The organism is Helicobacter pylori SA221C (assembly GCF_000476855.1).
GTDB classification, from domain to species: domain Bacteria; phylum Campylobacterota; class Campylobacteria; order Campylobacterales; family Helicobacteraceae; genus Helicobacter; species Helicobacter pylori_DK.
In genome coordinates, this window is record NZ_CBPT010000001.1 from 57,672 (window position 1) to 288,357 (window position 230,686).

The following is a 230,686-nucleotide window of genomic DNA, read 5'->3' on the forward strand; positions in this document are numbered from 1 at the left end:
CGCAAATAAGTCGCCCTCTTTTGAGCTTGCAAGCGCGCGATGGAATCGTTTTCTACCCCTATTAAAACAGATCCTGCAGGCGGCACTTCGCTTAAGCCTGTGATGAGAGCCACCATAGAGGGTTTTAAATTTTGAATGCTCTTGCCTTGATCGTCAGTCATCGTTCTTACTTTACCAAACGCCGTTTCAGCAAAAAAACTATCCCCCACGCTCAAAGTCCCGCTTTGGACAATCACAGTGGCCACTGCCCCACGCCCTTTTTCCACGCTCCCTTCTAAAACAACCGCTCTAGCGCTGCCCTCTTCTATGGCTTTTAATTCCATAATATCCGCTTGGATAAGAATGGTTTCTAACAGATTGTCAATACCATCGCCCGTTTTAGCCGAAACAGGGATAAACTCATGCTCTCCGCCCCAATCCACAGGGTTATAACCAAGTTCAGCGCATTCGGCTTTGAGTTTGTCCGGATTCACATTAGGTTTATCCATTTTATTCATCGCAAAAATCACAGGCACATTAGCGGCCTTTGCATGCTCTAACGCTTCAATAGTCTGCTGCTTCACGCCATCATCAGCCGCTATCACAATCACTGCAATATCTGTAACTTGAGCCCCACGATTACGCATCTGGCTAAAGGCTTCATGCCCTGGGGTGTCAATGAAAGACACCCATTTGTTATTTTTTTCCACCATGTAAGCGCCAATGTGCTGAGTGATCCCCCCAGCTTCCGTGTGAGCGACTCTTTTATCACGGATTTTATCTAATAGCGAAGTTTTACCATGATCAACATGCCCCATGATAGTAACCACAGGCGGGCGCTCTTTTTTCACCCCCTCTAGCACTTCTTCTACTTCAAATTCTTCTAAAGTGTTTTGAACAGAAACTTCTAAATGAAACTCTTCGGCTAAAATTTCTATGCTATCCTTATCCAAAAAGTCGTTTTTAGTTACCATAAGCCCTAAATTAAAGAGGGTTTTAATCACATCGGCTAAATTCAAATTCGCTTTTTGCGCGAATTCATAGACGCGCACTTCTTCAGGGATTGCAATCGCGCTTTGGATCACTTTTTGGCTATTATCATTATGGAACACGCGCTTTTTCTTGGATTGTCGTTTGATCCCGCTTTCATTCATCCAAGGGTTTTTTCTTTGGACACGCACCCTATCGTTGATATTTTGGCGGGTTTCTTTTTCTTCTTCTTCCTTATTGAGATTATCTTGTTCATGCAAATCAAACAACAAGATTTCATCGGTTTCATCATCATAAATATCATTGCCCTTAAAATCCCTCGCATCGCTCAAATCAATTTTATGGGATTTGTTGTTTTTGGATGTGGGGGTGGGTTTGGGCTTACTTGGTTTTTTGGCTTTTTTAGCCTCTTGCTTGTCTTTTTCTTGCCATTCTTTTTTAATGTCTTCAAAAATAGCCGCTGCGCTTTGAGTGGGTTTTTTGCTTTCTGTTACGCTGTTTTCAGTTTCATTTTCTGTTTCATCGTTGCGTTTAATCACCCTAAAACCGGTGCGTCTTTTAATGTTTTCATGGCGTTTGATCTCTTGCTCTTGCTTTTTAACTTCGCTGATTTCTTTTTTAGCGTTATTGGCGTTATTGGTGCTGTTAGCGTTGTTGGTGTTGCTTTGGGTGAGCTTGTTTAGGGCTTCTCGGCTTTTTTGGATTTCTTGGAGCTTTTGCTTGGCTTTTTCTATTTGAGAGTGGCTAACCACTTTAGGGGTGTTTTCTATAGGGGGCGTTTGAGGGGGCGTTTGGTTTTCAAAAGTATTGACAATCTCTATCCCTCCTTTTTTTTTGGCAATGGGCGTGGGAGCTTCTTTTTTCTTTTCTTTAGTTTTTTTGGGCTTTGGCTGGCTTTTTGTTTCTTCTTTTTTAGGCGTTTTGGAAACCTTTTTGTTAAGAGGTTTAGACGCTACGGCTGTATTCAAATCGTCTTTATTGTCTTGTTCAGGATTTTTAGCGGGTTGATTGGCTTGTATTTGTTCTTTAATGCCATCCACAATGTATTTGTATAGCTTGTTTGCTTCCTCTGGGGTCATTTTAGAATTTGTCTTAAGCTCTAAACCAATGTCTTTGGCTTGCTCGATCACATTTTTAAGCTCTTTTTGGGTCTTACCAAGCTCGGCTAAAAATTCTTTTAAATCAACCATACCACTCATGCTATGCTTCTCTCCTTAATCCAAGTAATGATATTTTTAACATCTTTTGGGGCGTTCTTCATTTTTGAAACCGCTTTCAGCAACTTTTTTTCTCCATTTTTCAAACAATTTCCACACACATAAAAACTACGGCCTTTGCCATCAAACTCCATGATTTGATTGTCAAAGCTTTTCAAACGCAACAAATCCTTTTGAGGTTGGCGCATTCTGCACGCCACACACATGCGGATTTTAATTTCAGTCTTTCTCAATAAGGACTCCATCATTATCAAAATCTAAAACCGCTACCCTAAATTTAGGGAATTTCTTGCTCAAAACCTGCTTTAATTTAGGGGCGTCCTCTTCATAACACATGTTAAAAAACGACGAACCGCTCCCTGAAAGCGTGCTCATTAGGGCGTTATTTTCTAAAGCGAGCTTTTGGATCGCAAACAACACGGGATAAGTTTGCATGCGCTTGTATTGATGCATCCTGTCTTTAGAGCAACAACGCAATAAATCCCACTTCCCCTGCACAATCGCCATTGTCATCAAACTCGCATGCGAAAGGTTAAACACGCTTTCTTGCACGCTGTAACGCTTGGGCAAGAGATGGCGCGATTGCTTGGTGGAAATGGCCCTATTAGGGATCACCATCACCGCTTTTAAAAAAGAAGGGATTTTGGTTTTTAAACTTATCACTTTCTTTTTTTCCACAAACGCTGCATTATACCCCCCAAACACTGCCGGGGTGATATTATCCGGGTGGTTTTCATAAATTAAAGCGGTATTGACAATGTTTTCTCTATCAAAAGCAAACCCTAAAAACGCAAACGCTGAAGCGACCGCCCCCACAATCATCGCCGAGCTAGACCCCATGCCCCTTGTAATAGGGACTTTATTATGCAATAAAAATTTAAACGAGCCGTCATTCCCATGCTTTTTTAAAATCTCATAAAACACTTTAGTGAAAATATTGTTGGTTAAAAACTTAGGGATCCCTTCACCCTCCCCAACCAATTTCACCGCATGAAAACTGCTAGGCTCAATAAAAAAACGATTGCGTAAATTCAAGCTCAAACCCAAGCAATCAAAACCGGGGCCTAAATTCGCACTTGTTGCAGGAACACTCACTACCAAATTTTAAACCCCTATTGTTGATACCCTTTCATTTTTAAAACTAGCATTATACACTAAATAGGAGGCAAAATGTAAAACGGCGTGTTCAATTGGGTGAATTTGTCTTTCTCTAAAAAAGAGGGCAACATGAAATCTTTTGGTGCAATTTTCAAATCCTTAAAATCGGTTAAGCTTTCCCTTTCTTGTGAAACAAAGTATTTATTGGCATACGCCAAAATGGGCGTGTTGTCGTTAAAATCAAAGCCTGTGGTTGAATAGAGTTCAAAGTCATGGATTAAAGCCAAAGTGTGTAAGAAAACATGCGTGAGCTTTAGGCTAGTGAAACTCCCTGGCCCTTTAGCGTAATAAACCCCTTTAACCGCCGGTAAATTAGGGTTTTTAAAATCTTTGAATAATTGCGAAAAAACTTCCACTAAAGCTTCGCTTGTTTTGGATTTGGAAGTGTAAGAAGTGCATAAAAAATTGTTTTGATACACTCCAAGCAAGACCCCCTCGCCTAAAGAGATAAGTGCTAAATCCAATTCCAAAAAATAAACCCTAATTCAGGATTAAGCGAAAGCCTTTTGCAACGCAAATTCTTTAGCCGGATCCGTAGCGATCAAAACTTCGTAATTTTTAGCGTCCGCTAAAATGGCTTTAACCAACATGGAATTGAGCTTATGACTCCCTGAAAAAGAAGTGTATTTGCCCATCACAGGCATGCCTAAAACCATTAGATCCCCCATAGCGTCTAAAATCTTGTGGCACACAAACTCCTTTTCACACCTCAAACCCTCTTTATTCAAAATGCTGTTTTCGTCCAGCACGATACAATTATTCAAGCTCCCCCCTTTAGCCAAACCAATGGATCGCAAGTAATTCACTTCTTGCAAAAACCCAAAGGTGCGGGCTTTAGCGACTTGCTCTTTATAGGCGGTTTTACTAAAGATGAAATGATGGGCTTGCTTAGCGATAACCGGATGGTTAAAATCAATCGTGAAATTCAAAGAAAGTTGGCTGTCTGGCTCAATTTTAACAAATTTATCGCCTTCTCTAACCTCAACGGCTTGCTTGATTTCCATCACCTTTTTAGGAGCGTCCAATTCTTTAATCCCTGCTTCATCTAAAAGCATGCAATAAGTCAAAGCACTCCCATCCATGATAGGGATCTCTTCGTTATCCACAGAGATTTTAAGATTATCAATGCCATACGCATGGATAGCTGAAAGCAAATGCTCAATCGTAGAAATTCTAGCATTATCCTTACCCAACACGGTTGCCATTTTGGTATCCACGATGTTTTCAGATTTTAAGGGGAGCTTCACGCCCAAATCAGAGCGGTAAAAAACAATGCCTTGATTTTCTCCTAAAGGCTCTAAAACAAGCTTCACAGGAACGCCCTTGTGTAAGCCTATCCCTACTAATTCCACAGAGTGGCTAATGGTTGTTTGTTTCATAATACTTCCTTTATGTCTAGTATATCGTCATTTTTAGTGATTATTTTAATATTTTTATTTACCAAAAGCCGTTCAACCTCTTTTAAAGATAAAATTTTATTTTGAAAAACGATTTGAGCGCTCTTGACTTCTTTTAAAATCAAGCACTCTCCAAAGCACACAATCGCCCCTTCGCAAACCCCATAAACCGACACACAGCCCTCTGAAATAATCTTCGCTCCATTGTGGATATTACCCAAAAAAATAAGATGATTAGCGCTATAAATCTCTTCCCCGCTCCTGATGTGGCGCTCATAAATCGTTGTTTTAGGTTCTGTTTTAGAATGATTAGGTTTTGAATGATTGGTTTCTTCTTTTAAAGGCATGGTTTTGATATGGCGTCCGTTTAAAACGCGATTCGTTTCTAAAAACAAAAGCTGGTATTTGTGCAAAATGGCTTTGACTTCTGGTTCAATATCATATTTAAATATAATAAGAAAATACTGCAAAAGGGCATGGTTTTTTTCTAAAAATTCCATGACCGCTTCAGGCTCTTGCTTTTCAATTTCAAACGCATGCACATTTTTTTGATTCGTTTTTAACATGACTATCCTTTCATTAAAAGCCGTTTGGCTTGCTCTATGGGGGTGATGATATTGGTTTTTATCCATTGCTCATTAAGCCATTCATTGGGCCGGACAAAAACCCCTTGCAAAAGCATCCCTAAATGCAACCCGCTCCCTAATTTCAAACCACTACTCCCCACGCTTTCATCATCTTTTAAATGGGCTAAAAAAACGCACAAACCCAACCCATAGCAATTGATTAAACTATTACCATAAAAATCCAACTCCCCCTTAAAAACCCTCTTTACCGATGGATCAAACGCTAAAGATAAATCCTTACTGGGTATCAAATCCACCCCTAAATGCAAGAATTTAAACAACACCTGATTGTCCTTTAAGATACGCCGATTTTCTAAAAAATTGCTTACCATTTTAAAAGGCCCATTCAAGGGTTTTAGCGCTTGAAAATGGGAAAAATCCTTATAAAAATCCCCTTGATCTAAAGCGATCTTTTGGATTTTTTCTAAATCTTTTAAGCGCGCGTTAGAAAATATTTCTAATAAAGTTTGCTCAGTGTGATTTTGAAATTTTTCTTGCTGTGCAATCGTATCTTTTAAGGCGCTTAAGTCTATCTCTTTTTCCCTCACATGATGGGTTTTTCGCTTGAGTAATAAAGGGGTGGTATTAGAGTTATAGGCTTTATCTTTAGCGACAATGAACGCCTTAAAATCCTTATTTTTATAAGACCAAGGCACTAGAGCGATAAAGACATTACGCTGTTTGAATTCTAAAAGCCTGAAAGCTTTAAAATCCTTTTTTTTGACGCGCACAAACGCTTGAGACAAATTCTTATCCAAAGCTTCAAAGACAACTACCGCACTCCCTCCATAAGCGATGCTTGGGGAACGAGATAAAATCGTGATTAAGGGTTTTATCGTATCAATACACACTTCTTGTTTGAAAGACGCCTTATTGCCATTGAAAAAATTAGCATAGCTCCAATCATTAGCTTGAATTTCATACAAAAGGCACTTGTCTTCTAACCCCATGATTTCAGGCCTAATTAAAGGCATTTCTAAAGACTTGGGTTTATCCAATACCAGATTTTCTTTTTCATATAGAATCAAATTATCTTGCGTGGTTACTTTTAAATCATAGCGTTTGATGCCCTTTGGGGCTGCTATTTTAATCTTAATGGGTTTTTTTAAATCCCAAAAAAGCGCTTCATCATTGTCATTAAGCGCATTCTCTTTGTTGCTTAAACTAAAACTTAAAGCTTTGGTTTTTGTGATTAAAGCGTTAAAAATCAAATAACCCCCTAAAATCAAAACGACTAACGCTAAAATTTTAAACCTTAACTCCAAGATCAAGCCTTAAAAAATAAACGCATAATTCACTAATAAAAAACTGGATCGCTTGAACTGGTTGTTAGCCGAAATCAACAAACGCTCATCATCTTCTTTATTTTGATAGAGCGCTCCCTCTTCCACTCCCATTCTCAAATAGCTAATCGGTAATTTGGTGCCAATCTCTAAGCGGTGTTTCCTATAAAGCGTTAAACTCACGCCCACATTAAAAGTGTAATCCACTTCAATCAAAGATTTCCATAAAAAATTAGGGCTTGAATAGCCCCCCACTACCAAATTCCTCCCGTTTTGATTAGGCTTGTCTTGATAGAGCATAAGCCCTATCCCAAAACCCGCATAAACGCCTAAAAAATGCTTTTTAGTTTTAAAATCTAAAGGCATATCAAACAATAAATCGGTATTGACAGCCCCTAAAACATAAATAAACGAGCCTACAGATTGCTTGCTTGCATCCTCTTTTAACACCCCTCCCCCAAGCAATAAATCCCCATAAAATCGTGTCCCAAAATAAGGCACGAAGTATTTTTGATACCCGAATTTAGCGCTAATCATAGAAACAGGAGCGTTAATATTGATATTGTTTTTAAATGCGCTAGGGGCATTCGCGCCATATCTGTCTAACATTTCCCCTTGATAAGACAAGTTAAATCCCCCATAAGCATACCCACCCCCTAAAAAAACCCCGCTCTTATCATCGGCTATGGAAAAAGATTTGAGTAATTTGTTTCTTTTCTTTGAAGAAATCTTTGGGTAAGTTCGCTCTAAATATTCTTCTTCAAACTTATCCTTATCCATCTCTTTGGGCGAAACCCCTTTTTCGGTGAGCTGTTGCTTTAAATGGTTTATTTTTTCGTCTAATTGTTGGTTTTCTTCTTCTAAATTGTCATAATCTGTCGCTTGAAGTCCTAGTATGAGTGCGATATAAATCAAACCATATTTAAATTTCAACATTTTAGCCTTTACAATAAATAGTTGTAACTAATATAATAAATATTAGTGCTTTTAAAATAATATAAAAAGGTTTGCGAAGTTTCTTTTAAGGGAGGCATTTTTAAGGCTAATTCAAAGCGGTGTTTGAGGTTAAGCGTCATGCTCACCCCTAAATTTAGCACTAATCCAAAAGCGTTAGGCTGTGAATACCCTTTAATCTCTTTTAAATTTTGATACATCCCATTCCACCCCACTCCAACGCCTCCAAATATCCCTAACGCAAACCTTTTTTCTTTGTCAATAGGCTTATCCATCAACAAATCAATATTCAAGCTTGCGGTTTGATAAGAGGCTAAAGAATCGCTTTTAAACCCTTTCATCGCCCCCCCTAAATACTCCCCATAAAAGCGTAAAGCGCTAATCCCGTTAGCAAAATACTTTTGATACCCGCTCCTTAAACCATACAACAAAGGAGAAGCTTGAATATTGCTTAAAGGTTCAAACTTCTCATAAGAATGAGCACTAACCCCTATATCGCCAAGGATTACGCCTATAAAAAAACCGCTCTTATTTTTAGCCATTTGCTGGAATAAGAGAGATTCATTCTTTTCATGCAATTCCCCTTTAAGCATGTAAAGCTGGCGTTTTTTCTTATGGATTTCTTCAAGCAGGCTTTTTTCATCAATCTTTTTTGCAGTCCCCTTTTCTTCTTTAAACTCTAGCGTTTGGGTGCGTTTTTCTTCCAAAAGAATGGGAGCGTCTTTAGGGGTATTTTCTTTAATCATGTTTTCTTCAGTCATACTCTCTTGAGCCGTATTTTCTTCAGCGCTCAAGCCCAACATAAAACCAAAGCATAAAATGAGATTTCTTATTTTTTTAGAACACATATTGATACCCAATGCTTGCTATAGCTCCCCACCAAGTCTCTTTTGAAGAATTAGATTGTAAAAAAGGGAAATTATTCAAAATTTTAAATTCAAATTCAATGCGGTTTTTTTCTAATACCGTTAGAGCCAAACCCGCATTAAAAGACATCCCCCATTCCGCCGTATAATTCACCCCATGCGCTACAACCCCCAAGCCTAAACCCATATACCCCCCCATATAAAGGTATTTCCCCACAAAAGGCAAAGGAAAATCCAATAAAAAATCCCCATTCAGCATAACCGATTGAAACCCCACGCTCCCAAAGCCCGCTTTTTTAGGAGCCCCTCCATAATATTGGATATAGATGCGCCTGCCAATGATATTTGGCTTGACCAAGCGCGCAAAAAACGACGGCCTGAAAGTTTGATAGCCAAAACGCAAGCCATAAGCGAACAAATAATTTAAAATATTGCCCGTGATGCTGGAACTATTGGTTCTAACCATGATTTCATGATTGTAAAAAAACCCGGTATTGATCCCTAAAATAAGCCCACTTTTAGCGTTCGCCCTTTTTAAGTCTCTGATCAATTCTTCAACTTCTTTATCTTCATAGGCTTTATAATACTTGATATACTTGTAGTATTTTGGGTCTAGGGTGTCATAATCAAGCGCATTCAATCCCGCATAAAACCCCATTAAAGACCATAAAATAACATGTTTTTTAAGACCCAAAATCGCCAAATCCCTTGAATTGTTTGTTAAAAGTTTCTTTCAATTATACTAAAATAATTAAAATGACCGGTTAAAATGGAGTAAAATTTTTACCCACCCTAATAAAGTCATGCTACAATGCCACTATATTTAACACTTAGGATTTTTAATGAGCATGCAAACCGCCCCAATTAAAAAAACCACTCTCAACCACCTCCAAGCTAAAAAAAATCAAGAAAAGATCATCGCTATTACCGCTTATGATGCGCTATTCGCTCAAATATTTGATCCGCTAGTGGATGTGATTTTAGTGGGCGATAGTTTGAATATGAGTTTTTTCAATCAAAACGACACTTTAAGCGCGAGTGTGGAAATGATGCTCTATCACACCAAAGCCGTGTGCGCGGGCGCTAAGACTCCTTTTATCATCACAGACATGCCCTTTGGAAGCTATAAAGATGAAAAAACAGCCCTAAAAAACGCCATTAGAGTTTATAAAGAAACCCAAGCGAGCGCGATCAAACTAGAGGGGGGGAAAGAAAAAGCGAAACTGGTTAAAACGCTCACTGATGAGGGCGTTATTGTGGTAGGACACATCGGCTTGATGCCCCAATTCGTGCGTCTTGATGGAGGTTATAAGATTAAGGGCAAAAATGAAGAGCAACAAAAAAAGCTTTTAGAAGACGCCTTGAGTTTAGAAGAAGCTGGGGTGGGTTTGTTGGTTTTAGAGGGCATAACCACCCCTATCGCTCAAACAATCACGCAAAAAATCAAAATCCCCACGATCGGCATAGGGAGCGGTAAGGATTGCGATGGGCAGATTTTAGTGTGGAGCGATATGTTAGGCTTTTTTGATAGTTTTAAGCCTAAATTCGTGCGAGAATACCTTAAGGGGAAAGAATTGGTTCAAAACGCGATTCAACAATACGCTGATGATGTGAAAAAGGGAAATTTCCCTAACGAGTTAGAAAGTTACCATTAAATGAAAGAACGGATAGTCAATTTAGAAACTTTGAATTTTGAAACTTCTCAAGAAGTGAGTTTGCGCCCTAGTCTTTGGGAAGATTTTATCGGTCAAGAAAAGATTAAAAGCAACTTGCAAATTTCTATTTGCGCGGCTAAAAAACGCCAAGAAAGTTTGGATCACATGCTCTTTTTTGGCCCGCCCGGTTTGGGTAAAACTTCAATCAGCCATATCATCGCTAAAGAAATGGAAACCAATATCAAAATCACCGCCGCTCCCATGATAGAAAAAAGCGGTGATTTAGCCGCTATTTTGACGAATTTGCAAGCTAAAGACATTCTTTTTATTGATGAAATCCACCGGCTCAGCCCAGCGATTGAAGAGGTTTTATACCCGGCTATGGAAGATTTTAGGTTGGATATTATCATAGGCTCAGGCCCAGCCGCTCAAACCATTAAAATTGATTTACCCCCTTTCACCCTAATCGGTGCTACCACTAGAGCCGGAATGCTCTCTAACCCCTTAAGAGACAGATTTGGCATGAGTTTTAGAATGCAATTTTATAGCCCTAGCGAACTAGCTCTCATCATCAAAAAAGCCGCCACTAAACTCAACCAAGACATCAAAGAAGAAAGCGCTGATGAAATCGCTAAAAGGAGTAGAGGCACGCCAAGGATCGCTTTAAGGCTTTTAAAAAGGGTGCGCGATTTTGCACTAGTCAAAAATTCAAGCTTGATGGATTTAAACATCACTTTGCATGCTTTGAATGAATTAGGCGTGAATGAATTAGGCTTTGATGAAGCGGATTTGGCGTATTTATCTTTATTGGCTAACGCTCAAGGAAAGCCGGTGGGTTTGAATACGATTGCAGCGTCTATGAGAGAAGATGAAGGCACGATTGAAGACGTGATTGAGCCTTTTTTACTCGCTAATGGTTATTTAGAGCGCACCGCTAAAGGCAGAATCGCCACGCCTAAAACCCATGCGCTTTTAAAAATCCCCACTTTAAAGTCTCAAACTTTATTTTAACCTTGTTTAGAAAGAAAATTACACTACAATAACGATAAAATTTTAAAGGGTGTAAAAGTAGATTATTATGTTTGGCATGGGCTTTTTTGAAATCCTTGTGGTGTTGGTTGTAGCGATTATTTTTTTAGGGCCAGAAAAATTCCCCCAGGCTGTCGTGGATGTGGTGAAATTTTTTCGTGCGGTTAAAAAAACGCTCAATGACGCTAAGGACACTTTAGATAAAGAAATCAATATTGAAGAAATCAAAAAAGAAACCTTAGAGTATCAAAAACTCTTTGAAAATAAAGTGGAGAGTCTTAAAGGCGTTAAGATTGAAGAATTAGAAGACGCTAAAATAACTGCAGAAAATGAGATTAAAAGCATTCAGGATTTGATGCAAGATTACAAACAAAGCCTAGAAAACAACGCACCCCATAACCACTCCAATAAAGAAGTTTCCAATGAAGAAGCCTTAAACAAAGAAGTTTCAAGCGATGAACCTCTTAAAGAAGTCCAATTAGCAACCGATAACAACACCAAAGAACACGACAAAGAAAAAGAGCATGTTTGAAGATTTAAAACCGCATTTACAGGAATTAAGAAAGCGTTTGATGGTTTCTGTAGGAACGATTTTAGTGGCGTTTTTGGGGTGCTTTCATTTTTGGAAAAATATTTTTGAATTTGTTAAAAATTCTTATAAAGGCACGCTCATTCAGCTCTCCCCTATTGAAGGGGTCATGGTAGCGGTTAAAATCAGTTTTTCAGCCGCTATCGTCATTTCCATGCCCATTATTTTTTGGCAATTGTGGCTCTTTATCGCTCCAGGGCTTTACAAGAATGAAAAAAAAGTGATTTTGCCTTTTGTGTTTTTTGGGAGCGGCATGTTTTTAATTGGCGCGGCGTTTTCTTATTATGTGGTGTTCCCTTTCATCATTGAATACTTAGCCACTTTCGGGAGTGATGTGTTTGCGGCCAATATTTCTGCGTCCAGTTACGTGAGCTTTTTCACGCGCTTGATTTTAGGCTTTGGCGTGGCGTTTGAATTGCCTGTTTTGGCGTATTTTTTAGCTAAAGTGGGCTTGATTACCGATGCGAGCTTGAAAGCGTATTTCAAATACGCTATTGTAGTGATTTTTATTGTAGCAGCCATTATCACTCCCCCTGATGTGGTGAGTCAAATTTTTATGGCGTTGCCTTTAGTGGGGCTTTATGGGCTTTCTATTTTAATCGCCAAAATAGTCAATCCGGCTCCCAAAGATAACGAAAATAATAACGAAAATAATAACGAAAATAACACCAAAGAGAATACAAAGAGCGAGTCGTAGTTGAAAGAATTTGATTTAGAAAGCTATGATTATTATTTGCCTAAGGAATTGATCGCAAACTACCCCATTTTGCCCAAAGAAAAGGCTAAATTGCTCGTCTATGAAAGGCGTTCGCAAACAATCACGCACACCACTTTTGAACATGTTTTAAATTTTTTCCCTAAAAACGCCCTTATTGTGTTGAACGACACTAAAGTGATGAAGGCCAGGCTTTTTGGATCTAAGCATGCCTTTTTGCCATCAAAAACGACCGAAGTGTTTTTCCACCGCTTTTTTAAAGACAATACCGCTTTAACTCAAATTAAGGGCAAGATCAAAGTGGGGGACAAAATCTTTTTTGATGCAAATTATCACGCTGAAGTCTTGGAATTGCTTCATAACGGCCAACGCTTGATCGCTTTTTATGACAATAAAACCCCCTTAAATCAAGAAAATATCTTAAAACTTTTGGAGCGATATGGGCATATGCCCTTACCCCCTTATATTAAAAGAGCCGATGAAAGTTTGGATGCGCATGAATACCAGAGCGTGTTCGCTAAACACATTGGTGCGGTGGCTGCCCCTACGGCGTCATTGCATTTTTCTCAACACGGATTAGAAAAATTATTGAAAGATTTCAAGCACGCTTTTTTGACCTTGCATGTGGGGGCTGGGACTTTTCTTGGCGTAGAAACTAAGGATATTAGAGAGCATCAAATCCATACAGAAGTTTTACGCATTCCTAAAAAGAGCCAAGAAATTTTGCAAGAATCCCAAGAGATTTTATGCATCGGCACGACCGCTTTAAGGAGCGTGGAATACTTTAAGCGTTTAAAAAACCCTAATCAAGAATCGTTTGAATGCGATATATTCTTGCATCTTGCTAATCCTATTTTGCATGTCAATTATTTGCTCACTAATTTCCATTTGCCCAAATCTAGCCTTTTAATGCTTGTGAGCGCGATGATAGGTTTAGAAAAAACCAAAGAAATCTACAAAATAGCCATAGAAAAGAAGTATCGTTTTTATTCTTATGGCGATGGGATGCTGATTTTATGAACCCCTTATTGCAAGATTATGCGCGCATCCTTTTAGAATGGAATCAAACGCACAACTTGAGCGGCGCAAAAAATTTAAACGAATTAGAACCCCAGATCACAGACGCTCTAAAGCCCTTAGAATTTGTCAAAGATTTTAAAAGCTGCTTGGATATTGGGAGCGGGGCGGGACTTCCTGCTATCCCTTTAGCCCTTGAAAAACCTGAAACAAAATTCATTCTTTTAGAGCCAAGAATAAAAAGAGCGGCTTTTTTAAACTACCTTAAAAGTGTTTTGCCTTTAAAAAATATTGAAATCATTAAAAAGCGTTTAGAAGATTATCAAAATCTTTTACAAGTGGATTTAATCACTTCTAGAGCGGTCGCTAGCTCTTCTTTTTTGATAGAAAAAAGCCAACGCTTCCTAAAAGATAAGGGGTATTTTTTATTCTATAAAGGTGAGCAGTTAAAAGATGAAATCGCTTGTGAAGACACTGAATGCTTTATACATCAAAAACGAGTTTATTTTTACAAATCAAAGGAAAGTTTATGTTAAGAATTTTAATCCCCCTACTCATTATCGCATGGATTTTATGGCGTTTGTTTTTGAGGCAAAAACCCCACAAAGACGACCCCAAAGACAACCACTCTTACACGCAACAAACCCCTAAAGAATTAGAAGATCACATGATTGTATGCTCTAAATGCCAAACCTATGTCTCTAGCAAAGACGCTATTTACAGCGGGGCGGTGGCGTATTGCAGTGAAACCTGTTTGAAGGATAAGAGGTAAATATGCTTATTTTAGGACACTCTTTAATCCCTAGCGATCGTTTTATTTTCATTAAAAACACCGACGGCATTCATTCCAGCACCAATAACGATATAGTGTGTTTTGAAGCACACCCAAAAAATTTGGAATTAGCTAAGTATTGCTGTGAAAATAGCGTCCATTTTAGCGTGATCTTTTTATCGCACAAGATAGAGACAAACACCTTTTTTTTATTCAACGCTTTCAAACCGCTCTATTGTATTTTTAAGGATATTAAGCAAGCCATACTCGCCCAACAACACGCCACGAATTACTTATTAGATAGCAAAATCTTGTTTTCTATGGATTTAAACGATACAGAGTCGTGGGAAATTTGCGCTAAAAATCAAATAGATGGCGTGATTTCTAAAGATTCACTCCTTTTAAAATAAGCCCTTTTTAAACAAATCTTAGTTATAATAAGCCCTTTTTAAGGGGAGATGTCCGAGTGGTTGAAGGAGCACGCCTGGAACGCGTGTAAGGTGCAAGCCTTCGAGGGTTCGAATCCCTCTCTCTCCGCCATTTAAAAATGCCACGAATGCGAAATAAAAAACAAAAAGCTCCTTTCAAACAAACTGCGTCTTTCAGGGGTTAGAAAGATTTTCATGCCAATTTCCACATCCACCTTATGATACAAAACGATCGTGCGAAACTGCACCCCAAATTTCCCGATAGCCCTGAAATAAGTGTTGTGAAAATTGAAATCTTTTAATGAATCCCAAGTGTTCACCACCAAATCTTTGACTTTATTGTTGAGTATCCATGTATTAGCGGCCAGTTGCAAGCCAAAGAAAAAAGCCCAGCGGTTGATAGGGTTTTTAGCGTAAGCGACCATGAAATCCCCTCCCACCCCATAAGTGAACATGTTCGCTTGTAAAGTAGAGTCATTATTAAAAAGCACATTACCATAATCTATAAAGAAATAATACCTAGAATAAGCCCAATCGTTTTTAGGATTCACTTCATAGCCTTGAAGGATTGAAGCCCCTTGTAAAAGCTTGTTAGTGTTTAAAGGGCGCATAAACACCGTGCCTATTTGATAAGAAGAAGACATATAACTCAAATTTTCAGCATTTAAAATATTTAAAAAACTCATACTCAGTATTAAAATTCTTAAATAATACACTTACTTGTAAAATCCTTGTCTTTCTTTTTTCAAACCATCCAATGACCCTTTATCGCACTCAAAGAGTTATTTTATTACTTTTAAACGATTATCATAGCAAACAAACTGAATTTTTTTACAAACAAGAACGCTCATTGAACGCTCCATTTAGCCAATGATTATTGTTGGTCAAGGTAATTTTAATCAAAACATGCTATTATTTGGAATGATTTATTATTATAAGGCGTTAGAGACGCTTTGGCTGTTTAAAAAGAGCCTAATTTAAATGCAATCTTAAAAGGAGAAGCGCTTTGAAACTACTGGTAGTAGATGATAGCTCAACTATGAGAAGAATTATTAAAAATACACTTTCACGCTTAGGCTATGAAGATGTTTTAGAAGCTGAGCATGGGGTGGAAGCTTGGGAGAAACTAGACGCTAATGCGGACACTAAGGTGCTTATTACAGATTGGAACATGCCTGAAATGAACGGCTTGGATCTCGTTAAAAAGGTGCGCTCTGATAGCCGTTTTAAAGAAATCCCTATTATTATGATCACCACAGAGGGCGGTAAGGCCGAAGTCATTACGGCTTTGAAAGCGGGCGTGAATAACTACATTGTGAAACCTTTTACCCCCCAAGTTTTGAAAGAAAAATTAGAGGTTGTTTTAGGGACAAACGATTGAGTGTTAAAGCCAATGTATTATGAGTTTTTCTTTATCTTCCCTAAGGAGCAAGAGCTTTTTGAGAGCTTTCTTTTAGACGCCACGCATCTAGCCTTAGAAGAATCAAGCTTAGAAAGTTTAAAAGCGTTTGACGATGAAGAAACCATTGAATTTATAAGCCAATCCAATTGGCATTATTTCGCCACTCATGACCCCCTAAAGAAAGATTTAAAAGAAAAACCCCCACATCTCAAAAATTTCGTTATTTTACGCTCTGAAGAGAATTTGAATAACTCGCTCATTCTAGCATTAGAAGCGTTTTGTTTAAGCTTAAAACAAAACCTGCAAAGTGAGTTTGATTTTTTCTATCTTTCACGCAATTTGGCTTCAAAAGATTGGCTAGAAGCCTACAAACAAGCTATTTTACCGGTGCAATGCGCCAAATTTTACATACACCCTAGTTGGCATCAAAAGCCAAGCCATGTCGCTACAGATGATTGCATAATGATTGATCCGGCTTTGGCCTTTGGATCAGGCCATCATGAAAGCACTTCTATGTGTTTGGAACTGCTCTCTGACCTTGATTTAAAACGCAAAAACGCTTTAGATGTTGGCTGTGGGAGTGGGATTTTAAGCATCGCTTTAAAAAAACAAGGCGTTAGCACTTTAGTAGCTTGCGATACGGATAGTTTAGCCGTTGAAGAAACCCTAAAAAATTTTAGCTTGAATCAAATACCCCTATTAGTGCAAGATGAAGTCATTCATGGCTCTACGCAAAAAATTAAAGGGCGTTTTGATATCATTGTGGCGAACCTTGTCGCTGATGTGATTAAGAGTTTGTATAGTGAATTTGTGCGGCTTTGTAACCACACTCTTATTTTATCAGGGATTTTAGAAACCCATTTAAACTCTGTTTTACAGATCTATTATAATGGATTTGAGGTTTTAGAACAGCGACAGCGTAACGAATGGGTCGCTCTAAAATTGCTTAAAAAACAACCAATAAATTAAGGATTATAATGAAACCAACGAACGAACCTAAAAAACCTTTTTTTCAAAGTCCCATTATCCTTGCGGTTCTTGGAGGGATTTTACTCATCTTTTTCCTGCACTCTTTCAATTCTGATGGCAGTTTTTCGGACAATTTCTTAGCTTCTAGCACTAAAAATGTGAGCTACCATGAAATCAAACAGCTCATCAGCAATAATGAAGTGGAGAATGTGAGTATCGGTCAAACTTTGATCAAAGCCAGCCATAAAGAGGGTAACAATCGTGTGATCTATATCGCTAAACGAGTGCCTGATTTGACCTTAGTGCCTTTGTTAGACGAGAAAAAAATCAATTATTCTGGTTTTAGCGAGTCTAACTTTTTTACGGACATGTTAGGGTGGCTCATGCCTATTTTAGTGATTTTAGGGCTATGGATGTTTATGGCAAACCGCATGCAAAAAAATATGGGTGGGGGTATTTTTGGCATGGGGAGTGCGAAAAAACTCATTAACGCTGAAAAACCCAATGTGCGTTTTAATGACATGGCGGGCAATGAAGAAGCCAAGGAAGAAGTGGTAGAAATCGTAGATTTTTTAAAATACCCCGAACGATACGCTAATTTAGGGGCTAAAATCCCTAAAGGCGTGTTATTAGTGGGGCCTCCAGGAACCGGTAAAACCCTTTTAGCCAAAGCGGTAGCCGGCGAAGCGCATGTGCCGTTTTTCTCTATGGGAGGGAGCAGTTTCATTGAAATGTTTGTGGGCTTAGGGGCAAGCAGGGTTAGGGATTTATTTGAAACCGCTAAAAAACAAGCCCCTAGCATCATTTTTATTGATGAAATTGATGCCATAGGTAAAAGCCGAGCGGCTGGAGGCGTGGTGAGCGGGAACGATGAAAGAGAGCAAACCTTAAACCAACTCTTAGCCGAAATGGATGGCTTTGGGAGCGAGAATGCGCCTGTGATTGTCTTAGCTGCAACGAACCGCCCTGAAATCTTAGATCCGGCCTTAATGCGTCCGGGGCGTTTTGACAGGCAGGTTTTAGTGGATAAGCCTGATTTTAATGGCAGAGTAGAAATCTTAAAAGTGCATATTAAAGGCGTGAAACTCGCTAATGATGTGAATTTGCAAGAAGTCGCCAAACTCACTGTGGGGCTTGCGGGGGCGGATTTAGCGAATATCATCAATGAAGCCGCGCTTTTAGCAGGAAGAAACAACCAAAAAGAAGTCAGGCAACAGCATTTAAAAGAAGCGGTTGAAAGGGGGATTGCAGGGTTAGAAAAGAAAAGTAGGCGCATCAGTCCTAAGGAAAAGAAAATCGTCGCCTACCATGAAAGTGGGCATGCCGTGATTTCTGAAATGACTAAAGGGAGTGCTAGGGTGAATAAAGTCTCTATCATTCCAAGGGGCATGGCGGCTTTGGGCTACACCCTTAACACGCCTGAAGAAAACAAATACTTGATGCAAAAACACGAACTCATCGCTGAAATTGATGTGCTTTTAGGTGGGAGAGCGGCTGAAGATGTCTTTTTGGAAGAAATTTCTACCGGTGCGAGCAACGATTTAGAAAGAGCGACTGATATTATTAAAGGCATGGTGAGTTACTACGGCATGAGCAGTGTCAGTGGGCTTATGGTGTTAGAAAAGCAACGGAATGCCTTTTTAGGAGGCGGTTATGGAAGCAGTAGGGAATTTAGCGAAAAAACCGCAGAAGAAATGGATCTTTTCATTAAAAACTTGCTAGAAGAGCGCTATGAGCATGTCAAACAAACCTTAAGCGACTATAGAGAAGCGATTGAAATCATGGTCAAAGAATTGTTTGACAAAGAAGTCATTACAGGCGAGAGGGTGCGTGAAATCATCAGCGAATACGAGACCGCCAATAATTTAGAAAGCCGTTTGATCCCTTTAGAAGAGCAAGCGAGTTAAAAGTGCGGGCTTACAAACAGATTTTTGATAAGGGTTTAAAGCCTTATGATAAACATTCTGTTTGTTTAAAGCTTTTTTTTAAATTCTGTTTTCTAAAAACCCGCACTTATCAACAGCGTTATAAAGCGTTTGCTCTAACGCTCTTTTTTTGTGAGTTTTTTAGCACTTGTAAAATTTTTATTCCCATAATTGATTTTAAAATCGTTTTTATTCCTATTCTAAAAGCCAAGTTACAAAGAATCTCTAATGCCTATTAACCCTCTCTATCTTTTCCCCAATCTTTTTACCGCTAGCAGTATTTTTTTAGGCATGATGAGTATTTTTTATGCTTCCAGTTACCAATTTGTCATGGCATGCTGGTTAGTGGTAGCGAGTCTTATTTTAGACGGGCTTGATGGGCGTGTCGCAAGGCTTACCAACACCACTAGCAAATTTGGTATTGAATTTGACTCCTTAGCTGATGTAATCGCTTTTGGAGTAGCCCCAAGCTTAATCGCTTACTTTTATGTGGGGTATAACTTTGGGCGCATAGGCATGGCGGTGAGCGCGTTGTTTGTGATTTTTGGAGCGATACGATTGGCGCGATTCAATATCAGCACCAACACAAGCGACCCCTATTCTTTCATCGGTATCCCCATTCCTGCGGCGGCGGTATTGGTGGTGCTTTGTGTGTTATTGGATAACAAATACCATTTCTTAGAAGGCAATACCGAAAAGTTATTTTTAAGCTTTATTGTTTTATTGGGGGTGCTTATGGTGAGCAATATCCGCTACCCTAATTTTAAAAAAGTCAAGTGGAATCTCAAGCTTTTCATCTTAGTGTTGATTTTTTTATCGTTAGTGTTTGTGCGTCCTTTAGAGGCCTTAAGCGTGTTTATGGGGCTGTATTTGATTTATGGCATCATTCGGTGGCTCTTTTTAATGGTAAAAATCATTTTTAATAAAAATAAGAGCGCATGAAAGAATCTTTTTATATAGAGGGAATGACTTGCACGGCGTGTTCTAGCGGGATTGAACGCTCTTTAGGGCGTAAGAGTTTTGTAAAAAAAATAGAAGTGAGCCTTTTAAATAAGAGCGCTAACATTGAATTTAACGAAAATGAAACCAATTTAGACGAGATTTTTAAACTCATTGAAAAACTGGGCTATAGCCCTAAAAAAACTCTGACAAAAGAAAAAAAAGAATTTTTTAGCCCTAATGTTAAATTAGCGTTGGCGGTTATTTTCACGCTTTTTGTGGTGTATCTTTCTATGGGGGCGATGCTTAGTCCTAGCCTTTTACCTGAAAGCTTGCTTACGATTAACAACCATAGTAATTTTTTAAACGCTTGCTTACAGCTTATAGGCGTGCTCATTGTCATGCATTTGGGGAGGGATTTTTACATTCAAGGGTTTAAAGCCTTATGGCACAGACAACCCAACATGAGTAGCCTTATCGCCATAGGCACAAGCGCTGCCTTAATTTCAAGCTTGTGGCAATTGTATTTCGTTTATACAAGCCAGTGGTCTTATGGGCATTATTATTTTGAAAGCGTGTGCGTGATTTTAATGTTTGTGATGGTGGGCAAACGCATTGAAAATGTTTCTAAAGACAAAGCTTTAGACGCTATGCAAGCCTTGATGAAAAACGCCCCAAAAACCGCCCTTAAAATGCAAAATAACCAACAGATTGAAGTTTTAGTGGATAGCATTGTGGTGGGGGATATTCTAAAAGTCCTCCCTGGAAGTGCGATTGCGGTAGATGGTGAAATCATAGAGGGCGAAGGGGAATTAGATGAGAGCATGTTGAGCGGCGAAGCGTTGCCGGTTTATAAAAAAGTCGGCGATAAAGTCTTTTCAGGGACATTCAATAGCCACACGAGTTTTTTAATGAAAGCCACGCAAAACAACAAAAACAGCACCTTGTCTCAAATTATAGAAATGATCCATAACGCTCAAAGTTCAAAGGCAGAGATTTCTCGCTTAGCGGATAAGGTTTCAAGCGTGTTTGTGCCAAGCGTGATCGCTATCGCTATTTTAGCGTTTGTGGTGTGGCTCATCATCGCGCCTAAACCTGATTTTTGGTGGAATTTTGGCACCGCTTTAGAAGTGTTTGTATCGGTTTTAGTGATTTCTTGCCCTTGCGCTTTAGGGCTGGCTACGCCTATGAGTATTTTAGTAGCGAACCAGAAAGCGAGTTCTTTAGGTTTATTTTTTAAAGACGCTAAAAGTTTAGAAAAAGCAAGGCTAGTCAATACGATCGTTTTTGATAAAACCGGCACGCTCACTAACGGCAAGCCTGTCGTTAAAAGCGTTCATTCTAAGATAGAATTATTAGAGCTATTGAGTTTAGCGGGCAGTATTGAAAAGAGCAGCGAACATGTCATCGCTAAAGGGATTGTAGAATACGCCAAAGAGCATGACGCTCCCTTAAAAGAAATGAGTGAAGTTAAAGTGAAAACGGGTTTTGGCATCAGCGCTAAAACAGATTATCAAGGTGCTAAAGAGATTATCAAAGTCGGTAATAGCGAGTTTTTTAACCCTATTAACACGCTAGAAATTCAAGAAAATGGGATTTTAGTGTTTGTGGGTAGAGTGATCAATGAAAAAGAAGACGAGCTTTTAGGGGCGTTTGTTTTAGAAGATTTGCCCAAAAAAGGCGTGAAAGAGCATATCGCTCAAATCAAAAAATTAGGCATTAACACTTTTCTTTTAAGCGGGGACAATAGAGAGAATGTCCAAAAATGCGCGCTTGAATTAGGGATTGATGGTTATATCAGCAACGCTAAACCACAAGACAAGCTCAACAAGATCAAAGAGCTTAAGGAAAAAGGGCAGATCGTTATGATGGTAGGCGATGGCTTGAATGACGCTCCTAGTCTTGCTATGAGCGATGTGGCGGTGGTGATGGCTAAAGGGAGCGATGTGAGCGTGCAAGCAGCGGACATTGTGAGCTTTAACAACGATATTAAATCGGTTTATAGCACGATTAAATTAAGCCAGGCGACCATTAAAAATATCAAAGAAAATTTGTTTTGGGCTTTTTGTTATAATAGCGTGTTTATCCCTTTAGCTTGTGGGGTTCTTTATAAGGCTAATATCATGTTAAGCCCGGCGATTGCGGGTTTAGCGATGAGTTTAAGCTCTGTGAGTGTGGTCTTAAACTCCCAAAGGCTAAGGAATTTTAAAATTAAGGATCATTGAATGAAAGTTACTTTTCAAGTGCCAAGCATTACTTGCAACCATTGCGTGGATAAAATTGAAAAATTTGTGGGCGAAATTGAAGGTGTGAGCTTTATTGATGCGAGCGTGGAAAAAAAGAGCGTGGTTGTGGAATTTGACGCTCCAGCGACACAGGATTTGATCAAGGAAGCCTTATTGGATGCGGGGCAAGAAGTAATATAATAAAGGTGTGTGATATAGAAGTATCGGATTAAAAACCGCAACATTCAAAAGGGTTGTTATCTTTTAATGCTTTGTTTGGGTGTTTTTACGCCTTTCAATGGTGATTCATCATAACAATAAGGGAAAGAAATTATCGCATTTTCCTTTTCTCATTTCCATTTTTGATACAAACGGATCTGCTTGTTCAAGCCACTGATTACACCACCAATAAAAGAAAGAGAGCTGCGAGATAAATGGCTTTTGAATGATGAGCGAATAAGTTTAAAGATTTTAATAAACAATACGCATAGCTCGTCAGGTTTCATATTGCCAGACACTAGGCATAAGTCGTTTATGTATTTAATAGGGACACGAATACGAGAGTTACCATCTTTTAAGTCATTGTCTAATCGCTGTGTTAGGCTATCCAAGCCCTTTTGGATTACCTCATGCATTCTTTCTAAAACACAATATTCCCTTGCTAAAAAAGAATGAGATGAACGCATGATATAAAGTCTGTTGCTTATTTTACATAGCCTATTCGTTAAGTCATGTAATGATAAATAAAGATTTCTAATGTATGGCATGATTATCCTTTATTTGCGGTTATCATATTTATCAAGCGTTGCCTTAAAACGCTATGAACTCTTTTGGTAAGGCTTGCCCGTTCCTACACAAATTTCACTAAAATCATCCCGCTAAACGCGTTGTTTTTATAAAATTCTATGCGATAGATCCTTTCTTGCTTGTCTAGTGAAAAGCGTTTTTGAAAATCTTTAAGTCTAATCGTATAGCCCGCTTCATTAGGCTTATTTTCATTAGAAACGCTAAAGCCAATCACATTCGCGCGGATATTATCCATGCCATGAATATAAAAACTCTCTTTCACTTCAACCACGCTCCCTATTTTAACCATTTGATCCTTATTGTCAATTTGCATTTTCACTTCTTCTAAAGAAGGATCAAACTCTATATAAAAGGGCGATAATCGTGTCATGAGCTTGTTGCCGTATTTTAAAAACACTTCTTGTTTATTTTTGACTAACCCTACAATGTAAGCGTTGCTCTCTATGGGGATTTGCGGGATTTTAGTGTTGTGGGGTAAGGGGAAATGATTGAGTTTAGGGCGTAAATTAAAAAGGGGCATTTTAGGCAGAGAGCTGATTTTTGCCCACAAGCTTTTATCATTGATTAGGGCATGCACGCTGTTAGGGTTAAGCTCAAAATCGCGCTTAAAAGGGATATTGAGCTGATTGAGTAAGCCCTCAATGGCTTGCAAATGGTAAAACACCCTTGATGCTAAAGGGAGTTCTTTGCTGGCTTCATTGGCAAAAGCGCTCTTTTTTTGGTTGATTGCATAAAAAGTTAGGGCTTTTTGCATTTCTGTATCGCCTTGCGCGGTGCGCGTGTTTTTTAAATGATACTCTTCAATGGGGTGCAATAAATGGGCGTTGATGCTCTCAATCGTATTGTTTGCAAAAGCAAGCAAATTAGGGAATTTCGCCCCCTTAACTTCATCTTGATCAATGATAAAGCAATTCCCCCAACGCTTAGGATTGAGCGTCGCATCAATATAAATAGGGCGATAATACCCACCACCATCATGCAAGTGCAAGACAGCGTCTATATTGGGTTTTGCAATCAAGGATTTGATTTCTTGGATAGTGGGGTATTCAGGGTCATTCTTGTCTAAAGCGGCAAATTTGCGGTTCATATCCCCATACAAGCCCCTATGATTTCTTAACATGGAAGGCTTATTCAATACCGGAACCACTTCAACCAGGCCTTTTAAAACGCTATAGTGCATTAAAAACAAATTAGTTGCATTAAACCCTCCAGGCTCATCGCCTTGAATCCCTGCTAAAAGCAACAAATGGGGGGCTTTGTCTCTATCCTCTACATTTGTAGGGGCTTTTTCTATCGTTTCTATCGCATGCAAAAACACCCAAGAATACAAACCCCACACTAAAAGCCATATTTTTTTCATCCAATCTCTCTACTATTTGAAACTAAAAGATCTCTAATTATACCTAAAAACCTTTTTAAGGGGGTTTTTAAAGTTTTCATAAAAAGGAACGAAAAATGCTTGTGAATGATCAATTCTATTTAAAAGGTTTTTTATGGATATTTTAAAAACTCTTCAAAAACATTTGGGCGATGTTGAAACAAGCGATTTTACAACCAATGCGATAGAAAAATCCCAACAAATCGCCAAATTCAGTAGGGACATGAAAAATATAAACGAGAGCGTTGGAGCGTTACAAGTCTTGCAAATCGCTTGTAAAAAACTCCTGAATAAGAGCATGGGTTTAGAAGATAAAGACGCTTTGCAAGCTTCTATCATCAAACAAGAATTGCGAGAAATTGTAGAAAATTGCCAGTTTTTAGCCTCCCCTTTGTTTGATACTCAGCTAAACATTGCCATTAACGATGAAGTTTTTTCCATGATTGTGGATAATCCTTTGAATTTATTGGAAAATGTGGGCGAGTTTCAAGCTTATTTGGAAGAAAAATTAAACGAAATTAAGGAATTATTAGGCTATTTGAGTGAAAGTCTTTCAAACCCCAAAGCTTTCATGCCAAAACAAAGTTTTTCAAATAAAAGCCTTAAAGATTTGTTGAGCGATGATTTGAGGGCTTAAAATCTAGCTCTCTAATTTAGAAAACTTGATTTTCCATAAGAAGAATGAGCCTAAAAACGCTATCACGAATAAGCCCACCAAGTAATAGCCCAAGTCTGTAAATTCCAGGCTTTGTAGGGTGCTTAAAAGGCGGTTTTCAAATTTTAAATGGAGTTTCTCGCTAAACACTTGAAAAAGCTCAATCAACCCGATAAAAAGCGCGATAAACACGCTTAAGGCGGTGATGGAGATGTTGTAGTAGATTTTCCTTAAAGGGGTTTTGAACGCCCAATCATACGCCTTAAGCATGAACGCCCCATCTAAAGTGTCAAACAAACTCATGCCAGCAGCAAAAAGAATGGGTAAAGAGAGCATGCCCACCACACTCACTTTGATCGCGCTGCTAGAGAGGGCCAAAAGCGCGATTTCACTAGCGGTATCAAAACCTAACCCAAAAAGAAAACCCACAGGATAAATGTGCCACGACTTGGAAACGAAATTAAACAAGGGTTTAAAAAAGCGGTTGAGTAAGCCCCTACTCGTTAAAAGCCGTTCGATCTCTTCGTTTTGTTGCCGGCTCAAGCTTTCATTAGAATGCGATTTTTTGAAGATTTTTAATAGATCTATTAAAATAATCGCATTCAATAGCCCTATAATGAGCAAGAAAAGCCCAGAAACTAAAGTCCCCACTACCCCCCCTATTTCTTCTAGCATGGGCGTATGCTCTTTAGCCCAAGCGATCGCAAACGCACTGATAATGGTCATTAAAATCACCACGCTTGAATGCCCCATAGAAAAGTAAAACCCCACGCCATAGGCGTTTTTGCCTTGTTGGGTGAGCTTTCTAATGGTGTTGTCTATGCAAGCGATGTGATCCGCATCAAACGCATGCTTTGCCCCGAGCATGTAAGCCATAGACGCCGCCGCATAAAACGAAGCGTTATTAGCCATAAAGAGCAACGCTAAACCCAATACATGCAAGAACACAATCGCTAAAAAATAAGGAAACCACAATTTCACAGTGCACCTTTTTGTAAAAATAATATTTTTTGGATAATTGTAATATATTTTGTTAAATTAGAAAATCTTAAGTTTTGTTTTTTGATTATTTTCTGTAGATTGTTCTAAAAAATTTTTAACCAGATTCGTTTTTCCCACCCAAAAATTTGACCCATTCGTCTCTGTCAATCAAAAGCACTTCGTTAGCTTGAGCCAATTTTTGAGCGGCTTGCGTGAAGTAGCTGTTGGTGATCACGCAAGCTTTTTCGCAAGCGTAGTAAGCTTTAGAAGAGACCACCTCTTGAATGGCTTTGGGCGAAACTTTGTGTGAGTAGCGTTTAGCTTGAACTGCCCATTTGACGCCGTCTTTTTCTATAATCAAATCCGCTCCATAATCGCCACTTTTTTGAGTGATTGTAACTTCAAAACCCTTTGAAGTGAAAAAGATTTTGGAATATTCTTCAAATTCAAAGCCGTTCATGGCGTCTATTTTTTGCAAAATGCGTTTGAGTTGGCGCTTCTTATACGAAGAGATAATGCCTTGAAAAAGCACTAACATGGAAAAAACGCCAAGAAGCGCGAACAATTTTAAAAGCAAATCGTTAGCCGAGGTTACTAATTTCAATTCTAAGGCTTTTTCCAATAAAACATGCCAAGCTAAATAAATCCCTACCGAAAACAAAATGACAAAAATAAAAAATGCAATCTTTTTCATGCCTTAAAGCCACTCTGCATTTTCTATAGCGTTCAAACGCTTTTCTAAACCCTCCATAAGAGAATAGTAAGCCTTATTAAGGGCCTTGATTAAAGCGTTATGATAGGTTTTATCTTCTTGGGAAAAAAGAGAAGGGTTATCGCCCAAACGATTAGCGTAATAAACAGGCACGCTGAAAGCGGTGGGGATTAAAAGGGTGTCAAACGGGCAAGCGGTTTGCGGGACGCATTCTAAAATCAAGCTCGCTTGAAGGTTTAAAAAACGCATGACGGATTTTGGGTCAGCGTTAGGCTCAATAGTCTTTTTAAGCCTTTCTTTAATGGCTTTTAAATCTTTAGGACTCTCTTCAAAAGAAAAAAAACATTGCCTGAAATATTGAGGGTGAAAGCGCTTTTATCTTTTAAAAAATAAGCGATTTGTTGGGTGATCGCTTTTTTAAATTCTTTTTGGTAAAAGGGCGGCACAAACTGGGCGTTAAAAAAGATTTTAGGGGGGGTTAAAGTGGAAGCGGTTTTTAAAGGGCTGTTTTTGGGGTAATCTTTATATTTTAAATGGAGCGTCGTTTTGTTGAAAAACTGACACCCTAGTAAAATAAAAGCGACACCAACGCTTAAAACCCTTAGCATTCTATCAAACGCCCATGCTCTAATTTCACATGCTTAGTGGCTAATTTAAGCGTGCTTGGGTTGTGCGAGATGAGAATGATCAAGCGGTTTTGTTTCAATTCTAAAATGCTTTGTTTGACGCTCTCTTCTGTGTGATTGTCTAAAGCGGAAGTGGCTTCATCAAAGATTAAAACTTGAGCGTCTTTATACAAAGCTCTTGCAATGGCGATTCTTTGGCGTTGGCCGCCGCTAAGGTTAGCGCCAAATTCATCTAAAACGCTCTCTATCCCATGAGGCATTTTTTCCACAAAATCTAAGGCTTGGGCTTTTTTTAGGCATTCTTTGATTTTTACCTCATCAATTTCTAAACCATACGCCACATTTTCAGCCACGCTCCCGTTAAAAATAAACACCCTTTGAGTGACAACGCTAATCTTTTCTCTCAAGGATTTTTGAGTGATGCTCTCTATTTTTTGATCATTGATGAAAATTTCGCCCTTGCTTGGCTCATAAAGGCGTAAAATCAGATTCACTAATGAGCTTTTACCGCTCCCGCTTTCGCCTTTTAAAGCGATGATTTCATTTTGTTGGAATTTCAAACTAATATCGCTTAAAACATAACGCTCTTGATTATCCAGTGCATAAGCCAGCCATACTTTTTTAAACTCTATGGTGTGTATAGCGTTATCTAGCGTCAATTCCCCATCAACAATAGCCGGCTCTCTTTCTAAAATCTCATGGATCCTGTCGCTAGCGACTAAAGCTTCTTGAAAATTAGAAGCGATCCTAGTTAAGCGTTTGATCGGCGTATAGAGCATAAAAAGGGCCGTGATGAAAGAAAAAAACGCCCCCACGCTAATATGGCCCCTAATCACTTCATTCCCCCCTAAATAAATCACTAACGCTATAGCGATTGAACCTAAAAACTCCATTAAAGGCGAAGAAATTTCAGCCACGGCGATGTTTTTGATACCGATTTTAAAAAACGCTTCATTTTCTTTCACAAAAGCCTTATGCTCTAATTTTTCGCCATTAGAAATTTTAATCGCTTCCACATTGTTAAAAACTTCACTCAAACGAGCGGTGATTTTGGCGTTACTCTCTTGATGGGATTTAGCGAGTTTTTTAACCTTACGAATGATTTTACTGATAGGAATAGCGGCTAGCGGCATGATCACTAGCCCCACTAACGCTAATTTAGGGCTTTGATAGATCACCACCCCCACTAATCCAACAATGGTTAGCCCCTCTCTTAGGCTCTCTGAAAGGTAATTGGACAAACTCGCTCTAATCAAACCTATATCATTGGTGATTCTTGCGATCAATTCGCCCTTTTTAGTCCTGTTAAAAAAATCCATTTCCATTTTTAGAAGGCTTTCTAACATGGTGTTGCGTATTTTTTTGACAATATCAAGCCCGATAAAGTTAGTGAAATAAGTGCCTAAATACATGCCCCCACTCTTACCCAAATACGCCAAAATCACTAAAAAAGGCAGGATTTTGAGCATGTGAGTGTCTTTATTGATAAAAATTTCATCTAAAGTGGGCTTGACTAAATAAGTCCCCCAAGCCGTGCTTAAAGCCACCACTAAAGAAGAAAATAAAACCACTATAAAACTTTTATAATGCTCTTTAAGGTATTTAGAATAACGCTTGAAAAAGAGTTTCAAATGCTTAACCTTTGGATTTGATTAAACTTGTATTATAGTGTTTTTATTAAGGGGTTTTTAACGCTTTAATAAACAGCTTAAAGCGATTGATTAGAATTTAGCGCTAAGGGTTGTCATCAAATGACTCCTGTCTGAATAAAGCACTTTAGAGCCGGGCGTGGGTCTGTAACTCCCTACCGTAAAGCCTGAATGTGTCATCACGCCCAAATATTCTAATTTCACGCTCGCTGTCAAACTCTTACTGATCTTATAGCCCACATTAACAGCCGCGCTCGCTTCATTGGCTAAAGTGCCGCTAGTCCAACGCCATAAAGTCCCCCACAGCCACTTTTTATGCACGCCCCCACCAAAAACCCAACCAGAGACGGCATCAGCGGTTACCACATGGCTTAAGGCTTGCCCTATATCATAAACGCTATTGGTCCAAAAATCAATGCCTAAAGGGTTTCCTGTCGTGCCTATGTAAGCGTTTGCGTTTTTCCACACTTTATAAAACGCTCCTCCGAAATTAAATTCATTGTAATCAAATCGTTGCCTAATGAGTAAGCTTTGCCCGGCAGTGCCAGCCTTTATAGCGTAACGATAAGTATCTCTTCTTAAGGGGGCATGGACAGGGAGCAAAATATAAGCTTTTGTTTCGGATCTAAAGCCCACGCCATCAAAATTAGGGTTACTATCATAGCCTACAACCACCCCAGGGCTGTAATAAGTCCCGGGCGAAAATTGGAAAAAAGGGCTAACGCTAACCCCTTTTCTTTCATAAGTGTAATTCACTAAATGGATACCATAATTCAAAGTGCGCCTGTTTTTAATCACGGTTCTTGGAGAATAAAAATCATAAATCCACTGCCCATAAGCGAACGCCCTACCCCATGAGCTAAACCACCATAATTTATGGCTTGCTTCATTTTTATCCTTGACTTTAGCACTGATTTCAAAGCCTTGCGTGTAACCGCTCATGTAAGGAGCATTAGATTGATAACGCCCTCCTTTAGCTAAAAAAATATCCTTATAGCGGTATTCTAAAAAAGCGTTATTCATCAAGTAATTACGGCGGATTTTATTAGCCCTAGCGTTCCCGCACGCTATAGAATCAATCACCTTGCCATCAGAACCAAGCGCGCACTCATGGATACTCGTGCCATCAAGCAAGGCTCTTTTACCCCCTAAATAGCCATCCCAATAACCGATGTAGTTATAAATAACCGATCCGCCTTGATTGAATTTGGTGTCATCATAAGCGATCCCTCCTAGCGTGCCGTCGATTTTTCCCTCTAAAACATGCCCTTGATCTTTAAGGTCTTTGGATAAAAAATCCGCATAGATATTGCCCTGCCCTACAGCGGTTACAAAAGTTTCTGTAGGATAAATCCCCCTAGCTATGTCAATCTTTTTTTATTAAAGCCAACTTTAGAAAAGGACTCCGCTAAAACTTCAATTTTATAATCAAACGCTTGCAAAGAAGCGCTCAAACTTAAAACATATAACCCGCAAAAAACTTGATTCTTTAAAGGCGTGCTATTTTTCATTTTTTTCCTTTTAATAGCCAATACATCTTAAAGATTATGACTTAAAGACTATACAATTCTTAACTGATCTAAAAACAAAGAAGCATAATCAAGCTATTTATTTACTTTTAATTAACTCAACTATTTTAGATTATAATGAAATTTTTTTAGTTTCATCATAAAATGAGATAAAGTAAATCAAAATTTAATCAAAGTAGGATTTTTGCACCGTTTTACAACCAAACCCATTTTTTTAAAAAATGCCAAAAAGCATTTTTTAAGTTTGATGATCAATCTAATAGCAAAAACTCCAACACCGCCATGCGCATTGCCACGCCATTTTTGACTTGCTCTAAAATTTTGGATCGCTCATCTTCTAACACCGCGCTTTCTATATCAATATCCCTATGCACCGGGCCTGGGTGTAAAATAATGATCTCTTTATTTTTAGCGTAAGCCTCTAGGCGTTTTTGGGTGATGCAATAAGCGTTGCCATAATCTTTCAAGCTCGCAAAAATGGGCGCGTTGTGGCGTTCGGTTTGGGTTCTTAAACTCATTAAGATGTCAGCAAATGCTATCGCTTCTTCAATGTTATGCGTCGTTCTTAAAGGAGTGGTAGGGAGCATGGAGCTTGGAGCGCACAGCATGATCTCAAGCCCTAGTCTTTGGAGCAATTTAATGTTGCTATTAGCCACTCTGGAATTTTTCACATCGCCTATGAAAGCGATTTTTTTCCCTTTTAGATTTTCTAAACTGCCAAAATGCTGATAAAGGGTGAGCAAGTCTAATAACGCTTGGGTAGGATGAGCACTCACGCCGCTTCCTGCGTTAATCAAGGGGCATTGTGAAAATTCGGCTAATTTAAAAGGCGCGCTTGAAAAAGCATGCCGTGTGATGATAGCGTCAGGCTGCATGGCATGGATATTTTTAAAAGTGTCTATCAAAGTTTCACCCTTTGAAGTGGAGCTCGTTTGCATGTTTAATTTCACTATTTTTGCCCCCAACCTTAGGCTTGCGATTTCAAAACTAGACACCGTTCTGGTGGAATTTTCAAAAAATAACGCCACGATGATTTTATTGTGCATTTTTTCTTTTGTTTCTAAAGATACGGCGTTAAAATCGTTCGCATAAACGCTCGCTTTGTTCAATAAAAGCTTGATTTCATCCAAGCTTAAATCGCTGGTTTGGAGCAAGTGTCGGCATTTTTTTGGCATAAAACCCCCTTTTAGTTATAATATAGATTTTATTTTAGCTAAAAATGGCATGGGTTTTAGCAAGGAATGGGCTTGAAAAATCTCTCAACACTTCTGGTGTTTTTATTCTTTTGTTTGGGGTGTGTGAGCAATTTTAATGAAGACACTTACACGCTAGACTTAGTGTTAGAAAAAAAAATCCAAGCCAGCAGGAAAGGCGAAATCACCCAAAATAATGTGCCTATCATCACGGCTATCGCTACGCATTTAAACGATGTGGATAGCGGCACTTACTATAATCATGAGTATTTTTTAGTGGAGATTTTCACGCAAAATAACGACTGGATAGATGATGGCTATATTTCTTATGAACTTTTTGGCACAAAACCTATAGGAAAAGAGCCTTTATGGGTGCGAGAAATCACAAAAGATGAATTTGATGGCATTTTAGAAACCACGAACAGGTGGAGCAGAGCTTTTTTGCTCGCTTTTGACAAACTGGATTATTTAGCGGTGCAAGAAGCCAAACTAGAGCTTGATGCCTATAGTTTAGGCAAGATTGTTTTTAATTTCGCTTATCAAGTCCCCTTACCTCAATTTTAATGCGCCTAGATTACGCTTTATTCAACCAGCATTTAGCAAATAGCAGAGAAAAAGCTAAGGCGTTGGTTTTAAAAAATCAGGTTTTAGTCAATAAAATAGTGGTTTCTAAACCCTCTTTTATCATTAAAGAGGGTGATCAAATTGAACTCATCGCTGCAAATCCATTCGTTAGCAGGGCTGGGGAAAAATTAGGGGCTTTTTTAGAAAATCACTTTATAGATTTTAAAGAAAAGGTTGTTTTAGATGTGGGAGCGAGCAAGGGGGGCTTTAGTCAAGTGGCTCTTTTAAAAGGGGCTAAAAAGGTGCTTTGCGTGGATGTGGGGAAAATGCAATTAGATGAAAATTTAAGGAACGATACACGCATAGAATGTTATGAAGAATGCGATATTAGAGGGTTTAAAACGCCAGAAAAAATTGATTTAGTGCTTTGTGATGTGAGCTTTATTTCTTTATATTGTATTTTAGAGGCGATTGTGCCTTTAAGCGGTGAATTTTTAGCACTTTTCAAACCGCAATTTGAAGTGGGCAGAGCCACAAAACGCAATAAAAAGGGGGTGGTAATGGATAAAAAAGCCATTTTAAACGCTTTAGAAAACTTTAAAAACCATTTAAAAACAAAGGATTTTCAAATCTTAAAGATCCAAGAAAGCTTAGTGAAAGGGAAAAACGGGAATGTTGAATTTTTTATCCATTTCAAGCGAGCATGAGGTTAAAAGCTTAGCTATCGGTAAATTTGATGGCTTGCATTTAGGGCATCAAGCCCTTTTTAAAGAATTAAAAGATCCCAAAGCCCTTTTAATCATAGAAAAAAAACATTACACTAAAGGCTATTTAACCCCCCTAAAATACCGCGCTAAACTCGTGGGCATGCCTTTATTTTTTGTGTATTTAGAAGAGATTTCACAATTAAACGCCCTGGAATTTTTAGAGCTTTTAAAAAAGAAATTCCCCCATTTAGAACGCCTAGTCGTGGGCTATGATTTCAGGTTTGGGCATGGAAGACAAAATGACGCTTTATTTTTAAAAGAGCGTTTTGAAAAAACCATTATTGTGCCTGAAGTGAAAATAAAAGAGATTAGCGTGCATTCTAAAACCATCAAACTAGCCCTAAGTCATGGCGACTTATCTTTAGCTAACAAGCTCTTAGGCAGGCCTTATGAAGTGTGTGGGGAAGTCATTAGCGATCAAGGCTTAGGGCATAAAGAATTAGTTCCTACTTTAAATATCAAAACTAAAGATTTTATCCTCCCTAGTTTTGGGGTGTATGCGAGTTTAGTGAAAATAAAAGATCCAATTTATCAAAAAAGCGTGAGTTTTATAGGCAACCGCTTAAGCACGGATCAACATTTCGCCATAGAATGCCATGTTCTTGATACCATCATAGAAAACCCGCCCAAAGAAATCGCTTTGCGTTGGGTTCAAAAAATACGAGACAACATGCGTTTTTCTTCGTTAAAAGAGCTTAAAAATCAGATCCAACAAGACATCTTAAGAGCCAAAGAGATTTTGAGATAATTTGTGTTAAAATGGCTTTCAAAAACCTTAAAAATGGAAAAATTTGATGCGATTGAGTAACGCTGACTTGGAACGATTAAAAAGCATGGCGAATGCGCTTCGCTTTTTATGTGCAGACATGATAGATAAGGCTAATAGCGGGCATCCGGGCGTGTGCTTAGGGCTAGCTGATGTGATGGTGGTTTTAAGCTTGCACCTAAACCTTAACCCCATTAACCCTAAATGGCTCAATAGGGACAGGTTGGTTTTTAGCGGAGGGCATGCGAGCGCGTTAGCGTATAGTTTGTTGCATTTGTGGGGCTTTGATTTGAGTTTAGAAGATTTAAAGCATTTCAGGCAATTACACTCTAAAACCCCAGGACACCCCGAATTGCACCACACCGAAGGCATTGAAATCACCACAGGCCCTTTGGGGCAAGGTTTTGCTAACGCTGTGGGCTTTAGCATGGCGAGTCAATACGCTCAAAACCTTTTAGATAAAGAAGCCATTTCTCATAAAGTCTATTGCTTGTGTGGGGATGGGGATTTGCAAGAAGGCATTAGTTATGAGAGTGCTTCTTTAGCCGGGCACCTCAACCTGAACAATCTCATTGTGATTTATGACAGCAACCAGATCAGCATTGAAGGCGCTATTGATATTAGTTTTAGCGAACAGGTTAAGATGCGGTTTGTGGCGCAAAACTGGGAAGTGCTAGAATGCGATGGGCATGACTATCAAGCGATTCATGATGCTTTAGAAGAAGCCAAAAAATCCACCAAACCCACGCTTTTAATCGCTCATACGATTATTGGTAAGGGGGCTGTTGGCTTAGAGGGGAGTGAAAAAACGCATGGCTCGCCTTTAAATAAAGAAGTGTTAAAACAATCCAAAGAAAACGCTCAAATCAATCCTGATGAAAGCTTTATCATTAGCCCAAAAAACAAAATGCATTTTGAAGAAGTGAAAGTTAGGGGCGTTAGCTTAGAAGCCTTATGGGAAAAATCCTTAAGCCCTAAAACAAAAGAAAAGATCCATGCGTTAAAGGATTTTGATTTTAGCGCCATCAATTACCCCGCCTTTAAAAAAGGTGAATCTCTAGCCACGAGAGTGAGTAACGGCATGATTTTAAACGCTATCGCTAAAGAATGCGAAGGCTTTTTGGGGGGGAGCGCGGATTTAGCCCCGTCTAATAACACGCAGTTAAAACATTCTGGCGATTTCCCTTTAGGGCAAAACCTGCATTTTGGGATCAGAGAGCATGCCATGGGGGCTATCACTAACGCTTTAGCGGCGTATGGTTTGTTTGTGCCTTTTTGCGCGACCTTTTTTGTGTTTAGCGATTATTTAATGCCCAGCATGCGTTTGAGCGCTTTAATGAAACTAAAAGCCCTTTTTATCTTCACGCATGACAGCATTGGCGTGGGCGAAGACGGGGCGACGCACCAACCCATAGAGCAATTGAGCCATTTACGCGCTTTGCCTAATTTTTATGCTTTCAGGCCTAGCGATGCTTTTGAAAATAAGGCTTGCATGCAAGTAGCGTTAAGCTTGAACGCTCCTAGCGCTTTTATTTTATCGCGCCAGAATTTGCCCGTGCTAGATGAGATTTCTAAAGAGCAGGTTTTAAAAGGGGCGTATGTTAAACACCACTCTAAAAATCCCATTATCACGCTCGTTGCGAGCGGGAGCGAAGTGTCTTTGGCTTTAGAGAGCGCTAAAATTTTAGAGCGAGAAAATATCCTCACTCGAGTGGTGAGTGCGCCTTGTTTTGATTTATTGATAGAGCAAGATGAAAGCTATCTTAAAGAACTCTTTAAGGGCAAAGTCTTAGTGATTGAAGCGAGCCGTGCGATAGAGTGGTATCGTTTTGCGGATAAAATCATTGGCATGGATTCTTTTGGGAGCTCAGCAAAGGGCGATAAACTCTTTGAAAAATTTGGCTTTAGCGTTGAAAACATCACCGCTCAAGCTAAAAGGTTGCTCAACGCATGAACTTCGAAAAACTTTTTTTAGAAAAAACCCCCTTGTTTGTTTTTAGCTCTACTAGGCGTTTAAAGCATTTCTATTTAGAGCAAGGCGAAGGGTTTTTGCCTAACGCAATGAGCATGGGGAATTTTTTTGAACAGGCTTTTTACATCCCCAATAAAAAGAAAATCCCTAAAAGTGCACGCCAAATCTTAATGATAGACACCATTAAAGCTATCGCTAAAGAAAAAACATCCATTCTTGAAGGGCTTTTGCTTTTTGAAAACAGCTTTTTAGGGTATTTGGAAAGCACCTCCTTTTTGTTTGATTTGTTTGACGAGTTAAGTTCTGCTTGTATCAAACTCAATGAACTTTCTTTTAAAGACATTTACTTGGATTATGAAAAGCATTTAGAAGTCTTAGAAATGATTTATGATCGCTATGTTAAAAAGCTAGAGGAATTAGGCTTTTATGACAAAATCATGCAAGAAAAGCCCACCATTTTAAAAGAATTTTTTGAACATTTTTCCTCCATTGAATGGCATCTAGACGGCTTTATGAGCGTTTTTGAAAGGCAATGCTTACTAGAAGTGGCCGAATTAGTGCCTATCACTTTACACCTGTCATGCGATAAATACAACCAAAAATTTTTGGAATTTCTCAATCTCAAATTAGAGACAGATTGCGATTATTCCATTGATTTTAAAACCCAAAAGATCCTTTCTCAAACTTTTAATGATCAAAAAATAGAGCCAAAGCTTTATGCTAACTCCAGTTATTTAAAACAAGGCGCTTTAGTTTTACAAACCATAGAAGAGTATTTGCAAAAAGATAACGACCCTAATAAAATGGCGATCATCACGCCTAATGCGGATTTTTTGCCTTTTTTAAAACTCTTAGACCAAAACAACAATTTGAATTTCGCTATGGGCTTAGGGGCTAAAAACAGCCCTTATTATACAGAGCTTGTCAAAATCTTAGAAGATTTACAAACAAGCGATTGTAATTTAAGCGAGTCTGCTCTATTGGATTTAGAAAATATTACCCTTGCGCTTTTAGAACAACAAAGCTCTAAAGAAAAAGCGCCGTTAAAAGAAGCGCATTCTCAAATCATGCACCAGTATCATCTTCTAAAAGACACGCTTAAAAACTACAGCCTTAAAGATTTATTGCATTTGTATTTGCAAGAATTTGAAGCCAACTTCCGCTTAGACGATTCTAGTGGGGGCAAAATACGAGTCATGGACACTTTAGAGACAAGGGGCATGCAATTTGATAAAATCGTTATTGTGGATTTCAATGAAACCTGCGTGCCAAGCCTTAAAGACTGCGATTTGTTTTTAAACTCTGCTTTAAGAAAATCGCTCAACCTCCCCACTTTATTGGATAAGAAAAATTTGCAAAAACACTATTACTACCAGCTCTTTAAAAACTCTAAAGAAATGGTGCTTTCTTATATAGAGAGCGAAACTTCAAAAGCCTCTAACATGCTTTTAGAATTAAATTTGTATATAGAGCCTATCAAAGACGCTTACACGCTTTTTGCACCAAGCCCTTTAAAAGACTACCAAGAAGAAGAAATCAAAGCCGCTATCCCTAAAGATTTTAGCTTTAGCGCTAGCTCATTGAACGCTTTTTTAACTTGCAAGCGCCGTTTTTACTACCACTACATGAAACGCTTCAAAGAAAGCCCTAAAGATGAAAATAATAGCGCTGTGGGCAGTTTGCTCCATGAACTTTTAAAAGAAGCTTATGAAAAAGATAAAAACCCCTATGCGTTAGAAGAGAGGCTCATTCAGCTCTTAAAAACAAGAGAAAACATTACTCCTAAAGAGCGTTTAGACACTCTTGTAGCGCTTAAAAAAATCCAGGCTTTTTATGTTAAAGAAAAAGAACGCTTTAAGGCAAAAATCAAAATCCTTGATCTTGAAAAAAGCTTTGAAACGACCATTCAAGGCGTTGCGTTTAAAGGGTGCATAGACAGGATTGACAAAACGGCTGACAATGAGATGATTTTATTGGATTACAAATTCAAAAGCGAGTTGAAATTAGACAACATGAGTAAAACACAAAGAGAAGGCTTAAGCCCCATAGAAATCGCTCAAATCAGCACCGACTATCAAATGGCCATCTATGCGTTTGCCCTTAAAAATCTGGGCTACAAAGAGCCTATAAAAGCCTTTTTTTATGATTTAAGAAAGGGCGAATTACTAGAAGAAGAAGAGCTTACTTTGCAGGCTAAAATGGATCATTTGGAATTTTCTCTTATCCCTAAGCTCAAACAAGAAATGGTTTTTGAAAAAACTTTAGAGGCTAAAGATTGTGAATATTGCTCTTTTAAAGACATGTGCAACCGATGAAATCTAAAAAACTTTATTTAGCTTTAATCATAGGGGTTTTATTAGCGTTTTTAACCCTATCTTCATGGCTAGGTAACAGCGGTTTAGTGGGGCGTTTTGGGGTGTGGTTTGCCGCAATCAATAAAAAATATTTTGGGTATCTTTCATGGGTTAATTTACCCTATTTAGCGTGGGTTTTATTCCTCTTATACAAGACTAAAAACCCTTTTACAGAAATCGTTTTAGAAAAAACTTTAGGGCATCTATTAGGCATTTTATCTTTGCTCTTTTTACAATCTAGCCTGTTGGATCAAGGGGAAATCGGCAACAGCGTGCGTTTGTTTTTACGCCCTTTTATAGGGGACTTTGGGCTTTATGCACTGATAATGCTTATGGTAGTTATTTCTTATTTGATTTTATTCAAACTGCCCCCTAAAAGCGTTTTTTATCCTTATATAAACAAAACACAAAGCCTTTTAAAAGAGATTTATGAACAATGCTTACAGGCTTTTAGCCCTAATTTTAGCCCCAAAAAAGAGGGTTTTGAAAACACCCCACCAGATATTCAAAAAAAAGAAACCAACAACGACAAAGAAAAAGAAAACCTTAAAGAAAACCTTATTGATGAAAACCACAACACCCCTAACGAAGAATCGTTTTTAGCGATCCCTACCCCCTATAACACGACTTTAAATGATTCAGAGCCGCAAGAAGGCTTGGTTCAAATTTCCCCTCACCCCCCTACCCATTACACCATTTACCCTAAAAGAAACCGATTTGATGATTTGACTAACCCCACTAACCCCCCTTTAAAAGAAATTAAACAAGAAACTAAAGAAAGAGAACCCACGCCTACAAAAGAAACTCTTACGCCCGCAACGCCCAAATCTGCCACACTCAAACCTATCATGTCAGCACCCGTCATGCCTGCATCTGCACCCAACCTAGAAAATGACAACAAAACAGAAAACCAAAAAACCCCCAACCCCCCCATAAAAGAAGATGATTTACAAGAAAGCCCACAGGAAAACCCACAAAAAGAAAATCAAAAAGAAAATATAGAAGAAAATATAGAAGAAAAAGAAAATCTCAAAGAAGAAGAAAAAGAGGCGCAAGACGCTCCAGGTTTTAGCCCAGTAACCCCCACAAGCGCTAAAAAACCCGTTATGGTTAAAGAATTGAGCGAAAATAAAGAGATATTAGACGGATTGGATTATGGCGAAGTGCAAAAACCCAAAGATTATGAGCTTCCCACCACGCAATTATTGAATGCGGTTTGTTTGAAAGAAACTTCTTTAGACGAAAACGAGATTGACCAAAAAATCCAGGATCTATTGAGCAAACTGCGCACCTTTAAAATTGATGGCGATATTATCCGCACCTATTCAGGCCCTATTGTAACCACTTTTGAATTCCGCCCAGCCCCCAATGTTAAGGTGAGCCGTATTTTAGGCTTGAGCGATGATTTAGCGATGACTTTATGCGCTGAATCCATTCGCATTCAAGCCCCCATTAAGGGTAAAGATGTCGTTGGCATTGAAATCCCTAACAGCCAAAGCCAGATCATTTATTTAAGAGAAATTTTAGAGAGCGAATTGTTTCAAAAATCTAGCTCGCCTCTAACTCTAGCTTTAGGCAAAGACATTGTGGGTAACCCTTTCATCACGGATTTAAAAAAGCTCCCTCACTTGCTCATCGCTGGCACGACAGGAAGCGGTAAGAGCGTGGGCGTGAATGCGATGATCTTATCCTTACTTTATAAAAACCCTCCCGATCAACTCAAATTAGTGATGATCGATCCCAAAATGGTAGAATTTAGCATTTATGCGGACATCCCTCATTTACTCACGCCCATTATCACCGACCCTAAAAAAGCTATCGGGGCTTTGCAAAGCGTGGCTAAAGAAATGGAGCGCCGATATTCTTTAATGAGCGAATACAAGGTTAAAACCATTGATTCTTATAATGAACAAGCCCCAAGTAACGGCGTTGAAGCGTTCCCCTATTTGATTGTGGTGATTGATGAATTAGCGGATTTGATGATGACAGGGGGCAAAGAAGCGGAGTTTCCTATCGCTAGAATCGCTCAAATGGGGCGTGCGAGCGGCTTGCACCTCATTGTAGCGACCCAACGCCCAAGCGTGGATGTCGTAACCGGCTTGATTAAAACCAACTTGCCTTCAAGGGTGAGTTTTAGGGTAGGCACTAAGATTGATTCTAAAGTGATTTTAGACACCGATGGGGCGCAAAGCTTGTTAGGGAGAGGCGATATGCTCTTTACCCCCCCAGGAACAAACGGGTTAGTGCGCTTGCATGCCCCCTTTGCCACTGAAGATGAAATCAAAAAAATCGTGGATTTTATTAAAGCCCAAAAAGAAGTGGAATACGATAAAGATTTCTTGCTAGAAGAATCGCGCATGCCTTTAGACACCCCTAACTATCAAGGCGATGACATTCTAGAAAGGGCTAAAGCGGTGATTTTAGAAAAAAAGATCACTTCTACGAGTTTTTTACAACGGCAATTAAAAATCGGCTACAACCAAGCCGCCACCATTACTGACGAATTAGAAGCTCAAGGCTTTTTATCCCCAAGAAACGCCAAAGGCAACAGAGAGATTTTGCAAAACTTTTAGGCTTTGTTTTCATTGAATGTTGGCAATAGAAACATTATTTTTAATTTTTAAAAAGTTACCGCTTGCTTTTCGCAAGCTTTTTATGATTGATTTTAAAAATGCCTGTGCGCATTTTTTAGGCTTTACCACCAATCCTTCATTAAAAACAAAAACTTTTCTCAATGATACAAACGACACCAACCTTTCATCTATTAATCAAATATTATCTGTGGTTTCCCTAACTCCTAGTAAAATTACCTAAAAATTTCATGTTCAAGGATAGCCATGAGCCCCCAACCCGCCACCAAAAAACCCTTAAAATCCCTTTTAGCCGCTAGTTCAGGTAATTTAGTGGAATGGTATGACTTTTACGCTTATGCGTTCTTAGCGCCTTATTTCGCTAAGGAATTTACCCACACCAATGACCCTACTCTAGCACTCATCTCAGCTTTTTTGGTTTTTATGCTAGGGTTTTTCATGCGCCCTTTGGGGAGTTTGTTTTTTGGTAAATTGGGGGATAAAAAGGGGCGTAAAACTTCTATGGTGTATTCCATTATCCTTATGGCGCTAGGCTCTTTTTTGCTCGCATTGCTCCCCACTAAAGAAATCGTAGGGGAATGGGCGTTCTTGTTTTTATTATTGGCCAGGCTTTTACAAGGCTTTAGCGTGGGAGGAGAATATGGTGTGGTCGCTACTTACCTCTCTGAATTAGGCAAGAATGGCAAAAAAGGTTTTTATGGCTCTTTCCAATATGTAACTTTAGTGGGAGGGCAACTCTTAGCTATTTTTTCGCTCTTTATCGTTGAAAACATTTACACGCATGAGCAAATCAGCGCGTTTGCTTGGCGTTATTTATTCGCTTTAGGGGGTATATTAGCCCTACTCTCGCTCTTTTTAAGAAATATCATGGAAGAAACCATGGATAGTAAAACAACTTCCAAAACCACCATTAAAGAAGAAACCCAAAGAGGCAGTTTAAAGGAATTGCTCAACCATAAAAAAGCCTTAATGATAGTCTTTGGGCTAACTATGGGAGGGAGTTTGTGTTTTTATACTTTTACGGTGTATTTAAAAATCTTTTTAACCAACAGCTCATCGTTCAGCCCTAAAGAAAGCAGTTTCATCATGCTTTTAGCGCTCTCTTATTTTATCTTCTTACAACCCCTATGCGGGATGCTTGCGGATAAAATCAAACGCACCCAAATGTTGATGGTTTTTGCTATCACAGGGCTTATTGTAACGCCTATTGTCTTTTATGGTATCAAGCATGCCACTAGTGTGTATGAAGCCCTATTTTATGAAATACTCGCATTAAGCAGCATGAGTTTTTACACTTGCATTGCTGGGGTCATTAAAGCGGAATTATTCCCTGAACATGTGCGAGCGCTTGGCGTGGGTTTGGCCTATGCGATTGCGAATGCACTTTTTGGAGGGAGTGCAAGTTATGTAGCGTTAGAGTTCAAACAACATGGTTTTGAATGGGGGTTTGTGGGCTATGTCATGTTTAGTATTGTTATCTTTATGGTTATGGTTATCATATTCCCTAAAAAAACCTATTTGGAATGAATCTGTTTTTATTTAATTTTTGCTATAATTTTTCCTTTTAAAAGGATTCTTGCATGCAAAATGGGTATTATGCGGCCACGGGAGCCATGGCTACACAATTTAACCGCTTGGATTTGACCTCTAATAATTTAGCTAATTTAAACACTAATGGCTTTAAAAGAGACGATGCGATTACAGGCGATTTTTTAAGGCTTTACCAACAATACCGAGAGCAACTGCCTTTAGAAGATCAAACTAAAGCGAGCGCGAAGTATTTAAACCGCAACCTCAATCGTGTGCCTATTTTATCAGAAATCTATACCGATAGGAGTCTTGGCGCGTTTGAAGGAACGCATAACCCCCTAGATTTTGCCCTAACAAGCCCTAACCTCTATTTTGCGATACAAACTAATGAGGGCGTCGCTTATACCAGAGATGGGCATTTTAGCGTGGATAAAGACGGCTTTTTAGTTACTCTTAATGGCTTTAGGGTGCTTTCTCGTTCGGGCTTGAACGAAAAAGGAGGGATCATGCTCATGCCTGACGCTGAAATTGAAGTCAATCAAAATGGCGGAATCACTTTTAGGGATAATGAAGCTCAAATTCAAGCGGGCGCGTTAGCTTTAGTGAGTTTTAGCGAACCTAAAAACCTTAAAAAAATAGGGCAAAACCTTTATACTTATCAGGGCGAAGGCGTCCATCAAGTCTCTGACTCTGGCGCGTTAAAACAATACATGCTAGAAAAAAGCAATGTCAATGCGGTGCGTGAGATGAGTGCATTGATTGGAATCAACCGCTTTTTGGACATGTATTCTAAAGTGCTAAAAACCCATCAAGATGACATGAACGCTGAAGCGATCAACAAACTCGCTACAAAAGCTTAGACTTTTGGCGATTTTAAAATTCATAGGAGGGTTTTTGCGATACCCTAACTCCCTAATAGCGCTTTTTAAAAGCCTTGTTAATCTTTTTTATATAGGATTAGTTTTAAAAGAGTTTAAAGAATTAAATGTCTTTTCTTTTGTAATCGCTTGCAAAGTAGACGGTAACGCAAGCTTCTCTTTATAGCCGCTAACTACTCAACAATAATTCAATTTTTAATTATTTCGTTTGTTGTTTAAAAACGCTCTTTATTGTGGTATTCTGTAAGCAAACGCCCCCATTTTTCTTGTTGTGGTTCTTGTGTTTTAAACTCGTTTGTGGTAGGATATTCTCATTAAGGTTTGAGACGCTACAGTTGATGCCGTCTCTATAATGATTAGGGAGTGTCCCAATGGTTTCTAATTCCCTTAATGTTTTTATCGCCCCAATCAAGTTTTTTGATTACCCACTTGATTATCAGCGTTCATTTTAAGATAGAGCCATTCCAAAAGCTTGTAAAAATTTTCTTTCTGTTTCCACTAAATTAGGGTTTAAGAGCAAGTCATTCTTTAAAGCACTGGTATAGGCGGTGTGTGAGCGAAAACTTTTGTTTTTTAAGTCCAATTTGATTTTATCTTTTTGGCTGAAACAATCTTCAATATTTTTGAAATTTTTAAAACTATCATCGCAATCATTGAGTTTTAGAATGTTGAGCTTATTCTTTAATTCCTTATTCAACTCTTCGCATGCCTTACCCCTTGTATCCCCATCCACTAATAGCGTGGTGTTTGGCTCTTCTTGAACTAAAGTTTCTAAAATTTGTTTCATTTGTGGCTTTTTTGATTCTTTTAAATCATCATTCCCTAGTCCGTTAACGGGTAAAAACACGATGTTTAAAAACGCCATGTCTAAGGAGGTCTTTTTTTCTTGTTCATAGAGCAATTTAAACGCACTCAAATAATTGTAATCGCTAATGCCTTCTACAAACAAAAGGCGATCGTTTTCATTGAGAGTCTTATGGTTCGCACATATTAATTTTTTTATAACCTTTGAAGGAGTGCTATCATTTAGATCTCTAGATGTAAATTGATTGACACTCACACTACGCAAATCCTTATTTACTTTCAAAAATTTTAGTTCATCTAAATAATCTAGATTTGCAAAATAGAGATTGTGCGTGCTTATCACAAAAGTAATCCCTTTGTCTTGCCCTAATTTTTTTAAAAAATTGTGGCACTCTATGCATGTAAGTGCAGAAAGCTTAGAAAATCCTTCATCTATAATAACAATAGAATTAGGTTTTAAATGAGAATTACATAAGAGATTGAAAAACAAATCAAAATACCACCTAAACCCTTCGCTTTGATGGTCTAACACTAAAACTTCTTCTTTTTCTTCCTTGCTTCTCTTAAAAAGTGAGAGTGAGATCTCTTGACTGTCTAATTTAAAATCAAATTCATAATAAAAATCTTCATTTTTATTTTGAAAATACATTTGATTGAAATGTTTAGAAACCTTTTCATTGATAAGCTTTTCATATTTTCTTTCTGCTTGGTTTAAATAACCTCTCTGTTTTTTTTCTGTATAAGCGTTATAAGCTTCCTTTATTTCTTTAAAAGCATTTTGATCGATCGCATTAAACAAGAGTTCAAAAAAACTCGCTTTGAGTCAAATCATCTGGCGTTGTCATCAAATCTTCAGCTTCAAAACTCTTTGTGGGTTTGTAATAAAAGACTTGACCTAGTTTAGAATGCAAGAAATGTTTTACATCCGCATACTTTTCTAATGGGTAATCTTTTAAAACACTTTCCATATTCTCATAATCCACATGCGAACCTAAAGTAGGATTTTTTAAAATAGGTTCTTCTAAATCTATTGTGGGGAAATTGGGATAGTTTATATGGTTCCAATTATTACCATTGTATCGGTCGACACATCCTTTTACAAGTTCTCTAAATTGCTCTAAATAAGACTGCATGTATTCTAGCGTTGTCTCTTTATTAACAATATTGTCAATTATTTCTCCTATCTTTGTAATATCTAATCTTAGATAACCATTCCATTTATTAGTGATTTGTTCTAATTCTTGCTTTAATTTTGTCTTGCAATCAGACAAATCTTTTTGAAATTGCTTTTTTACTTTTATTACAACTTTTTCATTGCTTAAAAGCTGATCAATTTCGTTAAAAAGCTTTAACAAACTGTCTTCATTATTTGTGCGATTAAGCTTGTTGATAAAGTCTGTTTTAGTATTGGCTTCTAACCCACCTAAACTATTGAGTAATGCAAAACAAACGCTTTTAAGTTGCTCGGTTGTTGGGGTTAGAGAATACAAGACTTCATCATTCTTAATCTCTATATTTGCCTTAAACACATTGTTTTGATATTTGCCACTTTTTTCTTCTGCACACAACCCTAACTGCGTGATCGCATCTTTAAACCCTAAATAATTAGGGGTGCAGTTTTTCTTAAATTCATTTACATGCTCACTAAAACACCCTAAAGCTTTCAATAAATTGCTTTTACCGGTATTATTCTCACCTAGAATAATAACCAAACCGCCCAACTTATCGCCATTAAACGAATTGTTAAGATACAGCCTTTCATCTTTTTCTTGCTCGTTTTGAACACCAATATTTTTATAATTCTTGACCTCTAAGTAGCGCGTGGTTACTTTTAAAGGCTCTGCATCGTTACTATTGTTGGGGGGGTAACTTGCGCCTTGTTTGTATTCTCTTCTTTTTTGTTGTTATGATGATTGCTCATGTGGATTTTTCCTTTCTTGGCTCGTTTTTAAGATAATTCAAGCGGATTTTTTTCATCCGTCTCTCAAGCTTGGTTAAAACTATTCATTATATCTAAATTTCCAACCACTGCTATTAATTTAGATTAAATGAACCCCACCTTTAATACAGTTATTTTATTTGCCCTATTAAGTGGTATTCTAAAATGCTTTTTTGCTTCCTCTCGCATGCCTTAAACTCTAAACGCTCTAAAGGATTAACAACAGATAAAAGATAGGGTTTCTCACTCAAATTCAATACCACTACAAGCACATAATCATGGCTATAAGTTTGCGCTTGATCATATTCTTTTTGAGTCAATCTCAATGTCCCTTGCTTTTCTCTAATCCCCTTAACTTCCACTAAAAACGCCTGCTTGTTGGTTTGAATATAGAAGTCATACCCATCGCCAAAAAGACGCATGTCTTTTAAACTCCCACAAGAAAACACTTCCATATTTTTATAGTGGTTTAAAAAATACAACTCTGCCTCTAAGCCTGTTTCTTGCATGCTTTTATAACGAGTTTTAAGGTAAGCGTTAGGGGTAATGCCTAAATCTTTGATTCCGTATTGTTCTTGCAAAAACAATTTCACAATATGGCTAAAACCCTTAACGCTTTCATTTCCAAACAAACTATCAATCCATAATTTTCTATGGATATAGGCATCGCCTTTTTGCCACCAACCTTTGCGTTTGTTAGGAAAAAAATAATCAAATAAATCCATGCGATTTTTGATAACGCCAGTCGTGTCAGCTAGGCCAATTTGAACGCAATATTCAAAAAAGGCGTTTTTAGTAGAAAAACCAAATTCTTTAATAAAATCATTATCAAATTTTGCCAAAGCATAGCCTATGAGATTTAAAATTTCATAGTTCTTATGTTTTGCCATAGAAGCTAAACGCCCTAATCAATCTTTAATATCGCTAAAAACGCTTCTTGGGGAAGCTCCACCTTACCGATAGCTTTCATGCGTTTCTTGCCCTCTTTTTGCTTTTCTAAAAGTTTTCTTTTTCGTGTAATATCGCCCCCATAGCACTTAGCCGTTACATTCTTACCAACGGATTTGATCGTCTCTCTGGCGATGATTTTATTCCCCACGCTCGCTTGGATAGCGACTTCAAAAAGCTGTCTTGGGATAAGCTCTTTCATCGTTTCCACTAAGGCTCGCCCCTTTTCATACGCCTTGTTTTTATCTATAATGATAGAAAGCGCATCCACCACATCGCCTGCCACCCTCACATCCAATTTCACCAAATGGGCCTCTCTGTTTTCTATAGGCTCATAATCAAAGCTCGCATACCCTTTCGTGCAAGATTTGAGTTTGTCATAAAAATCCATCACAATTTCATTGCTCGGCAAGGAATAAGTGAGCATGACACGAGACTGGTTTAAATATTCCATTTTTTCTTGAATGCCTCTTTTATTGTTCAATAACTGCATTAAATTACCCAAAAATTCACTCGGCGTGATGATTACCGCCCTCACAAAAGGCTCTTTGATGCAAGCGATATGGTTTTCAGGGGGCAATTCGCTAGGGTTTTGAATGTATTTGATGCTATTATCCGTCAAATGCACTTCATACACCACCGTGGGAGCGGTAGCGATTAAGTTAAGGCCAAATTCCCTTTCCAGCCTTTCTTTGATTACTTCCATGTGCAATAACCCTAAAAAGCCCACCCTAAAGCCAAAACCAAGCGCCACCGAGCTTTCAGGCTCAAAATTTAAAGCGCAATCGTTAAGCTGGAGTTTCAATAACGCTTCTCTTAAATCTTCAAACCGGTCCGTTTCTATAGGGTAAAGCCCCGCAAAAACAAAGGGTTTAGCCGGCATAAAGCCTTCAATGGGTTCAAAGGTAGGGTTTTTAGCGTCTGTGAGCGTGTCGCCCACCGCAATATCCGTAACGCTTTTTAGCCCTAAACTCACAATACCAATCTCGCCGCATTCTAAACTTTTGGTGGGGATTTTTTTCAAAGGGTTAGGGTAGTATAGCCCTAAAACGCCGTGTTTTTTACCCGTTCCCATCACTAAAATTTCTTGCTCGGTATTAATGCTCCCATCCATGATACGCACCAACGCTAGCGCCCCTAAATAATTGTCAAACCATGAATCATAAATGAGCGCTTTTAAAGGAGCGTTAGGATCACCGCTAGGGGCAGGAATGGTGGTAATGATTTTTTCTAACAAATCTTTAATGCCTAGCTTAGCTTTAGCGCTCACTTCATTAGCGTTAGAGCAATCAATCCCTATCGTGTCTTCTATATCCTGTTTGACTTCCAAAACATTCGCATTAGGCAAATCAATTTTATTGATCACCGGTAAAATTTCTAAATTGTTATCTAAAGCGATATAAGTGTTTGCAATGGTTTGCGCTTCCACGCCTTGAGTGGCATCCACCACCAATAACGCCCCTTCGCACGAACACAAAGAGCGCGACACTTCATAGCTAAAATCCACATGCCCTGGGGTGTCAATGAGGTTTAAAATGTAATCCTCTCCCTTAAAAGTGTAATTCAGGCGCACGCTTTGAGCCTTAATCGTAATGCCCCTTTCTTTTTCAATATCCATCGTGTCCATCACTTGGCTAGTCATCTCTCTATTACTGATAGCGTTGCATTCAAAAATCAAGCAATCCGCTAAAGTGCTTTTACCATGGTCAATGTGAGCGATAATGGAAAAATTGCGGATATTTTTCATTGGCGTAGGCGTCTTTTCTTTCATCTCTCTTGTCCTAAATCTTTTAAAATAGCGTCAGTCAAACTCTCTGTATCTAAGCCTAAGGATTTTTCCACTAAAGCGGTGTTCCCATGCATGATAAATTCATCAATGATTTCAAAGCTTTTAACAGGCTTTAAAATATTTTGTTCGCTCAAAAACTCTAAAATCGCGCTAGCCACCCCTCCAAGCTTGTAATTATCGCTAAAAACATAGAGCTTTTGATAAGGGGCAACGATCGCGCTCAAATTTGGATCTAAGGGCTTTAAAAACCTGAGATCCAAAAGCGCGCATTCTATGTTTCTTTCTTTTAAAGCCAGTTGGACCAAATGCGCCCGCCCCACGCCATTACCATAGCCAATGAGTAAAATTTCGCCCTCTTTTTTCAACAATTCGCTTTGGCCTAAAACAAAACCGCTAGGCTCAAAAACCCCCTCTTTTAGCGCAAACGACCCCCTAGGGTAGCGGAACGCGCAAGGGCTTGAATCATGCTCATTAGCAAAACGCACGGCGTTTTTTAAAGTCTCATTGTCTCGTGGGGCAAAAATGACCATGTTAGGGATAGAGCGCAAATACGACACGTCTAAAAGCCCTTGGTGCGTCTCGCCATCTTCGCCCACAATCCCAGCCCTGTCAATGGCTAATTTAATCGGCAGGCTAGAAATACAAGCGTCATGCACAATGGAATCATAAGCCCTTTGCAAAAAAGTAGAATAGATGCTCACAAAAGGTTTAAACCCCTCTTTAGCCATAGCGCTGCTAGAAGTTAAAGCGTGTTGTTCAGCGATAGCGACATCAAAAAAGCGCAAAGGGTAAGCGTCAATGAGTTTGTCTAATCCTGTGCCGCTAGGCATCGCAGCGGTTACGCCTACGATTTTTTCATCTTTCTTGGCCAATTCTAAAAGGGTGTTAGAATACGCTTCAGTGGGCGATAAAATCGCGCTTTTGGATTTTTTAGACAAGCCGGTATCCAAATCAAAAGGCCCCACCCCATGCCATTTTTCATACCGCCCTTCAGCGATTTTATAGCCTTTGCCTTTTAAGGTTTGCGCATGGATTAGCACCGGCTCTTTAAGCTCTTTGGCTAATTTTAAGGTTTCAATAATCGCGCTCAAATCATGCCCGTTAATAGGCCCTATATAGTTAATGCCCAATTCTTCAAAAAACACGCCCGGGGTGATGAGTTTAAAAGATTCTTCAAAACGGCTCGCTAAGTAATTCACGCTTTCAGGTAAGGTGCTTAAGATTTTTTTAACTTTAGAGCGGAAAGACTGATAAAACGGGCCTTTCATCAGCTGGCTAAGGGCTTTAGACAAAGCTCCAATAGGCGTGCTGATACTCATTTCATTATCGTTCAAAATCATGATCATGGGGTATTTCCTATCGCCCAGTTCGTTTAAGGCTTCATAAAAAATCCCTGCGCTAATGCTCCCATCGCCTAGTAAAGCGATAGGCATGCCTAACGCTTGTTTCAAACAAAAAGCTTTAGCCACCCCCACGCCTATGGACACCGAAGTGGAACTATGCCCGGCGATGAAATAATCGTATGCGCTCTCGCTGGGTTTAGTAAAGCCGCTCAAACCTTGAAATTGCCTTAAAGTGCTAAAGCTTTCAAAGCGCCCGGTTAAAAGCTTGTGAGCGTAAGCTTGGTGCGAAGTGTCAAAAATAAAAGGGTTTTTTTGGCAATCAAATAGGGCATGCATGCCTACAATCAGCTCCACAGCCCCTAAAGAAGAGCTTAAATGCCCCCCATTAGCGCTCACCACTTCTAAAATACGACTCCGTAGTGTTTGACACACCAACTCCAAGCCTGCAATATCATTAGGGTTTAAATCAAAAGTTCTATTTTGCAAAATCACACCTTAAAATTTTCCAACACGCTTTCTTTGAGCGTTTTAAAGCGCTCCATCAAATTCCCATCAAGGCTCCCGTTAGAGCTAGTGATCATAACGCCTCCTTTAGAAATAGCCTCATTGCTCTCTAATTTGATTTTAGAAGCGTTTTGCAAACGCTCGTTTAAATAAGGGTAATCCAAGGGATTGACTTTTAAATGAATATCCGTTGCGTCTAAAACGTTTTTTAAAAGCTCTTCAGCTAAAGCAAGGGCCACTTTTTGGCTGTTGTCTTCCACTTCTTTAAGGATCACTTCTTTAGCGATATCTATCGCAATCGTGCTCAGTTCCTTTTCCAAAGCCATTAAATGATCTTCTGATTTTTTCATTTTTTCATCTAAAGCCGTGATCGCATGCAAAAGCTGGTTCTTTTCTTCATTCACGCTGTGAGTGAGTTCGTTACGCATTTTTTCTTCGCCCTCTTTAAAGCCGATTTTATAGCCATCGTTTTTAGCGTTTTCAATCAAAGCTTTGCTCTCTTCTTGGGCTTTTTCAAACTGCATTTGCAATTTCACTAAATGGCTTGAAAGCTCATCGGTCTTTTTTAATAAGCAATCAATCAAATCGTTTTCTATCGCTTTTTTTTCCAAAGGCTCTTGCGGGTGGTTAGGCGTTTCTAAAGACGCGCTATTAGGATTAGTTTTGGGGGGTAAGTTGGCCATGCTCTTAAATTCGTATTTTTGAATGTCATGCTTATTCAAATGGTCTTTTTGGATCAAGTTTTTACGGCTATTCAATGACATCTTCCTCTTCACCAGTTTGGATCACGCCTTTTTCTTGCAAGCTCTGCACGATTTCAATGATTTTCCTTTGGGCCACATCCACATCTTTGATTTTGACCGCCCCTAAATATTGCATTTCTTCTACAAACTGCTCTGCAGCCCTGCTGCTCATGTTGTTTAAAAATTTATCGGTTAAATCTTGGGTAGAAGTTTTTAGCGCCAAAGACAAGTCTTTTTTATCCGCTACTTTTAAAATCTCTCTGATAGCGAAATTGTCTAGTTTGGCTATGTCTTCAAAAGTGAACATCATTTCTTTAATCGCGCCGGCGAGCTTGTTATCCACGCTTTCAATGCGAGCGAGCGTGGTTTTAGCGCTCTTTTGGCCCAAGCGGTTAAAGATTTCAGCCACCGCTCTCAAACCACCCACTTCAATTTTATAACTGGTGAGCGATTCTAGTTTGTTTTCTAACACCGTGGAAACCCTTTTGACCACTTGGGGCGATATTTCGCCTAAATTCGCCATTCTAATGGAGATTTCCGCTTTCATTTCATCAGGGAAATAGCTCAAAGTCTCAGCCGCATTAGGGGCTTCCATGTGGGCTAAAATCAAGGCAATGGTTTGAGGGTGTTCGTTAATGATGAAATCAGCGAGTTGTTGGGGCTTGATTTTGCCTAAATAAGCGAAGTTTTTTTGCGTTTGCAAGCTTTTAGTGAGTTTGTCCATCACTTTTCTGGCTTCTTCGCTCCCTAAAGTCCTGGTTAAAAGCTCTCTGGCGTATTCCAAACCACCGGTATTGATGTATTGGTTAGACTGAAAAATCGCAAAAAATTCCTCTAAAACCGCCGCACCGATTTGCTTGTCTGTGCCGTTTAATTGCACGATTTGCTTAGAAATCTCTGTAATAGAATCAATGTCTAAATGCCTTAAAATCTCACCTGTGGTGTCTTCGCCCACTTGAATGAGTAAAATGGCGATTTTTTCACTCATGGAAAGTTCGTCTAATTGAGCCTTTTGTTTGGGGGTAAGCTTGGTTGCCATTTTTAACCTTTTTTAACCTTTCGCGCTGTCTGAAGAGATTTCATCTTTGATTAGGAGTTTAAAGAGCGTGGCGATTTCATCAGGACGCTCTTTAAGGGTCCCTCTAATCTTTTCTAAGATAATTTCGTATCTTACTTCTTCTTCGCTAAAGGTTGCATTAAGCCCTAATTGATCTTCTACTTTTTTCCTCAAATCGCCGAGTTTATTCAACTCATCTTCTTCTTCATCCATTTCTTCAAACATGGATTTCACTTCCTTATCTTCATCAGGCACCACTTCCAGCATGCGCTCGCTGAAAGGCACAATCACTTTTTTATAGAAAATAAATAACACTATAAACACTAAAATATACTTGATTAAAGGCGTGAATGAGCCTAAGATTTTTTGAGTTTTGTGCATGATTTTTTCGCTCAAAGTGGCGTTATCAATCACAGGCGCCATAGGGTTAAACTCAAAATTACTCACCGCCACATCATCGCCTCTATTTTGATTGTAGCCAATGGCCTGTTTCACTAGAGCGTTGATTTTTTTAAGCGATTCATCGCTCAAAGGCTCGTATTCTAAAGCGTTTGCCCCATCTTTAAGCGCGATTTTATACTTGCCATCCACCACAACCGCCGCATTCAAACGCACTAAAGTGCCAAACTCGCCCTTAATCTCGCTAATGGTTTTACCCACTTCATAATTGGTCGTGTTTTGAGATTTTTCGTATTTTTCTGGCTCTTTATTGTCTTTCAATCCTTGCACAGGCCCAATATTACTCACAACCCCCGGCACACCGCCAACTTGTTTTTTAGAGGTGCCTTCTTTTTTTTCTTCTAAATTTTGCTCGCTCCTTACGACATTATTGGGATCAAAAGTCTCTTTAGTGCTTTTCTTTTGGCTGAAATCAAACTCCGCATTGACCCTTGCGACCACCTTGTTTTTACCCCCCACAATAGGGGCTAAGATATTGACAATCTTATTTTCTAAAATGTTTTCAAAATTTTGTTTGTAATGCAATTGCTCTAGGGCTAATTCTTTGGAGTTTTCTAGTATATCGCCCTCGCCTATTGATTCGCCGTTTTCATTCACGATTTTCACATTTTCTATCGTGAGTTTAGGCACAGCTGCAGCGATTAAATTTTTAATCCCTAAAATTTGAGTGGGTGAAAGCTTCATGTCAGGCTTGAGTTTGAGCATCACTGAAGCGCTAGGAGGGACTTCTTTAGCCACAAACACGCTGTCTTTAGGGATTGCAATATGCACATTGGCTTTCAAAATGGGGTTTAAACTTTCAATCGTGCGCGACAATTCCCCCTCAATGGCGCGAATGAGTTTGATATTTTGATCAAAATCAGTCGCTCCAAAGTCTTTAGTGTCAAAGATTTCAAAGCCCACTTTACTCGTTTTAGGGATCCCTTGAGAAGCCAGAGTGATCCTTTCTTCATACACTTTATCTTTAGGGATAAGAATGGTGTCATCTCTTGAGACTTTATAAGGGATTTGGTTTTGCTGGAGGTGCTGCAAGATTAAAGCGTTATCGCTAGAATCTAAGCCTTCAAATAAAACCCCATAGCCCCCTTGCGCGTAGTCTTTTTCTTTAAAGGGATAGAGCAATAAAAACACAAGCAAAGCCGTGATTAAAACCCCGGCTGCGATTAGGGCGATTTTTTGCTTTTTATTGAGCTTAATGAAAAAATCAACAATCCGTTGCAATAATACCTTTAAATCCAATATTAAAACCTTGATAAAATTTTCATTCTTTTAAGCCGTTCGCTTAGATCTTTTGGAACACGCTCAAATAAATCCCTATGGAAAAACAAGCCCCTAACGCCCCTAAACAAACCCCTCCTAAAACACTGCTAAAAGACACCCCTAAAACAATCAGCGCTAAGGCTATTAAAAGAATCAAACCAAGCAAACTATAAGAAAGAATGTTTTGAAATATTTGATGCGTGATCAAATGGGGTATCAATAAAACAAGCAACCCATAAAATAGCGTTAAAGAAAGCGCAGTAGCGTTAGGGAAATTAGCGCTATGCGAAAGCCACTGAATGGAATGCGCCAAAAGGTGTTTTAAAGATTCTAAAAGGGCTTCAAATAAGATCACGCTCAGCACAAACCACACCCCAAGCGCTAAATTTCTGCGATAAAGGCTTAAAAACACCCCCACTAACAAGCTCAAAGGCAACACGAATTGAGAAGAGCCTAAAAAAACAACGCGTCGGAGCGTTTGATCTAAAATAGGGTTAGAAGAATTTGAACGCATCAAGCTAAAAATGGCATTATCCATTGAATTAGCATAATCAAAAAAAACCAAGCCAGCAATAAGGATGAAAAACGCGCTAAAAACGCCTCCTAAAAGAAACAGGGTTTTCACTGGTAATAAAAAAAATGCTTTGGGGTGTGTGGAAACATTTTTGAAAGAATTTTCAGCCATTATTTAAAACCCTTTTAGTCAGTTCATTCAAATTTGATATTATACGCCAACGAATTTTAAAATTGCTCTTAAAAGTTTTAAGACAATGAAGTTTAAACACATAAAAGCTTTTTATTCTAATCAAACCTAGCTAATAAGAAACTGAAATTGTTTTTTTTTTTTGAAATCGCTTTAATTTTTGCCCTCTTTTAAAGCTTTTTAACCCTTTTTAGACTACAATGTGAGAAGTAAAAATCAAAGGAACACGACATAATGGATAGAGCCAAATTTATATTCGTTACAGGGGGCGTGTTAAGCTCTCTAGGGAAAGGGATTTCATCTTCTTCAATCGCTACGCTTTTGCAGCATTGCAATTACCAGGTTTCTATTTTGAAGATTGATCCTTATATTAATATTGATCCAGGCACCATGAGCCCTTTAGAGCATGGGGAAGTGTTTGTAACTAGCGATGGTGCTGAAACAGATTTAGACATCGGGCATTATGAACGCTTTTTGAACAGGAATTTAACAAGGTTGAACAATTTCACTACCGGGCAGATTTTTTCAAGCGTGATAGAAAATGAAAGGAAAGGGGAATATTTAGGCAAAACCATTCAAATCGTCCCCCATGTAACCGATGAAATCAAAAGGCGCATTAAAAGTGCGGCTAAGGGGTTGGATTTTTTAATCGTGGAAGTGGGCGGAACCGTGGGCGATATGGAGGGCATGTTTTATTTGGAAGCGATCCGCCAGCTTAAATTGGAATTAGGGAATGAAAAAGTCATCAATGTGCATGTAACCCTGATCCCCTATATCCAAACCACCAACGAATTAAAAACCAAACCCACGCAACATTCCGTCCAAGAATTAAGACGTCTTGGCGTAACCCCTCAAATCATTTTGGCGCGATCGCCTAAGCCTTTGGATAAAGAGTTAAAAAATAAAATCGCTTTGAGTTGCGATGTGGAGCAAGACAGCGTGATTGTGGCCACAGACACTAAAAGCATTTACGCATGCCCCATTCTTTTCTTGCAAGAAGGCATTTTAACCCCCATTGCCAGACGCTTTAATTTGAACAAGCTACACCCCAAAATGGCGGCTTGGAACACTTTAGTAGAAAAGATTATCGCTCCTAAACACAAAGTCAAAATTGGTTTTGTAGGCAAGTATTTAAGCTTAAAAGAATCTTATAAATCCTTGATTGAAGCCTTAATCCATGCGGGCGCGCATTTGGATGCGCAAGTCAATATTGAATGGCTAGATAGCGAGAATTTTAATGAAAAGACGGATTTAGAGGGCGTTGATGCGATTTTAGTGCCTGGAGGCTTTGGAGAAAGGGGGATTGAGGGCAAAATTTGCGCCATTCAAAGGGCTAGATTAGAAAAACTCCCCTTTTTAGGGATTTGTTTGGGCATGCAATTAGCGATCGTGGAATTTTGCCGCAATGTTTTGGGCTTGAAAGGGGCTAACTCTACGGAATTTAACCAACGCTGCGAATACCCTGTGGTGTATTTGATTGGAGATTTTATGGATCAAAACCACCAAAAACAGGTGCGCACCTATAATTCGCCATTGGGTGGCACCATGCGATTAGGCGAATACGAATGCGAAATCATGCCCAACAGCTTGCTAGAAAAAGCCTATAAAAAGCCTAGCATTAAAGAAAGGCACCGCCATCGTTATGAAATCAACCCCAAATACCGCCAAGAGTGGGAAAATAAGGGCTTGAAAGTGGTGGGTTTTGGAGCGAATCATTTGATTGAAGCGATTGAGTTAGAAGATCATCCGTTCTTTGTGGGGGTGCAATTCCACCCAGAATTCACCTCCAGGTTGCAAAGCCCTAACCCTATTATTTTGGATTTCATTAAGAGCACTCTTTCTAAATCCTAATCTAACAAATGAAACAAACGCTTAAAGCTCAAATCAAAGAGCGCATGACTTCTATCGCTTATAATGAAAAAGGGTTTCCTAGCCCCTTTTTATTTAAAGACTTGAAAAAAGCCGCGCTCAAAATCATAGAAGCCATGCGTGCAAACACAGAAATTTTAGTGGTGGGCGATTATGACGCTGACGGCGTGATTAGCTCTGCTATCATGGCAAAATTTTTTGAAAGCCTGAACTACAAGCATGTTCGCATTGCAATCCCTAATCGCTTCATGGATGGCTATGGGATTTCTAAAAAATTTTTAGAAAAACACCACGCCCCTTTAATCATCACGGTGGATAATGGGATTAACGCCTTTGAAGCCGCGCGATTTTGCAAAGAAAAAAACTACACCCTTATCATTACGGATCACCATTGCTTAAATAATGATGAAGTCCCAGACGCTTATGCGGTGATCAACCCCAAGCAACCGGATTGTGATTTTATCCAAAAGGAAGTGTGCGGGGCGTTAGTGGCGTTTTATTTGTGCTATGGCATCCACCAGCTTTTAGGAAAAGAAAAAAGCCATTCTAGTGAGTTGTTATGCTTAGCGGGCGTGGCGACTATTGCTGACATGATGCCTTTGACTTTTTTTAACCGCTTTTTAGTTTCTAAAGCCTTGTATTTTTTGCAAAAAGAACCTTTAGGGGCGATGGGGTTTTTGCGCCAAAAAGAAGTTTTTAGAAAACGCTCTTTAAAAGCGAGCGATATTTCTTTTAACATTGCCCCCCTAATCAACTCTGCAGGGCGCATGCAAGACGCTAGAGTGGCTTTAGATTTTTTAAATGCAAACAATTTGCAAGATTGCTGTTTTTTGTATGAACGCTTGAAAGCATGCAATAATGAACGAAAAATCACCCAACAACAGGTTTTTGAAGAAGCCTTTAAGCATGCGTTGGTTGGGGAAAAAATCATCATCGCTTTTAAGGATAATTGGCATGAGGGCGTGCTTGGGATTGTGGCTTCAAAATTAGTGGAAGCCACTCAAAAGCCAAGCCTGGTTTTCACTTTTAAAGAAGGGGCGTATAAAGGGAGCGCTCGCAGCTCTCAAAATGTTGATTTGATTGACGCTTTGAATGGGGTTTCTTCTTTATTGCTCGGCTATGGGGGGCATAGGCAAGCATGCGGTTTAAGCGTTGAAAAAAATAACATGGTCTTACTCTTTGAAACTTTAGAAAATTTTGATTTTAAAATCTTACCCTTTTGCGAAGAAGAACCCCCTTTGATATTGCGTTTAAAAGACATTGACAGAGAGCTTTTAGAGATTATAGAAACGGGCGAACCTTATGGGCAAGAAAACCCTGAACCCTTATTCCAAGCGCAAAATTTAGAAGTCATAGAAGAAAGAGTCATTAAAGAAAGCCATCAAGCGTTGCGTTTTAAGGATAAAGAATGCATCAAAGACGCTATTTATTTTAACGCTGAGCGGTTTTTAAAAGCGGGCGAAAAGGTGAGCGTGCTTTTTAGCGTGGAATTAGACGAGTATTCTAACGAGCCTAAAATGTTTGTTAAAAGTTTGTTGTAGTGCCTTTTGTTGAAGAAGAATTTGAAATTTTAAAACCCACTAAAGCCTTGTTTTTTGTGCGCGATGTTTTAAAATGCTCTTTAAAAGAAGCCCAACGCCACCTTGACAAACAACGCCTGAAACAAAACCAACAAGCCGTGCGTAAATCTCAAATGATTCAAGGGGTCGTTAGCTTGATTCATTTCAAGCCTAATGAAAAAACTCAAGCGCTTGTTTTTGAAACGAAAGATTTTGGCGTGTTTGACAAACCCGCTCAAGTCTATACCCACCCTAAAGGCTATTTTTACCATGAAAGCTTATTAGATTGTATCCAATCGCATTTGGGCAAAAACGCCCACCCAGCCCACAGACTGGACTATGAAACGAGCGGGTTAGTTTTAGCGGGCAAGACTTTACAAAGCGTTAAGGATTTAAAAGCGCTTTTCATGCAAAAAAAAGTAAAAAAAACTTATTTAGCGTTAGCGCATGGGTTGGTTGAAAAAAGCATGAAAATAGACAAACCCATTCTAACGCCACAAAACATTCAAAAAGATTTGCGCATTCGATCTCAAATTTCTCCCTTGGGTAAGCCTTCAATCACGCTTGTTGAGCCTTTAAGCTATAACCCTTTTTTGGATATAAGCCTACTCAAAATCACCCCACTCACCGGGCGCACGCACCAGATCCGCTTGCATTTAAGCAGCGTGGATCATAGGATCGTGGGCGAGAGGCTTTATGGGGTGGCTGATGAAGAAGCGAGAGGATACCTTCAATTAAAGCGTGAAAATCACGCCCCATTACTCATGCTCCATGCCGCTAGTTTGGAATTTGAATTTAAAGGAGCGATCTATGAGATCATCTCCCCCATTCCCCAACGCTTCATACCATTTTTAAAAGATCTACCGCTCTTTTATTGATTGATCTTTTGGTTGTCCTCTTCTGGGGTTTGTTTGAGATCGTCTATATGTTCTTTGATGGTTTTTTTCTCCACCACAGGAGCGTTTTTGTAACTCTCTTGAAGTTCTTGGCTGATTTTAACAAAGCTATCGTTAAATTGCTGTTTGTAGCTGTTTTTGAGGTTTTCTTTCACTTCATTGATGTTGTTCAAAATTTCTTTTTTGAATTTGTCTCTGTGGAGCCATTCATCAATAAAATTGATCGCCGCATCGCTTCCAAACCAAAGTGTAATAGCGCAAGCAGGAGCGAAAGGCCCGCAAGTCCAAGAACCGCTCACTGCTGTGCCAATCTTTGCGAGGAATTTACCCCCTACTTTCGCCCCGAGTTTAGCGCCAATTTTTGCCACAAGTTTTGGGGTTAGCTTTGCCACAATAGCCAAGCCACTCACGCCAGCCGTTGCCCCTATTGCTCCTGTAAAATTGGTTTTCAATTTCCTTGCCACTTCATCGCCAAGAGTGTCTAAAATTTTTGCGTTTTGAGAAAGATCGGTATCCACTCCTTTTAGAGCGGTCTCGCTCACAAATTTTTCGTGTTGGTTTAACAAACTTGCATAAGTTTTAGAAAGCCTCTTGGTTATAGCGTCCAATCTTTTCTTGTAATCTTTCCCTAAAAGTTTTTCCTGCAACACATTAGCCACCGCATCTTCGGCACTCAAGCCGGTCTTTTTAGCTGCAAAAAGGGCAAGCTCGCTATAATCCCCCTTGATAGAATAATGCCAATCTAAGAACTTATCCACATTGTTTTCTACTTGATCAAAAAACCCATCTATTTGAGTGTTTATCTTGCCATTCATTTCCTCTATGCCACTATTCAGAGTAGCGTTGATCTCTGCTTGATGGTTATTAAGATTATCTTTTATAATATCGGTAGGTAAGAATTTCTCAATATATCTCTTAGCGGGTTTAATGATTTTTTGGGTACGAGCCGTTTTTGTCTCCTGACTAGGTTCGCTATACGCAAAGAATTTGACGCTAAAATAGACGACAAGTAAAACAATAATTGTCCCCCAAAACATTCTGTTGGATTTCTTCTGCTTTCTCTGCTTTTCTTGTTCCTTGCTCTCTAGACATTCTTTTTCTTGTGTTGGTTTTTCTTGCTCTAGCTTTTGTTTTTCTGGCTCTAACTTTGGTCTTGCTTGCTCTAGATCTTCTTTAACATCATTTTCCACAATCACTCCTAAAATATTTTGATAGCCAAAAAATGATTTGAGCGCTCAGCCTGCTGATGGCTATCCCGCTAAGAGCGTTATAGATGATAAACGCTACCCAGCCCGCAACCATAAACCCCTTATTTAAGCCCATGCTCTCTGCTTTGTGCATGCCCCACCAAGTAACCCCCTCTAACATTTTTTTAAATTCTAAAACATAACTCGTATAATCACAATTTGAATAAGCGGAATCACTCGCTGCCTTAATAGTGTCTATCAAAGCTGGTTTCAAATAATCGGGCATGTTGCCATGATAGATCGCATAGCAACTCAAGCCAATGAAGAAAAGAGTCCCCACAAAAGCGCTCACTTCTCTAGACATCAGCATCAAATAATCTTCTTTGATGATACTCTTGAGCATTTTTTCAAACACGCCAAACACCGTAGCGCAAACAACGATAGTGCAAAAAACAATCCCCCACATCATCCAATTATAGTCCAGCACGCTATAAGCGATGGATATGGATGTGAAAATTGAAAAAATATAATAAAAGCAAGACACCATTATTGGGGAGTGTAGCATCTTGGATAAGAAGGATTCGCTATTCACGAAACACTTGGCGAAGCACTTCCTCTGATGCATTTTTAAAGAAATATAGCTGTAAGCGACAATCCCTAGTATCAGCAGCACAAAGACCAACGAGAAACAGGACTTATCGTAAGTCAAACGCCATAAGACCAACAACACCCCAACGATCACGCTTGTGCCCAGAATGATTTTAAAAAAATAAGACATTATCTTTTATCCCTCTTGTTGTTTTTGAAGCGTTTGTTAGGGTTGTCTTTAAGGAGGAAGATCTTAAACGCTACCAGTATCAAGGATAGTGAGAATATCGTTAGCGCTACTATCCAAAAAAGATCCTTGCTGACAAAGTAAAGGATCGCGCTCTCTATCAAGCAAATGAGCGAAACGCCGTATTTAAACTTAAGCTTTAAGATCTTATGGTGGGACACAACCATAGCGACCAAAAACCCGACAGACCCGCCAAGGAGCGATAAAGCCCACAAAGCTTTTTCAGGAATACGCCACATTTTTTGCTCAGCCGAATTTTTATCCACCAGCATGAGAATAAAAATCAGAATATTGACTATGAGCAACCAAACGATAGAAGCAAATTCCACGATTACCCTTTCAAGAGCGTTTTAACAACCCAAACGCTACCACTTGGCTTTTTAGAGAGAGAGAGAGAGAAAGCAAAATTTTAAGATTGATTCTCAAATCTATTCCTTTACAAAAGTTAAGACTGGGTGTTTTAACATGATTTTTGACCTACTCGCATCAAGCCCTTACTTTTTAACATTTCCGCTCCCTTGCTTTTTTAAAGCCTCCCTAAATTACTACACCACTCCCCCAATAAACACAACGCACCCAAGCACAAAGCCCTAAAAAAGGCCTTTTTGAAATTCTTTAGCATGACAATATTCCTTATTCCCCAAGCAAAATACAGCCCTCGTTCAAATATTCTTTCAAAATTTCTCGCCCCTTAGGGGTTTTCATCAAAATAGATATTATTTAGCTTCTCAATCTCTCAGGCTCTTCTCTGTTGGCGTTTTTGGTCAGATCGTATTCGTTGAAAAAATACGGCATGACTGACTTTGATTTGAGCTCAAGCCCCACCTCTTTGATCACCTTTTCTATCGTGTATTTTTTCTTACAATGTTTTTCGCAACTCCCCAATTTCAAAACCTCCATATTCCTTGACGCTCTTTTTTTCATTTGATTGAAATACGGGCTTTTTTGCAGTCCCTCCACAGCCAGAGCATAATTTTTATCCTCTATGGCCTTGATGAATTGCTTGAATTTGAGCAGCCCACTCAAGCCTAAATTGTAGCTCAAATCCAAGATGACCATTCTCCTCATTGCGTCCAAATTTTTATACCACCCATAAGAGAGGAGGGTCTTATGATTCTCTTTTAATATGTCAGTTAAAATCCCATACGCTTTGGTGATACGCTTACCATCATAAGAATAAACGCTCAAATTATAGCCATAGCCAATCGTGGGATGCTCCGTCTTGTCGGTATAAATAAAAGGCGAAAACCCCTCTGAATCCACTATCAAAAACGACTCCGCTAAGATCAATTTGCTAAGACAGAGCGTCCAACACCCTTTTAGCTGCCCTTATTATTCTTAGCTTTCAATTCTTCTAGTTTTTTTGAAATGATTTCTTCAGTAACGCTAGAGAGTCTCTCTCCATCATGCTTACCTTCTGGGGTTTCTTTGCTCTGTAATTCTTCTTGTTTTTTTGAAATAATCTCTTCAGTAACACTAGAGAGCCTTTCTTTAGGAGAATTTTTGGTGTCTAATGGATTGGGGCGGTTTTTCAAATTCTCTCTAATCTGTCTTTTTCTTTGAATGATTGCAAACATTTTTTGGCTGAACTTATAGCATTTACGCGCGCTAAAAACAATCACACCCCACTTGATTAGCAAAGCGCTTAAAAGCCAAACAAACGAGCTAGAAGTGTCCAATAAAAACTGGCGCACATCGCTATACACCCAAATATCCACCCAAATCACCAACAAAGTGATCAAAATAGAAAACGCAATGCTTTTAAACCTAAAAAGCCACGCCACGATCACAAACCCTCTCGTGTGCCTGTGGGCTAAGAGCCATCGTTCGTTCTTTTCGCTAAAAAACCCCATTAAGCCAGAGATAAAGCTATTTTCCTTGCTCATTATCGCCCTTTTCCCAAACTTCTTTAAAATGCTTAGTTTGGATTTGTTCTAAAAGCCTTTTTTCTTCCGCTTCAAACATGATTTTCAATTCTTCTTCGTTAAAATCGCTCAATTGCATGCCCTCTTTTTTCAAGCGTTTTTCCACGATTTTAACCGCTTGCTCTCTGATTTTTTGAGATTCTTCTTTAAAAAGCGCTCGTTTGGTTTTTTGAAAGACTTCATTAGAATTTTTTTGGATCGTTTGTTTGCAAGAATCTAAAAAATCCCTAACTTGATGCATGATTTTCATTATTATCCGTTTTTAAAGAGTTTTTAAAACTAATGATCTCTAAAAGAATACCAAAAAAAGATTAAAACTCTCTAGTAAAAATACTTTCTTAAAAGAATAGGGGGCATTTTGGCGATGCTCTTAACCTCCTAAAAACCTAAGGCTTTTTTCTTGTCATATTCCATACCACATGCTTTTAGATCTCCTCTTAGACGGCAACGCACCATAAGGCTAACTATCTCGCATGTTTCTCCAACTCCTTGTTCGCAAAGCGTTTGATAACTAACTGTCTCGCATGCTCGTTTATATCCTAATTCGCAAGCCTTTTCAAATTTTTCCATCGCCTGTTTTTTATTTTTGACTACGCCTTCACCAATATAGTGCATATCTCCTAGTCTGGAACACCCCATACTATTTTGTAATTCACACGCTTTAGAGTAGTATTGAACAGCTTTTTTTAAGTCTTTGTTTTTCTCACCTTGATAGAATCCCCCCAATTCATAACACCCCTCACCACTATTTGATTCACAGGCTTTAGAGAGATATTGAATAGCTTCTTGTTTGTTCACTTTTCCATCATAAGAGCGTAATAATATTCCTAGACACGCATTGCCATTATCTAATTCACACGCTTTAACATAGTATTGAATGGCTTTTTTAAAATCCTTTTTTACTACTCCATTATAACCATATTCATATGAAATCCCTAAAAAACCACACCCTTCACCATCTTTTAAATCACACGCTTTAGAGTAGTATTGAATGGCTTTTTTCAAACGCTCTTTTAACCTAGGATTCTCTCCTATTACCAGATTTTCACTCTCATATAGACCCCCTAGACTAACACACCCCTTAGCATAGTTTAAATTACAAGCTTTTTCAAAGTATTCCTTAGCTTGAATATAATACTTCTTAGCCTCAAGACTATCTCCTCTAAATGCACCACCCCCACCACTCACGGCAAAATCAAGAATCTCTTTGCCCTGATCAAAAAGCTCTTCAGGGTTTGGCTCTGCCATTAACCCCCCCCCCCAATCAACACACAACACAAACATAAAACCCTAAAAATAGCTTTTTTGAAACTTAGCATGACGCTTCTCCCTTTATTAAAAAATTTAGACTTTATTATAATCAAATATTGATGACTAAAACCTTTTAATTTCACAAATGGGGTTTTAGTTGTTTTGTTTTACAATAAAAATCATAAGGAGATAGGAATATTTTGCGTTTAATCCCCCTAACCCAAAAAGAGTGCTTTTAAAAAATACCTTTGAGCATTTTTTATACTAGAATTTTATCCCTAGCGCTTTTTTAAAACCTGTTGGCAATAGCGCTCTAAAATCCTACAAGCGCTCAAAGAGTCTAGCCGGCCGTCTTTGATAGCGAGCCGCTTGTTTTTCTTACCCAAATGCTCTAAATTTTCATAGGCTTCTATGCTGGATCTGTCTTCATTAATAAAAACGATTTCGCCCTTAAAATCTACAAGCTTGATAAAATGCTCAATACGCGCATTCGTGTCCGCATAGCTTTCATTGGGCTTGCCCACCACTAGCACCTGAATGTTTTTTTCCCTCAACAAATCGCTCAAATCCCTAGAGGCCTGATTTTTGTTGTGGCGTAAAATCGCTTCTAAAGGCAAGATAACGCCGTTTAAAAGCGCAGCGATGCCAATGCGTTTTAACCCCACATCGCATGCTAAAATCATGCTAACACCACGAGATGATTGATGCGCTTGATCTTACCCAGCAGCTCGTATTCTAAAAGCTTATCCCCAAATTTGAGATACGCTTCTTCATAGCTAGGGTTTTTCGCGCAATATTCTAAAAATTCATCTTCCATTTCAGGCATTTCTTTTAAATGGTAGTCTTTTAAAAGGGTATTTATAAAATTTTGAATATTAAATATCCCTTGAGCCTGCCCTTTTTCTAAAAGCTCATTAGTGCCATCGCTCTCATTCAGGCGTTGGGGTAAAACAAATAAGGGTTTTTGGTATTTTTGGGCTAATCTCGCGCTGCTCATAGAGCCGCTTTTTAAATCCGCTTGGGGGATAATCACCGCATCGCTTAAAGCGATCACCAGGCGGTTTCTGGCTAAAAAAGAGCCTTTAATGGGCATGAAATCCTTTTCATATTCGCTTAAAATCAAGCCGTTTTGCGCGATTTCTTGGATCACTTTATGGTTGTTCGTAGGATAAATCAAATCCAAACTGCAAGGCGAAAGCATGATGGTTTTTGGTAAGGCGTTTTCTTGAGCGATAATATCCACGCCTAACGCTCCTCCGCTCACAATAACCGCGCCATTTTTAGCAAGCTCTCTGGCTAGGGTAATCGTGTGTTGCTTGCTGTAAGGGGTGGGTCTTCTTGTGCCGATGATAGCCACTTTTAAAGGCGCTCTCAAAAGCTTGGTATCGCCCACACAATAGAGTTTTTTAGGGGGGTCTTTGAGAATGTCAAAGGCTTTAGGGATATTTTCTAGCGCGCTGTATTGGAAATGGCTTTTCATTTTAAACTATTAAACTATTTAGGCAGTATGATCTCCACTTCAATCGTTTCCACGCTTTGATTGCTGTCAAGGGTTTTGAAATGGATGTCTGAAGATTTAGTGTATTTTTGAATAACGGCAATGATTTCTTTACGCATCTCTTCCATGTAGGGTAAATTTAAAGTGCGCTCTTTGGCTAAAATCAATTTCAATCTATCTGTTGCAGTAGCCGCACTCCCTTTGTTTTTAAAAAAATCAAACAAACTCATGAAAATATCCCTTTTAACGCGCTAAAAAAGCCTCTTTTAGCCTTAAATTCCACATATTCCACTTCTTCGCCTAAAATCCGTCTGGTGATGCGTTGGTAAGCCTTCGCGCTCTCGCAGTCCGTGCGAATCACCGGCTCGCCCTTATTGGTCGCTGAAATAATATGGTGATCTTCAGGAATGATCCCAATTAAAGGCAAGCATAAAATTTTAAGCACTTCTTCTATAGAAATCATCTCGCCATTTGCCACTAATTCAGGTTTTAAGCGATTGATTATCAAATGCTTATGCACTTCTTCGCCCCTTTTGGCCCGATTAGACTTCGCGTCAATAATGCCAATCACTCTGTCGCTATCCCTTAAGGAACTCACTTCAGGCGTTACCACCACTAACGCCATGTCCGCATGCAAAATCGCATGCTCAAAACCGCTTTCAATCCCAGCTGGAGAGTCAATCAAAATATAGTCAAAATCCGCCCTTAAAGCGTTGATTAAAATCGCTACTTTTTCCTTATCTAAAATATTTTTATCCTTGCTTTGTGAGGCCGCTAAAAAAGAAAGGTTTTTCGTCTTTTTATCCGTGATCAAAGCCTGCGAAAGGTTGCAATTTTTTTCCATCACATCCACCACATCATAAACAATGCGATTTTCTAAGCCTAAAATCATATCCAAGTTCCTAAGGCCTATGTCAAAATCAACCGCTACGACTTTTTTACCGCTCTCAGCCAGCCCAATCGCTAAATTAGCCGTGGTGGTGCTTTTACCCACGCCCCCCTTACCTGAAGTGATAGTAACTACTATTGCCATATAATTCCTTTTAATTTAATGATTTATTTTTTATGATTGAATGGGGCGCGTAAAATTTCCCCAATTTGTTCTATTTTAGTCTCTTTAAGGGCTTTCCTCTCTGTGTTTAACCTAGGGTAATTCAAGCTCTTTTCTAGTAAAAAATCCTTAGCGAATGAGCCGTTTTGAATCTTTTTTAAGATTTTTTGCATGCGTTTTTCTAACAGATTTCCCATAGGCTCTCTAGCTTTAATCGCCCCAAATTCAGCGGTGTTAGAAATGTGTTTCCTTAAGCCCTCTACCCCCTTATAATGCAATAAATCCGCCACTAATTTCACTTCATGCACGCATTCAAAATAGGCTAATTCTTCAGGGTATCCTGCCTTGAGTAAAGTTTCAAACCCCATTCTCACAATCGCTTCTAACCCTCCGCACAAAACCGCTTGCTCGCCGAACAAATCGCTCTCGCATTCTTCTTTAAAGCTCGTTTCTAAAACCCCCATTCTCCCTCCGCCCATCGCTTTAGCATAGCTTAAAGCCACCGCTTTAGCGTTATTTTTTGAACTTTCTTGCTCTATGGCGATCAAATGGTATAAGCCCCTATTTTTAAGGTATTCTTCTCTTAAAGCGCTCCCAGGCCCTTTTGGCGCGACTAAAATTGCGCCCACGCCTTTTGGAAGAATAACCTGATTGAAATGCACGCTAAAACCATGGGCAAAGCCCACAATTTGCCCCTCTTTTAAAAAAGGGATCACTTCTTTTTCTAACACTTCCTTATGCAATTCATCTGGGAGTAGTGCCATGATCACATCAGAATTTTGGACTAGCTCTTTGACTTCTAGCACTTCAAAACCCTCTGACTTTGCTTTTGAAACGCTCAAACTCCCTTGATACAAGCCAATCCGCACTTTTACTTTAGAGTCCCTCAAATTGAGCGCTTGGGCTTCTCCTTGTGCGCCATAGCCAATAATGCCCACTTGTAAGGATTGGATAACGCCTAAATCAATGTCTTTATCATAATAAACGGGTAATGCCAAAATCAAATCTCCTAGCGTGTTTAAGCAAGTATTTATTTTACCATAATGGGAGCGATAATGTTTAAAAACATGCAGAATATTAGGAAATGGTGTGCTCGGAGGGATTCAAACCCCCGACCTACAGGACCGCAACCTGTTGCTCTATTCAGCTGAGCTACGAGCACTTTTAAAGAAGTGAAACGATGATTATAGCAAGAAAAGCTAATTTTTCACTTAAACGATGCGTTTTTTCTATTATAATTTAAGGCATGCAAAAAGATTACCAAAAACTCATCGTTTATTTATGCGATTTTTTAGAAAAAGAAGCGCAAAAACGCGACTTTAAAAAAGTCGTTTACGGGCTGAGCGGGGGGCTAGATAGCGCAGTCGTTGGGGTGCTATGCCAAAAAGTTTTTAAAGAAAACGCCCATGCCCTTTTAATGCCCTCTTCAGCCTCTATGCCAGAAAGTAAAACAGACGCTTTAAATTTGTGCGAAACATTTTCTATCCCTTATACAGAATATTCTATCGCTCCCTATGACGCCATCTTTGGCTCTCACTTTAAAGACGCAAGCCTTACTAGGAAAGGGAATTTTTGCACAAGATTGCGCATGGCTTTTTTATACGACTATTCTTTAAAAAGCGATTCTTTAGTCATTGGCACGAGCAATAAAAGCGAAAGAATGTTAGGCTATGGCACTTTATTTGGGGATTTGGCGTGCGCGATTAACCCGATTGGGGAATTATTTAAAACCGAAGTTTATGAACTCGCTTGCCATTTAAATATCCCTAAAAAGATTTTAAATAAGCCCCCTAGCGCAGATTTATTTGTGGGGCAAAGCGATGAAAAAGATTTAGGCTATCCTTATAGCATGATTGACCCTTTATTGAAGGATATTGAAGCGTTGTTCAAAAACAAGCCCATTGATGCAGAAACGCTCACTCAATTAGGCCATGATGAAATTTTAGTGAAAAACATCACAAGCCGTATCCAAAAAAACGCTTTTAAATTAGAATTACCCACCATCGCCAAACGATTTAACCCTGAATGAAAAGCGATAAACCCTTTTTAGAACGCTATTTTTATGATCCCACTCTTTTGCAAAAGGGGTTGATTTTCGCGCTCTATCCTTTTTCTTTAATCTATCAATTTATTGCCACCCTTAAACGAAGAATCGCTAAAAAACATGATTTTAAAATCCCCCTTATCAGCGTTGGTAATTTGATCGCTGGGGGGAGCGGTAAAACGCCCTTTATTTTAGAAATCGCTCCAAGATACCAAGAAGTGGCGGTTGTCTCTAGGGGGTATCAACGAGATTCTAAAGGCTTAGTGGTGGTGAGCGTTAAAGGAAACATTTTAGTTCCTCAAAAAACAGCGGGCGATGAAGCCTATCTTTTGGCCTTAAATTTAAAACAAGCGAGCGTGATTGTGAGCGAAAAAAGAGAGCTAGGCGTTTTAAAAGCCCTTGAATTAGGGGCAAAGATCGTATTTTTAGACGATGGTTTTAGGTTTAATTTCAACCAATTCAATGCGCTTTTAAAGCCTAAAGTCCCCCCCTACTACCCCTTTTGTTTGCCTAGCGGGTTGTATAGAGAAAATATTAAAAGCTATAAAGAAGCCCATTTGGTCATTACCGAAGATAAGGATTATCAAAGAATCACCTCTATTTCTCAACCCACCAAACGCATGCTTTTAGTAACGGCTATCGCTAATCCCAGCAGGCTTGATGCGTTTTTACCCAAAGAAGTGGTTAAAAAATTGTATTTTAGAGACCATGCCCCTTTTGATTTGGAGCTTTTAGAAAAAGAGTTTCACAACAATAACGCCACTTCCTTATTGGTTACTTCAAAAGATCTTGTCAAATTACAAGATTGCAACTTGCCCTTAAGCGTATTGGATTTAAAACTAGAAATTGATCCTAAAATTTTAGAGAGAATTGATCGTTATATCCTTTCTTATCCTTATAATACAAAAGAACGTCTATAAACTCCTTTTTTTTAGAAATAAAGCCTTTCAAACGCCCCTCTAACTCATAATGGTTTTTTTCATAAAAAGCGATCGCTTTGAAATTGTTTTCCATCACTTCTAAATGCAAAGAATTTAACTGGAACTCTTCAAAAGCGATGCGTTCTAAAGCTTTTAAAATCGTTTCTCCCCCATTTTTCAAAAAAGGGTTTTTATAAATCCCCAAATACCCATGCTTATGAAAAAAATTGATTTTAGTGATAGAGCCAACCCCTAAATAAACGCCCTCTTCTTTAAACAAAAAATAGCGGTGGTTGGGCGAGTTTTTTAAATCTTCTATGAATTGCAAATGCGTTTTTAAAGAAATAAAAGCGCTATACATCCATAAGGCAGTGTTTGGGTGGTTACGAAATTCTAAAACCAACAGCTTTTCCTCATCGTTTAACTGGGTAAAATCAATCGCTTGGGTATTTCTATAAGAATAATTTTTTTTCAAATTTCTAAAAACTCCCTTAATGCGCCCTCTAGTTCACTCCCAAAGGCCAGGTTTTTTGCCCAGGCTTGATTTTTTTGAATTTGTAATTTTTCAAAATCTTTAGCTAGAGTTTTTAAGCTCGTTTGTTTGAAAATACCCAAACTTTCAAATTCCTTGCTTTGAATGATTTGATTAGAAGCGATGGGAAGGATAAGAGAGGGCGTTTGAGAAAGGGCCAATTCATAGAGGGTTTGACCCGCAGCGCTAATGGCGCAAGCGCAAGATTTCATCAAAGAACTGAACTCTAAGGGGTTTAAAGGGCTGTAATAATGCGTGTTTTTTGAAGGATTTTTAGGCGTATAAGGTGAAATGATATGCAAATGCATGCCCTTATTTTCTAAAATTTTGACTATCTCTTTGAGAGTTTTTTGCTCGCTCCCCCCTAAAGTGATCAGCACTTCTTTATTTTCTGTATTGATAGGGCGCTCATAGATAAAGCGAACATCAACAGGGTAAAACCCCACCCCCAAATAATACTGATAATCTTTTGATAAATGATGGTAATGCTTTAAAGCGTTCAGCGTGAAATTCATGATCTTGGTATTTTTAGGGTAAAACCCCTCAGCATGCTCTTTATCTTCTATGACCATAAGGCTTTTGGCTTTTTCTTTTAAAAGATAAAAATCCTTTGAATTTAAACGATAGCTGTCTGCAATCAAAAAATCATTATTGCCAACGCCCTCTAAAAAAGCGCTTATATTATTTTGCTTGTGTAAATAAAGATCCGCTTCAACCCCTAATTTTTCTATAAAAGAAAGGATTTTTTCACAACGTCTCACATGCCCTAAACCGCTTGTTAAAAACGCATCGCACAAAATTTTTACTGGCATGCGTTTTTCAAACGGCTGTATTTGAGCTTGGCTAATTCTAAATCTTCTAAAGTGTCAATGTCTTGGACTTCTAAGGGCGATAATTCTAAAGCGATGGAATTTGGGCTAAAAATAGGCCGCATTTCTTTAAAGGCTTGAGCCTTCCCCATATAAAGCAATCCTGCGTCATGATAGAGCGTTTTTAAATCTTGCGTGCGCGTGTTGAAATGCTCTTTAAAAGCCATTTGAACGCCGTTTTCAAGGCTAAAAGAACGATAGGGCGAAGCGCTAAAGGGAGAGCATGTGAAAACATAATCCGTATTTTCTTTTAAAGTTTCAAAAGCGTTTTTCAAATGTTTTTCTTGTAAAAATACTGAAGTGCCATACAAACAACACGCAATATCTTCATCTTTTAACTTTAATTCTTTCATGTGATAAGCCATCACCTCTAAAGTCGTGGCTCTATCGTCTGCTAAAACTTTAGGGCGTAAATTCAAAAAACTCGCCCCATAATTTTTAGCTAAATTCACATACTCCATGCTATCGCTAGAGATAAACACCTTTTCAAAAAGTTCGGAATTTAGCGCCGCTTCAATAGGGTAAGCGAGCATGGGTTTATTGAAAAAATCAATAATATTTTTATTCTTAATCCTTTTACTGGAACTTCTGGCTAAAACAATAGCGATCGCTCTCATGCTAGGCTTTGCTCTTTATTAATAAGGCATTTGGGTTTCCATCGCATCAGCAGCGAATTTCTTTTTATTGGAATCGCTCAAATGCCCTAAATTCGTGTATTCAATCTTAGCGTCGGCTAAAAACTTGGATTGGATGGTGTTATTCCTTTCAATATCATAAGGGCGGATCACCCCACTCACCTTAAGGATTTGCTTTTCCCCATCCACTAGCACTTCCTTATTCCCATAGATGAAATAATTCCCGTTTTCTAGCACTTTAATGATGCGAGCACTCAACACGATCTCTAAATCTTCGCTCTTTTTTTGCGAGCCACCGCCTTTAAAATTCGTGTTATTGCTGGATTTGGTGAAATTGTAATTATTCTTATCGTCTAAATACTGTGCTTCTTGTTTCTTTCTTTCATCTAGCCCGTTATAAGTGAGTCTTGGAGGCGTGGAATTACCCCCTGAAGCGCTTTTATAATCTTTAGAGCTGGAATAATTCGCACTCGCTTTTTCAGAGACAATGATTGTGATCAAATCGTTAGGCTTCATCGCCCTCCTGTCCGCAAATAAAGGACGCTCACCCTGCCCAAACAAACTCCCCAACTTGTTCAATTCAGGGATAAATTCTTTAGAGGGGGTTTCTTCTACATAACTAGGAGGGTTAAAATCAATTTTTGGCTCATTGGCTGATGCCATGCTGAATATAACGCTAAACGCAACAGCCCCTAAATAAAGCGCCTTTTTCATCCACTAGCCTTACTTTTGAGTTATTTTGAACCTTGAATTATACTCTCTTATAAAGAATAAATGCTTAATTTTGAGTAAGTTGTTGTAAAATTTAGATCTTTATAATGAAACTTGCTTGCAGGAGATAAAATTGAGAACCTTATTAAAAATGTTAGTTGGCGCAAGCTTACTGACACACGCCTTAGTAGCTAAAGAAGAAAGTGCAGCGCCTTCTTGGACAAAAAATTTGTATATGGGATTCAATTACCAAACAGGTTCTATCAATTTAATGACTAATATCCATGAAGTTAGAGAAGTTACTAACTATCAAACCGGTTACACCAATATCATAACTAGCGTTAATAGCGTTAAAAAGCTCACCAACATGGGATCTAATGGGATTGGATTAGTCATGGGTTATAACCACTTTTTCCATCCGGATAAAATCTTGGGTTTGCGCTATTTTGCTTTTTTAGATTGGCAAGGCTATGGCATGAGATACCCTAAGGGTTATTATGGCGGCAATAACATGATCACTTATGGCGTGGGCGTGGATGCGGTGTGGAATTTCTTCCAAGGGAGTTTCTATCAAGATGATATTAGCGTGGATATTGGCGTTTTTGGGGGGATTGCGATTGCGGGGAATAGCTGGTATATTGGCAGTAAAGGGCAGGAATTGTTAGGCATCACTAACAGCAGTGCGGTTGATAACACCTCTTTTCAATTCCTCTTTAACTTTGGTCTCAAGGCTTTATTTGTAGATGAACATGAATTTGAAATCGGCTTTAAATTCCCCACCATTAATAACAAATACTACACTACTGATGCGCTCAAGGTTCAAATGCGTAGGGTCTTTGCCTTTTATGTGGGGTATAATTACCACTTCTAAAAGGGCTTTTAAAACCCAACGCAACTCCCTAACATCTTTTGATAGTAACTCTTGGCTTTGAGGATTGTCTCTGTGTCATCGGTTTTTAAAAGCACTTCATAATTGTTTTCAAAAGCGTTTTTGCTCCAATTCGCTGAGCCTAAAAACACGATCTTATCATCAATGATCGCTACTTTTTGATGCATGATGCCGTAATAATTCCCGTTTTTAGCCTTAAGCCCTTTCAATAAGCACACTTTCGTGTTAGGGTATTTGTCTAAATAGCCAATAGTGGATTGCTTGTTATTGTGATTGCTTTCATAATCATAAATGATTTGCACCTTAATCCCCCTACTCGCTACGCTTTTAATCGCTCTTGCAATATCTCTGTGCGTGAAACTATAAATAGCGATTTTCACGCTCTCTCTAGCGTTACTAATGCCAGAAACTAAAGCATTCAAAGCCTCTCTTTGCTCATAAGGTAAGACAAATAAGCTGTTTTTAGCTTGCAAAACCCCTAAACAGCCCACTAACACACCCACGCCAACGATTTTTTTAAACTTGTTGAACATCAAATGATCCTTATTTTAAATTACACTCTATGATAAAAACAACCAACCAAGTGGATTTTTGATTATAATAAAAGATTTAAAAAAAGCGATAAAAACGGATAGGCTTAAAGAAGCGTTTCTTAATAAAATAAGGAGTCCCTAAAATGAAAATGATTCTATTCAACCAAAACCCCATGATCGCAAAGCTGCTTGAGAGTGTCTCTAAGAAATTGGAATTGTCTATAGAAAATTTTAACCAATACCAAGAGCTGTCCGCACGCCTTAAAAAAGATCCAGAATGGCTTTTGATAGCCGATGATGAATGTTTGGAAAAACTAGATCAAGTGGATTGGCTAGAATTAAAAGAAATCATCTCTCAAAATAAAAACAGCGTGTGCATGTATAAAAAAGGCAATGAAATGCAGCCCTTTTTAGAGGGCTTTGAGATGAAAATCAAAAAACCTTTTTTACCCACTGAAATGTTGAAAGTCCTTCAAAAAAAGCTAGGTTCTAACATAAGCGAGCTAGAGCCTAGCCAGAATTTAGACCCAACTCAAGAAGTTTTAGAAACCAATTGGGACGAGTTAGAAAATTTAGGCGATTTAGAAGCCCTAGCCAAAGAAGAGCCTAATAATGAAGAGCAATTGCTCCCCACTTTAAACGATCAAGAAGAAAAAGAAGAGGTTAAAAAAGAAGAAAAAGAAGAGATTAAAGAAATACCGCAAGAAGAAAAGCCTAAAGATGATGAAACGCAAGAGAGTGAAACCCCTAAAGATGAAGAAGTTTCTAAAGAGTTGGAAACGCAAGAAAAATTAGAAATCCCTAAAGAAGAAACGCAAGAAGAGCAAGTCAAAGAACAAGAGCCAATCAAAGAAGAAACGCAAGAAATTAAAGAAGAAAAACAAGAAGAAACACAAGATTCCCCAAGCGCGCAAGAATTAGAGGCCATGCAAGAATTAGTCAAAGAAATCCAAGAAAACTCTAACGGCCAAGAGAATAAAAAAGAAACGCAAGAAAGTGCAGAAATTCCACAAGATAAAGAAATCCAAGAAGTTGTTACCGAAAAAACCCAAGCGCAAGAATTAGAAATTCCTAAAGAAAAAACGCAAGAAAGCGCAGAAGCTCTCCAAGAAACCCAAGCGCACGAGTTAGAAAAACAAGAAAATGCAGAAACCCCGCAAGATGTAGAAATCCCCCAATCACAAGAAAAAGAAACCCAAGAAGTTGTTACCGAAAAAACCCAAGTGCAAGAAAAAGAAACGCCCAAAACCCAAGAAGACCATTACGAAAGTATTGAAGACATTCCTGAGCCGGTGATGGCTAAAGCGATGGGGGAAGAATTGCCCTTTTTGAATGAAGCCGTTGCAAAAATTCCTAATAATGAGAACGACACAGAAACCCCTAAAGAGAGCGTTACAGAAACCTCCAAGAATGAGAACGCCACAGAAACCCCGCAAGAAAAAGAAGAAAGCGATAAAACTTCCAGCCCCCTAGAATTGCGCTTGAATTTGCAGGATTTATTAAAAAGCCTCAATCAAGAGTCCTTAAAAAGCCTTTTAGAAAACAAAACCTTAAGCATTAAAATCACTTTAGAGGATAAAAAACCTAATGCATAATGATTTTAATTTACTCATCCTTTCAGGCCCTAGCGGAGCGGGTAAAAGCACCCTTACAAAGTATTTGCAAGAAAAAATCCCAAAAACCCATTTTTCCCTTTCCACCACCACGAGGAAGCCCAGAGAGGGCGAAGTTGATGGCTTGCATTATAATTTTGTCAGCGAAGAAGAATTCAAACAAGGCATAGAAAAAGGGCAGTTTTTAGAATGGGCGATCGTGCATAACCACTACTATGGCACTTCTAAAATCCCTGTAGAAAAAGCCTTAAAAGAGGGCAAAATCGTCATTTTTGATATTGATGTGCAAGGGCATGAGATCCTTAAAAAGCATTACCCCAACGCATGCTCAGTCTTTATTAGCACCAAAAACCAAGAGATTTTAAAAGAGCGCTTGCTTTTAAGGGGGACGGATTCTAAAGAGACGATAGAAAAACGCTTGATCAACGCTTATAAAGAAATGCAGTGCTTGGAAAGCTTTGATTACCTCATCATCAATGAAGATTTAGAAAAATCCAAAGAAATCATCTTAAGCATCGCAAAAACTTTAGTCTATCGCTTAAAAGCGTTTAATTTTGAAAAAATATGCAAGGCTTGGAAAAACGAATCCTTATAAAACCTATCAATTATTTTTTAAAAAAGCTATAATTCAAGAAAAAACCAACCAATAGTTTAAGGAGTAAAATATGGGCGGATTCACAAGTATATGGCATTGGGTCATTGTTTTATTAGTGATTGTGTTGTTGTTTGGGGCTAAAAAGATCCCAGAGTTGGCTAAAGGTTTAGGCAGTGGGATTAAAAATTTCAAAAAAGCCGTGAAAGACGATGAAGAAGAGGCTAAAAACGAGCCAAAAACCCTAGACGCTCAAGCAACGCAAACCAAAGTGCATGAAACTAGCGAGATTAAAAGCAAACAAGAAAGTTGAACATGCACACTCTCATTAAGGGCGTTTTAGAAGAGATTTTAGAAGCTGAAGTCATTATTGAATACCCTAAAGACAGAGAGCATGGGCATTACGCTACGCCCATTGCGTTCAATCTCGCCAAAGTTTTTAAAAAATCGCCCCTAGTTATTGCTGAAGAGTTAGCCCTTAAAATCAGCACGCACAAAAAAACTCAAGGGCTTTTTGACAGCGTAGTGGCTTGTAAGGGCTATATCAATTTCACGCTTTCTTTAGATTTTTTAGAGCGTTTCACCCAAAAGGCTTTAGAATTAAAAGAACGATTTGGCTCTCAAGTTAAAAACGAACATTCTCAAAAAATCTTTTTAGAATTTGTGAGCGCTAACCCCACAGGGCCTTTACACATAGGGCATGCTAGAGGGGCGGTGTTTGGCGATAGTTTGGCTAAAATCGCTCGCTTTTTAGGGCATGAAGTTTTGTGCGAATATTATGTCAATGACATGGGATCTCAAATCCGCTTGTTAGGGCTTTCGGTATGGCTCGCTTACAGAGAGCATGTTTTAAAAGAGAGCGTAACTTACCCAGAAGTCTTTTACAAAGGCGAATACATCATTGAAATCGCTAAAAAGGCGAACAACGATTTAGAGCCAAGCCTTTTTAAAGAAAATGAAGAGACGATTATTGAAGTTTTAAGCGGCTACGCTAAGGATCTAATGCTTTTAGAAATTAAGGATAATTTAGACGCTTTAGGCATTCATTTTGATTCCTATGCGAGCGAAAAAGAAATTTTTAAACATAAAGATGCAGTGTTTGAACGATTAGAAAAAGCGAACGCCCTTTATGAAAAGGATTCTAAAATTTGGCTCAAATCTTCACTCTACCAAGATGAAAGCGATCGGGTGCTCATTAAAGAAGATAAAAGTTGCACTTATTTAGCCGGCGATGTTGTCTATCATGATGAAAAATTCAAGCAAAACTACACCCAATATATCAACATTTGGGGGGCAGACCACCACGGCTATATCGCTAGAGTGAAAGCCAGCCTTGAGTTTTTGGGCTATAATTCCAACAAGCTTGAAGTCTTGCTCGCTCAAATGGTGCGCTTGCTCAAAGATAACGAGCCTTACAAGATGAGTAAAAGAGCGGGTAATTTCATTTTGATTAAAGATGTGGTTGATGATGTGGGTAAGGATGCTTTAAGGTTTATTTTTTTGAGCAAACGGCTTGACACTCATTTAGAATTTGATGTCAATACTTTAAAAAAGCAAGACAGCTCAAACCCTATTTACTATATCCATTACGCTAATTCGCGCATCCACACCATGCTAGAAAAATCGCCCTTTTCTAAAGAAGAGGTTTTGCAAACCCCTTTAAAAAATTTAAACGCTGAAGAAAAATACCTGCTTTTTAGTGCTTTAAGCTTGCCTAAAGCGATTGAATCCTCTTTTGAAGAATACGGCTTGCAAAAAATGTGCGAATACGCAAAAACTCTCGCCTCAGAATTCCACCGCTTCTATAACGCTGGCAAAATCTTAGACACCCCTAAAGCTAAGGAGCTTTTAAAAATTTGTTTAATGGTGAGTTTGAGTTTGACTAACGCTTTCAAACTTTTAGGCATAGAAATCAAAACCAAAATTTCCGCTAAAGATTAAGCTAATATTTAATTTTTTGTTATAACATTCCCCTTATTTTTTGAAACTAAGGAGAATATTATGCTTAATCGTATTATAGAACACATGAACGCTCACCATGTAGAAGACATGAAAGGTTTGTTGAAAAAATTCGGGCAAGTTCATCACGCTGAAAATGTCGCCTTTAAAAGCGTGGATCCACAAGGCATTGTGATTGGTTATAACAACAATCAAACTTTAAGGATCGAATTTAACCACGAAGTTAAAGACCCTAAAGACTACAAAAATGCCATCATTGAATTGTGCCAAAGCGTGGAAAAAACCCATGACTTAAAAGGCGTGGAAGAAGAAGTTAAGGCTTTTAAAGAAAGCTTTGATTCTGTTTGTTTAGCGACCTTACACCCTAATGGGCATGTGGTATGCTCTTATGCGCCTTTAATGAGCGATGGCAAACAATACTACATTTATGTGAGCGAAGTGGCTGAACATTTTGCCGGCCTTAAAAACAACCCCCACAATGTGGAAGTGATGTTTTTAGAAGACGAAAGCAAGGCTAAATCAGCTATTTTGAGGAAACGCTTGCGTTACAAAACCAACGCTCGTTTTATTGAAAGAGGGGCGGAGTTTGACAAAGCGTTTGATTCTTTCATTGAAAAAACCGGTGGCGCTGGGGGCATTAAAACCATTCGCACCATGCAAGATTTCCATTTAATCGCATTGGATTTCAAAGAAGGGCGTTTTGTGAAAGGCTTTGGTCAAGCTTATGACATTTTAGGCGACAAAATCGCTTATGTTGGGGATAAAGGCAACCCACACAATTTCGCTCACAAGAAATAAACTTCCTCACTCATAAGGGGCAAACGCCCCAAAAGAGTGCTTTTTAAAGAGATTACGGCAAAATCAAGCTCTTTAGTATTTAATCTTAAAAAAAAGCTAAAAGCCTTTTTATGGGCTAACACCACACAAAAAGCATCAAAAACAAAAAAATGACAAAATTTTTCCAAAATGACAAAAAAACGCTTTTATGCTATTCAGTGATGCTCTTTTTAAGCCTAACCCATAGTTATTAGCGTCTGTTTCAGCAATGAAAACCACCGCAAAGAAGCCTTATTCTAGTAGAAGCCTTTGTTTTTATGAAGCGCTTTAGACACAAGCTCTATAACGCTAATAACCAACTCTTTTTTCTCAATCGTGGGGTCTCTTTAATAATACGGGTATTGATAAAGAACGCTCCTTAAAAATTTATTCTCATCTCGCTTTTATTATGCGCTATCAATTAACAAGTTTCAATATAATATAAGATCTTGTTTTTTTATATTGTCGTTTGTTAAGGATCAAAATGCGCGTGTTTGTTTGCTTTTTAGGGGTTTTTGTGTCTAACGGCTTGGCTCGTTTTGGCTATGTGGTTTTAATCCCCCTACTCATTTTATCAGGGAGTTTAACCCCACACCAAAGCTTCCAACTGGGTATTGCGGTGCTAATGGGCTATGTTTTTGGGAGTTTTTTAATCCAATTTTTAAGCCCGTTAATGTCATTAGAAAGCATCGCTAAAATCAGTTTTGGCTTAATCGCTTTGAGTTTTTTAGTCTGTTATTTTGATAGTATCCCTTTCTTTTGGCTTTGGATCTGGCGTTTTATCGCCGGTGTGGCTAGCAGCGCGTTAATGATTTTAGTCGCCCCTCTCTCTTTACCTTATGTCAAAGAACATAAAAAAGCCTTAGTGGGGGGGCTTATTTTTAGCGCTGTAGGCATTGGATCTGTTTTTAGCGGGTTTGTTCTGCCATGGATTAGCTCTTATAATATCAAATGGGCATGGATTTTTTTAGGGGGCAGTTGTTTGATAGCCTTTATCCTTTCCTTAGTGGGGTTAAAAACCCGTTCTTTAAGGAAAAAATCCGTTAAAAAAGAAGAAAGCGCGTTTAAAATCCCCTTTCATTTGTGGTTATTGCTCGTTTCTTGCGCGCTCAATGCGATTGGTTTTTTACCGCACACGCTTTTTTGGGTGGATTATTTGATCCGTCATTTAAATATCTCCCCCACTATCGCTGGAACTTCATGGGCGTTTTTTGGTTTTGGCGCTACTCTTGGCTCTTTAATCAGCGGCCCCATGACTCAAAAGCTAGGGGCTAAAAACGCCAACATCTTTATCCTTATTTTAAAATCGATCGCATGCTTTTTACCCATTTTTTTCCACCAAATCTCTTTACTCAATTTAAGCATCTTTATAATGGGAGCGGCCACGACCGCCAATATCAATTTATTCAGCATGATGGCTTTAAAAATTGCAGGCGCGAAGCATTTCGCTCAAGCGTCTTCATGGGTGGTGTTTTCTTTTGGCATTTTCCAAGCGCTTTTTTCGTATCTTTTTACGATCTTTTTAGGGGATTTGGGCTATGTTTTGATTTTTGTCATTTGTGGGGCGTGTTTGGTTTTAAGCTTCATCGTTCTTTTCCCCATTAAAATGCAAACGGCTACCAATAAATAGAAAAATTATTGCGTTTCAAAACCCTTGATGCCGAGAAAATCCTTAAAACCCTTTAAGGAATTTAAGACTTTTTCACGCTCTAAATGGCGCATGATAAAAACGAGATTAGAGCCGTTTTGATCCTTTAAAATATGTTTAGGCGGGTAAATGACATGCATCACGCCGTTAATACTCACCAAAAGATCGCTTCCAATGTCAATAATCCCCTTGATGCGTAAAATCTGTGTGCCGTATTGATGCAATAACAAACTCAGCCAAATCCCAAACGCGCTCCATTCCATCGCCCCTTCAAAAGCAATGCTTAAAGTTTCAAAACCTTGCGAGTGCGAATCTTTTGGCATTCTTGGCATAAAATTTCGCGCCATATTGTTGCGTGAAAAAAAGCTTTCGTAATCTATACTTTTCTTGTCAAAAATTTCCGCACTAGGGTTAATGGCCCACAAGCGCTCTTTTAATTTGATTAAAGCCACGCTGTCGTTTTGCAAATCCGTTTTGGTCAATAAAACGCTATCAGCAAAAACGATTTGCTCTTTAGCTTCATTGTTGGTTAAGTGCTCTCTAGCATTCAAAACATCCACGCAAACCACCACGCTTTGAATCTCAAAATGCGCCCCTAAAAAAGTGTCGCTCAAAATCGTCCATAAAATCGGCGCCGGATTGGCTAAACCGGTGGTTTCAATGATGATGCGCCTTAGAATTTCGCCGCACCATTCATAGTTGTTGAGCGTGGTTTTTAGAGACTCCACTAAATCTAAGCGTTTGTTGCAACACACGCACCCTGCGTTAAGATAGAGCATTTTTTCACCGCAATATTGAACGCTTAAGATGCGCTGATCCAAAGCGGCTTGACCGATTTCATTAATGATAAGAGCGACGCCTTGGTGATCTATTTGGTTTAAATATTCGCTCAAAAAACTCGTTTTACCGCTGCCTAAAAAACCGGTGATGAGCGTGATAGGGATTTTGGGCATCAGTGAGTGGCGTGTGTCTGTTGGTTTAAAAACGCTAATAAATTAGAATCTAGCGCGTCCATCTTTTTTTTGGCTAAGTTTTGTGCCTTACCCCACAAATCGCCTAAATCATTCACGATCACGCTCTGCCCTTTTTTATCGCACAGCACAAACTTCGCGCCTTGCCAATCATTAATTTTTAGCCCATAAAACGCTAGGATTTGATTGAGCAATCCCACTCGTTTGAGCCGTGCTCTTTTGCGTTCTCTAGCGTTTTCATTCGCGCTAATAAGCGCATTTGGCTCTTTCAAATTTTCATCGCTCCCATAATTTTCATCACTCCAATGAAAAGAACTGATAAGCTCTCCGCATAAAACGCACATCTTTCAACCTTTTAATCAAACGCCAAAAACCCTTTGGCGTTATCGCTATTTTTTTCTAGGGCTTCGTTTTAAGAAATCATCAGCGATTTCATTGAATGTTACCCAACGCACGCCCTCGTGTTTGTTGATATGCTCAATGATTTTTTCATGCATGAGCAACACTTGCGGACGGGCGCTCACATCAGGGTGGATTGTCATGCTAAACACCGCATAATCCATCTCACGATAAACCCAATCAAATTGATCGATCCACATTTGCCCTATATCGTGCGGACTTACAAAACCAAAGCTATTGGGGGATTTTTTGATAAACATCATCGGCGGTAAATCGTCCAAATACCAATTCGCAGGGATTTCCACTAAATTTGTTTCCACCCCACGGATTAAAGGCTTCATCCAATCCTTGGCTTCCAAACTATAATCAATCTTGCTCCAACTATCCCCCACGCGCACGAAATAGGGCGTAAAATCATTGTGCATGAGCGAGTGGTCGTATTTGAAGCCGTGTTTTAAAAGCAATTCATTAGTGATATTAGAAAACTCCCACCACGGTGCCACATAGCCTGTGGGGGCTTTGCCGGTGAGATCTTTAATCAATTCAACGCTTTTTAACAAAACATCTTCTTCTTGCTTGGCCGTCATAGCGATAGGGTTTTCATGCGAATACCCATGCGCGCCCACTTCATGCCCTGCATCCACGATCATTTTCATTTGTTCAGGGAAAGTTTCAATAGAATGCCCCGGCGCAAACCAAGTCGCAGGGAGATGGTATTTTTTAAACAATTTCAAAAGCCGTGGGATCCCCACTTCACCCGCAAAAAGCCCGCGCGAAATATCATCAGGCGAATCCTCCCCACCATAGCTCCCTAGCCAACCAGCCACCGCATCAATATCCACACCATAAGCCACTAAAATTTCTTTTGCCATAATCGCTCCTTTTTAAGTGAGTTTTCCAAACCCCTTTTTGGTGAGTTTGGTGTCAAAATCTTGTAAATAAGGGATTTTTTGGCGTTGCAGTGCCGCTTCGTTCAAATCCATTTCAGCGATAATGATCTCATTGAGTTTAGTGGCTTGCACGATGATTTTCCCATTGGGCGCGATGATTCTTGAATCGCCGGCAAATTCTAGCGTTTGTTTTAATTGAGCGTTAGTTTCTTCCCCACTATGATTGCACGCGCACACAAAACAGCCATTTTCTAACGCTCTAGCTTTGCTCAATAAATCCCAATTATAAGCCCTAGCTTTACCAAACGCACTAGGATAGATTAAAACCTCTGCTCCTTGTAACGCAAGCAGATTCGCACCTACGCCAAAGCCGATTTCATAGCAAATTTGCAAACCCACTTTCGCGCTAAAATCCCCAAAATCCAGCGTAAAAACCTCGTATTTTTTACCCCTTTTGAAGCGCGATTTTTCATCGCCCCACAAATAAATCTTGCGGTGTTTTCCAACGATTTTTCCTTTTGGTGGAATGATATAAGCACTGTCGTAGAGTTTTTTATCCGTTTTTTCAATGCTACACGCCACTAAATGCACTTTATTAGACTTTGCAAAATCGCTTAACGCGCTCAACGACTCGTTTTTTAGCTCGCCATGCTCTATCGCTTTAAAATCTATCCCAAACTCTGCATCTTTATCATTCACGCAATAACCGCTATCAAACAATTCCGGTAAAACAATGAGATTCGCACCTTTGTTGTGGGCTTCTTTGGCCAGATTGAGCGCTAATTGCAAGTTTTCATTTAAGGCGTAGGGTTTGGATTGCATTTGAATCACGGCGGTTTTTAGGATTCTTTTAGCGGGATTTTTTGTTTTCAAGATCCACTCCCATTTTTGTTTTTATTGTATAGGATTAAAAATTAAAAGAGGGTTAAAGGGGTTAAAATCCACATGCATTTGTGTCAAAACTTACCATTATTGTTTAAAAATCGTAATAACGCGCTAGAGAGTGAGCTCACAAACACGCCGATAAGAAACGACAATCCGTTAAAAAGATGCGAGAATAAAAGCGCTCCTAAAATGCCTAGTAAAACCCCATACCCCCCTAAACGCCACACATTGAAAGACATTTCCAAGCCCAGGGCGAATTTTTGGAATTTTTGCTTTTCTTCTTTTTCTCCATTTTGTTTCCTTAAATCCAAACGCTTTTTAACGCCGTAATACGAAGACAACGCCACGATAAAAAACCCTAAAAACCCCCCCTCAAAATTCAAAACCCCTTGAAATGCTTGGAAAAAATAAACGATAATCGCGCTAACTATATTGATAAAAAGTAAAATAAGCAAGCATTGGATTTGGCACATGGGATTTGATTGGATTTATTTTGTTTTATTTTGTGTGTATTTAGGGTCTTTGGCTAATTCTTCATAGTCTTTTTGCATGTTTTTATAAGCTTTATAGACATTGAGAAAGCTCGCTAACACGCCCCAGATAACCCCAAGCCAAAAAAGCCACGAAACATGAGTGAGCTTTTCAAGCCCATAGCCTATAGCCACGCCCATAAGGATCGCTACCACCATAGAAAGCCCCAAGCTCAAATAATTCGCCCCCTCTATGAATTTATAATACTTTGGCTTTTTCAAAAAATTCACACACCTTTTATGATTTCATCAAAACTTTCATCAGCTTTTGCAACCGCTAAATCAATCATCTCTTCAGTCATAGGCTCACAAATAAAGCCGGTTTCAAAGCTTGAACATGCCAAATACACGCCTTTAAAGAGCATTTTTTGGTGGAATTTCGCAAACATTTCTGTATCGCTTTTTAAAGCGTCATCAAAATCGCACACCGCATTTTCGTTAAAGAAAAAGCCAAACATGCTCCCTCTGTTGAGCGTCTCTAAAGCGATGTTATAACTTTGAGCGCTCTTTTTTAAACCTTGAGTCAAACGAATAGCTAAAGCGTTTAAGCGAGCATAAAGGGTTTTGTCTCTTTTGATTTTATAAAGTGCACTCAACCCCGCGCACACCGCTAGGGGGTTACCGCTTAAAGTGCCTGCTTGATACACGCCTCCAATGGGCGAAAGCAAGTCCATAATTTCTGCACGCCCTCCAAAACACGCCAAAGGAAGCCCAGCGCCTATCACCTTACCAAAGGTTACCAAATCCGGCACCACGCCATAAAATTCTTGCGAACCGCTCAAACTCGCTCTAAACCCGCTCATCACTTCATCTAAAATCAGCACCGCTTGGTATTTTTCACACAAAGCCTTTAAGCCTAGTAAAAACTCTTTTTGAGCCGGCACTAACCCCATATTCCCAGCAATGGGCTCAATGATGACACAACCCACATCGCCTTTTTTAAAGCATTCTTCTGTGGAGTTTAAATCGTTATAACGGGCCACTAGAGTGTGTTTGCTAAAATCGTTCGGCACGCCTAAAGAAGAAGGCGATCCAAAAGTGGCACACCCGCTACCCGCTTTCACTAACAACGAATCGCTATGCCCATGATAGCACCCTTCAAACTTGATCAAATCGTCTTTTTGGCTAAAAGCTCTAGCGAGTCGTATCGCGCTCATGGTCGCTTCCGTGCCGCTACTCACTAAACGCACCTTATCTAAGCCTTCATAACAAGAAATGATTTCCTTAGCTAAAGTGGTTTCTAATTCTGTGGGAGCGCCAAAAGAAGTGCCTTTTTTTAATGCATTAATAATATTTTCTTCAATTTCTTCATCAGCATGCCCAAAAATCAAAGGCCCCCAACTTTGCACAAAATCTATATAGTGGTTGTTATCCACATCATAAAGATACGCCCCCTTACCCTTTAAAATAAAGGGGGGAGTGCCTTTAACACTCTTAAACGCCCTCACAGGCGAATTGACCCCCCCAGCGATCACCTGCTTAGCTTCATTAAAATCATTAATGCTGTGCAACAACTCCATGATTTTACATTATCCCTTAATCATGCTTTCAAATTGGATTTCCACTTGCGACCAAGTCAAGCCCTCATGAAAACTCTCGCATCGTTTAGCCAAGCTCGCTAATTCGTTTTTCAAGCCAAAATTCAATAAATCCAAGACCCCTTTAACCACGAGCTTATCACCAGCAATCGTGTATTGCATAGGCACTTTTACCAGCTTTTCATTCATCCTCACATAAGCCGTAAGAGAACCTTCATGATCGCCTTCTATCACATTTCTAAAGGTTACTTTAATGTTAGTGTTTTTAAAAAGAGCGAAAAAAGCTTCTTTAACATTTTTGTTTTTAGTGTCATCGCCTAAATTGACTTTCAAGCTATCCATGCTCGCACTCGCTCCCTCTAAAAGGGTTTTTAAGCTATCTTGAGATTTACCCAATTTATAGGTGATGCTTTCAAAACTCCCATTTACTGGTGTTTTAGCCTTAGTTTTAAAGGCCGTCCATGTTAGCTTAGCCGAAGATAAATCCAAATTCACCGCTTGCAAAAACCCTGCTAGTAAAACCGATACCAAAACCATTTTTTTCATTCATTATCCTTTAATGTGGTCTTATCAATAACGCTTATTATTTTAGTGTAAACAAGCACGCTTATAACTAAAACGATTCATTTTGATAATCATTTGCACTCTAAAGACAACTCAAGAGATACAATTGCGTTTATTTTAAACTCTTTTTGTAAATAATGCTGACTGAACCAAACTTTCTGAACCATTCATAAAAAGATTAAAGCGCATGGCTATCGCTATCATCTTGAATACAGAAAAATTCATGGCGATCGGAGTTTCAGCCTGAAACCATCTTCATGCAAATCGCCCTGTTTTAAAAGCTCATTTGCGCTAGGGCTAGAATAATGCTTGGCCAAAATAATGAAATAGGCGTTGTTATGCACCCCAATAAGGTTAGGCTGGAAATAAGGGAAAGTTTCAGGGTTTAAAATCCATGTTGCAACTTTATTATACGCTACAGAGAGCCTTTTTCCGGCTCCACTACCCCACAAATCATACCCATTCTCAAAAAGCAATTCGCCTGATATGGTTAGCGCAAGAAGCGCAAAATTGGTATAAGCTATCCCCTTAATGCCCTTTGTAGGGCCGCCATGATAATCGCTCGTATCGCTCCTAGTGATCGCGCTAGCAATAACCCCACTCTCATCTATGGCTTTAAATATCCAATCCTGCCACCGATTAGCGCTATTGTGCAAAAGGGCATGATCATCTAACGCTAGCGCAGAACTCACATCAAAAAGAATGCCCCACGCCCCATGGTTAGTGTTAAGAGCTGATTGAGAATACTGGCGCATCCGCTTAATGAAATCTTCATATTCTGGGCTAGGAAACGCCTTTTTGACAAACCAATAAGCCATGTTCATATAAGGCATGTAAAAATTGATATTATCCTCGCTCTGATAAGTGTCTACGCTTTGAAGCTCTTTAGCCCAAGCGTTTAAAATTTCTATAACTTTTAAGCCGTATGGTTTGTTTTTACTCACTAAGTAGCCTAGCGCTAAGTCATAAGACATGAGAGCGGATTTTTTAAAACTCTTTGTGCAGGCATCAGGCTCTCTAACCCCAGCAGAAGTGTAGTGTTTTGATGCGTTAAGTTGCGCGCATGGCTGTATTGTTTGGGAGAGCTTTTTATCAAGATGGAGTTTTTGAGGCAAGTCTGTGGATTTAAAATCCCTAAAAAAATAATCTTGCTCGGCGTAAGCTTGAACGCAAACGCAAACACCCACGAGTGATAAAAATAAAACAAATCGTTTCATTCCACGCCTTTATTTTAATGGATTGGTTTAAAAATAGCGTTTTAGGGTAACGCTTTTAACAACACAAATTTAAGTGCATGCGTATTAAGAGCGCTAACCGCTGAAAGAGGTAAGACAAAGAGCGCTGATTTTTCATTAGGGTTATTTTCAAAATCGTTGGTTAAATGGGGGTGCAAAAACCCTAAATACGGCTCTAAATCAAACGCCTCTAATTTTTGCACTTCTAAATTTAAAAAGGCGCAAAAATCCTTAGTCATCTCATCAATGTTTTCTACAACATCGCATTTATTGAGCAACACCCCAAAAGGCTTATTGGCTAAAGCAGGTGAAAATTTTTCCAGCTCCAATCTCAAGCGTTGGTATTGCTCTTTAATGCCCAAATCCAACCTAGAAGCGTCTAAAACAAAGGCTAGAACTTTGGTGCGTTCAATATGCTTTAAAAAGCTAATCCCTAAGCCTTTTCCCTGACTAGCCCCTTCAATAATGCCAGGAATATCAGCCATTAGAAATTCGCTTTTTTCATCTACGCTCACAACCCCTAAATTAGGCACTAGAGTCGTAAATTCATAGTTAGCGATTTTGGGCTTAGCGTTAGAGATGGTGGAAATGAGCGTGGATTTACCCGCATTAGGGAAGCCCACTAACCCTATATCAGCGATGAGCTTTAATTCCAAACGCACGCATTTTTCAACCCCCTCCAAGCCTTTTTGCGCGTAAGTGGGTTGTTGTTTAGTCGCGCTTTTAAAATGCGCATTCCCTAACCCTCCCTTACCTCCTTTTAAGGCTAACACCCTTTCTTTAGGCGTGATCAAATCAAGCCACAACTTATCACCTACAAAAACTTGCGTTCCTGGCGGCACGACAATAATTTTGTCTTCGCCCTTTTTGCCCGCGCAATTTCGTGTGCCTCCTGGAGCCCCGTTTTTAGCCTTATGGTGTTTAGTGCCTCTAAAATTCGCTAAAGTGTCGGTATTGTTATCCACTTCAAAATACACATCGCCTCCATCGCCTCCATCGCCCCCATCAGGGCCTCCTTTGATGACAAACTTTTCTCGCCTAAAACTCACCATTCCAGGCCCCCCCTTACCCGAAGCGATGATGATTTCCACGCTATCTACAAACACAGCTTAATACCCTTTCTTTTATTCAGCAAATCTTTGCATGGATTTTTCCAAATGCGGCACCGCATTGAGTAATTTCTGCGTATAAGGGTGCTTTGGAGCGCTTATTACGCTATCCACATCCCCAGTTTCTACGATTTGCCCTTGATTCATCACGATGATTTTATCGCTAATATGCTCCACCACCCCTAAATCATGGCTGATAAAAATATAAGTCAGCCCCATTTCTTTTTGCAAATCCAAGAGCAAATTCAACACTTGCGCTTGAATGGACACGTCTAACGCAGACACAGGCTCATCGCAAATCACCACGCTAGGATGCAAAATGAGCGCCCTAGCAATGCCGATTCGTTGCCTTTGACCGCCTGAAAACTGGTGGGGGTAACGATCGATCCATTCTAATTTCAAGCCCACTTTTTGCATGATCTCTAGCACTTTTGTTTTGATTTCTTTTTTTGAAAAATGAGAATTTAAAAGCAAGGGTTCAGCGATGATCTCGCCCACTTTCCACCGAGGGTTTAGGCTAGAATAAGGGTCTTGAAAAATCATTTGCACCTTTTTGCGGTAATCAAACCAATCCTGTTTGCTAAAATGCAAATGGCGCTTACCATTGAAATAAATCGCCCCGCTATCTTGCCTTTCAATCCCAGCTAAAATTTTGGCTGTCGTGCTTTTTCCGCAACCGCTCTCCCCCACGATGCTTAAAACTTCATTTTGTTCCACTTCAAAACTGATCCCATTGAGCGCATGGATCACTCTTTTAGGCTTGAATAACCCCCTGTCTATCGCATAGGATTTTTTCAATTCTTTAATTTCTAAGAGCTTCATCGTAACTCCTTTGGAAAACTCAAATAATCTATATTTTCATCCACGGTTTCTAAGCGTTTTTTGCGGTATTCTTTGCCCGGTTTAGGGATCGCGCTCAAAAGAGCTTTCGTATAAGGGTGTCTTGGATCAGCAAAAAGATCTTTCGCGCTCGCTTGCTCCACCACATGCCCTTTATACATCACCACCACTTCATCAGCGATTTGCGCCACCACGCCTAAATCATGGGTGATAAACAAAATAGAAGTGCCTTTTTTTTGCTGCAACTCTTTCATCAATTCTAAAATCTGCGCTTGAATGGTTACATCTAACGCTGTCGTCGGCTCATCAGCGATCAAGATTTCAGGCTCACACACCATAGCCATAGCGATCATCACCCTTTGGCGCTGCCCTCCGCTGAGATTGAAAGGGTATTCGTGGTATTTATCCCCTGCATGGGGAATGCCTACGCGCTCTAATTCATAGACCACCCTTTCTAAGCGTTCTTTTTTATTGAGGTTAGGGTGGTGGATTTTCAACACTTCATTGATTTGAAAACCCACGGTGTAGGAAGGGTTTAGGCTCGTCATAGGCTCTTGAAAGATCATGCCAATTTTTTTACCTCTGATTTCTTTTTGCATTTGCTTTTCTTTGAGTTGCAACAAATCCTGCCCTAAAAATTGAATGCTCCCTCCCACAATTTGACCGGGTTTTTCAATCAACCCCAAAATAGAAAGCGAAGTGATGCTTTTCCCGCTCCCGCTCTCCCCCACAATGCAGAGCGTTTGAGACTTTTTCAAGCCAAAACTCACGCCATCTACTGCTTTATTCACGCCCTTATCGGTGAAAAAATAAGTTTTTAAATCTTTAACTTCTAAAATCATGCAAGCTCCTTTTAAGAGGCCCGTTTAGGATCTAAAGCGTCCATGATGCCATCGCCTACCAGATTAAAACTCATAACCGTTAAAAAAATCATCACCCCAGGGAAAACAAGCATCCAAGGAGCGGTAGCGATATATTGCATGGAGTTCATCAGCATCGCTCCCCATTCAGGTTTGGGAGGTTGGGCCCCAAGACCTAAGAAGCTCAGCGCAGCCGCTTCTAAAACCGTGGAAGCAAAACCCATTGTCGTTTGCACGATTAAAGGGATAATGCAATTAGGGAAGATCACCTTACACATCAAACGAAGATGCGAAGAACCATTGATTTTAGAAGCGATCACGTATTCTTTTTCTTTTTCGCCCAGCACAGAACTGCGCACCAATCGTGCAAACCCAGGAATCCCCACAAACCCAATAGCGAGCATGGCGTTAGTGAGTGAAGGCCCTAACACAGCAACCACAATCACGATCAATAAAATAGAGGGCAAAGCGAACATGATGTCCATGATACGCATGATAATTGCATCTGTTTTCCCTCCAAAATACCCCGCTATTAGCCCTAACATCGTTCCAAAAAAGACCGCAATCCCCATAGAAACAATCCCTATGGTTAAAGAAATCCTGGCCCCATAGATCAAGCGGCTCAAAATATCGCGCCCCAAATCATCGGTGCCTAAAAGGTATTTAGCATTCCCCCCATGCTCCCATATAGGCTTTAAAAGGCGATCTTGCGCGTTTTGGACATAAGGATCATGCGGGGCTAAAAGGGGTGCAAAAATCGCGCAAACCACCAATAAAAGCACAATCCATGCCCCAACGACCGCCGCCTTATTTTTTTTGAATTGTTGGATAAACTCTCTAAAAGACTCCATTATGACAACCTTATTCTAGGATCAATAAAAGCGTATAAAATATCCACCAAGAGATTAGCCCCAATATACATCATGGCAATAATCAAAGACATGGACTGGATAATCGGGAAATCGCGCTGGTTGAGCGCATTAACGATCCACTTGCCAATCCCAGGCCATGAGAAAACCGTTTCAGTTATCATGCTCCCCCCTAAAAGCCCGGCCAGCATCAAGCCTGCGATAGTCGTTACAGGGATTAAAGCGTTACGCAAAGTGTGCACAAAAATCACCCTAAAGGAGCTACACCCCTTAGCTTTAGCAGTGCGCACATAATCTTCTTTAGACACTTCTGCCATGCTCGCGCGAGTCATTCTGGCAATAACAGCGGTAGAAACCGTGGCTAACACAATGCTAGGCAAAATCAAGTGCTTGATCGTATCCACAAACGCCCCATAATCTCCTGCGATCAAGCTGTCTATCAAATAAAGACCTGTGGGGCCATCTAAATAATACACATCGCTCAAACGCCCAAAAACAGGCAACCACCCCAATTGCACGCTAAAGATATAAATCAGCATGAGCCCTAGCCAAAACACCGGCATAGAAATCCCGGCTAAAGCGAAAGTCATGCTGGAATAATCAAACACGCTATAGCGTTTGATCGCAGCCAACACGCCAACGCTAATACCCAAAACAAGAGCCATAAACAAAGCGATCAAAGCCAATTCCACCGTAGCCGGGAAGCGTTGCCAAAACTCATGCATCACAGGCTCACCAGTCATGATAGAAGTGCCAAAATTGCCATGCAACACGTTATTGATAAAGAAAAAATACTGCTCTATCAAAGGCTTATTCAATCCAAATTGCTCCCTTAAAGCGTCAATAGCGGCTTGATTGGCCTTTTCGCCCAAAATCACTAACGCCGGATCTCCTGGTACTAGATGCACCATCATAAACACAATAACGCTCACTCCAAACAGCGTGGGAATCGCCCACAAAATGCGCTTGATGATAAAACTCAGCATACAACCCCTTTATTTTTCTAAATACACTTTAAAGAAGCGATTCACGCTCACCCCTGTCGTTTTATAGCCTTTAACCTTAGACAAATGCGGCACTACCGAATAAGGATAGGCTAAAGGGACATAGGGAATGTCTTTGTGGATGATTTCTTGAGCCTTTAAATAGAGGGCTTCTCGCTCTTTTTGATCAGAAACCCGTTTAGCCTTTAAAAGAATATCGGAAAAAGCATCGCTTTTATAAAAAGAACCATTTTGAGTGGGTATGGCTAAAGCCGCTTGCTTGCTCCATAAGGTGTATAAAAAATTATCCGGATCTGCAATGTCTGCCATCCAGCCTGCAAACGCCATTTCATGCTCGCCCAAGCCCGTTCTTTTCAAATAAGCCCCCCACTCATACACTTCAATTTTCACATCAATGCCAATTTTAGCCAGGCTCGCTTGTATGAACACCGCTCCCTTTGGGTTACGAGTGGAAGTGGTAAAAATAGTGGTTTTAAAGCCGTTAGGATAGCCTGCTTGTTTCAACAATTCCTTAGCTTTTTTCAAATCGTATTCATAAGGTTTGATATGATAATTATAACCCCATATAGTGGGCGGGAAAGGATTGACCATTTTTTGAGCAAAGCCTTCATAAATCACCTTAATGTAATCATCCACATTAATCGCATGATTGATAGCCAAACGCACCAAAGGGTTGTTAAAATACTTTTTTTGCGTGTTCAATGAAAGCCAACTCGCCAACAACCCAGGGCTTTTATCCACCACTACATTAGGAAGTTTTTCTAACTGCTCCACTTCATTAAGGTTAGGCCCGGTCATGAGCATGATTTCGCCAGTTCTTAACGCCAAGGCGCGAGTGGAAGAATTAGGAATGGTGCGCACCACCACCTTATCTAAATAAGCTTTAGGCCCCCAATAATCCTGATTTTTTAAAAGAATGATTTTTTCATCTTTATTCCACAAAAAGAATTTGAAAGGCCCTGTCCCAATAGGTTTTTTAGCCAACTCGTCTTTTTTATTGTTTTGTTCTAAATAATCAGCGTAATCTTTGCTCAAAATACTCAAAAAGTCCATGCCTAAATTAGCTAAAAACGGAGCTTCTGGCCCATTAAGCGTGAATTTAATTGTGTAATCATCTAAAGCTTCAATGCTCTTAATAATATGAGACATGCCCATGCCTTCCCAATACTTATAGCTTTTAGCCCCCGGGCTGTAGTATCGTTTAGCCTTATCCATCTGGCGCTCAAACGAAAACAGCACGTCTTTAGCGCTAAACTCCACTTTTTTATTCCAATACTTCGTCTGGTGGAAATAAACCCCTTTGCGTAAATGAAAGGTATATACAAGACCATCTGGGGATATGTCCCAGCTTGTCGCTAAGGCTGGTTCAATTTCTGTGGTGCCGTATTTGAATTGCACGAGCGTGTCATAAATATTGCCCGTTGCCACATAGCTTTCGCCATCAGTTACTAAGGCCGGATCCATGCTCGATCCATCAGCGCCTCTTGCAAAAACTAAAACGCCTCCAAAACGCTTTTGCTCTTCAACAGAAACATTTTCTTTAGATGGATTAAGAGTGGCGTTTGGGCTTTCTGAAGCTTTCAAAAAAGACCCAAACAATAAAAGAAAAAAAAACAAACCCTTAACAAAAACATTATTCATAAGCCAGTCTCCACAACAAATTCTATAAAGGATAGAGATCTAAATTATAAATATTTTATTGCGTTTATAGGCGTTTAACAAACACCCAAAGGTTTAATTAACCTTTAAAGGTTACCCTATTCCCCAAAATTTTGACTAACCACAGAAACTTTTTTGCGGTTTCTGTCTTTATGCTCAAACTTCACAACGCCATCTATGAGCGCGTATAAGGTATGGTCTTTCCCCATGCCCACATTATTACCCGGATGCATTTTAGTGCCTCTTTGGCGCACGATAATATTCCCTGCTCTCACAAATTCTGAGCCAAATTTTTTCACGCCTAAGCGTCTTCCTGCAGAATCTCTGTTATTCTGCGTGCTCCCTTGACCTTTCTTGTGTGCCATTGTTTAATACTCCTTTATGCTACAATTTTAGTGATTCTCACACGAGTGAAATCTCTTCTAAAACCACGCTTGGTTTTGCTGTCTTTTCGGCGGCGTTTTTTGAAAGTGATGACTTTTTTGCCGCGCCCTTCATTGATCACTTCCGCTTCAATTTTAGCCCCATTCACAAAGGGTTTCCCGCAAGAGAGCTTGCCCTCTTTGGATACGGCTAACACTTCCACTAATTCCACTAAAGCCTTAGGCTCTTTATCCATTTTATCCAGTAAAACAATATCGCCCTCAACGACTTTATATTGCTTACCGCCATGTTTGAATATTGCGTATGACATTTCTATTCCTTAAAAATTGAACGCTCTTTTTAAAATAAACGCTTATTATAGTGAGTATTTGCTAAAATTTAACTTTAAATTGAGATTAAATTCACATTAAAAGAATTTTTTTACTCAAAAACACCCCATTTAACCCGCCATATTAACCCTCATTGCCCCACTCAAACCACTCACAATTGCTATTAACTTGTTTTGGAATACTTTTAGCTTGTTTGTTAAAAAACCCATAAGGATTTGATCATGCGCGTTACCTTTGGCTCAAAATACAACCAAATGAATAATTATCAAAACGCTTTACAAAATAAAATCAATGACGCTAACACGCAGATCGCTTCAGGGCTAAAAATCCGTTATGGTTATCAAAACAGCGACATTAACAACCAGAATTTAAAATTCCAATACGAAGAAAACACCCTAGATCAAGGCATTGATGTGGCTCAAAACGCTTACACTTCAACGCTCAATACCGACAAAGCCTTGCAAGAATTTTCTAAAACGATGGAGGCGTTTAAAACCAAACTCATCCAATCCGCTAACGATGTGCATTCAGAGACTTCTCGCGCCGCTATCGCTAACGATTTAGAACGCTTGAGGGAGCATATGATAAATGTCGCTAACACCTCTATAGGGGGGGAATTTTTATTTGGGGGCAGTAAGGTGGATAGACCTCCCATTGATAGTAATGGGAAATACCATGGCAATGGCGAAGATTTAAACGCGCTAATCAGCTCTGATAACCTTGTGCCTTATAATATCAGCGGGCAAGATTTGTTTTTAGGCGCAGATAAAGACAAACACAAACTCATCACCACCAACATTAAATTATTCAATCAAAACAAGCTCCACCCTGATGTGATGGACGCTTTAGAGCATTCTTCATTACCTGAAGAAGTTTTTATTAAACCCAGCGATACCTTGCGAGAACTCATCGGCGATAACGATAAAGACCCCACCAATGACCCTAAAGAGTTTTTTTATTTGCAAGGCGTTAGGCCTGATGGCTCTAGTTTTAAAGAAAAATTCGCGCTCTCTAAAGCCTACCAAAACAAAGAAAGCGCGACTAAAGTGAGCGATTTGTTGGATAAAATCGCTCACGCTTACGGGAACACTTCGCAAAATAAAGTCGTGGATGTGAGTTTGAATAATTGGGGGCAAATTGAGATCAAAAACCTAACGCCTGGCAGTGAAAATTTGGATTTTCATTTGATTTCTAGCGATGGGGATTTTGATGATTTAGACGCTTTGCGTTCGAGCGCTAAAAGGGTTACTGAATACGTCAAAAGCGCGTTTGTAACGGATAGGAGTTTGAGCCAAGTTAAAGCGGTGCCTAACATGTATAATCCCAAGGTGCTTGAAATCCCTAGCGTGTTTGTCACTAAAGACAATGTTTTAGCCAACAAAAACACTAAATTGAGCGAGATTTTTGGCGATAAGGTGGAAACTTTAAAAATCAACGCCAGCCGTTTGGACGATACAAGCGCTATTCAAATCCCAAACCTCCCTATTAATTTGGATATTCCCATTCTTTTAGACGTGAAAAATTCTACGATTAAAGATTTGAAAGACGCGATCAAAGAACGCTTCAATAATGAAGTGGATGTGGAAATTGCAACAAACGGGCGTTTGAGGATTATTGACAATTCTTCTAAAGAATCGCCTATTTCTTTGGCTTTAAGCACCCTAGATGCTAAAGGACTAGAAGTGGCCGGTATCCCCACTAATAACGCGAGCGAATACCAAAAAACCTACTTCAATAAAGAAGGGGCAAAATTAGAAAGCAATGTCGCTCAAACCGCTCAAAATGGCGCGGCTAATGGCTCTACCAAACTGAGTGAGGTCGCTAAGGGGAGTTTAGAAAATAGCGTTTTTAACATGAAATTAAACGATGTGAATGGCTTATTTTTGGAAGCGCAAATGAACTTGGATAATAATGGGGCTTTTTTGAGCCTCCCTAATGGCGTTAAAATCCCGCTTTATGACCCCACAACCGCTGATATTCAAGCGTCTAAACCCAATGAAGTCACTTACAGGCAGCTCATGGATGCGATGAGTATCGCACTCAATTACAGCAATACTGACCCCGCCATCTACCAACAAATCAGCGATAACCCTACTTCTAAAGAAAGCAAGGAGCGCTTTATTGAATTGTTAAAACAAGCTAAAGACAACCTTTCTGTTAATTTGAATGAAGAGGGAAAAGTCGTTATCCAAGACAACATGCATTCAAACACCAAAATGCAGTTCATGCTTTTTGATAAAGACGCGAATGATTTTTCTCAAAACACCTTGCACAGCGACAAACCAAGCCTTAAATTAAACGCTAATAACGCTTTAATTATTGACAAGCCCAGCGTGAATTTTTTTGATCAATTAGAAAATATTATCACTTCTGTAAGAAAAGGGATTTATCGCCCGGACGCTTTAGGGGATACTTATTCTAGCGACATGCGTAATTTAGGCATTCAAAACGGCATCACCCTTATAGATCACTTGAGCGATCACATAGAAAAAATGATCGCTAAAAACGGCGCTCATGGCAAGGCGTTTGAGAACATTATCAGGCGTAATGAAGTTTTAAAAACGCAAGTTCAAAGCATTCGTGGAGAAACGACCGGCACGGATATGGCAGAAACTTATAACAAATTTTCCAATCTCACTAACAATTATAACGCCGTTCTGGCTTCCACGAACAAAATCAATAATTTGTCTCTAACGAAATACTTGTAATCTTTTGGTGGTTTTTAAGCGTTCTAAAAAGAGGTATTAAAAATGCTTTAAGCTTCTATGAAGCCCCCCTCCTTTTGCCCCTTATTTCGTGGGCAAATCGCCCACAGGACAAGCGGCCACACCCACACTTGGGCGAGTGATTTTTTCTACATTTTCTTGAGCTTTTTTGGGGTCATTAACCCAAGTTTTATAGAACTCAAAAGGGCATTCCGCCACACCCTTATCCCCATCGCCACTAGCAAAAACCCCACTATAACCTCTATGCAAGAGTTTGAAGAGTTGGTTTTGGCTTTGGTCGTATTTTCTCGCATCACGGATTTGTTGCACAGAAAGTTGAGCGTATTGAAGACCATTTTCTTCTTCCCCGCATTCGCCCAAAGTATGCCCGTCAAAACCAATAATGCTAGAATGCCCAAAATAGGAATACACCCCATCAAAGCCGGTCGCATTCGCTACCGCTACATAACATTGATTAGCCCACGCCATAGCTTTTACGATTGCAATTTGTTGCTCCTTAGCAGGATACATGTAACCTTGACAGCGCACAATGAGTTCTGCCCCACGCATCGCGCAATCGCGCCAAATTTCAGGGTAGTTCCCATCATCGCAAATGATCAAAGAAACTTTCAAGCCCTTAGGCCCATCAACCACATAAGTTTTATCCCCAGGATACCAACATTCAATAGGGCACCAAGGCAAGATTTTGCGGTATTTTTGCACGATCTCACCCTTATCATTGACAAGAATCAAAGTGTTATAGGGATTCTTTTTGGCTTGCTCGTGTTTTTCTCCCGTCAAAGAGAACACTCCCCAAACCTTGTTTTTCTTACAAGCCTCAGCAAGAATTGCGGTTTCTTCTCCAGGAACGCTGGCGGCTGTATCAAACATTTCCTGTCTGTCATACATAATCCCATGCGTGCTGTATTCAGGGAAAATAATCAGATCCAACCCGGGCAGACCTTGTTTGACCCCACCAATCACCTTAGCGATATTGCGGCAATTTTCCAACACCTCATTCTTAGTGTGGAGTCTAGGCATCTTATAATTAACTACCGCTACACCCACAGTATCTGGGCTGCTACTAATATCTCCATGTCTCATGTTATATTCCTTATTTTTTGATACGAGAGTTCCTGCAAACCCTCTACTTGAATTTATAAAATAATTGTGTAAATGGATCTATAATGAATATAAAAACTTTAATCATTATGATTATTGTGGGCGAGTTTTAACTTTTTTGCTCTATTTAATAACCTATTTCTAAAAATGAGGTTTTAGGCGCTTCTATTTTTATGGTTATTTGATTTTCACTTCCACTAAGCCGTATAGCGCGTTAATGCAATAGATTTTAGTCGCTTTTTGCAGATCGTGTAATTTTAAAGGGGCATGCTCAACAAGACCCTTTTTTAACAACCCCACAACACCCGTCCCGTTTAACGCGCCCGCGCTGAAATAAGGGGTTAAAAGCTTATTATGGATTTCTAAAATAAGGTTGCTCCTAGCGCCCTCAGTGAGTTCTAGATCCTGGTTATAAAAGATTTCATCAAACATGACGCCTTTTTTAATGAGCGCTCGAGCGTTTTGATAAAAAGGGGCGTAAGTGGTCTTATGGTATAAAAAATCATTGTGTTTATCAATGGGGGCTTCACTCAAACGGATTTCTAGGCTTTTTAAAGGCTCTAAGGTTTTGTATTCTTTAATGAGCTTGCCCTTTTTGTTGAGTAAAACCCTTAAAACCCCTTCTTTTTCCAATTCAAATTCTAAAAGATTGTCATCGTATTTAAAGTTAAAATATCGAGCGCTATGCATTAAGCGTTCTTTATGGGCGTTTTTATTGTTAATCTCTAATTTTTGATCCCTTTTGATAATTTTCATCGTCTCTACAATCTCAAATTCTATTTTGGGCATCACAAAAAAGGATTTTAAAAAGCTCTCTTCATATTCCTTTGAGGCTTTACTTTGATAAGTTACCCCACTCCCTACCCCTAAATGCAAAAAATCTTCGCGCACTCTTTTTTCTAAAGTGCGGATAGGCACGCTAAAAAGGGCTTTTTTTCCTTCAACCATGCCTATCGCCCCGCAATACACCCCCCTAGGGCGTTTTTCTAATTCTTCAATGATTTGCATGGTTTTTATTTTAGGGCATCCGGTCACAGAGCCGCAAGGGAACAACGCCTTAAAAATCTCAAACAAGCTGGTTTTTAGGGGCAATTGAGCTTCAATCTCGCTTATCATTTGATACACGCTCGGCAAGCTGATGATTTCAAACAATTGATTGACTTTCACGCTATTTTTTAAGGCTAAACGGCTCAAATCGTTACGCAATAAATCCACAATCATCACATTTTCACTTCTGTTTTTGTCATCATTTTGCAAAAACAACCGGTTTTTTTCATCTATTAAGGGGTTTTTTGAGCGTGCGATCGTGCCTTTCATGGGTTTTGTAATAATCTTAATCGCTGTATCTAAAAACTCTAATTCAAAAAACAATTCCGGCGAAAAGCTTAAAACGCTCCTAAACTCATTTTCTATAAAAGCCTTAAAAGGCGTGTTTTGGTTGTGTACCACTTCCTTAAAAACGCGCTTTGGTTTGGCTTTAGTGTCTAAAAATAAATCCATCGTGAGATTCACTTGATAGGTATCGCCATTTTTTAAATGTTCTTTAACGGCCTTAAACTGCTTGAAATAAGTTTCTTGATCTAAAGAGCTGTGGATTTTAGGGTAAAACGCATGCTCTTTTAAAGGCTCTAAAGAGTATTTTTTTCTTTCTAAAAATTGTTCAAAATACAAAAAAGGGGTTTGGCTTTGAAAAGTTTCATCTAAAAACGCTAAACGCGCTTCATACAAAAGATACCCTACAAAATACCCCTTCCCCCTATTTTGAGAGATGAAATCCAAGGCGTTTTTAAGCTCATTAAGATTAGTGGCGGTGAGTTTTTTAACGCTTTTTTGATATTTAAAATCCCCAAAAATCATTTAATTTCTAGCAACCGCTTCGTATTTGTCTATCAAAAACACCGGGTTATAGCTCATTTTAGACCTTCTCAAACCCTCTAATCCTAGATCTTCTTCTCTGTTAGCGTAAGTCAAATGGCTAAATTCATTCAAAAGCAATTGCTGGTTGATGATTTGATACGCGCCTGCAATATCTGTACGGGCTTTTTCAATGTGGATGAGCGCGGTCTCTTCGTTTAAAACTTCTCCAAAACTAAACGAGACTATTTCTCCATTAACCCTAATAAGCCCCCCTTTCACATCCAAGCTTTCATAATTTTCTAACACGCTTTGAATGCCCTTATTTTCGTTGATTAACCCTATATCATCAGTCTGGCTTTCTAAAAACCACGCTTGAGAAGCTTCTAAAACTTCCTTTCTGTTTTGAGGAGAAATTTTTTCATAAACAAAATTCGCACAATTAGTTAAAAACTGGTTTAAGTGGTTTTTTTTCTTATGGTATTTTTTCCCTTTGAGCGCGATCAATTCTTCAATAGAATAAACATAATCGCTCCTGTCTCGGTTGTAAGTGAAATCAAACACCCCTACAAAATTGTCTTTCAAATCGTCTTTTTGCTCTAAAGTCAGGGAGTGGAATCTTAAATTTTTTTCTAATTCCAAAAGCTCTTTCACGCATTCATGCGTGTTCTTACCGATAGGATAGAAATAAAAGGGTTTTTGATTTTCATAAGTGGTTTGAATGACCAAACAATCCCTAATCACAGCCACTTGAATGAGCCTTGCGTGCTGCCATAAAAAGCAATTGGTAAAACTCACATCCGATAAAACGATTTTTTGAGTTTGTAAAAACCTTGAAAACAAGTCCTTATGCTCTAGGGTAATTTCTTCAAACATGGCAACTCTCTTTTATTTTTTTAACTCTTTTAGGGCGTTTTCTTGAAATTTTCTAGAAATCTTAAAAACCTCTGCATAAAAACCCGTAAGAATTTCTCCATTCAAATGTTTGAAGTCCCTTTGACCGAGTCGTTTTAAAATTTCTCGCTCTCTTTTAGGGCAATAAATGGGGCTTTCTTGTTTGATGAGAGCGATTTTTAAAGCGATTTCTAAGCGTTTGTCTAAAAGATCGCTCAATTCATTATCCAACGCATCAATTTCAGCCCTTAAATTTTCTAAAAGACTATCCAAATTCTTTTGCATCTAATCAAACCCCTTTTAAGCCTTCTTCTTCTAACCGCCATAAATCTTCTAAAGCCTCTCTTTTTCTAATCACTCTGATTTTGTGATCTTCTAGGGCTAATTCTAAGAGTTTGGGGCGCGAATTGTATTGACTGGCCATGCTAGAGCCATAAGCCCCAACCTTCTCAATCGCTATTTTATCGCCTGGCTCTAATTCTGGCAAATGGACATCTTTTAAAAAAGTGTCGCTGCTCTCACACACAGGCCCTACCACATCGCAAGGCGAGATCTTACGCCCCTTAGAGGGCGTTATAACCCTTATGGCATGCTTAGCATGATACAAACTGGGGCGTAAAAAATCATTCATGCCCGCATCCACAATCACGAAGCGCTTGTTTTGAGCCTTTTTTTCATACAAAACCTGCGTGATCAATTCCCCACTCTCAGCCACGATGGATCGGCCCGGCTCACAAATAATGGTCAAATCCAAGCCTTGAAGCGCGTTTAAAATCCCTTGCGCGTAATCATAAAGCTTGATAGTCTCTTCATTTTCATAGCCCACGCCAATCCCTCCGCCCACATCAAAAAAACGCAAATCTATCCCTAGCGCTATCAAAGATTTAGCGATTTTGGCCACCTTTTGGCTCGCTTCTATAATCGGCTCTAAATCTAAGAGCTGTGATCCGATATGAAAATGCACGCTAACAGGCTCTAAAAACGCGCTTTTTTTAGCCCAAAGAAACATCTCTAAAGCTTCTTTTTCTCCCACGCCAAACTTATTTTCTTTCAAACCGGTAGAAATATAGGGGTGCGTTTTAGCGTCAATGTTGGGGTTGATTCGAATGGAAATCCTAGCCTTTATCCCTAAAGATTGAGCGATTGTTTCAATCGTTTTTAATTCCATAAAACTTTCTACATTTAAAAATAAAATGTTGAGTTTTAGGGCTTGTTCTATTTCAAATCCGCTTTTACCCACTCCGCTAAACACAATCCTATAAGGCTTGATCCCAGCTTTTAAAGCCCTATATATCTCGCCTATGGAAACGCAATCCGCCCCGCTCTCTAAATGCGCCAATAAAGAGAGAATACTCAAATTGGAATTCGCCTTTAAAGCGTAGCAAATCAAAGATTTACGCCCCTTAAACGCTTCTTTATAATTCAAAAAAGCCTGTTTGATCTTGTCAAAATCATAGAGGTAAAAAGGGGTTTTATAAGTTTGAAACAGCTCTTCATAATTAAACATAGAAAAACCTAACCATAAAATTTGAACGAAGCATTATAGCAAAAAAGCTAAAACGCCACTCGCATGCCCACATTCCCGGTTATATTAATGTCCTGGTATTGTAAGCCCATCTTAAGCCCCACCCCCGCATTCACATACATCAAACGCCACAAATGCATTTCGCCTCCTGTGATCACGCTCGCAAAAGTGTTGAAAACTTCCCCCTTGCGATACAATAAAGTGTTTTCGCCCACAAAACGCACCGTATTGCCGCCTTTAGATTTGATCAAAAGATCCCTACCTAGTCTCGCCGTTACAAAATAATAGGAATTTTGACCAAAATATTTACGGCTCTCTAACCCCATGTTGAGCGTTAAAACCGATTCGTTAGAGGGGTTTGAATGCATGAGAAATTGTTTGTAAGCGGCATCATTCATTTTGCCTTTCATCCCGCTCAAGCCTATAAAATGATAGCTCAAGCCCACTTGAGGTTTTAACACCACGCTTTTTTGTTTGAACATGAAATCATAGCCGTAATTCCCATTCACGCTCGTTGTCCAGGTGTTGTAGTTGTAGCGTTGGTTCAACACAGAAAGCAAGGGATTAGAAGAATTGATACTAGTTGCATTGCCTCCATAAGTTTCATTCGCGCTCAAAGTGAATTCGTTTCTTTTTAAAAAAGCCCTCGCATACATCCCCACATCCACATTATTACCCAAAGAACGCATGATGTTCCCATTAAAACCGCTATACCCATAAGCCACATAACCCCCAAGGATCACATTTTTAACCAACCGATCATAGCCCACATTCAAGCCATAAAGCGTGCCATTGCCCCCAGAAATAAAGCTCGCTCCCCCCACCCCTTGAACCCAAAGGTTATTTGGGTGTTTGCTAAGTTGAGAGTGTTTGACAAAAACCTCTCCAGGGTTAGGATCGCTGAAACGCTTGTTTTTAAGCTCTAACAAGCGCTCAGAAAAATCAGACTCTCCCTCTCTAGCCCTAAAATCAGAGAGTTTTGTTAAACGGCTGGTTTGTTGGGTGTAACTCGCCAATTCTAAAAGGTTGGTAGCGTTATCCCTAAAATTAGGGTTAGAAATCAAGCTTGCGGTGTTTTGAAGATCTTTAGCCACGCCTAAGATTTCATTCAAAGCGTGGTTTTTTAAATAAATCGGCGCAAAAAGCGGGTTTTCTTTCGTTTCCATCATCAATGTTGAAAGCCACTTGATAGCGTTCCCCCCAACAGCCTCAATTTGATTGAGTGCACTTTGCCCTTGAATGCCCGTAATGTAATCTTGTAAGGTAGGGGGGGTAAAGTCCATGATCTTGTTGCCATAAGACATTTTAATCTGGTCATGAAGAACAGAAAGGCTTAAAATGTTGTTTTGAGAGGCGTTGTTTGAGTCAGGCAACGCTACGCTTAATAATAACCCCTTATCTTGCAACAAAACCCGTTGGCCCAAATAAGTCAATACGCCGTTTTTTTCTTCTATGTGGTTTCCGTTGATATTGATTAAGGTATAGAGCTTCAAATACGATTGCAAGCTATTAGGGTTGATATTGTAATCAATGTAACGGCTGCTTTTTAATAAAGTGTAAGTCGTATTATTGGCCATGACATTATTGACATTGATAAAAGGCGTTTGGGTGGTGTTGAGATTGATGATCCCCTCTGCTTGAATGAGCGGATTTACAGGCGTTTGAGAATTTTCTAAATTAAAATGGATCGTTCCCAAATTATTCAAAGCCCCTCCTACTCCTAACCCATAAATCCCGGTGCTTAAAGAAGCGTTTGAAGCGATCACTAAATTTTGAAGCACCTCTATTTTGCGCGTGGCGTTGTTGTTAAACGCCCCTTGAATGTTTAAGTTATTCGTTACAAAGCTAGCGTTTTTCTCTAACACCGCTTGGTTGGAAATCGTGAGGTTGTTGGCTTGGAATTGAGCGTTATTGTAAAGATACAGGTTTTTAACGTTTGCAGAGCCTTTAATCTTTGAAAAATCAACCACCCCGTTAGCGTAAATATTGCCTGAAAAATTGAAATCATTCGCCGTAACCATCAAGCTTTCATCGTTATTATTTAAGGCGATTGGCGCGTTATTTGATGCGTTAGAAGAAGCGTCATTAACGCTAGCATTAAGCGTGCAAGGGTTTGTAGCGTTAGCTGCAGTTGGAGTGCTTTGTTGCGCGCAACTAGCGTTGATAAAAAGATTGCCTTGAGATACGGAAATATTGTTATTAGCGGCGTTAATCTTAAGGCCGTTGCTGGCATCAAGCGTAGTGATATTAATGTTAGAAACTTGATTAGACAATAATTGAAGCGTTCCAAAATGGTTAGTGAATGAAATATGATTGTTTCCGGCAAAAATGAGCGAATTCCCTGCGTTAAAAGAGAGCGTGCCTCCATTAGCGTTAGAGAAAGTGGAATTTTGCACAAAAACATTGCCTTGCGCGTTGAAACTAAAATCCCCTTTTTGCCACACTTGACTCAAACCATAGGGAGCGAAAAGCCCCTTTTTACCAAGATTAGGGATCAAATCCCCCAAACCTTGTTCATAAATAGGCCCTAAGCCTTTAGCCGCTAGGACTTTGTCTAAAACGCTTTTAATCTGCTGGTTTTGCAATAAGCTTTCTAAAGAATTGAGCGTGTCTTGGCCTAAAAATTCGCCAATCATTTGCTTGCCTAAAGCCACTACATCGTTTTTTAAAGCGTTGCTCGGTTTGACAATATCTTGCAACACCACGCTTATGACTTGCCCTATATCGTTAGCGGAAATAAAGCCGGTGATCTGATTGAACAACCCTTTTTTACTCAATAAATCATTGATGGACATGCTCCCTATAAGCTTTTCAGGGTTTTGCAAATCAATGCCCCCCAACCCGGCTAATCCCCCCACTAGCCCGGTCCAAAAGCCTAATTTTTGTCTGATCAAATCCTTAATCGCCGTGTTCAAACCGCTATCGTTCATGAGATTATCAAAATTATTCTGCCCCAAAAGCTGGCTTAGGGTTTGATTTTTTTGCTCAGGCGTTAAATACCCCCCAATCACGCTACCACTCCCTAGCGTATTTACTATCAAATTCCCTAATCCCCCGGCTTTATTAATGGATTGCACCGCCACTTCGCCCAAAATATTAGCGAGCCCGGCTTGATTGAAAACCTTATTAATACCCTCTTGGCCTAGCATGCTAAAAATCCCATCGGTTTGCGAGCTTACGATATTCGCTTGGTTGAGAATGAGCGAAGTTTGGCTGTTAAAAGTTACGCTAGCGCTCCCCCCAGTCCCCCATGCGTTCCCGCTCCCTAAAGTGCCGGTAAGATAAATTTCTTTAGCGTTAAAAGTCGTGTCAATATAGCCCAAATCAGCCGAGCTAGACTCCAAAAGCTGCCCTAAATAAGTGCCTCTAAATTTTTGGCACACAATATCAGTATAATCGCAAGGTGTTTGATAGCCCAAGCCCCCAAAAACCACCGCACTATTAGTGTCTGTTTGCCCTATTTTAGTCGCTCCTATAATCAAAGTGCCGTTATTGAAATTTTGCACCACCGAATTGTTTGCGTTATCAATCAACTCGTTAATGTTTTTCCAATCGCTAGGCGTGATGAGTTTGGTAAGCTGGTTTAGTGCATCGCCTTTTAAATCGCTCAAACTTGAGAGCGAAAAATCATTCCCTAATATCTTTTTGATTTCAGGGTAGAGTTTGAGCGCCATTTGGCCTAACGCTTTGATATTACTGAAATTATAGCCCTTGTTATAGACGTGTAACGCGCTAATAGGGTTGCCTTGCGCGTTATAGGTTTGCGAGATGATAGAAGACTCAGAGGTTAGATTGTTATTTTTCGTGGTGTTATTGCTGCCGTTAGCTTGATAGGATTGGTTGGGGTTGTAATAGCCTTTCACGCTGCTAGTGAGATAAAACACGCCTTCTGCGTCATCGCTATAAGAATACACGCCATTAGCGTTGTTATAAACCTTTTGGTAGTTAAAGACTTCAGAGCCAATGTTATAAAGCGTGTTTTTAATACCTGGGATTTGAGAGAGCGTAACGCTTAGTTGGTTGTCTTTAAAGCTCTCGGTGATTTTTAGGGCGTTATTAAGGGGGTTAGTGAAACTATAAGTTTGGTTAATAGCATCATAGATCCCATCACTGATGCGCATGCCAAAGAAGCTGATACGCTCATACCAATTACTATTCATGTCCGCTTGAATGATGTTATACACACGATTTTTATTATCGTTTAGATCGCTTAGTAAATCAATGTTAGCGATATTCAAACTCCCTTGATCGCCAAAAACAAGCTGGCTGTTTTTTAAATTCAACACGCTGCTGTTGTTAGGGTTTAAAAGGTTGCCCCCCAAACTCAAGGGTGCTTTAATATCAAGGGTTTGATGGAAAGTGATGGGGCTTTGAGAAAAAGCGTTATCATAGAAATTAAACGCCGTGTTAGAGGTGATAGCGCTAGAGCCTTGAAAATCTAAAGAAGAATTATTGCTTAAATTAAACTGCCCTCCTAAAAAGCTCGCTCCCTTAAACACGATAGAGGAATTACTCAAACTCGTAGTAATATTCGCTGAATTGAAATTAACCGCCCCATTAAAATTAAGGTGAGAGCCATTACTCGCAATCAAGCTCGCATAATCGTTGATCGTGGCGTTATTGGAAATATTAATCGTGCTTTGGTTGAGGTTGAGCGAGCTGGTGTCGTTCACATTCAAATCGCCTTGAAGCTCCAAGGTTGAATGGTTGCTCGCATTGATAGAGGCGTTTTGAGAAAGATTGATCGCATTGGCTTTAATACTGCTTGTCCCCACTGAAACGCTTAAATTGGAATTGTCAAACGACACGCTATTAGCTGAAATTTGATACAAACCAGAGCTTAAATTCGTGCTGTTGGTGAAACTGATCGCATTAACGGCGTTGAATTTAAAAACAGACTGCGTTGTCCCCACATAGCCCCTAAAAGAGCTGTTAGAAAAATCCAGATTCAAAGCGTTGAAACTAAAATTAGGGTTGCCTTTATTTTGCGCGGTATCGTCTATAAAATAGGAGTTTTGAGCCTGAATGTTCGCGCTGTTAGAGACAAAATTCATAGACGAGCTTTGCGTGCCAGCGGCGCGATTATACAAAGTCGCGTTCGTTAAAAGAATGCCTTGAAGCCCATTAAAATTAAGGCTCGCGCCCCCACCGCTAGAAATGCGATTCCCGCTTTCAATACTGCCGGTGATGTAAATCTTTTGCGCTTCATAATGCCCTGTAATAAAGCCTATGCATTGCAAATTCCAGCAATGCCCGCTCGCATCATTACTCCCTGCTCCCTTATTGTCCCCAAAGCGAATGATTGCATTAGATTGCGGCGCATCGCTTAAGCTCGTCCATATGCTTTTAGCCCCAAAAACGATCGCGCTGTTTTGCCCGGTGAACGTTTGAGAAAATTCCGCCTTAGTGAATAAAGTCTTCCCGCTCGCATAAAAATCAATGCTGTTGTCGTAATAGTAAATGGTGTTGTTTGGATTCCCTAAATTATTGTTATAGCTGTTAGGCATGTAGGTCATAAAACCGGCAACATCTTTATAATACAAATGATCCGATTTTTCCATATCCATATAATCAAACACCATGCTAACGCCCAAACGCCGGATAGAAATGCTGTTTGGTGAAAAAATCTCTTGGAAATTGTAGGTTTGGTTATTGAAAGAATACACCACATCATAAACGCCATCACCTACGCTAGAGACGAGTTTTTCACTGCTTGCCCCATGCCCTTGGTAATTGATGAGCTGCCATAGATTTTTACTGAAAGCGTTGTTGTAATCAATTTCTTTAGAAGAGCTTACAAGGGTGATAGGGTTGCCATTAGTGATAGTTTCACCAATATTAATCACCGAATGAGCGCTAAAAGTAATTGTCCCATCGCCAAAAGACAAAGGAGCGTTCAAGTTTTTTAAAGTGATGTTATTGAGAGTAACCTGCCCTTTCACGCTCGTGTTTGTGGGGCTGTTAAATACCACATTATCAAAGGTTGCATTCCCGGAAATATTGACAGAGCCGGTATTATTGAAATTAGCGGTATTTTGAGAGCCATCACTATTGGTAGAGTTCCCAAAAACAGCGTTCCCAGCGATTTGCAAATTTGAATTAGCGTTAGTGAAATCCCCCACAAACGAAGTGGTCGCGTTAGAGTTATTGAAATTAAAAGAAGCGCTGTTGTTAAAGTTAGCGTTATTGAACGAAGCGTTTTTTGCGCTAATTTCAAACGAACCGCTATTGAACTGGTTGTTATTTGAAAAATTCAAGCTATCGCCGCTGAATTGGTAACTCCCTCCATTAAAGTTGGTGTTTTCAAAAGTCGCTTGCCCTGCATTGAAAATGAATTTCCCGTCTTTGGCTTGGTTAGTGAAAGTTGTGCCATACACTGAAAGCTTGCCGTTAGAATTTAAGCCACTCAAATTCTGCGAATTGTCCATGCTTTGCGTGGAAAAAGTCATAGAGCTTGAATAGATTCCGGCGTTATGTTGCGTGATGGTAGCGTTAGCGATATTGATACTATCTACCCCATTAAAGATTAGATTAGCTGCCCCACCCGTGCCTATACGATTGCCAGAACGCAGATTCGCTGTGATATACACATGATAAGCGCTATAAGTGCCATTAGTCGTGCCTGTGCATTGATAATACGGCCAAGACCCGCAATGCCCATTAAGAGCGCTCCCTGAAGTGTCCCCAAAAGACACCGTGCCGCTAGAAGAAACGCTATTTCCAGTCCATGTTGAGTTATACCCAATCACCAGATTACTACCACTAGCACTAAAGGTTTGTTTAAACAAGTTAGTGTAACTCCCCCATATTTGAACGCTCAGCAAGTAATAAGTCCCGCTCTCTGTAAAATTTTGGGATTTGGGGATGTAATATTTATGGTTATACCAAGGCATGTCAGCATTAATATAATTTGAAGCGGATAAGTCAAATTGTGATCCGCTGATTGTAGGGGGTGGCGTGTAAGTCCCGCTCTCTAAAGCTTGGATGATAATGGAATTAGGGCTAAAAGTTTCTTGCAGTTTGTAGATAGTATCCCCTATTTTGTAGCCCACTTGATAGACTTGCGTAGAGTTTGAAGAGGATTTAGGGGGCGAAGAGTCAGTGTTTTTAGAGGTTGCAGCGTTTTCATTCAAAAGCTGCCCGGTAACCCCATTGTAAGTGATCATATCCCACAAACCTTGAGCGAAACTTTGCGGCTTTGAAGAGCTTTCGTTCGTTTTTAAGGCGCTTGTCAAGCTATTGATTGCATGGTTTAAAAGATGATTGTAAGTGATCCCACCGCTAGAATTTAAAATCGTTACGCCATTTTTATCCCCTAAACTTGTGAGGTTGAAAGTCGTCCCTTGAGTGAGAGTGATTTTAGAACTCCCAAAATCAAGGGTTGAGCCATTTTTTAAGTCATTCTTACCGCTTAAAGTAACGCCACCGGTAACACTCATGTTGCTTGTATCAACAGAAGTGTTGAATGTCGTGTCGTTAAAACTCGCACCCTCATTAATGGTGATTTTACCGGTATTGTTGAAAGTGGCGTTATTAAAGGAAGCGTTTTGGATCGTTAGTTGGTGGTTTGAATTGTTAAAGGCTTGTTGGAAAATTACAGAACCCTTAAGAATAATAGCGCCACCACTAAAAGAGCTGTTTTGAATTTGGGGGTGCTGAGCGCTGTTAGTTGGATTAGTTTGGTTATTAAAAGTAAAAGTCCCCCCATTAAAGGAGCTGTTTTGGAAAGTGGCTTGATCGTTAAAGGTGTAGGTAGCGTTACTAAACGAAGCGTTATTAAAAGAGCTTGTGCCTTTAAAAGTGAAACTACCGCTATTAAAAGCGGTATTATTGGTAGTGCTAAACCCTTTATTGAAAGTGAATGCCCCCCCATTCCATTTCGCCCCGCTAAAAGTGGCGTTTTCTTCAAAAGTGAAACTGCCGCTTGTATTGCTAAAGGTCGTGTTAGTAGCGTTAGTCGTCCCTTTAAAAGAATAGCTAGGCCCAGAAGTGGAGCAATTAGCCCCTATGCCAACACTCGCTAAAGAACTGCAAGTATCCCCACTTAAAGAAACCGAATTAATGGTAATAGCGCTGTTAGCATTGCCTATATTCACCTGCGAAGTTTTAAACGCGCTGATATTAGAATGGATATTGACCTTATTAGCGTTCAAGTTTAAAGTGGCTGTGCCGGTGTGCGTGCCAGCTCCCGATCCCACACGATTGCCCACTTCTAAAGTGCCGTTTAAATTGATTGCGCCAACATTAAAGCTCACATCATCTTTGCCTTGATTATAACCTTGATACGAAGTGAAACTATTAGAACCGCTTAAATCTAAAACAACGCTATTGCCTAGATTGATCGTGAGATTGCCCCCAACATAATTGGTAAAACCGCTTAAACTATAAGTCCCCGTTTCATTCCCACTACCCACCGAAATAGCTTGATAGTTTTGAGAAGACAAGTAGTTAGCGGCATTTCCAGCATCATAGCCCTTATGATTTGCTCCCCACACATTCCTTAAACACCCTCCAAATTCCCACCATGCGCAATACTGACTGCCCTTAACCCAATGCACATACTCACCCCCCACTTTTGGGTTTAACAAATCCCACAGATTATTCGCATACACCCCACTAGTAAACCCACCGATTAATAAAGGTGCGAGCCATAAAGGACGCTTTAAGATTGTTTTTTGATGCGATCGTTTGATACTTTTTGGTTTCTTTTTAAACTTTTTCATTAAATGCTACCCTCTCATTTCCTAGATAGTAAAATCTCCTCTTTAAATCAAAGTGCATTTTTTCCAAGCAAACGCCAAAAAAACAAAGCGCACACCAGCACAAACAATTCCTTAAACAGCCATTCGCTTTGAGCGTGCGAGCGGGCAAATTCAGCGCTTTGAAGCACGGCTTCGCCTGCTTTTTGAGCGTTTAAAATATAAGGCGTGTAATAAAAAACAAAGAGCAAACACAACGCCCCTATCGCCACGCCAAGGATCAAATACACTAACGATCTTTTAGAGTAAATAAACGAAATGATTTCATAAAGTAACACCACAAAACCGATCGCGCCTAAAATGTAATTGAAACGCACAAAGATTTGCGCCATGAGTTTCCCGCTCTCAAAGGGAGTCAGATTCAATTCAGGTAAAATGCTTGAAGCTTTGAAAACAATGGGCGCAACTATCGCTCCTAAAATGATCAAAGAGCCGTCCAAAATACCTAAAAGAAGCAAATACACCCCTAAACCAAATTTTTTCATCTTCCACCTTTTTTAAGATTTTTGCAACAAATGGTTGCAATCCTTAAACTGCCACACTTGAACTAGAGGCATAAAAAATTCTAAAAGGGCTTGAATGTCAGTGATCCTGTCTTTTAAACCGATAAACACTTCAATCTTCACGCCTTTTTCTAATAAAAATCTAATTATAGAATCACTATACTTGTAATTCAATAAAAATTCTAATTCTTCTAAAGAACCCATTTTTTTAAAACGCTCCAATTGAGCGCTCAATCCCACGGCTTGATAAAAGTTATCCATGTAGCTTTGCGGATCTTTTTGAAACGAAGAAAGTTGCAAGCGTTTGAACGCCAAACTCTTATGCGCTAACATGCAAGGCGAAAACAATAACAAGGAATTGATGCGGCGCTGTTGTGAGATTTCATTATAAGCGTATTCTATCGCCTTAATCGCTCCCATAGAAAAGCCTGAGATATCATAAGCCCCTTTTAAAAGCCACTCTTCAAACAAAACGCTTTCATTAATGAACCCAAAACCACTAAAAAAACGCATTTTCACCCGTTCAACAAATCATAGAAGTTTGCATGCTCTAAATATTCTTGCTCCAATAACAGAACGCTTAATCGCTTGCAAGCTGCAATTTGTGGCTTTAAAAACTCCAGCTGCTCTTCATAAAGAACGCTTAAAGACTCTTTTGTAGGGGCTAAAAGAAGCTCACTGGCCATAAATTCATTCAAAAATTTCGCTTTTTGCAAATCTTGTTTGGACAAACTATAACGCTCTTTATAAAGCAACTCTAAAACAATTGTCCCGCTCAAATACACTTTAATGTAATTTTTAATCTCGCTCTCGCTATGGATTTTATTTTCATTAAAAGCGATAAATTCCCCCAATAAAGGCGCTTTATCAAATTCAATTTCCAGCCAATACGCGCTCAAGGCTTTCGCGCTTTGATACAAAGCGACTAATTCTTTTTGGTTTTCGTCTAAGGTTTGGGGCTTTTTCTTGCCATAAGCGATCTTGTCTTTCACTTCTAAAATGTCGCTCTCAGTGATTTCAACTCGTTGGTGTTTTAGGGCGTTTAAAGCGCTTTCATTGATTAAAGTCGCTAACATCGCCCCGCTGAAACCCACGCAAATTTTAGCGATCTTAAGATAATTGAGCGCATGCTTTTTGTTTTCTAAAAGCTTTTCTAAAATGCTCTGCCTTTCTAACAAATCCGGTAAAGAAATGAAAATGCGCCGATCAAATCGTTTGCTCCTTAATAGCGCCTCATCCATCACTTCCATTTGGTTAGTCGCTCCTATCACCACCACCTCATCGTTTTGTAAAAACCCATCCATTTCGGTTAAAAGCTGATTGAGCGTGGCCTCTCTTTCATCGCTCCTATGCCCTCCCCTAGCCTTACCCAAAGCGTCAATTTCATCAATAAAAATAATAGAGGGGGCATGCCTTTTAGCGTGCATGAAAAGTTCATGCACTTTTTTAGCCCCAGCCCCCACATAAATTTGAGAAAACGCGCTCCCGCTTTCATAAAAAAACGGCACTCTGGCTTCACTCGCTAAGGCTTTAGCGATCATGGTTTTCCCCACTCCAGGAGGCCCGATTAAAAGCACGCCTTTAGGGAGAAAAATCCCTAAATCCTGGTATTTTTTAGGGTTTTTTAAATAATCTATCACTTCTAATAATTCTTCTTTAACTTCATCCACCCCTGCAATATCTTCAAAACGCACCCCTAGTGCATCGTATCGCTGGAATGCATTTTCCAATTCGTTTTTGTGCGCGCTTTCTAAACTCATTTTAGTATCCAATCGTTTAGGCAAGCGCCAAAAGATCCCAAAAAGCATGCTAGAAATGAAAAAAAGCAACGCCAAAAAGATTTTAGAAACCTTGCTTAAATTTTCTCGTTTTTCTATGGGCATGCTTTCTGGGATTTTATAGGCTCTTAAAAAGGCTTCTTTGTTGGTTTTATAAAGACCCTTGTTAGCATAAAAATAATTTTCATCTTCAATTAGAGTTTGCTTAGGGTGAGATTGGATCACATAAAAAAAGTCCTTACCCGATATGAGCCTAGAAACATCGCTTAAAATTAAAAAAAGAAGCAAGCAAAAAGTAAGGATCAAAAACCCTAACGCCAAAACAAGCGAGCGGTTTTTAATGCGTTTAAAGGGAGCGGTGAGGTTTTCTAAAAATTTAGAAAACGGCATGATTTTCCCTCTCCTTAATTTCATACTCTTTGATTTCTAAAAAACTAGCCCTTAAAGGCTTATCGCTTTTGATTTTAATGGGGTTGAAAAATTGATCTAAGGCTTTAAATTCGCCATCTTTTTGCGCTTCCACTAGGGCTTTTAGGGGCGTGTTGAGCTTGAGTTGCAATTGCCTGAACGCCTTATTTTTATGAAAAATCAAATCTTTAATCGCATTCAAACGCTTTTTAGAATCTTCCAAGCTCACGCTATCAGTCATCAAGCTAGAGGGGGTGTCTTTTCGTTTGCTGTAAATAAAAGGGTGGATGTGCGTTAAAGGCAAGCTTTCTAAATTTTTAAACGCTTTTTCAAAAACGCTTTCGCTCTCGCCCGGATGCCCCACAATAAAATCCGTGCCGATAGCAAAATTCTTAGAAGCGATTGTTTCTAATAATTCCCTATCGCTTTTAGTGCGGTTTCTTCGGTTCATTCTCTCTAGCATGAAATCATGGCTGTGCTGTAAAGCGATATGCAAATGTTTTTCTAAAAAATCCTCTTCTAAAAGCTCTAAAAATTCATCGTTGATTTGATTAGGCTCTAAGCTCCCAATCCTTATGCGTTTTAATCCAGCAATCTGGCTTAATTTTTTAATCAATCGTGCGATATTGCTCCCTTTATCTTTCCCATAGCTCCCCACGTTAGTGCCGGTTAAAACCACTTCTTGAACCCCTTTAGAGCATAAAAGGCCCACTTGCTCTAAAATTTTCCTCTCTTCAAAACTCCTAGCCCTCCCTCTCACGCTTGGGATAATGCAATAATTGCAATCAAAATCACAGCCTTCTTGGATCTTGATAAACGCCCTAGTTTTTCCCACAAACTCGCTCACCATCGTAGTGTCTAAGTGCTTGTTTTCTAAATTGTCATCTATAAAAAAACGCTTTTTTTCTTGTAAAAGCGCGTTAATCTTTTCTTTGTTGTCATGCCCAAAAACGCCCTTTAAAAACCCTTTTTCAAAAAGCTCTTTGCCTTGGGTTTTCACCCCGCAACCAGTAAATAGCACTTCCTTATCCAATCGCGCCATTTTTTTAGCGTAACTCCTTACCGCGCTATCGGCCCCATTAGTCACGGTGCAAGAATTGATCACAATAATATCGGCTTCTTGTTCTTCTAAGGTCGCGCTAAAATCCTTCAAATTCTCGCCCATCACTTGCGTGTCAAAAAGATTCGTCCTGCACCCAAAAGTTTTGAAATAGACTTTTTTCATTTTTGTTCCCTTTTATTCCCAAAACCATCGCCTAGAAAATCAGCATCCACTTTAAGCAGCTTGCTGGTCGTATAAGCGATATGGATATTTTCTTCTTTCAAAAACGCTTCAACGATTTCAGCCACAATCTTGCTCCTTAAAGACATGGTCGCATACGAATTGGTTTGATACCACACCGAGATTTTTATCCCGTTACTTTCAGGCATCAAAAAGCATCGAGGCTTCACGCTCAAACTCCTTAAAGAATACCGGTCGCGCATTTTATTGAGCTGTTTATAGGTGATATCCGTGTATTCTTTAGACAATTCTGTAGCGATGTTGAGCGCAATTTTAGAAGCTTTTTTAAAATCAGAATCAAATGTAATGCAAAAATCCACCCCATCCCAAACCGTTTTCATCCCAAAATGGCTGTAATTAGCAAACATGGTGGTGAAAATATAATTATTAGGCACAAAAATAATCCGGCCCGCTCTCCTGTTGTTCGTATAAGTGGTAAAGGTTACGTCTTCTAAAATCGTAATGTGCAACATAGAAATATCCAACACATCGCCAATAAAAATATCCGTCCCCTTAGCGATACGCACCCTATCGCCCACATGCACGCTCCCCCCAATCAAAATAATAAACCACCCAAGCAAGCTCATGAACAAATCTTTCATCGCAATCGCTAAACCCGCGCTCGCAAAGCCTAAAACCGTGACCAAGTAAGTAACATTTTCTAAATAAGAAAAAAGAAAGATCAAAATGATCACGCTCACATTCACGAAGTTAATGGCTTTATTCACGGTATAGACGCGCTCATTATTTTCAATGTATTTGCTGGAAATGATTTTTAAAATCCACGCAAACACCACGCTCAAAAGCGCCGCTAAAAACACATAAACCAATTTAAAAAGCTGGTTTTTAACTTGAGATTTAACAATGCTTATGGCTTCATCGCTGTCTTTTTGAAAAATCCCGATCGTGGTTTTTAGAATGTTTTGAGCCCCTTGCAATTCTAAGCGTTTGGCTTGAGTTTGATAAATCTCATCGCTTAGTTTCGCGCTTTTATCCAAGGCATGCCACTGATTTAAAAGCTGGTGTTTTTGATCTAAAAGCTTTAAAACTTCTTCTAAAGCAGTTTGGTTATTTTTAAGATTTTCATGCTTTAAATGCATGCTTTTAATGAAAGAAATGCCATCAATGATCGCAATAGGGTTAGCGATATTGGGGATATTGGGGATATTAGGGCGCTCTATCAAGTCCTTAAAAGGATTGACCCCATAGCTTTCAAACATTTTTTGCTGGGACTCTAAAGCCTTTAGGGTGTGCTCTAAGGTGCTAATCTTTAATAAATCCTTGCTTTTTTTGTTTTTTAAACGCCTTAACTCCTGTCTCACGCTCTCTTTTTCGGTATAAATTTGATTGTAGATCTTATAGTTTTCAAATTTTTTCAACCACACGTTATCGTCTTTGGCGAGTTTTTTATCCACCAAAGCCATTTGTTTTTGTATGGACAATAGCTCTTGGCTTTTATCTTCTGCTTGTAAAAACAAAAAACAAAAGAATAATAATACCCTTAATGCCATTTTTCTAACACCTTTAAAATCGTTTCTTTAGGGATATGAGAGGCAGCCTCAAACGCTCCAATGCCTTTGGGCAGAATGAATTTGATTGTCTTATTTTCGCTTTTTTTGTCTAAAAACAAGCGTTCGTAAAATTTTTGAAGATCAAGGATTTGGTAATTGAATATCAAATCAAATTTTTTCAATAAATTTTCTATGCGTTCGTATTCTTTTAGAGTGAGCATGCCTAAAGAAAGGGCTAAATCATTAGCCATGCGCATGCCAATAGCGATCGCTTCGCCATGCAAAAATCGCTCATAATCAGTCTCTTTTTCTATCGCATGCCCAAAGGTATGCCCGTAATTCAACCCGGCCCTGATGTTTTGCTCTTTTTCATCTTGTATAATAACTTGAGCTTTGATACTGACGCTTTGGAAAACCACTTCTTCTAAACAATCTTTTAAATCCTTTGTTTCCAATCTTTCTACCAAGTTTTTATCAAAACACACCGCCATTTTAATGATTTCAGCAACCCCTGCTTGAAATTCCCTTTTTTCAAGGGTTTTTAAAAAAGCTAAATCAATATAAACCGCTTCAGGCTGGTGGAACGATCCGATTAAGTTTTTGCCATAAGGCGTATTGATCCCTGTTTTCCCCCCCACGCTCGCATCCACTTGAGAAAGTAAAGTCGTAGGGATATTAATAAAACCAATCCCCCTAAAATAAATACTGCTCGCAAACCCCACCATATCGCTTATCACTCCCCCACCAAGGGCTATCATTAAAGAATGGCGGTTTAATTGCATTTCAAAGGCATTGTTTAAAATCCGCTCTAACGAATGAAAATTCTTGTATTTTTCCCCGGACTCTATCACGCACACTCTGACTTCTAAGGCTTTCAAGCGCTTTAATAAATACGATAAATGCAACCCGGCCACGATGCTATCGCTAATGATGAGCGCTTTTTGTTTCAATTTTATTTCAGGCAGTTCCCCCAAAAACACTTTATAGCTTTTTTCTTTTAAAGGGATTACAATTTCTTGCATTCTTTCACTCCGCTACAGGGATAAAAATTTGAGGGTTATCATCGTTTAAAAACGCTAATTTTTCCACTTTAGTGGATAAAAACCACCAAAAGCGCGTGTGCGTGATGCACTCTTCAAAAGGCATGAAATGCAAAATGGGATTTCTTAAAGAATTGAGATACATGATAGGATTTCTAATATCGGTTTGAAAAATCTCAATCTTGCGGTTGAGCGTGTTGGCTAAATTTTCATAATGATTGACAATCTCGTTTTTATAGCGCTTGTTAGGGTCAAAATCATAGAGCAACAAGCCCAAATCCATTTGCATAGACACATCAAAAATCACTGAAGACATGTCCTCATTAATATCCAAGCTTTCATTCAATACCACCACGCTTTGAGAGGTTTTAGACAAGCCGGAAATGTTGGTTTTATAAACCGGGGTGGCTGTTTTATACAAGGCCTTTCGGTGTTTTTTAGATAAAAAAAGCTCTCTGCCTACCACGATTAGGCCCATTTTTTTCTGGTGATCTTCATGGAGTTTTTGGATAAAACTTTTCCCGTAAAAATCAAAATTCACTTCAATGCTTTCGGTTTCTAGCGATAAAAATTTATGGTAAAACTTAGGGCTAGTGGGGTGTAAAACCTGGATATAGAGCTTGTAGCTCTTTAAATGTTTGTGCAAAAACAAGGCTTGATACACATCGCGCATCATCGCTTTTCGGCTTTGTAAGCACATATCAATGTATAAATAAATGCTCTTACCAAAGGGGGCTGGGAACTGCCCCACATTGCTTTTGACTTGATGATACACCGCGTTTAAAATTTCCGGATTGCCCGCCACTAATAGAATGTCTCGCGGCTGGATAACCAAAGATTTAGTGGAGAGCAACAAAACATCGTTGCGATAAAGCCCTACAATCCTGTATTCTTTTTGCCTGATAGAGCCAATATGCCTGTAAGCAAAAATACTCCCAAAAGGCACATCAATCTCCATGATCTCGCCCTTGCCTAACCCAAACTCTCTAGGGGTGCTAGGGATATTAGGCAAACGAGAAATGAATTTATTGGCTAAAACTTCAAATTCATCAATCAAAATAAGCTTTTCATCTTTATTTTCTTCATTATTTTCTAAAGTTTTTTCACCATCTTTTTTCACGCTCAAAACCACGCGCATGCGTTTGAAATGGGTTTGAATGATTTTATGAATGATGCGCTGTTCTTTAAAATCTTGTATGATTAAAAACGCATCGCTCACCTCATCGTTTAACACTTGCAAAAGCCTGAAACTAGAAGTCGCATCAAAACAATAAAAAGCGAAAGTGCTCGGGTAGTTTTTAGGGATAAGACTCTCATTTTTGACAACCACTATATAAAAATTATGATTAGAATAATGCCTTAGCACCAAGTCTAAAAAATTTTTTGCTACAATGCCATCTAGAATAAGGGCGATTTTTTTCAATTCCAAACTTCCTAAAAAATGATTACGCCATTATATCCAAGATTAAGGCTTAAACGATGGATTTTCAACTCCAAGCGACTGACAAACACGCGCGAGCTGGTCTTTTAAATTTAGCCCATTCTCAAGTGGCAACGCCTGTTTTTATGCCAGTAGGCACGCAAGGCTGTATCAAATCTTTAGACGCTATGGATGCGCAAGAAATTTTAGGCGCTAAACTCATTTTAGCCAACACCTATCACATGTATTTAAGGCCGGGCGAAAAGGTCGTTGAGAAATTAGGGGGCTTGCATCGTTTCGCTCAATTTCAGGGGAGTTTTTTAACCGATAGTGGGGGGTTTCAAGCCTTTAGTTTGAGCGATAATGTTAAGTTGCAAGAAGATGGGATTGTTTTTAAATCCCATATTGATGGGAGCAAGCATTTATTCACGCCCGCTAAAGTTTTGGATATTCAATATTCTTTGAATAGCGATATTATGATGGTTTTAGACGATTTAGTGGGCTTGCCCGCTCCCTTAAAACGCCTTGAAGAATCCATTAAAAGAAGCGCTAAATGGGCGAATCTCAGCCTAGAATACCACAAAGAAAAAAACCGCCCTAACAACAACCTTTTTGCCATTATCCAGGGTGGGACGCATTTGAAAATGCGCAGCCTTAGCGTGGGGTTAATGCATGAGGGTTTTGATGGCTATGCTATAGGCGGTTTAGCGGTGGGGGAAAGCGTGAATGAAATGCTAGAAACCATCGCACACACCGCCCCCTTGCTCCCTAAAGACAAGCCTCGCTACTTGATGGGCGTAGGCACGCCTGAAAATATCCTAGACGCTATCGGTTTAGGGGTGGATATGTTTGATTGCGTGATGCCCACCAGAAACGCCAGAAACGCCACCCTTTTCACGCATTCTGGCAAAATTTCTATCAAAAATGCGCCCTATAAATTGGATGATACCCCCATTGAAGAAAATTGCACTTGTTATGCTTGCAAACGCTATTCTAAAGCCTATTTGCACCATTTGTTTAGGGCTAAAGAACTCACTTACGCTCGTTTGGCCAGTTTGCACAATTTGCATTTTTATTTAGAGCTAGTTAAAAACGCCAGAAACGCCATTTTAGAAAAGCGGTTTTTGAGTTTTAAAAAAGAATTTTTGGAGAAATATCACTCCCGCTCTCATTGAATGATGGAATGTAAAAATACTAAAAAGCGTTTTTTACCATCAATAAAAGTTTTCTTAAAAATAAGGCTTTAGTTTTTAATTTTTGATTAAAACAAAACCCTATCTTTGATAAATTTCAGGGTGGGTGCTTTTAAAACGCCTGTGGAACCAAAAATAACTTTCCGGGTGGTTTCTAATTACCTCTTCGCACAAACTCGCTTGGGCTTGCGTGCATTCTAAAATATCGTTTTCAGCATTATCGGTGATTTGAGAGCGGATACTTTCGTAATAAGTCGCTGTATAATGCGAATAATCGTCATTAAAATCAATGAATACCGGCTGGATGTCTATATTGTAACGGCGCGATAAAATAGAAGCGATCGTGGTGTGCGTAGCGTCTTTATTAAAGAATTTCACCACCACCCCATCTTTAGGCACGACATTTTGATCCACTAAAATCCCCACAAGGCCATTGCCTTGATTATACATTTTAATGAGTTCTTTCATCGCTCCCACTTTATTGACAAAACGCACCCCAAACGCTTCTCGCCTACTCATGATCATGTGGTTGATGGGGGCAAATTTAGTCAAACGCCCCAAACACCCCCTACCATAATTTTCATAATATTGCGCTAAAGTCGTGCCTACCGCTTCCCAATAGCCAAAATGCATGCATAAAGTGATCGCTTGGCCTTCCTTGTTTAAAGACTTCCACACATTCTCTTCATTGATGAGCGTGAAACGAGCGTCGTATTCATCTTTAGGGATAAAAATCACCCTGATGGTTTCTAAAATGATGAAAGCAAAATTTTCATAACCCTTTTTAATAATCCTTTTTTTCTCTTCTTCGCTTTTAGAATCCCCAAACACAAAATCCAAATTAGCTTTAGCGTCAAAATAACGACGCCTATCAAAAGTTTTCATCAGCCACGCCACAGCTTTAATGCACCTTAAAAACCACGAATGGGGCATTTTAGCCAAAATAAACCCTAAAATATTCACTAAAGATTCCACGATAAGAATACTCAAAATGCGTAATTCCGTTTTCAAACCCTTGTCGTCTTGGTTCAATATCTTTTCGTGTATGAGTCGTTCTTTATAAGTCATTCTTTTTCCTTTAAGATATTTAAAACGCATTCTTTAATTTTTTTAGGCTCTATGTTTTGGATAGAAAAATCCTTTTTATGGTAGTTGGCGTTTGAATTACCGGTGAGCGAAATATTGATCGGGCTTTCTAATTTAAAACGCTCCATGGGCGTGTTGCCATAAAGGGTGATGCTAGCTTTTTGCAACGCCCATGCTAAATGCGTAATGCCCGTATCGCCCCCAATGATCAAATCCATTTTAAAGAGCAACGCCTTAACCTCGTTTAAAGTGAGTTTAGGGAGCAATAACGCATCGCGTTGGTGTTTTAAAGCGTGATAAAGCGTAGTGGCTTTATGTTCATCAGCATGCCACAACAAGCAAATTTGAAAATTTTCTAGCATCAAAGCCAGATCTTTAAAACGCTCTATAGGGTAAGTTTTATTGATTTTAGAAGTTTCTAAAACAAAAAGGATTTTTGGCTTATTCTTATTCAAATTTAACGCATCAATTTTTGGAGAATCTTGGTAAGAAAACACTTTAGTCCTAGAGCTTAAGCTCTCTGAAATTTCGTTTTTGGGCAAGTTTAGGGCTTGAGAAAGGAGCGTGAAATTGCGCTTTAAAATGGGCTCATCATAAGCGATAGAAACTTTTTGCGAGTAAAAAAACGCGCTCAAACCCTCTCTAGCCGAAGCGTAATCAAAGCCGACTTTTTTAGGGGCTTTCAACATTTGAGTGATGAGAGCGGATTTGACTAGGCCTTGCATGTCAATGATTATATCGTATTCATAAGCCCTTAAAGATTTAAAAAGTTTGAAAATCTTCAAAGGGTTAAAGGTTGTAAGCACGCTTTTTAAAGCGATGGGGTGTAATTTATCAATATAGGGGGAATGCTCTAAAATCGCGCTGAATCTTTCATCCACGAACCATTCTATTTGGGCGTCAGTGAAACGCTCTTTAATGGCCGCTAAAAATACCGCGCTCACGATAATATCCCCAAGTGCTGAAAGCCTGACAATCGCTATTTTCAAGCAAACTCTATCGTCAAAGGAATGGGCTTAACGAGTTTGGGGAGCATCTCTTTAGCCAAGTAAAGCACATCATTAGAATGGATCACAAGCTTGTTTTTTTCTAGCGTGTATTTTAAATGGTGGCTGTCTGTTAGGCACAAATTTTCGGCTAAAGAAAGGATAAAACTCAACCATTGCAAGGTTAAAAGGCTTGGCATCATCGCGCTCATGTGGGCGATAGCGTTGTCTTTAGGGATTTTTTTATGGCTGAATTGGGCTAATAAGCAAATGATCGCTCTATCCTGGTGGCTAAAGCCATAACTCAAAGCGTTTAAAATAAAATACGCACTGTGCTTGTGGGCTAAATAGACGCTTAAAATCTTACCCATGCTCGCTAATTCCCCCGCAATCTTTAAATGGAAAAGGTATTTTTCATCTATTTTATGCAAAGGCGATAAGGCTTCAAACAATTTCACGCATTCTTTTTTGACCTTTTGGCTGTGCTTTTCATGGGGCAAAAAGCGATCTTTTAAAGAGATGAGAGAGGGGTTGATATTGGGGGGGAATTTATGGTAATGGTGGCGCAATAAATCGCTCAAAAACACGCCTTCTCTCACCCCCACCCCACTAGTGATCATTAAAGAAGTTTTTAAATGCTCCAAAACGACTGATAGAATCAACGCCCCGCTCCTGATACTATCCAAACGCTCTTCATTCACCCCCAAAAGCCGTAATTGATCTTCTTTAAGCATGACGATTTTTTCAATGAACGCTAAATTTTTATGTGCATCTATTTCATAGCCATGCAAAGAATCAATAGGGTAATCAAAGCGTTTCATGAGTATCTTACTCAACGCTCTGATCGTCCCCCCCACCCCAAAGGCGTTTTTGTGTTTAAAGGGCAGTTTAGAGACTTCTTTTTGGATAAAGGCTTTAGCCAATTTGACCTCTAAGTCCTTGTCTAAAAACATTTCTTTAATGCGAATCGTGCCGACGTCAAGCGAGATTAAGTCCTTAATCTTGCCTTTTTCAATCAACGCGCACTCCGTGCTACCCCCTCCAATATCTATCGTGATCCCTGAATTTTTATGCAACAAATTCGCGCACGCGATTCCGCCATAGAGTGCTTCTTTTTGCCCATCAATGATTTTGATTTGCAAACCGCAAGCCTTTTTCACCCTCGCTACAAACTCCAGCCGATTAGGGGCATCGCGCACCGCTGAGGTCGCCACGCACAAGATTTTTTTGCTTTTGTATTTAAAAGCGATTTCTTTAAATTCGCTCAAGGCTTTAACGGCTCTTTGCATGGGGATTTCTTGTAAGATTCCATTAAACGCATAACAGCCCTCTGAAATCCTAACCTTAGACTTAGTCTCAAAAAGCAAGTAAAACCCAAACTGGCTCGTCTTTTTAAAGACAGCCAAACGCACTGAATTAGAGCCTATATCAATCACGGTTGTGATTTTAGCCATTGCTAGCCTTTAATCTTGCTCTTTTAAGCTTTCATATTTGTATTTCAGTTCCTCTTTGCTCTCTGCATTGTTAGGATCCGGTAAAATCGCATCTACAGGGCATACGCTCACGCAACGAGGCTCATCATCATCATACCCGTAACACTCCGTGCATCTATCCGGATCAATATTATAAATAGGATCGCCCTCTTCAATCGCCTCACTAGGGCATTCTTCTCTGCAAGCATCGCACGCAATGCATTCATCATTCACCAATAATGACATGACTAACTCCTTTTAAAAAGTTTGAATACGATTTTTACTCTAAATTAGCTTAAAATTCAATCTAAAAAGACTATTTTTTTTTGATTATAAGAATAGGGGCTATTTTCCAACACGCCTAAAACCCCTAAATCTTTTAAATGGGTGTAGTCTTGTTTGTGGGTTTCTACAAACACGCCTAAGCCCAAACGCCAAGAAAATTCTACCATGCCTTTTAGATCTTCTTTTAAAAGCTCTTCATCTAAAATGACCCCATCAGATCCTTGAACAAGCGATTCTAAAAGCTGGTAGTGGCTGATGAAAAAATCCTGATGGATAATCAAAGAGTTCGCATGGCGGCGCAATAACCCTAAAACTTCTAAATCAAACACGCTTGGCGCGCCTATTTCGTATAATCCTTTGAAATTGACAATGACGCAATCGGTGTGGGTGTTTTCTTTCAAAAGCTTTTCTAAAACCTCATCAGGGGTTACAAAAACACAATCTTTGGTTTGAGGAATGACTCTAGGCAAGTAAGGGTTATACGACAGGCTTTTACCTAACATTTCATAAGAAAGCATGCCCTCTTTTAAGGCTAAGCTTTTTTGTAAATTTTCTAAAATCCCTATTTCTTGCATTCTTGAATGATCTTATTGTGTTCTTTTAATTCGGGTTCGGCTTGGATAGACTCTTTAGCGATGCTAGAAAAGATTTTTTTAGCCTCCAAGCAATTCCCTAATTTGTAATAACCCCATGCTAAAGAATCCAAATAAAGCACTGAGCCAGAATCCAACGCTAAGGCTTTCCTCACAAAATCCATGCCCCTTTTAATATCCATGTCATAATCTATTAAGGAATACCCTAAAAAATTATAAAAGAAAGCGTCTTGCGCGTCCTCTTTATCTTTGGTTTTAGCGAGTATTTGCTGGCGCTCTTTGGTGGCTTGCTCTAATTTTTGAATGATAGGCAGCATCTCTTGTTTGGTGAGTTTTTTATTTTTCGCGCTCAAGCTTTCATAATGATAAATAGCCTCTAATCCTAAGAATTTAGGGTCTTTTTTTTCTTGATAGATCAAAGAAGCTTGTTTGGAAGCTTGAGCGAATTTCTTTTGTGCGGTGTATAAGTCTAACAACAAACGCCTATCAAATGGGAATAATTCTGCGATTTGCTGGGCCTTATCAAACTCTTTTAACAAGATTAATACCCCTATATAAAATTGGGCGTTTTGCACAATAGGGTTTTTTTCATACAAACGAGCAAAAGTCGTTTTAGCCAAATCAAGCTCGTTAAATTGCGTGAAAGTGTTGAGCGCTTTTTGGCACAATTGCTCTGAGCAACCATACCTGTCTATATGAGATTGCAACAAATCCAAGCCCTCTTTTTTGCGGTTTTGCAAAAAATAGATTGTAATGAGTTTTTCTAGACTGTCTTCATCATGCACTTGGTTATAAAACTTATTCAACAACGGGAAAGCCTTATCCAAACGCTTTTGCGTCAAATACAAAGTCCCTAGCACATTGTCTGTGGCTATGGTCTTTTCTTCTTTACGGATTTTGTGCAACAATTCAATCGCCTTATCAATCTGCCCCATTTGCGCATAGCCATCCACTAAAATCTTATTGATAGAAACATCATTACGATTATTGGTGATTTTTTGATAGAGCATGGCTAAATGCATAGCGGTTTTAATGTCCCCTAAGCTCGCCGCTGAAATGGCCGCTTCTTTAGCATACACCACCTTATTGGTTTGCTTGTAAAGATTCATATAGCCTTTTTGAGCGGCAGCAAAATCCCCTCTATGGAAAGCGTCTGAACTCAACAGGATTTGATGATCTTCTGAAAGGGTTTCAGCCTTAAGGCAAGAAAACAGACTAAAAAGCAATATATTTGCTAAAAACCTTTTCTTTGTTTGAATATTCATTATTTTATTTCCTTTTTTGTATCACTATAGTGAATTTTAGCGCACTTTAGTTTCTTTGGTTTTTGGTGTAATGCCCGGACAGCTTTGACAAAAAGCTTCTTTTTGCTCTTTAGAGAAAGTTTTCACGCTCTCCCAAAAAGGAAAAGTTTGGCATTGTTTAGGGCGCACGCTATAAATCTGGCATTTTTTGGTTTCTAAATCCAAAAACACGCACGCCAAACCCAACTCTTTAGCGTCTTTTTCTAATAAAGAAAACTTATACCCCACCTTTTTAACGTATTTTTGACTGAATTCTTCTAATTCTAATTGTAAAAAAGCGCTAATTTTTTGCATTTCTTGGATATTTAAAAAAATATACCCGCTTTCCCCCACGCAACACTTTGCCCCACAACCCTCGCATGCCTTAGGATTAAAACTAAAATCAAAATCTTGCATTAAACCACCCCTAATCCTATTGGAGATCAATACTCACGCTAAATTGCACCAACAACCCTTCATCGTCTTTAGAGATTTTTAAAGGCAATTGGCTTTGAGCGCTCGGTAAATACTTGTTGATTAAGGTGAAAAAAAGATAGGTCTTTTCTAATTCGCTCGCTCTGGCCATGATAAAAAATTGGGTTTTTTGAAGGGGGTTTTGAGAGAGCAAGGGTTTGATTTTATAAGCGTCAAAACATTTTTTTAAAATCTTTTCTAAAATCCGCCTGGACTCTTCATCATTAAAAATCTTTAACAAGGATTCGCTGGTTTCTTTTTGATTGCGGTAATTGGTTAAGGCTGTTTCAAAATGCCTTTGCGCGTATTCTAAAACGCTTTTTTTACGATTTTCTTCTAAAAGGATTTTTTTCAATTCCAACATGCTAGGCCATAGAAAATACTCGGTATTCAACCAACCCAATAAGGAAAAAACCCCCAAAAAAATGAGGTTTTTAATGATAAACCCTACATCGCCTGATTGTTCTCTGTCTAAGTGTGAAAAATGCAATGGCTTCATTTAATAGACTCCGGGTTTTTTATTAGTAAGGAATTAGAAAAGTTGGTGGAGACAAAATTAAACCACCCGTCGCTTAAAGGGAAAAATTCCGCCCTAGAATAATCAAACATGGGGTTTAGTTTGTTTTGAAACAAAAAATAAAAGGCTTCTTTAGAAGGGGTTTTACCGCTAACCACCACGCTTTGCTGGTCTATTTCAATGCTATTAATAGTGATGAGATCTGGCACAATATTTAAAAGCCCTTGCAAAACATCTCGTATATCATCATTGTAATTCAGACGCTTTTTGGCTTCTTTAATGAGTTTTAAGGTTTCATCAGTCTTAACCTGCAAGCGGCTGATTTCATGGCGGTAAAGCCTTTCTTGAATCGTCAAACTAGACGCATTATCTTGAGTGTTTTTAATAGCGTTGTGCATAAACCCCACTAACCCCCCTATCACCACAAAAGATAAAAAAATGTAAAAAACCCAAATTTTAGAAAGCTTGCTGATAAGGTATTTCGCTCTTGGCTCAATGTAGCTAAAACGCATGCTTTTCATTCTCCATGCGCGCTAAAATGTTCAAGCGCTCCACTAAAGAAAAATCAAGCCTATCCACTTCTATCATCAAAGTTTCTTGCAAATGCATTAACGCTCTTTGGTGGATTTGGCAGCTGTCTAAAACAACCACTTTTTCTACAAAGTCAATATCTCTAGAATGATAAACGCTGCGCAATCCCTCTTGCAAAACATCTGCAATTAAAGGGATATTCGTCATGCCTTCAATCAAACTATAAGCGTCCTCTGTTATTTTTTCGCTATTATCCTTACTGCTATCTAGGCCTATCGCTTCTTCAAGGCTGTCAATATCTTCTTGGATTTCACTCAAAAACAAATTCACAGCCTCATTATCCATTTCCATAGAATCCTCTTCCTTGCTCTCTATAAATTCTTCAGGTTGTTCTTCTAAAAACACGGATTTGGCTAAAAAAATCTCTTTTTTATCCGCAATCAAAAAATAAAATCTTGAACGCTCCAAAAGCAAATACAACAACGGCTTATTTTCTAAATTATCGCGCACAAAATCATAAATAAGGCTAAAAGGCGAAAACAAAAAATCCACATCCTGGATTTTAAAACGCTTGAAATCCTTTAAAAAATCCTTAGATTCCACATAAACGCAATACTTTTGATTGACTTCACAAGCATGATAATCTTGATTTTCTTGTTTGATTTGTTCAAACGCCTGCTTTTCGCATAAAACCTCTTTAGCTTTACTCATCGCGCTGAAATAAGTGTAGGGGTATTTTTGGCTATAAGTTCTGGCGATTTTTAAGGCTTGAATAGGGACTTCACCATTTTTAGTCTCCACTTTAGTCTCAAAAGTTTTAAAAAATTTCTCTTTAATGCGATCGTTTTTGATCCTTATGACTTGAGTGGATAAAAGATTGTGATCCACATTAAAAGAGATATACACTTGAGAGCAAAACCTCTCCTTAAACGCTTTTTTTAACCCTTTAAGCACCCAAACCCCTTTGAGGTTCTTCAAACCCAACAGAATCCATGCGCGTCTTTAAATATTCTTTAGCCCTTGAAAGCTCCCATTCTTTAGGGATGATTACCGATTCTAACATGTAATAATGCACTTCGCTAAAAGGCTTAGGGATTTCAAATTGATCCCAAGTGTTCAACCGCCATGCGTTTTTACAAACCACCCGACAAGCGCTAATCCCCACGCCTGATTTTTGAGCTAAAGCGATCACCCCATCCGCTATGCTGTGTCGTGGGCCTTTAGGGCCATCAGGAGTGATAGCTACATCGCAACCTTCTTTCAATCGTTTAAGCCCTTCTATCAAAACCTTAACCCCCCCTTTTTTGCTAGATCCTCTAATGTTTTTAAAACCAAAGCTTTCAAACAAACCTGCCGCAATAGAGCCGTCAAAATGCTGGCTTGCGATCACATAAACAGAAGGTTTTTCAAGCCTTAAATACGCAAACCCGATCATGCCAAGCTCCCCATGCCAACAGCTTACAATAAAGGGTTTTTCTTTTAAATTTTGAGCTAAAAAATAGCGGTTTTTACAAGTTTTATGCAACAACCAAAGAACTCCAAACGCCAAACGAGGGACAACCTTTAAAACGATATTTTTCCTGAAAAATTTTAAGCTCAATTCTCGCCTTTAAACCCGCTTTTTCATTGGTTATTTTGATTAGTTGCCTTTGATGGCCGCCATCAAGCGCCCTTTGGAATGAGAAACAATCTCCACTTTTACAAGCTCGCCCGGATTTCTTTTTTCCTTACAAGTTACTTCAATGAATTTCCCCGTATCGCTGCGCCCCTCAAAACCCACGATTTGATTATCCATTTCACGCCTATTTTCCACCAACACCACATGCGTTTTGCCCACTTCTAGCTTGGCTTTTTCTTCTAAAATTTCTTTGTGCCTGTTTTGCAACCTCTCTAACCTTGAAGATGAAACCTCTAATGGCACTCTTTCTTTCCAAGCTCCCGCTTCAGTGAAAGGGCGTGGGGAATAAATGAAACTATAGAGCGTGTCAAAGCGCACTTTTTCTAGAACCTCCATTGTGTCTTCAAAATCCTTATCGCTCTCATTAGGAAAGCCTACGATAATATCCGTGCTAATGCCCACTTCAGGCACTAAAGCTTTTAACCTCTCCACCCGATTTAAAAACCACTCTTTACTATAACCTCTTCGCATCATCTTTAACACCGCGCTAGATCCGCTCTGTAAGGGCATGTGGATACTCTTGCACACTTTAGGGTTTTGGGCAAAGCGTTCTAAAAATGCATCATTCATGTGCAAGGGGTGAGGCGAAGTGAATCGTATCCTTTCAATGCCTGGAATTTCGCTCAATTTATCCAACAAATCGCTAAAATCCACTTTCGCATGCTCGCTACTGAAACGAACGCCGTAATTATTCACATTCTGCCCTAAAAGCATGAGCTCTTTAGTGCCGTTATTCGCTAATTTCTCAGCTTCTTTTAAAATCAAATCCATAGGGATAGAAATTTCTTTCCCCCTAGTGTGCGGGACAATGCAATAAGCGCATTTTTTATCGCAACCTATAGAGATGTTTAGTAACGATCGGATTTGAGCCTTTTTTTCAAAAAATTCAAAAGCATACGCGCTTTCATCATAATCAATCGCCACCTCAACGGCCTTTTCTTTATGGATCACTTGAGAGATTTTAGACACATTCCTAGCCCCTAACACAAAGCTCACGCTCGGGGCTTTTTTCAAAATATCCGCTCCCATGTGGCTTGCGGTGCACCCGCAAACCCCGATTTTGGCGTTGGGTTTTTTGATTTTAGCGAATTGACCGATTTCTGAAAACAATTTCCGTTCAGGTTTTTCGCGCACGCTGCAAGTGTTGATTAAAATCAAATCCGCTGTTTTAGGGTCGCTAGTCTCTTTATAATCCAGTTTGGATAGTTCGCTTAGTAGATGCTCGCTATCCCTAGAATTCATGGCACAACCCATGGTTTCAATATAAACTTTCAATACAAGCCTTTAAATAATGTGCAATTCATAAAGAAAATCTTTTTCATCAGTGCTGACCCTCACCTCATCTAAATAAGCCGTATGGCCTTTTTCTTTGAAAAAATCCACCGCTTTGAGCATGTCTTTGTGGGCGTTTGTGGGGGCAAAATAGAAAATAGAACGCTTGTCTTCACTGAATTTGCGATACAAATCCTCTAATTCCACGCTCTTAGCGTCTGATTTTCTCGTATTCTTGGCTAAAACTAATTTCATTGACTCTTTCCTTAATTGATTTGGATTGCTCATTTTAACGCATTCTGTCTTTAAAACAAATTAGATCACCCTTTTCCCCCCTAAAAACAAGCGCTCCACTTCTTTAGCATGCAATAAAAATTGCAAGATCGCTTGCTCTTTAGTGAATTTTTCATTGAAACCAAACACGCTCAAATCCGCCCTCTTGTTGGCTTCTATCTCGCCATTATTTAAAGCTAAAGCTTTAGCCCCATGCCTAGTCGCCCCTAAAAGGGCTATTTTAGCTAATTCCAATAACGGCATGTTATGGGAAAGCAAAAACGCCCTTAATTCGTCTAAAAGGCTCAGCGAAATGTTAGAACTCAAGCCATCAGTGGCCACGCTCACGCTCAAACCGGCTTCTTTAGCTCTCTCTAAATCCAACGCTTTCCCGCTCAACAAGCGGTTAGAAAAGGGGCATGTGATTAAAAAAGCGTTTTTGACTTGAGACTTGATCCTTTTTAATACTTCTAAAGAAGCGAACTGGTTATGCACAAATAGAGTGTGCGTGTCTTTAAACATGTCAATGTAATCGTTCGCGCCCTTATAGAGCGATTTGAAATGAGACTCTTTTAAAAAATGCTGGTAAAAATTTTCAAACCACCCTTTAGAATTTTCTACCCATTCTAGTTCTTCAAGTGATTCTAAAAAATGCGTAGAAAGCAGGCTTTGTGAATCTTTGGCCAATTGGATGACGCTTAAAGCCATGTCTTTTTGGACCGAATAAGGGGCATGCACAGCCAAAGCCGCTTTAAGCTTTTGATCTTCTAAATCTTTTAATTCTTTAAATTTGGCCTCAAACGCTTTTAATTTTTCTAAAGAATAGCTGCTCCCTAAAAACTCTAAAAACACGACAGCATTCAAGGGGCTTTCTTTTAACAGATTAACTTCTATCAGGTGGTTAGAAATCGCTCCCACGCTCCCCACCCCGCTTTTTAATTGCGTAATGATGGCATTTTGAATAGCCCCTTGGCAATTTTCTAAAATCGCTCCCCCATTGTTCAACACGCTCCCTAACCAGCCAGAAAAACTCCCGTAATCAAAACTCGCCTTGTTGTTGGAAAATTCAAAATGGGTGTGCGCGTTGATAAAAGCGGGCAACAGAACGGAATTTTCAAAAAACTGCGCCTTTAAGTGGGGGTATTTAAGCGTTAAATTCTTATAATCACCCGCTTCAACAATCTTTTCATCAAAGACCACGCCATGATCTTCTAACACTTCGCATTTTTCATTACACAAAAAAACTAAAGACGCTCCTATGATTTCTTGCATGCATTCTCCTTAATAAATGTGGTTTGCCCTTTTAAGATCATTCTTTGCACTTCGCCATACAATTCCAAACCATAAAAGGGCGAATTTTGATTACTCACTCTTGTTTGAGCGTTTAAATCCACAATCATCAAATTGGCTAATTGGTTTTCTTTAACCTCACCCGCATTGAGTTTTAAAAACTCCGCTTGATTGGTTGCCATGACTTTAATGAGCTGTTGGAAGCTGATAACCTTTTTTTGAACTAAAAAAGTGTAAGCCACGCTAAAAGCGTCCTCTATGCTCTCACACCCAAACGCGCTTTCTTCAAAAAGCTCTGCGTTAGAATTTTTAAAAACATGAAGGCTTGTGAGCATGGCGATTTCGTTATTTTTTAGGGCTTCTTTTAGGGCGTTTTGACCTTCCTTATCCCTTAAAGGAGGGGCGATTTTAAATCGTGGCTCATAATCTTCATACACGCTCTCATCTAAGATTAAATGGCTTAAGGGCGTTTGGGCTTGTAATTTCGCTCCTAAATCATTAAAGGCTTTGATGAGTTTGATCGTGGTGATACTATTCACTTTATCTAAAAGCATGGGGATTTGTAACGCTCTAGAAACTTCCATGAAACGCACCAAGCGCGTGTTTTCAAACGCATTGTCTACAAAATTCTGCCCCAATTCATAGGCTAATTCCCCACTATTTAGGGCTTCAAAAGAATTTTCTAAAGAGACTAAAAGAGGCAAGTTGTAGGATTTGGCGTAGTGGCTGATGAGTTCTAAAAAAGCATCAGATGGCACAATTAAAATTTCCCCCCCCCTATTTTTAAGCGTAGCGATGTCGGCTAGTTGGTTGTTTTTGAGTGCCATAATATTTTTAATGCCGCTTTGATCGCAATTAAAAACATTGAGTAACCCTACCCCCCCTTTAAAAGCCTTCTGTTTTAAATTTTCATAACCCTCCAAACCAGTAACGCTCAAATCAATGAAGCTTGGCAGCACGAATAAATTGTCGCACTCAACCACTTCTTCATTATTAATAGGGCTTAAGTTTTCTTTAATCTCTATAATGAGGGAATCTTTTAAGCGGATATCCGCTCTTTTTAAAACTTCATCATCATAAAACGAAGCGTTTTTTAACAGCATCAAACCCTCCTAATTTTGCAAGAAATTCGTCAGGCTTTCTAAAGAATTTGTCATGATCAGTATTCCCATTAAAACAAGCACCAACCCTGAAACAACTTCAATCGCGCGGTTGTATTTCTTTAAGGATTTTAAGAACAAAAGCGCTCTTTCTAGCATTAAAGCCACTAATAAAAAAGGGATCGCCAAGCCCATTACAAACACCACCATAAGCATTAAGCCATAAGCGTCCTTACTCGCGCTCATGATCACAATAGAAGTGAATATCGGCCCAATGCATGGCGTCCAGCCCAAAGCGAAACTCATGCCCAAAAGAAAGGGGTAAAAGCGCTGCATGCTATTAGATTTGCTCGCTAAACGAACGCTTTGAGTTTTATACAAAAATGAAAAACGAAACACGCCTAAAAAATGCAAACCAAAAAGAATCACAATCCCCCCAGCGATATAATTCACCCAGGAAAACGAAAAGCTATGGATAAGCTTGGCCATAGACATGCCCACGCCCAAAAACACGAGTGAAAACCCCACCACAAACATCAAGGATTTTAAAAAAACCGAAACCCTTTTAGCCTTACCATCTTTAATATCCTCTAAAGAAATTTGAGAAATATAAGACATATACGCCGGGATCAAAGGCAACACGCAAGGGCTTAAAAAAGTTAAAATCCCAGCTAAAAGCGAAGTTAAAAGAGGCGCTGTGTCAAAGAGATTAACAAGCGTGTTATCAAACATCATTCAATCCTTTTTTCAAAATAACCATCTCTTGTATTTTTAGGATAACAAAACCTCACTTAATCTTAGGCACAATCTCGTTATTTTCTACCACAAATGCCACGCTGTCATTCTCTTTAACTTTATCTTCTAAAATGAGTTCAGCGAGCTTGTCTTCTACCATTTCATAGAGCGCGCGCTTTAAGGGTCTAGCGCCATAAAATCTGTCAAATCCCGCTTCAGCGATCAATTCTTTTGCCTTTTCGTCTAGGGTTATATTAATGCCCCTTTCAAGCGCTTTTTTTTGAATGTTTTTAAAGAGTATCCCCACGATATTAATGATAGCATGACTATCTAGGGCGTTAAAGGAGATGATTTCATCTAAGCGGTTTAAAAATTCCGGCTTGAAGAATTGCCTCAAGCTCTCTTTAATCGCTTTTTGTTTGTCGGCTTCACTCAAATTTTCTTCTAAAAGCGCGCCGCTAGCCACATTGCTGGTTAGAATCAAAATCGTGTTTTTGAAATCCACCCTCACGCCCTTACTATCAGTCAAATGCCCCTCATCTAAAACCTGTAACAAGAGGTTAAACACATCCGGATAGGCTTTTTCCACTTCATCTAATAACACCACGCTATAAGGCTTTCTGCGCACCGCTTCGGTCAATTGCCCGCCTTCTTCATAGCCCACATACCCAGGAGCGGCCCCAATAAGACGGCTTATGGCGTGCTTTTCCATATATTCGCTCATGTCAATTCGTATAAGATTTTTATCGCTATCAAACAAAAATTGCGCCAAAGCTTTAGCGCTCTCGGTTTTACCCACGCCTGTTGGCCCTAAAAAGAGAAAACTCCCTATAGGTTTATTGCTATCGCTAAGACCGGCCTTATTCCTTTTAATCGCTTTAGCGATCGCTTTGAGCGCTTTTTCTTGCCCCACCACTCTTTTTTGCAATTCGCTTTCAATGTTTAAAACCCTATTTTTTTCGCTTTGGAGCATTTTTTGGACCGGGATATGCGTCCATTGGCTCACAATCTCAGCGATGTTGTTTTCGGTTAAAGCGTTTTGCAACAACGCCCCGTTTTGTTGCATCGCTTCCCATTTGTGTTGCAATTCTTCTTCTTTCTTTTTATTTTCAGGGATTTTAGAGTATTCAATTTCACCCGCTTGCTGGTAATCCCCATTGCGCTTAAACCTCTCAGCCTCTTTTTTCAAGCTTTCCATTTCCATTTTCAAGCGTGAAATTTCTTTGAACACTTCTTTTTCGTTTTCAAATTGCGCTTCTAATTGGATTTTTTCTTCTTTCAAATCGCTCAATTCTTTAAGGATTTCTTGCATGCGTTTGGCATTGCTCTCTTTTTTTTCCATTTCAAGGGCTTGTTTTTCCATTTCCAGTCTTTGGATGGAACGCTTAACGCTAGAGAGTTTTGCCGGCTCTGATTCCATTTGCATTTTTAATTGAGCCGCCCCCTCATCAATCAAATCAATCGCTTTATCGGGCAAAAACCTATCGGTGATATAACGGCTAGAGAGTTTAGCGCTCGCTATGAGTGCGGAGTCATTGATAGTGATATTATGGTGCGTTTCTAAAGTTTCTTTTAGCCCCCTTAAGATCTGTAAAGCTTCATTGATACTAGGCTCATTGAGTAAAATGGGTTGGAAACGCCTTTGTAGCGCCATGTCTTTTTCAAAATACTTGCGGTATTCTTTCAAGGTGGTCGCTCCAATCGTGTGCAATTCCCCCCTAGCGAGCGTGGGTTTTAAAATGTTAGCCGCATCCATGCCCCCCTCACTAGCCCCAGCCCCCACAATCGTGTGGATTTCATCAATGAATAAAATCACATTCGCGCTTTTTTTAACTTCTTCAATCACCTTTTTCAAACGCTCTTCAAACTCGCCTCTGTATTTCGCCCCAGCCACCAATAAGCTTAAATCTAAAGCGATAACTCGTTTGTTTAAAAGCGTTTTAGGCACTTCTTTATTCACAATGCGTTGGGCTAACCCTTCCACAACCGCCGTTTTCCCCACTCCAGGCTCGCCTAGTAAAATAGGGTTATTTTTTGTTTTTCTGATTAAAATTTGCATCATGCGAATGATTTCTTCATCTCTTCCGATCACCGGATCCAGCTTATTTTCTAGGGCTTTTTGCGTCAAATCAATGCCAAATTTTTCTAAACTTTCCAAATTGGAATCGTCGTTTTTATCCTGGATAGTTGCGCCTTTTCTTAAAGATTCTAAAGTTTTTTGCAGTTCCTTAGTGTCTAAATAAGGTTTTAAAACGCTTTCAAAAAGGCTCATATTCGCCAAAAGATACACATCGGTAGCGATGAAAGAATCGCCCCTTTTAGCCATCAAGCCTTGAGCGTTTTCTAAACTTTGGATTAGAGCTTGGTTTAATTGGATATTTTGCTTGCTGATTTGTGAAACTTTAGCGAACTTATTCAACTCGCTTTGAACGCTAAGTTTTAAAGCTTCAATATCCACAGGCATTTTTTGTAAGGCCTGAATGAGAATGCCTTGGGAGTTATTAAGCATGGCAAAAAGCATGTGCAAGGGCGTTACTTCAGCGTTTTTATGGTGTAAAGCTAGAGCGAGCGCGCTGTCTAAAGCCTCATGCAATTGGTCAGTCATTTTTTCAAATAAATTCATTATCAATCCTTTTTGAGTTTTAAAATCTTTACTATTTTACACTATTTTAACCCTCAAAGGTTTTTAAAACGCTCACACTAACGACAAACTCTCTAAAATACGCTTTTTAGACAATTCGCAATATTCTTTTTCAATCTCTAAACCCACGCTAAAACGCCCTAAAGCATTGGCCTCTAAAATAGTCGTTCCAGATCCACTAAAAGGATCAAAAATCGTGTCTTCCAAAAAAGAAAACAATTGGATGCAACGCCTGGGCAATTCCCTTGGGAATGGGGCTGGGTGCTTTAAGCGCTTTTTAGACTCTCCGCTAAAATTCCAAAGCCCGTTCGTGTAGAGTAAAAATTCCTCTTTACTCATTGTAGAAGTTTGTTTTTTTCGTTTGTATTCGTTTTTATAAAAAACAACGATCAACTCCACAGGAGCGATAGCATAGGGCGCGCTAGCTTGCAGCCAACTCCCCCAAGCGGTGCGTCTTGAAATATTGCTTTCATTCCAAATGATCGTATTTTGGTATTTCCAACCGCATTCTTTAGCCACTATAGTAATATCTGCCCCCAAACTTTGCTTGCCATGTTTATTCGTATCTAAAGGGATATTCAAGCACAATCTCGCCTGTTCCTTGCCCCAAAAATAGCAATTTTTAAGCCAATTTTTACACCAATTCAAATAATCATCATAAGCCCTAAAATCATTACTCCCCTGATATTCAATACTCAAATTATAGGGCGGTGAAGTAACACACAAATCATAAAAACCTTTTTCAAAAGTCTCTAAAACGCTCGCATCGCCATGGTATAAATCCAATTTCTCCAAACTGAAATAAGGTTTCATAAAAGCCTTTTTAAATCTTCTAATAAATTCTCTATGCCCTTAATTTTAGAGCTTTGATCAAAATGGCTTTTGGCTAAATAGAGGCCATCTCATTCATGCTCCATGACGATCCTAGCCTTTTTAGGCTTGTCTTTAAAGCTGATTTCATCATCGTTATCCGGCGTTATCATGAAAACTTTAATGTGAGAAGTTACAGGCGATTGCAAAAGTTTTAATTTCCAGTAAGGCGTCTCTGTGAAACGCTCTCTAAACGAATTTTTTACCGATAAAATCGCTAGGATTTTGATATTGTCCTTGTTGGTTTGATAAAGAATAATATCTAGCAACACGCTATAGCCTCCAAAATACACCAATAAAGCCCGTTTGACTCTATCCAGCTCGCCATTAATGCGCTTAGCCCTTAAGATTTTATCGTTCGTCATTTTGACATTGTTTTTAATACAAAAATCTTTTAATAAAAGTTCTATGATTTTTTCTAACACCCTTCCTATGGTGCTGACAAAGCCTTGTCTGGCCAAAATACTAGCCTCTTCCTTGCTTTTATTTCACTTCATATAATCGCTAATCTTACTATTCAAAAAGCGTTCTTTTTCTTGCGTGTAAAAAACCTGTAAAAACTTGTAAGGCTCAGGGTGTTCTCTCATAAAATCTTTAAAACGCTCTAAAATAATATCGGCTAAACTCAATCCAAACACCTTTAATCCATAGAAATCCATCAAATTATAATACAAAACTTTTTGATAATGGCTGGTGTTTTAAAATCCCTTTGGCTCTATATAAGGGATTAAAGAGAAGAGTTATTTCAAAATACCCTCTATCCTCTTAAGAGTTTTGCCATAGAATAAGTCTAAAACGATAAAACAAAGTTTTAAGAAGCAAATTTTTTAAAAACAAACACCAATATTCACTAACCGCACTAATCGCTTAAAGTCATAAGTCTTGATAGTGATTTTCAAACCCCTACACCCTATCCACGCTCAAAATTTCAGCGCTCGCTCTGGCTTTTTCATTACTCAATTCAATTTTATCGCCCGCTTTTAATGCCTCTAATTCTACCGCTTGATTATTTTTGCTCACAAACGCCCCGAATTGGGGCAATTTCAAATGCGCATGAGCGAGTTTAAGGGCGTTTTCTAGCCTGTTCAATCGCTCTGTTTTAGCTAGTAAAAAAGGGCTTGTTAATGTTTGAGTAGAGATTTTTTCTAAAAGCGTTTTTTTAAAGCGCAAAAATTCTAAGGTTTTATTTTCTAAAGCGATTTTTAATTTTTCTAGCTTTAAAGCGTTTAAATGGTGCTTGTTTTCAAAACTCAATCGTTTTAAAGAGGCTGCTAAATGCTCTAAATGCGCCTTTTTTTGATGGAGCAAAGTTTTAAAAGAGCGGTGCAATTTCACATTAAACCCATCAAGTTTTTGCAACCATTCATCGCTATTAGGGAGCAAAATCTCCATCGCGTTTGAAGGCGTAGAAGCCCTTAAATCCGCCACCAAATCGCTCAATAAAAAATCGCTCTCATGCCCAATAGCTGACATGCTGAAAGTTTTAGCCAAATGCAATGCATCAGCGATTTTCTCATCATTGAAAGAATACAAATCCTCCATGCTCCCCCCACCCCTAGCCACTACAATCGCATCAAAAGCGTTTTTTGTGTCATGAAAACTATCCGCATAAGCGATGCTTTCCACCACGCTTTGAACGCACCCCTCCCCTTGCATTAAAGTATTGATACAAACCAATTCACACATCGGCCATCGTTTGGAAGCGATCTTTTGCATGTCCGCCCAAGCGGCTGAATTTTGAGAAGTGATGACTGCCACTCGTTTAGGAAAATGCGGTTTGGGCAATTTATTGGCTTCATCAAAATAGCCTTTAAGGCGTAATTTTTCTTTCAATTGCTCTAAAGCTAAAGTTAATGAACCTATATCCTTAGGCTCTATTTCAAAGCAATTGATTTGATAATCCCCCCTTGGAACATACACGCTAATGCCCCCAAAAACAACCACTTCCTGCCCTTCTTTTAAAGCGAATTTAAGCCTGTTAGCGTTCCCTTTAAACAGCACGCATTTAATAACCGACTGGCTGTCTTTGAGCGAAAAATACGCATGGCCGCTCACCTTATGGATAGTCAAATTACTCACTTCCCCTTGAACCCTAACTTGCAAAAAAGTCGCTTCTAAAAGGGCTTTGATTTGCACATTGATTTCGCTCACGCTCAATACATGCACCAACTCCCCCTTTTATAGCAAACGAGTAATATCATTGAAAAGCCCTAAAAACATGATAAAAACCAAAAACCCCACCCCCGCTAGCCACAACGCATTTTGTATGGGTGTTGGCAAAGTGATATGAAAAATATTTTTAAAAACGACCCCTAACATTTGCGCCCCATCTAAGGCTGGAATGGGTAATAAATTTAAAATCCCTAAATTGATAGACAAAAACGCCCCAAACAACAAAAGCATGCTCACGCTATTGGCATGGCTTAACGCTCCCACAATGCCTATTACCCCGCTCAATTCCTTAACTGAAGCGCTCCCCATAATCAAACGCCTTAAAGAATCCCCAATCAAAACAACGCTCTCTTCAAACCGACTCAAGGCCTGCTTGAACGCTTGAAACAAGGAATAAGAAACAACGCCTGTTTTTTGCATGTCCGGCTTGATGCCTATCGCTTTATACCGGATCATTTCATTAGGATCGTTAGAATCGCTTATTATCGCTACGATTTTAGGGGTCAGTCGTTTTTCTAAAATCTGATGGTTTCGCTCTATTTCTAAAACCAACTCGCCTCTAGCACGCGCCACTACGCTTCTAATCTCTCTAAAACTCGCTATTTTTTTGTGGTTGATAGAAAGGATTTTATCCCCCTTTAATAGCCCGGTTTCTAGCACGTTACTCTCTAAATCGCCAATGACGGGCAGTAAGACTTTTTCCCCACCCAATGCCAGAAAAAAATACACTAAAATCGCAAAAAGAAAATTAAAAAACGCCCCCCCAAACAGTATCCATAGCTTTTGAAAAGGGCTTTTTTGTGCGTAGCTGTCATCTGCGGTTTCATTCGTTCCATCTTCTTCTTTATCCATGCCCTTTAATTTCACATAGCCCCCAAGCGGGATCAAAGACAAAGCGAATTGCGTGCCAAAAAGCTTAAAAAAACAGAGTTTTTTGCCAAAACCAATGCTAAAGACTTCTACCTTCACCCCACAAATCCTAGCGATCGTGAAATGCCCTAATTCATGGACAAAGATTAAAAACGCCAGCATTAAAACCGCTACAATGAACATCATACCCCTGCAGGCTCTTTGGTGTTAGGATTTTTTATCATCGGCTCTTTTAAAGGCGTGGGCGCTATAGGGGGCGTGGGTGCTGTGGTTTTTGGGCTTTCTTTATTTTCTCGTGGAGGTTTTTGCCACAACTCTGTCAAAGCCGCCGCTTTTTTAGGATCCATTTTGGCTAAAATTTTACCGAGTTCTTGGGGTTTTAGCGCCATTAAAATTTCTAAGGCGTTTTGAGTGGGTAAATTTTCTAAAATCAAGGCGGACTTAGAATCTTTCATTTTAGAATAAGTCTCGCCAATCTTGCTGTCTTTAGCCTGCTTGATTCCTCTCAAAATGCCTTCGTTTTCTTCTATCAAATTTTTAAGGCGTTTTTTTTCTTCCGTTTGTAAGGTTTTAAAGGCTTCTTCTTTAGCGGCTAAATTTTTCAGTTTTTCTTCCACTTCTTTTTCTTTTTGGTTCAACAGATCGGTTTTTTCATCTAAAAGACGGGCGTTTTCGGTTTGCAAGATCCTTAAAGACTGCTCTTTTTCGCTCAATCGGCGCAAATCGTCTTTCAATTCGGCTTTTTTAGATTCAAAAATCGCAGAGCATTGCAACAATTCTTGCGCGGCTTCTTCGCTAAAGAGCGCTTGTAAAATCAAGCCCACTAACAAAATTTTACGCATGCAAGCCCTTTTTTTGCCAGTGTAAAATCATGGCGTTTTCGTCTAAAAGAGCCTGCTCTTTTTTTTCCAAAATTTCCTTTTCTTTTCGCTTTTCATTTTCTAAAATGATTTTAGCTTTTTCTAATTCCTGGTTAGCCAAAAGATACTCTTTTTCTAAAATTTTTAAATCCTTAGTTAAATTCTCGCCCTCTTGTTGGTAATATTCTATCTCCATTCTTAGAGCGCTTTTTAATTGCTGGGTTTGTAAAAAAAGGCTCATTCCCCCCAATTCAGGGTTTTTAAACGCGCTCAATTGGGCTTGTTTGTCCAAAATTTCTCGCTCATTTTGCTGCCATTCTAAACGCTTGCTTTCAAGCTTTTGCTCTATTTTTTCTAACGCAAGGGTTTTTAATTGCACCAATACAGAAGCGAATTTTTTCATAGAAAAATCGTGTCTTCTCTTTCAGGGCTTGTAGAAATAAGGCGGATTTTCACCCCCACTTCTTCTTCAATAAAACGGATATACTCTCTAGCGTTTGGCTCTAAATCCTCTAATTTTCTCACGCTTGCGCTTTTTTCCCAGCCCTTAAAAGTTTGATAAATCGGCACGCAATCTTTCAAATCGCTAGGGAAAGCCTCTAATTTTTCGCCCTTTCTTTCATAAGCCACGCACACCTTAATTTCATTGATTTTGTCTAAAACATCTAATTTCATTAAAGCTAATTGCGTGCAACCATTCAAAGCGCAAGCGTATTTTAAAGCCACCAAATCCAGCCACCCGCAACGCCTTGGGCGCTTGGTTGTCGTGCCAAACTCCGCACCCTTAGTCCTTAAATGATCGCCCATGGGTGTAGAATCTTCGCTAGGGAAAGGCCCATTACCCACACGAGTGGAATACGCTTTTGTGATGCCTATCACTTCATTGATCGCTTTAGGGTTTAAGCCGGTACTCACGCATGCGCTAGCGCTCGTGGTGTTAGAGCTTGTTACAAAAGGGTAAGTCCCTAAATCAATGTCTAAAAGCGTGCCTTGCGCCCCTTCTAATAGGATTTTTTCACCCTTTTGGTTCGCTTCTATCAGCATGCTTGTCGTGTCTTTGATAAAGGGGCGAATTTTTGGAGCGTAAGTTTTAAAATACCCTCTCAAATCTTTTTCGTAATTCTCGCCCAAATCATACGCTTCTTTAAAAGGCTCAATGGCTTTGAAATGAGCGTTTAGTTTCTCTTCTAATATGGTATCGTCTAATAAATCCCCCATTCTTATCCCGCTTCTGGCCATTTTATCCTCATAGCAAGGGCCTATGCCTTTTTTAGTCGTGCCGATGTTTTGAGATTTTTCTTTAAAAGCGTCTTTTTTGGCATGATAGGGCAAGATCACATGGGCTCTGTCGCTAATGAACAAACGATTTTCTAAATCCTCAAACGCGCTGATTTCTTCGCACAAATCCTTAACGCTCACGACCACCGCGCTAGAAATGATGTTCTTGCATTGGGGGTATAAAACCCCTGAGGGCATTAAATGCAAAGAGCGCTTAACCCCCTTATGCACAATGGTATGCCCCGCATTATGCCCACCTTGATAGCGCACCACAAAGTCATAATCTTTAGCGATCCTATCAACAATTTTTCCCTTCCCCTCATCTCCCCACTGGATTCCCACAACGACATCTGCCATAAAATATTATCCTTAAAACAAAGTAGATTGGATTGTTTAAAAGCTTGCTAGAATACCAAAAAAAAGTAAAGAGCCTCTTTATAAGCCCTAAAAAGAGCTTAAAAGCCTATCGTGTAATTGATATAGAACGCATACAAACGCCTGTAATCCACATCAGCCCCATTGGCCCTCAAATACCTTTGATTGATAGCCGGGATTTTCACGCCAAATTCCATCCCATGCTGAATGCTTTGAGACGCGCTCAAAAACCGGCGGTGCATGGTGCTGGCAAAATGAGCCCTTAAGCCCAAATTGAACAAAAATTGGAAATTCGTGGGAGTGGGGTATTCTTTAAACGAGTCTTCAATTTGACCTCTTAAAGAGCTATCCCAAGTGTTACCCGCTATTTGAATGCCTCCAAACACCCCCACATTCAAGGACTGATCGCTAAAAACCCTTCTAAAGATATTCCATAAAAAGTCTGTGCCAGCGCCATAAGTAAAGATATTCGCCTTAACAGCGCTGCTAAGACTGCCCAATTGCGTAAAGCCATAATCAAAGAAAGCGTAATACCGTAAGCCTATATTCCTCTTGTTCCCAAAAAATTGCTTATAGCCCATTTGAATGCCAAAGCCATTAATAACCCCATGCTGAGAGCTTTTGCCTGGCCCAAATTGGGGCAAGTATGGCTCATCGTAATTATTTAGCATTCCTCCTAGCTGTTTTAGATTCTCTTGGTAAGTAGCGATTCGATCCGAGATGGTTTTCACATCCTTTTGGAGCATGGTTCCTGCACCACCGCTCTTATTCAAGTCTTCTGCGATCTGGCCTAGCTTTGCTGAAGAAGTGTCATTAAAAAGCTGCATTTGAGCTAATAGCCCTTTTAAAAACACCGAATTACTATCCAGATTCACTCTCGTAAGCGCGTTTAGAAGCGCCACACTCTCCGTGGCTAAGAGACTGAATTCATTTTGAGAACCATAGAGAACTTTTATAATCCCTACATATTCAGGAACGACTCCATTATTGCTGCCATTATTACTATTATTAACCAAGTTATAAAGCACATTACTCAAATACACTTGCAAGGCTTGAACGCTATAAGCGTTTTTATTCGCCTCAAAGCGTTGCTCAATTTGGGGGAGTATTTTTTTAAACTGGGTTAATTCTGCGTTGTTGTTGCCAACAGTTGTATTAGTATTGACAATTTGATTGCCTATCCCTAAAAGAGCGTCCATGGTCGTGTTTGTCGCTAAGGCTAAAAGCCCGTTACCCCCTGCCATACCCACGCCCACTTGGCGGAAATCATCAATGACATTATTCCTTAGAGTGCTACCTTTGTTGTTGATATTTTGTTGCGCACCACCGATTTGATAGCCCACTCCCATGTAAAAGCCATCGTCTTCAGCTAACGCCACGCTTAAAGGAAGGCTAAAAAGCAGAGCGGTTTTCAAAAGCCCCTTTTTAAGTGCATGGTATTGACCTTTTTTCATTCTTGTATTCTTTATCTCTTTTGTATTGGTGTTTTTCATCAAGAGCCTTCCTTAAAAACCGACTGAATAGCCCACATAGAAGCTAAAATTCCTCATATAGCTCGCACTTGAGCCTTGGGTTGCAAAATATTTATGAGCGATAACAGGGATTTTCACCCCAAATTCTATCCCTTGGTCTAGCCTGTGCTTATTGAAATTGGTTTTTGCAAAGTTGGTGCGCACGCCCAAATCAAACAAGAATTGGAACGAGCTGGACTTGACATCAGGCCTTTGCCCGCTCAATAAGTTCGTTACATTCGTGCTCCAAGTTTGCCCTGCAATTTGAGCACCAAAGAAAAGACCGATTGTAGTCCTTTCCCTCCTTCTAGAGCGTTCATACACATTGTATAAAAAATCCGTTCCTACCCCATAAGTAACAAGATTTGCTCCCACTTTTAAATTCGTATCGCCAAAATTCGCATAGCCATAATCCAAAAACCCATAATACCTTAAGCCAATATTTTTCTTATGGGTGAAAAATTGTTTATAACCCATCTTAGCCCCAAAGCCGTTCATGCTCGCTGACTGATAATCTTTGAGCGAAAAGAGATTAGGGATATAAGAAATCTTATAAAGAGAACTAGCCGAAGATTCAAACTGGCCTAAACTCGCGTTAATAATGTTTATGACTCTATCTAGCCCTTTCCTATAAACAAGCTGACTCCCAGTAAAACAAGGCGATGCACTGCTACAAATATTTTTTTCAATAAAACTCCCTAACCCCAAAGTCTCACGATCCAAAGAAATCCCGCTCTTAATCAAAGCGTTGAGCTCGCTAACCGTAGAATTAGCCCCTATCAAGCCCGTTTGCGAAGAAAAATTTTGCATGCCTGTGGCAATATCGCCCACACTCACGCCGTTATACGCTCCATTAGTCCCGCCTGCACCTAAAAGCATGACTTTCATGATATTTTGGTATAGTTGCTCGTTATTGTTTTGTTGGATTTTGCTCAAATCCACTTGCCCTAAAGCTAAAACGATGTTTTGAGCCACTAAGAGCATGCTATCAGTGATACCGATTTGTTCTTTCCCTACATCCACCACCAAAGGCTTAATGACACCCTGACTAGCGTATTGTTGGGATAGATCCAATAGTTTTCCTAAAATCCCTAGAGATTCTTCTAAATTGACTAAAGCTGGGTTTGGTGTGCTTTGTCCGTTTGGTTGCGATGGTTGCACTTGCGAGCTGTTTTTCAGGCTTTCACTCAAGAGAATTTTTGTTTTATTCCCTAAAATATCCAAGTAGTAGGATAAGGGAATGGCAGAAGTTTGCAACCTCACAGCCCCATCTCTGATTAACTGCTTTAATTCTTGCGCTTGGGTGAAGCCTGGATTTTTCAATTCCTGTCTGGCCAAACTCGTTTGATAATCAATGACAAAAAACGCCCCATCTTCTTCAGCCCTGCACAAAGACATGCCCGCTAGTAAAGAAAGAGCGATCGTTTTTTTAAAGGAGTGGTTTTTCAAAAATATCCTTTTTGCTTTGATAAGTGATTTTACTTAATCCATAAAAGAAACTCTCTAATTTTAAGATAATCATTCTTAATTTGCTATTAAGTGTTTCAAAAAAGCATCAAATTGACATCTTTTAAGCAAAATGTTATAATGCTCGCTTAATTTTATTTGGGGTGTTAGCTCAGTTGGGAGAGCGCAACGCTGGCAGCGTTGAGGTCAGGGGTTCGAACCCCCTACACTCCACCATTATTACGCTTATTCTCTTTCTTTATGGATCAAACCCGTTTTCTTGCTAGTATTACCCATAATTAATTATAATCTTAGGGATTGTTTTTCATCAAGGGAGTTTGAGCGTGAGCAGTTTGTTTAAAATGCGTATTCTTAGTTTTAAAAAGAATAAGCGGGCGGTGTTTTCACTCTATCTTTTTATCGCTTTATTAGCGCTTTCTCTTTTAGCCCCCTTGTGGGTGAATGATCGCCCCTTATTTATCTATAAAGACAATAAGGCGTATTTCCCTATGTTTAAAAACTATGCGGAAGTGGAGTTTGGAGGCGATTTTTTCACCCCTACGGATTATAACGATCCTTATGTGCAAAACACGCTTTTAAAAGACGCTTTCATCATCCATGCGCTCATTCCTTATAGCTATGATACGATCATTATGGATTTAGACTCGCCTGCCCCCACCCCCCCAAGCTTCAAACACCTTTTAGGCACAGACGATCAAGCCAGAGACGTGTTAGCCAGGCTGGTTTATGGCTATCGTGTTTCGTTAGTGTTTGGGATTTTACTCACCCTTTTTAGCGTTCTTATTGGCGTGAGTTTGGGAGCGTTTCAGGGGTATTATGGAGGGTTAATAGATTTAGTGGGGCAAAGATTGAGCGAAATTTGGAGCACGATCCCCATGCTTTTTTTACTCATTGTAATTTCTAGCGCGTTCAATTCTAATTTTTGGATCATCTTGTTTTTAGTCTTACTCTTTAGCTGGATGGGGCTTTCTCAAGTCGTGCGCACGGAGTTTTTAAAAGCAAGGAATATGGACTACACCAAAGCCGCTAGAGCGCTTGGGGTGAATGATTTAAAAATCATTTTCTACCATGTTTTACCTAACGCTTTAGTGGCGACGATCACTTATGTGCCGTTTTTAATGGCGGCCAGTATTTCCACTTTAGTGTCTTTGGATTTTTTGGGTTTTGGCATGCCCATAGGGAGCGCGAGTTTGGGCGAATTGGTCAATCAAGGCAAGGATAACCTCACCACGCCCCATTTAGCCATCGTTGCGTTTGTAGCCATTAGCTTGTTGCTTTCTGTTTTGGTGTTCATTGGCGAAGGGGTGCGCGATGCTTTCAACGCTAACATGCTCAAATAAGGGGGTTACATGCTAGAAATCAAAAACTTGAACTGCGTTTTAAACGCGCATTTTTCGCTCCAAAACATCAATATTTCGTTAAATCCTAGCGAAAGGGTGGCGATCGTGGGCGAGAGCGGGAGCGGGAAAAGCTCTATCGCTAATATCATCATGCGTTTAAACCCTAGATTCAAACCCCATAACGGCGAAGTGTTGTTTGAAACAACCAACCTTTTAAAAGAAAGCGAAGAATTTATGCAACATTTAAGGGGTAATGCGATCGCTTACATCGCTCAAGACCCCCTATCCAGCCTAAACCCCTTGCATAAAATCGGCAAGCAAATGAGTGAAGCCTATTTTTTACACCATAAAAACGCTTCTAAAACGCTCCTTAAAGAAAAAGTTTTAAACGCCATGAAACAAGTCCAATTAGACGAAAAATTTTTGGATCGTTACCCTTATGAATTGAGCGGAGGGCAGCGCCAAAGGGTGTGTATCGCTATGGGCATTATTAATGCGCCCAAACTGCTCATTTGCGATGAGCCTACCACCGCGCTAGATGCGCAAATCCAAAACCAGATTTTAGACTTACTCAAGCAATTGAGCACGGAAAAAAACATCGCCCTTTTATTCATTAGCCATGATTTAAAGGCGGTCAAACGCTTGGCTGATAGGGTTTATGTGCTAAAAAAAGGCGAGATAGTAGAAACCAATTTGACTAAAGAGCTTTTTAATGACCCCAAGCACGAATATTCAAAACTCTTGATTCAGGCTTCAAACTTGCCCGCTAAAAACTTAAAAGCGCTAGATGAGACGCTTTTAGAGGTGAAAGATTTTAGCGTTTATTACTTGCAAAAACGCTTCTTTAGATCTTCTTTAAAAAAACCCCTTATCGCATCGGTGGATTTTTCCCTCAAAGCTAAAGAAAACATCGGCATCATTGGTGAAAGCGGGAGCGGGAAAAGCTCTCTAGCGTTAGGGCTTTTAAAACTCGCTCTAAACAGCGGGGAAGAAAAGATTTTAGGCCAAAGCGTGGGATCTTTAAATTCTAAGGCGTTCAAACCCTACCGCAAGATCTTGCAAATGGTGTTTCAAGATCCTTACGCGTCATTAAACCCTCGCTTAAGCATTCAAAGCATTTTAATAGAAGCCTTGCGCTTTGCTTACCCTAAGGCTTCCAAAGAAGAATGGCACCATTTAGCTGAACTTTGTTTAGAAGAAGTGTGTTTAAACCCTGAATTGCTTAACTTTTACGCTTATGAACTCAGCGGAGGGGAACGCCAAAGAGTAGCGATCGCTAGAGCGATTGCCTTAAAACCTAAAATCATTCTTTTAGATGAGCCAACCTCTGCTTTAGATAAAAGCATTCAAAAAAGCGTGTTGGAATTATTGTTGGATTTACAAGAAAAGCAGGATTTGAGCTATTTGTTTATCAGCCATGATTTAGATGTGATCAAAGCGTTTTGCGATAAGGTGTTAGTGATAAGTGAGGGGAAAGTCGTAGAAATGGGCGCTATTAAAGAGGTGTTTGACAACCCTAAGCACGCTTATACGAAGCGTTTGTTGGAGTCTAGGCTTTAAAGCTTTATTTTAAAATTTATGCCTTTAGTATTTTTAATCGCTTTTTTCTACAAACAAAACAAAGAAACTTGATAGGGGGCTGTTTTTGAATAAGGGTAGTCGTCAATAAAGAATGAAAAGACCTTGGATTCTTCAGGCAAAATCTTTTCTTTAAAGGTTTTTTCATAGCTTTTTTTGACAAACCATTTAAAAGCTCGCTCTTCCACAAAATTGTGAGGGTTTTTAAGGACTTCTAGGCGTAAAACGCATTTGTTTAGACTGAATTTGGAAATATTTTTGACTCCCACTTGCAAAGAAAAGGCGTTGCTATAACTTAAGGGGTTAGCGTGTAAAATGCGTGTTTCTATGGGGTAAATCGCTTGAGTGAGTAGAAAGCTTAAAACAAAAGGCATGCTTAAAAACGCGCCCAAAAAAGCTGCTGTTGCTATATAACTAGCCCAACGGTTTCTCAAAAGCAGAGCCAAAAGGAGCAAAATCGCGCAAAAAAGGATTAAAACGCTTGCTATTAAAACGCTGATTAAAGTCGCTTGGTTTAAAAATCCCTTAAAAGACTCCAAAAAAGCTTGGATAAAGGCAAGAGACGCCATGCGTTTTTAAGGCTCTTTACTCTCGGCAATGCTAGATTTAACCTTGCTTTTAGTGTCAATCCAAATATTAGGCACAGCCCCGCCTGGAGTGAGCATGATTTGAGCGTTATTATTCGTTTTTAACGCTTCATTAAACTGGCCTTGAACTTCAATTTGGCGCAGTCTTAAAAGCTTGTCGCTCAAGCTTTGTGAAATGCTTAAATTAGCTTGAGATTTTGCCTTAGCCTCAATCACGATCGCATCCGCCACGCCCTGAGCCTTAATCCTATTAGCGTCCGCTTCCCCTTTAGCCAAAGCGGCTTGTTTTTGAGCTTCTTGCTTGGAGCGCTCCACCTCGTATTTCACCCTTTCTGATTCTTGGCGCGCGATTTGGACTTTTTCAATTTGCTCTTTAATCTTAGCGGGTAAGACGATTTCTCTCAATTGGATAGAGCTTAATTCCACAGGGGTGTTGGGGAGCTTAGAAACTTCTTTATTGATACCGCTATTAATAAGAGCGGCGATTTCATTGCGCTTAATGGGTAAATCTTCAGCCGGATAGCGCCCCACGACAGATCGCACCACATCGCGCACCACAGGGTTGATGATTTTTTGCTCCCAAGATAAGCCATAAGTAGCGATCGTTTGGGGGGTGGTTTGAGGGTTTAGGCGGTATTGCACGGTGAGTTCAATAGAAACGGTCAAACCCCTACTATCCATCACATTAATAGCGTCGTTTCTAAAAATCCCTTGGTTTTTACCCGCCACACCCATGTCTTCGGTGCGTGAAAAATTGATATTCCTAATCCTTGTATCCACAATGAGAATGTCTTGAATGATAGGCACAAAAAAGTGGATTCCTGGCTGTAAGGGGGTGGGTTCGTATTTCCCGGCGGTGATTTTAATGCCAATTTCTCCTGAGCTAATCACTTCAAAAGGCTTGGCCAAAAAAGCGATAACGCCTAAAAGGACAATGACAATTAAAACCGATAGTTTTTTAGAATTAAAAGAGTTAGACGGCGGGATGAAACGCCCCCCATTATTAGGCGTATTAGGCGTGGGGGTTTCTCTTTGAGAATTTTTCTTTTTTAAATGTTCGTTCAAATCAATGGGCATGAATTTCCTTTTTAAATATTTTAACGGCGTTTGGGTTTTTTAGAATGGTGGTTTGTTTTAGGGTGTCTGTCTTTATGCTGACCCTTTTTGAAAGAACGCGCTTGCTCATGCGGGTGCGTTTTTTTGTTAGGGGTTTTTGGCGTTTTTTCTTTAGGGTTTTGAATCGCATCAATTTCTTGCTGGTTTAAGCCAATTTTACTGGTTTCAAACTGCAAACTCAAAAGTTTTAAAACCAATTGAGACGGCTCAAAAATTTCGGTAAGCTGTTCATAAAGGCTGATGATTGCTTCAGACACTTTAGCGTCATGCAAGGTTTTGATGATCTGATTTTCGTTAATGGTGGGGATTTCAAAAAGTTCAATCTCTGAATCAATTTCTTTTTGCATGCGTAAAAGCTCTTTGTATTCTAAAGGGGTTACTAAAGTGATCGCCATGCCTTTTTTGCCCGCTCGCCCGGTTCTCCCAATGCGATGGATATAGCTCTCAGTATTTAGGGGCAAGTGGTAATTAAACACATGGCTTACACCGCTAATATCTAGCCCACGACTCGCCACATCTGTAGCCACCAACACATCAGCGTCATTTTTTTTAAACGCCATGATAGAAGCACGCCGATCCCTTTGATCCATATCCCCATGCAAGGCGGTGCTTTTGTAATTTTTAGAAGCAAGGAATTGGTGCAATTCATCGGCCTCTTTTTTGGTGCGCGTGAAAACGATGCTCTTTTTGGGCGCTTGGGTGTCTAAAAGGCGCATGATCGCTTCGGCCCTCTCATGCTCGTTGATCACATAAAAGCGTTGGGTGATGTCGGTGTTAGTGATATTAGAAGGAGCGATATGGATTTTAATAGGGTTTTCTAAAATCTTATCCGCCAGCCTTTTAATCGGCTCTGGCATCGTGGCTGAAAAAAGCAAAATCTGCGCTTCGCTAGGGAGGTAGTCAAAAATCTCTTCAATATCGTCTAAAAACCCCATATCCAACATTTCATCGCTTTCATCTAAAACGACCACTTTAGGCACAAATTTATGGATGCGCTCGTTTTTTAAATGATCCAACAGCCTTCCTGGTGTAGCGATCATCACTTGGGGGTTTTTCTTGATAAATTCGCATTGTTTTTTAACGCTTTGGCCTCCATACACGCACACGGTTTTAGTCCTGGTGTGTTTGCCCAATTTAAAAATCTCATCGCTAATTTGCATGGCTAATTCTCTAGTGGGCGTGATCACTAAGGCCTCTATGGTGTGGTTGTTTTTAAGGTTGTTGATAATGGGCAGAGCGAAAGCGGCGGTTTTTCCTGTGCCTGTTTGGGCTTGCGCGATGACATCTCGACCTTGCAAAACAGCCGGAATGGCCTTTTCTTGAATGGGGCTTGGGGAAGTGAAGCCGGCTTCATAAACGGATTTTAAAACCGATTCTTTTAAGCCCAAATCATTAAAACTCGGCTTATGATAAGCGTCATCATCAATTTCTGTAGGGAGTGGTGGTTGATTCAATTCCATGGGAGATTCATACCTCAATTTAATTTAAAACTTTATAAAAAGTTAATAAAAGGCTAAAATTAAAATCTTTGATTTAAAGTTTATAAGATTTTTGAGTATAGCATAAAAATGCGCTCAATTAGGTTTAAAGTTTTTATAAAAGGCTTATGCTAAAATGATGGGGTAAATAAATGAAAGGGTTTGATTGAAACGGGTGTTTTTGTGTCTTATTTTTGTATTAGCTTTCCACAAGCTTTTGGCCGAAAAAATAGGCGATATAGCGAGCGTGGTGGGCGTAAGGGATAACCAGCTGATTGGCTATGGGCTTGTGATTGGCTTAAATGGCACAGGGGATAAATCCGGCTCAAAATTCACCATGCAATCCATTTCTAACATGCTAGAGAGCGTGAATGTCAAGATCTCTGCGGATGATATTAAATCTAAAAATGTCGCTGCCGTGATGATTACAGCCTCCTTGCCCCCCTTTGCAAGACAGGGCGATAAAATTGATATTCACATTTCTTCTATTGGCGATGCGAAATCCATTCAAGGAGGGACTTTGGTGATGACCCCTTTAAATGCGGTAGATGGGAATATTTACGCCCTCGCTCAAGGGGCTATCGTTTCAGGCAATTCTAGTAACTTGCTCTCAGCCAATATCATCAACGGAGCGACTATTGAAAGGGAAGTTTCGTATGATTTGTTCCATAAAAACGCCATGACTTTAAGCCTGAAAAACCCCAATTTTAAAAACGCTATCCAAGTGCAAAACACTTTAAATAAGGTATTTGGCAATAAAGTAGCCATAGCGCTAGATCCAAAAACCATTCAAATCACCCGCCCAGAGCGTCTTTCTATGGTGGAGTTTTTAGCTTTAGTGCAAGAAATCCCTATTAATTACAGCGCGAAAAATAAGATCATTGTAGATGAAAAATCAGGCACGATCGTTTCAGGAGTGGATATAATGGTGCATCCTATAGTGGTTACAAGCCAAGACATCACGCTAAAAATCACTAAAGAGCCTTTAAATGATTCTAAAAACACGCAGGATTTAGACAATAACATGTCCTTAGACACCGCTCACAACACGCTGAGTTCTAACGGGAAAAGCATCACCATTGCCGGGGTGGTAAAAGCCTTACAAAAAATTGGCGTGAGCGCTAAGGGGATGGTTTCAATCTTGCAAGCCCTAAAAAAAAGCGGTGCGATTAGCGCTGAAATGGAGATACTATGATAAACAACAATAAAGCCATGTTAGAGCAATACAACATTTCTAAATTAGCGAGCGAAGAGAAATTAAAAGCGCTAGCTCAAACTAAAAACGACAAGCTCCTCAAAGAACAAACCGATTCTTTTGAAGCGTTGCTTTTAAAATTCATGCTGGATAGCGCTATGAAAATGGATAACCCTTTGTATCCTAAAGCCCCAGGCGATGAGATTTATGCATCCATGTATAAGGACACCCTTTCTAAAGAATTGAGCGGGAATTTTGGCTATAGCGAAATGCTGTTTAATTTCTTAAAAGAGCGAGAAAAACAAAAACCATGAAAAAATCCAAGCGCTTAAAACGCCCTTATTTGAAGCGTTCCCATTTGAAACACTCTGATAGGGCTTCTTCTTTCAAGGGGTTGTTAAAAAAGGAAGACAATGTGATTTCATTAGAAAATTTTAAACCCAAAGAGAGCGAAGATTTATTAGAGAATTTTTCCAATAAAAAAGACATGCAAGAATTGCTAGGGCTTTTAAACCAATTCATTTTACAAAGCTACAAGGTGGAAAAGGAATTTAAGGATTATAAAGCCCTTTATGAGTGGGTCATAGAGATTTTACCGCAAGCCATTTGGGTGATGAATGAAAACGGGAGCTTTTTTTATAAAAATTCTTTAGCCAATCAAAGCCATGAGGTGTTCAATAAGGCTAAATTAGAAAATTTTAACACTGAAATTGAACATGAAAACAAAAGCTATTTAGTCCAGCAAAACAGCATTCAAGGCAAGCAAATCATCACCGCAACCGATATTAGCGCTCAAAAACGCCAAGAGCGGCTCGCTTCTATGGGAAAAATCTCAGCGCATTTAGCCCATGAGATTAGAAACCCTGTAGGCTCTATCTCCCTTTTAGCTTCGGTGTTATTAAAGCATGCGAACGAAAAGACTAAGCCCATTGTTGTAGAATTGCAAAAAGCTTTATGGCGCGTAGAAAGAATCATTAAAGCCACCTTGCTTTTTTCTAAAGGCATTCAAGCCAACCGCACCAAGCAAAGTTTGAAAACGCTAGAGAGCGATCTCAAAGAAGCCCTAAATTGCTACACTTACTCTAAAGACATTGATTTTCTTTTTAATTTTAGCGACGAAGAAGGGTTTTTTGACTTTGATTTGATGGGGATTGTGTTGCAAAATTTCTTGTATAACGCTATTGATGCGATTGAAGCCTTAGAAGAGAGCGAACAGGGGCAAGTGAAGATTGAAGCGTTCATTCAAAACGAATTTATTGTCTTCACTATTATTGATAACGGCAAGGAAGTGGAAAACAAAAGCGCTTTATTTGAGCCTTTTGAAACCACTAAATTAAAGGGTAATGGCTTAGGGTTAGCTTTGTCTTTACAAGTGGTTAAAGCCCATGAAGGGAGCATTGCGCTATTAGAAAATCAAGAAAAAACCTTTGAAATTAAGATTCTTAACGCTTCTTAATTTGGATAACTATCCCCCTTAAAAAATGAGTTTTACTATAAAACGAAATTTTAAAAAGATTAAATAATATTAAATTGAATAGGGTTTATCAATATTTGACAAAAATAAGATCAAAAAAATTTTTTATTAACTCTTTTGGTGTAGGATAGCGATCAAGGTTTTTATGAAAATAAAAGCCTAAAACAATTTTAAAAAAAGGACTTTTGATGAAAACATTTGAAATTTTAAAACATTTGCAAGCGGATGCGATCGTGTTATTTATGAAAGTGCATAACTTCCATTGGAATGTGAAAGGCACCGATTTTTTCAATGTGCATAAAGCCACTGAAGAAATTTATGAAGAATTTGCGGACATGTTTGATGATCTCGCTGAAAGAATCGCTCAATTAGGGCATCACCCCTTAGTCACTTTATCCGAAGCGCTCAAACTCACTCGCGTTAAAGAAGAAACTAAAACAAGCTTCCACTCTAAAGACATCTTTAAAGAAATTCTAGGCGATTACAAACACCTAGAAAAAGAATTTAAAGAGCTTTCTAACACCGCTGAAAAAGAAGGTGATAAAGTCACCGTAACTTATGCAGACGATCAATTGGCCAAGTTGCAAAAATCCATTTGGATGCTAGAAGCCCATTTGGCTTAAGCTATCAAAAAGAAGCTAGCATGAGAGATTACAGCGAGCTTGAAATTTTTGAGGGAAACCCCTTAGACAAGTGGAATGACATTATTTTTCATGCGAGCAAAAAGCTTTCTAAAAAAGAGCTAGAAAGGCTTTTAGAGCTTTTGGCTCTTTTGGAAACTTTTATAGAAAAAGAAGACTTGGAAGAAAAGTTTGAATCTTTCGCTAAAGCTTTAAGAATGGATGAAGAGTTGCAACAAAAAATAGAGAGCAGAAAAACAGACATTGTGATCCAATCCATGGCAAATATTCTCAGCGGGAATGAATGAGCTTATCCGCTATGGCTTGATATTTCTCTTTTTTTTAGAGGCGTTTGGGCTTGATTATGGGATAGATAAAACGCTAGAATTAAAAAAAGATGAAGTGTTTAAAGCGATCATCAAAGACACTTCAAATGAACAAACCAAAGAAATCACGCTCTATTGGACGCTATATGCAAATAAAGGTTTAGTCATCAACATGCGTTTTAACCATTTCCCTTACCAGTTTATTTTATACACCGATCATGCGAGAAACACCTATAATCTCAAAGTCTTTGAAGAAAAATTTTCTTCTAACAGCACTCTGTCGCTTGTGTTTAAAGATTTTAAAGAAGATAAAGCCACTTTAAGATTTTTAGCCCTTATGCCCCTTGTTTTTTCCCCTAAAGAGCCTTAAGGAATTTGCATGCAAGAAAAACAACTTCAAGCCATTCAAAATAAAATCGCTTCTTGGATCAAAGAAATTGAAAGCGGCTTTATCGATGAATTGTTTTCTAAGATTGGCCCTTCAAAGATGCTGCGTTCCAAACTCATGCTCGCTTTGTTAGACGAAAAAACAGACGCTATTTTATTGGATAAAGCCTTCAATTTGTGCACGATTGTAGAAATGATACAGACCGCTTCTTTGTTGCATGATGATGTGATTGACAAAGCGACCATGCGCCGAAAACTCCCTAGCATTAACGCTCTTTTTGGGAATTTTAACGCCGTGATGCTTGGGGATGTGTTTTATTCTAAAGCCTTTTTTGAACTATCCAAAATGGGCGAAGCAATCACTCAAATTCTCTCTAATGCGGTTTTAAGGCTCTCTAGGGGCGAGATTGAAGACGTGTTTGTGGGGGAAAGTTTTAATAGCGACAAACAAAAATACTGGCGTATTTTAGAAGACAAGACCGCTCATTTCATAGAAGCGAGTTTAAAAAGCATGGCGATTCTTTTAAATAAAGACGCCAAAATGTATGCGGATTTTGGACTGCATTTTGGCATGGCGTTTCAAATCATTGATGATTTATTAGACATCACTCAAGACGCCAAAACTCTAGGTAAGCCCAATTCTAGCGATTTTAAAGAGGGCAAGACCACTCTACCCTACTTGCTTTTATATGAAAAATTGAATCAGCATGAGCAAGGGCTTTTAATTTCTTATTTTAAACAAGATAGTCATGAAATCATAGAATGGACTAAGGAAAAATTCAAGCAATATGGTATCATAGAAGAAACCCTTAAGATCGCTCAAGTTTATTCTAAAAAGGCCCTTGAAGCCATTAAAGGGGAAAACAATTTGATTTTAGAAAAACTAGCACAAGATGTCATTTACAGGACTTTTTAATGGAGTTAGAAACTCATTTGTCAAAATATTTCACCCTAGCCTTTACGCATAAAAGCATGAGCTTAGAAATGCGAGAAAAACTCGCTATCAATTCGAGCACAACGCTTAAAGAATTTTTACAAACCATTAAAACCCACTGCCCTAACATCAAAGAGTGCATGGTGTTATCCACATGCAATCGCTTTGAAATCTATGCGAGCCTAAAGCACGGCGCTAATACTAATGAACAAAAAAGCGCACTATTAAAGATTTTGGCTCAAAATAAAAAAATGAGCGTGTCTGATTTAGAAAAATGCGTTTTAATCAATACTGATGAAAGCGCAGTCCATCATGTCTTTAGCGTGTGCAGCAGTTTGGATAGCTTGGTGGTGGGGGAAACTCAAATCACAGGGCAGATGAAAAACGCCTATAAATTCGCTTTTGAAGAGAAATTTTGCTCTAAAGATTTAACCCGATTGCTCCATTTTGCTTTCAAATGCGCCGCTAAAGTACGCAATTTAACCGGCATTTCCAAGCAAGGGGTTTCCATCTCTTCAGTGGCGGTCAAAGAAGCGCTTAATATTTTTGAAAAAGAAAGGATTAAGGATAAAAAAGCCCTTGTGATAGGGCTTGGCGAGATGGCTCAATTAGTCATCAAACACCTTTTAAACAAGCAATTTGAAGTGCTTATTTTAGGGCGTAATGCGGCTAAATTTGAAAATTTTGTCAAGGAATTAGAAGGGCCTAAAAAAGTGGGCTTTCAAAATATAGAAAATTTAAACGCTTATATCAATGAATACGCATTGCTTTTTTGCGCCACTTCTTCGCCGAATTTTATCGTGCAAAATTCCATGTTAAAAGAAACGAGTTTCAGGCGTTTTTGGTTTGATTTAGCCGTGCCACGGAATATTGAAAAGCCGGTATTTAATAATATTTTCTTATACAGCGTGGATGATTTAGAGCCTATGGTGAAAGAAAATGTGGAAAACAGGCAAGAGAGCAGGACGAAAGCTTATGAGATTGTAGGGCTTGCCACAATGGAGTTTTACCAATGGATCCAAAGTTTAGAAGTAGAGCCTGTGATTAAGGATTTAAGGGAATTGGCTAGGATTTCAGCCCAAAAGGAATTGCAAAAGGCGCTCAAAAAACGCTATGTGCCTAAAGAATACGAAAGCAATATTGAAAAGATCTTGCACAACGCTTTCAATACCTTTTTACACCACCCTACTATCGCTTTAAAAAAGAACGCTCAAAAAGAAGAATCCGATGTGCTTGTGGGCACGATTAAAAACTTGTTTAATTTAGACAAATCTACCACTTGTCATGCCCAGAATTTGAATCTCTATAAATGCGAATATTACGAGGAATAATGCATGCTGTTTTCAAAACTTTTTGCCCCCACTCTCAAAGAACCCCCAAAAGATGCCGTGTTAAAAAGCCATAAACACTTAGCTCAAGCAGGATACATCTATCAAGTAGGCAGTGGGATTTATAATTTCCTGCCCTTAGCTAAAAAAGTGCTAGACAAAATAGAAAACATCACGCACAAACGCATGCAAGAGCATGGGGCGCAAAATATTTTAATGAGTTTTGTGGTTTTGGCGAGTTTGTGGGAAAAATCAGGCCGTTTGGATAAATACGGCAAGGAATTATTGGTTTTTAAAGACCGAAAAAACAATGATTTTGTTTTAAGCCCCACTTTAGAAGAAAATATCACCGAAATTGCCGCTAATTTCATTAAAAGCTACAAGCAATTACCCGTGCATCTCTATCAAATCCACACGAAATTCCGTGATGAGATCCGCCCGCGATTCGGACTGGTGAGAGCGAGGGAATTTATCATGAAAGATGGTTATAGCTTTCATGAAGACGCTGAGAGCTTGGATAAGGAATTTTTAAACACGCAAAACGCTTATAAGGAGATTTTAAGCGATTTGGGTTTGGATTTTCGCATTGTGGAAGCGGATAGTGGGGCGATTGGAGGAAGTAAAAGCAAGGAATTTGTCGTTTTAACAGAATGCGGGGAAGACACGATCGTGGTGTGTAAAAATTGCGATTATGCCGCCAACATTGAAATCGCTAAACGCTCTAAAAGGCCTGAGCCTTTAAATGTCCCCAAAGCGCAATTAGCGAAATTCCCCACCCCTAATACCACCAGTGCGCAAAGCGTGGCGGAGTTTTTTAAAACAGAGCCTTATTTTGTTTTAAAAGCGCTTGTGAGAAAAGTGATCCATAAAGATAAAGAAACCCTAGCGTGCTTTTTTGTCAGGGGCGATGACAATTTAGAGGAAGTTAAGGCTCTAAACGCCTTGAACATTATAGGAGCGAGTGCTTTAGAATTGAGAGAAGCGAGTCAAAAAGATTTGGATAATGCGGGGTTGATAGCTGGTTTTATAGGGCCTTATGGCTTGAAAAAGCATGTTTCTTACATTGTTTTTGATGAAGATTTAAAAGAGGGCGATTGCTTGATCGCTGGGGCTAATGAAAAGGATTTTCATGCGGTGGGCGTGGATTTAAAAGGGTTTGAAAATCTTGTTTATGCGGATATTGTCCAGGTTAAAGAGAGCGATCGTTGCCCCAATTGTCATGGAGCGTTGAAATACCATAAGAGTTTGGAAGTGGGGCATATTTTCAAACTCGGGCAAGGCTATGCTAAAAGCTTGAAGGCGAGTTTCTTGGATAAGAATGGCAAGGAGCAATTTTTTGAAATGGGGTGCTATGGGATAGGCATTAGCCGATTGCTCAGCGCGATTTTAGAGCAAAAAAGCGATGATCTAGGCTGTGTGTGGACGAAAAATACCGCTCCTTTTGATGTGGTGATCGTGGTTTCTAATTGGAAAGATGAAGCGCAAAAAAAACTCGCTTTTGAAGTGTATGAAAGGCTGCTCCAAAAGGGCGTTGATGCGCTGTTAGATGACAGAGACGCGCGTTTTGGGGCAAAGATGAGGGATTTTGAATTGATTGGGGAACGATTGGCGCTAATTGTTGGGAAGCAAACTTTAGAGAGTAAAGAATTTGAATGCATCAAACGCGCTAATTTAGAAAAACAAACGCTTAAAGACGCAGAATTAGAAGAAAAAATTTTAGAACTATTAGCGAGCGAATAAGGGGGAGTGAGTGGGAAATTTAGTGATTGGCTCTAGGGGGAGCGAACTAGCCTTATGGCAAGCGAATTACATTAAAGAACGCTTGAAAAAAGAATGCTTGATAGAAAGCGAGATTCAAATCGTTAAGACTAAGGGCGATAAAATCTTAGACACCCCTTTAAATAAGATTGGCGGTAAGGGGCTATTCACTAAGGAATTAGAAGAATTGCTTTTAAAAGGCGAAATTGATTTGGCGGTGCATTCTTTAAAAGATGTGCCGGTCGTGTTTGAAAAGGGGTTAGACTTGGCATGCATCACCAAAAGGGCTGATGTGAGAGACACTTTTTTAAGCGTGAAATTCCCTGATTTGATGAGTTTGCCTAAAGGAGCCAAGGTTGGCACGACTTCTTTAAGGCGTTCCATGCAGCTCAAACTGAAGCGCCAGGATCTAGACACAGAAAGCTTAAGGGGGAATGTCCAAACCCGTTTGAAAAAGCTTGAATGCGGTGAATTTGACGCTATCATTTTAGCTGAAGCCGGGTTATGCCGCCTAGAAATTCAAGGGGCGAAATACCGCAAGGCTTTTAGCGTAGAAGAAATGATTCCTAGCATGGGTCAGGGGGCTTTAGGGGTAGAAATGCTCAAAAACCACAAGCATTTTATTACGCTTCAAAAACTCAACGATGAAGAAAGCGCGTTTTGTTGCCATTTAGAAAGGGAGTTTATCAAAGGGCTTAATGGGGGGTGTCAGATCCCTATAGGCGTGCATGCGAGTTTAATGGGCGATAGGGTTAAAATCCAGGCGGTTTTGGGCTTGCCTAACGGGAAAGAAGTCATCACTAAAGAAAAGCAAGGGGATAAGACTAGGGCTTTTGATTTAGTGCAAGAGCTTTTAGAAGAATTTTTGCAAAGCGGGGCGAAAGAAATTTTAGAAAAGGCGCAGTTGTTTTAATGCGTTTGTTTATCGCGCTAGTTTTGTTTTGGTGGTGGTTAAGTTTGAGCGCTAAAGAAGCGGATTTCATCTCTGATTTGGAATACGGGATGGCTCTTTATAAAAACCCTAGGGGTATTGCGTGCGCGAAATGCCATGGCATTAAAGGCGAACAACAAGAAATCACTTTTTATTATGAAAAAGGCGAAAAAAAAATCCTCTACGCCCCTAAAATCAACCATTTAGATTTTAAAACCTTTAAAGACGCCTTGAGTTTGGGCAAAGGCATGATGCCTAAATACAACCTCAATTTAGAAGAAATCCAAGCGATTTACCTTTACATCACCTCTTTAGAGCATAAAGAAGGGCGTAAAGAGGAAAGTAAAGATCCTTCCAAGCCTTAATCAAAGCGCTTGATTTATGCTAAAATGGAGCGTTGCATTTTTTGTTTTGATTAAAGAAGGGTTCTAAAAATCAGAATTTAAAAGAAGGTAAAAATGAGTGTCAAAATTTTAAAAATATTAGTTTGTGGGTTATTTTTTTGGAGCTTGAACGCCCATTTATGGGGGAAACAAGACAATAGTTTTTTGGGGGTTGCTGAAAGAGCCTATAAAAGCGGGAATTATTCTAAAGCTACATCTTATTTTAAAAAAGCATGCAACGATGGGGTGAGTGAAGGTTGCACGCAATTAGGAATCATTTATGAAAACGGGCAAGGCACTAGAATAGATTATAAAAAAGCCCTAGAATATTATAAAACCGCATGCCAGGCTGATGATAGGGAAGGGTGTTTTGGTTTAGGGGGGCTTTATGATGAGGGTTTAGGCACGGCTCAAAATTATCAAGAAGCGATTGACGCTTACGCTAAGGCGTGCGTTTTAAAACACCCTGAGAGTTGCTACAATTTAGGCATTATTTATGATAGAAAAATCAAAGGCAATGCCGATCAAGCGGTTACCTACTATCAAAAAAGCTGTAATTTTGATATGGCTAAGGGGTGTTATGTTTTGGGCGTGGCTTATGAAAAAGGCTTTTTAGAAGTCAAACAAAGCAACCATAAAGCCGTGATTTATTATTTGAAAGCGTGCCGATTAGATGATGGGCAGGCTTGCCGCGCGTTAGGGAGTTTGTTTGAAAATGGCGATGCAGGGCTTGATGAAGATTTTGAAGTGGCGTTTGATTATTTGCAAAAAGCTTGTGCTTTAAACAATTCTGGTGGTTGTGCGAGTTTAGGCTCTATGTATATGTTAGGCAGGTATGTCAAAAAAGATCCCCAAAAGGCTTTTAATTTTTTCAAACAAGCATGCGATATGGGGAGCGCGGTGAGTTGCTCTAGGATGGGCTTTATGTATTCCCAAGGGGACGCTGTTCCAAAAGACTTGAGGAAAGCCCTTGATAATTATGAAAGGGGTTGTGATATGGGCGATGAAGTGGGTTGCTTCGCTCTAGCGGGCATGTATTACAACATGAAAGATAAAGAAAACGCCATAATGATTTATGACAAGGGCTGTAAGCTAGGCATGAAACAAGCATGCGAAAACCTCACTAAACTCAGGGGGTATTGAAAGTTTAATCCATAATCATCTTGTTTAACTCAAAACTTTTCAAAGATTTGGCTCTGTTTTAAGAGCTAAAGCAGAAACCCACTCTATTAATTTTTAATCTTTAGTGTTTTTAGGGATTTGTCTATTTTCAAAAAGAAAACTTTTTGAATGTTTTTTGCGGTTGTTTGGTTGTGTTTGTTAGCGTGTTTTTATAGTATAAATTTTTGTTAGGTTAGCTTGAAGTGGGTTTTGGGTTTAAAATCCTATAAAAATGTTTTAGCGTGTTTTTGCACTATGGATAGATATGCGTTTGGTTGTGTTTTTCAATGGCTTTAATTTATGGCTTTTGCGTGGTTGTTATTATAAGCACGCTATAAATACGAATCACACGATAACAGAGCGGTATGCGCACGCTATAAAAAGACTTGATAAAAATAATGAAAAATAGTTAAATTTCAAGCGTTCTTTCAAAAATTGTTGTCAGATGAGACAGATAAAAACGCTTTTAGTTTAAAGATAGAGTTTTAGGGGTTTGTTGGTTTAGTTATTCTTTAATTTTTTAAAAAATGGGGTTTTTAAAACTCATAAGGGGATATTTTACGCTTTAACGCCCTCTTCAAACCCAAAACTAAATCTCTCATAACCCCCTAAGAGCGCGTTATGAGAAATTATCGCTCGCTTACGCAAGCTTTTTTATTTTGGTTGTCAAAACGCCCAAAGGCATTTTTTAGATTTCATAACCAATATCCAAAACAAAGCTGATATTTTAAACCCTATAAAGACCAATAGATCGCTCCAAAGAACACCACACTCCCTATCAAAACGCTTATAAACATGCGTTTAGTGTCCTTAAAAGCCACCATTAAAAACGCGCTCACATAAAACAACAATAAAAACACGCAAAAAATCCCCAAAAGCGCCTTAAACACAACGCCCACTTTAGCTTTATGCAGCATGATGAGCGCGCCTAAAAAACCCCTTTCAATGGTTTTGATTTTTGTTTGATCGCCTTTAGTTTCAAGGTTGATTTCATACAAAGGCGTGCCAATAACTAACGCTCCCCTATGCTCTCTAGGCTCTATCTTTTTAGGCATAGCGATATGGTTTTCTTTTATAAAGTCTTTTAAAAAATCCAATCGTTCTTCTTTTTTTAAGGATTTTTCTAAAACCCACTCTTTGATAGTAGCGCCAGTGTCTTGGCGCACCCCAAAGAGCAACAAAAGCCCGCTAATGGCAAAAAGAAGCACCAAAGGGAAGAAAAAAGTGGTCGCATAGATGTGAAAATAACGCATCGTTGCGGTCATTATTGCAACCTGTGGCTCACGAATTTAGAAAAATTATCCAAGATCAACCCCCCTTTTCTAAACCCTAGCGCGCAAGATTCATAAGCAAAAAACACATTAGGCTGATAATACAACCCGTTATGCGAATTGAGCTCGTAAAACTCTTGATAAACGGGTTTGTGGTTAGAATAAACGCCGTCCGTTTTCAAAAGCGATTGCATGGAAGCTTCAAAGATTTCACTATTCGCCCCTTCTCTACCAAAAGCCACTTTTTTGATTTGCTTTTTATGGGCTAAAGGTTCATAGCTCGTTTCTAACAATAAGGGGTGTTTGGGGTATCTGTCCCATAAAAGTTTTAAAAAACGCTTGGATTGGAAAAGGATCGTGTAAGCGGGGTTTAAAAAAATCGTGTTTTTATTTTCCATCATGCCTTGCATCAAAAGGGCTAATTCTGGCTCATCAATAGCGATGTTTTCCCATGGGATCAGTTTGAATAAAAACTCATAATTCAAGCCGTTTTTAAACACGCCCTCTTCTATATTAAATTCCACCTCATCAATGTAAGAAAAATCCGTTTCAAACCCCACGCTCTGAGCAGCGTCTTGCAAAAAACGCATGGTGCGCTCTTCTTCAATATTCCCCCTAACGCTTGAAAAAAGGATTTTCCACCCCTCATACATTTCCTCAAAACGGCTCGTGTCTTCGCCTAAAGTTACCATGCGTTTAAAATTCTCGCCAAGCGCTTCATAAAGGTTATTGAATTGCTTGTTTTCATCATAACCATTGGCTTTGAGTAACGCCCACTGGATCACCGCAGTTTCATAGAGCATGGTGGGGGTATCAGCGTTAAATTCCAATAATTTAATGGGCTTGCCATCAAGCCCTCCGGCTAAATCAAAACGCCCATAAATATGCCAATGCACTTCTTCTTCAAAACTCTGTTGGATCATAGGAATGAGCGCGTTAGGAATATCCAATTCAAAAAAGCGATCGTTTTTAATGGCCTCTTCAGCCGTCTCTACAAACATGTCATAAAGCTCATTGCAAGCGTCATAATAAGCGTCCGCTTCTTTTTGAGAAACAACCACCATTTCATCAGCGATATAAGATGACATGTCGTCATTCGTGTGCCAATCTAAGCCGATTTCTTCTAAGGTCTTATTGTCTAAAGGTTTTAAAGGAATCACTTGCATTTTTTAGCCTTAAATAGATTAAATTATGAGTTAAAGCCCCTTGTCCCAGAGCTTACCGCCGGCGAACTAGTAGGCCTACTAGAGCCAAAAAAACCGCTCTGTCCCCTACTCGCTCCTCCCATGCTTGAAGCGCTGGGTGCGCTTTTAGAAAAGGAATTTTGAGAGCGTTGGTAAGCTTGTGGGGATTTGTAGGTCCGTTGGGCGTTTTGCTGATAATTAGGGTTATTGAAAAGCTTATTGCCAATATAACTCCCTAAAATCGCCCCCGCCGCACTCCCTAAAATCGCGCTCCCCAAGCCAAAGCCTGAGCCTTCATTACTCCCACCTCCATTATTAGGCTGGACAAGTTTGCTCGTGCCGTTATCAATTTTGGCTTCTTCTTCTTTGATGAGCTTTTGAATCTCTTCATTGCTCAACACGCGTTCATTGCCTTGCAAATCGCGCACTATAATGTGGGTTCTTGAGCTGGGGTATTCTTCAACAACCTTGTAAGATTTATCCTTTTGCTCTTCTAAAATCACAAACGCGCCTTTTTGAACGCTTTGACTTAGAGAGCTTTGCTCTTTTGGTTTGTCATCAGCATTGCTCTTGCACCCCACAATGCTCACCATCACTAACGCGCTCAAACCACCCACGATCGCATAATCAGAAATCTTTCTGTAGGGTTTTTTCATGAGAGCAACCTTATATCATGCCTTATAATGGTATAAGAAAGGCACACCCTTAATCACGCCAGATTCAAAAATCTTTTTAGTGGTATTTTCCACTTTAGTGCGTAAATCTTCAGGCTCTTTTTGAGCGTTAATATCGTATTGGGTGGAATAAATCTTTTCAAGGATAGAGATTTTATCTTCCACGCTCGCTCCCCTAGCCCTAGCTTTCGCCATTTCTTCTTGGATTAAAGCCGCTTTTTTAGCTGAATTGACTCCAAGCCACCCCACTACAACCATTCTCACGGTGTTTTCTTTCAAATGATCCCTGAGTTTAGTGAGCTCTTTTTGGCAATGCGGACACATGGGGTCAGAAACAATATAAAGGATTTTATCCTTATTTGCAGCGTTAGTAGAGGGCAACTCTATCGCATAATCAGCCGGTATTTCATTAAAAATAGCGTTCAACTTCGCGCTGTTTTGCTGGGTAGCGTTAAGGGCTTGGATTTTTTGATTGGTTTCTGCGACTAATTGCACATCTTCGCTTTTATTGCTAAAAAAGATATTGCTAAGCCCTATGACTAAATTACCATCCTTACTCACTACAAGCGGGATATTGTATTTAGTGTCCGGATCTTCAATAACGACCATTTTTAAATCCTGGCTGGATTTTAAAGGTTTGACTTCTAAAATACGCACCTTTTTATTGGTTTGTTTTTCAATCACGCTCACTAAATTATCCTGCATCCGTTTGTCATTAGCTGAAACTGAATGTTTAGGGGCTGCCCCTAAGCCTACAAGAAGTAACGCGCTCAACACACTCGCTCTTAATATCATTAAAACTCCTAAAGTTCAATAGCCTAAAACCCCTACAATAAAAGGAATAAGCTTTTAATGGGTATAATACCATAAAAATCCCCTATTTTCATAAGGCTTAAAAAGGTTTAAAGATGATTATCATTCCTGCTAGATTAAAATCCAGTCGTTTTGAAAATAAAGTGCTAGAAGATATTTTTGGCTTGCCTATGGTAGTGCGTTGCGCTAAAAATGCGAATCTAGTAGATGAATGCGTAGTCGCTTGCGATGATGAAAGCATCATGCAAACATGCCAAAAATTTCGCATTAAAGCGGTGCTAACTTCTAAACACCATAATAGCGGCACGGAACGCTGTTTGGAAGCGGCGCGAATTTTAGGGTTAAAAGACGATGAAAGGGTTTTAAACTTGCAAGGCGATGAGCCTTTTTTAGAAAAAGAAGTCATTTTAGCCTTATTAGAAGCCACCAAAAACGCCCCTTTCATGGCGACTTGCGCTAAAGTCATTGATGAAGAGCAAGCCAAAAACCCCAATTTAGTCAAGGTGGTTTTGGATCATCAAAATAACGCCTTGTATTTTTCGCGCTCCCTTATCCCTTTTTTACGAGATTTTGATGCAAAACGCCAAACCCCCCTTTTAGGGCATATCGGTATTTATGGCTTCCATAATAAAGAAATATTAGAAGAATTATGCGCTTTAAAACCTTGCGTTTTAGAGGATACAGAAAAATTAGAGCAATTAAGGGCTTTGTATTACCAAAAAAAGATTGCAGTGAAAATCGTTCAAAGCCAAAGCGTGGGCATTGACACCCAAGAAGATTTGCAAAACGCTTTGAAAATTTTTAGCCCCGATCTCCTTGAGCGATAAATTTTAAAAAGCACTCAAAACATTTTTCACCATTAAAAAACCTCTTTTTAAATCCAAAAAAAAGCAAAATTTCTTAATTTTCGCTCAATTTTATTAAAAATTCAATAAATTTATGGCATAATTTAAATGCATTGTAAATAAAGTTTCAATTTGATACGATTTTACAAATAAAACATTACTTTAAGGAACATTTTATGAAAAAAACGATTTTACTTTCTCTCATGGTTTCATCGCTCCTGGCTGAAAATGACGGCGTTTTTATGAGCGTGGGCTATCAAATCGGCGAAGCGGTTCAACAAGTGAAAAACACCGGCGAAATCCAAAAAGTCTCCAACGCTTACGAAAATTTGAACAATCTTTTAACCCGCTATAACGAACTCAAACAAACATCCTCTAGCACTGATTCAAGCACCGCTCAAGCGATTGACAATCTAAAAGAGAGCGCTAGCAGATTAAAAACGACCCCTAATAGCGCCAATCAAGCCGTATCCTCAGCGCTCAGCTCTGCAGTAGGCATGTGGCAAGTGATAGCCTCTAATTTAGCCAATAACTCGCTATCTACTAGCGAATACGACAAAATCAATGCGATTTCTCAATTGCTCCAAAACACCCTAGAAAATAAAAACAATGATCTTAAAATTGAAAATGACTACGACCAGCTTTTAACTCAAGCTAGCACCATTATTAGCACCCTTCAAAGCCAATGCCCAGGAATAGACGGAGGCAATGGCAAACCATGGGGCATTAATGCAAGCGGGAACGCATGCACTATTTTTGGCAACACCTTTAACGCTATCAATAGCATGATAAGTAGCGCTAAAAAAGCCGCCGCAGAAGCCCGAAGAACTAGCCCAGACAACCAAAATACACCAACGGCTATCAACCCTGATTTCACTAAAAACCTTAATCAAGTCTCAAGCGTTATCAATGACACTATCTCTTATCTCAAAGGGGATAATTTAGCAACCATCTATAACACCCTTCAAAAAACGCCCGATTCTAAAGGGTTTCAAAGTTTGGTGAGCCGATCTAGCTATAGTTATTCTCTCAACGAAACCCAATATTCCCAATTCCAAACTACCACCAAAGAGTTTGGCCATAACCCTTTTAGAAGCGTGGGTTTAATTAATTCTCAAAGCAATAACGGGGCGATGAATGGCGTGGGCGTGCAATTAGGCTATAAGCAATTCTTTGGGAAAAACAAATTTTTTGGGATCCGGTATTATGCCTTTTTTGATTACAACCATGCCTATATCAAATCCAACTTTTTCAACTCCGCTTCTAATGTTTTCACTTATGGTGCAGGCAGCGATCTTTTATTGAATTTCATCAATGGCGGATCCGATAAAAACCGCAAAATCTCTTTTGGCATTTTTGGAGGCATCGCTCTAGCCGGCACGACATGGCTCAATTCCCAATTGGTGAATTTAAAAACCACCACTAGCATCTACAACGCTAAAATCAACAACACCAATTTCCAATTCTTATTCAATACCGGTTTAAGGCTCCAAGGGATTCACCATGGCGTTGAATTAGGCGTGAAAATCCCCACCATCAACACGAATTACTATTCTTTCATGGGTGCTAAATTAGCATACCGAAGACTTTATAGCGTGTATTTCAATTATGTTTTGGCCTATTGATATTGAATCGGTTCTCATTTGAGGACAAAGCCAACTTTTTGGCTATCAAATCATCATATCACTTGACTTTTTACAAAAAACACACTAGAATTTCTTTTTATTGTTTGAGCGAAATTCCAGATTAGCTCAGCGGTAGAGTAGGCGGCTGTTAACCGCTTGGTCGTAGGTTCGAATCCTACATCTGGAGCCATACTTTTTGACTCATCTTTTTCTTTCTTATAGCAAAACTTCATGCAATCCCTTTTGATTTGATCCATAACGCATTGACTAAAACCCCCACCACAACCCCTATCGCTAAATTATGCGTGTATAAAACCACCGCCACGACCAAGAGCATGTTCAGCGTGTCATAGAGCTTGATTTTTTTAATGTTAATAATGGATTGGAAATTAAAAGTGGTGAAAGAAATCATCACCATCACCGCCACAACCGCCACAATGGGGATCTTAACCACATATTCATTAAACACTAATATTAGCACCATTAAAGAAAAGCCGGCAAAAAAAGTAGAAAGCCTTGTTTTGGCCCCGGATTTTGCGTTGATGATAGACTGCCCCACCAAAGCGCACCCTGTCATTCCCCCCAAAAGCCCTGATACGATATTCCCCAAGCCTTGCGCTTTAGTTTCTTTGTTTTTATCGCTCACGCCGTCTTTTAAAATCACGTCTAAAGTTTTAGCGGTCAATAAACTTTCTATCGTGCCTACTAGCGCTAAAGAAAGAGCGTAAGGCAACAACTCTATCATTATTTTAAAATCCAAATTTTTGGGGATAATGATGAAATGAAAGCCTGAAACCCCTTGCTCAATGCTCCCTAAATTCGGTGCATGCATATCAAAAATCAAAGCGATCGCGCTCACTATAAGGATACAAATCAGATTAGAGGGGATTTTTTTAGTGATTAAAGGGAAGAGGTAAATGATCAATATTCCAATAGCGAGTAAGATAAACACTCCCAAATTTTGGTTTTGAAGGAATTTGAATTGCTCCATTAAAAGCAAAATGCCTAGCGCGTTCACAAAGCCATACATCACTGATTGAGGGATAAATTTTAAAAGATTCCCTATTTTCAAATAGCCTAAAAGAATTTGCAACACCCCTGCCATAAGAGTCGCCACGCCCGCGTATTCAAGCCCATAATTTTTAACCACGCCCACCAAAATGAGCGCCACTGAGCCGGCCGCTGCGCTAATCATCGCCTTTCTAGCCCCAAAAAGAGACAAAACAAAAGCCATGTAAAAGGTCGTATAAAACGCCACGCCCACATCTAAACCCACCATGATCGCAAAACCGGCCGTCTCTGGGATCACAGAAAGCCCCACCACAAAACCAGACAGCAAATCTTTTTGAATGTTGCTCAGCCATTCTTTTTGTATCTTTTCAAACATGCCTTTCTTTCTCATTAGAATGGCTTAATTGTAACTAAAGATTTAAAAACCAATTTCAAACCGGATAAAATCCCTTTTCTTAAATCAAGCTCTATGATATTTTATTGTAAAAAATACTTAAAATTGTTTTTTTTTTTCAAAATATAAATTTTAAGTTAAGAATAAGCATTTTATGGTAAAATGGCGAAGTTTCATAAACATGACTATCATGGGAATGTGAAACTGAGAAAATCTATCAAAAGGAGAAAACATGAAAATCAAAAAATCTCTCTTACTCTCCCTTTCTCTCATAGCTTCGCTATCAAGGGCTGAAGACGATGGCTTTTATACAAGCGTGGGGTATCAAATCGGTGAAGCGGTTCAAAAGGTTAAAAATACCGGAGCGATACAAGATCTTGCAGACAGATACGATAATTTAAGCAACCTTTTAAACCAATACAACTACCTAAACTCCTTAGTCAATCTAGCCAGCACGCCTAGCGCGATCACGGGTGCGATCAACAATTTAAGCTCAAGCGCGATTAATCTCACTAGCGGCACCACCACTTCCCCGGCCTATCAAGCTGTGGCTTTAGCGCTCAATGCCGCTGTAGGCATGTGGCAAACTATAGCCCTTTTTATTGGCTGTGGCCCAGGCCCTACCAATAATCAAAGCTATCAATCGTTTGGCAACACACCAGCCCTTAACGGGACAACCACCACTTGCAATCAAGCATACGGGACAGGCCCCAATGGCATTCTATCCATTAAAGAATACCAAAAACTCAACCAAGCCTATCAAATCATCCAAACCGCTTTAAACCAACATCAAGGAGGCGGTATGCCTGCCTTGAATGACACCACCAAAACAGGGGTGGTCAACATACAACAAACCAATTATAGGACCACCACACAAAACAATATCATAGAGCATTATTATATGGAGAACGGGAAAGAGATTCCAACCTCTTATTCAGGCGGATCATCATTCTCGCCTACAATACAATTGACATACAAGAATGATGCTGAATACCTTTTACAACAAGCTAGTATCATCATGCAAGTCCTTACCACCCAAAAACCGCATGTGCAAACAAGCAATGGTGGTAAAGCGTGGGGGTTGAGCTCTACACCTGGGAATGTGGTGGATATTTTTGGCCCTTCTTTTAGCGCTATCCAAGAAATGATTAAAAACGCTCAAACCGCCCTAGAAAAAACCCAACAACTCAACGCTAATGAAAACACCCAAATCACGCAACCAGACAATTTCAACCCCTACACTTCTCAAAATAAGCAATTCGCTCAAGAAATGCTTAACAGAGCTAACGCTCAAGCAGAGATTTTAAGCCTAGCCCAACAAGTAGCGAACAATTTCCACAGCATTCAAGGGCCTATCCAAAGCGATTTAGAAGAATGTAAAGCAGGATCGGCTGGCGTGATTAATAGTAGCACTTGGGGTTCAGGTTGCGCGTTTGTGAAAGAGACTCTCAATTCTTTAGAGCAACACACCGCTTATTATGGCAATCAGGTCAATCAAGAGAAAGCTTTGGCTCAAACCATTTTGAATTTTAAAGAAGCCCTTAATACCCTGAATAAAGACTCTACAGCGATTAATAATGGTATCTCCAACTTGCCTAACGCCAAGTCCCTCCAAAACATGACGCATGCAACTCAAAACCCTAATTCCCCAGAAGGTTTGCTCACTTATTCTTTAAATGCAGACAAATACAACCAGCTCCAAACCATCACACAAGAATTGGGCAAAAACCCCTTTAGGCGTATTGGCGTGATTGACTATCAAAACAACAACGGCGCGATGAACGGCATTGGCGTGCAAGTGGGATATAAGCAATTCTTTGGCAAAAAAAGGAATTGGGGGTTAAGGTATTACGGCTTTTTTGATTACAACCATGCTTATATTAAATCCAGCTTTTTCAACTCGGCTTCTGACGTGTGGACTTATGGCGTGGGCATGGACGCTCTCTATAACTTCATCAACGACAAAAACACCAATTTCTTAGGCAAGAACAACAAGCTCTCTGTAGGGCTTTTTGGAGGTTTTGCGTTAGCCGGGACTTCGTGGCTTAATTCCCAACAAGTGAATTTGACCATGATGAATGGCATTTATAACGCTAATGTCAGCGTTTCTAACTTCCAATTTTTATTCAATTTAGGCTTGAGAATGAATCTCGCCAGACCTAAGAAAAAAGACAGCGATCATGTTGCTCAGCATGGCATTGAACTAGGCTTTAAAATCCCTACCATTAACACCAATTACTATTCTTTCATGGGGGCTAAACTAGAATACAGAAGGCTCTATAGCGTGTATCTCAATTATGTGTTTGCTTACTAAAACCCCTCTTTAAAAAAGGGGGCTTGTTTAAAAACGCTTAAAAGCCTTTTTAAATTAAGCAAATAAAGAGATCTTGGATAATCTCTTATAAATCGCTCTCAAGCGATAAAATTAAAGTGATCAAAACCCTATTTTTGTAATCATTAAAGAAAAATTTTTAAAGATTATCACTCTTTTTTGATAAAGTAATAATTTAGAATTTAGGGAGTTTTTTATGGAAGAATCAACAGCGTTCATTTTGGCTCTTGTGGGGCTATTTACTGGCATCACCGCCGGGTTTTTTGGTATTGGTGGGGGGGAGATTGTCGTCCCTAGCGCGATTTTTGCCCATTTTAGCTATAGCCATGCGGTGGGTATTTCGCTCATGCAAATGCTTTTTTCTTCAGTGGTCGGCTCTATCATCAATTACAAAAAGGGCTTATTGGATTTGAGAGAAGGCTCATTTGCCGCACTTGGAGGGCTAATGGGGGCGATTTTAGGGAGCTTTATCTTAAAGATCATTAACGATAAAATTTTAATGAGCGTGTTTGTGGTGGTGGTGTGCTACACCTTTATCAAATACGCATTTTCTAACAACAAGAAGCCCAAGCATTTTGAAGAGATGCATTTTGATTTGCATGCGAATAACAAAACGCCCGAAAAAAAGCGCGCAATCCCCTTTGTGTCTATGGATAGAACGCATGGGGTTTTGATGCTCGCCGGTTTTGTTACCGGCATCTTTTCTATCCCGCTAGGCATGGGCGGGGGGATTTTAATGGTGCCGTTTTTGGGCTATTTTTTGAAATACGATTCCAAAAAAATCGTGCCTTTGGGGCTATTTTTTGTGGTGTTCGCTTCTTTATCTGGGGTCATCTCTCTTTATAACGGGAGGGTTCTTGATGATATAAGCGTTCAAGCCGGGGTGATTACCGGTATTGGAGCGTTTTTAGGGGTGGGCATTGGCATTAAGCTCATTGCTTTGGCTAATGAAAAGGTGCATAAAATCTTATTGCTCCTCATTTATGCCTTAAGCATTTTAGCGACCTTACACAAGCTCATTATGGGGTAAAAATCTAAAAACGCTCAAGGGCATTTTTTAAAGATGAAATAGCAAAAGAGCTTGATTTTAATCAAAGGATAGCTTTTTAAAAAAGTTTTAATTATCCCTATTTAATGAAAACAGAGCCAAAAAATACATTTTTTAAATCATTTCCTTTAAGGGATAAAAGCCATTTTATAGGGGTTGTTTTTTTCAATAAGAATCGTTAAAAAACAATCAGTTAAGGTGATTTTTAGCGTTTTTTAAAATAACCCATAAGACAACCCAAACGCTTAACCCCCCCACTTTAACCCCCCAACATTAGGGGGCTTAGTCATTACCCTTTAATGCGTTTTTTTATCCTGGATGTATTTTTTCAATTCACCCTTTTTGATATAAGGGATAAATTCGCCATAGCCCTCTTTTTCCATGTCTTTTAAGGGGATAAACCTTAAAGCCGCGCTATTGATACAATACCTTAAGCCCCCTAATTCTTTAGGCCCATCGTTAAACACATGCCCTAAATGCGCCTTACCAATACGGCTCAACACTTCAATGCGTTTCCTATTAAGGCTCTCATCGTCTTCGTATTTCACCACATCTTTATTGATGGGCTTAGAAAAGCTTGGCCACCCGCAACCGGAGTCGTATTTATCCGCTGAAGAAAACAACGGCTCGCCTGTGGTAATATCCACATAAATGCCCTCTTCTTCTTTGTTGTAATACTCATTTTCAAAAGGTTTCTCAGTGTGTTTGTTTTGAGTCACCTCATACTGGAGTTTGGTGAGTTTTTTCTTTAAAACTTCATCGCTTGGTTTGGTGTATTTATCGCTATCTACAATCACTTCATCCGCCTTTTTCAAATCAATATGGCAATAGCCACCAGGGTGTTTTTTCAAATAATCCTGGTGGTATTCTTCAGCCCTCACATAATTCTTTAACGGCTCTACCTCAATGGCGATCTTGCCTTTCACTTCTTTTTGCAACGCTTTTAAGGCGTTGTCTATCACTTCTTTATCCGCGCTATTGACATAGTAAATCCCTGTGCGATACTGCCTGCCCACGTCATTACCCTGCTTGTTCACGCTCACCGGATCAATCACCTTAAAATAATAGCGTAGCAATTTGTCCAAACTGATTTTTTTAGGATCATAAACGACTTTCACGCTTTCAGCATGATCGCTTTCATGCAATTTTTCATAATTCGTGCTTGAAGTCTTGCCGTTAGCGTAACCAGAGCTTGCGTCTATAACGCCATAAATCCTCTCCATATACGCCTCTAGCCCCCAAAAGCACCCCCCAGCCAAGTAAATCACTCTTTCATCGGTTTTTTGGGGTTTAGCCCCCATGTTTTCATTCGCTTGCATAATTGCTCCTATCGCTAAAAAAAGATAAAAAATTTTCAAATAAGATAATACTTTCATTGAATAACCTTTGTTTTAATTTTAATGGTGTTCGCCATTATAACTAAAAAAAATGGTAGTTGCTCTTTAAATTGAGTTTAAATTTTAATAAGACTCTATTCTATTAGGTAACAAAAGTTCCAATCACATCCATTCAACAATCTTGCCCACCACATTGGCTTCATAGCATTTGATAGAGGTTTTTTGACTGGGTTTTTTAGGCAAAATGGCTTTTAAAAAGCCGTAATTTTCCATTTCTTTCAATCTAGCGTTCAAATTAGGGGCTTCTAAAATCCTGCCATTCAAACTCACTTCGCCTAAAAAGGCGGTTTTATTGTCAATTTTTCTGTTTTTAAAGCTTGAAAGGATACTAGCAATGACCGCTAAATCGCAAGCCGGCTCGCTAATCTTAATACCTCCGCTCACATTAATGAACACGTCATGGCGGTTTAAGGGGATTTCTAGCTTTTTTTCCAATAAAGCGATGAGCATGTTAAGGCGGTTGGTGTCAAACCCGTTCGCTAATCGTTTGGGCGCTCCAAAACTGCACTCGCTCACCAACGCCTGAATCTCTAAAATCAACGCCCTTGAGCCTTCTAAAGTGATGGTAATGGCACTCCCCTCCATAGGCTCTTCTTTGGAAAAAAACAAGCTTGAAGCTTCTTTAGCGCTCACCAAACCCTGCTCTTTCATTTCAAACAAGCCGATTTCACTCGTAGGACCAAAGCGGTTTTTAAAACTCCTTAAAATCCTTAATTCCCTACTGGGATCGCCTTCAAAATACAGCACGCTATCCACCATATGCTCTAACACTCTAGGCCCTGCGATGCTCCCTTCTTTGGTGATATGACCGATGATAAAAACAGCAATATTTCTTGTTTTGGCTAAACGCATGAGCTCAAAAGTGACCTCCCTCACTTGCGAAATAGAGCCGGGTGCTGAAGAAATCTCTGGCGAATAAAGCGTTTGAATGGAATCAATCACGCAAGCAAAATAATTTTCGCTCTCAATATTCGCCTTAATCACAGGCCAATTGATTTCATTGAGCAGATACAATTCTTTTTCTATGCAATCCAATCTATTGGCGCGCATTTTAATCTGGCTCAAGCTCTCTTCCCCGCTCACATACAAAACCTTTTGCTGGTTTTTGGCCAAGCCAGAAGCCACTTTTAAAAGCAGAGTGGATTTCCCCACCCCAGGACTCCCCCCAACCAAATACAACCCCCCTTTAGCGATCCCCCCACCTAAGACAATATCCAATTCGCTTTGAGTAGAAGAAAACTTGATCACTTCTTCATGTTCAATTTCAGCGATAGAAACGCTTTTTTGCGCTTGTGGGAGCGGTTTTTTAAGCGCGTGTAAAACTTCCTTTTGGGCTTGGTTCAATTCTATAAAACTCTCCCATGCGTTGCACTGAACGCACTTGCCTAGCCACTTAGGGCTTGTAAAACCGCAATGCTGACACTCAAATAAAGAAGTTTTTTTAGCCAAAATACCACTCTTTTTTAAAATCACACAGCTAAAGAACAGATAAAAATGGGGTTTTGGTTTTGTTCTATAGCAAAACTCGTAAAGCTAAACTAAAAACAAGTTAAAAAGTTATCAAGCACCATTTTGCTCTATTTTTCTTAAAGCCTTCAAAATATAGCGTTTGATATAAGATCCCACGCTTTCTTCTTCTTCATTAGCCATTTTCTCTAGTTTTTGGTATTGCTCATCAGAAAAATACAAGCTTACCGCACGAGTTTTTTTATTAGCGTCTGCTTTTGGTTTGCGTCCTAGTTTATTTTTAGTTCCCCTTAAGTGAGTTTCATCTGTGTTTTCTGTCATTTTTATCAAGTTCCTTCAATCATCATCGCAAATCGCTTCAAAATAGCATGTTAGCATAAAAGTAGCGCGTAACGAACAATGTTGCAAGCGCTAACCGTTCCTCATTGTAAGTTTATTAGCGCTCGTTTGAAAAGGCTTCACCCCCTAAAAATATCAAAATAAATTAAATCGGTAACACCCTGATACTGCGATCCAATAATTCCTGCAAAGCGTTTTCAATGGCAAATAAAGTCCCGGTAGTCGCGCTCATGCACCCATCGCATGCCCCCATGTAGCGGATATACACATCAATGTAATCATCGCTTTCTTTAATGTCTAAAATCTCTAAATCCCCCCCATCCATCATAAGCATAGCGCGGATATTTTCATCAATGACTTTATCCACCGCTTTAATCTTTTGAACCATAGTCATTTCCCTAAAAGCCAATTCCCCATTTTGGGATTTATTCGCAGCGGCTTTAAGTTTTTCAGCTTCCATTTCTTCGCGCACTTCTTTAAGAATATCCACCAGGTAATAATCCCTTTTTTCATGCCCGCCCGGCCTCACACAGCTTTTACAAAACGCGCCGGCTTTGGTGTAGTTAGTGATTTCTTCAACGCTTTTTAAATCATTGAGCCTAATCACCTCTTTAATCGTGCCTAAACTCACCCTAGCGCACTCGCACACGATGATTTCTTCTTCAAAATCTTCAGCATTTTTCCCCAAATACATGCCGGCAGCTTTTTTGATCACATCATACGCCATCACCGAGCAGTGCATTTTTTGCCCAGGCACAGCCGGCGTGTCCGGATCGTCCCTCAAGCCTCTTTCCACATCTAAATTCGTGATTTTTACCGCATCTTGGACTCTTTTATTCAAACACAATTCTACCATCATGTCTGAGCTTGCGATCGCCGTTCCGCAACCAAAGCTTTTAAACTTCGCGTCAACAATTCTATCCGTGCTTTCATCTACAAGCCAATACAACCTCACCGCATCACCGCATGCTTCTGCGCCATAATCCGCCACAATGAGCTTAGCGTTTTTGGCTTTAGCCTGCTCTTCGGTGATGACCCCTAAATGCGTAGGGTTATCCATGCGCCTTTGAACTTCTTTAGAATACGCGTCCCAGAGAACCGAACCCACTAAATCATGTTTTGCCATTTTGATTCCTTTATATTCTTTTTAATAAGAGCTTGAAATGTTTCTCAATCTTATAGCCGCTTGGGAGAAAACTTCAATCGTTTTATCAATTTCAGCTTCCGTGTTAAAACGGCTCAATGAAAGCCTAATAGCGGTATGAGCTAATTCCTTACTCGCTCCAATCGCTACCATGACAGGATTAGCCTCTAAATCCTCACTCGCGCACGCGCTCCCTGTGGAAGCGGCGATATTAGAGCGATTCAAATCCCACAGCATGGCCTCTCCTTCAATCCCTCTCACGCTGATTAAAGTCGTGTTAGGCACACGATGGATTCGATCGCCTACCACCATCACATCAGGGATTTTCAAAAGCGCTTCTTCTAATTTGTCGCGCAATTTCCCCACCACTTCTTTTTCATAGTCTAAATGCTCTACGGCTAATTTCATCGCTTCGCCCATTCCCACAATATAAGGCACATTCAAAGTCCCGCTGCGCCTGCCATTCATATGCTCCCCGCCATGAAAAAGAGGGGTCAATCCCACCCCACTTCTAATATACAACCCCCCAATGCCTTTAGGCCCATGGAATTTGTGCGCGCTAAAAGAAAGGAAATCCGCATTCGCTTTTAACACATCTACAGGGATTTTACCAATCGCTTGCACCGCATCGGTATGGAACAACACGCCCTTTTCTTTACAAATAGCCCCAATTTCTTCAATAGGGAAAATGAGACCGGTTTCATTATTCGCCCACATCACGCTCACTAGAGCGGTTTTTTCTGTGATCGCTTCTTTGACTTGCTCTGCAGTGATACTCCCATGCTCATTAATGGGCAAGTAAGTAACCTCCACCCCCAAGCTTTCTAAAAAATTGCAAGTGGATCGCACCGCCGGATGCTCTGCAACCGTGGTTACAATATGGTTTTTGCCCTTTTTCAAACATTCATCAAAATACACGCCCTTTAAAACCCAATTATTGCTTTCTGTCGCGCAAGAAGTGATGATCACATCATCTATATCCCTAGCGTTAATGCCCTTATAAAGCTTATCTAGCGCTTCTGCAATGGCTGGGTGGGTTTCTGTGCCAAACTGGTGCAACGAGCTAGGATTCCCATAATGATCCCTTAAAAAAGGATCCATGATCTCTTTGACTTTAGGGTCAATCCTAGTTGTAGCGTTATTGTCTAAATAAATTCGTTGTAACAAGGTTAATATTCTCCTCAAAAATTTTACATAGATTTTCTTATCTAAGTCTAAATTATGATTAAATACAAGATATTTTCTTAATTTTAACTTAAAATAAGATGAATTTTTGAAAACATTTTGAGAAATGCGAATACCCCCATTAAAAACCAACATAGCCGCTACCAAGTCGCTTAAGGTTTTTTAAGGGGTCTCCCACACCTGTCTTTTAAAGCGTCTATCCCCCCTTGTTGGTAACGCTTCTCCCACACATAGAGTTTTTGCAATTGCTTCGCGACTTCTTTTTTAGTGGGCTTAATGCCCCTAAGGTTATAAAGAGCGGTAATGATAATGGGCTTTGGGACATTAAACCTTTGGATAAATTCCAAACAATCTTTTTTGAGTTGGGAGTCTTGCTTGTTTTTGGTAATATCCACATGGCTTAAATATTGCAACACATAAAGGCGTTTTTCTTCATCTTCTTGCGCGATTTCTGGGGCTAACTCCATCCCTTGACTAACGCCTTTAAAAAACTTATTTGAAGCCTCTTGGGCGGGATAAACGCTCAAATAAGTTTCTAGTAAAGAAATCACTCTTTTTTGCTGTTCCAATAGTGCGTCTATCTTGGCGCTCAAACGATTTATTTTACTTTCCATGCGTTCAATGGTAACTAGTAAAAATAAATAACTATTTAATCATTAAAAATGATTATTCTAATATCATGCTCCAAATTAAGATGTATTTTTATGATCATGCTACAATAAGAAAACACAAAACGATTTCAAGGAAAAAGGTCTTAAAATGAAAACTTTTGAAGTGATGATTCAAACCGATTCGCAAGGGTATTTGGACGCTAAATTTGGCGGTAACGCTCCTAGAGGGTTTCTCAATCCAAACGGCTTACCCACTTATTCGCCTAAAATCTCATGGCAAAAAGTAGAAGGCGCTCAAAGCTATGCGTTAGAACTCATCGATCATGACGCTCAAAAAGTGTGTGGCATGCCGTTTGTCCATTGGGTCGTGGGCAATATTTCTTATAATGTTTTAGAAGAAAACGCTTCCATGATGGATAAAAGGATTATTCAGGGGGTCAATTCGCTCACTCAAGGCTTTATCCGCTCCTCTCTCAATGAAAGCGAAAAACAACGCTCCAACCTCAACAACAGCGTTTATATCGGCCCCATGCCCCCTAATGGCGATCATCATTACCTTATCCAAGTGTATGCTCTAGATATTCCTAAACTCGCTTTAAAAGCCCCCTTTTTCTTAGGCGATTTGCATGACAAAATGCGCAACCATATCATCGCCATAGGGAGAAAGGAATTTTTATACAAGCAGTTTGTAAGGAAATAAAGTTTAGGGGCTTGATCCAATAACCTTGTTTGGCTTCCAACGCTTTTTAATTTTTTAAAAAGCGGTTTTTAGTGGTTTATGATATACAACAAAATAACAATTAAAATACCAATAACAAGGATATAATATTCACGACCAAACTTCTCCGCTTTCTCAAGTGCCTCGCCAATAGCCGCTACTACAAAACATGCAACAATCAACAAAAAGAATGATATTAAAAACACTTTAAACACGAACATGCATCAACTCCTTATCAAACCATTCATTCAACACTACCTATAATTTTTAAAACGCTCCCTAACTTCCCTATCTAACGCCAGGACTTCATCTAGATTAGAGAGCTTGAAAGGCATTTTAGCGTATGATTCTAAGGCTTGAGAAATGGTTTGGATAAGGCCACCAAAAGCGATCTCTTGATTTAAAAACTTCTCCATCGCCACCTCATTGCTCGCATTCAGCACCACGCCAAGCTTGGGGTTTTCTAATAACAAGTCTTTATAACGCCACAAAGTGTAGCGCTCCATGCTAATGGGTTCGAATTTAATCGCGCTTAAAGCGTATAAATCTAAGGGCTTGATAGACGCACTCAAGGAAGCTAATTTAGGGTTAATAGCGTAGCTTATGGGTAATTGCATGTCCGCGCTCGCTAAATGCGCGATGACAGAGTTGTCTTCAAATTCCACCAAAGCATGCACGATAGAACTCCTTTCAATCAGTGCATCAATCTTTAAAGACGCCCCAAAAAGCCAATAAGTTTCTAAAATTTCAAAAAGCTTATTGACCATGCTCGCTGAATCAATGGTGATTTTAGATCCCATGCTCCAATTAGGGTGCTTGAGCGCGTTTTGCGCGTTTTGAATAGGAATAAATTCTAAAGGCGTGTCCCTAAAAGCCCCCCCACTCGCACTAATGATTAAAGATTTAGGCTTTAAAGTCTTGTTTTGCAACAACGCCCACAAACCAAAATGCTCGCTATCAACGGGCGTGATTTGTGAAATGTCTAATAAATGCCCCGCGCTCACTAAGCTCTCTTTATTCGCTAGGGCTAGTTTTTTGTTAGTTTGCAAGCTTTTAAAGCTCGCCTTTAATCCTGCCACGCCCACAATAGCGTTAAGGACTAAATTGGAATCGCACTCTTCTATCATCGCATCAATGCCGTCTAGCCCTACAAACACTTCCGCACCCAAAGGCTCTAAACCATTCAAATCGTTAGGATCTAAAACCGCTACTTTTTTGGGTTTGAAAACTTTGATTTGCTCATTGATTAAAGCGATATTTTTCCCACAGCTTAAGGCTTCTATTTCTACCTTGAATTTTTTGGCGATTTTTAGGGCGTTTTTCCCAATAGAGCCGGTGCTTCCTAAAACAACCATTCAATCCCCTAAAAATACCGCCGTCTCTTTCCAAACTTCTAAAAAATACAACAACACATGCAAGCTCAAAGCCCCAAAAAGCATGGAATCCAATCGGTCCAAAACGCCCCCATGCCCGGGTAAAATCTTACCGCTATCTTTGATCCCAGCCTTTCTTTTCAAATAGCTTTCATACAAATCCCCAAACACCGCCACAAGGGCGATTAAAAAACTAAATAGAAGCGCCATAAGAAAGCCTCCGCTCAATTTCCCCATGCCCACAAATGATCCTAAAACGCTCGCCAAAACAACGCCAATCAACGCACCCTCTAAGGTTTTATTCGGCGAAGTGGGCGTGAAAGGGGTTTTGCCTAAAAGCTTGCCTCCAAAAAACGCCCCCACATCGCTTGCCACCACCACGACTAAAAGCCAAATGATCGCTACTGCACCAAAATCCTTATAAACCCCAAAAAGCGCAAAAAACCCAACGCCCGGGTATAAAAAGGGTAAAATGGCTTCGCTATGGTGCGCTTTTTGATAAGCAATGACGCTAGCCATAACCATCGCACTGATAAGAGCGCATTCTATAGGGCGCCCGTTAAAATACGCCGCTACCCATGACAACACTAAAATGAGATACAAGCTAAAGCTCGCTTTAACCTGGAACAACCTTAACGCTTCAGAAAACCCTACCGCATAAATCCCCCCTAAAACCGCCCAAAACAACAACAAATTGTCCGCATACAAAATCAAACCTGCTGCAATGATTAAAACAAACCCTGTAATGTAACGAGACTTTTCTTTAAATAACTCTTCTTTCACTTTTTTCCTTAATCAATTAAATACCAGCGAAACCAAACAATAGCTAAACACGCTAATCAAAACAACTCCCACTAAATTAAGCCACAAACCGGCTTTAATCATATCCGTTATTTTAACATACCCAGAGCCATAAGCTATTGCATTGGGTGGGGTGGCTACAGGGAGCATGAATGCGCAAGTCGCGCTCAAGGCTACAGGAATGGTCAATAACAAGCTCTGATGGTTTTCATAACCCATGCCCATCGCAACCCCTCCAATCACCGGTAAAAACGCCGCAGCAGTGGCGGTGTTAGAAGTGATTTCGGTTAAGAAAATGACCATTAAAGTAACCATGACAATGATGAATAAAATCGGTAAATGCGAAAAGCCAGAGACTAAATGCCCGATCCACAAACTCAACCCGGTTTTAGAAAATTGCGCGCTCAAGGCTAACCCGCCACCAAATAAAAGCAACACATCCCAAGGGAGTTTTTTGGTAGTGTCCCAATCAATAAGCCTATCGCCCTGATGGTTAGCGGGCAAAATGAATAAAAGCACAGAAACCCCCATAGCGATCACTGAATCAATTTTATCTATCTTAACGCCCCAAGCTTTTAACATCACGCCTAAAAAAATCCACCCTAAAGACGCTAAAATAAAAATAATCCCCACAGAGATTTCCGCCTGACTCAAACGGCCTAGTTTGTTTAACTCTGATCTAACGACTTCCTTACCCCCTGGGATTTCTTTAATCTTTAAAGGGAAAATCACATAAGTGAGCAAGAGCCACGATAAAATGAGCATGATGAAGGCTAACGGCGTCCCAAACACCATCCACTGAGCGAAATCAATTTCAATATTGAAAGCGGTTTTCATATAGCCGGCTAATAAAGCGTTAGGCGGCGTGCCAATCAAAGTGCCTAAAGAGCCAATAGAAGCCGCATAAGCGATACCAAGCATCAAGCAAATACTGAAATTCGTGCGATAGATAGTAGTCTTTTCTTGAATGACTTGGGTAATGTCTTTGCCCTTATGCACGATATTACTCATAATGCCCCCATGTGCTTTGGTGATTTCTTCTTTTTGATACCATGAATTAGAGGCGTTTTCTTTGCCCACAAGTTTAGCGACTAATTGCAAAACGCTCATGCCAACAGGGAGCATCATCACCGCCGTTGCGGTATTGCTCACCCACATAGACAGAAAGCCTGTAGCTATCATGAAACCTAAAATCAACCTCCTAGGGCTTGTGCCTACTAGTAAAATAATGCTTAAAGCGATGCGCGTGTGCAAGTTCCATTTTTGCATGCTTAAAGCTAAAATAAACCCTCCCATAAAAAGAAAGATGATCGGCGATGCGTAAGAAGAGCTGACGCTAGAGAATTGATCCACGCTAAAGACGCTAAAAAGCACCAAAGGTAAAAGCGCGGTTGCAGGCAGGTCAATGGCTTCAGTCATCCACCATATCCCCATTAAAACAGCCACCCCAGCCACAACAGGCATCGCTTTATAATTTAAGGAATTAAGCTTGGGGATTTCTTCTACAATATGAGGCATTTGAGCGTTTAAAGCGTAATAGATAACAAGCGCGATTAACGCTCCCCCTATTAATCCTAACAAGCGCACGATCTTAGTGCTTTTATCATCGGCGCGCGTATCGGTATGCGTATTGGCATGCGAATGATTTTCCATTTTATTTTACCCTTTAAAATTACTAACCTCCATGCTACAATAAAACTTTTTCAAAACTAAGATTTTAGAAAAATCATATCAAAATAGGAAAAAGAGTGGTAAAAGAAAGTGATATTTTAGTGGTTGGTGGGGGGCATGCAGGCATTGAAGCGAGCTTGATTGCGGCTAAAATGGGGGCTAGAGTGCATTTAATCACCATGCTCATAGACACGATCGGTTTAGCGAGCTGCAATCCGGCCATTGGGGGCTTGGGTAAAGGGCATTTGACTAAAGAAGTGGATGTTTTAGGGGGGGCTATGGGGATTATTACGGATCATAGCGGTTTGCAATATCGTGTGTTAAACGCTTCTAAAGGGCCGGCGGTTAGGGGGACTAGAGCGCAAATTGATATGGACACTTACCGCATTTTGGCAAGAAATCTTGTTTTAAACACCCCTAATTTGAGCGTCTCTCAAGAAATGACCGAAAGTTTAATTATTGAAAACGATGAGGTAGTGGGCGTAACCACGAACATTAACAACACTTATAGAGCTAAAAAAGTGATCATCACCACAGGCACTTTTTTAAAAGGGGTGGTGCATATTGGCGAGCACCAAAACCAAAACGGGCGCTTTGGGGAAAACGCTTCTAATTCTTTAGCCTTGAATTTAAGGGAGCTTGGCTTTAAAGTGGATCGCCTAAAAACCGGCACTTGCCCAAGAGTGGCGGGCAATAGCATTGATTTTGAAGGCTTAGAAGAGCATTTTGGGGACACAAACCCTCCCTATTTTAGCTATAAAACCAAAGATTTTAACCCCACCCAACTCTCATGCTTTATCACTTACACTAACCCCATTACCCACCAAATCATCAGAGATAATTTCCACCGAGCCCCCCTATTTAGCGGTCAAATTGAAGGTATAGGCCCAAGGTATTGCCCTAGCATTGAAGATAAAATCAACCGCTTCAGTGAAAAAGAACGCCACCAGCTGTTTTTAGAGCCTCAAACCATTCACAAAAGCGAATATTATATCAACGGCTTAAGCACCTCTTTACCCCTAGATGTGCAAGAAAAGGTCATTCACTCTATCAAAGGCTTAGAAAACGCCCTCATCACGCGCTATGGCTATGCGATAGAGTATGATTTTATCCAGCCCACGGAATTGACCCACACTTTAGAAACCAAAAAAATCAAAGGGCTTTATTTAGCCGGGCAAATCAACGGGACTACCGGCTATGAAGAAGCGGCGGCTCAAGGGCTTATGGCTGGGATTAATGCGGTATTGGCCTTAAAGAATCAAGCCCCCTTTATTTTAAAGCGCAATGAAGCTTATATCGGCGTTTTGATTGATGATTTGGTCACTAAAGGCACGAATGAGCCTTACAGAATGTTTACCAGCCGAGCCGAATACCGCTTGCTTTTAAGAGAAGACAACACGCTTTTTAGGTTAGGCGAACATGCCTATAATTTAGAGCTTATGGAACAGGATTTTTATAAGGAATTAAAAAAAGATCAACAAGAGATACAAGACAATCTCAAACGCCTTAAAGAATGCGTCCTTACCCCTAGTAAAGAAGTGTTAAAACGCTTGAATGAATTAGACGAAAACCCTATCAATGACAAGGTTGATGGCATTGGCCTTTTAGCGCGCGATAGTTTTAATATAGAAAAAATGCGCTCCTTTTTCAGCTTTTTAACGCCCTTGAACGAGCGGGTTTTAGAGCAGATTAAAATTGAATGCAAGTATAATATTTATATTGAAAAGCAACACGAAAATATCGCTAAAATGGACAGCATGCTCAAAGTGTCTATCCCTAAAGATTTTGTGTTTAAAGGCATTCCAGGCCTTAGTTTAGAAGCGGTAGAAAAATTAGAAAAATTCCGCCCCAAAAGCCTTTTTGAAGCCTCAGAAATCAGCGGGATCACCCCAGCGAATTTAGACGTTTTGCATTTATACATCCATTTGCGAAAAAACTCTTAAAGGATTTTTAATGGACGCTTTAGAAATCACCCAAAAGCTCATCAGCTACCCCACCATTACGCCTAAAGAATGCGGTATTTTTGAATACATTAAATCGCTTTTTCCTGCTTTTAAAACCCTAGAGTGTGGGGAAAATGGCGTGAAAAACCTTTTTTTATACCGCATTTTTAACCCCCAAAAAGATCATGCAAAAGAAAAGCATGCAGAAGAAAGGCATGTAAAAGAAAAGCATGCAAAAGAAAAGGTTAAGCCCTTGCATTTTTGCTTCGCAGGGCATATTGATGTCGTGCCTCCTGGAGATAATTGGCAAAACGATCCCTTTAAACCCATCATTAAAGAGGGGTTTTTATACGGCCGTGGGGCGCAAGACATGAAAGGGGGCGTGGGGGCGTTTTTGAGCGCGAGTTTAAATTTTAACCCTAAAACCCCTTTTTTGCTTTCTATTTTACTCACAAGCGATGAAGAAGGGCCAGGGATTTTTGGCACAAAACTCATGCTAGAAAAACTCAAAGAAAAAGATTTGCTGCCTCATATGGCGATTGTGGCTGAACCCACTTGCGAAAAAGTCTTAGGCGATAGCATCAAAATTGGCCGAAGAGGCTCCATTAATGGCAAACTCATTTTAAAAGGCGTTCAAGGGCATGTGGCTTACCCAAAAAAATGCCAAAACCCTATTGATACGCTCGCTTCGGTTTTGCCTCTCATTTCAGGAGTTCATTTAGACAATGGCGATGAGTGTTTTGACCCTTCAAAATTAGTCATAACCAACTTGCACGCAGGGTTAGGGGCTAATAATGTGACTCCAGGGAGCGTAGAAATGATCTTTAATGCACGCCATTCTTTAAAAACCACTAAAGAGAGTTTGAAAGAATATTTAGAAAAAGTTTTAAAAGATTTGCCTCACACTTTAGAATTAGAGTCAAGCAGTTCGCCTTTCATCACGGCTTCTCATTCAAAGCTTACCAACATTTTACAAGAAAATATTTTAAAAACATGCCGCACCACCCCCCTTTTAAACACCAAAGGCGGCACAAGCGATGCGCGATTTTTTAGTGCTCATGGCATAGAAGTGGTGGAATTTGGCGCCATTAATGACAGGATCCATGCCATTGATGAAAGGGTGAGCTTGAAGGAATTAGAGCTTTTAGAAAAAGTGTTTTTGGGGGTTTTGGAGAGCTTGAGTGAGAAATAAAATAAACAAACATTAAGTAAGGCTTATCAATATTTGATTACAATTATAAAGGGTTACATTTTTTTAACAGGAGATATACCATGCTAGGAAGCGTTAAAAAAACCCTTTTTGGGGTATTGTGTTTGGGCGCGTTGTGTTTGAAAGGGTTAATGGCAGAGCCAGACGCTAAAGAGCTTGTGAATTTAGGCATAGAGAGCGCAAAGAAGCAAGATTTCGCTCAAGCTAAAACGCATTTTGAAAAAGCTTGTGAGTTAAAAAATGGCTTTGGGTGTGTTTTTTTAGGGGCGTTCTATGAAGAAGGGAAAGGAGTGGGAAAAGACTTAAAAAAAGCCATTCAATTTTACACTAAAGGTTGTGAATTAAATGATGGTTATGGGTGCCGCCTACTAGGAAATTTATACTATAACGGACAAGGCGTTTCTAAAGACGCCAAAAAAGCCTCACAATACTACTCTAAATCTTGTGATCTAAACCATGCTGAAGGGTGTATGGTATTAGGAAGCCTACACCATTATGGCGTAGGCACGCCTAAGGATTTAAGAAAGGCTCTTGATTTGTATGAAAAAGCTTGCGATTTAAAAGACAGCCCCGGGTGCATTAATGCAGGATACATGTATGGTGTAGCAAAAAATTTTAAGGAGGCTATTGTTCGTTATTCTAAGGCATGCGAGTTGAACGATGGTAGGGGGTGTTATAATTTAGGGGTTATGCAATACAACGCCCAAGGCACAGCAAAAGACGAAAAGCAAGCGGTAGAAAACTTTAAAAAAGGTTGCAAATCAGGCGTTAAAGAAGCATGCGACGCTCTTAAGGGATTGAAAATAGAACTTTAGTTTTAATGAAGTTAAACTAAAGGTTGCGTTTAGCTGGCTTTTACGCTTTTTAATATTTTAAGGAAAACATAAACCCTACAGAATAGTCATTTTTAATAATCATAAAAGGCGTTTATCGCACCCATTCATTGCCGTTTTTAGATTGGCGCTTGAAGGGTTTAAGCGAGTTTATTCCAAACCCTTAAAAAGGGTTTTACGCCCTTACAACGCCTTTAATAGCACGCTATTCAAACGCTCATTAAAGCTTTTAGCGTCTTTCAAAGCCCCTTTTTCTAAAAGCTTTGCCCCATCATAAAGCAACCAGATAAAAGTGCTCAACTGCTCTTTATCTTCACATTTTAAGAGTTTTTGCAAAATCGCATGGTTAGGGTTTAATTCTAGCGTTTTCTTGCTTTCAGGCACGCTTTGGCCCATTTGACGCATAAAATTAGCCATCATCGCATTTTGTTCATCGCCTATTAAAGCCACCGCTGAAGTGAGATGATTAGAAAGCTCTACGCCTTTAATCTCATCTTTAAGATTTTCTTCAAACGCTTTCATTAAATCTTTAAACTGATCTTTTACCTCATCATGGATTTCTTCCAAACCAAGCTCTTTCAAACTCTCGCTATGGCTAGCGTCTCTAAAAGGCGTTTTATCGTATTCATTCACGCCTGGCATCACAAACGCATCAATTTCATCGCTCAACAACAAAACATCATAGCCTTTTTGAGCGTATTTTTCCAAAATGGGGGACGCCTTTAGTAAGTCTAAATTTTCGCCCAAAAGGTAGTAAATGCTTTTTTGATTTTCTTTTAAATTTTCTTTGTATTCTTTTAAAGAAATCAATTCTCCTTTGTCTTTAGAATAGAATCTCAACAATTCTAAAAGTTTTTCTTTGTTTTCAAAATCCCCATACAAGCCTTCTTTTAACACTTTCCCGAAAGGCTCATAGAATTTATGGTAATTCTTATTATCCTTGCTCAAGCGCTCAATCTCGCTTAAAATCTTTTTCACTGAAGCCGAACGGATATTGGCTAAAATCTTGTTTTGCTGTAAGATTTCACGGCTCACGTTCAAGGGCAAATCTTCGCTGTCAATCACGCCTTTAACAAACCTCAAATAAGACGGCAACAATTCTTTGTCATCATCAGTGATAAACACCCTTTTAACATAAAGTTTGACCCCGCTTTTATAATCCACCCTAAACAAATCAAAGGGCGCTTTGCTAGGAATATAAAAAAGCGTTGTGTATTCTAAAGAGCCTTCCACTTTATTATGGATATAGCTCAAAGGCTCGCTGTTATCATGCGCAAACGATTGGTAGAAATCTTTGTAATCCTTGTCTTTTAATTCGCTCTTATTCATTTTCCATAAAGCGCTCGCTTGATTGATCTGATCGCATTTTTCTTCTTTAATTTCTTTTTGATTATCCCCTTCGCCCTCAAATTTCGTATCGGTGTAAGTTAAAAAAATAGGGAAAGGGATATGCTCAGAATACTTTTTAACAACGCTATCAATCTCCCAACGGCTCGCAAAATGAGAATCTTCATCTTTTAAAAAGAGGGTGATTTCTGTGCCTTGCTCCTCTTTGACGCATTCGCTGATTTCAAACTTGCCCTTACCATCGCTCACCCATGCATAAGCTTGCTCGCTAGTAACTTTCTTGGTTTGAACGACAATTTTACTCGCTACCATAAACGCTGAATAAAAGCCCACGCCAAACTGGCCAATCAGTGCGCTATCTTTTTTCTTATCCCCGCTCAAAGCGCTTAAAAAACTCTTCGTGCCTGATTTAGCGATCGTGCCTAGATGCTCAATGAGATCGTTTTTGTCCATGCCTATACCATTATCTTTAATCGTTAAGGTCTTTTTCTGGCTATCAAAACTCAAATGGATGCTAGGCGTGGTATTCAGCCCCTTTAATTTCTCATCGGTCAGCATTAAATAATTCAGCTTGTCCAAAGCGTCGCTCGCGTTAGAAATCAACTCTCTTAAAAAAATCTCTTTATTAGAATACAAAGAGTGGATCATCAAATCCAAAAGCTGGTTGATTTCAGTTTGGAAGGTGTATTCTTGATTAGACATTGATCTTTTCCTTTAATAAAATTTTTAAGATTATACAATAAAAGCGCGTTTAAAAGGGGGGTACTATGGCTTAAAAAATCGCATGAAAGAACGTTAATTCCTTAAAAACGATAACTCATAGAGCTCATAAAATAGCTTCTGTTTTGAATGGTTTGAGCGAAATCAGGGTTATAACCGCTTGTAAAAAACCCTACCTTATAACCCTTATGCATCGTGATTTGATAGCCATTAAACATGAGCATTAAATAGATATGTTTTTTAAGGCTATATTTAAAAGTAACCCCTAAGCTTTGCGAATCAGCCCTTGGGGAATAGGTCAATTTCCCATACAATTGCACTAAAAGATTCTTAATACTCTTCCCTACAAAAGCGTTAATGGTCACGGAATTAGCGTTGTAAAAATTGGAATAAGCGTCTTCATAAGGGGTGTCGTCTTTAGTGTCGTAAAAAGGATCTGCTGGTGAGCCATTCCAGCCTAATTGAACGCTCGCGTTCCCAAAATTCTTATACACGCTCCAGCCAAAACGATAAGAGCGGAAATTGATCCTTTGAAACACAAACAAAGCCGTGCTTTTTTTACCCACTAAAGCGGCCCTATAATAATCTTTAGACAGATAATCGCTATAGAGAGGAAACCATGCGTAAAAAGTCGTTTGGATGCGCCAAAGAGATTTCCAATAAGACTTTGTGTCATGGGTGATTTCAAATCCAGGAGCGTTAAAATTTTTAGGGTAAAACCAAATAAAAGGCGCAACTCTAATGTATTTATTTTCGTAAATGAGGTTGAAATTGTGCATGCCGTAGTTGGTTTTTTGCTTGTAATTGACAGGGGCGTAAAAATCCCTAATGTATTGCTCATTGGCTAAAGCCCTTCCAAAGGTGCTAAACCACACTATCTTAAACTTTTTCCATTGGTAAAAAAGCTCAAACCCTTGATTAAACCCGCTCAAAAACAAAGCTTTAGAAGGGTAACGCCCTAATTTAATCCCAAAAATATCCTTATATTGATAATCTAAATACAAATTGTATAACACATAAGGCCTGGCGTTTTGGGCCTTTTGCTCTCTGGTCCATTTTTCGCTATATTGCATCAAATAGCCCTCCCATCGCCCCATGTAATACCAGTTCGCTGGCTGAAACCCTGCCTTAGGGTTGGCTTCATCAATCAAAAACTTCGTGGAATCATAAGCTAACGCCCCGATCTCGCCCCCCACCCCAAAACCCAATTTGTGGTTTTCAATCCCTTTAGGGAGCAAACTGACATCAACTTGTAAGGCCCCGGTAGTGGTTACATAACTCCCTGTAGGGTAAATCCCTTTTTTGGAATTGATGATTGATTGGTTCAAAGCGATGCGCGAAAACGATCCCACTCTCGCGCTGATTTGATACTCAAAAGCGTTGAGAAAAACCCCATGCAAAGCTAAAAACCCTAGCCAAACTTTTTGATTAAGCATCCTTTTATCAAACACCTTTTTTATTGAAGTCTGATATTATGCCATAAAACAAACTCGCCATTTTGGTTTTGAAAAAAAAAAAAAAACGAATAAAATAAGTACAAAAATAACCCCTTTTTTTACCGTTTACGGGTTTAAGTTTTAAAAGTAATTTAAGGATCGCGTGTGCAAGAGATTATCCCTATTGTGGTGGCTTTTGATAATAATTATTGTATCCCTGCTGGTGTGAGTTTGTATTCCATGCTAGCGCACGCCAAACGAGAGAGAGAGAGAGAGAGAGAGAGTAAAACTCTTTTATAAAATCCATTGTTTGGTGGAGAGTTTAAGCCTAGAAAATGTAGCCAAACTAGAAGAAACGATCGCTCCTTTTAGCGCTTTTTCTAGCATAGAGTTTTTGGATATTTCTAATGAAGAATTAGAACCACGCCATAATTACCGCAAACTTGATCCTTTAATAGCGAGTGAAATTAAAAAGTTGTATTTAAAGCTCAATGCTTTTTCGCAAAAACGCTTTTCTAAAATGATCATGTGCCGTTTCTTTTTCGCTTCCCTTTTCCCCCAATACGATAAGATGATCATGTTTGATGTGGACACTTTGTTTGTGAATGATATTAGCGAGAGCTTTTTTATCCCCCTTGAAACGCATTACTTTGGGGCTGTGAGGGAAAAAGATTTGATCGCTATAAACAGGAATTCGGCTAAAGATTTATACGAATTACGCCAAATGCACGCAAAATCTATCGGTGTCGCCAACGCTTTCCCTGATTTAAAAGAAGCTCAAATCCTTTTTGACAACTACTTTAACGCCGGGTTTTTAGCCTTAAATTTAAAATTATGGCGTAAAGAAAATCTTGAAAACCAATTGATTGGATTTTTCCTTTTGAAAAATGAAAAACTTTTATTTAGCGATCAAGATGCTTTGTGTTTTGTGTGCCGTGGTAGGATTTTGGAACTGCCTTACTCCTACAATGCCCACCCTAGTTTCCTTGATACGCCATCATTCCCTAGCTTTAAAGAAGCGCGCATGCTGCATTTTTGGGGCGATAAACCCTGGAAGCTCTTAAGCGTCATTGGCGCGAAAAAATGGCATGAAGCGTTGATTCAAACGCCGTTTAAAGACGCCTATTTTAACGCTCCCTTTTTAGATCATCTCTTTGAATCCCTTCAAAATAGGGATAAAGAAACCCAAGAAATCCACGCTCTTAATAAAATCCTGTCTTTTTCAGACAAGCGGCATTCTTTTGAATTTCTTCTGCCCAGGCTTTCTTCTAAACTCCTTATAGAATTTTTGCTTTTTAAAATCAAACAAAAAGTGAAACGACTGATTAAAAGGGTTTTTTAAACCCTTTTTAAACTAATGCGAGCAAGCATGGGTTTGTGTGGGCTGGATGTCCTTATTATCGGCTAGTTTTTCCTTTTCCACTCTCTCTAAAAAGGCGCTTAAATCTTGCGCCATTTTTTCAAAAATCTTAGCGCTCACGCTATCAGGGTGAGAAATCACAATCGGTTCTCCCCTATCCCCCCCTAAACGCACTTTAGGCTCTAAAGGGAGCTTGGCTAAAATCTGCGTGTTATAAGCTTCTAATAATCCATTCATGGAATTTGAGCCAAAAATCTCACTCTCTTTCTTGCAATGCTCGCACACAAAACTCCCCATATTTTCTACAATGCCCGCAATAGGAATGTGCAATTTCTTAAACATGTCCAAACTCCGTTTAGCGTCATCTAAACTCACTATTTGGGGTGTAGTAACGGTGATTCCTGCGCTCAAAGGCACGGCTTGGGCTAGCGTGAGCTGTGCATCGCCTGTGCCTGGGGGCATATCCACCACCAAAACATCTAAATCCCCCCAAATAATATCGCTTAGCATCTGCTCAATCGCTCGCATGAGCATGGGCCCTCTCCAAATGAGACTCTGCCCTTCATCATACAAAAGCCCCATGCTCATCACAGAAACGCCAAAAGCTTTTAAAGGAATGAGTTTTTTACCGCTAGGATCCATAATCACATCAGCGTTTTGCAAGCCCATCATTCTAGGGATATTAGGGCCATACACATCAGCGTCTAGTAACCCCACTTTTTGGTTTAAATTCGCTAAAGCGATGCTTAAATTCACGCTAGTGGTGCTTTTACCCACACCGCCCTTGCCTGAGCTTATCATCACTACATGTTTAATGTTTTTAGCCAGATTTTTAGTGGTGGGCTTTGGGGCTTGCGGTTTAGGCGGGGTTTTAATATCCAAATTCAAAGCTTTTACGCCCTTTTCTTGCATCGCTTTGGAGATATTTTCCCTTAAAATCGCGCTCGTTTCTTCAGAGCTTGAGGGGATTTCTATTAAAAGCCCTAATTGGTTGTCATGCAAGGTGATGTTTTTAACAAAACCAAAGCTGACAATATCCTTTTCAAAATTAGGGTAAATGATCGTTTTTAACGCGTTTAAGACATCTTCTTGGGTGAGCATTTTAATCCTTAAAATGATAGTATTTGAATTTTCTTTATAGCATGTTTTGTTTAATTTTGCATTATAAATTAAATTTGCGTTTTTAAAGGATAAGGCATGGAATTTTATAAGCGTGTTTTGAAATTGCACCATTTTAGGAATTTGGGTAGAAAATCGCCCACAAAATTGCTTTTAAATTCAAGTTTTGAAAACAAACATGGGGGATTGGTGGTTTTGGTGGGGGAAAATAATGTCGGCAAAAGCAATGTTTTAGAAGCTTTGACAATCTTTAATGATGCGGATGTTAAACTTTGTAGTGAGAACGATTGTTTCAAAGCCCATGAAAAAGATTCCCTTTTAAGTTTAGAAGAAGAAACAATCCTTGATCACAAAATCACAGGTTTTTCTTGCATGGATTTGAAGATCCGGACTGAAGAGATTGGCGAGGGATTAAAGGAATTATCAAAAACGCTGATCAGCTATCCTTTTGAAAAACATGTAGAAGCTTTAGGGGAACAATATAGCAACAGCGTTTATATTCCCACTAACAATAACGACTATTCAAATATTTGCACTCTTGTGAGTGATTTTATAAATCTTATAACTTCTTACAATTCATTAGGATTATTTTTACATTTTTACAAAGAAAAATTAAAATTGAGCGAGCTTGTAACTGAATATGCCAACGCAACCAACAATCTGTTTTTCAAAGAATTAATCAAACATGTAAGCGGTAATAGCGAATGGATTAAAAATTTTTGTCAGTGCATCAAAGAAATCATAAAGCGCAATACGCCTGATAAAAAATACAACACAGATGAATTTTTTGTCATGGGGCAACACAAACAAAACCAATTAGCAAAAATTTATTCTTATTTTAAAAAACTTAGTGAAGGTGAAATCAAACCACAAAATGAAGACATCTTAAAAAAGCTAGAAGCTTTAGATGAAATTTTTAAGACTACCGACTTTACAAAATTCACACCAGAAACTGAAGTGAAAGACATTATTAAAGAAATAGATGAAAAATACCCTATCAATGAAAATTTTAAACAGCAATTTAGAACATTCCGGTTAAATATAGGCAACCTTAAAAAGAAAATTAAAAATTCTTTAAAATACCTTGAAAAAACAAGAGAGGATTTTGAGCGAAAAAAAGAGCGATTGATCCGAGAAATTGAAAATGACTGCAAAAATCAAAAAGTGCTAAAGTTTAATTATGATGTTTTGTTGGATAATATCCAACAAATATGCAAAAATTATATAGCAAGCCATGTTGTTAGCGATGAGTCTAAAGATATGAAATCCATGATGTGTCAGCTTTATTTGAAAAAGATAGATTTATTAGTCAATTCAGAAATCGAACAATACAGATACAATGATTTTCTTGAATCAGCAAGAAAATTTCTGTGGGAAGACATAAAAACTTTAGATGAAAAGAGTGGCGTTCATTTGTTCCCTAAAAATATTGGTGAAATCAAAGATAAATTTGAAGCAAACAAGGAAAAAGTCAAACAAAGCAAAAACTATTTTGAGTTCGCAGAATATTGCCGAGAGTGTAACCCTTATACAGCGTTTCAAAACTTAAGAAATAAAGTTCAATTCCCTTTAAGCGGTGGTTTATCTTATAAGTCTTACAAACTCGTGCCAACCATGAAAGAATACAAAGAGCCAAAAATCACAGATAACGACTTTAAGGCTGTATTATTTACTTGCATTGATTATTCTTCCCCTTCTGAATTTGACCAATGGGATTGGTTCTTTAGAAATTCATTGTTTAGGAAAATGGACTTTCACCCTAATGCAATTTGGAATTTTTTTGGGAGCATTTTAAAAGATGGTCAAGCGTTACAAATAATGTTTGATAAAAATAATAATTTAGAAATTTATTCTATTTATAATAAATCGTTTGTTATCCCTGAAAAATACTTGCAAGAAATAGACCAAGAATCACTAAAAGAGATCAGACAATCAAAACATCTTTTTCCAATTGAAGTAAAACGCAAATACAATAATAATGTATGTCAATTTGAATTTTTTAAAAAAGACACAAGCCATCTTTTATTTAAGGTAAATTTTACAGAAATATTAGAAAATCTTGCAGAAATCTTGGAATACAACATGCAATTAAAAATAGATTCTTTGATTACAAAAGAATTTAACAGGCTTTTAGCGATCGCTGAAGATAGCCCTCAAGATAGTTACCAATTAAAAATTCATGTCCGACACAATAATAAGCTTTCTGAAGAGAAGGAATACACGGCATATGAAATAAAACTTGAAATTCATGACTGCAGAAAATCCCACGATCAAAATGAGCCAATCATCTTAAGCCAGCAAAGCACCGGCTTCCAATGGGCGTTTAATTTCATGTTTGGTTTTCTCTACAATGTGGGATCAGATTTTAGCCTTAACAAGAATATCATCTATGTCATGGACGAGCCAGCCACTCATTTGAGCGTGCCAGCCAGAAAGGAATTCAGGAGATTTTTAAAAGAATACGCTCATAAAAATCATGTCACTTTTGTTTTAGCCACCCATGACCCCTTTTTAGTGGATACGGATCATTTAGATGAAATAAGGATTGTGGAAAAAGAAACAGAAGGCTCTGTGATTAAGAATCATTTTAACTACCCCCTAAATAATGCGGGCAAAGACTCCGACGCTCTTGATAAAATCAAACGCTCTTTAGGGGTGGGTCAGCATGTTTTTCACAACCCAAAAAAACACCGAATCATCTTTGTAGAAGGCATCACCGATTATTGCTATTTGAGCGCTTTTAAATTGTATTTTAATGAGCGTTACAAAGAATACAAAGACAACCCCATTCCTTTCACTTTCTTACCCATTTCAGGGCTTAAAAACAATCCAAATAAGATGAAAGAAACCATTAAAAAACTTTGCGAGTTAGACAATCACCCTATTGTTTTGACAGATGATGACATAAAAGATGGCTCTGACCCACAAAGAGCAAAAAGCGAACAATTTAAAAACGCTAATGAAGAAATGCATGATCCTATCACAATCTTACAACTCTCAGACTGCGATAGGTATTTCAAGCAAATTGAAGATTGTTTCAGCGCAAACGATAGAAACAAATACGCTAAAAATAAGCAAATGGAATTGGCCATGGCGTTCAAAACAAGGCTCTTGTATAGCGGGAAAGACGATGTAGTGAGCGAAGAAACAAAAAAGAATTTTCTAAAATTGTTTGAGTGGATAAAAAAAGAGTGCAATAACCCAACGATTAAAAAAGAATATATCAAATTTGATTATAATACCCCACAAATGTTATAAAGTGAAAGGATTTTGATGTTTAAAAAAATGTGTTTGAGCTTGCTAATGATAAGCGGTGTTTGTGTGGGGGCAAAGGATTTGGATTTCAAGCTGGATTATCGCGCGACTGGGGGGAAACTCATGGGGAAAATGACGGACTCTAGTCTTTTAAGCATCACTTCTATGAACGATGAACCGGTGGTGATTAAAAATCTTATTGTCAATAGGGGAAATTCATGCGAAGCGACTAAAAAAGTAGAACCCAAATTGGGCGATAAGTTTAAAAAAGAAAAACTCTTTGATCATGAATTAAAATACTCGCAACAGATATTTTACCGCTTGGATTGCAAGCCTAACCAATTGTTAGAAGTTAAAATCATCACAGACAAGGGCGAGTATTACCATAAATTTTCCAAATAAAATTTGGTTTTTGTTCTAATGGGGTGTTAGTAATGAAGTTTAAAAATGCTAAAAACTTTTTTAATATCAAAAAGTTTGTTTAGCAAGCGGTAATTTCTTGTAATGCAGTATTATGGGGTTAGGGGGGATTTAGTTGGGGTGGTTAAAGGGATATTAAAGCGCAAAATATCCCCCTATCCCTTTAAAAGTTTGCCATAAAATAAAGCAACCAAAGCCCCCTTTTTTAAAAAAACAGACTAAAGAATATTAATTTCTATATTAGGTTCTCAATTGGTTGTTGGTTGAGTTTTTGGTTGAGACGCTACTAATCATTGGAAGAATTGTGTTCAAAAAAAATATAAAAAATAACAAAAGGATGAGTATAACCGACTATTATAATAGTCAGTTATTTATCTTATAAAATTAAAGAAAGTTATATAATCTAGCTCAGATAAGATAAATATTAAAGCGATAACTGGTCCAATTATATAAGGAAAATATTATTATAGTAACTAGAATAGAGCCGAGATATTCAACGAATTATATTCTACTAAAAAACCATCACTCTCAACTTCATCGTCATCAGTATCGCCTCTAAATGCCATTATGGTAGCTCTAATAGCTGTTAATACTAACCCAATAATAACAATAGGTATTAAAATAACTACTAGCCCCTAATCCTTATCTGTCTTTTACTTTAAAAATAATTTCTGCTATAAGAAATAAAATCCCTAAAGAAACCCCTTTTATGGAGTCCCTTTTTGAGCTTGCTCTAAAGCCATTTGCGCATGCTTGCAATCCTTTTTAAAAGACTTCGTGATAAAATTAACCTTAAGCGTCGAATCAAAGGCTTGATGGCATTTTTTAAGCTTGTGATCGCGCTCTTGCGGATCTTGCAAGTAATATTTCACTGAATGCACAAAACTGAAATGAAACCCCATAGGAGGGATACGACTCTCTGGAGTGCCTTCGCAAAAATCGCTGCAATAACTGCTTTGCGACTTTAACCCCCCCAACACCATTAAAAATAAAAAAATCACCTTTTTCATCAATACTCCTTCAATCCTTTTTATCCGCCAAAATACACCAACGCTGAACCCCAAGTCAATCCCCCACCAAAAGCGTCTAAAAGCATTAAATCGCCCTTTTTCAAGCGCCCCTCTTCATAAGCTTCACCCATAGCCATAGGGATACTGGCTGCTGAAGTGTTGCCGTATTTATGCACGGTTAAAACCACTTGCTCATCTTTAAAATCCAAATGCTCTCGCACCGCTTGAATGATCCTAAAATTAGCTTGATGCGGGATAAACAGACGCACATCTTCAGGTTTGAGAGCGTTTTTTTCTAAAATCATTTCCACATCTTTTAAAAGCGTTTTCACCGCTAGCTTAAACACTTCATTGCCTTTCATACACAAAAAAGGCTCTGAAGCTTCTTCTTTAGCGTTAAAGGGCGTGGGTTTTAGAGTCCTTGGCGTATAGAGATAATTAGAAAAATTCCCATTCGCTGAAATTTGCACATCTAAAATGCTTTCTTTTAAACGCTTGGTTCTGCCTATCACGCACGCCCCAGCCCCATCGCCAAATAAAATACAAGTCCCCCTGTCTTTAAAATCTAACACGCTGCTCGTTTTTTCTGCCCCCACAATCAGCACATTTTCATACATCCCGCTCTCAACATAAGCCTTAGCCACCGATAATAAATAAATAAAACCCGTGCAAGCGGCTGAAATATCAAACGCCGGCTTGTTTTCAATGCCTAATTTCGCGCTCAACACGCAAGCGGTTGAAGGCATGGCCAAAAAATCAGGGCTTAAAGTCGCCACAACCACTAAATCAATGTCTTGTGGGGTTAAATGCGCTCTCTCTATGGCTTGTTTAGCCGCTATTACCCCTAAATCGCTGCTTTTTTCTTCATCGTTAGCGAAACGGCGCTCTTTGATACCAGTCCTTTTTTCTATCCATTCATCGCTGGTATCCAAAAATTGCTGGAACTCTGCATTTTTCACACGCTCGCTTGGAACATGCATCGCAATGGATTTAAGAGAGGCGTAAAATTCCATTCAATCCCCTTAACATAGTCATCTTTAAGCGTCTTGATGATCACTTTGATGCGCAGAAACGCTAGGCTTCAAACTCTCAAACGCTTGAGTAATCCTCAAACAAACCTGACTTTCAACAGCACTAATAGCCTGATAAATCGCGCATTCAACCGCTCTAGCGTTGCTCTTGCCATGGCTAATGATCACGCTTTTATTCACGCCCAAAAGCGGTGCTCCCCCATATTCAGCGTAATCGGTTTTTTGTTTTAAAATACCAAACGCATTCTTAAGCATCAAAGCCCCCATTTTAGATTTAAAAGAGCTTTTAATTTCATCTTTAAAAATAGAACCTATCGCGCTAGCGACCCCTTCTGTTGTCTTTAAGACCACATTCCCCATAAAGCCATCGCAAACCACCACATCCACAACCCCTTTGAAAATATCGCTCCCCTCCACATTGCCATAAAAGAAGTCATAAGTTTTCAGCATTTTATGCGTTTCTTTAACGAGCATGTTCCCTTTAATATCTTCTTCGCCATTACTCAAAAGACCCACCTTAGGGCTATCGTAATGCAACACGCTTTTAGCGTATTCATACCCCATAAGAGCAAAATCAATCAAATATTCAGGCTTGCAATCCGTGTTCGCTCCTGCGTCTAACAGCACGCTAGGGCGTTTGCCAACGCTAGGCATTAAAGTGCAAATAGCAGGCCTTTCAACCCCCTTGATGCGTCCTAAACGCAAGGTGGCTAATCCCATAGTCGCCCCGCTATGCCCCGCTGAAATCAAAGCGTCAGCCCCATTTTTTAAAATATCCATACCCAAGTAAATGGAAGATTCCTTACGCTTGATCGCCTCAGTGGCGGCTTCTTCCATTTTAATATAATCTTGCGTGTGGATCATTTCCACTTTGCTGGCTAACTCTTTAGAAATAAAAGGGGTCGCTTTGTCTTTATCCCCCACTAAAACCGCACTAAAACTCTTATTCTCTAAAGCCCTTGAGACTCCCTCAATAATGGGTAAAACCCCATGGTCAGCCCCCATTAAGTCTATTACAATTTTCATCATGCGTCCTTAAAAGGCTTGTTGCAATCCGTTGCAATCCTTTAAAATACTTTCTATCACTAAAGATAGCTTTTATATTAGTATTCTTTAGTAAATTTGTTAATATGGTGGGGAAGCTTCCAAGTGCCATCTTTGGCTTTCACAGGTTTAGCCAACTTAACGCTATAATGCGTGCGCCTTTTTGCCGCTCTTGTCTTACTCACTCTTCTATCAGGTACTGCCATAAATTCTCCTTCATTTCAATCTGCATAATGGTAGTCTAATTTAATAGACTCCACTTCGGAGCGTAAAATTTCGCTCAAATCAATAAAACCATTGAAAGATTCAATAACATCTAAATTATCAAAATCCAAACTTTGGCTTTGCGTATCCCACAACCCATCTGAAATATGCAAAACCAACGACTCATCAAGGCTTTTTTTAAACTCTTTACCACTCGCATCGCAAATAAGCATCAATTCACCCTTAAGGCACGCTTCCAAGCGAAACAATTTCGCCCCCACTCGCACAACTTCGCCCTCTAAAACCACTCCCTCATGCTCTAAAGAAAACGCTTTAGGCGCATTAAAAGCGATTTTACGCATTTCAAATTGCATGCTTACTTAAAACGCCCTTAAATCTTAAAGATCCCTAGCGGCAAAAAAGAAAGCGATTTCATTATGCGCGTTTTCCAAGCTATCGCTCCCATGCACCGCATTAGCGTCAATGCTTTCAGCAAAATCCGCTCTGATAGTGCCTTTTTGGGCGAGTTTGGGATCAGTCGCTCCCATAAGATCTCTGTTTTTAGCCACCGCATCTTTGCCCTCTAAAACCATAACCACCACCGGACCACTGACCATAAATTCTATCAAATCTTTAAAAAAGGGTCTCTCTCTGTGGATCGCATAAAAGCTTTCAGCGTCTTTAACGCTCAAATGCAAGCGTTTCATAGCAATGACTTCCAAGCCGTTACTCTCAAAGCGATCAATGATCTTACCTACCACTTTTTTCTTAAGTGCATCCGGTTTAATAATAGACAGCGTTCTTTGTTTCAATTTAAACTCCTTGTGAATTGTTGATTATACAAAAATTTTTTAAAATATTACCCTTAAAATATTTTTTAACGCTTAAAGAACGCTTTAATCTCTTCAGCCTTGTTGGTTTTTTCCCAAGTGAATTCCTCTAATTCGCGCCCAAAATGCCCATAAGCTGAAGTGAGCGAATAAATGGGTCTTAACAAATCCAAGCTTTCAATAATGCCTTTTGGCGTGAGTTTGAAAACCGCTTTCACGCATTTTTCTAGCTCTGCGCTTGAATACTTGCTCGTGTTATGCGTGTTCACATAGATAGACACTGGCTCTATCACCCCAATCGCATAAGCAAGCTGCACGGTCGCTTTATCGCAAACCCCACTCGCTACCAAGTTTTTAGCCACATAGCGGGCCGCATAAGCCGCGCTCCTATCCACTTTACTGGGGTCTTTCCCGCTAAACGCTCCCCCACCATGCGGGCAACTCCCCCCATAAGTATCCACGATGATTTTTCTGCCCGTCAAACCCGCATCGCCTTGCGGCCCACCGATAACGAATTTTCCTGTAGGATTGACAAAAAACTTGATATTGTCATGCAAATATTCTTTGGGTAAAACCTTATACACGATCTCTTCAATCACGGCTTCTTTTAAATGTTTTTGCGAAACTTCTGGGGAATGTTGGGTGGAAATAACAATCGTATCAATGCTTACAGGCTTGTTGTTTTCATAACGCACGCTCACTTGAGACTTGCCATCAGGCCTTAAAAAAGGCAGAGTGTTGTCTTTTCTTTTTTGAGCCAAAGCGAAAGTGAGCTGGTGCGCTAAATGAATGGGTAAGGGCATGAGCGTTTCAGTCTCTTTGCATGCATAACCAAACATAAGCCCTTGATCCCCCGCCCCAATCTCGCCATCTTCTCTATCCACGCCTTGATTAATATCGGGGCTTTGCTCGCCAACGCCATTCAAAACCGCCGCACTTCTGTAATCAAAGCCATAAAGAGCGTCTGTATAGCCAATCTTTTTAACCACTTCTCTTGCAATCTCTTGCATAGGGGCATAAACAGAAGTTTTTAACTCGCCAGTGATCATGCAAAACCCGTTAGAAACTAAAGTCTCGCATGCGACTTTGGCTTTTTGATCCCGCTCAATGATGTAATCTAAAACCGCATCGCTGATTTGATCAGCCATTTTGTCAGGATGCCCCTCGGTTACTGATTCGGAAGTGAAAAGAAAACTATCTTTCATTGATTGTCCTTATTAAAATAATCATTCATGTTGTTCAAAATGGGATTATTATAGCTTATTTCATTCTTTAAGACTTAAAAAACCCTTTAGCTTTTTGCAACAAACTCGTTTTTTGCTGTTTCCTGAAATTCGTTCGTAAATGAGCCAAGAAATGGTGCCATTCATGAATTTCCATAGCAGGGATCGCTCCGGCAAAATTAGTGTTAGGGGGCAAGTCTTTACCCACCGCGCTTTTACCCCCAATTTGAGTGAATTCACCCACATGCAAATGCCCCCCAATGCCCACTTGACCGCCAAAAACCACATTACGGCCTGTGGTTGTAGAGCCGCTCAAGCCCACTTGAGAAACGACGATGCTGTGCTCGCCTAAAACGCAATTATGCCCGATTTGAACCAGGTTATCAATCTTAACGCCCTCTTTAATCAAAGTCTCGCCAAACACCGCCCTATCAATCGCCGTGTTAGCGCCAATTTCTACATTTTTTTGAATCCTAACAATCCCCACATGCTCAATTTTGACATGCTCTCCTAAAGCGGTGTGCGCATAACCAAAGCCATCGCCTCCGATCACGCTGCCCGCATGGATAGTAACATTGTCTTCTAAAATCGTGTTTTGATACAAAATAACACGAGGATACAAAACGCAATTTTTACCGATTTTGACCCCATCAGCGATCACCACGCCCGGATGAATCAAAGAGTTTTCGCCAATTTCTACGCCCTCTCCAATCATCACATTAGGCATGATCGTTACTTTTTCAAAATGTTTAGGCTCGCTAACGCTTTGTGGGTTTTTAAAAAAAGGGATTTTAAAGGCATGCGAAGCTTTGGCAAAGGCTAAATGCGGGTTATCCACGATTAAAGCTTGCATGTGTTTTGGCACTTTAGAAGATTCTTTTTTACGGATAAATACCGCCCCGGCTTTTGAATCTTTTAAAAGTTTGAGGTAACGCGCTTGGTCAATATAGCTAATATCATTAGGCGTGGCCTTATCTAATTCCGCTAAGGCATGCACTTCAAAATCGTTTGAAAATTCCGTTTCAATAGAATAGGCGCTCAACAATTCGCTTAATTTCATCAATACCCCTTATTGTTCTGCAAATCCCACAATAGCGTAGCTTTATTATCTTTTTCTTCCACAGCCCCCATGCCCATCACATGATATCCAGCATCTACAAAATGCACTTCCCCACTCACCCCACTAGAGAGATGAGAGAGCAAATACATCCCGGCATTGCCTACTTCCTCTAAACTCACATTTTTCCTTAAAGGAGCGTTGATTTCATTCCATTTTAAAATCATCCTAAAATCAGCGATCCCGCTAGAAGCGAGCGTCCTGATAGGCCCGGCCGATAGGGCATTCACTCTTATATGGTGTTTGCCTAAATCCACCGCTAAATAACGCACTGCACTCTCTAGGGCCGCTTTAGCCAACCCCATCACATTGTAATGCGCCATGTATTTGGTGCTGCCCAAATAGCTTAAAGTCAAAACAGACGCTCCGTTATTCAATAAAGGTTTTAGAGTGTTTGTCAGCTCTATTAAAGAATAAACAGAAATTTCCATAGCGGTGTTAAACGCGCTTTTAGAAGTTTCTAACAAACTCCCTTCTAAAGCCTCTTTAGGGGCAAAGGCCACGCTATGAACGATAAAATCCAATGAGCCTAAATCCTTTTTAACGCTATTGTATAGCGGCTTGAAATGCTCTTCTTTGCTCACATCTAATTCATACACATAGGAGCTATTCAATTCCTGCGCGATAGGCCTCACGCGCTTTTCTAAGCTCTCATTCAAATAAGTGAAAGCCAAAGTAGCCCCTTGATTGAAGCAAGATTGAGCGATCCCATAAGCGATGGATTTATTGTTTGCCACCCCTACAATAAGCCCTTTTTTACCTTTTAAAAATCCCATGATTTCCCTTTATAAAAATGAAATGATTGTTTTAAAATTTTCTAATTCCCAAGACGCGCTCCCAATCAACAAGCCATCCACGCTATCAATCCCTAAAATTTCTTTAGCGTTTTGTGTGTTCACGCTCCCCCCATACAACAAGGGCGTTTTTTGATTTAAAATTTGCTTTAAAAAACCATGCGTGAGGTAAATGTCTTCTAAAGAAGCGCTTTTTTTGGTGCCAATCGCCCAAATAGGCTCATACGCCACAATTAAATTGGAATAATTAAGATCAATATTTTCTAATTGCTCGCTTAAAAATTCCTTTACAGCCCTAAAACCCTTTTCTCTGGTCGTTAATTCTTCACCAATACAATAGATAATTTTAAAATTTTTATCTTTAAAAAAATCAAACTTTTCTTTCAAAAAGCTAGGGCTTTCCTTTAAAAGTGCTCGCCTCTCGCTATGCCCTATTAAAAGCGTGTGGATTTTGAGTTCTTCTAAATGCTTTGAAGTGATTTCACCGGTAAAAGCCCCCAAATCCTTAGGGTAAGCGTTTTGCGCTCCTAAAGTGAAATGCAAAAACGAATTAGGCAATAACCCCAAAAAATCAGGGAATACAAACACCCTGTCAAAATGCTGCGGTTTTAAAGTTTTTTCTAATTCTTTTAAATACGCATGGCTTTTAAAAATAGGCATAGCGGATTTAAAATTAGCCATGGCAATTTTTGTCATTGAATGATCCTTATTTTATAGGTGGTAACTATCCCTTATTATATCTAATAGCGTTTAAAAAATGTAAATTTTAAACAATAGCCCCCTTGAATTGAATTTTTCCTCAATTTAGGTTTGTTTATAAGGAAAATTATTTCAAATGTAGTAAAATTAAGGCAGTGTTTTTGCGTCAAGCGATTTTAGGTTAATTTTGAGTTTTTAGGAGCAGTTTTTATGCAACAAGAAGAGATTATAGAGGGTTATTATGGCGCTAGCAAAGGGCTTAAAAAGAGCGGTATTTATGCCAAGCTGGATTTTTTACAGAGCGCTACGGGATTGATTTTAGCGCTCTTTATGATAGCGCACATGTTTTTAGTCTCAAGTATCTTGATTAGCGATGAAGCCATGTATAAAGTGGCGAAATTTTTTGAAGGGAGCTTGTTTTTAAAGGCAGGCGAGCCGGCTATTGTGAGCGTGGTTGCAGCAGGGATTATTCTTATTTTAGTCGCGCATGCTTTCTTGGCGTTAAGGAAATTCCCTATCAATTACAGGCAATACAAGGTTTTTAAAACCCACAAGCATTTGATGAAACATGGCGATACGAGTTTGTGGTTTATCCAGGCTTTAACCGGATTTGCGATGTTTTTCTTAGCGAGTATCCACTTATTTGTCATGCTCACAGAGCCTGAAAGTATCGGGCCTCATGGCTCAAGCTATCGTTTTGTCACGCAAAACTTTTGGCTTTTGTATATTTTCTTATTGTTTGCCGTAGAATTGCATGGCTCTATTGGGTTGTATCGCTTAGCGATTAAATGGGGGTGGTTTAAGAATGTGAGCATTCAAGGCTTGAGAAAAGTCAAATGGGCGATGAGCGTGTTTTTTATTGTTTTAGGGCTTTGCACCTATGGGGCTTACATTAAAAAAGGTTTAGAAAATAAGGACAATGGCATTAAAACCATGCAAGAAGCCATAGAAGCTGATGGGAAATTCCACAAAGAATAAGGGTAGAAAATGAAAATAACATATTGTGATGCGCTAATTATTGGAGGCGGATTGGCTGGGTTAAGGGCTAGTATCGCATGCAAACAAAAGGGTTTAAACACCATCGTTTTAAGCCTAGTGCCTGTCAGGCGTTCGCACTCTGCAGCCGCTCAAGGGGGCATGCAAGCGAGCCTTGCTAACGCTAAAAAAAGCGAGGGCGATAATGAAGATTTGCACTTTTTAGACACGGTTAAGGGGAGCGATTGGGGGTGCGATCAGCAAGTGGCTAGAATGTTTGTAACCACTGCCCCTAAAGCCATTAGGGAATTGGCCAGTTGGGGGGTGCCTTGGACTAGGATTAAAAAGGGCGATAGGCCTGCGGTCGTCAATGGTGAGCATGTTACGATTACCGAAAGAGACGACAGGCATGGTTATATTCTAAGCCGTGATTTTGGCGGCACTAAAAAATGGCGCACATGCTTTACGGCTGATGCTACAGGGCATACCATGCTTTATGCGGTCGCTAACGAAGCCTTACACCACAAAGTGGATATTCAAGACAGAAAGGACATGCTCGCTTTCATTCATCATGATAATAAATGTTATGGGGCGGTGGTAAGGGATTTAATCACAGGCGAAATTTCAGCGTATGTTTCTAAGGGCACGCTTTTAGCTACCGGAGGTTATGGGCGCGTGTATAAACACACCACTAACGCCGTGATTTGCGATGGAGCCGGGGCTGCAAGCGCCTTAGAAACCGGCGTGGCTAAATTAGGCAACATGGAAGCGGTGCAATTCCACCCTACCGCTTTAGTGCCAAGCGGGATTTTAATGACTGAAGGTTGTAGGGGCGATGGCGGGGTTTTAAGAGACAAGTTTGGCAGACGTTTCATGCCCGCTTATGAGCCGGAGAAAAAAGAGCTTGCGAGTAGGGATGTGGTCTCAAGGCGGATTTTAGAGCATATCCAAAAAGGCTATGGAGCCAAATCGCCCTATGGGGATCATGTGTGGCTGGATATTGCTATTTTAGGGCGTAACCATGTGGAAAAAAACTTGAGAGATGTGCGCGATATTGCCATGACTTTTGCGGGCATTGATCCGGCTGATAGCGAAGAGCAAACCAAAGACAACATGCAAGGAGCGCCTACTAATGAGCCTGAATACGGGCAAGCGATGGCTAAGCAAAAAGGCTGGATCCCCATAAAACCCATGCAACACTATTCTATGGGTGGGGTTAGGACAAACCCTAAAGGCGAAACCCATTTAAAAGGCTTGTTTTGTGCGGGTGAAGCGGCATGCTGGGATTTGCATGGGTTTAACCGCTTGGGGGGAAATTCTGTGAGTGAAGCGGTGGTCGCTGGCATGATCATAGGGGATTATTTCGCCTCGCATTGTTTGGAAGCGCAAATTGAAATCAACACGCAAAAGGTTGAAGCTTTCATTAAAGAAAGCCAGGATTATATGCATTTTTTATTGCATAATGAAGGCAAGGAAGACGTGTATGAAATCAGAGAACGCATGAAAGAAGTCATGGATGAAAAAGTGGGCGTTTTTAGAGAAGGTAAAAGGCTAGAAGAAGCCCTTAAAGAATTGCAAGAGCTTTATGCACGCTCCAAAAACATTTGCGTGAAAAATAAGGTTTTGCACAATAACCCTGAATTAGAAGACGCTTACCGCACTAAAAAAATGCTCAAACTCGCGCTTTGTATCACTCAAGGAGCGTTACTGCGCACTGAAAGCAGAGGGGCTCACACAAGGATTGACTACCCTAAAAGAGACGATGAAAAATGGCTTAATCGGACTTTAGCGAGCTGGCCTAGCGCTGAGCAAGACATGCCCACGATTGAATACGAAGAATTAGATGTGATGAAAATGGAAATCAGCCCTGATTTTAGGGGCTATGGCAAAAAAGGCAATTTCATCCCCCACCCCAAAAAAGAAGAGCGCGACGCTGAGATTTTGAAAACGATTTTAGAATTAGAAAAACTCGGGAAAGACAGAGTAGAAGTCCAACACGCGCTCATGCCTTTTGAATTGCAAGAAAAATACAAAGCCAGGAATATGCGTTTAGAAGATGAGGAAGTCAGGGCTAGGGGGGAACATTTGTATTCTTTCAATGTCCATGATTTATTAGACCAACACAACGCTAATTTAAAAGGAGAACACCATGAGTGATAATGAACGAACGATTGTAGTCAGAGTGCTAAAATTTGACCCTCAAAGCGCGGTGAGTAAGCCGCATTTTAAAGAGTATCAATTGAAAGAAACGCCATCCATGACGCTCTTTATCGCTTTAAACCTCATTAGAGAGCATCAAGATCCGGATTTGAGCTTTGATTTTGTGTGCCGCGCTGGGATTTGCGGCTCTTGCGCGATGATGGTTAATGGGAGACCAAGATTGGCTTGTAAAACCCTAACTTCTAGCTTTGAAAGCGGGGTGATCACGCTCATGCCCATGCCCAGTTTTACGCTCATTAAAGATTTGAGCGTGAATACGGGCGATTGGTTTGGCGATATGACTAAAAGGGTGGAAAGCTGGGCGCATTCTAAAGAAGAAGTGGACATTACTAAGCCAGAAAAAAGGATTGAGCCTGATGAAGCCCAAGAAGTCTTTGAACTAGACAGGTGTATTGAATGCGGGTGCTGTATCGCTTCTTGTGGGACTAAACTCATGCGCCCTAATTTCATTGGAGCTGCTGGCATGAACAGAGCCATGCGCTTTATGATTGACAGCCATGATGAAAGAAGCGATGACGATTTTTATGAGTTAGTGGGCGATGATGATGGTGTTTTTGGGTGCATGAGCCTTATCGCTTGCCATGACACTTGCCCTAAAGAATTACCCTTGCAAAGCAGTATCGCCGCTTTGCGTAACAGGATGTTGAAAGTGGGTAAAAGCCGCTAATTTCTTCGGGTCGTTTTTGAAAATCTTTTTAGTTTTTTTAAGCGTCTTTTTTTTTAATGGGTGCTTTGGGTTAGTCTATAAGACTCCCATTTCAAGCCCCCCTATCTCTTATGATCCCTACACTACCACCATAGGTAGCTTATACGCTAAAAATTTAAAAGAAAACCCTAACCATAGTGCGGCCATTCTTTTAGAAGACGGCTTTGACGCTTTATTGCACAGAGTGGGTCTTATCAGAATGAGCCAAAAAAGCATTGACATGCAAACTTATATCTATAAGAACGATCTTTCTTCTCAAGTGATCGCTAAAGAACTTTTAAATGCGGCCAATCGTGGGGTGAAAGTGCGCATCCTTTTAGATGATAACGGAGTGTATTCAGATTTTTCAGATATTATGCTTTTAAATTTCCATAAAAACATTGAAGTGAAAATCTTTAACCCCTACTATATCCGCAATAAAGGCTTGCGCTATTTTGAAATGCTTGCGGATTATGAGCGCATTAAAAAACGCATGCACAACAAGCTTTTCATCGTGGATAATTTCGCTGTCATTATAGGGGGGCGCAATATTGGGGACAATTATTTTGATAACGATTTAGACACGAACTTTTTAGATTTAGACGCTTTGTTTTTTGGGGGGGTTGCTTCAAAAGCCAAAGAAAGCTTTGAACGCTATTGGAGGTTCCACCGCTCTATCCCTGTTTCATTACTAAGAACCCATAAAAGACTCAAAAACAACGCTAAAGAAATCGCTAAACTCCATGAAAAAATCCCTATCAGCGCTGAAGACAAAAACCAGTTTGAAAAAAAAGTCAATGATTTTATAGATCGTTTCCAAAAATACCAATACCCCATTTATTATGGGAATGCCATTTTTTTAGCTGATTCGCCCAAAAAAATTGACACGCCCTTGTATTCGCCTATCAAAATCGCTTTTGAGAAAGCCCTTAAAAACGCTAAGGACTCCGTTTTTATCGCTTCATCGTATTTTATTCCAGGCAAAAAGATGATGAAAATCTTTAAAAAACAAATTTCTAAGGGGATTGAATTGAACATCCTTACCAATTCCCTTTCATCTACTGATGCGATAGTGGTCTATGGGGCGTGGGAAAGGTATCGCAACCAATTAGTGCGAATGGGCGCGAATGTCTATGAAATACGAAACGATTTTTTCAACCGCCAGATTAAAGGGCGCTTTAGCACCAAACATTCCTTACATGGCAAGACGATTGTTTTTGATGACAATTTAACGCTTCTAGGGAGTTTTAATATTGATCCGCGCTCTGCATACATCAACACTGAAAGCGCGGTCTTGTTTGACAACCCGTCTTTTGCTAAAAGGGTGCGTTTGTCGCTTAAAGATCATGCCCAACAATCATGGCATTTGGTGGTGTATCGGCATAGGGTTATTTGGGAAGCGGTGGAAGAAGGGATTTTAATCCATGAAAAAACTTCGCCTGACACTTCCTTCTTTTTACGCTTGATTAAAGAATGGTCTAAAGTCCTTCCTGAAAGAGAGCTTTAAAATTTTTAATGCCCTTTATTTTGCGAAAAAGCGATGTTGTTGGTAACGGCGGCTAAAAGCGCTGAACACACAAACACCAAATGGATCACCACTTGCCAAAAAATAGGGTTATGCGATAGGGGCGTGTCCTTAGGGATACTGGATAAAACATCTTCCAAACTCATGTAGCGTTTGAGCAAGAAAATCGCCGAAATCGCCACAATGGAGAGCGAAACCTTTAATTTTAAAGCGTTAAAGTCCGTGTGCTTTAGCCAGGTGATTTCGCTGGCATCCACCTTGTCTAATTTGGAAACAAAGCTTTCATAACTGGCGAGCAGCACCATTAAAACAAGCCCGGCCATAAACAACAAATCCACTAAACCTAAGGCTGATAAAACCAAATCCGTTTCACTAATGGTGTCTAAATGGCTGAGCATGTGCCACAACTCTTTCATGAACACATAGCCTAAAACCACCAACACTAACGACATGGCAATGCATAAAGGGGCTAGCAACCAACGAGTGGCAAACAACACTCTTTCAATCAACTTTTCCAACATCTCAACTCTTTTAATTATGGCTTTTTGAAGCCTTGATTATAGCTAATAAAACGCCCCGAGTGGCTAACAGAACGCCTTGATGGAGTGAAATCTCAAGCCATTCTTATGGTATTTATGGTATAAATTTGACTACTGCATGCAACAAAGGAGAACTGAGTGAAAACCACTATAAAAGAGATCTTTAAAGAGGAAGGATACAGCATCCCCAACTATCAGAGGGATTACGCCTGGAAGGATAAGAATTTTAAGGATCTGTGGGAAGATCTAGAAGAAGCGATAGAATACAACAAAAAGGGTCAGGGGCATTTTATAGGCACCATGGTTGTCGCTAAGAATGAAGACAACAAAAAATTGCATGACATCATTGACGGCCAGCAGCGAACGACTACCATCTTCATGCTCTTGCATGTCTTGGCAAGCAAACAAAATGAGAAAGACAAGCAAGAGACAAGAAAATATCTATACCAAAAGGGGGAATTAAAATTAGAAGTCGCCCCTCAAAACCAAAGCTTCTTCAAAACGCTCTTGGAAGCGGCAGAAAAGGGGAATATCAGCCAGAAAAAGATGCAGACACCGAGGGCAAGCAAAATCTTTTTGAAGTTTTGAAGGCTATCTTGGATAAGGTCAGCAAGTTGAATAAAGAAGAAGTGAATGAGCGTTTGGAGGCGCTGTTAAAAATGGTTTTGATGCGGCTTGAAGAGCCCGATCCTGGGAGAGCCATCAGAACCTTTCAAAGCGTGAATGACAGAGGCGTGCCTCTCCTCTTGCTAGACAAACTAAAATCCCTCCTCATCTATTACTCCAATACTTTTTGCGATGGGAAAAGGGGGCTAGATCAGTTCATCAACGATCATTTTGGGGAGATCTTTAAGATCTTTGCCAAGATCAAAAAGAACGACCACATCTCCAGCGTTGGAGGCTCAAAGTTTGATGAAGGCGATATCTTCCGCTACCACGCAGGGAGCCAAAAATTTGATGGGATCGAGTTTTTAGGAGGCTATAAAACAAGCACAGAAGACACATACGAACAACTCAAGGATAAGTTAAAAGAAGTTAGAAAAAGCAAGTTGAAAAATTTCATCCAATCCTATGTCAGCGATTTGAAAAATTTCTATCAGGCTTTCCTTGATCTATTGAGCGAGATTGACACCAACCAAACCACCTTTAAAGTCATGCTCATCAACACGATCAACCCGCTTTTTTTCAATTCGCTCATCCGCCTAAAAATCAACAACGAACTAGACGATGAAACGCTGAGACTCTTTGCCAAAACCGATATTGTGTTTTTCAAAGCTAGTAAAAAAATGAGAACAACGGCCTACAACTTGATTGAGGAATATCTTGAAAAGGGTAAAGAGGGATTGAAAAGCAAGATGATCACTCAATGCAGAAATTATATAGAGTTGGCTTCTTTGGAGTTTGTAAACAACGCATTCAACTCATCATGCTTCCACTATATCTTCTTTGAAAAGAACTGCCATGAGATGAGTTTTACCGATCTCAAAAAATTAATCCCTGGGAAGCAATTCTCCCAACAAAAAGAGCACATCATCCCCATCAATTTACTAGAACAGAGACCCTATAATAAGATCAGAGATCTTGGTTTTGAAGACAGGAAAGATCTTGAAGCTCATATTAACACATACGGCAATCTCATCTCCCTGGAAAAATCGCTCAATCTTAAGGCAAGCGATAAGGATCTGTATGGGAAAGATGCGATCTATAAGGAGAGTAAAATCCCTTTCAACAGGCGCTTTAATGTAAAAGGTTTCAACAAAAAGGTCTTAATAAAAAGGAATGATGAAATGCGAGAATGGCTGATCGACACCTTTTTTAAGGATTTCGCCACCCACTAAAGAGAGTGAAGCTTAAAAGAGCGTGAGTGCGCTTGCTCTCTTGCTTCTAGCCCCACAACCGCACCCATAAGGCTAGTTTCAAACCGCTCTCTTCTTTGGAGGGTTATGGGTTATCAAACAGCAAACAATAACTTCATAAAATTTAAACGCTCCGTAGTTTTCAAACAACAAACAAATACTTTCAACGAATGAATGCTCTTTAAGGCTGAATTCAAACGCAAAAATTATCTGAATTCCTCAAAGACCAAATAGGTATATTGATCAAAAAAATCTGTTTATATTCATTGTCTGTTAAAATTATCCGAGCCGATGGAGTAAGCTACCCCATCGTTTTAGCACTTGGGCGATCCGTTAAAAAACGCCCAAGAAAGAAATAAGAATTTTTAGCCAAAACCCCTACCGCACTTCTATGACAACCGGTTTAGTCATCTTTTTGCTGACTTCATCAGTATGCATTAAGGCTTCTTGCTTGCTCTTATAAGGGCCTATGAGATAGCGCTTCGTCGCTCCCCTATCTTCAATCTTATGGGGGAATTGGTTAAACGCTTGTAAAAAGGCTTTATTGGGCGTGTGCGCAAAAACCCCCACTTGCAAATAATACCCTTTAGTAAGAGTGGTTTTAGAATTGGCTTTTTTAGGAACTTCTTTATGAACTTCTTTTTTGACTTTTAGCTCTTTAACCGCATGCTTAGCTTTATCTTTATGAGCTTCCTTATCTTTAGGGGTTGCTTTAGGCTTTTTATGAGGGGTTTCTTTTTTGACTACAGCTTGAGATTCTTTTTGAGCGCTAGTGCGCTCAACAGCTTTTAATTCTTTTTTAGCTTCTTGCGTTTCTTCTGTTGTTTTCATCTCCGTTTGAGTTTGATTGGTTTGAGTGGGCATGTTAAACGCATCATTTTCTTGTTTTTTAACATTATCCGCCACTTTGTCTAGCTTGTCTTCTTGCTTGGAAGGATCTAAATTCAAGCTTTCAAACTCATCGTCTTTTTTCTCGTCTTTAGTGTTGCCTATTTTTTGCATGCCACTATCGGTTTGTAAAAAAGTCTCTTTAGGAGCGACTCTCGTGCTTTTCCAAAACACCATTAAAAGCACCGCCAAAATGATAATGGCTATAGCCACGATCAAAAACACCTTTTTAGTGCCGCCCCCATTATTTTCTTCTTCTAAAATCACTTCATTCAGTCTTTCTTTTTCTGACATCAAAAATCCTTTCAAAAATGGTTATAAATGCTTCGCCCAAGAACTCCCGCGCTCTTTTGCAAACACTTCATAAGGTAAAGCTAAAATATTAAATTCCTTAGGCCATTCATTGCTAGGGAAGACCTTCCATTCTTTAGGCAACCCTTGCGCTAATTTCATAGACAAAGTTTTAACCAGCCTTTCACCCTCGCCTAATTCCGTATGCCCCTTATGCACATACAAATGCAAATGCCCTGGCGTCTTCGTGTTATAAGCGGTAAAATTCATAAAACCCTCTTCACGAAGCAATAACTGCGCCTTATGATAAAAACGCTCCGGATTCCTCCCGTTATAATCAAACACAATGTTTTCCACCTTATCGTTACGCAAGATGAGGTTGTGCGCGATTTCTATCTCCCTTTTCAAATGCTTTTGAATGAGCGAGCTTGTGAGCATGGCATTCACTCTTTGGAATTTATTATAATAGCAACGCCCCGCATAATCCACCCTCTCCCCCAAGCCTGGTTTTTTTTCAAAATAATGGCTTGTGTCTATCTTAATGAGCTTTAATTCCATTTCTGTCATCTTGACTCCCTTAAAAAATAGGTTGTTGATATATAGGGAATTGATTAGCCATGGCTTTCAATTCTTCTTTCACATGCAATTGCAAACTAACATTATTAATATCATTCAAAATATCTGATATTTTATTCCCTATGATTTCAAATTCCTTAGCTCCCATGCCCCTTGCGCTCAATGCCGCTGAGCCAATCCTTATCCCGCTCGTTACAAAAGGGCTGCGCGTTTCGCCAGGAATGGTGTTTTTATTCACGGTGATTCCGGCATTCCCTAATGCAATATCAGCGTCTTTCCCGCTATAAGACTTATCTAAGAAATCCATCAAAAGCAAATGGTTAGAAGTGCCACCACTCACTAACTTATGGTTTTTTTCTTTTAACGCTTTGGCCAAAACTTGCATGTTAGATTTCACTAATTTTGCGTAAGCTTTAAATTCTGGTTTTAGATTCTCTTTAAACCCCACCGCTTTAGCAGCAATCACATGCATCAAAGGCCCGCCTTGAGTCCCTGGAAAAATCGCTTTATCAATCTTAGCCGCTATCTCTTCATCATTAGTTAAAATAATCCCCCCTCTAGGCCCTCTTAAGGTCTTATGAGTGGTGCTTGAAACCACATGGCAATGCGGGAAAGGATGGGCATGCTCACCGGTTACCACAAGCCCCGCCACATGGGCTATATCGCCTAATAGTAACGCCCCCACTTCATCAGCGATTTCTCTAAATTTCTTAAAATCAATCTCCCTTGGATAGGCTGAAAACCCGCACACGATGATTTCTGGCTTAACGCTTTGAGCGATCTTTAGCGCTTCTTCATAATCAATATAGCCATCCAAATTCACGCCATAAGAAAAACTCTGATAGTGCTTGCCGGTTAAACTCACTTTAGCGCCATGCGTTAAATGCCCTCCACAGCTTAAATCCATGCCTAAAATCTTGTCATAAGGCTTTAAAAGAGCGTGATAGACAGCGTTATTAGCTTGTGAGCCTGAATGCGCTTGCACGTTAGCGAACTGGCAATTAAAAAGCTTTTTAGCCCTTTCTATGGCCAGGCTTTCTATTTTATCCACCACTTCACAGCCTCCATAATAGCGCTTGTTAGGATAGCCCTCAGCGTATTTATTCGTTAAAATGCTTCCCATAGCTTCCATAACACTAGGAAAAGTGTAATTCTCGCTCGCTATCATTTCTAAATGCTCATTTTGCCGCTTATATTCTTCAAAGATCAATTCAAAAATTTCACTATCCGTTTGTTCTAAAAAATACGCCATTATTCTCCACTCTCAATATTAAAATCGTTTTTAACAGGACGCATCGCTGGGAATAAAATCACATCTTTAATGCTTTTAGCTCCAGTGAGTAACATCACTAATCGGTCAATGCCTATGCCTTGCCCTGCAGTGGGGGGCATTCCATGGGCTAGAGCCCACACATAATCTTCATCCATGTATTGAGCTTCTTCATCGCCTTTTTCTTTTTCAGCCACTTGATTTTTAAAGCGTTCTAATTGATCTAAAGGGTCGTTCAACTCGCTAAAGCCATTAGCGATTTCTTTCCCTGCAATGAACAATTCAAACCTGTCAGCAATATTAGGGTTAATATCGTTGCGTCTGGCTAAAGGGCTAATCTCAATAGGGTATTGGGTTACAAAAGTGGGGTTAATGAGCTTATGCTCTACAAAATGATCAAACGCTTCAGCGAGCAACTTGCCATAAGTGAGATTGGGCTCTACTTTGATGCCTTGCTCTAACAAATAAGCCAAAAGCCTGTCTTCTTTTTCTAAAATATCCTTACTAATGCCCCCTATCATTTCTAAAGCGTCCAAATAGGAAATCACGCTCGTTTGGTTGAAATCCACTTCCATATCGTTATAAATGATTTTTGAATCTAAATTTAAAGTCTTTAGCAAGTAGTCAAATAGCCTCTTACTGAGTTCAATCAAATCTTCATAAGTGTGATACGCCCAATAAAATTCAATCATCGTAAATTCGGGGTTATGGCTGTGATCCATGCCCTCATTTCTGAAATTACGATTGATTTCAAACACCGCTTCAAAACCCCCCACAATCAAGCGTTTGAGGTATAATTCTGGGGCGATTCTCAAATACCTTTCAACTTCTAAAGCGTTATGGTAAGTGATAAAAGGCCTTGCGTTCGCTCCGCCAGGAATGGGGTGCATCATGGGGGTTTCCACTTCTAAAAACCCTTCCATTTCAAAGAATTTCCGCATGCTAGAAACAATCAAACTGCGTTTTTTAAACACATCTTTAACGCTAGGATTGACGATCAAATCCAAGTAGCGCTGGCGGTAACGCAATTCTATATCGCTCAGTCCGTGAAACTTTTCAGGTAAAGGCACAATGGTTTTGCTTAAAATATGAAATTCTAGGGCATGAACGCTTAATTCACCGGTTTTGGTAGCAAAAGGGAAGCCTTTCACCAACACAATATCGCCCACTTCTAAATGCTTTTTCAGGCTTTTAAACTCATCGTTCAATTCATTTTGCGAAACATAAGCTTGCAAAATCGCGCTTTCATCTTCAACTTTAATAAAACATGCCTTACCCATTAAACGCAAAAGCTTGACCCTCCCTACAATACTTTCGTGTTTTTCTTTGTCTTTAGGCTCTTCTAAATCCTTAACGTAAGCGTATTTTTCTAAAAAAGCGGCGTTGGTGAGGCTTCGTTTCAAGCCATTTTTATAAGGGTTTTTCCCTTCTTCTCTCAAGCTATTGGCTTTATGGATGCGTTGTTGGATGTATTGGTTAGAAAACATGTGATGCCTTTATAGGGGTTCTTTATTAGATGGGGTGGGGTTTGGTGGGGTTTGGTTAGCTTTTGGATCTAGCATGTTTTTAGGCAAGTCTTTAGCCTTTTCTTTTAAAGATTCCATGCCCTTATCCATCGCTTTATTAAAAGACTCTTTATTGTTGTTAAAAGATTCTTTATTTTTGACTTCATCGCTCATTTCTTCAAGGTTGTCTTTAAGGTTTTGCTCCACATGTTTGACGCCATCAAGGCGCATGATCTTACTAGCGACGCTTTTCATGGTAGAAAAAAAAGCACTTTTTTCTTGCAAATAGGCGTTAGCGTCTTTCATCACTTCCATTTTAGAGAGTGCATAAAGGATGAAAGAAAGCACTAAAAAAGTCTTCAAGCATGAAAAAATAAACCCTAACGCTTTGTCTATAATGCCTAACCCGCTAAAGACTAACACCTTGCCTAGCAACACTCCAAAAGCTAAAAAAAACACCCAAATAGACGCTAACACCAATAAAAAACCGATGAGATTCGTCATGGTTTCATTTCTTAGATCATACAAATGCTCTGAAAATAAATTCCCAACAGCCACAGAATAGCGAGACGCTAAATACACGCCAAGCACAATCCCTAAAGTCCCCGCCACTTCACTCACGAAGCCATGATAAAATCCTCTAATCCCAAAAGCTACCACCACCACAAGTAACGCCAAATCAATATAATTCAAACCCTAAACCCAAACCTTTCTCTCATATATCTCGCATAAAGATAGTCATAGCGTCTTAAAACAAACACCCATTACTCTTAAATCATGCCAATTCACACTCTTTAGACTTGAAATTTGAAAATAATAACACAACTTAAAAAAAACTACCCTTAAAAAAATCAATCTAAAATTCTTAAATTAAAATATAGCTATAATACACTAAAACAATCTCAAGGTTTCAAAATTTAGCCATGCGTCTTCTTTTATTCAATCAAAACGCTTTTTTATTAGCGTGCATGTTTGTTTCAAGCGTGTATGTGAACGCTGTTTTAGACGCTTATGCGGTTGAAAACCCCTATATTTCTATCATACTCACAAGCCTATTAGCCCCTTTAAGCATGCTAGCGTTTTTAAAAACCCCTAGAAACAACGCTTTTGCTTTGGGGTTTTTTGTGGGGGCGTTATTGTTTTATTGGTGCGCTTTAAGCTTTCGCTACTCGGATTTCACTTATTTATTACCCTTAATCGTTGTTTTAATAGCGTTAGTTTATGGGGTTTTATTTTATTTGTTGCTCTATTTTGAAAACCCCTACTTCAGGCTTTTGAGTTTTTTAGGCTCTAGTTTTATCCACCCTTTTGGATTTGATTGGTTAGTCCCAGATAGCTTTTTTTCTTATAGCGTATTTAGGGTGGATAAATTATCGCTAGGGTTTGTTTTTTTGGCTTGCATTTTTTTGAGCGCTAAACCATTGAAAAAATACAGGATCATAGCGGTTTTATTGTTACTTGGTGCGTTGGATTTTAATGGTTTTAAAACAAGCGATTTAAAAAAGGTTGGAAATATTGAATTAGTCTCCACAAAAACGCCCCAAGATGTGAAATTTGACTCAAATTACCTCAACGATATTGAAAACAACATTCTTAAAGAAATCAAACTCGCTCAAAGCAAGCAAAAAACCTTGATCGTTTTTCCAGAGACCGCCTACCCCATCGCTTTAGAAAACTCCCCCTTTAAAGCCAAGCTAGAAGATTTAAGCGATAATATTGCTATTTTAATAGGGACATTGCGCACCCAAGGCTATAATCTTTATAACAGCTCGTTTTTATTTTCTAAAGAGGGCGTTCAGATCGCTGATAAAGTGATCTTAGCCCCCTTTGGCGAAACAATGCCTTTACCGGAATTTCTTCAAAAACCCCTTGAAAAGCTCTTTTTTGGCGAGAGCGCTTATTTATACCGCAACGCTCCTCATTTCAGCGATTTCACATTAGACGATTTTACTTTTCGCCCTCTGATTTGTTATGAAGGCACTTCCAAAGCCGCTTATTCAAACAGCCCTTCAAAAATTTTTATCGTGATGAGCAATAACGCATGGTTTAGCCCAAGCATTGAACCCACCTTACAAAGAACGCTTTTAAAATACTATGCAAGGCGTTATGATAAGATCATCTTGCACAGCGCGAATTTTTCAACTTCTTACATCTTAAGTCCTAGTTTATTAGGCGATATTCTTTTTAGGAAACGATCATGATTAAAGCGACTGGTATTTCTCATGCTTTTGAAAAGCCCCTTTATAAGGGCGTAAATTTGCACATCAAACCCAAAGAAAGCCTAGCGATTTTAGGCGTGAGCGGAAGCGGTAAAAGCACGCTTTTAAGCCATCTAGCCACCATGCTAAAACCGGATAGCGGAACAGTTAGTTTGTTAGAACACCAAGATATTTACGCTTTAAATTCCAAAAAGCTTTTGGAATTACGGCGCTTAAAAGTGGGCATAATCTTTCAATCGCATTACCTTTTTAAGGGTTTTAGCGCTTTAGAAAACTTGCAAGTCGCTTCCATCCTAGCCAAGCAAGAAATAAATCATTCCCTTTTAGAACAATTAGGCATAGCCCACACCCTAAAACAAGGCGTGGGTGAATTGAGCGGCGGCCAGCAACAACGCTTAAGCATCGCCAGAGTGCTTTCTAAAAAGCCTAAAATCATTATCGCTGATGAACCCACCGGGAATTTAGACACCATTAGCGCTAATCAAGTCATCAGCATGCTGCAAAATTACATCACAGAAAACGAAGGGGCGTTAGTTCTAGCCACGCATGATGAGCATTTAGCCTTCACTTGCTCTCAAGTCTATCGCCTAGAAAAAGAAGTTTTGATTAAGGAGAAATAAGAAATGTTACAACGCCCTAAAATTGTCGCTGAATTGAGCGCTAACCATAACCAAGATTTAAACCTCGCCAAAGAAAGCCTTCATGCCATTAAGGAAAGCGGCGCGGATTTTGTCAAGCTCCAAACCTACACGCCAAGCTGCATGACTTTAGATTCTAAAGAAGATCCTTTCATCATTCAAGGCACTTTATGGGATAAAGAAAATCTGTATGAATTGTATCAAAAGGCTTCTACCCCCCTAGAGTGGCATGCTGAATTGTTTGAGTTGGCTAAAAAACTTGATTTAGGCATTTTTAGCTCGCCTTTTAGTTCACAAGCTTTAGAGCTTTTAGAGAGCTTGAATTGCCCCATATATAAAATCGCTAGTTTTGAAATCGTTGATTTAGACTTGATTGAAAAGGCCGCTCGCACACAAAAGCCCATTATCCTTTCTAGCGGTATCGCTACACACACCGAATTGCAAGACGCTATCTCGTTGTGCAGAGGGGTGAATAATTTTGACATCACCCTTTTAAAATGCGTGAGCGCTTATCCCAGTAAAATAGAAGACGCTAACTTATTGAGCATGGTTAAATTAGGCGAAACCTTTGGCGTTAAATTTGGCTTAAGCGATCACACGATTGGCTCTCTTTGCCCCATTCTAGCCACCACTTTAGGAGCGAGCATGATAGAAAAGCACTTCATTTTAAACAAATCCTTACAAACCCCAGACAGCACTTTTAGCATGGATTTTAACGAATTTAAAAGCATGGTTGAAGCCATCAAACAAAGCGTTTTAGCCTTGGGCGAAGAAGAGCCTAAAATAAATCCAAAGACTTTAGAGGAGCGAAGATTCTTTATGCGCTCTTTATTTGTCATTAAGGATATTCAAAAAGGCGAAGCATTGACTGAAAACAATATCAAAGCCTTACGCCCCAACCTTGGCTTACACCCTAAATTCTATAAAGAAATTTTAGGTCAAAAGGCATCAAAATTCTTAAAAGCCAACACCCCTTTAAGCGCTGATGATATAGAACGCTCATTGTAGGTTTGTTTTGATTAAAAAATGGGGTTTTTAAATTTGTTTTGTGGTTTTAGATTTGATTTTAAACTCATTTTCTATTTTAAATCTTAAGGGAATAGGGGCATCGCTCTCATCAAATGTTGCCTAGAGCCTTATTTGAATCTCAATCAACTTTAATTTTTAATAAAAACAGGATTACTTTGTTGCTATCGCTTTAAACTTTATCATAAAACCCATTTTTTAGGGAAATATTTTGCGCTTAATACCCCATAACCCCCAATCAAATCCCCTAACCCCCAAAGAATGTAAGTTTTAAGCGTTCTCTAAGTTTTAAGTTAAATTCAATTAAAAATCATTTGGAAATTATAACACAAACTTTTTAAACAAAAGCTTAAAAAAAATAATTTCATTCCTTTAGCATTAGCTACAAGTTCTTATGAAATGAGCTGGAAGTTCTTTGGCTCTAGCTGTAAGTTATCATGCGAGTTTCTAGTAAGTTCTAATGGTGTGTCATTTTAGTTTTTAATCGTATAGACAATTTAGTTCCTACCATTAGAGCAAACAAGTTCTTAATCTATTTTTCCTTAGTTCTTTATAAGTGTAGCCATAGGTTCTAACTTGTGGCTTTTAGTTTTTATCATGTAGCTATCTAGTTCTTTCAATAAAAGCCTCTAAGTTTTTATAGCGTTTCTAACAAGCCCTTGCCTAAAAAATTGAGTAATGGGGTTAAAGCTTTTGAATGAAATTTTTCTCTCTTACTAGATTAAAAAATTATCTCATCTATCAAAGCACTCTCTTTAAAAACTTTTTGAAAAAAGTTAGCAAAAACCCTTATTTTTTAAAAATCTAGCTCCAAGTCCCTTGAATACGAAGTTTTAACCTAATGTGTACGCACACATGGTGTTATCCTGCACCGTATTTTAATTTAGGTCTTTTTTCAATTCTTTGTGCTATGCTACAAAGAATTGAAAAATCGCTAGATTTAAAATCAAAAGTCTAGCTCTTAAATTAGCGTTAGCTTGAATAAAATTTGGGCGTTTTAAATGCCTTGTTAGTAAGGGAAAGAAGTTTAGCTTGAAAGTGTGCGAATTAGATAAAAATTTAGCAATGTTGTTAAGTCTTAAAGGGTTTGTATGCTAGATAGGGCTATATTAGATACTAAGCTAGATAGTCGCCCTATGGACTTATCTTTCTTAGATGATATTTTAAAGCATATGCAAAAGCCTAGATTTAGTGATAGCGATAAAGTAGATAAAAGATTGCTCATTAAGTTCAATCAATTTAACCCTAACTCAAAGTTTATTAAATCTAATCTAGTTGGCACAAAAACAGCTAGTCCTGTGCTTATTAAAAACATAGGGCAAATGAAACGCTCCCACTTAGAAAATGCCCTAAATTATGCTTTAGAAAATAGCGAAACAGCTTACAATGAAATGTTTTTAGAATGCGATAAACAATTCATCTTAGAGAGTTGGCTCAATGACTTTGATTTGACTAAAGATTATAACGAGACTATGCACTTAGTTTTTTCTATCAAAGATAAGCCAGATGAAGAGACAATGCAAGGGCTTTTACATTCTACTTGGGAGAGCTTAAAAATAAGATTGCCTGAATACAAGTTTGCCCTTGTGCCACACGCTCATCAAGACCATGCCCATATCCATTGTTTTATCAATAAGACTAATCAGCTCACACGAAGAAGACTGCGTTTTAAGGGGCATGAAGATTGTAAAGAATTTTTTAATGAATTAAGAAGTGAGTTTGCTTATAGGTTGAATGACCACTTATTGAGCGAAGAATACTTGTATGTCAATGAGCCAAAACTTAAAGAGCTAGACAATATCAAACAACAATTACAAGACTTGGAAAAAGAAGAAAAAGCCTTAGAACAAATCAAATCCCCACAAGATGAGTGGGACTTAAACAAGGCTTTACAAAGCGAGTATTTACAAGAACTCAAATATAAAAACAAAGCAAAAGCCCTAGACATTCAAAATAACCACAGCACCCCTTTAAAACAAAAGATTTCTGAATTTAAAATCGCTCTGTTTAATCACAAAGACACAAGCGATGATGAAAAAGAACAGCTAGATATTGACAGGATAGATAAGAGAAAACCAGTAAGCGAACACTTAAAAAACACTAACAAACACGAGCTATACGAACTCTTAGGCTTTTATCAAAAAGAATTAGATAAAAAACAAAATCATTCTGCTTTTAAGAATTTTGCTATTCTCAATGATTTAGACAAAAACTTTGAAAGAGAGACTAAGGGCTTTTCTGTGTTAAAGAAAAAAGAAATGCTACTAAGTAAGCTAGAACGCCTAGACAAACGCCTTTTAGATAAAAACTCACACCTACTATTAGCTCAATTAAGGAATGTTGTTAGAACCAAGCAAAACACACAATACAACACTCTAACTAATCCTATCTTTTTAGCCAAAGCATTAGAACTTCCTAAGGATAAACGCCCCACACTTAAAACTTTTAAAAACGCTTATTTTAATGCTAGAAAATATCAATTCATGCTAGAGAGCTTTAAAACTAAGCAAAATGACCCCACTTACAAGCTTAATGATAATACTTATGAGCTAGTGAGTAAGCAACTACAAGACTATCAAAACACTATGCTTTTATTAGCCAAAGAGAGATTACTTTTTTTAGAACAAGATTTAAAACAAAAAGAAGAAGAGTTTGAAAGAGCTAAAGAGAGCTATTTCAAAGCCCTAGAGAGCCATAAAGAGACTTTTTCATTAAAAGAAAAGCAAGACTTTCTCAAACAAAACAAACAATTTTCTAAACTCTCTAAGGATATTGTCTATATCTGCAATGAAATCATAGGGGCTAATAGGTTCTTAACCCACTATGACATTTCGCAACTTCAAAAAGTCCTAGAACACGCTAAAGATACTAAGCTAGAGCAAAAGGAAATTCAAGCCATCACAAAAGAACCTAACAACGATGAGCCGTGGATAGAATATGGCAAACTCATGCAAGAAAAAGCCAAAGCACATTATCAAGCTATGCTAGAAAAAGAAAAAGCTAAAGAATTAGCTAAACAACAAGCTAACACCTTGCACTCTAATGAGCTTGATGATGACCCTAAAGCTCATGCTGGATTAAAACAAAATGACAACACAAACTTTAAAGGGCGTAATAGATAATGCTCTCAAGCGATGATTGCCTTTAATGTTCTTAATAAAGAATATACCCTTTGATTAAAGGGGTTTATTCTTGTTCTTTTCACAAATTAGCTTATTTAAACAGATATACAAATAAAGCACTCTAAAATGCCCTACAATCAAAATAAGGCTATAAGACAAGACAAACTATTAACTCACAATCAAAAACGCCTTAAAATGCCTTGTAGAGCTTAAAATTTTCTTAAGCGGCGTGCTGAAAAATCCATAACCTTAAAGTTATCTTAAAAAATACAAAAACAAAAATAACATGCCTTTAAACTAACAAATCCTAGCCCCACGCATTCCAAACAAAAAACCTTTCTAATCCTAAATACTAATGAGACAAACCGCCCACAACCTAACTCTAACAACACAAGCCTTGACTAACAATTCCCCCCACAACTAACATGTCATTGATAGGTAATTCTTATTTTTCTTTTATTTTGATTTTTGTTCTTTTCCTTAAAAATTAAATCTAGCAAACTACCCTTATGGCTCTTACAATCAGTTTATCCCTTTTAATGATAGAGTTTTTTCTTTTTTTAACTTTTTCTTTTTTTTGCAAATTCCTATCTACATGATTTAATAATATTTTTAAAAAAAAGAAAAACGCCCATGTCATGAAATTACATGATATTTGCTAATAACATGTTTATTAAGATAAGGTAATAAGGTGTCCCCTTCTTTCCCTTAATACAAATTATACTTATGCGGAACTTAAGTTCCGCTTTTATATCTAATACCCATAAACACGAACTTCCTAATCTTAAAAAGTGCTTAAAGCTTACTTTCAAAAACTATTTAATCGTTGATAAATTCAATTTTTGTATTTAGTGAGTAATGCAAATAACTATGTATTTGATTATTTACTTTTAAGGGGGCGAAATTTTGCTTTTATGCCTTAGTTAAAAGCGGAACTTTTTAAAAACTAAGATTTAAAGGCGGAACTTAATAATCTCTAATGGATAATGCGGAATTGTTAAAAATATCGCTTTTAAGACCTAACGAACCAAAAAAACATAAAACTCTCATTCTTTAAGATTTATTTTTACATTTTAATAAGGGAGCAATATGCCACATAACAAACTCACCAAATCTCAAAGAGAATTCTTTGACAATCTTAAAGCCTTTTTATACACTAAGGTTAAAAACTTCACACCTATTCAGGATGTGAATGATATGGCTTTGATATTAAACACACAAGATAAAATCTTAAAATGCCACAATATAGAGCAATTAAAACAACTCTGTCATATTCTTTACAATCAAGGTATCAAACACACCATAATGATGCAAGGTTTGTTTTTATTCTTTGACTATTTTAAGGATAATCTCAAATTAAGAAGTTTTAGAATGCTTAGCGAAGAGCAAGTCATTAACTTTCTTTTTGAACTCGCTCAAAATAGAAAGCCTAGCTCTATGGCTAAATATGTGATGTATTTAAGACAATTCTTTGATTATTTAGATAGGAAAAAGCATTATAGCTTTGATTTTGCTTTTAAAAACCTAGCCTTTGCTAAAACCAAAGAAAGTCTGCCTAGACATTTAAACTACAAGGATTTAAAGGCATTCTTAAAAACACTCTTAGAGTATAGTCCAGCCACAAGTTTTGAAAAGCGTAATAAGTGTATTCTACTTATTGTAATACTTGGGGGACTTAGAAAATGCGAAGTGTTAAACATAGAATTAAAACACATTCAAGTAGAAGAACAAAATTACTCTATTTTAATTCAAGGCAAAGGGAGAAAAGAAAGAAAGGCTTATATCAAAAAGAGTTTGTTAGAACCAAGCTTGAATGCTTGGCTTAGTGATGAATATAGACTAAAATATTTTAATGGGGCATATCTTTTTAAAAAAGACAAACAAAAAGCACAAAATTCTTTAACGCTCTATAACTTTATCCCCTTAATCTTTAAACTAGCTCAAATCAAACATTACAAACAATATGGCACAGGCTTACATCTATTTAGGCATAGTTTTGCAACTCTTATCTATCAAGAAACACAAGACTTGGTTTTAACTTCAAGGGCGTTAGGACATAGCTCTTTACTTTCTACTAAGATTTATATTCATACCACACAAGAGCATAACAAGAAAGTGGCTCTTGTGTTTGATATTTTGATAGAGAACAAGAAGTAAGGGGGTTAAAATTGATTAGGTAGTTTAGTTAATCTAAGTAATCTAATTAGAATAAATAGTATAACATTAGATAGTTTTATTTAACTATTTAATGTTTCATTGCCAATTAAAAACAATTAGGTTTTATAAAGGTCATTAAAATTATTGAGATTTTATAGAATTAGTTTAAGTTGTAAAATACTCTAAAAATAATGTAATTATTGCTTGTTATTATTCATTAAGAAAATATTTAACAAACAATGCAAATAACTAAATTCTATTCAATACTGATAAAATAACTAAGCACTATCAAATACTTTCTTAATGATATTATTTATCGCCTATGCTTAGGTGTGGGAGTGTATTCATTGGAATTGTCTAAATTATCTGCGTTGTCATGGGAATTTGAGTAAGTCGCTGTTTTAATTTGGTCTATTTTGTCTATTAAAAAATCATAAGCACTTAAAGAAAGGTCTTTATAATGTGAAATGGGTTCTACCATATCTATTTCTATGCTATAACGCTTTTTATCTAACTCTTGCAAAGAATTTTGAAGAGTTAGTAAGTCTTGCTTAGTTATTTTTTGAGAACTTAAAAGCTTGTCAAATAAATTATTGTCATTATGCAAAGCCACTGATATATCAAAAATATCTCTTGTTTTATTGTCAGTTTTTCTAAAAGTAATCTTTTTAGAGATAATGTTTTCTAGACTTTCCACATAAATATCAAAAGAAAAAATCTTTTTTGAATCATCAATATACCCCTCATTGCTAGCGCAATCTAACAGAATGTCTATTTTAATGTTGTCCTTATTGGTTACACCTATGTGATTGTGTTGATCTATATATCTTGTGCTGTCAAAATGACTGCAATTATCTATCCATAATTTAGGGCTAAAAAATCCCAAACATTGAGCATCATTGACAAACAAATCAATATCAAAGCTTAATCTATGCTGGAAGTAATACATGCTCAAAGCTGTGCCTCCTCCAAACTTAATACTACTAGGATTAAGCCCTAAATTCAAAGCATTTTTAATAATGGGATAAAATTGTTCTAGGGCTTGAATTTGAGCTTGAAAGTTGTTTTTGATAAAACTAAGGCTCTTTTCATTGATAGGGATTGATAGAAAGGACATGTAAAATATTCTCCATAGGAATGTGATAGTCTTGTGAAAACCATTCTATTTCTTGCTCTAGTGCCTCTGTTTGAATTGTGCCTATAATATACTTGTCAGTATTGCTTAGATTAGTTGTTTTTTTATCCATAAAAAGCCCTATAAGATACTCTAAACTCACATGCTTATCTTTATTGCCAATAGAGTTATTGATTGTAGCTAATAACATAGGGGCAAATGACATTTTTATCCTCCCTAAATTGATTTGATTGTAGTTTAGCAAATTTTGTGTTGGTTTTGGTTTGACTTATAATGATTGTTTAGCTATAATACGCCTACATTCGTAGGGCTGACCGAAGCCCACTTTCTTATAGCTTATAGACTACTTAGTTTTTCCAAGTCTTTGTTTCCAATACTTTTGATTAAATCATCTAAAAATGAAACAATTTTGTTAGGCATGATACCAAAGTTAAAACTTTTACTTGTAGGCTTTTCTAATTCTCTGATAAAGCGTGTTGTAATGCGTGGGCGGTTGTTTGCCCTTAGCTTTAGTAAATTTTCCCAATGATACGCACGATTTCTAATTGTCCATAGTAAGTTTAAAGCAATATAGGCTTTAGCATAATTAGAAAGATGTTGTTTTCTACCCTTAATAAGCAAAGTATCCTTATTATCTTTGTAATAAGCCTTAAGACTATAGGCTCTCAAATCTAATGCTACCCCCTCTAATTTGTAAAAAAAGATAAGCTTAATCACCGCTTCTAAAGACATTTTAGACAAGACCAAAGAATGCGTGATTTCTTTTTTCTTGTCTTTCAATTCTTCTATTAAGGGGATTAAAGAAACTTCATCAAACACCCACTCATTCCCTTTAATTTGAGTTAGGCAATAATCTAGTGCGTTGCGTAAGTAAATCTCTAAATTAGAGATTTTAGGTGTGATTAGACTAATAAGCTTTAAATTTTCCTTGTATTGCTCTAGGTTGTCATAAGTCTCTAGTCTGTCTTTGGATAGAATGAGCGTAATATCGTTTTTGAAATCTTGTAAATCTTGCATAGTGTCTCTTAAAATAATTGTTAAACCAAATTATAACACAAACAAAATTAGTTATAAAAGAATAACCAAATTCTACTAAATACATACAAAATAACTTAATATTTAATTGTTATTAGTATTTCTTTAAATTTCTATGCTATAATGATTACAATTCAAGTTAAGTTAAAAGGAATAGAAAAATGATAAATAAATTAAATGGTTTGAATAAAACTTTAAAAACAAGCTTATTAGCTGGGGTTTTACTAGGTGCTACTGCTCCCTTAATGGCGAAACCTTTATTCACAGATACCGACTTAATTGACTATCTCAGCAAATCTAAAAGCAATATTAAAAAAGAATACGCCATTGATTGTAACTCTCAAATTGATGGTTCTAAATATTTGAATAATGGTTGGAATTTATCAAAAAATCTTCCACAAGAATGGAAAACTGCCTTTCTTTCTTGTGTTAATAAAAAACAGCTATCTAAAAAAGAACAAGAATTACAGAAAATAGTAGATGAAAGAAATGAGCAAATTAAAAAAGATGAAGAGTGGCTAGTTGCTTGTAGAAACTATGTTAGAGAAAGCCGTAAAAAAGCGGAAAGTAATTTTCTTAAAAAAAATCGTTGTAGCAAAAGCGAAGATGGTAAAATATCGTGTTATAGCAATGCTTTTTATAGTGCCTATGGAGACACAAAACCTAAATGGTGGACTTATAGTGGCTCACACTTTGAAGAAAAATTTGAAAACGAACAAAATCAAGCTGACAATGAATGCCTTTCAAAAGCTGCAAGTCTTGCTATAATGCACCCTAAATTAG

Annotated in this window: 210 protein-coding genes, 4 tRNA genes and 7 pseudogenes (2 of these 221 only partly in view); 79 read left to right on the forward strand and 142 right to left on the reverse strand. The window is 39.1% G+C overall.

Annotated features, from left to right (window positions below; translation table 11 throughout):
- The 10 genes in view from infB to QU01_RS00315 are tightly spaced (at most 53 nt apart) and all read right to left on the reverse strand, a layout consistent with a single transcriptional unit that may run on beyond the window.
- A protein-coding gene (gene infB / locus QU01_RS00270; RefSeq protein ID WP_033761306.1) for a translation initiation factor IF-2 crosses the window boundary here: on the reverse strand, positions 1-2,168 show its 5' portion. 688 nt of this gene lie to the left of the window's left edge; the window shows 2,168 of its 2,856 coding nt (coding positions 1-2,168); the start codon lies at positions 2,166-2,168; its stop codon lies off the left edge, out of view.
- Positions 2,165-2,419: a DUF448 domain-containing protein gene (locus tag QU01_RS00275; RefSeq protein ID WP_001232483.1), complete on the reverse strand. Its 255-nt coding sequence runs from the start codon at positions 2,417-2,419 to the stop codon at positions 2,165-2,167. Before QU01_RS00275 ends, infB begins: the two co-directional genes overlap by 4 nt.
- Positions 2,406-3,287: a homoserine kinase gene (gene thrB / locus QU01_RS00280; RefSeq protein WP_000261712.1), complete on the reverse strand. Its 882-nt coding sequence runs from the start codon at positions 3,285-3,287 to the stop codon at positions 2,406-2,408. The genes QU01_RS00275 and thrB overlap by 14 nt, the downstream gene beginning before the upstream one ends.
- A 53-nt stretch (positions 3,288-3,340) precedes the next feature.
- The gene (locus QU01_RS00285; protein WP_033761308.1) at positions 3,341-3,814 is read right to left on the reverse strand and encodes a tRNA threonylcarbamoyladenosine biosynthesis protein TsaB; all 474 of its coding nucleotides are present in this window, start codon (positions 3,812-3,814) and stop codon (positions 3,341-3,343) included.
- Positions 3,815-3,835: 21 nt separating this feature from the next.
- Entirely contained in the window at positions 3,836-4,723 is an 888-nt protein-coding gene (lpxC, locus tag QU01_RS00290) for a UDP-3-O-acyl-N-acetylglucosamine deacetylase (RefSeq protein WP_033761310.1), read from the reverse strand.
- Positions 4,720-5,307, reverse strand: coding sequence for a septum site-determining protein MinC (gene minC / locus QU01_RS00295; RefSeq protein WP_033761313.1), 588 nt, complete (start codon positions 5,305-5,307; stop codon positions 4,720-4,722). Before minC ends, lpxC begins: the two co-directional genes overlap by 4 nt.
- Positions 5,308-5,309: 2 nt before the next feature.
- On the reverse strand, positions 5,310-6,632 hold the full coding sequence (locus QU01_RS00300) for a M23 family metallopeptidase (RefSeq protein ID WP_033761314.1): 1,323 nt from the start codon (positions 6,630-6,632) through the stop codon (positions 5,310-5,312).
- 9 nt (positions 6,633-6,641) lie between these two features.
- A complete protein-coding gene (locus QU01_RS00305) occupies positions 6,642-7,586 on the reverse strand; it encodes an outer membrane beta-barrel protein (protein WP_033761315.1) in 945 nt (314 codons plus the stop codon).
- Between the two features lie 8 nt (positions 7,587-7,594).
- Positions 7,595-8,452 (reverse strand): outer membrane beta-barrel protein, encoded by an 858-nt coding sequence (locus tag QU01_RS00310; RefSeq protein WP_033761317.1) that lies wholly within the window; start codon positions 8,450-8,452, stop codon positions 7,595-7,597.
- Positions 8,442-9,164, reverse strand: coding sequence for a hypothetical protein (locus tag QU01_RS00315; protein WP_000523302.1), 723 nt, complete (start codon positions 9,162-9,164; stop codon positions 8,442-8,444). Before QU01_RS00315 ends, QU01_RS00310 begins: the two co-directional genes overlap by 11 nt.
- A gap of 148 nt (positions 9,165-9,312) precedes the next feature.
- Between QU01_RS00315 and panB the strand changes: the two genes are divergently transcribed.
- The 9 genes from panB (at position 9,313) to QU01_RS00360 (ending at position 14,787) form a co-directional block, all read left to right on the forward strand.
- On the forward strand, positions 9,313-10,125 hold the full coding sequence (gene panB, locus QU01_RS00320; RefSeq protein WP_033761319.1) for a 3-methyl-2-oxobutanoate hydroxymethyltransferase: 813 nt from the start codon (positions 9,313-9,315) through the stop codon (positions 10,123-10,125).
- Positions 10,126-11,136, forward strand: a complete 1,011-nt coding sequence (ruvB, locus tag QU01_RS00325) for a Holliday junction branch migration DNA helicase RuvB (protein ID WP_033761322.1) — start codon at positions 10,126-10,128, stop codon at positions 11,134-11,136.
- Between the two features lie 67 nt (positions 11,137-11,203).
- Entirely contained in the window at positions 11,204-11,686 is a 483-nt protein-coding gene (tatB, locus tag QU01_RS00330; protein WP_033761326.1) for a Sec-independent protein translocase protein TatB, read from the forward strand.
- Positions 11,679-12,440, forward strand: a complete 762-nt coding sequence (tatC, locus tag QU01_RS00335; protein ID WP_033761329.1) for a twin-arginine translocase subunit TatC — start codon at positions 11,679-11,681, stop codon at positions 12,438-12,440. Before tatB ends, tatC begins: the two co-directional genes overlap by 8 nt.
- On the forward strand, positions 12,441-13,478 hold the full coding sequence (queA, locus tag QU01_RS00340; protein ID WP_033761330.1) for a tRNA preQ1(34) S-adenosylmethionine ribosyltransferase-isomerase QueA: 1,038 nt from the start codon (positions 12,441-12,443) through the stop codon (positions 13,476-13,478).
- Positions 13,475-14,011 (forward strand): 16S rRNA (guanine(527)-N(7))-methyltransferase RsmG, encoded by a 537-nt coding sequence (gene rsmG / locus QU01_RS00345; protein WP_033761333.1) that lies wholly within the window; start codon positions 13,475-13,477, stop codon positions 14,009-14,011. The genes queA and rsmG overlap by 4 nt, the downstream gene beginning before the upstream one ends.
- Positions 14,005-14,247, forward strand: coding sequence for a PP0621 family protein (locus tag QU01_RS00350; RefSeq protein WP_024368991.1), 243 nt, complete (start codon positions 14,005-14,007; stop codon positions 14,245-14,247). The genes rsmG and QU01_RS00350 overlap by 7 nt, the downstream gene beginning before the upstream one ends.
- A 2-nt stretch (positions 14,248-14,249) precedes the next feature.
- Positions 14,250-14,657, forward strand: a complete 408-nt coding sequence (locus tag QU01_RS00355) for a hypothetical protein (RefSeq protein WP_033761335.1) — start codon at positions 14,250-14,252, stop codon at positions 14,655-14,657.
- 42 nt (positions 14,658-14,699) lie between these two features.
- Positions 14,700-14,787, forward strand: a tRNA-Ser gene (locus QU01_RS00360).
- Between the two features lies 1 nt (position 14,788).
- Here QU01_RS00360 and QU01_RS00365 read toward each other — a convergent pair.
- The gene (locus QU01_RS00365; RefSeq protein WP_227986160.1) at positions 14,789-15,361 is read right to left on the reverse strand and encodes an outer membrane protein; all 573 of its coding nucleotides are present in this window, start codon (positions 15,359-15,361) and stop codon (positions 14,789-14,791) included.
- Positions 15,362-15,681: 320 nt separating this feature from the next.
- Here QU01_RS00365 and QU01_RS00370 point away from each other — a divergent pair, with 320 nt between their 5' ends.
- The 7 genes from QU01_RS00370 to copP are packed head-to-tail and all read left to right on the forward strand — an operon-like array spanning position 15,682 to position 22,336.
- Positions 15,682-16,056 carry a chemotaxis response regulator CheY gene (locus tag QU01_RS00370; RefSeq protein WP_000772151.1) on the forward strand — a complete coding sequence of 125 codons (375 nt, stop codon included), beginning with the start codon at positions 15,682-15,684 and terminating at the stop codon, positions 16,054-16,056.
- Complete coding sequence (gene prmA / locus QU01_RS00375) at positions 16,057-17,046, forward strand: 50S ribosomal protein L11 methyltransferase (RefSeq protein WP_033761338.1); 990 nt, start codon at positions 16,057-16,059, stop codon at positions 17,044-17,046.
- 8 nt (positions 17,047-17,054) lie between these two features.
- On the forward strand, positions 17,055-18,953 hold the full coding sequence (gene ftsH, locus QU01_RS00380; RefSeq protein ID WP_033761340.1) for an ATP-dependent zinc metalloprotease FtsH: 1,899 nt from the start codon (positions 17,055-17,057) through the stop codon (positions 18,951-18,953).
- Positions 18,954-18,955: 2 nt separating this feature from the next.
- Positions 18,956-19,210 carry a hypothetical protein gene (locus tag QU01_RS00385; protein ID WP_033761342.1) on the forward strand — a complete coding sequence of 85 codons (255 nt, stop codon included), beginning with the start codon at positions 18,956-18,958 and terminating at the stop codon, positions 19,208-19,210.
- Positions 19,200-19,913 carry a CDP-diacylglycerol--serine O-phosphatidyltransferase gene (gene pssA / locus QU01_RS00390; protein WP_001122183.1) on the forward strand — a complete coding sequence of 238 codons (714 nt, stop codon included), beginning with the start codon at positions 19,200-19,202 and terminating at the stop codon, positions 19,911-19,913. The genes QU01_RS00385 and pssA overlap by 11 nt, the downstream gene beginning before the upstream one ends.
- On the forward strand, positions 19,910-22,135 hold the full coding sequence (copA, locus tag QU01_RS00395) for a copper-translocating P-type ATPase CopA (protein ID WP_033761344.1): 2,226 nt from the start codon (positions 19,910-19,912) through the stop codon (positions 22,133-22,135). Before pssA ends, copA begins: the two co-directional genes overlap by 4 nt.
- Positions 22,136-22,336 carry a copper-binding metallochaperone CopP gene (copP, locus tag QU01_RS00400; RefSeq protein WP_000869068.1) on the forward strand — a complete coding sequence of 67 codons (201 nt, stop codon included), beginning with the start codon at positions 22,136-22,138 and terminating at the stop codon, positions 22,334-22,336.
- A gap of 149 nt (positions 22,337-22,485) precedes the next feature.
- On the opposite strand, the gene QU01_RS00405 is transcribed toward copP, so the two are convergent.
- Complete coding sequence (locus QU01_RS00405) at positions 22,486-22,770, reverse strand: hypothetical protein (protein WP_033761346.1); 285 nt, start codon at positions 22,768-22,770, stop codon at positions 22,486-22,488.
- Between the two features lie 215 nt (positions 22,771-22,985).
- Positions 22,986-24,302, reverse strand: a complete 1,317-nt coding sequence (gene csd4, locus QU01_RS00410) for a DL-carboxypeptidase Csd4 (protein ID WP_033761347.1) — start codon at positions 24,300-24,302, stop codon at positions 22,986-22,988.
- Positions 24,303-24,435: 133 nt separating this feature from the next.
- Between csd4 and QU01_RS00415 the strand changes: the two genes are divergently transcribed.
- On the forward strand, positions 24,436-24,957 hold the full coding sequence (locus QU01_RS00415; RefSeq protein ID WP_033761349.1) for a flagellar FLiS export co-chaperone: 522 nt from the start codon (positions 24,436-24,438) through the stop codon (positions 24,955-24,957).
- Positions 24,958-24,960: 3 nt separating this feature from the next.
- Here QU01_RS00415 and QU01_RS00420 read toward each other — a convergent pair whose 3' ends face one another.
- From QU01_RS00420 to pyrB, 6 genes and pseudogenes are all read right to left on the reverse strand, one after another.
- A complete protein-coding gene (locus QU01_RS00420) occupies positions 24,961-25,956 on the reverse strand; it encodes a HoxN/HupN/NixA family nickel/cobalt transporter (protein WP_033761351.1) in 996 nt (331 codons plus the stop codon).
- A 115-nt stretch (positions 25,957-26,071) separates the two neighbouring features.
- Positions 26,072-26,650 carry a restriction endonuclease gene (locus QU01_RS00425; RefSeq protein ID WP_033761353.1) on the reverse strand — a complete coding sequence of 193 codons (579 nt, stop codon included), beginning with the start codon at positions 26,648-26,650 and terminating at the stop codon, positions 26,072-26,074.
- A gap of 3 nt (positions 26,651-26,653) precedes the next feature.
- Positions 26,654-27,276 (reverse strand): annotated as a pseudogene (locus tag QU01_RS08335) (neuraminyllactose-binding hemagglutinin family protein).
- The gene (locus QU01_RS00440) at positions 27,270-28,925 is read right to left on the reverse strand and encodes an ABC transporter ATP-binding protein (RefSeq protein WP_033761356.1); all 1,656 of its coding nucleotides are present in this window, start codon (positions 28,923-28,925) and stop codon (positions 27,270-27,272) included. The pseudogene QU01_RS08335 and the gene QU01_RS00440 overlap by 7 nt, the downstream one beginning before the upstream one ends.
- 90 nt (positions 28,926-29,015) lie before the next feature.
- A pseudogene (gene hofB, locus QU01_RS00445) lies at positions 29,016-30,454 on the reverse strand (outer membrane beta-barrel protein HofB).
- A 269-nt stretch (positions 30,455-30,723) separates the two neighbouring features.
- The gene (pyrB, locus tag QU01_RS00450) at positions 30,724-31,647 is read right to left on the reverse strand and encodes an aspartate carbamoyltransferase (protein ID WP_033761357.1); all 924 of its coding nucleotides are present in this window, start codon (positions 31,645-31,647) and stop codon (positions 30,724-30,726) included.
- 66 nt (positions 31,648-31,713) lie between these two features.
- Here pyrB and QU01_RS00455 point away from each other — a divergent pair, with 66 nt between their 5' ends.
- From QU01_RS00455 to QU01_RS00490, 9 genes are read left to right on the forward strand one after another with little or no spacing between them, the layout of a single operon-like run.
- Positions 31,714-32,229 carry a hypothetical protein gene (locus QU01_RS00455; protein WP_033761359.1) on the forward strand — a complete coding sequence of 172 codons (516 nt, stop codon included), beginning with the start codon at positions 31,714-31,716 and terminating at the stop codon, positions 32,227-32,229.
- Positions 32,229-32,936, forward strand: a complete 708-nt coding sequence (gene tlyA, locus QU01_RS00460) for a 23S rRNA (cytidine-2'-O)-methyltransferase TlyA (RefSeq protein ID WP_033761360.1) — start codon at positions 32,229-32,231, stop codon at positions 32,934-32,936. The genes QU01_RS00455 and tlyA overlap by 1 nt, the downstream gene beginning before the upstream one ends.
- Positions 32,902-33,744 (forward strand): bifunctional riboflavin kinase/FAD synthetase, encoded by an 843-nt coding sequence (locus QU01_RS00465; RefSeq protein ID WP_033761362.1) that lies wholly within the window; start codon positions 32,902-32,904, stop codon positions 33,742-33,744. Before tlyA ends, QU01_RS00465 begins: the two co-directional genes overlap by 35 nt.
- A gap of 46 nt (positions 33,745-33,790) precedes the next feature.
- Entirely contained in the window at positions 33,791-35,716 is a 1,926-nt protein-coding gene (gene tkt, locus QU01_RS00470; RefSeq protein WP_033761363.1) for a transketolase, read from the forward strand.
- On the forward strand, positions 35,713-38,049 hold the full coding sequence (gene addB, locus QU01_RS00475) for an ATP-dependent deoxyribonuclease AddB (RefSeq protein ID WP_033761365.1): 2,337 nt from the start codon (positions 35,713-35,715) through the stop codon (positions 38,047-38,049). The genes tkt and addB overlap by 4 nt, the downstream gene beginning before the upstream one ends.
- Positions 38,046-40,661 (forward strand): DNA translocase FtsK, encoded by a 2,616-nt coding sequence (locus tag QU01_RS00480; RefSeq protein ID WP_033761366.1) that lies wholly within the window; start codon positions 38,046-38,048, stop codon positions 40,659-40,661. The genes addB and QU01_RS00480 overlap by 4 nt, the downstream gene beginning before the upstream one ends.
- A gap of 16 nt (positions 40,662-40,677) precedes the next feature.
- A complete protein-coding gene (locus QU01_RS08195; RefSeq protein WP_154213337.1) occupies positions 40,678-40,902 on the forward strand; it encodes a hypothetical protein in 225 nt (74 codons plus the stop codon).
- A gap of 23 nt (positions 40,903-40,925) precedes the next feature.
- On the forward strand, positions 40,926-42,206 hold the full coding sequence (locus QU01_RS00485) for an MFS transporter (RefSeq protein WP_033761367.1): 1,281 nt from the start codon (positions 40,926-40,928) through the stop codon (positions 42,204-42,206).
- A gap of 53 nt (positions 42,207-42,259) precedes the next feature.
- On the forward strand, positions 42,260-43,069 hold the full coding sequence (locus tag QU01_RS00490) for a flagellar hook-basal body protein (protein ID WP_033761368.1): 810 nt from the start codon (positions 42,260-42,262) through the stop codon (positions 43,067-43,069).
- Positions 43,070-43,535: 466 nt separating this feature from the next.
- Here QU01_RS00490 and QU01_RS08490 read toward each other — a convergent pair.
- From QU01_RS08490 to QU01_RS00535, 8 genes and pseudogenes are all read right to left on the reverse strand, one after another.
- A pseudogene (locus QU01_RS08490) lies at positions 43,536-45,612 on the reverse strand (hypothetical protein).
- 349 nt (positions 45,613-45,961) lie between these two features.
- Positions 45,962-46,720 (reverse strand): protein NO VEIN domain-containing protein, encoded by a 759-nt coding sequence (locus QU01_RS00505; protein ID WP_033761372.1) that lies wholly within the window; start codon positions 46,718-46,720, stop codon positions 45,962-45,964.
- 14 nt (positions 46,721-46,734) lie between these two features.
- Positions 46,735-48,525, reverse strand: a complete 1,791-nt coding sequence (gene lepA, locus QU01_RS00510) for a translation elongation factor 4 (RefSeq protein ID WP_033761583.1) — start codon at positions 48,523-48,525, stop codon at positions 46,735-46,737.
- 20 nt (positions 48,526-48,545) lie between these two features.
- Positions 48,546-50,396, reverse strand: a complete 1,851-nt coding sequence (gene dxs, locus QU01_RS00515) for a 1-deoxy-D-xylulose-5-phosphate synthase (protein WP_033761374.1) — start codon at positions 50,394-50,396, stop codon at positions 48,546-48,548.
- 2 nt (positions 50,397-50,398) lie between these two features.
- Positions 50,399-51,178 carry a flagellar assembly protein FliH gene (fliH, locus tag QU01_RS00520; RefSeq protein WP_080248296.1) on the reverse strand — a complete coding sequence of 260 codons (780 nt, stop codon included), beginning with the start codon at positions 51,176-51,178 and terminating at the stop codon, positions 50,399-50,401.
- The gene (gene fliG, locus QU01_RS00525) at positions 51,165-52,196 is read right to left on the reverse strand and encodes a flagellar motor switch protein FliG (protein WP_000201859.1); all 1,032 of its coding nucleotides are present in this window, start codon (positions 52,194-52,196) and stop codon (positions 51,165-51,167) included. The genes fliH and fliG overlap by 14 nt, the downstream gene beginning before the upstream one ends.
- A 12-nt stretch (positions 52,197-52,208) precedes the next feature.
- Positions 52,209-53,912, reverse strand: a complete 1,704-nt coding sequence (fliF, locus tag QU01_RS00530; RefSeq protein WP_033761376.1) for a flagellar basal-body MS-ring/collar protein FliF — start codon at positions 53,910-53,912, stop codon at positions 52,209-52,211.
- A gap of 43 nt (positions 53,913-53,955) precedes the next feature.
- Positions 53,956-54,618, reverse strand: a complete 663-nt coding sequence (locus QU01_RS00535) for a phosphatase PAP2 family protein (protein WP_033761379.1) — start codon at positions 54,616-54,618, stop codon at positions 53,956-53,958.
- Between the two features lie 252 nt (positions 54,619-54,870).
- On the opposite strand from QU01_RS00535, the gene pyrG reads away from it, so the two are divergent.
- The 3 genes from pyrG to QU01_RS00550 are packed head-to-tail and all read left to right on the forward strand — an operon-like array spanning position 54,871 to position 58,942.
- A complete protein-coding gene (pyrG, locus tag QU01_RS00540; RefSeq protein ID WP_033761382.1) occupies positions 54,871-56,487 on the forward strand; it encodes a glutamine hydrolyzing CTP synthase in 1,617 nt (538 codons plus the stop codon).
- Positions 56,488-56,495: 8 nt separating this feature from the next.
- Positions 56,496-58,046, forward strand: coding sequence for a single-stranded-DNA-specific exonuclease RecJ (gene recJ, locus QU01_RS00545; protein ID WP_033761385.1), 1,551 nt, complete (start codon positions 56,496-56,498; stop codon positions 58,044-58,046).
- Complete coding sequence (locus QU01_RS00550) at positions 58,046-58,942, forward strand: RluA family pseudouridine synthase (RefSeq protein ID WP_033763518.1); 897 nt, start codon at positions 58,046-58,048, stop codon at positions 58,940-58,942. Before recJ ends, QU01_RS00550 begins: the two co-directional genes overlap by 1 nt.
- Here QU01_RS00550 and QU01_RS00555 read toward each other — a convergent pair.
- The 14 genes and pseudogenes from QU01_RS00555 to QU01_RS00620 all read right to left on the reverse strand — a co-directional run bounded on the left by QU01_RS00555 (position 58,936) and on the right by QU01_RS00620 (position 67,869).
- Positions 58,936-60,150 carry a hypothetical protein gene (locus QU01_RS00555; protein WP_033761388.1) on the reverse strand — a complete coding sequence of 405 codons (1,215 nt, stop codon included), beginning with the start codon at positions 60,148-60,150 and terminating at the stop codon, positions 58,936-58,938. The two genes, QU01_RS00550 and QU01_RS00555, sit on opposite strands and share 7 nt — an antisense overlap.
- Complete coding sequence (locus QU01_RS00560) at positions 60,140-60,925, reverse strand: hypothetical protein (RefSeq protein WP_033761391.1); 786 nt, start codon at positions 60,923-60,925, stop codon at positions 60,140-60,142. Before QU01_RS00560 ends, QU01_RS00555 begins: the two co-directional genes overlap by 11 nt.
- The gene (locus QU01_RS00565) at positions 60,925-61,311 is read right to left on the reverse strand and encodes a DUF1294 domain-containing protein (RefSeq protein ID WP_033761394.1); all 387 of its coding nucleotides are present in this window, start codon (positions 61,309-61,311) and stop codon (positions 60,925-60,927) included. The genes QU01_RS00560 and QU01_RS00565 overlap by 1 nt, the downstream gene beginning before the upstream one ends.
- A 304-nt stretch (positions 61,312-61,615) precedes the next feature.
- Positions 61,616-61,882, reverse strand: a pseudogene (locus QU01_RS08460) (lysozyme).
- Between the two features lie 102 nt (positions 61,883-61,984).
- Positions 61,985-62,245, reverse strand: a pseudogene (locus tag QU01_RS08495) (glycoside hydrolase family protein); the annotation flags it as partial.
- Positions 62,246-62,301: 56 nt separating this feature from the next.
- Positions 62,302-62,868, reverse strand: coding sequence for a hypothetical protein (locus QU01_RS00580; RefSeq protein ID WP_033761400.1), 567 nt, complete (start codon positions 62,866-62,868; stop codon positions 62,302-62,304).
- Positions 62,852-63,157, reverse strand: coding sequence for a hypothetical protein (locus tag QU01_RS00585; RefSeq protein WP_033761403.1), 306 nt, complete (start codon positions 63,155-63,157; stop codon positions 62,852-62,854). The genes QU01_RS00580 and QU01_RS00585 overlap by 17 nt, the downstream gene beginning before the upstream one ends.
- A 128-nt stretch (positions 63,158-63,285) precedes the next feature.
- Positions 63,286-64,155, reverse strand: coding sequence for a cysteine-rich Sel1 repeat protein (locus QU01_RS00590; RefSeq protein ID WP_033761586.1), 870 nt, complete (start codon positions 64,153-64,155; stop codon positions 63,286-63,288).
- Positions 64,156-64,436: 281 nt separating this feature from the next.
- Positions 64,437-64,841, reverse strand: coding sequence for a Holliday junction resolvase RuvX (ruvX, locus tag QU01_RS00595; RefSeq protein WP_033761405.1), 405 nt, complete (start codon positions 64,839-64,841; stop codon positions 64,437-64,439).
- Positions 64,838-65,638, reverse strand: a complete 801-nt coding sequence (dprA, locus tag QU01_RS00600; protein WP_033761407.1) for a DNA-processing protein DprA — start codon at positions 65,636-65,638, stop codon at positions 64,838-64,840. Before dprA ends, ruvX begins: the two co-directional genes overlap by 4 nt.
- Positions 65,639-65,652: 14 nt before the next feature.
- Positions 65,653-65,886: a cell division topological specificity factor MinE gene (gene minE / locus QU01_RS00605; RefSeq protein ID WP_000051414.1), complete on the reverse strand. Its 234-nt coding sequence runs from the start codon at positions 65,884-65,886 to the stop codon at positions 65,653-65,655.
- Complete coding sequence (gene minD, locus QU01_RS00610) at positions 65,883-66,689, reverse strand: septum site-determining protein MinD (protein WP_001019051.1); 807 nt, start codon at positions 66,687-66,689, stop codon at positions 65,883-65,885. The genes minE and minD overlap by 4 nt, the downstream gene beginning before the upstream one ends.
- Positions 66,690-66,712: 23 nt before the next feature.
- Positions 66,713-67,705: a ketol-acid reductoisomerase gene (ilvC, locus tag QU01_RS00615; protein ID WP_033761587.1), complete on the reverse strand. Its 993-nt coding sequence runs from the start codon at positions 67,703-67,705 to the stop codon at positions 66,713-66,715.
- A gap of 87 nt (positions 67,706-67,792) precedes the next feature.
- Positions 67,793-67,869 (reverse strand) — tRNA-Arg (locus QU01_RS00620).
- 84 nt (positions 67,870-67,953) lie between these two features.
- Here QU01_RS00620 and QU01_RS00625 point away from each other — a divergent pair.
- Complete coding sequence (locus QU01_RS00625; protein WP_033761408.1) at positions 67,954-68,736, forward strand: NAD+ synthase; 783 nt, start codon at positions 67,954-67,956, stop codon at positions 68,734-68,736.
- A complete protein-coding gene (locus QU01_RS00630) occupies positions 68,733-69,671 on the forward strand; it encodes a tetraacyldisaccharide 4'-kinase (protein ID WP_033761409.1) in 939 nt (312 codons plus the stop codon). The genes QU01_RS00625 and QU01_RS00630 overlap by 4 nt, the downstream gene beginning before the upstream one ends.
- Here QU01_RS00630 and pseH read toward each other — a convergent pair.
- The 4 genes from pseH to flgH are packed head-to-tail and all read right to left on the reverse strand — an operon-like array spanning position 69,604 to position 72,421.
- Entirely contained in the window at positions 69,604-70,146 is a 543-nt protein-coding gene (gene pseH, locus QU01_RS00635; protein WP_033761411.1) for a UDP-4-amino-4,6-dideoxy-N-acetyl-beta-L-altrosamine N-acetyltransferase, read from the reverse strand. The genes QU01_RS00630 and pseH overlap by 68 nt on opposite strands.
- Positions 70,143-71,015, reverse strand: a complete 873-nt coding sequence (locus QU01_RS00640) for a hypothetical protein (protein ID WP_033761414.1) — start codon at positions 71,013-71,015, stop codon at positions 70,143-70,145. Before QU01_RS00640 ends, pseH begins: the two co-directional genes overlap by 4 nt.
- Complete coding sequence (pseF, locus tag QU01_RS00645; protein ID WP_033761417.1) at positions 71,006-71,689, reverse strand: pseudaminic acid cytidylyltransferase; 684 nt, start codon at positions 71,687-71,689, stop codon at positions 71,006-71,008. Before pseF ends, QU01_RS00640 begins: the two co-directional genes overlap by 10 nt.
- 18 nt (positions 71,690-71,707) lie before the next feature.
- Complete coding sequence (gene flgH / locus QU01_RS00650) at positions 71,708-72,421, reverse strand: flagellar basal body L-ring protein FlgH (protein ID WP_033761420.1); 714 nt, start codon at positions 72,419-72,421, stop codon at positions 71,708-71,710.
- 130 nt (positions 72,422-72,551) lie between these two features.
- Between flgH and QU01_RS00655 the strand changes: the two genes are divergently transcribed.
- A complete protein-coding gene (locus QU01_RS00655) occupies positions 72,552-73,289 on the forward strand; it encodes an outer membrane protein (protein WP_001878238.1) in 738 nt (245 codons plus the stop codon).
- Between the two features lie 8 nt (positions 73,290-73,297).
- Here QU01_RS00655 and QU01_RS00660 read toward each other — a convergent pair whose 3' ends face one another.
- Positions 73,298-73,840: a phospholipase D-like domain-containing protein gene (locus tag QU01_RS00660; protein WP_000482108.1), complete on the reverse strand. Its 543-nt coding sequence runs from the start codon at positions 73,838-73,840 to the stop codon at positions 73,298-73,300.
- Between the two features lie 143 nt (positions 73,841-73,983).
- Between QU01_RS00660 and chePep the strand changes: the two genes are divergently transcribed.
- From chePep to QU01_RS00695, 6 genes are all read left to right on the forward strand, one after another.
- Complete coding sequence (chePep, locus tag QU01_RS00665) at positions 73,984-75,435, forward strand: chemotaxis regulatory protein ChePep (RefSeq protein WP_033761422.1); 1,452 nt, start codon at positions 73,984-73,986, stop codon at positions 75,433-75,435.
- The gene (gene gmk, locus QU01_RS00670; protein WP_000551231.1) at positions 75,428-76,048 is read left to right on the forward strand and encodes a guanylate kinase; all 621 of its coding nucleotides are present in this window, start codon (positions 75,428-75,430) and stop codon (positions 76,046-76,048) included. The genes chePep and gmk overlap by 8 nt, the downstream gene beginning before the upstream one ends.
- A gap of 70 nt (positions 76,049-76,118) precedes the next feature.
- A complete protein-coding gene (gene tatA / locus QU01_RS00675; RefSeq protein ID WP_000508590.1) occupies positions 76,119-76,358 on the forward strand; it encodes a twin-arginine translocase TatA/TatE family subunit in 240 nt (79 codons plus the stop codon).
- A gap of 2 nt (positions 76,359-76,360) precedes the next feature.
- Complete coding sequence (gene argS / locus QU01_RS00680; protein WP_033761424.1) at positions 76,361-77,986, forward strand: arginine--tRNA ligase; 1,626 nt, start codon at positions 76,361-76,363, stop codon at positions 77,984-77,986.
- 60 nt (positions 77,987-78,046) lie between these two features.
- The gene (locus QU01_RS00685) at positions 78,047-78,802 is read left to right on the forward strand and encodes a HugZ family heme oxygenase (RefSeq protein ID WP_000934554.1); all 756 of its coding nucleotides are present in this window, start codon (positions 78,047-78,049) and stop codon (positions 78,800-78,802) included.
- Positions 78,803-79,304: 502 nt separating this feature from the next.
- Positions 79,305-80,450, forward strand: a complete 1,146-nt coding sequence (locus QU01_RS00695; RefSeq protein ID WP_033761430.1) for a YbfB/YjiJ family MFS transporter — start codon at positions 79,305-79,307, stop codon at positions 80,448-80,450.
- Positions 80,451-80,455: 5 nt separating this feature from the next.
- Here QU01_RS00695 and QU01_RS00700 read toward each other — a convergent pair whose 3' ends face one another.
- The 17 genes from QU01_RS00700 to rplU form a co-directional block, all read right to left on the reverse strand.
- Positions 80,456-81,421: a CobW family GTP-binding protein gene (locus tag QU01_RS00700; protein ID WP_033761432.1), complete on the reverse strand. Its 966-nt coding sequence runs from the start codon at positions 81,419-81,421 to the stop codon at positions 80,456-80,458.
- Positions 81,421-81,783, reverse strand: a complete 363-nt coding sequence (locus tag QU01_RS00705; RefSeq protein WP_033761435.1) for a hypothetical protein — start codon at positions 81,781-81,783, stop codon at positions 81,421-81,423. The genes QU01_RS00700 and QU01_RS00705 overlap by 1 nt, the downstream gene beginning before the upstream one ends.
- 45 nt (positions 81,784-81,828) lie before the next feature.
- Positions 81,829-82,710: a polysaccharide deacetylase family protein gene (locus QU01_RS00710; RefSeq protein ID WP_033761438.1), complete on the reverse strand. Its 882-nt coding sequence runs from the start codon at positions 82,708-82,710 to the stop codon at positions 81,829-81,831.
- Between the two features lie 12 nt (positions 82,711-82,722).
- Positions 82,723-83,601 (reverse strand): carbon-nitrogen hydrolase family protein, encoded by an 879-nt coding sequence (locus QU01_RS00715; RefSeq protein WP_033761441.1) that lies wholly within the window; start codon positions 83,599-83,601, stop codon positions 82,723-82,725.
- 83 nt (positions 83,602-83,684) lie between these two features.
- Positions 83,685-84,086, reverse strand: a complete 402-nt coding sequence (locus QU01_RS00720; RefSeq protein WP_033761443.1) for a hypothetical protein — start codon at positions 84,084-84,086, stop codon at positions 83,685-83,687.
- Between the two features lie 15 nt (positions 84,087-84,101).
- Complete coding sequence (locus QU01_RS00725) at positions 84,102-84,365, reverse strand: AtpZ/AtpI family protein (protein ID WP_031247036.1); 264 nt, start codon at positions 84,363-84,365, stop codon at positions 84,102-84,104.
- A gap of 5 nt (positions 84,366-84,370) precedes the next feature.
- Positions 84,371-85,663 (reverse strand): glutamate-1-semialdehyde 2,1-aminomutase, encoded by a 1,293-nt coding sequence (hemL, locus tag QU01_RS00730; protein WP_033761444.1) that lies wholly within the window; start codon positions 85,661-85,663, stop codon positions 84,371-84,373.
- A gap of 9 nt (positions 85,664-85,672) precedes the next feature.
- Entirely contained in the window at positions 85,673-86,227 is a 555-nt protein-coding gene (locus QU01_RS00735; protein WP_000738960.1) for a YceI family protein, read from the reverse strand.
- A gap of 239 nt (positions 86,228-86,466) precedes the next feature.
- On the reverse strand, positions 86,467-87,462 hold the full coding sequence (locus QU01_RS00740; RefSeq protein WP_033761446.1) for an alginate lyase family protein: 996 nt from the start codon (positions 87,460-87,462) through the stop codon (positions 86,467-86,469).
- A gap of 41 nt (positions 87,463-87,503) precedes the next feature.
- Positions 87,504-88,586 (reverse strand): GTPase ObgE, encoded by a 1,083-nt coding sequence (gene obgE / locus QU01_RS00745; RefSeq protein ID WP_033761448.1) that lies wholly within the window; start codon positions 88,584-88,586, stop codon positions 87,504-87,506.
- Positions 88,587-88,604: 18 nt separating this feature from the next.
- Positions 88,605-89,411, reverse strand: a complete 807-nt coding sequence (locus tag QU01_RS00750; protein WP_000770471.1) for an ABC transporter ATP-binding protein — start codon at positions 89,409-89,411, stop codon at positions 88,605-88,607.
- Positions 89,408-90,271 (reverse strand): ABC transporter ATP-binding protein, encoded by an 864-nt coding sequence (locus tag QU01_RS00755; RefSeq protein WP_050579749.1) that lies wholly within the window; start codon positions 90,269-90,271, stop codon positions 89,408-89,410. The genes QU01_RS00750 and QU01_RS00755 overlap by 4 nt, the downstream gene beginning before the upstream one ends.
- Positions 90,272-90,282: 11 nt before the next feature.
- Positions 90,283-91,140, reverse strand: coding sequence for an ABC transporter permease (locus tag QU01_RS00760; RefSeq protein WP_033761450.1), 858 nt, complete (start codon positions 91,138-91,140; stop codon positions 90,283-90,285).
- Complete coding sequence (locus QU01_RS00765) at positions 91,140-92,144, reverse strand: ABC transporter permease (RefSeq protein ID WP_000948024.1); 1,005 nt, start codon at positions 92,142-92,144, stop codon at positions 91,140-91,142. Before QU01_RS00765 ends, QU01_RS00760 begins: the two co-directional genes overlap by 1 nt.
- Before the next feature lie 9 nt (positions 92,145-92,153).
- Positions 92,154-93,803, reverse strand: a complete 1,650-nt coding sequence (locus QU01_RS00770) for an ABC transporter substrate-binding protein (protein WP_033761454.1) — start codon at positions 93,801-93,803, stop codon at positions 92,154-92,156.
- Between the two features lie 116 nt (positions 93,804-93,919).
- Positions 93,920-94,186 carry a 50S ribosomal protein L27 gene (gene rpmA / locus QU01_RS00775; protein WP_000940618.1) on the reverse strand — a complete coding sequence of 89 codons (267 nt, stop codon included), beginning with the start codon at positions 94,184-94,186 and terminating at the stop codon, positions 93,920-93,922.
- Positions 94,187-94,200: 14 nt separating this feature from the next.
- The gene (gene rplU, locus QU01_RS00780; protein WP_000119318.1) at positions 94,201-94,515 is read right to left on the reverse strand and encodes a 50S ribosomal protein L21; all 315 of its coding nucleotides are present in this window, start codon (positions 94,513-94,515) and stop codon (positions 94,201-94,203) included.
- A gap of 240 nt (positions 94,516-94,755) precedes the next feature.
- On the opposite strand from rplU, the gene flgL reads away from it, so the two are divergent.
- Complete coding sequence (gene flgL, locus QU01_RS00785; RefSeq protein ID WP_033761457.1) at positions 94,756-97,242, forward strand: flagellar hook-associated protein FlgL; 2,487 nt, start codon at positions 94,756-94,758, stop codon at positions 97,240-97,242.
- A gap of 81 nt (positions 97,243-97,323) precedes the next feature.
- Here flgL and QU01_RS00790 read toward each other — a convergent pair whose 3' ends face one another.
- The 13 genes from QU01_RS00790 to QU01_RS00850 all read right to left on the reverse strand — a co-directional run bounded on the left by QU01_RS00790 (position 97,324) and on the right by QU01_RS00850 (position 119,338).
- Positions 97,324-98,343, reverse strand: a complete 1,020-nt coding sequence (locus QU01_RS00790) for an aliphatic amidase (protein ID WP_001215736.1) — start codon at positions 98,341-98,343, stop codon at positions 97,324-97,326.
- 195 nt (positions 98,344-98,538) lie between these two features.
- Positions 98,539-100,218: a bifunctional chorismate-binding protein/class IV aminotransferase gene (locus tag QU01_RS00795; protein ID WP_033761459.1), complete on the reverse strand. Its 1,680-nt coding sequence runs from the start codon at positions 100,216-100,218 to the stop codon at positions 98,539-98,541.
- Entirely contained in the window at positions 100,219-101,091 is an 873-nt protein-coding gene (locus QU01_RS00800) for a DUF2156 domain-containing protein (protein WP_033761460.1), read from the reverse strand.
- A 12-nt stretch (positions 101,092-101,103) separates the two neighbouring features.
- Positions 101,104-101,394: a chorismate mutase gene (locus QU01_RS00805; RefSeq protein ID WP_033761461.1), complete on the reverse strand. Its 291-nt coding sequence runs from the start codon at positions 101,392-101,394 to the stop codon at positions 101,104-101,106.
- 4 nt (positions 101,395-101,398) lie between these two features.
- On the reverse strand, positions 101,399-102,616 hold the full coding sequence (gene lysA / locus QU01_RS00810) for a diaminopimelate decarboxylase (protein ID WP_033761464.1): 1,218 nt from the start codon (positions 102,614-102,616) through the stop codon (positions 101,399-101,401).
- A gap of 47 nt (positions 102,617-102,663) precedes the next feature.
- Positions 102,664-111,357 carry an immunomodulatory autotransporter protein ImaA gene (gene imaA, locus QU01_RS00815; protein WP_033761466.1) on the reverse strand — a complete coding sequence of 2,898 codons (8,694 nt, stop codon included), beginning with the start codon at positions 111,355-111,357 and terminating at the stop codon, positions 102,664-102,666.
- 47 nt (positions 111,358-111,404) lie between these two features.
- Entirely contained in the window at positions 111,405-111,878 is a 474-nt protein-coding gene (locus tag QU01_RS00820; RefSeq protein WP_033761467.1) for a DUF4149 domain-containing protein, read from the reverse strand.
- A 12-nt stretch (positions 111,879-111,890) separates the two neighbouring features.
- Positions 111,891-112,409: a pimelyl-ACP methyl ester esterase BioV gene (gene bioV, locus QU01_RS00825; protein WP_033753540.1), complete on the reverse strand. Its 519-nt coding sequence runs from the start codon at positions 112,407-112,409 to the stop codon at positions 111,891-111,893.
- Positions 112,410-112,411: 2 nt separating this feature from the next.
- Entirely contained in the window at positions 112,412-114,064 is a 1,653-nt protein-coding gene (locus tag QU01_RS00830) for an AAA family ATPase (RefSeq protein ID WP_033761470.1), read from the reverse strand.
- Positions 114,051-115,307, reverse strand: a complete 1,257-nt coding sequence (gene mtaB, locus QU01_RS00835) for a tRNA (N(6)-L-threonylcarbamoyladenosine(37)-C(2))-methylthiotransferase MtaB (RefSeq protein WP_033761473.1) — start codon at positions 115,305-115,307, stop codon at positions 114,051-114,053. The genes QU01_RS00830 and mtaB overlap by 14 nt, the downstream gene beginning before the upstream one ends.
- Positions 115,304-116,875: a mechanosensitive ion channel family protein gene (locus tag QU01_RS00840; protein WP_033761476.1), complete on the reverse strand. Its 1,572-nt coding sequence runs from the start codon at positions 116,873-116,875 to the stop codon at positions 115,304-115,306. Before QU01_RS00840 ends, mtaB begins: the two co-directional genes overlap by 4 nt.
- Positions 116,866-117,897: a 3-dehydroquinate synthase gene (gene aroB / locus QU01_RS00845; RefSeq protein WP_033761478.1), complete on the reverse strand. Its 1,032-nt coding sequence runs from the start codon at positions 117,895-117,897 to the stop codon at positions 116,866-116,868. The genes QU01_RS00840 and aroB overlap by 10 nt, the downstream gene beginning before the upstream one ends.
- A 4-nt stretch (positions 117,898-117,901) precedes the next feature.
- Complete coding sequence (locus QU01_RS00850; protein ID WP_050579750.1) at positions 117,902-119,338, reverse strand: COG3400 family protein; 1,437 nt, start codon at positions 119,336-119,338, stop codon at positions 117,902-117,904.
- A gap of 56 nt (positions 119,339-119,394) precedes the next feature.
- Between QU01_RS00850 and tgt the strand changes: the two genes are divergently transcribed.
- Entirely contained in the window at positions 119,395-120,510 is a 1,116-nt protein-coding gene (gene tgt / locus QU01_RS00855) for a tRNA guanosine(34) transglycosylase Tgt (RefSeq protein ID WP_033761483.1), read from the forward strand.
- A gap of 99 nt (positions 120,511-120,609) precedes the next feature.
- Here tgt and QU01_RS00860 read toward each other — a convergent pair whose 3' ends face one another.
- The 26 genes and pseudogenes from QU01_RS00860 to hopF all read right to left on the reverse strand — a co-directional run bounded on the left by QU01_RS00860 (position 120,610) and on the right by hopF (position 146,129).
- On the reverse strand, positions 120,610-121,596 hold the full coding sequence (locus QU01_RS00860; RefSeq protein WP_033761484.1) for a lipid A biosynthesis lauroyl acyltransferase: 987 nt from the start codon (positions 121,594-121,596) through the stop codon (positions 120,610-120,612).
- The gene (gene waaC, locus QU01_RS00865; RefSeq protein ID WP_033761486.1) at positions 121,593-122,603 is read right to left on the reverse strand and encodes a lipopolysaccharide heptosyltransferase I; all 1,011 of its coding nucleotides are present in this window, start codon (positions 122,601-122,603) and stop codon (positions 121,593-121,595) included. The genes QU01_RS00860 and waaC overlap by 4 nt, the downstream gene beginning before the upstream one ends.
- Positions 122,600-124,054 carry a Ppx/GppA family phosphatase gene (locus QU01_RS00870; protein WP_033761489.1) on the reverse strand — a complete coding sequence of 485 codons (1,455 nt, stop codon included), beginning with the start codon at positions 124,052-124,054 and terminating at the stop codon, positions 122,600-122,602. Before QU01_RS00870 ends, waaC begins: the two co-directional genes overlap by 4 nt.
- A gap of 9 nt (positions 124,055-124,063) precedes the next feature.
- Positions 124,064-124,318, reverse strand: coding sequence for a YfhL family 4Fe-4S dicluster ferredoxin (locus tag QU01_RS00875; protein ID WP_000055463.1), 255 nt, complete (start codon positions 124,316-124,318; stop codon positions 124,064-124,066).
- 56 nt (positions 124,319-124,374) lie between these two features.
- Complete coding sequence (locus QU01_RS00880; RefSeq protein ID WP_033761491.1) at positions 124,375-124,932, reverse strand: beta/alpha barrel domain-containing protein; 558 nt, start codon at positions 124,930-124,932, stop codon at positions 124,375-124,377.
- Positions 124,920-126,215 (reverse strand): tetratricopeptide repeat protein, encoded by a 1,296-nt coding sequence (locus QU01_RS00885; protein ID WP_033761494.1) that lies wholly within the window; start codon positions 126,213-126,215, stop codon positions 124,920-124,922. Before QU01_RS00885 ends, QU01_RS00880 begins: the two co-directional genes overlap by 13 nt.
- Before the next feature lie 36 nt (positions 126,216-126,251).
- Positions 126,252-126,650, reverse strand: coding sequence for a YkgJ family cysteine cluster protein (locus tag QU01_RS00890; protein ID WP_033761496.1), 399 nt, complete (start codon positions 126,648-126,650; stop codon positions 126,252-126,254).
- A gap of 16 nt (positions 126,651-126,666) precedes the next feature.
- Positions 126,667-127,206, reverse strand: coding sequence for a hypothetical protein (locus QU01_RS00895; RefSeq protein ID WP_000803099.1), 540 nt, complete (start codon positions 127,204-127,206; stop codon positions 126,667-126,669).
- Positions 127,203-127,736 (reverse strand): hypothetical protein, encoded by a 534-nt coding sequence (locus QU01_RS00900; protein WP_001212804.1) that lies wholly within the window; start codon positions 127,734-127,736, stop codon positions 127,203-127,205. Before QU01_RS00900 ends, QU01_RS00895 begins: the two co-directional genes overlap by 4 nt.
- Positions 127,726-128,709, reverse strand: coding sequence for a hypothetical protein (locus QU01_RS00905; protein ID WP_033761497.1), 984 nt, complete (start codon positions 128,707-128,709; stop codon positions 127,726-127,728). Before QU01_RS00905 ends, QU01_RS00900 begins: the two co-directional genes overlap by 11 nt.
- Positions 128,702-129,355 (reverse strand): lysophospholipid acyltransferase family protein, encoded by a 654-nt coding sequence (locus QU01_RS00910; protein ID WP_025275647.1) that lies wholly within the window; start codon positions 129,353-129,355, stop codon positions 128,702-128,704. Before QU01_RS00910 ends, QU01_RS00905 begins: the two co-directional genes overlap by 8 nt.
- A gap of 39 nt (positions 129,356-129,394) precedes the next feature.
- Entirely contained in the window at positions 129,395-130,708 is a 1,314-nt protein-coding gene (gene miaB, locus QU01_RS00915; RefSeq protein WP_080248298.1) for a tRNA (N6-isopentenyl adenosine(37)-C2)-methylthiotransferase MiaB, read from the reverse strand.
- A gap of 9 nt (positions 130,709-130,717) precedes the next feature.
- Positions 130,718-130,960: a nuclease gene (locus QU01_RS00920; RefSeq protein ID WP_000780061.1), complete on the reverse strand. Its 243-nt coding sequence runs from the start codon at positions 130,958-130,960 to the stop codon at positions 130,718-130,720.
- Positions 130,961-131,020: 60 nt separating this feature from the next.
- Positions 131,021-132,250, reverse strand: coding sequence for an aminofutalosine deaminase family hydrolase (mqnF, locus tag QU01_RS00925; protein WP_033761499.1), 1,230 nt, complete (start codon positions 132,248-132,250; stop codon positions 131,021-131,023).
- Complete coding sequence (locus QU01_RS00930) at positions 132,235-133,371, reverse strand: amidohydrolase family protein (protein WP_033761502.1); 1,137 nt, start codon at positions 133,369-133,371, stop codon at positions 132,235-132,237. Before QU01_RS00930 ends, mqnF begins: the two co-directional genes overlap by 16 nt.
- A 9-nt stretch (positions 133,372-133,380) precedes the next feature.
- A complete protein-coding gene (locus tag QU01_RS00935; protein ID WP_033761504.1) occupies positions 133,381-134,100 on the reverse strand; it encodes a cytochrome c biogenesis protein CcdA in 720 nt (239 codons plus the stop codon).
- Between the two features lie 55 nt (positions 134,101-134,155).
- Positions 134,156-136,726, reverse strand: a complete 2,571-nt coding sequence (locus QU01_RS00940; RefSeq protein ID WP_033761505.1) for an ATP-dependent Clp protease ATP-binding subunit — start codon at positions 136,724-136,726, stop codon at positions 134,156-134,158.
- A gap of 72 nt (positions 136,727-136,798) precedes the next feature.
- On the reverse strand, positions 136,799-137,557 hold the full coding sequence (locus tag QU01_RS00945; RefSeq protein ID WP_033761507.1) for a DNA-methyltransferase: 759 nt from the start codon (positions 137,555-137,557) through the stop codon (positions 136,799-136,801).
- Positions 137,554-138,243, reverse strand: a pseudogene (locus QU01_RS08340) (BsaWI family type II restriction enzyme). Before QU01_RS08340 ends, QU01_RS00945 begins: the two are co-directional and overlap by 4 nt.
- A 274-nt stretch (positions 138,244-138,517) precedes the next feature.
- Positions 138,518-139,780, reverse strand: a complete 1,263-nt coding sequence (xseA, locus tag QU01_RS00955) for an exodeoxyribonuclease VII large subunit (protein WP_033761508.1) — start codon at positions 139,778-139,780, stop codon at positions 138,518-138,520.
- A gap of 12 nt (positions 139,781-139,792) precedes the next feature.
- Positions 139,793-140,839, reverse strand: coding sequence for an RIP metalloprotease RseP (gene rseP / locus QU01_RS00960; RefSeq protein ID WP_080248309.1), 1,047 nt, complete (start codon positions 140,837-140,839; stop codon positions 139,793-139,795).
- Positions 140,839-141,498: a MotE family protein gene (locus QU01_RS00965; protein ID WP_033761512.1), complete on the reverse strand. Its 660-nt coding sequence runs from the start codon at positions 141,496-141,498 to the stop codon at positions 140,839-140,841. The genes rseP and QU01_RS00965 overlap by 1 nt, the downstream gene beginning before the upstream one ends.
- Positions 141,491-141,919, reverse strand: coding sequence for a flagellar export protein FliJ (locus tag QU01_RS00970; RefSeq protein WP_033761513.1), 429 nt, complete (start codon positions 141,917-141,919; stop codon positions 141,491-141,493). The genes QU01_RS00965 and QU01_RS00970 overlap by 8 nt, the downstream gene beginning before the upstream one ends.
- Positions 141,916-143,151, reverse strand: coding sequence for an adenylosuccinate synthase (gene purA / locus QU01_RS00975; protein ID WP_033761515.1), 1,236 nt, complete (start codon positions 143,149-143,151; stop codon positions 141,916-141,918). Before purA ends, QU01_RS00970 begins: the two co-directional genes overlap by 4 nt.
- Before the next feature lie 98 nt (positions 143,152-143,249).
- Positions 143,250-144,662, reverse strand: coding sequence for a Hop family outer membrane protein HopG (gene hopG / locus QU01_RS00980; RefSeq protein WP_033761517.1), 1,413 nt, complete (start codon positions 144,660-144,662; stop codon positions 143,250-143,252).
- Positions 144,663-144,674: 12 nt separating this feature from the next.
- Positions 144,675-146,129, reverse strand: a complete 1,455-nt coding sequence (gene hopF, locus QU01_RS00985; protein ID WP_033761520.1) for a Hop family outer membrane protein HopF — start codon at positions 146,127-146,129, stop codon at positions 144,675-144,677.
- 158 nt (positions 146,130-146,287) lie between these two features.
- Here hopF and QU01_RS00990 point away from each other — a divergent pair.
- The 3 genes from QU01_RS00990 to QU01_RS01000 all read left to right on the forward strand — a co-directional run bounded on the left by QU01_RS00990 (position 146,288) and on the right by QU01_RS01000 (position 149,047).
- A tRNA-Ala gene (locus tag QU01_RS00990) sits at positions 146,288-146,363 on the forward strand.
- 101 nt (positions 146,364-146,464) lie between these two features.
- Positions 146,465-147,487, forward strand: a complete 1,023-nt coding sequence (locus QU01_RS00995; protein ID WP_195742648.1) for an ABC transporter permease — start codon at positions 146,465-146,467, stop codon at positions 147,485-147,487.
- 9 nt (positions 147,488-147,496) lie between these two features.
- On the forward strand, positions 147,497-149,047 hold the full coding sequence (locus tag QU01_RS01000; protein ID WP_033761521.1) for a dipeptide ABC transporter ATP-binding protein: 1,551 nt from the start codon (positions 147,497-147,499) through the stop codon (positions 149,045-149,047).
- Positions 149,048-149,094: 47 nt separating this feature from the next.
- Here QU01_RS01000 and QU01_RS01005 read toward each other — a convergent pair whose 3' ends face one another.
- The 3 genes from QU01_RS01005 to QU01_RS01015 are packed head-to-tail and all read right to left on the reverse strand — an operon-like array spanning position 149,095 to position 152,228.
- Positions 149,095-149,634, reverse strand: coding sequence for a DUF2393 domain-containing protein (locus QU01_RS01005; protein WP_033761523.1), 540 nt, complete (start codon positions 149,632-149,634; stop codon positions 149,095-149,097).
- A gap of 6 nt (positions 149,635-149,640) precedes the next feature.
- Positions 149,641-150,729, reverse strand: a complete 1,089-nt coding sequence (locus QU01_RS01010) for a prohibitin family protein (RefSeq protein WP_001121075.1) — start codon at positions 150,727-150,729, stop codon at positions 149,641-149,643.
- 20 nt (positions 150,730-150,749) lie between these two features.
- A complete protein-coding gene (locus QU01_RS01015) occupies positions 150,750-152,228 on the reverse strand; it encodes a DEAD/DEAH box helicase (protein ID WP_033761524.1) in 1,479 nt (492 codons plus the stop codon).
- A 184-nt stretch (positions 152,229-152,412) separates the two neighbouring features.
- On the opposite strand from QU01_RS01015, the gene QU01_RS01020 reads away from it, so the two are divergent.
- The 12 genes from QU01_RS01020 (at position 152,413) to hcpE (ending at position 162,725) form a co-directional block, all read left to right on the forward strand.
- Positions 152,413-153,441 carry a flagellar basal body P-ring protein FlgI gene (locus QU01_RS01020; protein WP_033761526.1) on the forward strand — a complete coding sequence of 343 codons (1,029 nt, stop codon included), beginning with the start codon at positions 152,413-152,415 and terminating at the stop codon, positions 153,439-153,441.
- Positions 153,438-153,755 (forward strand): hypothetical protein, encoded by a 318-nt coding sequence (locus QU01_RS01025; protein ID WP_033761529.1) that lies wholly within the window; start codon positions 153,438-153,440, stop codon positions 153,753-153,755. Before QU01_RS01020 ends, QU01_RS01025 begins: the two co-directional genes overlap by 4 nt.
- A complete protein-coding gene (flgS, locus tag QU01_RS01030; protein WP_000748826.1) occupies positions 153,752-154,897 on the forward strand; it encodes an acid survival sensor histidine kinase in 1,146 nt (381 codons plus the stop codon). Before QU01_RS01025 ends, flgS begins: the two co-directional genes overlap by 4 nt.
- A 206-nt stretch (positions 154,898-155,103) precedes the next feature.
- Positions 155,104-155,538 carry a DNA starvation/stationary phase protection protein gene (dps, locus tag QU01_RS01035; protein ID WP_000846455.1) on the forward strand — a complete coding sequence of 145 codons (435 nt, stop codon included), beginning with the start codon at positions 155,104-155,106 and terminating at the stop codon, positions 155,536-155,538.
- A 20-nt stretch (positions 155,539-155,558) separates the two neighbouring features.
- A complete protein-coding gene (locus QU01_RS01040; RefSeq protein WP_001206051.1) occupies positions 155,559-155,843 on the forward strand; it encodes a DUF2018 family protein in 285 nt (94 codons plus the stop codon).
- A complete protein-coding gene (locus tag QU01_RS01045; RefSeq protein WP_033761532.1) occupies positions 155,836-156,231 on the forward strand; it encodes a hypothetical protein in 396 nt (131 codons plus the stop codon). The genes QU01_RS01040 and QU01_RS01045 overlap by 8 nt, the downstream gene beginning before the upstream one ends.
- Before the next feature lie 9 nt (positions 156,232-156,240).
- Positions 156,241-157,164 (forward strand): polyprenyl synthetase family protein, encoded by a 924-nt coding sequence (locus tag QU01_RS01050; RefSeq protein ID WP_033761533.1) that lies wholly within the window; start codon positions 156,241-156,243, stop codon positions 157,162-157,164.
- Positions 157,164-158,513: a glutamyl-tRNA reductase gene (gene hemA / locus QU01_RS01055; protein ID WP_033761534.1), complete on the forward strand. Its 1,350-nt coding sequence runs from the start codon at positions 157,164-157,166 to the stop codon at positions 158,511-158,513. Before QU01_RS01050 ends, hemA begins: the two co-directional genes overlap by 1 nt.
- A gap of 3 nt (positions 158,514-158,516) precedes the next feature.
- A complete protein-coding gene (gene proS, locus QU01_RS01060; protein ID WP_033761535.1) occupies positions 158,517-160,250 on the forward strand; it encodes a proline--tRNA ligase in 1,734 nt (577 codons plus the stop codon).
- A 10-nt stretch (positions 160,251-160,260) separates the two neighbouring features.
- Entirely contained in the window at positions 160,261-161,181 is a 921-nt protein-coding gene (hemC, locus tag QU01_RS01065; protein ID WP_033761536.1) for a hydroxymethylbilane synthase, read from the forward strand.
- On the forward strand, positions 161,181-161,564 hold the full coding sequence (locus QU01_RS01070) for a c-type cytochrome (RefSeq protein WP_033761537.1): 384 nt from the start codon (positions 161,181-161,183) through the stop codon (positions 161,562-161,564). Before hemC ends, QU01_RS01070 begins: the two co-directional genes overlap by 1 nt.
- Positions 161,565-161,657: 93 nt before the next feature.
- Entirely contained in the window at positions 161,658-162,725 is a 1,068-nt protein-coding gene (hcpE, locus tag QU01_RS01075) for a Sel1-like repeat protein HcpE (RefSeq protein ID WP_033761539.1), read from the forward strand.
- 752 nt (positions 162,726-163,477) lie between these two features.
- Here the strand turns inward: hcpE and QU01_RS01080 are convergent.
- Genes QU01_RS01080 through dsbK form a run of 4 tightly spaced genes read right to left on the reverse strand, consistent with a single transcriptional unit; the run spans position 163,478 to position 166,667 of the window.
- A complete protein-coding gene (locus tag QU01_RS01080; protein ID WP_033761542.1) occupies positions 163,478-164,008 on the reverse strand; it encodes a membrane protein in 531 nt (176 codons plus the stop codon).
- Positions 164,008-165,180 carry a glutathionylspermidine synthase family protein gene (locus tag QU01_RS01085; protein WP_033761544.1) on the reverse strand — a complete coding sequence of 391 codons (1,173 nt, stop codon included), beginning with the start codon at positions 165,178-165,180 and terminating at the stop codon, positions 164,008-164,010. The genes QU01_RS01080 and QU01_RS01085 overlap by 1 nt, the downstream gene beginning before the upstream one ends.
- A gap of 23 nt (positions 165,181-165,203) precedes the next feature.
- The gene (locus tag QU01_RS01090) at positions 165,204-165,854 is read right to left on the reverse strand and encodes a UPF0323 family lipoprotein (protein ID WP_033761547.1); all 651 of its coding nucleotides are present in this window, start codon (positions 165,852-165,854) and stop codon (positions 165,204-165,206) included.
- A gap of 15 nt (positions 165,855-165,869) precedes the next feature.
- Positions 165,870-166,667, reverse strand: coding sequence for a protein disulfide-isomerase DsbK (gene dsbK / locus QU01_RS01095; RefSeq protein WP_033761548.1), 798 nt, complete (start codon positions 166,665-166,667; stop codon positions 165,870-165,872).
- 113 nt (positions 166,668-166,780) lie between these two features.
- Between dsbK and kdsB the strand changes: the two genes are divergently transcribed.
- The 3 genes from kdsB (at position 166,781) to QU01_RS01110 (ending at position 169,345) form a co-directional block, all read left to right on the forward strand.
- Entirely contained in the window at positions 166,781-167,512 is a 732-nt protein-coding gene (kdsB, locus tag QU01_RS01100; RefSeq protein ID WP_033616392.1) for a 3-deoxy-manno-octulosonate cytidylyltransferase, read from the forward strand.
- 194 nt (positions 167,513-167,706) lie between these two features.
- Positions 167,707-169,155 (forward strand): porin HopA, encoded by a 1,449-nt coding sequence (gene hopA / locus QU01_RS01105; RefSeq protein ID WP_033761550.1) that lies wholly within the window; start codon positions 167,707-167,709, stop codon positions 169,153-169,155.
- 115 nt (positions 169,156-169,270) lie between these two features.
- A tRNA-Asn gene (locus tag QU01_RS01110) sits at positions 169,271-169,345 on the forward strand.
- A 39-nt stretch (positions 169,346-169,384) separates the two neighbouring features.
- On the opposite strand, the gene QU01_RS01115 is transcribed toward QU01_RS01110, so the two are convergent.
- The gene (locus QU01_RS01115; RefSeq protein ID WP_033761552.1) at positions 169,385-170,542 is read right to left on the reverse strand and encodes a SulP family inorganic anion transporter; all 1,158 of its coding nucleotides are present in this window, start codon (positions 170,540-170,542) and stop codon (positions 169,385-169,387) included.
- A gap of 250 nt (positions 170,543-170,792) precedes the next feature.
- On the opposite strand from QU01_RS01115, the gene hopM reads away from it, so the two are divergent.
- Both hopM and QU01_RS01125 read left to right on the forward strand, forming a co-directional pair.
- Positions 170,793-172,874, forward strand: coding sequence for a Hop family outer membrane protein HopM/HopN (hopM, locus tag QU01_RS01120; RefSeq protein ID WP_033761553.1), 2,082 nt, complete (start codon positions 170,793-170,795; stop codon positions 172,872-172,874).
- Positions 172,875-173,088: 214 nt separating this feature from the next.
- The gene (locus tag QU01_RS01125) at positions 173,089-173,922 is read left to right on the forward strand and encodes a sulfite exporter TauE/SafE family protein (protein WP_033761555.1); all 834 of its coding nucleotides are present in this window, start codon (positions 173,089-173,091) and stop codon (positions 173,920-173,922) included.
- A 314-nt stretch (positions 173,923-174,236) separates the two neighbouring features.
- Here the strand turns inward: QU01_RS01125 and msrB are convergent, their stop codons facing one another.
- From msrB to QU01_RS01155, 6 genes are all read right to left on the reverse strand, one after another.
- Entirely contained in the window at positions 174,237-175,316 is a 1,080-nt protein-coding gene (gene msrB / locus QU01_RS01130; RefSeq protein ID WP_033761557.1) for a peptide-methionine (R)-S-oxide reductase MsrB, read from the reverse strand.
- Positions 175,317-175,439: 123 nt separating this feature from the next.
- Positions 175,440-176,786 (reverse strand): DNA repair protein RadA, encoded by a 1,347-nt coding sequence (radA, locus tag QU01_RS01135; RefSeq protein WP_033761558.1) that lies wholly within the window; start codon positions 176,784-176,786, stop codon positions 175,440-175,442.
- A gap of 111 nt (positions 176,787-176,897) precedes the next feature.
- The gene (locus tag QU01_RS01140; RefSeq protein ID WP_033761596.1) at positions 176,898-177,131 is read right to left on the reverse strand and encodes a ribbon-helix-helix domain-containing protein; all 234 of its coding nucleotides are present in this window, start codon (positions 177,129-177,131) and stop codon (positions 176,898-176,900) included.
- Between the two features lie 157 nt (positions 177,132-177,288).
- Positions 177,289-178,269 (reverse strand): iron-sulfur cluster assembly scaffold protein NifU, encoded by a 981-nt coding sequence (locus QU01_RS01145; RefSeq protein ID WP_001051999.1) that lies wholly within the window; start codon positions 178,267-178,269, stop codon positions 177,289-177,291.
- A gap of 21 nt (positions 178,270-178,290) precedes the next feature.
- Entirely contained in the window at positions 178,291-179,454 is a 1,164-nt protein-coding gene (locus QU01_RS01150) for a NifS family cysteine desulfurase (protein ID WP_000941687.1), read from the reverse strand.
- 170 nt (positions 179,455-179,624) lie between these two features.
- Positions 179,625-180,086 carry a helix-turn-helix domain-containing protein gene (locus QU01_RS01155; protein ID WP_033761561.1) on the reverse strand — a complete coding sequence of 154 codons (462 nt, stop codon included), beginning with the start codon at positions 180,084-180,086 and terminating at the stop codon, positions 179,625-179,627.
- A gap of 145 nt (positions 180,087-180,231) precedes the next feature.
- Here QU01_RS01155 and QU01_RS01160 point away from each other — a divergent pair, with 145 nt between their 5' ends.
- Complete coding sequence (locus QU01_RS01160; protein ID WP_033761563.1) at positions 180,232-180,783, forward strand: YbhB/YbcL family Raf kinase inhibitor-like protein; 552 nt, start codon at positions 180,232-180,234, stop codon at positions 180,781-180,783.
- Between the two features lie 68 nt (positions 180,784-180,851).
- On the opposite strand, the gene QU01_RS08200 is transcribed toward QU01_RS01160, so the two are convergent.
- Genes QU01_RS08200 through QU01_RS01175 form a run of 4 tightly spaced genes read right to left on the reverse strand, consistent with a single transcriptional unit; the run spans position 180,852 to position 184,628 of the window.
- Positions 180,852-181,022, reverse strand: coding sequence for a hypothetical protein (locus tag QU01_RS08200; protein ID WP_154195316.1), 171 nt, complete (start codon positions 181,020-181,022; stop codon positions 180,852-180,854).
- 33 nt (positions 181,023-181,055) lie between these two features.
- On the reverse strand, positions 181,056-182,156 hold the full coding sequence (dxr, locus tag QU01_RS01165; protein WP_033761565.1) for a 1-deoxy-D-xylulose-5-phosphate reductoisomerase: 1,101 nt from the start codon (positions 182,154-182,156) through the stop codon (positions 181,056-181,058).
- Complete coding sequence (locus tag QU01_RS01170) at positions 182,157-182,957, reverse strand: phosphatidate cytidylyltransferase (RefSeq protein WP_033761566.1); 801 nt, start codon at positions 182,955-182,957, stop codon at positions 182,157-182,159.
- 12 nt (positions 182,958-182,969) lie between these two features.
- A complete protein-coding gene (locus QU01_RS01175) occupies positions 182,970-184,628 on the reverse strand; it encodes an SLC13 family permease (RefSeq protein WP_033761569.1) in 1,659 nt (552 codons plus the stop codon).
- 95 nt (positions 184,629-184,723) lie between these two features.
- Here QU01_RS01175 and mnmG point away from each other — a divergent pair, with 95 nt between their 5' ends.
- The 3 genes from mnmG to hcpA all read left to right on the forward strand — a co-directional run bounded on the left by mnmG (position 184,724) and on the right by hcpA (position 188,614).
- Positions 184,724-186,589, forward strand: coding sequence for a tRNA uridine-5-carboxymethylaminomethyl(34) synthesis enzyme MnmG (mnmG, locus tag QU01_RS01180; RefSeq protein ID WP_033761571.1), 1,866 nt, complete (start codon positions 184,724-184,726; stop codon positions 186,587-186,589).
- A gap of 10 nt (positions 186,590-186,599) precedes the next feature.
- Positions 186,600-187,781, forward strand: coding sequence for a succinyl-diaminopimelate desuccinylase (dapE, locus tag QU01_RS01185; RefSeq protein ID WP_033761573.1), 1,182 nt, complete (start codon positions 186,600-186,602; stop codon positions 187,779-187,781).
- Positions 187,782-187,861: 80 nt separating this feature from the next.
- Positions 187,862-188,614: a Sel1-like repeat protein HcpA gene (gene hcpA / locus QU01_RS01190; RefSeq protein WP_033761575.1), complete on the forward strand. Its 753-nt coding sequence runs from the start codon at positions 187,862-187,864 to the stop codon at positions 188,612-188,614.
- A gap of 201 nt (positions 188,615-188,815) precedes the next feature.
- On the opposite strand, the gene htpG is transcribed toward hcpA, so the two are convergent.
- Both htpG and QU01_RS01200 read right to left on the reverse strand, forming a co-directional pair.
- Positions 188,816-190,681 carry a molecular chaperone HtpG gene (gene htpG / locus QU01_RS01195; protein ID WP_033761577.1) on the reverse strand — a complete coding sequence of 622 codons (1,866 nt, stop codon included), beginning with the start codon at positions 190,679-190,681 and terminating at the stop codon, positions 188,816-188,818.
- A 101-nt stretch (positions 190,682-190,782) separates the two neighbouring features.
- A complete protein-coding gene (locus tag QU01_RS01200; protein ID WP_033761578.1) occupies positions 190,783-192,135 on the reverse strand; it encodes an outer membrane family protein in 1,353 nt (450 codons plus the stop codon).
- Positions 192,136-192,300: 165 nt separating this feature from the next.
- Here QU01_RS01200 and QU01_RS08345 point away from each other — a divergent pair, with 165 nt between their 5' ends.
- Together QU01_RS08345 and QU01_RS01205 are read left to right on the forward strand one after the other, a co-directional pair.
- Positions 192,301-192,435 (forward strand): glycosyltransferase family 8 protein, encoded by a 135-nt coding sequence (locus QU01_RS08345; RefSeq protein WP_154213338.1) that lies wholly within the window; start codon positions 192,301-192,303, stop codon positions 192,433-192,435.
- A gap of 13 nt (positions 192,436-192,448) precedes the next feature.
- The gene (locus QU01_RS01205) at positions 192,449-193,477 is read left to right on the forward strand and encodes a glycosyltransferase family 8 protein (protein ID WP_229260229.1); all 1,029 of its coding nucleotides are present in this window, start codon (positions 192,449-192,451) and stop codon (positions 193,475-193,477) included.
- Between the two features lie 12 nt (positions 193,478-193,489).
- Here QU01_RS01205 and QU01_RS01210 read toward each other — a convergent pair whose 3' ends face one another.
- Positions 193,490-194,728: an Mrp/NBP35 family ATP-binding protein gene (locus QU01_RS01210; RefSeq protein ID WP_080248303.1), complete on the reverse strand. Its 1,239-nt coding sequence runs from the start codon at positions 194,726-194,728 to the stop codon at positions 193,490-193,492.
- Between QU01_RS01210 and QU01_RS01215 the strand changes: the two genes are divergently transcribed.
- Complete coding sequence (locus QU01_RS01215) at positions 194,693-197,872, forward strand: AAA family ATPase (protein WP_033763153.1); 3,180 nt, start codon at positions 194,693-194,695, stop codon at positions 197,870-197,872. The genes QU01_RS01210 and QU01_RS01215 overlap by 36 nt on opposite strands.
- 15 nt (positions 197,873-197,887) lie before the next feature.
- Positions 197,888-198,271, forward strand: a complete 384-nt coding sequence (locus QU01_RS01220; protein ID WP_000473912.1) for a hypothetical protein — start codon at positions 197,888-197,890, stop codon at positions 198,269-198,271.
- Between the two features lie 725 nt (positions 198,272-198,996).
- On the opposite strand, the gene QU01_RS01225 is transcribed toward QU01_RS01220, so the two are convergent.
- From QU01_RS01225 to QU01_RS01270, 10 genes are all read right to left on the reverse strand, one after another.
- Positions 198,997-199,299 (reverse strand): hypothetical protein, encoded by a 303-nt coding sequence (locus QU01_RS01225; RefSeq protein ID WP_033763152.1) that lies wholly within the window; start codon positions 199,297-199,299, stop codon positions 198,997-198,999.
- Between the two features lie 20 nt (positions 199,300-199,319).
- On the reverse strand, positions 199,320-200,312 hold the full coding sequence (gene fabH, locus QU01_RS01230) for a ketoacyl-ACP synthase III (RefSeq protein WP_033763150.1): 993 nt from the start codon (positions 200,310-200,312) through the stop codon (positions 199,320-199,322).
- Positions 200,313-200,336: 24 nt separating this feature from the next.
- On the reverse strand, positions 200,337-201,356 hold the full coding sequence (gene plsX, locus QU01_RS01235; protein ID WP_033763149.1) for a phosphate acyltransferase PlsX: 1,020 nt from the start codon (positions 201,354-201,356) through the stop codon (positions 200,337-200,339).
- A 77-nt stretch (positions 201,357-201,433) separates the two neighbouring features.
- On the reverse strand, positions 201,434-201,580 hold the full coding sequence (gene rpmF / locus QU01_RS01240) for a 50S ribosomal protein L32 (RefSeq protein ID WP_000290431.1): 147 nt from the start codon (positions 201,578-201,580) through the stop codon (positions 201,434-201,436).
- 15 nt (positions 201,581-201,595) lie between these two features.
- Positions 201,596-201,952 carry a hypothetical protein gene (locus QU01_RS01245; RefSeq protein WP_001159175.1) on the reverse strand — a complete coding sequence of 119 codons (357 nt, stop codon included), beginning with the start codon at positions 201,950-201,952 and terminating at the stop codon, positions 201,596-201,598.
- A gap of 24 nt (positions 201,953-201,976) precedes the next feature.
- Positions 201,977-202,390, reverse strand: a complete 414-nt coding sequence (gene ndk, locus QU01_RS01250; protein WP_000813738.1) for a nucleoside-diphosphate kinase — start codon at positions 202,388-202,390, stop codon at positions 201,977-201,979.
- A 65-nt stretch (positions 202,391-202,455) separates the two neighbouring features.
- On the reverse strand, positions 202,456-203,613 hold the full coding sequence (gene metK / locus QU01_RS01255) for a methionine adenosyltransferase (protein WP_000655155.1): 1,158 nt from the start codon (positions 203,611-203,613) through the stop codon (positions 202,456-202,458).
- A 67-nt stretch (positions 203,614-203,680) separates the two neighbouring features.
- The gene (gene lpxD / locus QU01_RS01260) at positions 203,681-204,691 is read right to left on the reverse strand and encodes a UDP-3-O-(3-hydroxymyristoyl)glucosamine N-acyltransferase (protein WP_033763147.1); all 1,011 of its coding nucleotides are present in this window, start codon (positions 204,689-204,691) and stop codon (positions 203,681-203,683) included.
- Complete coding sequence (fabI, locus tag QU01_RS01265; RefSeq protein ID WP_033763146.1) at positions 204,691-205,524, reverse strand: enoyl-ACP reductase FabI; 834 nt, start codon at positions 205,522-205,524, stop codon at positions 204,691-204,693. The genes lpxD and fabI overlap by 1 nt, the downstream gene beginning before the upstream one ends.
- A gap of 9 nt (positions 205,525-205,533) precedes the next feature.
- Positions 205,534-206,238 (reverse strand): triose-phosphate isomerase, encoded by a 705-nt coding sequence (locus QU01_RS01270; RefSeq protein WP_033763145.1) that lies wholly within the window; start codon positions 206,236-206,238, stop codon positions 205,534-205,536.
- A gap of 213 nt (positions 206,239-206,451) precedes the next feature.
- On the opposite strand from QU01_RS01270, the gene QU01_RS01275 reads away from it, so the two are divergent.
- From QU01_RS01275 to clsC, 4 genes are read left to right on the forward strand one after another with little or no spacing between them, the layout of a single operon-like run.
- Positions 206,452-207,219 carry a fumarate reductase cytochrome b subunit gene (locus tag QU01_RS01275; RefSeq protein WP_001183632.1) on the forward strand — a complete coding sequence of 256 codons (768 nt, stop codon included), beginning with the start codon at positions 206,452-206,454 and terminating at the stop codon, positions 207,217-207,219.
- A gap of 9 nt (positions 207,220-207,228) precedes the next feature.
- Positions 207,229-209,373, forward strand: a complete 2,145-nt coding sequence (locus QU01_RS01280; RefSeq protein WP_033763142.1) for a fumarate reductase flavoprotein subunit — start codon at positions 207,229-207,231, stop codon at positions 209,371-209,373.
- Positions 209,366-210,103: a fumarate reductase iron-sulfur subunit gene (locus tag QU01_RS01285; protein WP_033763139.1), complete on the forward strand. Its 738-nt coding sequence runs from the start codon at positions 209,366-209,368 to the stop codon at positions 210,101-210,103. Before QU01_RS01280 ends, QU01_RS01285 begins: the two co-directional genes overlap by 8 nt.
- 16 nt (positions 210,104-210,119) lie before the next feature.
- Positions 210,120-211,628 (forward strand): cardiolipin synthase ClsC, encoded by a 1,509-nt coding sequence (gene clsC, locus QU01_RS01290; RefSeq protein ID WP_033763137.1) that lies wholly within the window; start codon positions 210,120-210,122, stop codon positions 211,626-211,628.
- Between the two features lie 5 nt (positions 211,629-211,633).
- Here clsC and QU01_RS01295 read toward each other — a convergent pair whose 3' ends face one another.
- Positions 211,634-212,167, reverse strand: coding sequence for a TIGR00645 family protein (locus tag QU01_RS01295; protein WP_000890445.1), 534 nt, complete (start codon positions 212,165-212,167; stop codon positions 211,634-211,636).
- 156 nt (positions 212,168-212,323) lie between these two features.
- On the opposite strand from QU01_RS01295, the pseudogene QU01_RS01310 reads away from it, so the two are divergent.
- Positions 212,324-214,023: pseudogene (locus QU01_RS01310) on the forward strand (DUF262 domain-containing protein).
- 396 nt (positions 214,024-214,419) lie between these two features.
- Here QU01_RS01310 and QU01_RS01315 read toward each other — a convergent pair.
- From QU01_RS01315 to QU01_RS01335, 5 genes are read right to left on the reverse strand one after another with little or no spacing between them, the layout of a single operon-like run.
- The gene (locus QU01_RS01315) at positions 214,420-215,223 is read right to left on the reverse strand and encodes a hypothetical protein (protein WP_033763133.1); all 804 of its coding nucleotides are present in this window, start codon (positions 215,221-215,223) and stop codon (positions 214,420-214,422) included.
- Between the two features lie 21 nt (positions 215,224-215,244).
- A complete protein-coding gene (locus QU01_RS01320; protein ID WP_000138102.1) occupies positions 215,245-215,787 on the reverse strand; it encodes a DUF1882 domain-containing protein in 543 nt (180 codons plus the stop codon).
- A 10-nt stretch (positions 215,788-215,797) separates the two neighbouring features.
- Positions 215,798-217,048, reverse strand: a complete 1,251-nt coding sequence (locus QU01_RS01325; protein WP_033763132.1) for a serine hydroxymethyltransferase — start codon at positions 217,046-217,048, stop codon at positions 215,798-215,800.
- Complete coding sequence (lysS, locus tag QU01_RS01330; protein ID WP_033763131.1) at positions 217,048-218,553, reverse strand: lysine--tRNA ligase; 1,506 nt, start codon at positions 218,551-218,553, stop codon at positions 217,048-217,050. The genes QU01_RS01325 and lysS overlap by 1 nt, the downstream gene beginning before the upstream one ends.
- A gap of 9 nt (positions 218,554-218,562) precedes the next feature.
- Positions 218,563-219,264, reverse strand: a complete 702-nt coding sequence (locus QU01_RS01335; protein WP_033763129.1) for a CvpA family protein — start codon at positions 219,262-219,264, stop codon at positions 218,563-218,565.
- 230 nt (positions 219,265-219,494) lie between these two features.
- On the opposite strand from QU01_RS01335, the gene QU01_RS01340 reads away from it, so the two are divergent.
- From QU01_RS01340 to QU01_RS01360, 5 genes are all read left to right on the forward strand, one after another.
- A complete protein-coding gene (locus tag QU01_RS01340) occupies positions 219,495-220,772 on the forward strand; it encodes an apolipoprotein N-acyltransferase (protein ID WP_033763127.1) in 1,278 nt (425 codons plus the stop codon).
- Positions 220,769-221,410 (forward strand): ABC transporter ATP-binding protein, encoded by a 642-nt coding sequence (locus QU01_RS01345; protein WP_033763125.1) that lies wholly within the window; start codon positions 220,769-220,771, stop codon positions 221,408-221,410. The genes QU01_RS01340 and QU01_RS01345 overlap by 4 nt, the downstream gene beginning before the upstream one ends.
- Positions 221,411-221,413: 3 nt before the next feature.
- On the forward strand, positions 221,414-222,436 hold the full coding sequence (gene pseI / locus QU01_RS01350) for a pseudaminic acid synthase (RefSeq protein ID WP_033763123.1): 1,023 nt from the start codon (positions 221,414-221,416) through the stop codon (positions 222,434-222,436).
- Between the two features lie 1,109 nt (positions 222,437-223,545).
- Complete coding sequence (locus tag QU01_RS01355; RefSeq protein ID WP_154213339.1) at positions 223,546-225,576, forward strand: relaxase/mobilization nuclease domain-containing protein; 2,031 nt, start codon at positions 223,546-223,548, stop codon at positions 225,574-225,576.
- A 1,089-nt stretch (positions 225,577-226,665) separates the two neighbouring features.
- Entirely contained in the window at positions 226,666-227,733 is a 1,068-nt protein-coding gene (locus tag QU01_RS01360) for a tyrosine-type recombinase/integrase (protein ID WP_033763423.1), read from the forward strand.
- 313 nt (positions 227,734-228,046) lie between these two features.
- Here the strand turns inward: QU01_RS01360 and QU01_RS01365 are convergent, their stop codons facing one another.
- From QU01_RS01365 to QU01_RS01375, 3 genes are all read right to left on the reverse strand, one after another.
- Positions 228,047-228,850: a nucleotidyl transferase AbiEii/AbiGii toxin family protein gene (locus tag QU01_RS01365; RefSeq protein ID WP_015643551.1), complete on the reverse strand. Its 804-nt coding sequence runs from the start codon at positions 228,848-228,850 to the stop codon at positions 228,047-228,049.
- On the reverse strand, positions 228,822-229,073 hold the full coding sequence (locus QU01_RS01370; protein ID WP_000006537.1) for a hypothetical protein: 252 nt from the start codon (positions 229,071-229,073) through the stop codon (positions 228,822-228,824). Before QU01_RS01370 ends, QU01_RS01365 begins: the two co-directional genes overlap by 29 nt.
- A gap of 131 nt (positions 229,074-229,204) precedes the next feature.
- Positions 229,205-229,885 carry a hypothetical protein gene (locus QU01_RS01375; protein ID WP_001153462.1) on the reverse strand — a complete coding sequence of 227 codons (681 nt, stop codon included), beginning with the start codon at positions 229,883-229,885 and terminating at the stop codon, positions 229,205-229,207.
- Between the two features lie 179 nt (positions 229,886-230,064).
- Here QU01_RS01375 and QU01_RS01380 point away from each other — a divergent pair, with 179 nt between their 5' ends.
- Positions 230,065-230,686, forward strand: partial view of a hypothetical protein gene (locus QU01_RS01380; protein WP_411326682.1) — the 5' portion only. It continues 29 nt past the right edge of the window; 622 of the gene's 651 nt are visible here — the first part of the coding sequence; it begins with the start codon at positions 230,065-230,067; its stop codon lies beyond the right edge, outside the window.

What these genes read in the sequence shown, in the direction of transcription:
- QU01_RS01340 (WP_033763127.1), top strand. Translation starts at nt 219,495, where the DNA reads ATGCGTCTTCTTTTATTCAATCAAAACGCTTTTTTATTAGCGTGCATG.
- chePep (WP_033761422.1), top strand. Translation starts at nt 73,984, where the DNA reads ATGAAAATGATTCTATTCAACCAAAACCCCATGATCGCAAAGCTGCTT.
- QU01_RS00405 (WP_033761346.1), bottom strand. Translation starts at nt 22,770, where the DNA reads ATGCATGAGGTAATCCAAAAGGGCTTGGATAGCCTAACACAGCGATTA.
- metK (WP_000655155.1), bottom strand. Translation starts at nt 203,613, where the DNA reads ATGAAAGATAGTTTTCTTTTCACTTCCGAATCAGTAACCGAGGGGCAT.
- QU01_RS00755 (WP_050579749.1), bottom strand. Translation starts at nt 90,271, where the DNA reads ATGATTTTAGAAGTTAAAGATTTAAAAACTTATTTTTTCACCGATAAG.
- gmk (WP_000551231.1), top strand. Translation starts at nt 75,428, where the DNA reads ATGCATAATGATTTTAATTTACTCATCCTTTCAGGCCCTAGCGGAGCG.
- QU01_RS00870 (WP_033761489.1), bottom strand. Translation starts at nt 124,054, where the DNA reads ATGGCTAAAATCACAACCGTGATTGATATAGGCTCTAATTCAGTGCGT.
- ftsH (WP_033761340.1), top strand. Translation starts at nt 17,055, where the DNA reads ATGAAACCAACGAACGAACCTAAAAAACCTTTTTTTCAAAGTCCCATT.
- QU01_RS01225 (WP_033763152.1), bottom strand. Translation starts at nt 199,299, where the DNA reads ATGAAAAAGGTGATTTTTTTATTTTTAATGGTGTTGGGGGGGTTAAAG.
- dps (WP_000846455.1), top strand. Translation starts at nt 155,104, where the DNA reads ATGAAAACATTTGAAATTTTAAAACATTTGCAAGCGGATGCGATCGTG.
- QU01_RS01315 (WP_033763133.1), bottom strand. Translation starts at nt 215,223, where the DNA reads ATGTCAGAAAAAGAAAGACTGAATGAAGTGATTTTAGAAGAAGAAAAT.
- QU01_RS00900 (WP_001212804.1), bottom strand. Translation starts at nt 127,736, where the DNA reads ATGCGTTTTAGCTACATTGAGCCAAGAGCGAAATACCTTATCAGCAAG.
- QU01_RS01375 (WP_001153462.1), bottom strand. Translation starts at nt 229,885, where the DNA reads ATGCAAGATTTACAAGATTTCAAAAACGATATTACGCTCATTCTATCC.
- rsmG (WP_033761333.1), top strand. Translation starts at nt 13,475, where the DNA reads ATGAACCCCTTATTGCAAGATTATGCGCGCATCCTTTTAGAATGGAAT.
- QU01_RS00700 (WP_033761432.1), bottom strand. Translation starts at nt 81,421, where the DNA reads ATGCCCAAAATCCCTATCACGCTCATCACCGGTTTTTTAGGCAGCGGT.
- QU01_RS00795 (WP_033761459.1), bottom strand. Translation starts at nt 100,218, where the DNA reads ATGATTTTTGGGGATTTTAAATATCAAAAAAGCGTTAAAAAACTCACC.
- hopM (WP_033761553.1), top strand. Translation starts at nt 170,793, where the DNA reads ATGAAAATCAAAAAATCTCTCTTACTCTCCCTTTCTCTCATAGCTTCG.
- QU01_RS01010 (WP_001121075.1), bottom strand. Translation starts at nt 150,729, where the DNA reads ATGCCCATTGATTTGAACGAACATTTAAAAAAGAAAAATTCTCAAAGA.
- pssA (WP_001122183.1), top strand. Translation starts at nt 19,200, where the DNA reads ATGCCTATTAACCCTCTCTATCTTTTCCCCAATCTTTTTACCGCTAGC.
- rplU (WP_000119318.1), bottom strand. Translation starts at nt 94,515, where the DNA reads ATGTCATACGCAATATTCAAACATGGCGGTAAGCAATATAAAGTCGTT.
- proS (WP_033761535.1), top strand. Translation starts at nt 158,517, where the DNA reads ATGCTGTTTTCAAAACTTTTTGCCCCCACTCTCAAAGAACCCCCAAAA.
- QU01_RS00425 (WP_033761353.1), bottom strand. Translation starts at nt 26,650, where the DNA reads ATGAAAAAGATTGCATTTTTTATTTTTGTCATTTTGTTTTCGGTAGGG.
- QU01_RS00930 (WP_033761502.1), bottom strand. Translation starts at nt 133,371, where the DNA reads ATGCTGTTAAAAAACGCTTCGTTTTATGATGATGAAGTTTTAAAAAGA.
- QU01_RS00880 (WP_033761491.1), bottom strand. Translation starts at nt 124,932, where the DNA reads ATGCAAGAAATAGGGATTTTAGAAAATTTACAAAAAAGCTTAGCCTTA.
- QU01_RS00310 (WP_033761317.1), bottom strand. Translation starts at nt 8,452, where the DNA reads ATGTGTTCTAAAAAAATAAGAAATCTCATTTTATGCTTTGGTTTTATG.
- tgt (WP_033761483.1), top strand. Translation starts at nt 119,395, where the DNA reads ATGGATTTTCAACTCCAAGCGACTGACAAACACGCGCGAGCTGGTCTT.
- panB (WP_033761319.1), top strand. Translation starts at nt 9,313, where the DNA reads ATGAGCATGCAAACCGCCCCAATTAAAAAAACCACTCTCAACCACCTC.
- QU01_RS00705 (WP_033761435.1), bottom strand. Translation starts at nt 81,783, where the DNA reads ATGTGCGTTTTATGCGGAGAGCTTATCAGTTCTTTTCATTGGAGTGAT.
- QU01_RS00465 (WP_033761362.1), top strand. Translation starts at nt 32,902, where the DNA reads ATGTTGAATTTTTTATCCATTTCAAGCGAGCATGAGGTTAAAAGCTTA.
- QU01_RS00625 (WP_033761408.1), top strand. Translation starts at nt 67,954, where the DNA reads ATGCAAAAAGATTACCAAAAACTCATCGTTTATTTATGCGATTTTTTA.
- QU01_RS00350 (WP_024368991.1), top strand. Translation starts at nt 14,005, where the DNA reads ATGTTAAGAATTTTAATCCCCCTACTCATTATCGCATGGATTTTATGG.
- ruvB (WP_033761322.1), top strand. Translation starts at nt 10,126, where the DNA reads ATGAAAGAACGGATAGTCAATTTAGAAACTTTGAATTTTGAAACTTCT.
- rseP (WP_080248309.1), bottom strand. Translation starts at nt 140,839, where the DNA reads ATGTTCATTGTAGCGGTTTTAATGCTGGCGTTTTTAATCTTTGTCCAT.
- QU01_RS01215 (WP_033763153.1), top strand. Translation starts at nt 194,693, where the DNA reads ATGGAATTTTATAAGCGTGTTTTGAAATTGCACCATTTTAGGAATTTG.
- QU01_RS00790 (WP_001215736.1), bottom strand. Translation starts at nt 98,343, where the DNA reads ATGAGACATGGAGATATTAGTAGCAGCCCAGATACTGTGGGTGTAGCG.
- lepA (WP_033761583.1), bottom strand. Translation starts at nt 48,525, where the DNA reads ATGAAAAATATCCGCAATTTTTCCATTATCGCTCACATTGACCATGGT.
- QU01_RS00765 (WP_000948024.1), bottom strand. Translation starts at nt 92,144, where the DNA reads ATGCTGAGTTTTATCATCAAGCGCATTTTGTGGGCGATTCCCACGCTG.
- lpxD (WP_033763147.1), bottom strand. Translation starts at nt 204,691, where the DNA reads ATGAAATTAAGCGAATTGTTGAGCGCCTATTCTATTGAAACGGAATTT.
- QU01_RS01270 (WP_033763145.1), bottom strand. Translation starts at nt 206,238, where the DNA reads ATGACAAAAATTGCCATGGCTAATTTTAAATCCGCTATGCCTATTTTT.
- QU01_RS01015 (WP_033761524.1), bottom strand. Translation starts at nt 152,228, where the DNA reads ATGGAATTGAATCAACCACCACTCCCTACAGAAATTGATGATGACGCT.
- flgH (WP_033761420.1), bottom strand. Translation starts at nt 72,421, where the DNA reads ATGAAAAAGGCGCTTTATTTAGGGGCTGTTGCGTTTAGCGTTATATTC.
- QU01_RS00590 (WP_033761586.1), bottom strand. Translation starts at nt 64,155, where the DNA reads ATGGCAGAGCCAAACCCTGAAGAGCTTTTTGATCAGGGCAAAGAGATT.
- QU01_RS01050 (WP_033761533.1), top strand. Translation starts at nt 156,241, where the DNA reads ATGCAAGAAAAACAACTTCAAGCCATTCAAAATAAAATCGCTTCTTGG.
- QU01_RS00820 (WP_033761467.1), bottom strand. Translation starts at nt 111,878, where the DNA reads ATGAAAAAATTTGGTTTAGGGGTGTATTTGCTTCTTTTAGGTATTTTG.
- QU01_RS01370 (WP_000006537.1), bottom strand. Translation starts at nt 229,073, where the DNA reads ATGTCATTTGCCCCTATGTTATTAGCTACAATCAATAACTCTATTGGC.
- dapE (WP_033761573.1), top strand. Translation starts at nt 186,600, where the DNA reads ATGGACGCTTTAGAAATCACCCAAAAGCTCATCAGCTACCCCACCATT.
- argS (WP_033761424.1), top strand. Translation starts at nt 76,361, where the DNA reads ATGCACACTCTCATTAAGGGCGTTTTAGAAGAGATTTTAGAAGCTGAA.
- QU01_RS01200 (WP_033761578.1), bottom strand. Translation starts at nt 192,135, where the DNA reads ATGCTTAATCAAAAAGTTTGGCTAGGGTTTTTAGCTTTGCATGGGGTT.
- ruvX (WP_033761405.1), bottom strand. Translation starts at nt 64,841, where the DNA reads ATGATTTTAGCATGCGATGTGGGGTTAAAACGCATTGGCATCGCTGCG.
- QU01_RS00485 (WP_033761367.1), top strand. Translation starts at nt 40,926, where the DNA reads ATGAGCCCCCAACCCGCCACCAAAAAACCCTTAAAATCCCTTTTAGCC.
- QU01_RS00455 (WP_033761359.1), top strand. Translation starts at nt 31,714, where the DNA reads ATGGGCTTGAAAAATCTCTCAACACTTCTGGTGTTTTTATTCTTTTGT.
- QU01_RS00365 (WP_227986160.1), bottom strand. Translation starts at nt 15,361, where the DNA reads ATGAGTTTTTTAAATATTTTAAATGCTGAAAATTTGAGTTATATGTCT.
- QU01_RS08200 (WP_154195316.1), bottom strand. Translation starts at nt 181,022, where the DNA reads ATGTTCGTGTTTAAAGTGTTTTTAATATCATTCTTTTTGTTGATTGTT.
- QU01_RS00580 (WP_033761400.1), bottom strand. Translation starts at nt 62,868, where the DNA reads ATGAGCAAGGAAAATAGCTTTATCTCTGGCTTAATGGGGTTTTTTAGC.
- plsX (WP_033763149.1), bottom strand. Translation starts at nt 201,356, where the DNA reads ATGAAAATTGTAATAGACTTAATGGGGGCTGACCATGGGGTTTTACCC.
- imaA (WP_033761466.1), bottom strand. Translation starts at nt 111,357, where the DNA reads ATGAAAAAGTTTAAAAAGAAACCAAAAAGTATCAAACGATCGCATCAA.
- QU01_RS00560 (WP_033761391.1), bottom strand. Translation starts at nt 60,925, where the DNA reads ATGTCTTATTTTTTTAAAATCATTCTGGGCACAAGCGTGATCGTTGGG.
- hcpA (WP_033761575.1), top strand. Translation starts at nt 187,862, where the DNA reads ATGCTAGGAAGCGTTAAAAAAACCCTTTTTGGGGTATTGTGTTTGGGC.
- pyrG (WP_033761382.1), top strand. Translation starts at nt 54,871, where the DNA reads ATGGATAGAGCCAAATTTATATTCGTTACAGGGGGCGTGTTAAGCTCT.
- QU01_RS00735 (WP_000738960.1), bottom strand. Translation starts at nt 86,227, where the DNA reads ATGAAAAAAATGGTTTTGGTATCGGTTTTACTAGCAGGGTTTTTGCAA.
- tlyA (WP_033761360.1), top strand. Translation starts at nt 32,229, where the DNA reads ATGCGCCTAGATTACGCTTTATTCAACCAGCATTTAGCAAATAGCAGA.
- rpmF (WP_000290431.1), bottom strand. Translation starts at nt 201,580, where the DNA reads ATGGCAGTACCTGATAGAAGAGTGAGTAAGACAAGAGCGGCAAAAAGG.
- QU01_RS00770 (WP_033761454.1), bottom strand. Translation starts at nt 93,803, where the DNA reads ATGAATAATGTTTTTGTTAAGGGTTTGTTTTTTTTTCTTTTATTGTTT.
- QU01_RS01355 (WP_154213339.1), top strand. Translation starts at nt 223,546, where the DNA reads ATGCTAGATAGGGCTATATTAGATACTAAGCTAGATAGTCGCCCTATG.
- bioV (WP_033753540.1), bottom strand. Translation starts at nt 112,409, where the DNA reads ATGCGTTTTTTTAGTGGTTTTGGGTTCATTAATGAAAGCGTTTTGTTT.
- pseF (WP_033761417.1), bottom strand. Translation starts at nt 71,689, where the DNA reads ATGAGAGCGATCGCTATTGTTTTAGCCAGAAGTTCCAGTAAAAGGATT.
- lpxC (WP_033761310.1), bottom strand. Translation starts at nt 4,723, where the DNA reads ATGAAACAAACAACCATTAGCCACTCTGTGGAATTAGTAGGGATAGGC.
- QU01_RS01275 (WP_001183632.1), top strand. Translation starts at nt 206,452, where the DNA reads ATGCAACAAGAAGAGATTATAGAGGGTTATTATGGCGCTAGCAAAGGG.
- QU01_RS00875 (WP_000055463.1), bottom strand. Translation starts at nt 124,318, where the DNA reads ATGTCATTATTGGTGAATGATGAATGCATTGCGTGCGATGCTTGCAGA.
- QU01_RS00355 (WP_033761335.1), top strand. Translation starts at nt 14,250, where the DNA reads ATGCTTATTTTAGGACACTCTTTAATCCCTAGCGATCGTTTTATTTTC.
- flgL (WP_033761457.1), top strand. Translation starts at nt 94,756, where the DNA reads ATGCGCGTTACCTTTGGCTCAAAATACAACCAAATGAATAATTATCAA.
- pyrB (WP_033761357.1), bottom strand. Translation starts at nt 31,647, where the DNA reads ATGCCAAAAAAATGCCGACACTTGCTCCAAACCAGCGATTTAAGCTTG.
- QU01_RS01345 (WP_033763125.1), top strand. Translation starts at nt 220,769, where the DNA reads ATGATTAAAGCGACTGGTATTTCTCATGCTTTTGAAAAGCCCCTTTAT.
- QU01_RS00840 (WP_033761476.1), bottom strand. Translation starts at nt 116,875, where the DNA reads ATGGCATTAAGGGTATTATTATTCTTTTGTTTTTTGTTTTTACAAGCA.
- recJ (WP_033761385.1), top strand. Translation starts at nt 56,496, where the DNA reads ATGAAACAAACGCTTAAAGCTCAAATCAAAGAGCGCATGACTTCTATC.
- mtaB (WP_033761473.1), bottom strand. Translation starts at nt 115,307, where the DNA reads ATGAAAAAAGTCTATTTCAAAACTTTTGGGTGCAGGACGAATCTTTTT.
- QU01_RS01210 (WP_080248303.1), bottom strand. Translation starts at nt 194,728, where the DNA reads ATGGTGCAATTTCAAAACACGCTTATAAAATTCCATGCCTTATCCTTT.
- QU01_RS00800 (WP_033761460.1), bottom strand. Translation starts at nt 101,091, where the DNA reads ATGTTTGAAGAAATTACCCTAGAGCATAAGGACTTGTTTTCAAGGTTT.
- QU01_RS00920 (WP_000780061.1), bottom strand. Translation starts at nt 130,960, where the DNA reads ATGAAATTAGTTTTAGCCAAGAATACGAGAAAATCAGACGCTAAGAGC.
- QU01_RS01285 (WP_033763139.1), top strand. Translation starts at nt 209,366, where the DNA reads ATGAGTGATAATGAACGAACGATTGTAGTCAGAGTGCTAAAATTTGAC.
- QU01_RS01365 (WP_015643551.1), bottom strand. Translation starts at nt 228,850, where the DNA reads ATGTCCTTTCTATCAATCCCTATCAATGAAAAGAGCCTTAGTTTTATC.
- minC (WP_033761313.1), bottom strand. Translation starts at nt 5,307, where the DNA reads ATGTTAAAAACGAATCAAAAAAATGTGCATGCGTTTGAAATTGAAAAG.
- QU01_RS00585 (WP_033761403.1), bottom strand. Translation starts at nt 63,157, where the DNA reads ATGAAAATCATGCATCAAGTTAGGGATTTTTTAGATTCTTGCAAACAA.
- QU01_RS00710 (WP_033761438.1), bottom strand. Translation starts at nt 82,710, where the DNA reads ATGGCAAAAGAAATTTTAGTGGCTTATGGTGTGGATATTGATGCGGTG.
- QU01_RS01325 (WP_033763132.1), bottom strand. Translation starts at nt 217,048, where the DNA reads ATGGCGTATTTTTTAGAACAAACGGATAGTGAAATTTTTGAATTGATC.
- kdsB (WP_033616392.1), top strand. Translation starts at nt 166,781, where the DNA reads ATGATTATCATTCCTGCTAGATTAAAATCCAGTCGTTTTGAAAATAAA.
- hopA (WP_033761550.1), top strand. Translation starts at nt 167,707, where the DNA reads ATGAAAAAAACGATTTTACTTTCTCTCATGGTTTCATCGCTCCTGGCT.
- QU01_RS01160 (WP_033761563.1), top strand. Translation starts at nt 180,232, where the DNA reads ATGAAAACTTTTGAAGTGATGATTCAAACCGATTCGCAAGGGTATTTG.
- QU01_RS01295 (WP_000890445.1), bottom strand. Translation starts at nt 212,167, where the DNA reads ATGTTGGAAAAGTTGATTGAAAGAGTGTTGTTTGCCACTCGTTGGTTG.
- msrB (WP_033761557.1), bottom strand. Translation starts at nt 175,316, where the DNA reads ATGAAAGTATTATCTTATTTGAAAATTTTTTATCTTTTTTTAGCGATA.
- QU01_RS00505 (WP_033761372.1), bottom strand. Translation starts at nt 46,720, where the DNA reads ATGGCAAAACATAAGAACTATGAAATTTTAAATCTCATAGGCTATGCT.
- fliG (WP_000201859.1), bottom strand. Translation starts at nt 52,196, where the DNA reads ATGGCAACCAAGCTTACCCCCAAACAAAAGGCTCAATTAGACGAACTT.
- QU01_RS00685 (WP_000934554.1), top strand. Translation starts at nt 78,047, where the DNA reads ATGCTTAATCGTATTATAGAACACATGAACGCTCACCATGTAGAAGAC.
- QU01_RS00895 (WP_000803099.1), bottom strand. Translation starts at nt 127,206, where the DNA reads ATGAAGCCATTGCATTTTTCACACTTAGACAGAGAACAATCAGGCGAT.
- QU01_RS00830 (WP_033761470.1), bottom strand. Translation starts at nt 114,064, where the DNA reads ATGCCGTTTTCTAAATTTTTAGAAAACCTCACCGCTCCCTTTAAACGC.
- QU01_RS01025 (WP_033761529.1), top strand. Translation starts at nt 153,438, where the DNA reads ATGATAAACAACAATAAAGCCATGTTAGAGCAATACAACATTTCTAAA.
- QU01_RS00885 (WP_033761494.1), bottom strand. Translation starts at nt 126,215, where the DNA reads ATGAATATTCAAACAAAGAAAAGGTTTTTAGCAAATATATTGCTTTTT.
- hemA (WP_033761534.1), top strand. Translation starts at nt 157,164, where the DNA reads ATGGAGTTAGAAACTCATTTGTCAAAATATTTCACCCTAGCCTTTACG.
- QU01_RS01005 (WP_033761523.1), bottom strand. Translation starts at nt 149,634, where the DNA reads ATGGCGTCTCTTGCCTTTATCCAAGCTTTTTTGGAGTCTTTTAAGGGA.
- fabH (WP_033763150.1), bottom strand. Translation starts at nt 200,312, where the DNA reads ATGGAATTTTACGCCTCTCTTAAATCCATTGCGATGCATGTTCCAAGC.
- dsbK (WP_033761548.1), bottom strand. Translation starts at nt 166,667, where the DNA reads ATGATATTAAGAGCGAGTGTGTTGAGCGCGTTACTTCTTGTAGGCTTA.
- QU01_RS00740 (WP_033761446.1), bottom strand. Translation starts at nt 87,462, where the DNA reads ATGAAACGATTTGTTTTATTTTTATCACTCGTGGGTGTTTGCGTTTGC.
- rpmA (WP_000940618.1), bottom strand. Translation starts at nt 94,186, where the DNA reads ATGGCACACAAGAAAGGTCAAGGGAGCACGCAGAATAACAGAGATTCT.
- tkt (WP_033761363.1), top strand. Translation starts at nt 33,791, where the DNA reads ATGCGATTGAGTAACGCTGACTTGGAACGATTAAAAAGCATGGCGAAT.
- QU01_RS08195 (WP_154213337.1), top strand. Translation starts at nt 40,678, where the DNA reads ATGTTGGCAATAGAAACATTATTTTTAATTTTTAAAAAGTTACCGCTT.
- QU01_RS00535 (WP_033761379.1), bottom strand. Translation starts at nt 54,618, where the DNA reads ATGGCTGAAAATTCTTTCAAAAATGTTTCCACACACCCCAAAGCATTT.
- tatC (WP_033761329.1), top strand. Translation starts at nt 11,679, where the DNA reads ATGTTTGAAGATTTAAAACCGCATTTACAGGAATTAAGAAAGCGTTTG.
- QU01_RS00720 (WP_033761443.1), bottom strand. Translation starts at nt 84,086, where the DNA reads ATGTGCCAAATCCAATGCTTGCTTATTTTACTTTTTATCAATATAGTT.
- pseI (WP_033763123.1), top strand. Translation starts at nt 221,414, where the DNA reads ATGTTACAACGCCCTAAAATTGTCGCTGAATTGAGCGCTAACCATAAC.
- QU01_RS00695 (WP_033761430.1), top strand. Translation starts at nt 79,305, where the DNA reads ATGCGCGTGTTTGTTTGCTTTTTAGGGGTTTTTGTGTCTAACGGCTTG.
- QU01_RS01320 (WP_000138102.1), bottom strand. Translation starts at nt 215,787, where the DNA reads ATGACAGAAATGGAATTAAAGCTCATTAAGATAGACACAAGCCATTAT.
- dprA (WP_033761407.1), bottom strand. Translation starts at nt 65,638, where the DNA reads ATGAAAAGCCATTTCCAATACAGCGCGCTAGAAAATATCCCTAAAGCC.
- QU01_RS01245 (WP_001159175.1), bottom strand. Translation starts at nt 201,952, where the DNA reads ATGCAATTTGAAATGCGTAAAATCGCTTTTAATGCGCCTAAAGCGTTT.
- minE (WP_000051414.1), bottom strand. Translation starts at nt 65,886, where the DNA reads ATGAGTTTGTTTGATTTTTTTAAAAACAAAGGGAGTGCGGCTACTGCA.
- QU01_RS01360 (WP_033763423.1), top strand. Translation starts at nt 226,666, where the DNA reads ATGCCACATAACAAACTCACCAAATCTCAAAGAGAATTCTTTGACAAT.
- copA (WP_033761344.1), top strand. Translation starts at nt 19,910, where the DNA reads ATGAAAGAATCTTTTTATATAGAGGGAATGACTTGCACGGCGTGTTCT.
- csd4 (WP_033761347.1), bottom strand. Translation starts at nt 24,302, where the DNA reads ATGAAAAAAATATGGCTTTTAGTGTGGGGTTTGTATTCTTGGGTGTTT.
- QU01_RS01045 (WP_033761532.1), top strand. Translation starts at nt 155,836, where the DNA reads ATGAATGAGCTTATCCGCTATGGCTTGATATTTCTCTTTTTTTTAGAG.
- QU01_RS01145 (WP_001051999.1), bottom strand. Translation starts at nt 178,269, where the DNA reads ATGGCAAAACATGATTTAGTGGGTTCGGTTCTCTGGGACGCGTATTCT.
- QU01_RS00965 (WP_033761512.1), bottom strand. Translation starts at nt 141,498, where the DNA reads ATGCGTAAAATTTTGTTAGTGGGCTTGATTTTACAAGCGCTCTTTAGC.
- QU01_RS01090 (WP_033761547.1), bottom strand. Translation starts at nt 165,854, where the DNA reads ATGAAAAAACCCTACAGAAAGATTTCTGATTATGCGATCGTGGGTGGT.
- QU01_RS00860 (WP_033761484.1), bottom strand. Translation starts at nt 121,596, where the DNA reads ATGACTTATAAAGAACGACTCATACACGAAAAGATATTGAACCAAGAC.
- tatB (WP_033761326.1), top strand. Translation starts at nt 11,204, where the DNA reads ATGTTTGGCATGGGCTTTTTTGAAATCCTTGTGGTGTTGGTTGTAGCG.
- fliH (WP_080248296.1), bottom strand. Translation starts at nt 51,178, where the DNA reads ATGTCATTGAATAGCCGTAAAAACTTGATCCAAAAAGACCATTTGAAT.
- hopG (WP_033761517.1), bottom strand. Translation starts at nt 144,662, where the DNA reads ATGAAAAACACCAATACAAAAGAGATAAAGAATACAAGAATGAAAAAA.
- QU01_RS01040 (WP_001206051.1), top strand. Translation starts at nt 155,559, where the DNA reads ATGAGAGATTACAGCGAGCTTGAAATTTTTGAGGGAAACCCCTTAGAC.
- QU01_RS00490 (WP_033761368.1), top strand. Translation starts at nt 42,260, where the DNA reads ATGCAAAATGGGTATTATGCGGCCACGGGAGCCATGGCTACACAATTT.
- hcpE (WP_033761539.1), top strand. Translation starts at nt 161,658, where the DNA reads ATGAGTGTCAAAATTTTAAAAATATTAGTTTGTGGGTTATTTTTTTGG.
- addB (WP_033761365.1), top strand. Translation starts at nt 35,713, where the DNA reads ATGAACTTCGAAAAACTTTTTTTAGAAAAAACCCCCTTGTTTGTTTTT.
- QU01_RS01280 (WP_033763142.1), top strand. Translation starts at nt 207,229, where the DNA reads ATGAAAATAACATATTGTGATGCGCTAATTATTGGAGGCGGATTGGCT.
- QU01_RS00940 (WP_033761505.1), bottom strand. Translation starts at nt 136,726, where the DNA reads ATGAATTTATTTGAAAAAATGACTGACCAATTGCATGAGGCTTTAGAC.
- QU01_RS00970 (WP_033761513.1), bottom strand. Translation starts at nt 141,919, where the DNA reads ATGAAAAAATTCGCTTCTGTATTGGTGCAATTAAAAACCCTTGCGTTA.
- QU01_RS00935 (WP_033761504.1), bottom strand. Translation starts at nt 134,100, where the DNA reads ATGTTTGATAACACGCTTGTTAATCTCTTTGACACAGCGCCTCTTTTA.
- QU01_RS01000 (WP_033761521.1), top strand. Translation starts at nt 147,497, where the DNA reads ATGCTAGAAATCAAAAACTTGAACTGCGTTTTAAACGCGCATTTTTCG.
- aroB (WP_033761478.1), bottom strand. Translation starts at nt 117,897, where the DNA reads ATGCAAGAAATTGTAATCCCTTTAAAAGAAAAAAGCTATAAAGTGTTT.
- QU01_RS00760 (WP_033761450.1), bottom strand. Translation starts at nt 91,140, where the DNA reads ATGGAGTCTTTTAGAGAGTTTATCCAACAATTCAAAAAAAATAAGGCG.
- QU01_RS01070 (WP_033761537.1), top strand. Translation starts at nt 161,181, where the DNA reads ATGCGTTTGTTTATCGCGCTAGTTTTGTTTTGGTGGTGGTTAAGTTTG.
- lysS (WP_033763131.1), bottom strand. Translation starts at nt 218,553, where the DNA reads ATGTTTTCTAACCAATACATCCAACAACGCATCCATAAAGCCAATAGC.
- copP (WP_000869068.1), top strand. Translation starts at nt 22,136, where the DNA reads ATGAAAGTTACTTTTCAAGTGCCAAGCATTACTTGCAACCATTGCGTG.
- QU01_RS01115 (WP_033761552.1), bottom strand. Translation starts at nt 170,542, where the DNA reads ATGTTTGAAAAGATACAAAAAGAATGGCTGAGCAACATTCAAAAAGAT.
- QU01_RS01220 (WP_000473912.1), top strand. Translation starts at nt 197,888, where the DNA reads ATGTTTAAAAAAATGTGTTTGAGCTTGCTAATGATAAGCGGTGTTTGT.
- lysA (WP_033761464.1), bottom strand. Translation starts at nt 102,616, where the DNA reads ATGTTTAATTATGAAGAGCTGTTTCAAACTTATAAAACCCCTTTTTAC.
- htpG (WP_033761577.1), bottom strand. Translation starts at nt 190,681, where the DNA reads ATGTCTAATCAAGAATACACCTTCCAAACTGAAATCAACCAGCTTTTG.
- QU01_RS00805 (WP_033761461.1), bottom strand. Translation starts at nt 101,394, where the DNA reads ATGCAAAAGAATTTGGATAGTCTTTTAGAAAATTTAAGGGCTGAAATT.
- tatA (WP_000508590.1), top strand. Translation starts at nt 76,119, where the DNA reads ATGGGCGGATTCACAAGTATATGGCATTGGGTCATTGTTTTATTAGTG.
- QU01_RS00630 (WP_033761409.1), top strand. Translation starts at nt 68,733, where the DNA reads ATGAAAAGCGATAAACCCTTTTTAGAACGCTATTTTTATGATCCCACT.
- mqnF (WP_033761499.1), bottom strand. Translation starts at nt 132,250, where the DNA reads ATGCAAGAAATCATAGGAGCGTCTTTAGTTTTTTTGTGTAATGAAAAA.
- QU01_RS00890 (WP_033761496.1), bottom strand. Translation starts at nt 126,650, where the DNA reads ATGCAAGATTTTGATTTTAGTTTTAATCCTAAGGCATGCGAGGGTTGT.
- QU01_RS00660 (WP_000482108.1), bottom strand. Translation starts at nt 73,840, where the DNA reads ATGTTCAACAAGTTTAAAAAAATCGTTGGCGTGGGTGTGTTAGTGGGC.
- dxr (WP_033761565.1), bottom strand. Translation starts at nt 182,156, where the DNA reads ATGGTTGTTTTAGGAAGCACCGGCTCTATTGGGAAAAACGCCCTAAAA.
- QU01_RS01125 (WP_033761555.1), top strand. Translation starts at nt 173,089, where the DNA reads ATGGAAGAATCAACAGCGTTCATTTTGGCTCTTGTGGGGCTATTTACT.
- QU01_RS00480 (WP_033761366.1), top strand. Translation starts at nt 38,046, where the DNA reads ATGAAATCTAAAAAACTTTATTTAGCTTTAATCATAGGGGTTTTATTA.
- purA (WP_033761515.1), bottom strand. Translation starts at nt 143,151, where the DNA reads ATGGCAGATGTCGTTGTGGGAATCCAGTGGGGAGATGAGGGGAAGGGA.
- QU01_RS01085 (WP_033761544.1), bottom strand. Translation starts at nt 165,180, where the DNA reads ATGCAAGTGATTCCTTTAAAACCTTTAGACAATAAGACCTTAGAAGAA.
- minD (WP_001019051.1), bottom strand. Translation starts at nt 66,689, where the DNA reads ATGGCAATAGTAGTTACTATCACTTCAGGTAAGGGGGGCGTGGGTAAA.
- QU01_RS01080 (WP_033761542.1), bottom strand. Translation starts at nt 164,008, where the DNA reads ATGACCGCAACGATGCGTTATTTTCACATCTATGCGACCACTTTTTTC.
- QU01_RS00945 (WP_033761507.1), bottom strand. Translation starts at nt 137,557, where the DNA reads ATGAAACCTTATTTCAGTTTGGAGAAATTGGATTTATACCATGGCGAT.
- QU01_RS01175 (WP_033761569.1), bottom strand. Translation starts at nt 184,628, where the DNA reads ATGGAAAATCATTCGCATGCCAATACGCATACCGATACGCGCGCCGAT.
- fabI (WP_033763146.1), bottom strand. Translation starts at nt 205,524, where the DNA reads ATGGGATTTTTAAAAGGTAAAAAAGGGCTTATTGTAGGGGTGGCAAAC.
- QU01_RS00750 (WP_000770471.1), bottom strand. Translation starts at nt 89,411, where the DNA reads ATGAAGCTCTTAGAAATTAAAGAATTGAAAAAATCCTATGCGATAGAC.
- QU01_RS00305 (WP_033761315.1), bottom strand. Translation starts at nt 7,586, where the DNA reads ATGTTGAAATTTAAATATGGTTTGATTTATATCGCACTCATACTAGGA.
- QU01_RS00640 (WP_033761414.1), bottom strand. Translation starts at nt 71,015, where the DNA reads ATGCCAGTAAAAATTTTGTGCGATGCGTTTTTAACAAGCGGTTTAGGG.
- QU01_RS01155 (WP_033761561.1), bottom strand. Translation starts at nt 180,086, where the DNA reads ATGGAAAGTAAAATAAATCGTTTGAGCGCCAAGATAGACGCACTATTG.
- flgS (WP_000748826.1), top strand. Translation starts at nt 153,752, where the DNA reads ATGAAAAAATCCAAGCGCTTAAAACGCCCTTATTTGAAGCGTTCCCAT.
- hemL (WP_033761444.1), bottom strand. Translation starts at nt 85,663, where the DNA reads ATGGAGTTGTTGCACAGCATTAATGATTTTAATGAAGCTAAGCAGGTG.
- QU01_RS00415 (WP_033761349.1), top strand. Translation starts at nt 24,436, where the DNA reads ATGGATATTTTAAAAACTCTTCAAAAACATTTGGGCGATGTTGAAACA.